Raw genomic sequence first — 228,889 nt, forward strand, 5'->3', positions numbered from 1 at the left:
GATAAGCGCGAGGAGCATCCCAATCCCGACCATCGCATCGAACAGATAGTGGACAAAGAGCGGCGGTTGGTCTTCTTTCGCAAACTCGTTCAATCCCGTCACTTCATAGTTCGGGACACCACCTGCTAAAATCGAGAGCGCGTACGGAATCTTGACGGCCCCACGTACTTCATAACCACCTTGTCCGTCATCTTCAAGCCAGCCACCTAAAATGAGCTCGGCTTCGGACGAGGTTTCAAAGTGCCATTCTGCAGCCGCCAACTTGTCCGGCTGATACTTCGCCAAATATTTACCTGAAAAGTCACCGACGAGCGCTGTCGCGATGGCAAAAATCAACGCGACCGTCATCGTCAAACGAAGCCCACGCTTGTGGTAAGCGATCGTCGCTTGATCGAGCTTGTTACGATGGCTACGGAGAAGTTGCACCGCAGCGATTGCCGCTAAGATGAACGCTGACGTCAAAATGGCCGACGTGAGCACGTGCGACATCTTCGTCGGCATAGCTGGACTGAACATCGCCTCAAGCGGACTCACGTTCGCGAGTCGTCCGTCGACGATATCAAATCCGACCGGTTGGTTCATGAAACTGTTCACCGTCGTAATGAAGAAACCAGAGAACAATGCCCCGACGGCGACCGGAATCCCGACGAGCATGTGATGCCATGGATTTTTAAATCGGTCCCATGTATACAAATAAATCCCGAGGAAAATGGCTTCGAAGAAGAACGCGAACGTCTCCATGAAGAGCGGGAGCGCAATCGTCTGACCGGCGACACGCATCAAGTTCGGCCAGAGCAGGGATAATTGCAGCCCGATGGCCGTCCCTGTGACAACACCGACCGCAACGGTCACAACATATCCACGTGACCATCGACGGGCCATGAGTGTGTATTTTGGATCTTTCTTTCGAATCCCTAAAAATTCTGCCAATAAAATTAAAAGTGGAACCCCGACGCCGAGTGTGGCAAAAATCACGTGGAAGCCCAGCGTGAGTGCCGTTAACGCCCGACTCATCAGGACAGGATCTTGAAACATCTATTGATACCCTCCTATCTCTCTCTATCGCTTCAAACCGTTGCCTGAAACGCCAAATCAATGATGATTTCCATTGGATAACCTTATCATAAAGATTTTATATGGCGCTGTAATGTCTCAATGCTCAAGTTCGCAAAATGTTCACATTTGAGCAATCTTAACAGAATCGTCGCTTTACAATCATAAGCAATTCCCGAATTCCACACATTGAAAGCACGTTTTCACACATTTCGAACAAAAAAAACGAACCAATTCGATGTAGCGAATTGATTCGTCTATAGATTTTAGAACAAGGGTTGTCCCTCGTCGTTACATAATAGTAACCGTCCGGAAGAAGTGATCGAACAAGTCAACGGCGACATCGATGGCGCGTTCATCCGGATTGAGTGTCGCTTGATGCAACCCTGACCCCATGTCGTTGACGCCGAGCCATACCATGAATCCTGGAACTTGCTTGAGCATATACCCAAAATCTTCCCCCGTCATGGCTGGGACACACGTCTTATAGGAATAGCCGATCTCCTCGACCGCTTCTTCGAATTGGAACAAGTAGCGCTCATCGTTGACGACCTCGTGATAACGGTTGCCGAACTCAAGATCGATCTGAACGTTGTACGTCATCTCGACGCCGGCGATGATTTGACGGATTCGTCGTTCGAGGACGACCATCTCTTTATCCGACAGTGCCCGAATCGTCCCATCGAGTTTCGCCGTGTCGGCAATGATGTTCTCTTTCGTACCGGCTACAACTTTGCCGATACTGACGACGGCACTGCCCATCGGATCGATGTTTCGTGAGACGACCGTCTGCAACTGCATGATGAGGGCCGCCTGAACAATCACTGCATCAATACCAGCATGCGGGAACGCTCCGTGGCCGCCTTTCCCATGAATCGTCAAATGAAGCTCACGCGCGCTCGCAAATAAGACACCTGGACGCGACGCGACCATCCCGACCGGATATTCCGGTGCCACGTGAAGTCCAAACATCGCGTCGGGCCGGAAATGATAAAACATCTCAGACATCGCCATCGGCTCCGCTCCGCCCGGTCCTTCTTCAGCCGGTTGGAAGAAGATGACGAGATGATGGTCGAGCGGTTCCTCAACCGCCCGTCTAATGAGTCCTAGGGCGATTGCCATGTGAACGTCATGCCCACACGCGTGCATCATGCCTTCATGAATCGACGCGAACTCAAGACCTGTCTCTTCCGTAATCGGTAAACCGTCCATATCCGCTCGATAGCCGATCGTCTTTTCACCTACGAGACCGTCGATCCGAACGAACAACCCGGTGCGCCAATGTGAGATGTGCACCCGCGGAGATTCGAGCGAGCGAATCAACTGCTCGAGCGTCGCTTGCGTCTTGAACTCCTCATACCCACGTTCTGGAATCAAATGTAACTGCCTTCTTGCTTCAATCGCCCAACTCATTCCACACTCTCCTTCGTTACTTCTTCAACGACTTCCCAAAACGCCCGCACTTGCGCCAATTCGAGCATCGACTCGGTCGACAGCATCCACGTGTCCCGCACGAGCGGCGTCCCGTTTGACGACGTGAGCGGGATTTTATGGATCGACTCGACATCCCGAATCGTCGACTCAGGAAGGATGGCAAAGCCAATCCCGTGGAGCGCCATCTGTTTACACGTCTCGATCTGGTCGACGACGAGCGTCGTCATCGGTGGACTCGAGAAGCGCTCTTGCCACCATTCTAAAATCTCTTGATAATACGTCGAGTCGCTCTTGAACTGGATAAACGAACGCTCATTGTTCTTTAACTGTTTCAAATCCGTCATCTTCAAATCAACAAGATGGAGCGAATCAGAGAATAAGCGCATCTTTTCGCCACGCCAATCCGGATTACCTCGGATGATTCCGATATGGAAATTCTCTTCTAACATGTAGCGCATCATCTCACTCGACCAACCGGTCACCAATTTGACGCGAACGGACGGATACCGTTCAACGAAACGTTTTAAGACGCGTGGTAACCAATATTGGCCCATGATCGAGGCGACGGCAATCTTTAACGTACCATACACCTCTCCTGGCTTTGCCGTCAACTCTCCTCGAAGTTCTTGCTCTTCACTGTACATCTTCTTGGCAAAGTCGATAATCTTCTCGCCATCCGGGGTGAGGGCGAGACCACGTGTCGAACGAACAAAGATTTTTTTGCCCCACTGATGCTCAATCGTGACGAGCCGTTGACTAAGCGCCGGCTGGGACACGAAAAGTCGCTCCGCGGCTTTACGCATATTCAATTCCTCCGCGAGGACGATTAACACTTCCACTTCTGAAACTTGCATAACGTCACCTATTTCTCTATCGTTTCGAAACCTGTATACTGGATACGGTATTGCTTCACTGTATCATATCATGTTTAATCACTTTTTTGAGTCGTCAGGAGGAACAATGATGCAACGTCACCATTTTGCCTTTATCGTCGCCACGGTCGCGACGCTCGGTAGCCTTTATTTTTCAGAAATCATGCTTTACTTGCCATGCAAATTATGTTGGTTCCAACGCATATTTATGTATCCGCTCGCGATTTATTATCTCACGGTCATGTTCACGAACCGTTCCGTCAATCGCTTGTTCGTCGGCCTCATGGCGGGGACTGGATGGGCCATCGCCCTCTATCACGTCATCCTTGAGCGTATCCCGAACGGAGATGCGTTTTGTAGCAACGACTGTTTGATCCGCTGGGTCAACTATTTCGGATTCGTCACGATTCCACTGATGAGCCTCATCGCCTTCACATTCATCTTGCTCATTCAGTTCGTCCCATCTCGCAAACGGTAAAAGGAGAATCGGTCCCATGGACTGACTCTCCTTTTGTTTATTGCCACCACTCGTCGTAAAGTGAGGCCGGCATATGGTGTTTATGAAGCGAACGTTTGTAAATCGTCTCGATACGCGACTGAACGGTCGGATCGACTTCTTTTCCTTCGAGGTAATCGTCAAGCTGGTCGTATGTCATGCCAAGAGCCACTTCATCAGGGAGACCCGGCTTGTCGTCTTCAAGGTCGGCCGTCGGCACTTTATAGATCAAACTTTCGTCTGCGCCTAATTCATGCAGCAACGCCTTCCCTTGACGCTTGTTCAATCCGGTGAGCGGCGTCAAATCACAAGCGCCATCCCCATGTTTCGTGTAAAAGCCTGTCACATACTCGGCCGCATGGTCGGTCCCAACGACAAGCGCCCCATACGTTGCCGCGATATCGTATTGAACTTTCATCCGCTCGCGCGCTTTCGTGTTCCCTTTATGGAAGTCACCGAGTTCAAATCCGGTCGCCTGTTTGAACGCATCCGTCGAAGCGTCGACAGCCGGTTTAATATTGACCGTGAACACGGTATCCGGACGAATGAAATCAATTGCTCGTTGCGCATCATCTTCATCATGTTGTTCGCCGTACGGGAGTCGGACGGCATAGAACGTGTACGCGCCACCGTCTTCTTCTCGCAACTCTTCCATTGCAAGTTGGCAAAGTTTTCCGGCAAGCGACGAATCTTGCCCGCCTGAAATACCGAGTACGAGTCCTTTCGCCCCAGCTCGCTTCACGTAAGCTTTCAAAAAGTCGATTCGGCGGCGCACTTCATGTGCCGGGTCGATGTTCGGTAACACGTGTGTCACTTCGATAATCTGTTGTTGCATCACTGAATTCCTCCCTCATCATCGGTTCTTGTGTCCCATTGTCTGACAATCATACGTTGTCGTCAACTTCTTTCATTCCCTTAACAAAAAGACGGAAACCTCGGTTCCCGTCTCGTGAATCGTTATTGGATGCGGAACGCCGTCACGTCTCCGCCAATCGGAAGCAATTCAAGGAAGAGCGATTGTCCTTCGGTCGGCTCTTCGTCTAAAAGTGCGCCAAAGACGAAATCTCCGGTCGAGGCTTGCGCCGCCCCTTCCGCGTACACCATGTGACCGTCTGAAACGCTCCACTCGAACTCTTCGACATCCGTAAACCCAGACACCTCGATTAACGTGCCGTTACGTTTGATCGTCACGTCGCGGAAATCGCCATCCGTTTGCGGACCTTCCGTCGGCTCAGTGCTTGGTTGTTCCGCCGTCTCATCGGTCGTTTCTTCACTCGGTGCCTCAGCAGGCTCCTCAGCGGCCTCAACCGTGAACGTCGCTTGATCGGTCACCGCCATTTCCGGTGCACCTTCCACTTGGCCGAGCCCAACGAAATCAGCTGTATAGTCCCCTGCCGCTAAATCGAGCGGGAACGTCTCGTCAAATACTTTCGTTTCACCCGGTTCCCACGTTTCTTCGACGATAGATTCGGTGAACATGTATTCGCTACCGTAATCGAACACCGTCGTCTCTCCGTTCATAACTGTCAACTGGAAACGCTGCGACGAGTTGAACGTCACCTTCACCGGCTCGTCGTTCGGATTTGTCATCGACACGCTGACAGCCAACTGTTTTGCATCCGCATCATACTCAGCACTTGTTTCGAGCGTCAACAAGGCGGGTGGTGTCGACGTATTCCCGTCCACATCACTCGCGTTCTCTTCTTCTTTCCCACACGCTACCACGACGATGAGCAATGCCGCGACCGCGACGAGCAACCAAGTTTTCTTCACGTATCCCACTCTCCTCTGAAAAATAAAAAAACGTCTATAGCACTAGTGTATACGTTCGTGCCGACGTTTGTAATCTATTTCCTAATATTATTTACCTTTTTTATGAAACTTGGAGTGTTTTGGCGTATTGTTGTAAACCAGTCATGAACAACGAGTCCGCGACGTCGATGTCTGAACGAACCTGTGCAGAGATCGAGAACGTCTCACTATGGATTGACTCAAAGATGACGGTGATGATGCCATCGACCACTTCCTTATAGGCTACGAGTTCGGGTGTTTCTGCAAAAAGCATCATGAGTATGGCTCCTTTTTCGATATGAGATATACTTAGTTTAGCAACGTTTTCAAAAAAATAACGTCTTATCGTTCGACAGGTCGAATGACCTAGTCGCAGACGTGTCGAATTCATGGAATGAATTGCTAGCTGTTTGCATATCGAGACTTCTTTCCTATATAAAAAGAGAGGGAGAACGCAATTCGTCCCCCTCTCTTTGCCTATTATTGTAAAAAACGACGAAACTCCGTTGTCGAATAAATTATTTCGTTCGATTCGAAATCTGTTGCCATACCGTTCCAAGGGCCGTCTCACCGCTCGTGATGCGTTCTTTCGCGAGCCGCGCTTGAAGTGAGACTTCAAACTCGGCATCGTCTTCAGCAATCTTTAATGCTGGGACGGCTTGTTCATCGCCACAGTCAAACAAGAAGCGGGCCGCCCGCCAACGAACGAGCTTACTTTTGTCTTTTAACGCTTCAATCATTGAAGGTTGGGATTGCGGGAGCGCCCAGTCCGACACGGTGTCCCCTGCTGTACGGCGTACGATCGGCGAAGAGTCGACGAGTGCTTGTTCGATATACGTCACGTACTCTTCCCGGTTTGTCTCGAACATCCCGATCATGACGACGGCTTGCCGTCGGATAGCCATCACCTTATCCTCTAACGCCCGTCGGAAATAGACCATATTTTCCGGTACGATTTCGAGTTCATCGAGAAACGCCAACCGCTCTTTCCAACTGTCAGATTGCAATTGATTCGCATTCGCCTCGTAGTCGGCCTCACGCCCGAACGCACGGGCGACGATTCGCGTGACACGATCTTCCGGATATGCCGCTTCGAGCTCCTCTAAGACGACTTCCGCCACATCATTTAAATCGCCATAACGCGGTGCCTGCTCGACCCAGCGCCGATCTTGGATGACGTTTTTCACTTGTGCTTGCACATCGATCGCGGCGTCAACAAACCGTTTCGATAAGCCGACTCGCTTCTCCTCATCCCCTTTGACGAGCTTGATTTGCATCGGCACATCTAAAATGAACTGAATCGAGACATGGACCGGCTCATAGTCTGCCGTCATCTGAGCGGCGGACACTTCCGGCACGTCTTCACCGAACGCACGCCGAATCTCGTTCATGACGTCGTGCCAGTCATGTTTCGGATGACGCTCGACTGCCAAAAAGTCTGAGACGGCATAGACGGACTTCACGCCGCGCAGGGCGACGATGTCTGAAATGACATCGGGGACGTCCGTGCTCGCCTTGTCATACGTGACGCCTCTTCCTGTAAAAGCCGGCTCGATGATAATCTTCAAGTTGTTCGGGCTCGGCGTCGGTTCGATTGCTACTAGTTTCATTGTCATCACCTCATCTTCAATCGTGACGAAAACGACAAAAAAACGCAAGCGAGTCGCTTGCGTCCGTGAACGTTAAAATAGGGCGATGAACTGTTGAAGCGAATACGTCTCGCCTTCGGCAGTGAACGTATTGTCTTCGGCGATCGGCTCGAGGAAAAACGTCTTCCCTCCGTCGACTTTCACATAACCAAAGATGTGACCCGTCTGATAGAACAGTTCCACAATCGTCACTCGCCCGAACGTCATCCCGTCATTGATGACTGCCCGGTCCTCTAACTCGCCGCCGTTGTACAGTTCAATATACGTATCCATTTTGTTGTCGCTCCCTTTGTGTTTGTTTTCACAATTCCTTTTTATCAAACAACTTCAGGGAGTTCAAGTTAAGATTTTGCGTGACGCTTCCAAAAATCAATCCAATTGTGATACTCGGATAATACTTTTTGAATTTGAGCAATCGATTTTTCATCATGTAACCCATCTGCATCAATCTTTTCTTTACAATGCGTGATAAAAATTTCATTTCCCGGTAAAACGTTTGCCTTATTTGTGGCAAATACTTGACGAAGATGAATTTGGCATCGGGCTGTCCCGAGGATGCCAGGCGACGCCCCGGCGATCATGACCGGTTTACCGCCGAGCGGAGAACCTGGTTCAAGCGACAACCAGTCGATCGCATTCTTCAGCACACCTGGGATACTATGATTATACTCAGGTGTGACGACGAGAAAGCCGTCCGCTTCCCGTACCGCTCGCTTGAACGCCGCGACGGCTTCTGGTTCGTCCGGGTCAATCAAGTCGTCGTTATATAACGGTAATTCGATTGAATGGATGGTGATGTCGAATCGATCGCGCGCGAGCTCGATAATCGAGTGTAAAAGTGCCGTATTATACGACGCTTTTCGTAGGCTGCCCGACACCGCGACAAGTTTAAACGGTTCCATGGAACTCCTCCTTAAGCCATATGTTGATCAATCGTGCCTCTTCTTCCGGTGCTTCCATCATCCCCATATGACTGACGGGAAGCTTTCGTCGTGTATGATGCTCGGCACCGAGGAAAGCCCGCGTCTCATTCATGTTCGGGTCTTTCTCTCCATATAAGAAAAGTCCCGGTAACCCGGTATGGCGCACCGTATCGGTCTCATCGACCCGGTCTCGAATCGCACGTTGCGCCGAGACGATCCCTTCTTTCGACATCGTGTAGCCGATTTGTTTCGCCCGTTCGACGAGAGATGCTTTTGAATCTTGAGCAAACACGCCCGGAATCATCGTGTCGATGAACGGGTGCACCCCTTCTTCGATGACCCGTTCAATCGCTTGATTGCGTTTTTCTTTTGCCTCGGCCGTGTCAGAGGCAGCGGTCGAATGAATCAAGCCGAACCCTGATAACTCATCCGGGTAGCGGCGCACCAAATTGGTCGTGATATACCCGCCAAATGAGTGGCCGAGCACAAGCGGTCGTTTGATGTCACGCAATCGAATTTGTTCAATCACCCAATCCGCGAACGCGTCCATCGTCTCAGGTCCGGCCTCTTGTCCATTATGGCCCGGTAACGTCAACGCATAAGTCTCTGCCTCGATCAGCGGCTCGAGCGCATCGAAGTAATCAGGCGAACCACATAGGCCATGCAACAATACAACAGTCATCCTCGTTCCTCCCTCATCATCCATTCGTCTCGTAACAGTCGGTACATCGTCAAATCCATGAAGCGTCCGTGACTATACGCATAGTCTTGGAGTAATCCTTCCTCAGTAAAACCAAGCTTTTGGACCAATCGATTCGACCCTTCGTTCTCCGGTGCGACGAGTGCGGAGATCCGATGGAACTTAAACTCGTTGAACCCGTGCGTGATGACGGCCGTGGCCGCCTCGTGCGCGACGCCTTGACGCCAATAGTGCTTCGCGACTTCAAATCCAATCTCAGCCCGGAAATATTGCGGTGTCCAATTATGGAAACCGATTGTTCCAATAAGTTCGTCAGTCATGCGGTCACAAATGGCCCACCGTATGGCTTTCCCTTGTTGAAATTGGTCTTTGAAATAGGCGATGACGTTCTTTGCCTCATAGACCGCAAGGAGCGGATCAGATCCGTAATACCGCATGACGTCATCCGTCGACAAGATGGTGTAGAGCGCCCGGGCGTCACGTGGCTCAAGCTCTCTCAACGTGAAGCGATTCGTAGCGAGCTCCGGAAAACTTTTCTTTAACCCCCACATACTGAACCCGCCTTTCTGTATCCTTTTCTCAATTATAGCTTGTTTTCCTTCAAAATCGTCAGTTCAACCCTCTCGAACATGGCGTACGTGAAATGGATTTGCTAAAATTAAAGAAAGCGACTTCGAACTGAGGGGATAAACATGTCAAAACAGTTGTTTTACATTAAACAAGACCGAGAATTACAACGTTTTACGTTACATGGGGTCACATTGAGCGATGTCACCGAGGCGCTCTCGCTCGCCCGCCCAATGATTATCTGCCGGACGGACGTCAAAGGCATGCGCCAATCAACGCGTACGCACTTCCGTTACATCGAGGCGCACGAACTCGCGACGTTCTCAACGAAATACTTGAACAATCAAACGACGTTTACCGCCATCGACTTTCCGGACTATCACGTCCTTGAATCGTTGTCGGATCACGAAATTGCCGAAATTCTGTTTTTAAGTCATATGGAACGCGGATTGAAAGGTCCGTTTCTCCATTCGATTCAAAATGAAATCGCCTTCTTCAATGAAGCAAACGATCGACACAGTAGCCTATACATAAGAGATTGGGCCTCGATCAATCGTTTCTTACAAAGCGTGTTGCAGAGCAAGCTCGACCGTGACATTCGAAACATCAGTTTTGTCCCGATTCCGCTCCCTGTTATCGAAGAGTTACTGACGTTAGCCCCACAAGGGTTGATTATCGACTTCGACCATACGAAACGGAGCTTGTTTAATCGCTACATTACCATCTCGTTTTACGTGGCAGGTCGTTACGAGGACATGTCGGTGTTAGAGGAAGACTTCGATGCGAAAAAAGAATCGATCGCGTTGAAAGGCCAATTGACGTATCGACGCCGCACGTGGGAAATCGAGCGGTTTTAAGGTCATTCATGTACTAAAGCGAAAAGAACCTGACTCCATTTGGTTCTTTTTTGTTATGTTGCGCATTTATTTTTCTTAATAAAGCGCTCTAGGACAGGCTCAAAATACTATTTTTAAATTTCGATAACAAATTGTCTAAATTTTTCGTTAAATTGACTCTTTTCTTTTTGGGATAGGGCGTTATACTAGGAATAACCTTCTCGAGGAATCGAAGGCAATATAGAGAAAGCGAGGTGAAATCTATTCATCACGCAGATGGATAGATGCACGATATGGAACAACTGAAAGTACAGGGAATTTCTTCGTTCACCAAGTTTGCGACGAATGGAAAAATGCTGAAATTAAAAGATGCCATTGCCGGCGAGCAACGGATTTCGCTTCAGGAAGCGACCGACATTCAAGTCTCGATGCTCGACGAGGACCATTCGCGCTTCACTATATTTGGTCAGTCAAACCCGCTCGTGGAACTGACCCTTCCTCATCATTCGTGTGACGTGCTTCACGCTTGGCTGTTACACAAACTAAAACGACAAAAAATCAAATTGGCCTCGAACGCCTAACGAAAAGCCGTCCCACTTGAAAGGGACGGCTTTTCTCATACGAATTAGGTGAAGAGCGAGACGAACCAGCTGATTAGGATCCCGACGAGCGCGAAGTCGGAGTCGCCGAACGTCGTACTTTCGAACCCGAGATTTCCGAGGAGCGGCAACAAAAGTGCTGGCAAAAAGGAAATCAATAACCCGTTTGCAAATGCGCCGAGCAAAGCACCACGTCTTCCACCGGTCGCGTTCCCGAACACGCCGGCTGTTGCCCCAGTGAAGAAGTGTGGCACAAGACCCGGGACGATGACCGCTAGCCCGAATAGAGGCAAGAAGAACATCGCAATCAATCCGGCCGTAAAACTCGCCAAGAAACCGATGATGACGGCGTTAGGTGCGAACGGGAAGACCGTCGGACAGTCAAGCGCCGGTTTGGCGTTTGGCACCATCTTGTCGGCAATCCCTTTGAACGCAGGCACGATTTCCGCGATCAACATGCGGACACCTGCGAGTACGATATAAACACCCGCCGCAAACGTAATCGCTTGGATTACCGAGAAGACGATGTAGTTCGATCCGTCCGAAAGTTCACTTTCAATGAATGTCGGACCAGCGAACAAGGCAACGACGATGAATAAGAGTGTCATCGTCAATGAGACAGCGACCGAAGTATCACGAAGAAAGCCGAGCTGTTTTGGGACTTTAATCTGTTCCGTTGAATGTTCTTTGTTCCCAGCGTACTTCCCGATTGTCCCAGAAACGAAATACCCGAGCGACCCGAAGTGTCCGACCGCGAAGTCGTCCGACCCCGTGATTTGACGGACGAATGGTTGTAGAAGTGCTGGGAAGAGCACCATACATAAACCAAGCAATACTGAACCGACTGCAACGAGCATGACACCTTCAAGTCCTGAAACCGAGAGAATTGCAGCAAGCAAACTCGCCATGAAGAGCGTGTGATGACCCGTTAAGAAAATATACTTGAACGGAGTGAAACGAGCCAAGATGATGTTCATAATCATCCCGAAAACCATGATCATCGCCGTCTCGACACCAAACGCGTCTTGCGCGACAGCGACGATGGCCTCGTTGTTCGGGATAACCCCGCGAATGCTGAATGCTTCATCGAACATCCGGCCAAAGATGTCAAGCGCGGCGATGATGACACCGGCACCGGCACCAATGATGACGAATCCCATGATTGTCTTCAACGTTCCTGAAACGACGGAAGCGACATCTTTCTTTTGAAGCATGAGACCGATTAGCGCAAACAGCCCGACTAAAATCGCTGGTGTTCCCAATATATCTCGCATTATCAAATCAAGCATACGTTGTTCCCCCTTACCGTCCCGAAATGATTACTTACAGCTTATCGCTCAAGTGGGCTTTGATTTGTTCGATATCCATCACGTTCTCGAGCGCGACGATTGTCCGTGTCCCGTCATCTAACGTCGTAATGATGTCTTTTGCGCCGAGATAAATGTCAGCTGGCTCTGTGCGCGCCGTCGCGATGTCCGTATGTGAGACCTCTGCCTCTTTCCCCATCTGTTCAAGCGCTTTCTTAACGTTCAATTCCATGATGAAACTTGACCCTAATCCGTTTCCACATACTACTAAAATCTTTTTCATGATTTATTCCTCCTCAGAATAGGTTGTAACGACTCGTAAAATGTCTTCAATTGTTTTAGAAGCCAACACGTGATTCAAATCCGCTTCGTTCCCGAGTAGCTCAGTCAGCTGAGCTAACGCCTTCAAATGCGTCGTTTGGTCGATTGCCGCGAGGACGAAGAACAGCCGCACAGGCTTGTCGGTCGGAAAAACGACCGGTTCTGTGAGTTTCAAGACGCTCATCCCGAGCGAGCGGACCCCATCCTCGGGGCGAGCGTGTGGAATGGCCACGTCCGGCATCAACACGACATATGGGCCATGCTGTTCCACGTTGGCAATCATCGTCTCAATATAACGCGTCTCAATCGAGGCGTTCTCTTCAAGTGGCCGGGCCGCAAGGCGAATCGCCTCTTTCCAATCACTCACACGTTCCATCAACTGTACATTGTCTTGCGTAATCAATTCATTTAACACTGGTTGTTCCCCCTCTGATCTCATCGGGTTTTGATTCGGATTAAGCAACGCACGCAGCTCTCGTCTCAATTGCCGTTCATTTGTAACCGTCGCGTACTTCTCGATGACGTGCATCACCTCATCGAGTTGAAGCGGAACTTCTGGTACGCTGTGCAAAAAGCGCTTCCCGATTTCTCGCTTTAATGCGACTTGCTCGAGGCGTGTCGGCAACGTCGGGACGAGCATAACGTGTGCAATTCGTTGCACGTCCCGTGGGAGTGGCACCGTCGTGAAGACAAGATCGACAAGTGGTGCGAACCGCTCCACGTCGCGCTGTGAAATCGGCGGCAAGAAGACGAACTCCGGAAACTGGTTTTTCAGAATATGATCGAGCATATGCGAGACGCTCACCCCACTTGGACAGACAACGATGGCCTTCATCTTTTCATCTAAGTGCTGACCTTGACGATGGAGGTGTGCCGCGAAATGAAGTGTATAGTACATTACTTCGTGTTTTGGAATCACCTTGTCGATTCGCTTTCGAAAGGGCTCGAGCGACTTGTCAACGAGTACGTTCAAGACTTGATGTTCTTTCATCACATAGCGCTCGAGTTCCCGAGGCGCCTCGAGCCCAGTGTATACACGCTGGAGCGTTGCCTTTGAATGAAGGACGAGCTTCTCACATAACGCCTCGCGTTCGATGATGAACGTACAACTCAACGTCTCGAATCGTTCGATGACTTCCATCATGACGAGTGACAGATTTTGCTGGACGTTCGCATCCATCTCTTCTTCCATTTTTGGCCCGCTCTTGACGAGCATGTCGAGCGTGACCCATAGATGAGAAAGTTGATTAAAATGTTCTCGTAGTGATTCATCCGTGTTCTCGAACAGAATCACATCTTCCTCATCGTGCGCTTCCGTACGGGCAAGTCGGCTGCCTAGCAACAAAAAGTAAGTCAGCTTCTCGCGATGACTTTCGACGAAACGGAATTGATGCAGCCGTTCATACGACTCAATCTGTTCGATTAGACGGTCGTGCTCGGTTTGCCAAGTGTCGATAATCGCACTGATCAATCGCTCTTTCGTCGACAGTTCGACCAAACGTTCGACTGCTCGATACAAGTAAAGGGCGATCGTCTGCGGATGTCCGTTGACATGATAACCGGTGCGGCGGGTGTAGGCAAAGTCGAGACCGAACTGAGCGGCATTCGCCTTGACGGCGTTCAAACTCTCTTGCACCGTGAACTTTGAAACATCGAGTAGTTGTTGATAATGGACGCTCGACAAAAACTCGTCTGTCGTCAACGTGTAAAAGATGATTAACAACTCGCGCTCATCTTCAGAAAAGAGTAGCTCGGCCCGTTCAACCCCCTCGTAAATGCGCGGATCGTTGAGAAGTCGAATCGATGTCCCTTCCATCTCTAACTGAGGCAAGTTGCAATCGCTCAGCCACTGCTGAATACGTTCCAATTCATATTCAATTGTTCGTTTTGAGTACGGCAACATCAAAGTGAGTAATTGTAACGTCACATTGTTTTCATGCATGAGAACTTGGATAATCCGTTTGCTTTTTTCATTTAATAACATAGTAGAGGCCTCCTACACGTTTAGTATACGAGAGAAATTACTTCTTTATGTAAGCGTTTACGACATAGTTTTCGGGCCGACGAGCCAAAAATTCTGTCTGACCGCTATGGACAGAAAAAAGCGAGGGCTCTCCCCTCGCTCCCATCATCATTCTGTCGTTTGTGCTTGTTCGTTTCGTCGATAAATCGTCACGCCGCCATGTTTCGCTTCCCCAACGACTTGGAACAACCATCCTTTTTCCACTAATAAAGAACGGACTGTTAAAAAGTCGTCTTTCGGGACCGTCACCTCCTCGACGTCACCGTCAAGCAGACGTTGAATGTGCGCTTCCCACTCATTCATCTCATCCTCCCCTTTCCATCTGTTTATTGGCCCAGGTAAATAAGCGCTGCCCGGTCATGACGGCGTCCCCGGGGACATACACGTCGTCCGGCACTCGAGAGACGTCGGCCAAGTCGAAGCCGCTCGCCAAGACGATGTCTTCGTCGAGCATCTCTTCTATGTACTGAAGCGCAAACGAAAGAACGTCTTCGTCCGTCGTCTTCCCGCTCATCGCGAGTGCCTCTTCATAAACCGTGTCTTTCTGATTCGCCTTCAATACCACACGCCCCCCTTGAAGTAAGGCATAAGGCGGCAATGCGTCGACATGGAATACCTCATACGCCTTATACGCAGCCTCGTCGCATGACAGTAGCGGAATGAACGCTTTGGCCGCTGTCCATTTCTTCAACTGGAACAACGTCCGCATCGGTGTGAACGAACGTGCCCCGGACTGATCTTTCTCCACTAAAATCGTTGGCACGGCTGCCTGATCGGCTGTCAGTTGGTCCATGAACAACCACTGCTCGACTTCGGTCACCAGTATCATGTTTCTTTCCTCCTTATCCACCACTCGGAGATAACGATGACGACAAGTGCGACGAGCCATCCTCCGAGGACATCACTAAAGTAGTGCACATTTAAAATGACTCGACTGAACGAGACGATGACAACAAATAACATCATCAAGGAGACAAGGATGAGCGAACGTTGTGAGCGATACAAACTAAACGCGATTAAGCCGTATAGGGCAAGCGACCCCGAGGCGTGCCCACTCGGAAAACTATAGGTCGTCGCGTCTAGGGCGGCGTCAATGAGCGGTCGCTCAATCCCATAGACAAGCTTTAAAAGTTGCGTCAACACGAGCGTACCGATGACGACAATCGGTAATCGGAACGCTTCGGCACGCTGCCCACGCCACAACCAGAACAACATCCCAACGAACGAGAGGCCGATTAACACGCGCACGCTCCCGAGCTCTGTGATATAGGCGAACGTCGACCCGGCGAGCGGGGCCACGAGCTCGTAGACGAACGAATCCATCGGTGCGGCGGCCCCTAAAACGACAATCACCGAGACGAGGGCATAGGCCAACGTCCCGGCGATGAGGAGCAATCTTGCTTGACGATCCATCAATACAATCCTTTTCGTTCGCGCATTTCTTCTTCACCAAAATCGGTCATGTCACGCAAACGGTGCGCAAGGCGACCTGAAGCGTTCGCGGCGATAGCACCGACGAGGTCGTCCATGAACGTGTGGACTTGCCCGTCATCCATCTTCGTATCCAATTGCTTGATGATCCCGATCTTCGCTTTATCTAAGTAACCGAACGTCGTGACGGCAATCGAACCGTACGTGTTCACAGCCCCGATGGCAATCGTCTCGTCGACTCCGAACAACCCTTCGTCCGATGCGACGATGGACAAAAGTGGTTCCGACAATTGACCGCGCTCGGCCAAGATGTCGAGTTCAGACCCGACGAGGATGGCGTGCTGCAGTTCACGTTTCTCGAGCACGGCCTCGACCGAATCCATGCAATCCTTTAACGTTAAGTGCGGCGAATAAGGCGCCTGCATTTGATAGACGATTTCCCCGATCGATTCGATCGATACGCCTCGTTCAATTAAACGGGCCCGTGCGGCCTCGCGGACATCTCGTGAGTGCGGTACATTTTTCATAATTAGGCGGGCGCTCGTCCCGCTCCACATCCTTTCCTCTCGAGGACATCATGTATCCTCATCGTACTTCCATTCCATTATACTGAAAAATCGAAAAAAAGACTAAGCCCGCTTTGACTTCCCTCCGTAAATCGTTCATCATAAATGAGAAGACCACTATTAAAGGGGGAACTGGAATGAAGATTGGGGTAGTCTTATTTCCATCAAAACAAGTACAAGACTTCGCCAACTCGTATCGAAAGCGTTACGATACGAAATACGCGTTAATCTCGCCACATGTGACGATTAAAGAGCGTACCGAAGTGGCCGAGTCCGACTTGCCAAAAGTGCTCGAATACTTGCAACAAATCGCCGACGAAACGAAACCGATTCAATTGAAAATTGACGGGGTCCGCTCGTTCGCACCGACGAATAACGTCCTTTACTTAAAAGTGTTACCGACGCGCGAACTGTCGACGTTGCAACAAAAATTACATGAGGGCATCTTCAGTCAGCCTCCAAAATATGAATTCCTTCCGCACATCACGATCGGTCAAGACTTAGCCGATGCCGAATTGTTCGACGTGCTCGAACGCATGCGGATGGAACAAGTGCATTTTGAAGAGACGATCACACGGATGGCCGTCATGTATGAGCTTGAAAACGAAACGTGGAACGTCTATGAGACGTTCCGGTTCCGCGGTTAATATTAGACGCTCCGGTCAATCAGACGACCGGGGCTTTTTTGTTGTTCGGCTTCTAACCATTCTTCTTGCCGCGGCCGAATCCGTTGGACCCGCTTGATGCGAGTCACCGGTTCGATGTTTGCCCGTTCAGTTGGTTGGACTTGGCGATTACCATATTGGACGACTGTGAAATCAATCTGATAAGGACCCATGACTTCCCCTCCCTCACAAGTCCTTACCCGAAACCGTTTCACAATAATACAAAAAAGGACGCATAATCGCGCCCTTTCCCAAACTTATAAAATATGGTAGCCGCTGTCGACGTGAATGACTTCTCCTGTGACGCCACTTCCCATGCTAGACAAGAGGAACAACGCAGTCGATGCTACTTCTTCTGCCGAGACGTTACGACGAAGTGGTGCTTTTTGCTCGAGTTCAGACAAGATGCTGTTAAAGTCGCCTACGCCTTTTGCCGAGAGTGTACGAATCGGACCAGCTGAAATCGCATTGACGCGAACACCTTGTGGACCGTATTCGTTCGCCAAGTATGTGACGCTCGAGTCGAGGGCTGCTTTTGCGACACCCATCAAGTTGTAGTTCGGTACGACGCGTTCGCCACCGAGGTACGTGAGCGTGATGACCGATGCGTCTGCTGCGAAATAAGGTTTCGCTGCTTTGACGACCGCCGTCAAGCTGTAGGCCGAAATGTCGAGCGCTTGCGCGAACTGACCACGCGTCATTTCAGAAAATTCGCCACGAAGTGCCTCTTTGTCGGCGAAAGCGATCGAGTGTGCGATTCCTTGAATCTCGCCCGCTTGTTCGTGGATCGTTCGGAACGTCGTGTCAATCGCTTCATCATTCGTCACATCACACTCAAGAAGAAGCGCGTCTCCTTTAAGTTCTGATGCGAGCGACTCGAGTCCTGACTTGAACCGTTCCGCCGCATATGTGAGCACGAGCTTCGCTCCAGCTTCGTCTAGCGTTTTGGCAATCGCCCAGGCGATTGAACGTTTGTTGGCGATCCCCATGACGACGTAGGTCTTGTTCGTTAACGTTGGATAGATTGACATTGTAAACTCCCCTTTTTAGTACCTGGTGATAATATCTGTTATTAGATTACAGAACGGTGTCTGTTTTGTCAACCGACTCAGAACGTATTGCGCTTTTTTTTAGTTAATGTAAGATAAAATACGTATAGAAAGGGTGACAGGACTCCTTATGAACCGTATTCAATCTTATTTAAAAAGTTTAGACACGACGCTGTTGACCATCGTCTTCTTATTGATGGTGATTAGCCTCGGAGCCATCTACACGGCTCAACCGATGTTGCCAACACGACTTCAACATATCAACTTTGCGTTAGAGCAAGGTATTCGCTACGTGATCGGATTTGTCGCCATGTTCGCCATCATGACCATTGAATATGAACAACTTCGCAAAATCCACTGGTATCTCTATTCCTTTGGTCTCTTACTTCTTGCCGGACTCATTCCGTTACGTGACACGACGCTCGTTCCAAACATCAACGGCGCATACGGTTGGTATAACGTTCCCGGATTTAGTTTTCAGCCGGCTGAGTTTATGAAGCTGTTTCTTCTCATCTCGATGGCGACACTCGTTTATGACCACAACAAACGCTATGGTTCGTCACAACAAGACACGTGGTTGCTCATAAAGCTCGTTCTCGTTGCCTTACCGCCACTTGGACTTATCGTGACGCAACCAGACTTAGGGACGGGTCTTGTTTTGATTACGATGCTCGGTGCGATCATCATCGTCTCCGGAATCGGTTGGAAATGGCTACTCGGCCTATTTAGTGCAGCGGCCGCAACCATCGGTGGTTTTATGTATCTATTCTTCTTCCATTTCGAAGTGTTGCAAAAAATCTTCCCTGGACACGCGCTCAACCGTTTCCAGGCATGGATTTATCCGTACGAGTATTCGGACGATTTGGCGTTCCAGCTCATCAAATCTCTTCAAGCGATCGGTTCTGGACAAATGTTTGGCGCCGGATACGGTCAAGGACTCGTGTTCTTGCCGGAATCACAGACCGACTTTATCTTCGCCGTCATCGCTGAGCATTACGGTTTTATCGGGGCCGCTATCGTGATTATCGTCTTCTTCTTGTTCTTGTATCGCATGATCCATATCGCCCTTGAGGCGAGTAGCCCATTTGGCAGTTACATCGTCACCGCCGTCATCGCCATGTTCACCTTCCAAATCTTCCAAAACATCGGAATGACAATCGGGGTGTTACCGATCACCGGACTCACGTTGCCGTTCATTAGTTACGGTGGAACCGGAATCATCATGAACATGGTCGCAATCGGTCTTGTCATGAACGTTGCTTCGAAATCCAAAACGTATATGTTTGATGATGATTGACAAACAGCCCCGGACGCTCGATGCGCCGGGGCTGTTTTTACGTAAGGAACTGGTGGAAGTCCTCCGGTATCGGAGCCGTAATCGAGAGCTGTTCGTCCGTCAGCGGATGACGGAACGTGGCATCGAGACTGTGCAGCGCGTGCCGTGGGAGTCGCGTGTCGCCCCCATACATCGTGTCCCCGATGAGTGGGTGACCGAGATGACGCAAGTGGACACGGATTTGATGCGTGCGTCCCGTCTCGAGCTGAATCGTCAAGGCGGACACATCCCCATACGAGGCGGCCTGCCGGACGTGCGTCACCGCCCGCTGTCCGTCTGGTGTGATGATTCGTTCCATAATGGAATGTTCCGCCCTTCCGATTGGCGCGTCAATCGTCTGCGGTTCCACATGGCCTTCGACGAGCGCCATATAAGTCCGAGTCAGTCCCCCTTGTTTCTGCAACTCGCTAAAACGATGGTGGACGTAAGCATACTTCGCAAACAAGACGACCCCACTCGTGTCCCGGTCTAGCCGATTGATGACGTGAATCGCCGAATCGAGCTGAATCGCCTGATAATAACCGAGGACGGCGTTCGCGAGCGTATCGGTCGGATGAAGCCGTGATGGAATCGTCGCAATTCCAGCCGGCTTATCGACGGCGAGCACCCACTCATCCTCATACAAGACGGTCAGCGGACGGTTTGAGCGAACCATCGTCTCGGCCGGGAGCTCGGCTGGGAAATGAATCGTCACTTCGTCGCCGACCGAAACGTCGTGGCGGACGGTTTTGGGCTCGCCGTTCACGAGGATGCGTCCCGCTTGCTTCACGTGTGCCAGCATCTTCCGTGAGATGCCGCAGTCTGTCATTAAAAAATCGCGAAGCAGGGTGTTGTGCCCCACGACGCGACGTAACGTCAATCCATACATCGGTTACTTCCCTTCCTCGATAAACGATTCACGCACCCGTCTCCAAAATGGGAACGGACGAAAACGTGCGAACGTCACTTTTTCTTTTGCGACCGCACAGCGGAGTGAGCGGACGTTTGACCATGACCCCGCCTCTTGATGGTCAAATGCAAGCTCGAATTCCGTTTTCGTATGCGGTTCGATTTTTACTTGATGATGTTTTGGCAATAAGAGCGGCGATCCGATCGTCCGATAGACGAGGTTGTTAATCGACGCCATCTCAGCCACTTGAATCGCTTCAATCGACGGATGGACAATCGCCCCCCCGAGCGCCTTATTGTAGGCCGTCGACCCGGACGGGGTCGAGATACAGAGTCCATCCCCGCGGAACGTCTCAAAGTAATCGTCGCGAATCGACAAGTCACAGACGAGCGTACGCTTGTAGTTTTTAATGGTACATTCGTTCATGGCCAAATGTCGCTCTGTCGTACCGTCCTCATAATCGATGAGCACCTCGACGAGTGGATACGATACCGGCTCGAACGCCTCACTCGTGATCATATCCGTCAATTCGTCAAGCTCGTCCGGTTGCCAGTCCGCATAAAATCCGAGGTGCCCCGTATGAATCCCGACTAGCAATACGTCGTTGAGTCGGTCGCTATATTCATGAAACGCTTGAAGCATCGTCCCGTCGCCCCCGACCGATACGACGATGCGCGGCGCGATGGACTCGGTATGGTCAGCTTTCGTCAACTTGTCCGTCAACTCCCGTGCGATCTCTGCGGACCGCGCATCTCCCCTTGACACAATCGCAAACTGCATTCTCCCTGCCCCCTAGTCTTGGTCCGTCTGGACGTTCAATTCTTTGTCGCGGAACACTTGCTGCGCGTCTTGAATCTCGACGCGGAGCTGACTCATCTCGGCATCGAGCAAGAAGGCCGCCTCGGCCGCCCGGCGCAAACGTTCTTGGACTTCTTTTGGCATGTCGCCATCGTATTTATAGTTGAGCGAGTGCTCAATCGTCGCCCAGAAGTTCATGGCGAGCGTTCGCACTTGCACTTCGACGAGTGTCGGAAATTCACCGTGAATCGTCTGCACCGGGTACTCGATGATGATATGGTAAGAGCGGTAGCCGGAGTCTTTTTGATGGGTGATGTAGTTTCGTTCCTCGACGATTTTAAAATCGGTCCGATGATGGAGCAGTTCGAGGACATGGACGATGTCATCGACGAACTGACACATGATTCGAAGCCCTGCGATATCCTGCATCTCTGTCGCCAAGTTTTCATAGGCGATCTGCTTTCGCTTCGCCTTCTCGAGAATGCTTCCCATCGGCTTGACCCGTCCCGTCACGAACTCAATCGGAGAATGGTCATTTTGTGAATTGTACTGCTTCCGAATCGCTTTGAATTTCACTTTCAATTCTTCGACTGCGATTTGGTAAGGCACTAAAAATTGATCCCAATCCATCGGTTGCATAGGCTGTCACCACTTTCGTTCATTTCGGAAATTCGTGCTTTTTTCCGTATGTATCCGATAGTATGGTATCATAAACCAACAATTGTTCATAGAATGGAGCGACAACTTATGACCCAAGAAGTGGAAATTGAATTTAAATCGATGTTGACGAAAGACGAATACGAAACGCTTCTCAGCGAATACCAACTCGCCGATCACATCAAGTGGCAAGCGAACGATTACTTCGACACGGCATCGTTCGAGCTCAAAAAACATGGTGCCGCGTTACGCATTCGTGAAACGAAAAAAGGACAAGTGTTGACGTTGAAACAACCTCATGAGGTCGGCTTGCTTGAAACGCATGCAGTCATTACTGAAGAGGAAGCCGAGAACTTGTTCAAATATGGGATCGTCCGTGATGAGCAAATGCTTGCCGCTCTCGCCTCTTTCAACTTGACCGGGCCACTCGAACACCTCGGTCGTCTCGAGACGCGTCGGGCTGAAAAAATGACGCCAGACGGCCTTCTCGTTCTGGATGAAAGTCATTATTTGGAGAAACAGGATTATGAAATCGAATTTGAAGTGACTGACGAAATCGCCGGTCGCCGTGCCTTCGAACAACTGTTAGCTGGACACGACATCCCACTTCGTCCCGCTAAAAATAAAATCGTCCGATTCATGGAAGAAAAAATGAGCCGGAGTGAAGGTTGAGCAGATACGTTGCCAACCTTTTTTTTTCGTTGCTACAATGAGCATACGAACTAAATGATTTTTGTTTACGAGAGGAGGCGACACAATGGAACTAGAACAATGTAATGAGTCATCCTGTTCACTGGAAGAAACTCCTATTCAAGTCACATATAAACCATTAGAGTTATTCTATTTTGTGGACATATCGGACCCAGACGGTCTTCACGTGATGACCCTCATTAAAAAGCTCGAGCTCGAATACGGTCATGTAATCCGTTTTCGAATGGTCTCGACTGTTCCGAGTTGTGTTGGCGGATGTCAAGAAGAGGTTCGCCTTCTCACGATGATTAAGGCTATGGAATTGCAAGGGAAGCGTCATGCAATGCGGTTTTTACGTCATCTGCATATCAACGACATCTTTTTGAATAACGAAACGCACGAGACAGAACTTTGGGAAATCGCGCGGTCGTTCAGCTGTTATGGACTCGACCTCGACGAATTGGCGGCTGATATTCAGTCCAACCAACTGCTCAGCGCTCTCGCCGTCGATCATCAAATTTTGAAAGATTGGGAGATCGAGTCATTACCAGCCTTGACGTTCGTTACACGCGACGAGGCGCTCAAAATTGAAGGCGTCTATCCGTATGATGTCTATCAAGCGGTCATGGCCGAGTTACTCGGCTACGTGCCGAATCGAGAGACGGATTGGACGATCGAGAAAGTGCTCAGCCATTATGATGCGTCAACCATCACCGAGCTCGCGTTCATTCTCGAACTAGACAAGCCGATCATCGAACGAGAACTGAAAAAACTTTCGCTCCAGCAACGTTGCCGTCCCGTACCAGGATGCAGTGGCGAAGCATGGGCGACAAAAAAATAAGGATAAGAAAAAGCCCACGGCCGGGGAGCCGTGGGCTTTTGACGTCTCAAGCGGGGACAAGAGACGCCGGGCTCGACCCCCGGGGAAGGGATCGAGATGGGAGAAAGTTTACGGTCAATAAAGGGGTTTGTGATTGATTTCACACTTATAATATACCGAGCCCTCCGACCGTTGACAAGTCGTTTGTGCATACCGTCACATAATGTTCACGCGTCGTGACGATTATGCGAACAGGAGCGACTCCATCTCATCGAGGACGGCTTCGAATTGATCAAGTGCAGCGAGAACCGGCGCTTTCGTCGTCATGTCGACGCCTGCCGCTTTCAACACTTCAATCGGATAATCACTCGATCCCGCTTTTAAGAAGCGGTCGATATAACGACGGACTGCCGGCTCCCCTTCTTCCATGATTTGTTGCGACAACGCGGCCGACGCCGAGATCCCTGTCGCATACTGATAGACGTAATAGTTGTAATAGAAGTGTGGGATACGGGCCCATTCGTAAGCAATCTCTTCATCGATGACGATGTCTTCTCCGAAGTAACGCTTGTTCAACTCCAAGTATGTTTCATTCAAATATTCAGGCGTGAGCGAGATACCGTCTTGGGCCGCCCGGTGAATCATATGTTCGAACTCGGCGAACATCGTCTGCCGGAACAAAGTCCCGCGGAACGTCTCGAGCTGGTTGTTAAGAAGGTAGAGCCGCTCTGCCCGATCCGTCCGTGTTTTCAACAAATGATCGTTCAAGAGTGCCTCGTTCGTCGTCGATGCCACTTCCGCGACGAAAATCGAATAATCGCCGTACGGATAGGGTTGAGAAGTGCGTGTATAGTGGCTGTGGACCGAATGGCCGAACTCATGGGCGAGTGTGAACAAGTTGTTGACGTTGTCTTGCCAGTTCATCAAGATGAACGGTTGCGTATCGTATGCGCCCGACGAATAGGCACCGCTACGTTTCCCGCGCGTCTCACGCACGTCGACCCAACGCGAATCAAGCCCATCTTTCACGATTTGAACGTATTCGTCGCCTAGTGGCGCGAGCCCATCGACCATCACTTGCTTCGCTTCTTCGTATGAGATGTTCATCTCGACATCTTGGACGAGCGGTGTATACAAGTCATACATATGCAGCTCATCGACGCCGAGCGCACGTTTCCGGAGTGCCACGTAGCGATGGAGCAAATCGAGCCGTTCGTTCACGGCTTCGACGAGACCATCATACACCGTCTCAGGGATTGCGTTGTGATGAAGGGCTGCCTGACGGGCACTTTCAAACTTACGTACCGTCGCATAGAAGTTATCTTTTTTCACGCTCCCTGAGAGCGTTGAGGCGAACGTGTTCAAATATTGTTTGTACGTCCCGTACATCGTTTTGAACGCCGTCTCCCGGACGTCTCGGTTGCTCGACTCGAGGAACGTGATATAGCGGCCGTGCGTGAGTTCAACCTCTTCCCCTTTTTCGTTCTTCACTTTCGGGAACTTGAGATCGGCGTTGTTTAACATCCCGAACGTCGAACTCGATTGACCGAGCACGTCCCCAGCTTGGGCGAGAAGCGCTTCTTCCGCCTCTGTCAATACGTGCGGCCGCTCTTTTGATAATTCGTCGAAAGCGTGACGATAAACCGTGAGCCCCTCATGTTGCGTCATGAACGATTCGATTCGGCTCTCCTCGATTGCGAGAAGCTCAGGTGTCATGAAAGCAAGTTGCGCCGACACTTGGGAGGCGAGTGACCCTGCGCGATCATTCAACGCTTGGTAATGACTGTTCGCCGTGTCTTCGTCGTAGCGCATGTGAGCGTATGTATATAGTTTATGAAGTTGGCGCGACAGTTCGTCACGTAAGCTAAGCGCAGCGAATAACGTATCCGCATCCTCTCCAAGCTTGCCTCTGTATGCCATCAAGTTCGGCACGTTTCCTTTAAGCGCCTCGAAATCAGCTTCCCATGCTTGATCATCGGCATAGATGGATTCGAGACTCCATGTTTCCTCAATCGGAACTTGTTGTCGTGTAAGTACGTCTGACATATGTCCACTTCCTTTTCTCAGTTTATATACGATTTCGCCATGAATCGCTGAAACCCTTGAAACATTCGACGATCATACCGAAGGGACACCTCAAGCGTCTTCGGGACCGACCAGAGCTGCGCTTCAATTGGAACGTCAAAGACGTTCAAGAGTTGTTTCCATTGTACTTCAAAAGCTTGGACAAAGTCGCTCGTCGCGGTCACTCCGAACTGGCGACACGTCTTCACGACACTCCACGCGATTGAATCCGCTGGATGCATGCGGCGATTTAAATACAACACGACTTGGAAGTCGAACGGATGAATGTGCAATCCCCAAAGCACTGGCATTGGCAAATAACACATCGTCGGCAACAGTGACGGCAACACCCCGAGCGGATATAAGCGATTCAATACGAGACGCCGGTAGTCTTTCGTCGGGTAAGGCGGAGTCATACGGCGACGACGCACGAGTTGACACCATGCATGGGCGTCGAAGCGATAAAACGCCTCGAACGGCGAGACCGTCAAGTCGTCCACTTTCACCCATCGGCCTTGCCCGTACCGGAGCGAAATTGGAAAGCCGACAAAACGATACAGTGAACCGTTCATAGGAATGAATAAGGCGTGACACCTCGCCAACTCGGCACGCATCCACGGAGTGAACCGTGGTCTAGGATCTGGACGCATCCCACTCGGTAACCAGACGACCGTGAGACCTAACGCTTCATAATGGGCGGTCCGTTCGTGATACGTCTCCACATCGAGCGGCGAGGCTTGAATCTCGATGACATGTACCGACTCCCCATTTGACGCGATCAGGTCCGCCCTTCGTCCATCGAACATGACTTCTTGATCGACGTGAAACCCGCGTGTTTGAAGCCATTGCCTGACATCCCATTTATCCCGTTGATGCCCCGTCGACTCACCGCGTCCACACGCATGGCGATGCGCGAAGTGGAGTCTGCGTTTCATCCCTTCCTTCAAAAGGACCAGCTCATGACAAGCCGGGCATGAAAAAGGGGCAAACGCCTCGAGTTGCACCCGGTTTAGAGAACGGGTATCGACAACGTCCCCTGTCCGACCGATTGCAAATCGCATAACGTTTCCCCCTCATAATAGTGGTGAGAACATTCGAGCTAACGACTCGACTAACTTGATGAGAAATGGACGTTTCGAGAACTCGGTCAAGTCCAACTCATGTGAGCCTTCAAAGTCTTTGTATAGATCTTGCTTCAGCTGATGCACGGAGTTTGTATTGTAAAGAAGTGCGTTCACTTCGAAATTTAAGTGAAAACTGCGGAAGTCCATATTTGCCGTCCCAATCGTCGCAAGTCCGTCATCGACGACAATCACTTTCGAATGCATGAACCCATCTTCATACAAATAGATTTTTACGCCCGCACTAAGGAGCTCTTCAAAATAAGAGCGGCTCGCATAAAAGACGATTTTATGGTCAGGATAACTCGGCAAAACGATGCGGACATCGATTCCAGAGAGCGACGCCGTCTTCAGCGCACTCATGATGTCTTCGTCCGGAATGAGATATGGCGACGAGATATAGACTGATTTCTTCGCCGCGTTGATTAAGGCAAAATAAATCGACTTCATCGTCTCGTACGGTTCATCTGGTCCGCTCGCCACAATTTGAACGCCGCCGCTTGCGCTACGGACCGTCTCGAGCGGTTCAAGATAAAACGGCGTGAATAGCCGTTCCCCCGTCATGTAGTACCAGTCCTGGAGAAAGATGAGCTGAAGTTCCGAGACCCCTTCTCCTCTGACATAAAGGTGCGTATCTCGCCAAAAGCCGAACTTCATATGTTCACCTAAATATTCATCTCCGACATTCAAGCCACCGGTGAACGCTTCTGTGCCATCGATGACGACAATTTTACGATGATTTCGGTAGTTTGTCTTGCTCGAGACGAGGGGCAAAACGACCGGGAAGAACGCTTGAACGTGCACGCCTGCCTGTCGCATTTCTTCAAAGAAGGTCCCGCTCGTATGAATCGAGCCGACCGCATCGTACAAGAACCGTACTTCAACACCGGCCCGCGCCTTATCCATTAAAATGCGTTGAATTTCCCGAGAAATGCGATCTTCCCGGAAAATGTAATACTCTAAATGGATATGCCGCGTCGCACCACGCAGTGCCGGCAACAATTTTGAAAACTTCTCTTGTCCGTTCGTTAAGATTTGCGTGTACGTATTAGACGAGACCGGTAATTGGTTGAGCGATGACGTCAAATGCATGAGCTTTTCATAGTCGTCATGCGTAAACATGAGCGACGGAGAGAGCGTCATGGCCTTTTGGCGGTACGCGAGGTACGTCTCTTCATCGAGCATCGCCTTCTCTTTAAACATGCGTTTGCGGCGATAGTTCTGACCGAACACAAAATATGCGAACAAACCGACGACCGGAAAACCAATCATCACGATTGCCCAAATGAGCGTCCGTTGTGGATTTCGGTTCTCGAGCAAAATGACGAGCAAGATGCTGAACGTCGTCAAGAAGACGAGGATTGAGAAAAGGCCGATCACTTGTGAGCTCCAGTAATACGATAATACCGCAATGAGTCCTGCGAGCAAAATAAGGGATAAAAGTACTTGTATGCGTCGCAACATATTATAACCTGACCCCGTTTCTGTCATGTATTATCATTAATTATACAACGTAACGCCAGTATTTAGAGGGGAGCGAATCAATTATGGGTACATTTCTCATTACAGGGGCAACGAGCGGTATCGGGCGGGCTGTCGCGCTACGGTTAGCAGAAGAAGGGCATGACGTGTATGGCGTCGGGCGAGACGAGGAGCGCGGTGCGGAGATTGAATCCGTTTCAGCGCGCATCACGTTTTTGAAGTGTGACCTTTCGAAAGACGACGAGCTCGAGGCGATGATGGATTCCCTAAAAGCGAGAGACGTCTCGTTAGACGGGCTATTTAATAATGCTGCCACGTTCGGACGGCCCGGTACACCGGAGCGCCTGCCCTCGTCAGCGTTCGACGAGGTGTTCGAGCTAAACGTCGTCGCAACGAATCGTTTGATTCAACGGGCTGTCCCTTTGCTAACGAACGGGGCAAGCGTCGTCAATAACGCCGCAATCGTTGGACACGTCAAGTTCCCACCGATGCTGGGTCCCTACGCCGCATCGAAGGCGGCATTGATTGCCTTGACGAAAACGTTCGCCCACCGCATGAAAGGAAAAGTCCGTTTCAACGCCGTTTGCTTCGGACCTGTCGATACACCGCTCAGCCACAAGCTATACGGGGGTGAGGCGAAGTTTCACGATGCAATGACCCATCATTTCCGAGGGAATGCTGCCAAACCCGAGGAAGTCGCCCCGGTCATTACGTTCTTCCTATCGGACTTGTCAAGTTACGTGAACGGGCAAGCGATCACGATTGACGGCGGCTATAGCTTATCGTAAAAAAAGCGACCGAGATGGGTCGCTTTTATATTGGCTTTATTTTTTTCGCCTGCAACAATTTATTTTCTAAATAAGCTCGTTCCCGTTCATGCAAATCGTCCCATGCGATGACGTCCTCGAAATAGCGAAGGATGTTCTCATAAGCTTCAAACGATGAAGGGTGTGCCTCAAGCCGTGCGATCCGAATCGCCTCTAACACCGCTCCGATGACGAAAATATCGTGACTTGCATACGTTTTGATTGGAGCGAACGCCTCAAATAACGTCACCTCCAGGCTTTTCCGTTTGACGTGCCAATCCGATGTTCCGTTTGAAAACACGAAGTCCCCTTCCGGGATTTGACTAAGTTCACGTAAAATGTCCCCGATATAGTGGATGGCATGGATAGCGGTATTCGGATCGTTGATTCCCGGGGAAATCCCTTTTAATGCGATTTCACTTAACTTCTCAATCGCAAAGGCCGGATCTTGAATCGACGATCGTACTTCCCCGATTTGAAACAGTTCGACCTCCTCGTCCACCTTCTCACTCCAATAGCCGAGCAGGTCTCCTTTCGCGACAAAGTCCCCGACGGATACGACCGACTCGAAATGACAAGATGTCGCCTCTTGCTTCTCATGCGCGAACAGTTGAACATACCCGGTACGCACAGCATGAACCGCATGACCTTCAAACGGGTGAACCGGGCGTTTTGGTACGATGTTGACTTCACTGTCTTCAAGCGCGTCTTGTTGCCCCTTAATAACGGAGAGTGCTTCACGATGCAATGCCGATAAGAGACGTTCTGCTTGGATGGAGACACTAATCGTTTGAATGAACTTGACGAACGCCCAAATCGAGCCGATGACAAGAAGGACGCTAACGCCTGAGGCGAGCACCGCATCGTCATCAGCTGTGCGAATCAAAAATAAGTTCGAGATCCCGTATACGGTCGTCATGATGAACAAGCCGAGCGTGTGTTTCGCTGCAGCGTTCGTCAAGAAGTTATTCACCGTCCGTGGTGAGAATTGTGAAGAATACGTCGTAAGGACGACGAGAATCGTTGAAAAACTGAACGTCATCATCGTCATCAAGCTCGTGAACGACGAAGATAGGACCGTCGCCGCCGAATCTTTCTCTAAGTACAGGACTTCCGGTAAAATTTCACGGAAGAAGCCACCGAAGTATTGCGTTAAAAGCGTCAACAAGACACCGCCAAAGCCATATAAGAATGGAATAAACCAAGCGCTGTCTGCTAACGCCAATTGAATTCGTTTGACCATCTCGTCACCTCTTCATATGTATATTAAAAAATCACCTGTCCGTATGAACAGGCGATTTTAAATTAAAAATAGTGACGAATTTTACCAAAGACGTCGCCATCAAGGATGAGTTTGCCATACTCTTCTAGCATCGCGAGCGTTTGCGTGCTAAACGACAAATACTCAGCAAGTAAGCTCAAGGCGTTCTCTTCTTCTTCCGGCTCCATCTCATCCGGGAAGTCAATCCACAAATAGTAACGGTTGTCGTAATGGAATAGTTTTAACGGAAGGTTATGAAGCGTGTCGCCCGCTCGCTTACTGAGGGCAATTATCGATTCAAAATCATCCGTTTCCATCGCAAGTGGAGCCCACGTCTCCGTCTCTGCGTCAAGCTCGTCGAGTTCACTCAATTGATCAAGGACGGATTGTTGATCTCGGGCATCGTCGATAGCTGAGCGAAGGAGCGAACCGAGTTCCGAATCGTCTTCGGAATCAATTACATTCTTCGCAATCGTAACGGTCACCTCGAGACCTTTTTCAAACGCTTGTACTTGTATCCATAGGGGACCATCAAACGAGATATCTTCTCGTTCATGTGCCTCGTCCATCATTTGCCAGAATAACTGTTCACCGCGTTCACGATTGTACCAAATTTCATCCCGGGCGAAACCGCGTTTCTCGATGTCAACATAGGTAATGAAAAATTTGACGGTATTCTCATTGATGCGCTCAATTTTCACGGTTGTCCACTCCCTTCTCACCTCACTCCTAATTCGAACCTCAAGGAGGAGAGGGGAAAATGTCTTGTAATAATAGTACCCTTTTTTTAAGGTGTCAATCTTATGATGATGGGGTTGTTATCTTTATTTTATAGGAAAAACGGGATAATAAAAAGCACACTGCTTAGACAGCATGCTTCCTCACTCGTTGACGAGACGTTGGGCCTCTTGAAGTTGGAATGTCCGGACCTTGCGCGGCAAGAAGCGACGAATTTCATCTTCGTTATACCCGACTTGCAAACGTTTTTCGTCAATTAAAATCGGACGGCGCAAGAGGCCAGGATACTCTTGAATCAAATCATAAAGTTGCTGGAGTGACAACGCGTCGACCGATACGTCAATTTTAGAGAAAACTTTTGAACGAGTCGAAATGATTTCATCGGTCCCGTCTTCTGTCATACGTAAAATTTGTTTAATCTCGTTAAGTGAGAGCGGCTCTGAAAATATATTCCGTTCTGTGAAGGGAATATCGTGCTCTTCGAGCCAAGCTCGCGCTTTACGGCACGATGTGCAGCTCGGAGACGTATAAAGTGTGACCATGTTCGTTCCTCCCTGATCAAATGTTCGTTCATCTTTTTCAAGTGACTCTATCTGTATACCCAAAAATGCGTTCACTTAATTATAATAATTCTTATTTATTAAAACATCAATGATATTCTTTCTCATTGAGGTAAGAAAAGAGGACGCATCTATGAAAAAGATGCGACCTTGATCGACGTTCTAGGAAGCCGGAACCCGAGAAGCCGGTTGCGACACCGTTTCTTTACCAGGCTTCACTTGCAAGTCTTTCAACTTCTTTTTCAATACTTCTTTCAACAGCTTTTTCTTCTGTTGAATGACTTTATCACGCTCTTTCATGGCCTCTCACCCCCCATGGCGACAAGGAACAACCGACCATTACCGAATCTAAAAATCTTGAAATCGCACTAAATCTACATCTAAATTATAGCATATCTGTTTGAAGAATGATGCACATTCTCAAATTAATTTTACATTTCATCCGTTACAAGTTTGCTTTTCCTTTTCAATTCCCGTATAGTTAATAGAAATAACCTTTGAAATCACCAAGGAGGAGAGCGATGATGAGAATCACGTTAGAAACGATTATGCAGCACCCCGTCACCCAAAAATACTTGACGCGATCAGGCTTAAAACACGCCGTCGACGTCTGTGAGCGCGCTCTCGAATTGGCGACGAGACGAGGACTAGATACGGATCTGGCGACGAAAGCCGCCTTACTACATGATATCGGTCACTACGAATGGTATACAGAAGGCAAGTGGAATTACGACTTGTATCGTCAAAACGACATCCACGCCATTAAAGGAGCTGAACGGGCTCATAAACTCTTGATTCGACTCGGGGAAGACCCTGCCCGAGCCAAAGAGATTTCTGTCATGATTTTACTTCACACAGATTCGTATTTGCCGCCGAGCCGCATTCAACGGACCCCACTTCAACAACTCGTCCACGATGCCGATACGTTCGTCGAACAGCCTGGTGGATTGCATCACTATGAAACGATGGAAATCGAGGATGCCCTCAGCCGCGTCCGAGCCATCGATTCAGTCGTCGATCGGCTATCGAACTTACCACGTATCTCAAACGCCTGACACCCCGGAACGTTCTGGTGGTGTTTTTTGTTGCGCAAAAACACCCTGAATCAAACGATTCAGGGTGACGAGTTTACACGAGTTGTGCTTTATACGCTTCGTATTCTGCATCCGTTAATGAGACAAAATGGCCAGGCTCGACTTCGCGGAGCGGTGGGATGCTTGAATCCTCATCCGAACGTCCAACAGCACCGAGTGACTTCGACTCGTAGATGATGCGTTTACGCGTCCGCTCATGCTCTGGGTCCGGAAGTGGAATCGCAGAGAGGAGTGACTTCGTATACGCGTGAATCGGGTTTTCGTACAAGCGATCTGCAGGCGCGAGCTCGACGATATGTCCTTGATACATAACGCCGATGCGGTCTGAGATGTACTTGACCATCGATAAATCGTGGGCGATGAACAAGTATGTGAGATCACGATCACGCTGCAACTCTTTCATCAAGTTGACGACCTGTGCTTGAATCGACACGTCAAGGGCCGAGATTGGCTCATCGGCAATGATGAAGTCTGGTTCGACGGCAAGTGCACGGGCAATCCCGATCCGCTGACGTTGTCCACCCGAGAATTCGTGCGGGTAACGGCTCGCGTGTTCTTTCGTGAGACCGACCGTCTCAAGGAGATCGTAGACGCGGTTCATCCGGTCTTCTTTCGTCTTCGCGAGGCCGTGGATGTCAATTCCTTCGGCGATAATGTCAGCGACTGTCATCCGCGGGTTGAGCGAGGCGTAAGGATCTTGGAAGATCATCTGCATCGCTCGGTTGAATTTCAACTTTTCCGCCTTTGATTTTTTGTCGTGGACGTTCTCACCTTTGAAGATGACATCTCCGTCTGTCGCATCGTAAAGTCCGATAATCGTACGTCCAGTCGTCGACTTGCCACAACCAGACTCACCTACGAGACCGAGTACCTCACCTTTATAAATATCAAACGAGATGCCGTCGACCGCTTTGACGACGCGGCCTCGTCCGATTTTAAAGTGCTGTTTTAAGTCCCGTACTTCTAATAATTTTTCACGTTCCATTATTCAGCACCACCTTTCCCAATCGATTTCGCGAACGCGCTATCCGGACGATATTTGAGCGCGAGATCGATGATTGCCGGCGGCGGTGTGACTTGCGGCGCTTGCGGATGCAACAACCACGTTGCAGCGTAGTGCGTGTCGCTAATTTGGAACATCGGTGGCTCTTTCTCAAAATCAATCTTCATCGCATACGGGTTACGCGGCGCGAACGCATCGCCTTTCGGCGGGTTCAGTAAGTTTGGCGGTGTACCCGGGATAGCCGGGAGCGCCTGGTTCGGGTCATCCGTCGGACGTGGCATCGAACCGAGAAGTCCCCATGCATATGGGTGGCGTGGCTCATAGAAGATCTCATCGACCGTTCCTTTTTCCACGATTTTCCCCGCGTACATAACGGCAACACGGTCAGCCATGTTCGCGACGACACCGAGGTCGTGCGTGATGAAGATAATCGCTGTACCGGTCTTTTGTTGAATGTCTTTTAACAACTCCAAAATTTGTGCTTGAATCGTAACGTCAAGTGCAGTCGTCGGCTCATCGGCAATCAATACTTTCGGGTTACATGCGAGCGCAATCGCGATAACGATCCGCTGACGCATCCCACCAGACAGTTGGTGTGGGTATTGCTTCAGGCGAGCCTCAGGGTTCGGGATGCCGACGAGTGTGAGCAATTCGAGCGCACGCTTCTTCGCATCTTCTCCTCTAAGTCCTTGGTGTTGCTTCAATCCTTCGGCGATTTGTTTATAAATCGTCATCGTCGGGTTGAGCGACGTCATCGGATCTTGAAAAATCATCGCGATGTCGCGGCCACGAATTTTGAGCATTTCTTTTTCTGAAAGCTTAGCCAAGTCTTTCCCATCAAACAAGATTTCTCCGTTTGTAATCTCACCTGGCGGGTTCGGGATGAGACGCATAATCGCTTTAGATGTGACGGATTTACCAGAACCCGACTCTCCAACGATTGCGAGCGTCTCGCCTTTTTTCAAATCAAACGATACATTGCGAACGGCTTGAACCGTTCCAGCATACGTATGGAACGAGACCGCTAAGTCTCGGACAGATAAAATCGTTTCCATGCACGAGTCCCCCTCTTTCTAAATTATTTACGCATTTTCGGGTCGAACGCATCACGCAAGCCGTCGGCGAGCAAGTTGAAGCTGACCATGAGCAAGACGATAATCGTCGACGGGACGACGAGGAGGTACGGGAACGTACGCAACTCTTTGTATCCGTCGTTAATCAACGTACCGAGTGATGCTTGTGGTGGTTGAAGTCCGATCCCGATAAAGCTGAGGAACGCCTCGAAGAAGATGGCGGCAGGAATCGTGAACATGAGCGTGATGATAATCGCACCGAGCGTGTTCGGAATCAAGTGTTTGAAAATCAAACGGTTACTTGACGCCCCGAGTGTACGCGCAGCTAAAACAAACTCTTGGTTTTTCAGTTTTAAAATCTGACCGCGAACGAGTCGACTCATCCCAATCCATCCGGTAATCGTCATCGCCAAGATGATGGTGAACACCCCAGGGTCAAAGATCAAGATGAACAAGATAATCAAGATCAAGTTTGGTACACCTGTCAAAATCTCGACAATCCGTTGGAGGATGTTATCGACACGACCACCGAAGTAAGCCGAGACCCCACCATAAGCGACACCGATAATCGTATCGATGATGGCGGCAACAAGACCGATGAAGAGCGAGATACGCGTCCCTTCCCAAACACGTGACCATAGATCACGACCGAGATAGTCCGTTCCGAACCAGAAGTTCTCTTCGACGTTCTTTTGATCGTAGAAATCGATGTCACGGCCACCTAACGTCGCCATCCCGTCAAATCCTGCCCATTCAAGTCCTGTGACTTTTGGTGGAAGTTTTGCTTGTGCGATATTTTGCGAGTAGGCATCACGGCCCGACAACATCGGTCCGAATAAAGCGAGCAATACTAAAATCAAAATAATAGAAAGCGAGAGGATGGCGGCTTTGTTTTTCTTTAGGCGCATCCATGCATCTTGCCAGAAGTTTAAGCTTTTTCCTGCAATTCGTTCCGCGAGCTGTTCATTCATCTCAACCGGTTGGAACGTGTCTTGGTCAAACTGCTCGTAATTCTTTTTGTTTTCAATCATTAGTTATTCCCCCCAAGACGAATACGTGGGTCAACAACTCCGTAGAGCAAGTCGACAAGCAAAATAATCAAAATGAAGATCGCCGAGAAGAAGAGGGTCGTCCCCATGATGACCGAATAGTCATTCAACGTAATCGACGTAACAAACAACTCACCGAGCCCTGGAACTGAGAAGATCCGCTCAATGACAAACGTACCTGTTAATAACGCGGCCGTCATCGGTCCGAGGATGGTGATGGCTGGAATAATCGCGTTACGCACCATGTGCTTCCAAACGATTGCATTCCCAGTCAACCCTTTCGCTTTCGCTAACGTGACGTAGTCTTGTCCGGTGACTTCAAGCATCTCTGTACGGACAAAACGGGCAATCGAAGCCGTTACACCGAGCGACAACGAGATTGTTGGTAAAATCGTATGGGCTGGCGAGTCCCAGAAGGCGACAGGCAAAACACCCCATTTAACGCCCACATAGTACTGAAGGAGGGCTGCAAAGACGAACGATGGGACAGAAATCCCAATTACAGAAACGAACATCGCACCATAGTCCGCAATCGTGTTATGACGAATCGCTGCTAAAATACCGAGCAAGAGCCCACCGAGTGTCCCAAGAATCAACGCCTGGAGACCGAGTTGTGCCGATGGTCCGATTCGTTCCATGATCAAGTCCGTCACTGGCCGGTTGGCCGTACGGAACGACACACCCAGGTCACCTTGTACAAGGTTCCCCATGTACGTCGCATAACGAACTGGAAGCGGATCATTGAGGCCGTAGCGCTCGTTTAAGATTTGGATTTGCGTCTCCGTCAGCTTTTCCTGGTTTTGATACGGCGAACCTGGTAACAGGTCCATCAGGAAAAACGTGAACGTCGCAATCAAGAAGAACGTGATGAGGCCGTAAGTCAGCCGCTGCAAAAGATAACGTCCCATAAATAAAAACCCCCTGTTTTTCTAAATATATGTCTATGCTTGCACCAACAGCATCACTATGACATATTTCCCTATTCTTGAATTCACAAAATGAAAGGAATTTTCTGAAAGAATAGGCCAAACGTCATCTCAAGGCTCTTAGTACAGCGTATGAAAATCCAAAATATCAAACTTTGTGAAGTATTCTGAATTTTCACTGTTACTACATTATACTTTACCAACAAAACATTTGAATAGTATTTTCTTTTAATTCCAATTTTTTTTTAGAAAACGGGGGACATGCGTATGCATGCCCCCACGTTCTTTAGTTGATGTCGACATATTTGTACTGGTAATCCGCACCGAATAGTTGACGGTTGAAGTTTTCAACATTTGGACGAATCAAGTATGCGACGCCGGCTTGGTAAATCGGCATAATCGCTTGGTCTTGTTCAATCAAGAGTTGTTCTGCTTCTTTGAACTTGTCGTAACGCGCATCGATTGACGTTTCAGCTGACGCTTCGTCGATGAGACGATCGTAGTCGGCTGAGCTGTAGTTGATGTCGTTTTGACCGTTGTTCGACGTGAAGATGCCAAGGTTTGTGAGTGGGTCTTGGTAATCAGGACCCCAAAGGGCGAATGACATTTGGTAGTCTCCGTTCGCTTCACGCTCCAACTTATTGTTGAACGGTTGTTGCGCGATCGTGACCGTCACGCCTGGCAAGTTCGATTCGATTTGACCTTTCATGTACTCCGAGACTTGTTTTGATACTTCAGAGTCGAATGAAAGAAGTTCGATCGTCATGTCTTCGCCGCCAGTCGCTTCTTCCCAAAGCGTTGCCGCTTCGTCCGTGTTCGTTTCGAAATATTGGAGCCCTTCCGTGTAATCCGTACCGTCTTCATACTTGATGAAGTCTTTCGGGATGAACGACGTTGTGGCAACCGAACCGTTGTTCAAGAGCTGATCGATAATCCCAGTCGGATCGACGGCACGCGCGATCGCTTTACGTGCGTTCACATCAGCGAATACTTCGTCCTCGTGGTTGAACTTGAAGTAGCCGACTGCTGAACGGAGTCCCGTGTTAAAGTCTTCACTGTCTTGGAAAGCTGCGACTTGTTCTGATGTGAGACCAGCAAAGTCCACTTCCCCTGCTTCGTACAAGTTCACGACCGTTGATGTCTCTTTGACGACTCGTACGTCGACTTTGTCGAGTGCGACGTTTGCGTTATCCCAATACGTATCATTTTTCGTTAGGACATAGCCTTGTTCACGATTCCAATCCGTCCAAGTGAACGGTCCGTTGTAAAGAAGGTTGTCGACGTTTGTCGCGAAGTTTTCACCTTGTTCAGTCGCGAACGCTTCGTTGATTGGTGTGAACGTACCGAACGACGTGAGTGAAATGAACGATGGGTCTGGACGCTCAAGTGTGACTTCAAGCGTCTTCTCGTCGATTGCTTTCACACCAAGCTCTTCTTTTGGAAGGTCGCCCGTGTTGATTGCCTCTGCATTTTTAATCGTGTTCATAATGTAGGCGTACTGTGATCCTGTTTCCGGGCCGACAGCACGTTGCCACGCGTAGACGAAATCATTCGCCGTGACTGGCTCACCGTTTGACCACTCCGCATCACGGAGCGTAAACGTGTAAACGGTCTCGTCTTCATTCAATTCCGGTTCGCCTGCTGCCATCGCTGGTACGGCTTGTCCGTCTTTGTCTAAACGGTAAAGGCCCTCCATCGTGTTGGCGATCAAGTTGAACGCGACCGCGTCTGTCGCTAAAGCTGGGTCGGCCGTCGTAATGTCAGACGTATCTGTCAAGCGGAGCACTTTTTCTCCGTTCGAAGATGAACCGCCTTCAGAGTCTCCGCCAGTCGAGCAGGCAGCGAGTACTGAACCGAGTGCCAAGATGAGTGTCATCATGAGCAAAATCGATTTTTTCTTCATCGTAATTGTCCCCTTTCTGAATCTATGTAGCGTATCGTCGGATGCAACATCTTACTTTTTCTTTAATTTTCTGAATATTTTACAAAGTATCCGACGAAAGAACGTTAGGGCTATTGTAAAAAACTTTTAATCGAACTGTCAACTAATTGATGAACTATAAGTTGTTCTGCAATTTCGCTCTCGCCAGAACGTCGCTTGAACAGGTATTATAGAGCCATGGAGAGTGAAGCCTTGTTCGATGCTTCTCTTTGAAAGGAGTTTGACACATTGAAAAAGTTTAGAGCGATATTAATCGTTTTAGGGATTGTCACAATTGGCTATACGCTATGGTCATACGCTTCGTATTATCGACCTGAATCATTTTTGTTTCATGTCAGCGGTGGGTTATTCGTCGGGGGCATGATCGTCTTCGCCATCGGGATGTTTTCGGAGATGGGCGCATCCGGTTTATTCGATGGATTTATGTATGGGTTCAAGCGAAATCGCCGGGCCAAACTAAAAGAGATTGACCCGGACTACGAGGAAGACGAGGAAGTCACGCAGGAAGAACGGACCGAGCGGAAACAACATGCACGTCGCTGGATTTTCGTCGGTGTTATCACGGTCGTCCTGTCTTATATCCTCTCTTTCGTTTGACCTTCCCGTTTTTTCAGCCTTATGCTAAACTGGAATCAGCATCTAGGAAAACATCGTGAAGAAGATAAGTAGGTCGAATCCCCTTCCCCCAGAGAGTCTGCGTCGCTGCGAGCAGATGGTAGGTGTTCGAATGAATGGACTTCGGAATGGCTCGCCTGAAATTTAAAGTACGGCGAGACGGCTCACGCCCGTTAACGCGTTCAAGTGGCATGGATTCATGCAAATTTGGGTGGCACCGCGGTTATTCGTCCCGATTATTCGGGCGGGAGACCGCGGTTTTTTATATTCTTTGGAGGTGCAATTATGGCAAAAATTTTTTCTGGCATTAAACCGACCGGCGTCGTCACGCTCGGTAACTACTTAGGCGCGATGAAACAGTTCGTCGATCTTCAAGACGAACATGACGCATTTTATTGCGTCGTCGATCTTCATTCCATTACGGTGCCGCTCGACCGTCTTGAATTGATGGACAATACACGTAAACTCGCCGCCCTTTATCTCGCATGCGGACTCGACCCAGAGAAAGCGACAATTTTCGTTCAATCGGAAGTAAAAGCGCACGCTCAGCTCGGTTGGATGTTGACGTGTATTTCTGGAATGGGCGAACTCGGGCGGATGACGCAATACAAAGACAAATCGCAAGGTGGCGATAACGTCGGGACCGGCCTATTCATCTATCCGACGCTCATGGCAGCGGACATCCTGCTGTATGGCACCGAACTCGTCCCGGTTGGCGATGATCAAAAGCAACACGTCGAGCTGACACGTGACTTGGCCGAACGGTTCAATAAACGTTATTACGAGACGTTCACGATTCCGGAGCCGCTCATTCAAAAAGAAGGCGCCCGCATCATGAGCTTGACGAATCCCGTGAAGAAGATGTCGAAGTCTGACGCGAACACAAAAGGCTATATTTCGATGCTCGATGAACCGAACGTCATCCGTAAAAAAATCAAGAGTGCCGTGACCGACTCAAGTGGAGTCATCTCCTTTGACCGTGAGAACAAACCGGGCATCTCGAACTTGCTTGAAATTTATTCCCTCTCGACGAACACCCCGCTCGACGAACTCGTCGAGCGCTATAAAGACTCAAATTATGGAACGTTCAAACAAGATGTTGCTGAAGCCGTCGTCTCGTTACTCGAACCGATTCAAGCCCGCTATCATGAACTTGTCGATTCAGCCGAACTCGACGCGATCCTAGATGCTGGACGCGAGAAAGCCGAAGCCGTCGCGAACAAGAATCTCGCAAAAATCGAGAAAGCGATGGGACTTAGTCGCAAACGCGCCAAAGTGAATAAGTAATACAAACCGTCACCAACATCGTGGTGACGGTTTTTTATCGCATAAAAAAAGAGAGACAGGCGTCCCTGTCTCTCTTGCAATCGTTAGATTATTCTTTGCCTTCGATGTAAGCCCACTTGTACGAGTAGTCAGCGCCGAACGCGTGTTCAACGATGTCTTTGACGTATGGCTTCGTAAGACGAGCCGATCCACGTTGGTAAACTGGTGAGATTGCGCTCTCTTCAAGAACGATTTTCTCTGCTGCCGCGAGGTCAGCCCAACGCTGCTCAGAATCTGTGCTTGATTTCGCAGACTCGATGAGTGCATCGAATTCTTCATTCGACCACTTACCACGGTTGTATGGTCCGTCAGTGACGAAGAGATCAACGAATGTCATTGGATCCTGGTAGTCAGGTCCCCAACCAGCGAATGACATTTCGAAATCGCCAGCACTTTCAAGCTCAAGTTTGTTGTTGAACGGTTGTTGCTTGATTGTGACAGAGATTCCTTCGAGGTTCTTCTCAAGCTCACCTTTGATGAACTCACCGATTTGCTTCGCAGTCTCTGAGTCATAGTTCAAGAACTCAAGTTCAACTGTGTCAGTACCAAGTTCCTCAAGTCCAGCTTCCCAAAGTTGTTGGGCTTCTTCCACGTTGTAGCCACCGATGTCTCCATTGATGTCACGGAAGTCGTTGCCGTCAGGACCTGTTACGAAATCTTTCGGTACGAGGTAGTTCGCAGGAATCGATCCGTTCGCAAGGAGCGTCTCAGAGATCGCTTCTTTATCGTATGCGCGGTCAATCGCGTTACGGATGTTTTGGTTGTCAAGCGCTTCAACTGCAGAGTTGAATTGGAGATAGAAGAGTGTCGGTTCGACGACTGTTGAGAAGTCTTCGTTCTCTTGGAACTGGGCAACGAGCTCAGAAGTCAAGCCAGTGCGGTCAACGTCACCGTTCTCGTACAAGTTAACGCCCGTTTGGACTTCTTTTACGACACGAACGTTGATTTCGTCGAGTTTGACTGTTTCTGAATCCCAATAGTCTTCGTTCTTGACCATTTTCCAGCCTTGCTCACGCTCCCAGCTTTCAAGCTTGAACGGACCGTTGTAGAGTGTCGTTTCTGCAGACGTACCCATGTTCTCGCCTTGCTCTTGGTCGAACGACTCAAGTTTAGGCATAAATACGCCGAAGCTTGTGAGGCCGAGGAAGTAGTCAGCTGGAGCTGTCAATTTAACTTCGAGTGTTTGCTCATCGACAGCTGTGACACCGACAGCGTCACGCTCGCCTTCACCTGTGTTATACGCTTCAGCGCCTTCGATGATTGACATTACGTAAGCATATTGTGACCCGTTATCTGGGTTAAGTACTTCTTTCCAAGCGTATTCGAAGTCGTTTGCCGTTACAGGTTCGCCGTTTGACCACGTCGCGCCTTCACGGAGTTTGAACGTGTACGTCAAACCGTCTTCCGACACTTCATGAGACTCGGCCATACCAGGTGTTGGCTCGTCATTCTCATCCATGCGGTAAAGACCTTCTTGCACGTTGTTCAATACGTTGAACGATACTGCATCCGTAGCAAGTGTCGGGTTAAGTGAAGGAATGTCCGATCCGTCGAGCAAGTTGAGGACTTGCGCTTCATCCGGCGTACCTTCTGAACCAGATCCGTTACCTTCGTTGTTAGGTGTTTCTTCCCCACCCGAGCAAGCTGCTAGGAACGCACTCGAGATGAGCGTTACCGACGTTGCTAAAGCAAAACCTTTTTTCTTATTCATTGCGATGACCCCCTGATTTTATCGGTTTAACAGAATGAACGATGGTAGAAAATTCAGTCATTTTAATGCTTTACAAAATTTGCTACCAAAATCCCGTTGAAGCAATAATACAATATTCTGATAATTTTGCAAAGTGTTTATTTTGATTTTTCTAAAAAATTTTTACCATAGTCGAAAAGCCCACCAAGATTGGCGGGCTTTCGGCTCATTTTTTATAGATTTTCGAAAAATGCAGGACGTATGAAGGACCGATGACTGGAAATCCGATTTCCTCATATTGGTCATCGACGGCATACGTTCTTCCAGCTTGATAGATTGGGATAACGACCGCTTCTTCAAGTAGGTGCTGTTCGGCCTGGCGATACGTTTCATCCCGTGCTTGTTTTGACTCGGTCGCTTGCGCTACCGCCATCAATCGATCGAACGTTTCGTCCGCATAACCGCTCGAGTTTAAATAGTTGCTCGTCTCGAATTGGGTCAAATAAGCTTGGAGCGCTGGATAATCAGGTTGCCACCCGGAGAGCGACAACGCATAATTTCCTGCGACTTCTTTCCTAACTTTTTCCCCGAGTGGAAGCTCTGTGATTGTGACGGTTAATCCGTCGAGCTGTTCGAATTGCTGCTTAATCGTTTGGGCAATTTGTCTCGCCTCGTCGTCGACGAAACTGAGTAACTCGATGTCAAACGTTTCTTTCTCGAGTTTTTGCTTCACCGCCGAAAACGACTCGTTCGCGTCTCCAGTCGGAACATATCCCGATGGTTCAGAATCAAGGACGAGCAGACGCTCTGTCGTCTGTTCGGCTCGGGCAAGTTTCGGTGAAATCGCGTCCCGATCAAGCGACAGAGCCAGGCTTCGTCTAAATTCCACATCGTTGAACGGATATTGTTCGACGTTCGGCTTTAAATAGAAAACGCCGCTCCGCGGAACGTCGACGAGTTGGCCGTCTAACGAGTCAAGCTCCGACTCCGTCGTTCCGTACGGGACGAGGTGCATACCGCTCGACTCCACTCCGAGTGCGGGTTCCGTTTGGATGACGACGCGTTCAAGCGTGACATTCTCCGCCATATGATACTGCTCGTTTTTGACGAGCGTCACTTGTGCCGCATCGATCGATTCAATTTGGAAAGGACCATTGCCGTCTAAAGACGTCCATTCGTCAATCACTGTCTGGGGCAAAAAGGCTGGCATGGCGAGCATTTCCTCGAACCCTTCCATCGGCCGCTCGAGCGTCACTTCAAATGTCGAAGCATCGAGCGCCTTCACCCCGAGTGCCTCCGGTTCGGCCGTCCCGAGACTGACTTTTTTCCCGTTCACGACATCTTCTAAGAAGAAGCTGAACGGAGAGTTCGTGTCGTCATCGGCAAGCGTCCGAAAATGATTGACGAACGTCTCGGCCGTGATAGCTTCCCCGTTTAACGTCTGACTCGTTTTCAGTTTAAACGTATACACCGAACCGTCGTCTGAACGTGTCATCTCTTCCACGAGTCCCGGTTCGACTGTTCCATCTTTCCCGAAGCGATACAATCCTTCATATAAATGCGATAAAATCGTCTGCGAACTCGGGTCGATCGCGAGCAACACGTTCGGTTGCTCTGGAAGCGTCTCGCCATAAATCGTCACGATTTGTTCTTCAGGCGGTGCTAGTTCTCGTGCCGCGTCTTGCCGTCCGTTCCATACAATGAAAAAAAGGATAAGGACTGAAGCTAACAAGGCGGCACCGATGAAAAGTCGTTTCATCACGCATTCTCCTCTCTGTTAGTCCAACCCTTATACCCTAACCGTTTCTGTAACAATTTTCTAGTATTAGTCTGTCACTTTTGCGAACGCGAGCGTCGCGTTATGGCCCCCGAAGCCAAGTGAGTTGCTGAGTGCATACTGGATGTCAAGTTCCCGATTTCCTTCTCGAACGTAGTCGAGGTCACAATCTGGTGCTGGTGAGGCACAGTTGATTGTTGGGTGAATCTTGCCTTCGTGAATCGATAGCGCCGTGATGACGGCTTCGACACCGCCGGCCCCACCAAGCAAATGTCCAATCATCGATTTCGACGAGTTGACCGCGAGCTTGTCGGCGTGTTCCCCGAACACATTCCGAATCGCTTTCGTTTCGAGCATGTCGTTGAGTGGTGTGCTCGTGCCGTGGGCGTTGATGTATTGAACGTCTTCAGGGCGAATGCCCGCATCACGCAATGCCTCACTCATCGCTTTCGAACCGCCCTCGGCTTCCGGTGACGGAGCCGTGATATGGTAAGCGTCCGAGCTCATGCCGTAACCGACAACTTCCGCATAAATCTTCGCACCACGTGCTTTCGCGTGCTCATATTCCTCGAGAACGAGTACGCCAGCACCTTCACCCATGATGAAGCCATCACGGTTTTCATCGAACGGACGGCACGCCGTCTGTGGATCCGGATTCGTCGAGAGGGCTTTGTTCGCACAGAATCCTGCGAACGAGAGCGGTGTGATCGGCGCTTCGGCACCACCGGCAAACATCGCGAGGGCATCCCCACGCTGGATGACGCGGAACGCTTCTCCGATTGAGTTCGTTCCAGAGGCACATGCCGTGACCGAACAGTTGCTCGGTCCTTTTGCTCCGAGATAGATCGAGACTTGGCCGCTCGCCATATTTGGAATCATCATCGGGATGAAGAACGGGCTGATCCGACGTGGTCCGCGCTCGTGCAGGACGGCCGCTTGCTTGTCGATCGTCTCGACTCCACCGATCCCGCTTCCAATCCACGTTCCAACTTGGTTCGGAATCGACGCCACGTCGAGTCCGCTATCCTTATGGGCAGCGTCAGCGGCTAATAGCGAGTATTGAATGAACGAGTCCATTTTGCGAATCTCTTTTGGTTCCACCAAATGACTGATGTCACACGATTTGACTTCGGCCCCGACTTTCGCCGGATATTGGTCGATATCGATTTTTGTCAACGTGTCAACGGCGTTATCCCCATTTAATAACCGTTCCCACATCTCGTTAACGTCGTTGCCTAGCGGTGATACAACACCTAACCCTGTAATGACTACTCGTTTCATGTCCTAATCTCCTCCGTGATGTTTGCTTTATTCCAAGTTAAACAGCTCGCTCCCCAAGTGAGCCCGGCACCGAAGCCGGCGATGACGACCGTCTGACCGGCCGTGATTTTTCCGCTCTTCACCGCGTCGGCGAGTGCGAGTGGAATCGATGCGGCTGATGTGTTCGCATGGTCTTGAATCGTGACGACGACTTTCTCTTCGGCTAGTCCTAATCGTTCAATCGCCGCGTCGATGATGCGACGGTTGGCTTGGTGTGGGACAAGCACGTCTAAATCTTCAATCGTTTTACCTGCTTGTTCGAGCGCCTCGACGACAATGTCTGGCATCTTACGAACGGCGAACTTGAACACCTCACGTCCGTTCATGACAATCTTGCCTTCGTCGTTCTCATATAAGTACTTGCCGCCCGTTCCGTCGCTACCGAGCAAAATTGAATCCACTGAGGCGACTTCGTCTTCACCTAACACGACGGCCCCTGCCCCGTCTCCAAACAGCACAGCCGTTGAACGATCGTCCCAATCGATGAGGTTCCCCATCTTCTCGGCTCCGATGACGAGAGTCTTTTTAAAGCCTTTTGATGCCATCAAGCTCTTCGCCGTATCGAGTGCAAAGATGAATCCGCTACAAGCGGCGCTCACGTCGAATGCGACGGCGCCCTTAGCGCCAAGGTTTGCTTGGACGAGACAGGCGGTCGCCGGGAAGGACGGTGCAGTCGCGGTCGCGCAGACGATGGCGTCGATGTCTTCAATGGATACGCCCGCGCTCTTAAGCGCTCGTTCCGCTGCGTCGGTTGCCATGTCGGCGACCGTCAAGTCTGAATCCGCCAAATGTCTCGCTTCAATCCCAGTCCGGGTCCGAATCCATTCGTCGCTCGTATCCATTCGTTTCTCCAAATCGACGTTCGTGACACGGTTCGTCGGAAGGAACGAACCGATGCCGATGATTCCAATGTTCATAATGATGACCCCTATTCTTAGTATCTGGTACTAATATAAGGGAATAAAAAAGGGATGTCAACGCATCCCTCTCAATTATTCGCTTTGACCGAGTCGTTTCGTCACGGCCATGACCATTTTCGCAGAGTTAATCGAAGCCGTTTCTAAAAATTCATCAAACGACAAGTTCGCTTCCTCGTCAGCACTATCCGAGATCGAACGCGTGACGACGAACGGGACACCGAATTGATAACACGTCTGGGCGATCGGGGCAGCTTCCATCTCGACGGCGGCAACACCGTCAAAATGTCCGAGAATCTCAGCGACACGTTTCGAATCGTTGATGAACGAATCCCCTGTCACGATGAGTCCGGTATGTACGTTCACGTCCGGTAAGTTTTCAATGACTTCTTTACAGACGTCCATGAGTCGTGCATCCGCCGGATACGCTGCTGGCATGCCCGGGACTTGTCCGTACTCGTAACCAAACGCCGTCACGTCGACATCGTGATGACGCACTTCGGTTGAGACGACGACATCCCCGACTTTCATTCCCTTTTTAAATCCACCAGCTGAACCGGTGTTAATGACCACGTCCGGCTTAAACTTATCAATCAACAACGTCGTACCAATCGCGGCATTCACTTTCCCGATGCCTGACTTTAAGATGACGACCTCGACATTACCAAGGTACCCTTCATAAAAGTGGTAGTTCGCAATCTCTATATCCGTACGCTCTGTCAACTCGTTACGAAGCAAGTTCACTTCTTCTTCCATCGCACCAATAATTCCGATTTTCATACTGATTCCTCCTCAGAAAGAGAGCGACGTCCGGATGGATGTCGCTCGTTTGGATTACTTGATTTCTTTGATTTCGACGACCATGTCGCCACCTGGTGTTTGTACGTTCACGACGTCGCCGACCGTACGGCCAAGGAGCGCTTTCGCGATTGGTGATTCGTTCGAGATTTTCCCAGTGAACGGGTCTGCCTCGGCTCCACCGACGATTGTGTATGTCTCATCTTCGTTGTCTTCTTGGATGAAGAACGTTACCGTTTTCCCGATAGCAACCATCGAGTTGTCTGCCGCATCGTCTTGAATGATGACCGCGTTACGGAGCATCTCTTCAAGTTGCGCGATTCGACCTTCGACCATCGCTTGTTCTTCTTTTGCAGCGTCGTACTCAGCGTTCTCCGACAAATCGCCGAAGTCACGTGCGATTTTAATATTTTCAACGACTTCTTTACGGCGTACCGTCTTCAGTTCGTTCAATTCATTCTCGATTTTCGCTTTTCCGTCTAACGTCATGTAATGTTGTTTTTCAGCCATTTCTGTCACTCCTTCATTGTCTCCTAGTATATTACAGCTAGGCATAAATTGAAAACGATTTATTTATTAAGCGCGATTACGCTCGGTGAGTACCCAGCGAATCTTCGTCACGAGCAAATCGATGGCGACAAAGTTCTCGCCGCCTTCTGGGACGATGATATCCGCATAACGCTTCGTCGGCTCACAAAACTGTAGGTGCATCGGACGAACGACATTGGTGTACTGGGCGACGACCGAGTCAATCGAGCGGCCCCGCTCATTCAAGTCGCGTTGCATCCGGCGTAAGATACGGACATCGGCATCGGTATCGACGAACACTTTAATATCCATCAAATCACGAAGACGTTCATCCTCAAGCGCCAAGATCCCTTCGACGATCACGACGTCGACCGGTTCGATTAAAATTGTCTGATCCGACCGTGTGTGGGCCGCATAGTCATAAACCGGCTTCTCGATGGCCTGATGTTCTTGTAACTGTTGAATGTGTTCAATCAATAAATCGTTGTCGAAAGCGAACGGATGATCATAGTTCGTCTTATACCGCTCCTCCATCGTCATCTCCGATTGATCCTTATAGTACGCGTCTTGCTCGATCATGACGACCGATTGTCCTTTGAACGCATCCACGAGCGCGCGGGCAACGGTCGTTTTTCCTGATCCGGTCCCCCCGGCCACGCCGATAATGACGGGTTTATGTTGCATCAAAGTTGAATCCTCCTCATCGTAATTTACGACTGATTGCTAGGCCATCACCAAGGGGCAAAATTGCAGTATGATAATCGGTCCGTGCCATCAATTGCTCAGTAAATTCTTTCACAAGGCGGACGAGCCTGCGACGGCGCCGGTCAAGCACCGACACGTCTTCGAGCAGAACATCCCCTCGCAAAAATAAATTATCGCTGTAAATCGTACCACCAATCGGTACTAAAGCGCCATACCCATCGAAAAACTTTTGATACTGTCCTTTTGCCGCGTCGATGAACACGGCGTCGAACGAGCCTTCGACCGAACCAATCAACTCGACGGCATCTCCATGGATCACCGTGATTCGGTCTTTCACATTAGAACGCTCGATGAACGACAACGCCTCCTCATGGCGACGCGCGTTCCGTTCGATTGTGACGATTTCAGCCTCGGGCAACAATTCCGCCATCCGAATGGCAGAATAGCCGATGGCCGTCCCGACTTCAAGAATTCGGGCTGGTCGTTGCATCGCAAGGAGCGACAACAACACTTCAGACCCGGTCAAGTCCATGATCGGCACATGGTGGATGCGGGCGAATTCCTCCATCTCCGCTAAGAGCGGCGACCGAGGCGTGACCAACTGTTCCACATAGCCTTCATAGGATGCATGTTCCACTTTCTGACACCTCTACCTCTCTATTCATTCAAACGACCGGAAGCGAATGCTTCCGGTCGTTGCCATCAATTGTTGTTTGCTGCTTCAAACGCTTCCCATTCTGGACGGTATTGGTTGACGTTTTGTTGATGTTCCTCGTACGTCACTTCGAACAATACTTCGCCGTTCGGGAATCCTTCACGAGGCGGCCGTGCATAGAAGTAGAAGTTTTCCGTGTCGTTCGGATTCAGCGTCGCGGCGAACGCGTCACGGCTCACCGATGCGATTGGACCGATCGGGATGCCGGCGTATTTGTACGTGTTGTACAGCGAATCGTTTTGAAGGTCGTTAAACGATGTGAAGATTGACGTTTCGCCTGTCCCATACCAAACGGTCGGATCCGACTGAAGTCGCATCCCGTCCGCTAGACGGTTTTCAAACACACCGGCAATCTCTTGACGGTCCTCCGTCGAAACGGCTTCTTTCTCGACGACCGACGCGAGGGCGAGCGTCTCATGGAACGTCCGTCCCGCTGCTTCAAGCGCCGCTTTGTTCTCGTTATAGAGCTGTTCGGTCGGTTTCAACATCTCATCGATGATTTGCGTGAGCGTGACCCCTTTATTGAACTCATACGTCGCTGGGAACAAATAGCCTTCTAAAGGATGATAGATGCCGTCCGCTAATACTTCGTCAGTCAACATTTCGTGTTCCGCGACAAGTGATGCGATATACTCTTTATCGCTCAGCTGAGCTGAAATCTCTTCTTCCGGAATCTCGGCGACGCTCGCCAGCCGTTTGATGACTTGGTCGATTGTGAACCCTTCTGGAATGGTCAATTTGATATCTGGAACGACAATCACTTTGCCGGTCTTCAGCGTTGCGATCATCTCGTCAAGCGACTGTGACGGGGATAACGTATACGTCCCCGCTTGGAACGATGATTCATTTTTAAACCGTGTGTAAAGACGGAAAATCGTGCTATTCCTCACAAGTCCGTTCTCTTCGAGTAGTTCGCCAATGTACCCTGAGCCTGCACCGAGTGGCACCTCGACTTCGACCATCTCAGTCGATGACGGGTCCACGGGCTCAAGTGACCGTTTTACGAATGCGTACGAGACAGCAGCACCGGTGGCGATGACAAGAAGAAAGACAGCAAGGATAATCACCGTGATGCGACGAACGATCCGGCTTCGTGCACGCTTCTCATCTGACATCGATGGATAGTTCATGCATATTCTCCCCTGTTCTTCTTTTATGAAGATGGGCGACGAGGGTTCCCCCTAGCCGCCCGTCCACGTATTAGTCTAAACCGACTTCGTCATTAACGATGTCGAATGCTTCCATCACTTCTTCGAAGTCATCATCGTCTTCGACGAGCTTCAAGATGAACTCACCATCTTCAAGTTCTTCGATTTCAAACGCGTATACTTCGATTGTATCTTCATCTTCTGTCTCCGGGTTACCGACCGGCTCGAGAACGACAAACGTCTTCTTCGAACGATCGCTCGTCATCCGGAAAATTTCTGCAAACAAATGCTCGTCTCCATTTTCATCTGGAATACGGTACATTTCTTCTTCACGACGGATTTCTGCCATGAGTAATTCCTCCTTATTTCCCTGAACGATCCAGGTAATTTTGTAAAATCATGACCGCTGCCATCTTATCGATGACCGCTTTTCTCTTTTTGCGGCTGACGTCTGCCGAAATGAGCATCCGTTCCGCTTGCATCGTCGTCAGGCGCTCATCGACGAGAATCGTCGGTAAGCCCGTCGCCTCGGTAAGGGCAGCGGCAAACGCCTCTGACGCCTCGCCTCGTGGCCCGATCGTCCCATTCATGTTCTTCGGGAGACCGACAACGACTTCTTTCACATCGTACTGCTCGATGATGGGCCGGAGCACCCGGACGGCTTCGTCAAAGTCCGGTTCAGTCCAATAGACCGTCTCCACACCTTGCGCCGTCCAGCCCATGAGGTCGCTCACGGCAACCCCAATCGTCTTCGATCCGACATCGAGCCCCATGACTCGCTTCATATTAATCCTCTCTAATCCTCTCTACGATCGTTCAAATACGATTTGACCAGCTCTTCGAGCAGTTCATCTCGTTCGATTTTGCGAATTAAGTTTCGCGCATCGTTATGACGTGGGATGTAGGCAGGGTCACCTGACAACAAATATCCGACGATTTGATTGATCGGTTGGTAGCCTTTTTCCTCGAGGGCTTTATACACGGTGATCAGTGTTTCCCGCGTGTTGGCTCGATTATCATCTTCTGGAAAATTGAATTGCATCGTGCGATCCATTTGGCTCACAAGAATCCACCTCTTTCCGTTTGCACTTCACATTCTATTATGCCAGTGATTCGACGTAATGTGAAGCAAACTTCAATGCTTCATCGAGTTTTGTCGCATCCCGGCCTCCGGCTTGTGCCATATCCGGGCGACCGCCGCCGCCGCCGCCGCAACGTGTCGCGACTTCTTTAATCAGTTTCCCTGCGTGGAAGCCACGTTCGTTCAAGTCTTTCGTCACACCGGCGACGAGGTTGACTTTATCCCCATTCGCTGAGCCGAGGATGATGACAGCTGAACCGAGTTTCCCTTTCAACTCATCGACCATGCCGCGGAGTGCGTCCATATCTTGCCCGTCGACGCGTTTGGCAATCAACTGGACCCCTTGGATCGTTTCAAGTGCATCTGTGAGTGACGCGGCTTCGATGTTCGCAAGTTTTGCTTTCAGCGACTCGTTCGCCCGTTCCACGTCTTTCAACTCGGCTTGGAGCGCCTGGACACGTGACGGCACTTCAAGCGGTTTTGTCTTAAGCAGTTTTGCTGCCGACTCGAGCGTCTCGATTTGCTGGTTCATCACTTCGTATGCACCCGCTCCTGTAACGGCCTCAATCCGTCGCGTACCAGCGCCGATGCCTGACTCCGACAAGATTTTGAACAGTCCGATTTCTGCCGTATTGCCGACATGACAGCCACCGCAAAGCTCTACTGAATCTCCGGCCGCAACGACGCGGACGACATCACCGTACTTCTCCCCGAAGAGCGCCATCGCGCCTTTCGCTTTCGCGTCAGCGATGTTCATCTCTTCGATGTCAACACCAATCGATGCCCAAATGCGTTCGTTCACTTGACGTTCAATCGTCTGAAGCTCTTCTGCCGTCACTTGACCGAAGTGCGAGAAGTCAAAGCGGAGTCGGTCCGCCGTCACGAGTGATCCGGCTTGATTGACGTGCTCACCGAGCGTATCTTTCAATGCACGATGCAACAAGTGTGTCGCTGTGTGGTTTTTAATAATCGCTTGGCGTGCGTCTTTGTCTACCGTTGCCGTCACCGCGACTTCCGCCTTAGCGATGCCTGATGTGACTGTGACCGTATGCAAGTTTTGACCGTTCGGTGCTTTTGAGACGTCTTTGACGTGAAGGACGAAGTCCGACCCGACAATTTGACCTTTATCCCCGATTTGACCGCCGCTCTCTGCGTAGAATGGCGTCTGGTCGAGAATGACTTGTGCTTCTTCTCCGGCCGCGACGACATCGACGAGTTCTCCGTCATGAATCAAGCTGACGATCTTCGCCTCTGTGCCGAGATTCGTGTACCCGATAAACGAAGAATCGAGCGTGATATCGGCGAGTACACCCGATTGGATTTGCATCGACTCGACATCGGCACGCGCCATACGGGCACGCTCACGCTGTGCGTTCATCGCCTGTTTAAAACCGTCCTCATCAACGGAGAGGTTATGGTCTTCCGCGTATTCAATCGTCAACTCGAGCGGGAAGCCGTACGTGTCGTAAAGACGGAACGCGTCTTCACCGCTAATGACGTTCGAACCTGCCGCTTTTTGCGCTTTCGCGACTTCATTCAAGATGGCAAGACCGTCATGAAGCGTCTCGTGGAACCGTTCTTCTTCGTTTTTGACGACTTTCTTGATGAAGTCTTTCTTCTCACGGACCTCAGGGTAGAAGTCGACCATGATGTCCCCAACGACGTCGACGAGCTCGTACATGAACGGACGCTCGATTCCGAGCATCTTCGCGTAACGAACGGCACGACGGAGGAGACGACGGAGCACGTAGCCACGGCCTTCGTTCGATGGAAGCGCACCATCCCCGATCGCGAACGACACAGTCCGGATATGGTCGGCTATGACTTTGAACGCCACATCTTTACTGCTGTCAGCACGATATGTCTCGCCGCTGATTTTCTCTGTCTCGCGAATAATCGGCATAAACAGGTCTGTGTCGAAGTTCGTCGGCACGTCTTGCATGACGCAAGCCATTCGCTCAAGACCCATCCCCGTATCAATGTTTTTCCGTGGGAGCTCGGTATAGTTGCCATGCCCGTCATGGTTAAACTGACTGAAGACGATGTTCCAAATTTCAAGGTAGCGCTCGTTCTCGCCGCCTGGGTAGAGTTCCGGGTCGGTCGGGTCGTCACCGAACGAAGGGCCGCGGTCGAAGAAGATCTCCGTGTTCGGGCCAGACGGGCCTTCCCCGATTTCCCAGAAGTTGTCTTCGAGCGGGATGATGCGGTCTGCCGGTACACCTAAGCTTAACCAAATTTGTTTAGACTCGGCATCGTCCGGGTGAATCGTCACAGACAGACGGTCCGGGTCGAGCCCGTACCACTCGTCGCTCGTGAGGAGCTCCCAACCCCATTTGATGGCGTCTTCACGGAAGTACTCCCCGACCGAGAAGTTTCCGAGCATCTCAAAGAACGTATGGTGACGTGCCGTCTTCCCGACGTTCTCGATGTCGTTCGTGCGAATCGACTTCTGTGCGTTGACGATACGCGGATTGGCTGGAATGACGCGACCATCGAAGTATTTTTTAAGCGTCGCGACGCCCGAGTTGATCCAAAGCAGCGTCGGATCCTCGACCGGTACGAGCGAAGCGCTCGGTTCGACCGAATGTCCTTTTGATTTGAAGAAATCTAAATACATTTGGCGAATCTGTGCGCCAGTTAATGGTTTGAGCGGTTTCATTAACAATTCCTCCTTATTCTGAACGAAACGAAAAAAAGCGATGTCCATCCCTATGGAAAGGGACGAAAGCATCGCTTCGTGGTACCACCCTCGTTCGCACGGCAAAGCCGTGCCTCGAACATCCGATAACGTGGATGAGGCGCCCAGGATGAGTGGGGACTCCAGACTAGCTTCGGTCGGCCGACCCCCATCTTCTCGCAGCCTAGGAAGATGTCTCTGATGAGGCGGTGACGACGTACTCGGTTCTTTCATCGTCTTTAATCGTTTCAGTTTTTCTATTCGTCATTATCACACGTGTTTAGGCGTTCGTCAAGACTTGCCGCCGAGCCGCTCGACAAGCTTTGTTCGACGCACCGGCTCTTCTTCCCGTGTCGCCGCCTCGAGTGCGCGAACGTCGCCGAACAAGAGCAAACTCTTCTTCGCGCGCGTGACGGCCGTGTAAATCAAGTTACGCGACGAACGGAACCCGCCGTTGAAGAACACGGGCATGAGGACGATCGGGAACTCGGATCCTTGCGATTTATGAATCGTGATGGCGTAGGCGTGGGTGAACTGGTCCCATTCGCTCCGATTGTACTCGACTTCGATTTGGTCGAAGCGGATGTAAATCTTATCGACCTTGTCGACGTTCTCTTTCGCATAAAAGATGTTTGTGATTTCCCCGATATCACCGTTATAAACGTTCTCCTCGGCGTTATTGACGAGCTGAAGCACTTTATCCCCGTTCCGATACGTCCGGTTCCCGTGCTTCACTTCCCTCGCCGCTGACTTCGGATTGAACACGTTTTGAAGCGCTTCGTTCAGTCCATCGATGCCGCAGACGCCACGATACGTCGGTGCGAGAATCTGGATATCAAACGGCGAATAGCCTTTTCGGAGTGCAGCCCCTGCCATCTGACAAATCGCTTGGAGCGCCGTCTCTTGGTTCGCCGTATAGAAGCGACGATCCGGGAGCGCCGCGAGCAAATCGTCTGGCATCTGTTTCGCATTAAGCGCATGCGCTAAGCGGAGGATGCTTGATTCGGACGCTTGGCGATGGACGACGTCGAGTCGGACGACCGGAATGCCGTCGGTCGACATCAAGTCAGCGAGCACTTGACCTGGTCCGACCGAAGGCAATTGATCTCGGTCTCCGACGAAGAGGATTTTCATCCCGTTCGGCACGGCACGGAGTAGGCTCCGGAACAAGAAAATATCAATCATCGACGCCTCGTCGACGATGAGCACTTTCCCGACGAGCGGGTTCGTGTCATCCACTTGGAACGAACTACCGTCAAATTTCAACAGCCGGTGAATCGTCGATGCCGGTAGCCCGGTCGACTCGCTGAGCCGTTTTGCGGCCCGACCGGTCGGGGCGGCAAGGACGAACGGGAACGGCTGGTTCGGTACCGGTTCAAGTTTCCAGTCGAAGACGTCGCTCAGCGCGTGAATAATCCCGCGCACGACCGTCGTCTTCCCCGTTCCCGGTCCGCCGGTGAGTACCATAAGCGGCGATTTCAACGCGAGCTCGATTGCCTCGCGCTGTTGTTTCGCGTACTCGATGGAGAACATCTCCTCGACGCGCCCAACGGCATCGAAAATTGTCGCCATATCGACGTCTTCCGTCGTCGAGGTCGACATAATGCGGGCAAGTTCTTCGGCCGCCTTTCGTTCAGCCCGATACACGCGCGGATGATAAACGACCCCATCCTCAACGATAATGCGTTCGTCTTGGGCGAGCGTCTCGAGCGCGGATACGAGGGCATCGCCCGGGTCGCCCCCGATGATGCGCGGCATCTCACGGTGGAGCTGTTCAGACGTGACGAACAAGTGCCCGTTCCCTTGCTCGAGCTCGAGCACGTATAATACGGCCGCGGCAATCCGCTCGGGATGGATGCCTTGAATGCCAAAATGTGCCGCGATGGCGTCAGCCGTCTTAAAGCCGATTCCTGAGACATCGTACATGAGCGCGTAAGGGTTCTTCTCGATTGTCTCCATCGCCCGTCCTTCATATTCTTTATGAATTTTTGAGGCGAGTCGCGGTGTCACGTCGAACGGTGCCAAAAACAACAACAACTGATCGACGCCATATAGAACGTTTAATCGTTCGGTGATGACACGGGCTTGTTTCTCTTTCAGTCCGTCGACGTTCGAGAGGACGCTCGGATGTTTGACGATTTGGTCGATGCAGTCGTCACCGAGCGTATCGGCAATCTTTTGCGCCGTCTTTTGCCCGATGCCCGGAAACGATCCGTTCGTCAAAAAGCGGACGGCCGCTCGTTTCGTCATCGGGACGACACGGCGAATCCAATCCGCCTTCATCTGTTTACCGAAACGGGGATGATCGACGAGACGGCCGTGGGCTTTATACGTCTCGCCTTTCTCAATCCCGACACCGACCCCGGCGATGACCATTTCGGTCTCGTCGGTCTCAAAGTTTTTTTCTTTTATACGTACAAGCGCGATCGTGTGCGCTTCTTCTTCCGATTGAAACAGGACGCGGATGACTTTTCCTGTCAACTCGTAAGGTGCTGCCATCATTTGAGCCACCCCCAGCTAGTTTTCCATCCCCCATTATAGCCCGATTCGGAAGAGGAGAACAAATCGCCTAATTAAACAAGTTTAGGATTTGTTCAAGCTGATTGAGATTGACCCGTTCGAGGAGACGAATCAATTGGTCGATGTCGACCCGATTCAACAGCCGCTCAAGCTGATCGATGTCGACCGTATTGAATAACCGTTCGAGTTGGGCCACATCGACTCGTTCGAGCAACCGTTCAAACCGTTCCAGCTCACCTGTATTGACGTAACCTTGTAAACGTTCGAGTAGTTCAGTCCGCTCGACCCGGAACAGCTTTTCAAGCGAAGGGCGTTGAATGAGCAGGACAAGCCCACTTGCTGCGATGTGAACTCCCCAGTTCAATAGAACGTGACCGAGCCGCAACGTTTGATCGATGAACGGGATGAGTGGAATAAACGAAATTTGCAATACGAGTAGCCCGAGTTGGAGATATGCGTTCGGGACAATCCACGCGATGATGGCGAGCGCGAGCGGGACCGTCCAGCCGATGCCGACGACACCGAGTGATTGTCGAAACGAACGATTCGTCGAGAGCACCCAATGCATAAGAAGTCCGATGACAAAAAACGTCGCAAACAAAATGAGAAGTGTCGCCGTCGCCCGTTCCGATTCGATGATGACGCGATAGAACACGTTATTCGTCCATTCTCCGGCCGCCAATCGGTTGTCAATCGCGGTGAACATGCGTCCAAGCATGAACCATTCGACGACAAAAAATAAGATAACGCTTAGTAGACTAATGATTCGCATGATGTCTCTCCTTCCTTTCGTTCTTTGTCCATTTCCCGAACGTGCAGGTGACTACGCACGTTTTTCCTTGAATCAAACAGGGAACTGTTCGAGTGAACCTACGAAGGAGGAATGACGCATGACAAAACGGATTCCAATTACCGGGCTATGTGAACTCGTATTAGAAGTGACAGATATGGCGGAGGCGGTCGACTTTTGGCACGGCAAGCTCGGTCTTCCGGTCGTCGAGCAGTGGGTCGGCGACGACGCGGAGCCGAGCGAGGCGCAAGAACACGCGGACGAGCCTTGGGCGACGTGGTTATACGTCGGCGGTAACACGCGTCTCGGGCTATGGTTAAAGCGCGACTTCACGGAAGAAGAAGACGCGAACCGACGACAAGACGTAACCGAATGGGAGACGTTGTATGACGAAGGAGGCGCTCACGTCCATTGCGCTTTTTATGTCCCGATGGATTCCTTTGAACAGGCGCTCGACGTATTAAACGATTCCGGTATTCCGACGAAGCTACGGACGTGGGACGAAGATGAGACCGTAAACGGGAAAGAACGTTCCGCCTACTTTAAAGATCCAAGTAAAAACGTCATCGAGCTGTATACGAAAAATATGGACGAGGCGTATGAGAAGTTCGGCGGGGAGCCGGTGAAAATCACGACGAAACAGCTATAAAATAAATAGAGGTCGAATGGAGCACATGATAAGATGAGAGAAAATGAAAAAGGTTGTGCTTCATGAAACATGTCGCTCTATCGCTTGTAATTGGCCTAGGTTTATGGACTTACTCACTTTATTTTGTAGTCTATTCATTTCCTCTACTCGATCGACCCGCTTCGTTCTTCTTTCTTACAATCATGTCTGTCATCGTTTCGCTACTTGTTTTGATTGATAGCGTGAGAAAAGCAAGTACAGGTACAACGATCAGGTGGAATGCGCTCGCCATCGTCGGGGCGGTACTCCTCTCCGCGATAAACGGTCTCGTTTTGTTCTTGGGAGGGTTGTTCGCATGACACTCATCCTACCTGAATGCATCACCGGATTCTCATACGGTGACTGCCCGGCTCCTGGATCCGAAGTAAGGTTATTTCAAACGATTTGTTTCGATTACGCTCGTCAGAAAGGTGGAACGTGTACCATCATTCTCGGAGACTCGATCACCCCGAACTATCACCAAGCGACGATCACTATCCGTGGACGCAGCATCTATGTGCTACTCAGTAGATCTTATCCCATCATCGGTATCTCAAAGTATGAACCGTTTTCGTACGAGTACATTGATGTACCCGAGTTGACTAACCTGTTTCCTACACCGTACCAAGTTCCGACAGCGGCGGAGTTGAACGAACGATTTGACGTGACGCTGCAGCCGTTTCTGAACGACGCAGAGCGTGGAGAGATTGACTATTGGGAGCCGGAGACGATTGGTAACGTCATCTTCCACTATTGGGACTAACAAAAAAGCCTTTGCGAAAAAATCGCAAAGGCTTTTTTAGCATTTAGTTCCCGAGCAACTCGTCCATTTTCGCTTTCGCGTCATACGCGAGCGCGTGGTCCGGTTGCAATTCGAGCACGCGTTCGAGCTCGGCGTACGTCTTGTCTTGTTCCCCGAGAAACGCATAAGCGATCGCCAAATTGTAACGTGCGTCTGTATGGCTTGCGTCGAGGTCGAGCGTATGCTCGAGCGCCTCGACGGCCATGTCGAGCTGTTCGTTCTGTGCGAGCGCGAGCCCGTACTGGAACGAAATCTCGACGTCTTCTGGCGACTGCGTTTGTGCTTCTTTCAGTCGTGGCAATGCACGAACAAAGTCGCCCATCGCCTTGTACGTCAAACCGAGCATGAAGTGCAAGTCCGCATCGTTCATCCCGGCAAGGAGTGCTTGGCGAAGTGACGCTTCGGCCAAATCGAGCTGTTCGAGCTCATAGGCGAGCGCGCCTTTCGCGTAGTGGGCCGCACCGAACGCGTGATCGAGTTCGAGCGCTTTGTCGTAAAAGACGACCGCCCGCTCGTGGTCCCCGATCGCCTGGAGAAGCGTCCCCATGTTGACGTAACCGGTCGGGTCCGACGGGTCGGTCTCAATCGCGGCGTTAAATTGCTTCGCCGCTTGTTCGAACTCACCTTGTTGCATCGCTTGAATCCCTAATTCATTTGCGTTCACAGTCATCACCTCATCCGATATAGTCGAGTCGTTTTCCGAATCGATACGCTTCGTCAATCGTTGCACCGCCGAGACACGTATCGCCGTCATAGAAGACGACAGCTTGTCCTGGCGTAATAGCACGTTGTGGCTCGTCGAACTTGACGAGCACTTCGCCGTTCTCGAGTTGAGCAACCGTCACAGGTACGTCTTGTTGACGATAACGGAACTTCGCCGTCGCCCGGAACTCAATTTCTGGCACGGCACCTGTCCACGAAAGTTTCGAGGCGAGGAGTGCGTCTGAATAAAGTGCGTCATGATGGAAGCCTTGGCCGACATACAGAATATTCTCTTCAACATTCTTGCCGACGACGAACCATGGGTCCCCGTCGCCACCGATGCCAAGACCGTGACGTTGACCGAGCGTATAGTACATCAGCCCGTCGTGGCGCCCTTTGACGACACCGTCGAGCGTCTGCATTTCGCCTGGTTGTGAAGGCAAGTACTCCGAGAGAAACTCTTTAAAGTTCCGTTCGCCGATGAAGCAGATGCCCGTCGAATCTTTCTTCTTCGCCGTTGCGAGCCCCGCCTCTTCGGCGATGACGCGCACGTCCTTCTTATCCATATGTCCGATTGGGAACATCGTCCGTGCAAGTTGGTCTTGCGACAATTGGTTCAAGAAGTAGGTCTGATCCTTGTTGTCGTCTTTTCCACGGAGAAGTCGGTGTTCCCCATCGATGAAGTCGACACGCGCATAATGTCCCGTCGCGACGAAATCGGCACCGAGACGGAGCGCGTGGTCAAGGAACGCCTTGAACTTGATTTCTTTGTTACACATGACGTCCGGGTTCGGTGTCCGACCCAACCGATACTCGGCCAAGAAATATTCAAACACCCGGTCCCAATACTCTTTCTCGAAATTGACCGCATAATACGGAATTCCAATTTGGTTCGCCACGGCGATGACATCTTCATAGTCTTCGGTCGCGGTACATACACCGTTCTCGTCCGTGTCGTCCCAGTTTTTCATAAAGATCCCGATGACGTTGTACCCTTGTTCTTTTAACAGATGGGCTGTCACCGATGAATCGACGCCGCCTGACATCCCGACGACGACCGTCGTCTCCTCAGGGGCTTTCGTTCGTAAATTCATTTCCTCACTCCGTTCGTGAATGTCGAGACGACCTCAGCAAGCCGTTCCGCGAGTTGCTCCACGTCGTACCTCGTATTGCCTTGTCCGAAACTGATCCGGACCGATTGTTTCGTCCGCTCCGACGCGCCGAACATGGCCGTCAAGACGTGCGAAGGTTCAATCGATCCGGCCGTGCAAGCACTGCCGCTCGAGATGGCGACACCGCGCATGTCCATCATGATCAGGAACGGTTCGAGGTCAATACCCGGAAGGTACAAGTTAACGATATGCGGCAGACGGTTCGACCCGTTCACCTCATACTCGACCTCAAGGGCGTCAAGGCGTTGAAGCAACGCCTCGGCCAATCCATGATACTGCTCAATTCGTTCAGAACGCTCGACCATGATGAGTTCTGCCGCTGTTTTAAACCCGACGGCACCCGGAACGTTTTCCGTGCCGGCTCGACGTTTCCGTTCTTGTTGGCCTCCAAAAGAACGCGTCGCTAATTTTACACCTGTTTTTATAAAAAGAAAACCGATACCTTTCGGCCCATTGATTTTGTGAGCCGAGGCCGACAATAAATCGATTCCGAGCGCTTTGACATCAATCGTTTCCGTCCCGAGTGCTTGGACAGCATCCGTGTGGAAGAGCGCTTGGTGATCAATCAGAACTTCACCGATGTCGGCAATCGGTTGGATCGTCCCGACCTCGTTGTTCCCATACATGATAGAGACGAGAATGGTGTCTTCCCGTAGCGCCGCGCGAACCGCCTCGACTGAGACCGCACCCGTCGAATCGACATCGAGATACGTCACTTCAAACCCTTCCCGTTCAAGCTGTTCCATGGCGTGGAGGACGGCGTGATGCTCGACTTTCGTCGTGATGAGGTGCTTTCCTTTATGCGCATTCGCCTCGGCCGCACCGAATAACGCATAGTTATCCGATTCGGTTCCGCCTGACGTGAACACGATTTCGTTCGGTGTCGCCCCGACAAATCGGGCGAGCGTGCGACGAGAGTCGTCGAGCGCGGCTCGAGCCGTCCGACCGATTCCGTGAATACTCGACGGGTTACCGTATTGTGCTAAAAAGTATGGCGTCATCGCCTCGAGCACTTCGGGACGCATCGGGGTCGTGGCGGCGTGGTCAAAATAGTTCATTGTTTTCACCTCGTCCTTAAATGTAAAACATGTAGCCGTTCGTGTCTTCTTCGGCCAAGTCGGCGAGCGTCGTCTCATCGAGGACGGTCTCGATCGCCACTTTGATTTTATCCCACAGTTTTCGTTTGACCGCATCATCTGCTTCTGAATCTTCAACGATGGTGAGCGGTCCTTCGAGCAGACGGATAATCTCGCCAGCCGTGATCTCTTTTGCCGGCTTGACGAGCTGATACCCACCGTAAGCGCCACGTACGCTCTTGACGAGCCCGCCGTTCCGGAGCGGTCCAATCAGTTGCTCCAAGTAATGCTCCGGCAAGTCATGACGCGCCGCGATTTTCTTTAAACTGAGCGGTTTATTGTCGGTCTCACGGGCTAAAGCGATCATAATCGTCAGCCCGTAGCGACCTTTTGTAGATATTTTCATCTTCATGTCTCCTTCTGTTATACTGTACGAACAAACGTTTGTCGAAAGGATTGTATGCGTATGAGTGATTTATTTCAGCAATCAAATAGTGGTCCACTCGCCAACCGAATGCGTCCCGAGACGTTAGACGAAGTGATCGGACAACGCCACATCATCGGCGAGGGAAAATTGTTGCGCCGTGCGATCGAGGCTGACCGACTCGGCACGATTATCCTCTATGGACCACCTGGTACGGGCAAGACGACGCTCGCCCGTGTCATCTCGAACTATACGAAAGCGACGTTCGTTCAATTGAACGCCGTCACGGCAAAACTCGATGAACTGAGAAGTGTCATCCGTGAAGCCGAATCGCGCTTTGACTTTGAGAATGAACGAACGATCCTCTTTCTTGACGAGATTCATCGATTCAACAAGTTGCAACAAGACGCCCTGCTCCCAGCACTTGAGGCCGGAAAGCTCGTCTTGATCGGAGCGACGACCGAAAACCCGAGTTTTGAAGTAAACGCGGCGTTACTTTCCCGCGCGACGGTATTTCGGCTCGAGCCGCCCGGACCAGACGAGCTACGCGTCGTCCTTGAACGTGCGCTCGTCGACAAGCGAGGATTTGGCAACTACACAGTCAAGATGGATGATGCGGCTGTTGACCATTATATCAAAATGGCAGACGGTGACTACCGTGTCCTTTTGAACGGCCTCGAGCTCGCCGTATTGACGACGCCTGAAGTCGACGGGGTCATTCACATCACGCTCGATGTTGCCGAAGAGTCGGTACAACAAAAAGCGATTAAATATGATAAGACCGGCGACCGTCACTATGATGTCATCTCGGCGTTCATCAAATCGATTCGCGGTTCCGACCCAGACGCCGCCCTTTATTGGCTCGCCGTTATGATTGAGGCCGGTGAGTCACCGCGCTTCATTTTACGTCGCCTCTACGTCCATGCGGCCGAAGACATCGGCATGAGCGACCCGAACGCGTTGTTGATTGTCGACGCAGCCGCCCGGGCGAGCGAGTATGTCGGCTTTCCGGAAGCACGAATCCCAATCGCCGAAGCCGTCCTGTATCTTGCGACGGCACCGAAGTCGAACGCGGTGATTACCGCAATCGACAAGGCGCTCCATCACGTTCGGACGATTGAGGGCGGCCCGGTTCCCGTTCACTTACGGGACGCGCACAGCCCCGGGGCCCGTGAGCTGGGGAATGGCGTCGGCTATAAATATCCGCATGACGAGAAGGATGGCTTTGTCCCACAAAATTACTGGCCAGAAAACTTGGCCCGGAAACGTCCGAAATATTATACGCCGACTTCCCGAGGTTTTGAACAACAAGTGCAAAAGCGGCTCGACTATTGGGAAAAACGACGCTGACTCATCTGAGCCGGCGTCGTTTTTTTATTTCTGGATGCGGTTGATCTCGACACCCGCTGTCTCGAGCATTTCATTGATAACATAACCTGCTGCGACGAGCCCGGCGACCGATGGAACGAATGCGTTCGAGCTCGGTGGCATCTTCGCCTTACGAATCGACGCGTCCTTCTTCCCGACTACTTCGTTCACGTCCTCGCGCGTGACAATCGGCGACTCGTCTGAAAAGACGACCGGCACGCCTTTATGAATTCGTTCTTTCCGCAGGCGCGTCCGAACCATCTTCGCGATCGGGTCGTACGTCGTATCTTTAATGTCCACGACCTTGATTCGCGTCGGGTCCATCTTGTTGGCCATGCCCATACTTGAGATGACCGGGATGCCGCGGCGCTTACATTCGACGATTAAGTGAATCTTATAGATGATCGTGTCGGATGCATCGATGACAAAATCGAGGTCTTGCGCGAAGAACTCTTCAAACGTCTCTTCTGTATAGAACATCTTGAGTTTGACGAGTTCAAGCTCGGGGTTGATGTCAAGGAGTCGTGTCCCCATTGCTTCGACTTTTGGTTGCCCGACAGTCGAGAGGAGCGCGTGGATTTGACGGTTCACGTTCGTGATGTCGATGTCGTCCTTGTCGACGAGCACGATGCGACCGACGCCGCTACGGGCGAGCGCTTCGGCTGCAAATGAGCCGACACCACCGACACCGAGGATGGCGACCGTCTTTCCTTTTAACGTATCCAACCCTTCTTGACCAATCGCTAATTCATTTCTTGAAAACTGGTGTAACATACTCTTCCTCCAAATTAATTCTATTTTCTCACACTATTTTACTCGGAATTACAAACAAAAAAAAGACGTCTAGCGACGTTTTAATAAAAAATCGATGGGGCCCGGAGTGCCGTGACGATGCCCTGCTTTTGAACCTGCTTAAGCAGGTGGGTGACCTAGCGTCCCCTTCACAAGTCCTCCTGCACGTGATGAGGCAGTTGATCTGGATGGCAGTTCGGTCTCCCGTATTCAAAGTGTTGGCTCAAAATAACGAAGGCGGCTCTCGTACACCTCAGGTATCCCATCTGTTGATTTAACTATAGCTTGTCTGTAAAAAGAAGTCAATCAGAAACCATGACTTCTCGTGACAGTTTCGTCATAACCATGTGCTACGAAACGCACCAGTCGGGTCATACGTGTCTTGTTGCCGAGTGATGTTGAAGCGGCGGTCGCGCGAGTCGTTACCGACGCCGGCCTGATACGCCCAGTTCCCATAATTACTCGCGACGTCATGGTCAATCAACTTCGACTCAAAATATGCTGCCCCGTAGCGCCAGTCTTGCCCGAGTTCTTTCGCAAAGTAGCTCGCGACGATTTGGCGGCCGCGGTTTGACATCCATCCGGTTGCGTTCAGCTCACGCATGAAACTATCGACGAATTCGACACCCGTCTCTCCTCGTTGCCAGCGGGTGATCACATCTTCCTCGACGCGCCAAGACGGTTCCTTCGAGCGGATGCCTTGGGCCCGGAACAATCGTTTCCCTTGTTCGAGGGCGACCCATTGAAAGAACTCACGCCAAAGCAACTCAAAATAAAGCCAATACGTCGACTCATTCGCCCCATGTGATGCTTCATGTTGCTCAAGCTCATGCAGGACACGACGTGGCGACAGCGACCCGTTCGCAAGGTAAGCGGATAGTTTCGACGAATCGTCGACGCCAAACCCGTTGCGCGTCTCTTTGTACGTCCGAACCGGTCCGTTCACATAATGGGCCAATCGTTTCCGCCCGGCTTGTTCCCCGCCTCGAAACGGGAACGCCGAACGTTCGTCGATTTCCATCGGCTTCACGTCGACTGGAAACGCGACGGATGATGTTGCATGTTGAAACGCGCGTTCAATCAAACGAGCCGGCTCAGATTCCATCTCGACTTTCTTTCGAAACTCGGTGAATAAAAAAGGCATCCGTTCAAAGGGAATTTCGTCCCGCGGATAAAGTGTGAATCCATCGAACGCTTGCCACTCGCCTTGCCAAGCCGTTGTCACTTCTCGTTCAATTTGACGTTCGTTGTAACCGATTGAGAATTGGAATAGTAGTCGATCGTTTGGATCAAAGACGTCTAGCGGATACCCGACATGGACGTAAAGCGGAATACTTAACACCTTCAAGGAACCGGACAAGTCATCGAGTGTCTCTTTTAAAAATTGAAGGCGGTGTCGTCCGAGTGGGACAACCCCATACGCGTTCTCCATCAACTCGTCCGGCCGGATAAAATAATGACCTTCAATCGGGTCGTCGTATCGGAGCGCCTCCTCGAGCGGTAAGTGATCATCGACACGAAGGTCGTTTCCATACCAAATGATTGTCTTCATCGTTACACCTCCACTTCCATTATGACGCCTTTGAACGAGGACGACACAAGCGAACCTGCAAAGGATATGTTTTCATTTCTACAACTCGTGGAATATATGTTTTAGAAGAGAAAGGGGTGCAACAACATGGCTAGAAGAGGGAAACTTGGAACGCTCATTAAAGTCGCGACGGCGGTCGCACCGTTCGTCTACGATTATTATAAAAAGAACAAAGCAAAAAAATCACCAACACCTAAAAAATAATGTGGAACGCTTCAGACCTTGTCTGAGGCGTTTTTTTCTCGTCCTTCCTCCATCTATGATATGATGATGGAACATTTTAGGGAATCGAGGCGACACACATGCAAGCGGTTTGGGTACAATCTTTACGCATCACGTTGAAGTGGATGCTGTTCATGGGCGGCTTGTTTCTTCTTGCCCTCGGATCGTCGATGATGATCACGGCCGAACTCGGGGTCTCGACATGGGACGTCCTCCATCTCGGCCTGGCCCGACACACTCCGATTTCGGTTGGGACGATCATTCTGCTCGTCGGTCTGTTGCTCGTATTCGTCAAGTACTTGCTTGACCGGGTCCGGCCGCAGTTCGGTACACTCGTCAACGCCATCTTCGTCGGGGTATTTATGAACCTCATCCTCGACCACCATTGGTTGCCTCGACTTGACGGCATCGCCTTGAACGTCGGGTGGCTCGTTCTCGGCATCTTCGTCATCGGGATGGGGGCCGGACTTTACGTCGCCATCGGGTACGGGGCTGGCCCGCGTGACGGCCTGACGCTTGCCTTAGCGGACCGCTTCCAAACATCGGTCCGTATGATGCGGACGTGGATGGAACTGTCGGCCTGTCTGATCGGTTGGGTGCTCGGGGGACCAGTCTTCTTCGGGACGGTGCTCTCGATTTTCTTAATCGGTCCATTCTTTCAGTTTTGGCTCGAACAGTTCCGCCGGCTCGTCTCCTTCATCGATCGGGCAAAAGTGGATCCGGCATAATAAAGAGAGGAAATCGGCTGTCGTCCGATTTCCTCTCTTTTGGTTCGAGAATCATTACGATCTTTGCAAACTTGCTTAAAAGCGTTATAACTGTTGGCGTCTCAAAAGTCCGGCGAAGACGCCACCTTGTTCACTCAGTTCGTCATGCGTCCCGTCCTCGACGATGCCGTCTGCCGTGACGACGAGGATGCGGTCCGCGTTCTTTACCGTCGCTAATCGGTGCGCGATGATGAGCGTCGTGCGATCAGCCGCGAGTTCATTGAGCGAGTCTTGAATAATCGCTTCTGTCTCGGTATCGAGCGCCGACGTCGCTTCATCTAGAATCAAAATCGGTGGATTTTTGAGGAACATCCGGGCGATGGCAATCCGTTGTTTCTGTCCGCCAGAAAGTTTTAAGCCTCGTTCGCCGATTTGTGTATCAAGCCCATACTGTAACTCGTCAACGAGCGAGTTCAAGTGTGCCTTTTCGACCGCATGCATGATTTCTTCGTCTGTCGCGTCGAGTTTCCCGTACGCGATATTCTCACGAAGTGTTCCGGCGAACAAGAATACGTCTTGTTGCACGATGCCGATTTGACGACGGAGGCTCTCTTTCGTCATGTCGCGAATATCCATGCCGTCAATCGTGATTGCACCACCCGTGACGTCATAAAAACGTGGGATGAGCGAACAAATCGTCGTCTTCCCGGCACCGCTCGTACCAACAAGGGCGACCGTCGTCCCAGCCTGAATGTCGAGGTCGATATTCGTCAACACTTGACGATAGTCCGAGTAGCCGAACGACACCTGTTGGAACGTGATATCGCCTTTTAGCGTCTTCACGTCGACCGCGTTCGGACGGTTTTCGATGTCTGGCGCCTCATCCAACAGTTGGGTGAAGCGTTTGAAACCGGCCATCCCCTTCGGATACATCTCGAGGAGCGCCGTAATCTTCTCAATCGGTTTGATGAGGAGATTCATGTAGAGAATGAAGCCGACGAGTTGGCCGTAAGACAGTTGGCCTTGATACGTCAAGTACGCCCCGTACACAAGAACGAGCAACGTCATGAGACGTGTCGTGATATAAATGCCCGCGAGCGACTTACTCATGACACGGTACGCCTCGATTTTCGAGCCGCGATAGAAGTTATTGTCTTTTTGGAACCGGTTAATTTCGAACGTCTCGTTCGTGAACGATTGGACAACACGTGCCCCTGACACGCTATCTTCGACCCGTGCGTTTACTTCTCCGATGTTCGTATACATCTTCTGCCACGCCTTGTTCATGTTCTTGTTGGCGTACGTGATCATCACAATCAAGAACGGGACTGCGACGACCGTCACAAGCGCGAGCTGCGGGTCAATCGAGAACATAATCCCGAACGCGCCGAGGAGCGTCATGATGGCGATGAAGAAGTCTTCCGGTCCATGGTGCGCTACTTCCCCGATATCGAACAAGTCGTTCGTCACGCGGCTCATCAAATGGCCGGTCTTGTGGTTATCGAAGAATCGGAACGACTGTTTATGGATATGGGTGAACAGCTCTTCCCGCATATCCGTTTCGATGTTGATACCGAGCTTATGTCCCCAATAGTTCACGACGTATTGCATCATCATGGCGAGTATGTAGAGGATGAGTAAGCCGATGCTAACGATGATAATCCAGTTCCATTCGCCTCCGGGCAGTAGATCGTCAATGAACCACTGGACGGCGAGCGGAAAGCCGAGTTCGAGCAAACCGACGAGGATGGCGAACGAAAAGTCTAGAATGAATAATTTCTTATGTGGACGGTAATAACTAAAAAAACGTGAAATCATGTCGTTTCCCCCTTCTAAACAAATAGTTTACGCCTTTTTGCAGGAAGTGGAAAATGTGAAGCACGTCTTTTTCAATCTTTTTTCGGTCGCGGTATAATACAAGTAAGGAGTGATTCAGATGAACGTACAGATTACTGATCGCGCGAAAGCGCGGATTAACGCCTTAAAAGGTGAACGTGACGGTCAGATGCACTTGTTTTATGAGACGGAAGGTTGCGGCTGCGGCAATAGTGGCATCTTCGAGATTCGCTACGTGACGGAGACGACACCGGAAGACGTCGAGATCGACTCGAACGTCGGTCCTATCCTGATTAAAAATTGGACAAAGATTTTCTTAGACGAAGACATGATCATCGACTATCGCGACGATAAACGGTCGCTCGTCTTGAAAAGCAACGGCCAAGTGTTCAACTCGAACTTGCTCGTGACCGACGGGACCGGTTGTCAGTTGAACGTCCCGAGCCGATGAAAGAGGCGTTACGACATCATCCGGCCCTCTGGCTGTGGTTTCTCCTCAGCTTCGGACTCGGCTTGTTCGGCATTTATCTCGCCTTCACAGATTCCGTCTATTCGATGACGGCCGTGATCGCATCGCTGTTCGCTTTTGGATTTGCGCTTCAGCGGACGGCGAAAAAGATGGAAACATAATTAAAAATGCGTCACTTCTAACCTTTTGACCAGAAGTGACGCATTTTTAATTGATATCAATCGTATTGAATGTGATCAAGCCACTATCTTTCAACACACCATAGGCTACACGTCCGTCGACGTAAATTGGTTTCGACGTCGTTCCGCCCGTATTCGGCAACGTCGCTACGCTTTCTTGGCTCAGGTCTGCAATCAACAACCGATTCATCCCTTCACGGAAAAGGATTCGATTGTCGTCTAGGAAACGAAACGCATCAAACGATATTTTTGTCTGTGATCCTCTATATTCAAACGTCTGGGAAGAGGATTTCGAGACAAACTTCGCTCGTCCTTCTTTGCCGAACGCGACATAATCGGTCCCCATCCCAAAATCAATCAAGGCGCCCATCTCTTCGTCAAACGAACCATCGGCCGAGACGAGCCTCGACGTTTTGTCCCCTTGATCGAAAAAGCTCTGATGGATCAGCGCACCATCCACACTACCACGGTAGTCGAATGGGTATTCTCCGTCTCGTTTCTCCCCTTCTTGTAACGTATACGTTCGTAGTGTTTCAACCGTTCCATTCGTCGGTGAGTACTGCACTAGATTTGACGTCGTCACCGTCTCGGTCGCCTTATGGTCAACCCACATGAAGCCGTTTTCTGTAAGGACCACATATGGTGGAGACGTCTGAAACGCACTGATCCCTTTAGACAGTTCAGTCGGTTTCGTTTCACCCAACTTCATCCGATAAATCTTCCAAGAGGATGCGTTGTCTTCGACCTTTTCATACTCACTCCACACTAACTCGTCATTTATACCGACAAGATTGCCAATCGTTTTGGACGTTTTGTAAATCGATTGGTTCGACGCTTGTTCCGTGTCATAGACGAACACTTCATGCGTCGCCTCACTCGTCAAATGCGTATAGATAATCCGCGTATCGACGAGATGCTCCGGTGCAATCATCGGGGCTTGATCGGCGAAAAATAGCGATAAATCGTATGTCGATACTTCTCCTAATGCCTCGATTTCCCCAGCGTGCGATAACCTCACTTCGCTATCACGCTTCGATTCGGATGGCGCCACTGTCTCATCGACGACTTTTTCATTTTTCGGTGTTGCTTTCGATTCTGCGAAGCAACCGGACAATGCAATCGATACGGCCATCGTGAGTCCGACCCATATCCTGTTTTTGTTTCGTTTCATAATTATCCCCTACCCTACATACAATTTATTCCATAAACATAACATCATTTCCCTTCTTTAGATATATGAAAAAAGACCCGCCAATGACGGGTCTTTGTGACTAACACTTATTTCTTCTCTTTCACTGCCGTACGAATTGACAACTCTTCGAGTTGTGCGTCCGCAACCGGGCTTGGTGCTTGTGTGAGCAAGTCGCTCGCCGAAGCCGTTTTCGGGAAGGCAATCGTATCACGAAGGTTCGAACGTCCCGCAAGAATCATGACGAGACGATCAAGACCGAGCGCAATCCCTGCGTGTGGCGGTGTGCCGTACTCGAACGCTTCGAGCAAGAAGCCAAACTGCTCGACTGCTTCTTCTTCCGTGAAACCGAGCAATTTGAACATCCGCTCTTGAATGTCACGCTCATAAATCCGTTGCGATCCACCGCCGAGCTCATATCCGTTCAAGACGAGGTCGTACGCGAGAGCGCGAACGCTCGCAGGGTCCGTCTCAAGCAAGTGGAGGTCCTCACGGTTTGGCATCGTGAACGGGTGGTGGTTGGCGTAGAAACGGCCGTCTTCTTCTTCGAACGTGACGAGTGGGAAGTCCGTCACCCAAAGGAAGTTGAACTTCGACTCGTCGATCAGACCGAGTTCATGTCCGAGCTTGACGCGAAGCGCGCCGAGGCTGTCCGCGACGACAGTCGGTTTAGCCGCCACGAAGAGGAGAAGGTCGCCCGCTTCCGCGTTCGTTGTTTCAATCAACTTCTGCGCGTACGTCTCATCGAAGAACTTAGCGATTGGTCCGTTCAAGCCTTCCGGTGTCACTTTGAGCCATGCGAGGCCTTTCGCACCGTAAACGGCCGTGAACTCTTGAAGCTTATCGATGTCCTTACGTGAGAACTTGTCGGCTTCCCCTTTAACGTTGATTGCTTTGACGTGGCCGTTTGACTCAAGTGCCATATCAAACACTTTGAAACCGGCTCCCGTGACCGCTTCCGCGACATCGATGAGTTCAAGTCCAAAGCGTGTATCCGGTTTGTCTGAACCAAAACGGCGCATCGCTTCCGCATAAGTCATCCGTTCAAACTTCGCTGGCGTGTCCGTTCGACCAAGCGTCGCTTCCATCACTTGTGCCATCATCGATTCCATCATCGCCATCAAGTCTTCGACGTCCATGAAACTCGTCTCGATGTCGACTTGTGTGAATTCCGGTTGACGGTCAGCCCGAAGGTCTTCGTCACGGAAGCAACGTGCGATTTGGAAGTACCGATCGAACCCGGCTACCATCAAGAGTTGTTTGAAGAGTTGTGGAGATTGTGGGAGCGCATAGAACTCACCGCCGTGGACACGACTCGGGACGAGATAGTCACGCGCGCCTTCCGGTGTCGACTTCGTCAAGATCGGTGTCTCGACTTCAAGGAACTCTTCTTCCGTCAAGAAGTTACGAATCGTGTTCGACGCTTTTGAACGGAGACGGAACGTCTCTTGGAGCGCCGGACGACGGAGATCAAGATAACGATACTTGAGGCGAAGGTCTTCCGATACGTTCTCAGCCTCGTCCCCGATTGGAATCGGTGTCATCTTCGCTGCGTTCAAGATGTTGATTTCTGAAGCGATGACTTCGATGTTCCCCGTCGGCATGTTCGGGTTTTTGTTCTCACGCTCAAGGACTGTTCCTTTAATGTCTAACACGTACTCGCTTCGAATCGACTCGGCGAGTTTATGGACCGCCTCGTTTTCTGGGCGGACGACGACTTGGACAATGCCTGTGCGGTCACGGAGGTCGATGAAGATGAGCCCTCCGAGGTCACGACGTTTTTGAACCCATCCTTTCAATTGTACGTCTTGGCCAATCAGTGACTCGGTCACGCGGCCGTTCATATGTGTGCGTCCAATCATTGTGCTGCTCCTTCCGATAGTTCACGAATTTTGTCTGCGACGGCCGAGAGCGGCACGTCGACTTGTTCCCCTGTCGCCATCACTTTGAGCGACGCCGAGCCGCGCTCGACTTCATCGTCACCGAGGATGACGGTAAATTTCGCCTGCAAGCGGTCGGCTTGCTTGAATTGGCCTTTGAACTTGCGGCCGAGGTAATCACGGTCCGCCTTGAATCCTTCAATCCGAAGGAGTTGCAACAGACGGGTCGCTGTCACTTCGACGTCTTTCCCGCCTTGGGCGACGACGAAGACGTCGAGTCCTGTCTCGAGTGTCGGGAGCACCCCTTCGTTCTCGAGGGCAAGGATGAGACGCTCAAGGCCGATTCCAAAGCCGATTCCCGGCATGTCCGGTCCACCGATATCTTGAACGAGGCCGTTATATCGCCCACCGCCACAAAGCGTCGTGATGGCGCCAAACCCTTCCGCTTCCGACATGATTTCGAACGCCGTGTGCGTATAGTAGTCAAGACCGCGAACAAGTGTTGGATCGACCTCATATGCGACGCCGAGTGCGTCGAGTTGCTCGAGTACCGTATCGAAGTACGCCTTCGACTCGGCATTCAAGAAGTCGAGGATAGATGGCGCTGTCTTCATAGACGGGTGATCGCGGTCAACTTTACAATCAAGCACGCGAAGCGGGTTCTGGTGAAGGCGTGTCTGACAGTCTTGGCATAGTTCATGGGCGACCGGCTCGAAGTGACGGATGAGTGCTTCGCGGTGCGCGTTCCGGCTTTCAGCGTCCCCGAGCGAGTTGACGACGACTTTGATTTTCTTTAAGCCAAACGATTTATAAATCGTATAGGCAAGGCTGATGACTTCAGCGTCGACGGCCGGGTCACTGCTACCGATTGCCTCGACTCCGTATTGGTGCAACTGACGGAAGCGGCCTTTTTGCGGACGCTCATAACGGAACATCGGTCCCATATAATACAGTTTCGTTGGCTGATCCGGGCTACCGAACAGCTTGTTCGTGACGAAAGCACGGACGACCGAGGCCGTTCCTTCGGGACGGAGCGTGTACTCGTCCTTGCCTTTTTTCACGAGCGTGAACATTTCTTTTTGAACGATATCCGTCGTCTCCCCGACGCTTCGAGTAAAGAGATTGGTCGTCTCGAAGATTGGGGTGCGAATTTCTTTATAGTTGTAACGGGCGCTGATGTCGCGTAATTTCTCTTCGACATATTGCCACGTCTCGACCGTGCCTGGGAGCAGGTCTTGTGTACCGCGTGGTGCTTTCATTAACATTTCCCTCCTTAGCATACAAAAAGGCCCTCGTCCGCAAAGGGACGAGAGCCTGTCTAGGTTTCCCGTGGTACCACCCTCGTTGCAGAGCCAATGCTTGAAACTCTGCCACTCGAAATCGGTTAACGCCCGATGAAACGGCTTCCCCTACTATCAGTTCAAGGAAGCACCTCCAAAGTGTCGTTCGGGTCATCATCCAGACGATGCTTTCAGCCGCGGCATCGATCTCTTTACTGGTGGGGTGACCGTACTCTTCTTTATCAAAGGTGTTAGGTTATATGCTTCATCATGCCGAATCACGCCTCGTTCTGTCAAGCGTTTTTTTCGAGCATAAGTGTGACCGGCCCGTCATTGACGAGCGCGACATCCATCATCGCGCCGAACGTGCCCGTCTCGACGACGAGCCCGTGTGTCCGCAGACGATCGTTAAACTTCTCATAGAGCGTTTCCGCGATATCTGGCTTCGCCGCTTGCGTGAAAGCAGGACGACGGCCTTTTAGCGTATCACCGTACAGCGTAAATTGGGACACCGACAACACTTTACCGGCGACGTCTTGAATTGATAAGTTCATCTTCTCATCCGCATCTTCGAAGACGCGGAGTCCGACGACTTTGTCGGCGAGCCAGTTCACTTCTGTTTCGGTATCCTCGTGGGTTACCCCGACGAGGAGAAGATAGCCGACATCAATCTTGCCGACGATTGTCTCGTCCACGGTGACCGATGCTTCTTTCACTCGTTGTAACAATACACGCACTGAAATCTTCCTCTCGTCACGTCATCATGACTCGGCTGACCGAGTACACGTCCGAAATCTGCTTGATTCGGTCGACGACTTTTTGCAAATGGTTCACATTCGGAATCGAGATCGTCATCGAGATACGGGCCTGTTTATTCGTGTCCCCGCGTCCGCTTACGGCTACGATATTCGTGTTCGTCGCCGAGACGGCTTGAAGCACGTCGTTCAAGAGGCCAGAACGGTCGTATCCCGTAATTTCGATATCGACGTTGTAGTTCTTCTCTTTCGCTTGTCCCGCTTCCCACTCGACGGTGAGAAGACGTTCCGGGTGTTGTTCGTTGACGATGTTCAAGCAGTCTTTCCGGTGAATCGAGACGCCGCGTCCACGCGTGATGTACCCGACAATCTCGTCGCCCGGCACCGGGTTACAGCACCGGCTCATTCGGATGAGCATGTTGTCGATCCCTTTGACGGTCACACCTGCCTCGGCCGTCTTCTTCTTCGGCGTCTGGCTCACTTTTAATTCATTGATCGCATCAGACAGTTCAAGTTTCGGCTCTTTCCGTTGTTTCTCCGTCAACTTGTGAGCGACTTGGGCCGCGGTAATACCGTGATAGCCGACAGCCGCATACATCTCTTCCTCGTTCCCGAAGTTGAACTTCTCGACGACGACGGCGAGCGCCTGGTCGTCGATGACTTCTTTCGGTTCGAACCCGAGTTTTTTAATCTCGACCTCGACGAGTTCCTTCCCTTTTTCGACGTTCTCTTCGCGCTGTTGGCGTTTGAACCATTGTCGAATTTTGTTCTTTGCTTGACTTGAGACAGCGAGTTTGAGCCAGTCTTTGCTCGGCCCGTAACTGTGTTTTGATGTGATGATCTCGATGATGTCACCCGTCTCAAGTTTATGGTCAAGCGGCACCATCCGTCCGTTCACTTTCGCCCCGGTCATCCGGTGACCGATCTCCGTGTGAATCCGATACGCGTAGTCGATTGGGACGGAGCCTTTCGGCAACTCAAAGACATCGCCTTTTGGAGTAAAGACGTAGAGCATGTCGCTAAAGAAGTCGACTTTGAGCGATTCCATGAACTCTTCGGCGTCCGTCGTATCTTTTTGTAGCTCGAGAATCTCGCGAAGATGGGCAATCTTTTCATCAAATCCGTTCGTCGCGACATTCTTTCCTTCTTTGTATGCCCAGTGCGCGGCAATCCCGAACTCGGCGATGAAGTGCATGTCTTTTGTCCGAATCTGCACTTCGAGCGGTTCACCTTTCGGTCCGATTACCGTCGTGTGAAGCGATTGATACATGTTTGGCTTCGGCATGGCGATGTAGTCTTTGAAGCGACCTGGCATCGGTTTGTATTGCGTATGGATGATCCCGAGGACAGCGTAGCAGTCGCGAATCGAATCGACGATAATCCGCACGGCCATCAAGTCGTAAATCTCGTTGAATTCTTTCTTATGCTTCACCATCTTGTTGTAGATGGAATAGATGTGTTTAGGCCGACCGTTCACGTCCGCCTCGATGCTCACTTCTTCGAGGACGGCGTTCACTTCCGTGATGACCGACGTGACGAGCGCTTCCCGCTCAGTCCGTTTCTGCTTCATCATCGAGACGATCTTGTAGTACTGCTGCGGGTTGATATATCGTAACGAAATATCTTCGAGCTCCCACTTGATCGTCGAGATCCCCATTCGGTGTGCGAGCGGGGCAAAGATTTCAAGCGTCTCTTCGGCTTTTTGGACTTGTTTCTCTTTCGGCATATGCTGAAGCGTCCGCATGTTGTGTAGCCGGTCGGCGAGCTTGATCAAAATGACGCGCACGTCTTCTGCCATCGCGATAATCATTTTACGATGGTTTTCGGCGAGCTCTTCTTTCTTCGACTTATACTTGATCTTCCCAAGCTTTGTGACACCGTCGACGAGCATCGCCACGTCCGCACCAAACTCATCCGCCAGCTCCTTAAGCGTCACGTCCGTGTCTTCAACGACATCGTGCAAAAGTGCCCCGATAATCGTCGTCGCGTCGAGTCCGATATCGACGAGAATCCCGGCCACTTGGACCGGGTGGAGGATGTAAGGTTCGCCGGAACGTCTGAACTGACCGGTATGATGCAGTTTTGCGTATTCGTAAGCGCGCTTCACTTCGGCAATGTCGTCTTCAACCATATACTCCCCGAGCGCGTCGAGAAGGTCCTCAATACTTACGATTTGTTTTTTGGTCATAACATTCGACACCCTTTTTTCTTTACCGCCCCAATCGTCTCGGATTCGACGCAGCATCATAGTAGTGAACGTACATGTACATTCTAATTTTACTTACTATTATCAAAAAAATCTGACGACCTGTCAAAGGTTGCGGGTTATTTTACCCGAAAACTATTCAAAAAAGGGAAGCCGTCGCTTCCCCTTCAATCATTCTTCGTAACGGATGAGCGAGAAGATATCGTAACCTTCGAGACGCTCACGTCCGCCGAGGCCGTCAAGCTCAATCAAGAACCCGATTCCTGCGACGACACCGCCGAGTTGTTCAATCATTTTAATCGTCGCTTCAATCGTGCCACCTGTCGCGAGCAAGTCATCCAAAATGACGACTTGTTGACCCGGTTTGATTGAATCTTTGTGCATCGTCAAGATGTCTGTGCCGTACTCGAGACCGTATGCGACGCGCACCGTCTCACGTGGTAACTTGCCTTCTTTACGAACCGGCACGAAGCCGATTTCGAGAGCGTATGCAGCTGGGCAACCGACGACGAAGCCGCGCGCTTCAGGACCGGCGATAAGTTCTGCGCCGCGCTCTTGTGCATAGGCGACGAGCTCGTCGACCGCTTTCTTGTACGCAACACCGTCTTGCATCAATGACGTGATGTCTTTAAAGCTGATCCCTTCTTTCGGGTAATCTGCTACTTCTTTAATATGTTGTTTGAAATCCATTTTATGAGTAAGCCTCCTGCATCTTGTTCGATCGCAACGTTTGTAACCGCTCTTTCAGTTCCGCCAACGACGCGTAGATGTAACGCTCCTCGAGTTGTTGTTTCCCGACTCGACGTTTATAGCATGGCGCTTCCGTTAAATCACGCTTTGGCGCTTCCGGATTTACTCCAGGCAGTCCGTCTTCCATTGTAACAAGAAATTCGAGTTCAGAGAATACTTGATGCATAAATTGAATCGTATTTTTTGACCATTTTCGCTCGATTGAGAGGCGAATCAAGTTTTCACGTAAGTTTTTCCGTTCGCACGTCGCCATGTGGACGTAATATGTTCGGAAATCCTCCCGTGTCGGTAACTTCTCAAATAGCGAGTCGCTTTGACCGAACGCACAGTAGATCCGTTCGACTCCTTCATGAAGCCGGTCGGCGAGTTCGGATTCGTCGTCCGGCAAGTCGAGAAGGACGACGAACCGGTTAAGCGGCTCGTCACGCTCGTGGAGCGGAAACGGCTTGGACGTCCCTTGGAAAGATAGGAACGACGTCGCATCTTTCGGCAACTCATCTAGTTCTTGGAGCGACTTTTTCTTACCGCGATAGTCGAATACTTGGAAGTCGTCGACGCGCATGTCTTGAATCATCAGTTGTGGCTTGCGCATCCCGTTCCATTCATTCACTTGAAGGCTGCCCATGAGCGAGACGTGGGCCATCTTCGAAATTTCCGAAACGACGTGGCCGAAGCCGAACCCGATGCCGTCGAGTTCACGCTTATCGCCGGCGAGTTGCACTTTCAAATGCGAATTGTCACGTCCGATTTGGCGGATATCACGGAGTTTCGCGTCCGCGACGACGACGCGGGGCGATGGGTTGCCCATCCCGAACGGGGCGAGTTTGTTGATTTCGGCGATCAAATCGAGCGTCACATCGTTCACGTCGAGTTTCAAGTCGACGTTGACTCGTGCGACGAACGTCTCGTCCGGAATCGATTCGGCCTGTTCGTTCAAGCGTTTCCGAAGCTCGGCGACGTTTTCAGACAAGAGCGTCATCCCGGCTGCGGCCGGATGTCCACCAAAGTGCGGGAGGATGTCTTCGTTTTTCGACAGCTCCTTGAACAAATCGAAGCCATCAATCGAACGGCCAGACCCCTTCGCTTTCCCTGTCTCCGGGTCGTGACAGAGCAAAATGACCGGACGGTAATACGCCTCAACGAGACGCGACGCGACGATTCCAACGACACCAGGGTTCCAACGTTCGCTCGCGACGACGAGGACGCGGTCGTTCGTCATCGAGGCCTCGACGAGCTCGGTCGCCTCTTTGGCAATCGTCTTGACGATGTCTTGCCGCTCTTTGTTCTGTTTATCGAGTTGCTTCGCGAGAACGAGCGCTTCCTCTTCTGTCTCGGCGAGGAGCATTTGAAGCGCAGGCATCGCCGAATCGAGACGTCCGGCCGCATTAATGCGTGGGCCGAAGGCGAAGCCGACCGATTCCTCATTGAGTGGAGCATCCGTCAACGCACACACTTCGCGTAGCGCGAGGATTCCAGGCCGCGTCGACTCGTCGAGCGCCTTCAATCCAAGCTTCGCTAAAAGACGGTTCTCACCGTCGAGCGGGACGAGGTCAGCGATTGTCCCGAGGACAGCCAAATCGAGCAACTCTTCCGGCATCCGGCCGAGCACTGCATGTGCGACTTTCAAGGCGACACCGGCACCGGCCAACTTATCGTATGGATAGGTGGCGTCGATGTGCGGATGGATGATGGCGAACGCGTCCGGAAGCGTCTCTTTTGGCTCGTGGTGGTCGGTAAGAATCAAGTCGACCCCGAGTTCCTTCAAGAGCGCCGCTTCTTCAATTCCTGAGATGCCGCAGTCGACCGTGATGATGAGCGTGAACCCTTCGTTCGCGGCCCAACTGAACGCCTCTTTGTTCGGCCCATATCCTTCGGTAAACCGGTTTGGGATATAACACTCGGCCATGACGCCAATTTCGGTCAAGGCGTGCCACATGACGGCCGAAGCGCTGACGCCATCGACATCATAGTCCCCGTAAATCAGCACCATTTCGCCGTCGTCCGCGGCCCGTTTGACGCGCTCGACGACTTTCGTCATCTGTTCAAATAAGTATGGATCGTGAAACGTGAGCTCGTCTTCGACGTGAAGAAACGTGCGCGCCGCCTCGACATGATCGTGCCCACGCTCGACGAGCAACGTCGCGAGTTGAGCGGATATATTTAATTCGGTTTGGATTCGTTCGACAGCGGTCGCATCCGTCTCCGGATACACCCACCTTTTTTTTGCATGATACATGTCCTTCACTCCAATCAACTGTTGATTATATCAGAAGGAACGATCGATGTGCCGTCTTGACATTTGAAAAGGTCCCCCGACTGAAGTCGGGAGACCGTTGGATTACGCCTCTGGTGCGGGCTCTGCTTTCTTTTTGTTGAGCGTCATTTTTTTCAATAAGAGCCAGAGGTATGAGGCGATGAAAATCGACGAGTACATACCCATGAACAGACCGACGAGAAGCGCGACCGAGAAGCCGCGAATCGATTCGGCGCCGAACACGTACAACGCGAACGCTGTCAGGATGACAGTGATGACCGTGTTGACCGAACGGACGATTGTCTCTTGAATCGATTGGTTGATGATGGAACGATACACGTCCATCGATTTGATTTTTCGTTCTTTCTCATACGCTTGAATGTTCTCACGGACACGGTCGAACGTGACAATCGTATCGTTGACCGAGTAACCGATAATCGTCAAAATCGCGGCGACAAAGTACAAGTTGACCTCGATGCCGAAGATGGAGAACGCGACAATCATAAAGAACGCATCATGTAGCATCGCAATCACCGTTGCGAGTGCGTACGAGAACTCGAATCGGAACGTGATATACAGAATGATCCCGAGCGACGCGAGCGCGACCGCATAGAGGGCATTTCGCGCGATGTCTCGGCCGACTTCGGCAGACACGGTACTAATGTTTGGGTCGCTGCCAAACGTCTCCGTGAAGACGTCTTTGACAGAAGCGACGTCTTGTTGTCCGAGCTGGCCGACGAACGTCACGTTTGCGAGCGTGCCGCCTTCCGCATATTGGACCGACGAAATTGTTTCGTCGACGCCTGCCTCGCGGAACGCTGCTTCGAGTTCTTCTTGTGACACTTGTGTCTCGGATTGAACTTCGACCCGTGTCCCAGACGCAAAGTCAATCCCGAGGTTGAGGCCGCGGAACAACAAGATACCGAGACCGATGATGACGATGGCGCACGAGACGAGGAACATCGTACGCATATGTTTCACATAGTTCCATTCAGTGAGCTTAAAGTTCACGGATTTCACTCTCCTTCACACCAAACCATCCTTTGCGTTTGTCGAACAGACGACTGGAAACGAGGAGGTGCATCAAATAACGTGAGATGAAGACGTTCGAGATGAACGTCATCGCGATTGAGATCATGAGCATAATCGCAAAGCCTTTGACCGAACTCGTCCCAAAGTAGAACAAGACCGCTGCCGAGATGAGCGTCGTCAAGTTGGCATCGATGATCGTGCTGAGCGAGCGGCGGTTACCGGCACGGAACGCCGACAAGACCGATTTTCCAGAACGGAGTTCATCTTTAATCCGTTCTGCCGTGATGATGTTCGCATCGACTGCCATCCCGACACCGAGGACGAGAGCCGCGATTCCTGGCAGAGTCAAGACGGCGTTGATTCCGTTAAAGAACAACATAATCAAGTTAATGTAGAGCACGAGCGTGATAATTGAGACGAGGCCCGGCAAACGATAGAAGAACAACATGAACAAGAAGACCGCGGCAATCCCGATTAATGATGCGAAGACCGTCTTGTCGAGCGCGTCTTGACCGAACTGGGCCGATACCGACGTCGAGTAAATCTCTTCAAGTTTGACCGGAAGCGCACCCGCGTTCAAAATGTCAGCAAGGCGTTGGCCGCTCTCGGCGTCAATGCCGCCACCTGAGATGATGGCTTTATCCGAAAGAATCGGAGATGTGACGGATGCGTCCGACACGATCTTCGAGTTCTCTTTTTGAATCTCTTCTTCGTACGTGTCGCCTTCTTCATAGTCCAACCAGATGACGAGACGGTTTTCCGGCGGTTGACGCTGCGCGATTTGCGACGTCACTTCACCGAACTTGTCGGCCGACTGGAGCGTCAACTCGACGACCGGCTGGCCTTGCTGGTTATAGCTGAGGGCGGCGCCGCGCGGCGCGAGATCTTTCCCGTCGAGAAGGACGTTGTCATCGATGTCACGGAACGTGAGTTGCGCTGTTGATGACAATACTTCTCGCGCATCGTTTTGGTTCGATACGCCCGCAAGCTGGACGCGGATTCGGTTACTGTCCTCGATGCGGATGTCTGGTTCCGATACCCCGAGAACGTTAACCCGGTTGTTGATGGCGCGAACGGTTGCATTCATCGCCGACTGGTCGATGACGTCCCCGTCTTCGAGCGGCTGTACTTCATACAGCACTTCGAATCCGCCTTTTAAGTCGAGACCGAGGTTCGTGTTCTTCACGACCCACGGCGTCGTAAAGACGGCAAGTAGGATCGTTGCAATCATGATGACCGCAAAGATCGCGATATTCCCTTTTTTGTACATACGACAATTTCCTTTCTACACCACAGGTTCTTTTGAAAATCTTCTCTCGTTAACATTACAAATATTCTAAACATTTATCAATCGTTTTCCTAAAATTGTAACACCAAAGCGACCATTTCCCATGTTTCAATTTGCGCAAGCGACTAAATGTTGCGCGAGGGCAAAACTTATTGTATGCTGAATTTATCGAAAACTAAAATTGATAATGTAAAGGAGTCCTTGAACATGGACAGTACGATTATTTACGCCTTTTTACTCACCTTATTCGCTGGACTCGCGACCGGCATCGGGAGTATGATCGCGTTCTTCGCCAAACGGACGAATACGGCCTTTTTATCCGTATCCCTCGGTTTCTCCGGCGGGGTCATGATTTACGTCTCGTTCGTCGAGATTTTCCCGAAAGCGCTCGAAGAACTGATTGGTGCCCACGGGGAACAAGCTGGTACGATTTATACAGTGCTCGCCTTCTTCGGCGGCATGCTCCTCATTGGGCTGATTGACAAGTTCATTCCGTCTCCAGAAAACCCACATGAGGTCAAGTTCGTCGAAACGATGCAACACGACCCGTCCACACAGGAATTGGCTACGACAGCAACGGCACAGGCGCCTTTAAACGAAGCGTCAAAAAAACGTCTCCATAAGATGGGACTGTTCATGGCGCTTGCGATCACAATCCACAACTTCCCGGAAGGGCTCGCGACGTTCGTCTCGGCATTGAATGATCCTGCCGTCGGTCTCGCGATTGCCATCGCAATCGCCCTTCACAATATTCCAGAAGGGATTGCGGTGTCGGTCCCAATCTATTATGCGACCGGTTCCCGGAAAAAAGCGCTCAAGTATTCCTTCTTGTCAGGGCTTGCCGAACCGGCTGGTGCGATCGTCGGCTTCCTTATCCTCATGCCGTTTTTGAGCGATACGGTATTCGGACTGTTGTTTGCCGCCGTCGGAGGCATCATGGTCTTCATCTCGCTCGACGAGTTGTTACCGGCCGCCCGAGAGTACGGTCGTGCCCATCATGCGGTCTATGGCATGGTCGCAGGGATGATGGTCATGGCGACGAGTCTCGTTTTATTAATGTGATATGTCTTTAAACTATTTATAAGGAGACGAAAGCTTGCTAATGTGCATGCTTTCGTCTCTTTCGTTGTTTTTGATGTGGCCTTCAAGACTTCTTTTCCAAATTTTAGTGTGATAAGGTAAGGGTGTTTAGGAGGGCATTCCATGAGGCAAACAACGAAAGAATGGATCTATATTTTATTACTTGCAACCGTGACTGGGCTGTACTTTTTCGTCGATTCAATGAACGATACGATAAAATCGATCATTACCATCATAGTATTTTTTATCGTCCTCATCCTTAAATGGTTTGTTCTATCAGTAAAGGATGAAAAAGCCCATGACCACTAAGACTACGTCATCATCAATCATGAGCTGGAGTGATTGGATTTTACTCCTCGTCGTCGCGATAATAGGAGCTGGAATGTACATGCTGTTGAATGAAGCGGTGAACAATACTGTTCTCGTTTTATCCATAGCTGTGACCGGCTTCATCATCGGCAAGCTATCTAACATATTTTTTCATACGCAACATCGAGACTAGACCTTTTATTAGAGTGAGTATGACGAAAAGTCATGGTTCAGCGCAACTGAACCATGACTTTTTTATAGATTGCGAATGTTTTCTTCATCTGACGTTTTAAACAGATGTACGAGGTCTTTTAATTCAACTGACATATGGCTCATCGTTTCGGCGATGCTGTTAATCTCTTGAATCGCTGCGAGTTGCTGCTCGACGTTCGCACCTGCTTCTTCAACGCTTTGTTGGGTCGACACGGCGTTCGTCGACATATCCTCGACGGAGACCGCGACTTCCGTCGTGTTCGCGCTCACTTCTTCGGTGGCAGCCGCAATCTCGCTCATTTGGCGAGACGTATCTTGGATGACGGAGACGATCTCTTTAAACGCTCCGGCAACTTCGCCCATCTGTGCGACCCCGTTCGAGACGTGATTACTCGTCACCTCAAACGCTGATTCGACTTGGAGTGTATCGCGCTGGATATCGCCGACGACAGCTTGAATCTGTTTAGCTGACTGTTTCGACTCCTCGGCAAGTTTCCGAACCTCGGCCGCGACGACGGCGAATCCTTTCCCATGTTCCCCGGCTCGAGCGGCTTCGATTGCGGCGTTCAACGCGAGCAAATTTGTCTGCTCGGTGATGGCCGTGATCGAACGCGTGATTTTCTCAATTTCGAGCGACTGGTTCGAGAGACGTTTCACCATCTGTTCGGTCAAGTCGTTCGCCCGTTGAATCTCTTGCATTCTCGCCTCAGCGAGTTGAATCGTCTCGAGCCCCCCGCTCGCCGCTTCGAGCGTATGGATGGTTTGCTCGTTAACGCCTTGGGAGGCCGCAGCGATTTGATTCAGACCGAGGACGGCTTGGTTGACGCCTGACGTCCCTTCCTCGGCTCGTTTCGCCGATACTTGCGCGGCGAGGTTCATCTCTTCAAACAAACCGGCGACGCCTTGCGTCGTCGTGGCGACGTGATCGGTGCTCGCGTATAGATTTTCCGAATAGGCGGTCACTTTCTCAGACGCTGCCCCGACTTGACGAATCAAGCCGACGAGATTTCGTTTCATATCATTGAACGCTGACACGAGGTCACCGAGTTCGTCGTTCGACTCGACCTCGATGTCCCCTCCTGTCAAATCACCTTCTGCGACGACACGCGCCTCTTTCACAAGACGATTGATCGGTCGAAGGAATAGCTTTTGTAAGGCGATGAGAGAAAAGACGCCAACTCCGACACCGATAACACTAATGATGATCATCCAAACAATCGATTGCCCAGCTCCGGCTTGCACCGCATCCGTCTCCCCTGCGAGAAGTTCAGTTTGGTGAGCGACAAGGTCGGTCACGGTCATCCGGACGCGATCGGTCGTCGGCGTCACGCTCGTATTGAGCACCGTCTTAAACCCAATTTCGTCTTGTTGTTGCCGCAGGTCGATTGCGCGAGCCATCTCGGTGTCGAGGTGTTGATTGAATTTTTCTAAGTCGGCAATCTTACCGAGTACTGTCTCGTCGGCCGTGGCCGCTTTCAACGAACTCATCAATTCGTCCCGCTTGGCTTGCGTCGCTTCCAAGCTGATGAGCGTCTTCGGGTTCGAGACGAGTAAATAGTAATTTAAATAACGTTCCGCATCCGTCACCGTGAGCGCCAAGTCTTCGGCCATCAACATCTGGTTGACCCCTTCATTTAAGACGCGGTCATAGTCAGACGTTGCCCGTTGCAACTGATACGAGCCCAAGCCTCCAACGAGGAGGAGCGCGACAATCGTCGGGATGAGGGCGATCGCCATCTTCCGACGCATCGAAGCCCGTCCTTTCTGCTTCTTCGGCCGCACGTGTCGTTTCCAGTTCGTCAACGGTTGAATCCATCGTTTCACGTCCATGTTCATTCTCCTTCGTTTCCAAATTCTTCTCAACTTGACATTAATGCAAACGTTTTCACGAATCAATTTGATTTTTGGAAATGAGGTCGATGATTCGACGTATTGACGAAGTTTGACAAAAATCAGTCACTTCAGGTATTGTTTTAATCGTAACAATTACTATTTAAGAGGTGCATTATGATTCCTTCTCATACAAGACTTTTAATCATCGGTGGCGGCATCCATGGAACGACCCTCGCTGTCGCTTATCTCGAGCAAGGCGGGCAACTCGAAGACTTGTTAATTGTGGACGCGAACGCGGAGTTGCTCGCCAACTGGAAACGACAGACGTCGACAATCGAAATGACCCATCTACGGTCAACGCGAGTCCATCACGTCTCCTCGAACCCACACGCCTTGAAGCAGTTCGCAAGCCGGCATGACTACGGGTCGCATCATTTTAAAGACCGGTTCGGGCGTCCTTCGCTCGCCATGTTCAACGACCACTGCGAGCAGACGATAAAAGAATTGAAGCTCGCTACACGCTTTATCGGAAACGAGGCCGTTCAATCGATCGAACGAAAAGATACGTTTGTCGTTCAGACAACGAATCGACGGATTACGGCGGAAACGGTCATCGTCTCGACCGGACAATCAAATACGATGCACATCCCAGATTGGGCAAACCTCTCGACGTGCCGCCATGTCTTCTCAACCCCCCATGTTGCTGAACAGGCGAACGTGACGGTCGTCGGCGGAGGCATCACGGCGCTCCACTATACGCTTGCCCGTATCAACAAAGGGCATCATGTCACGCTCGTCACGAAACGTCCGCTCGAAGTAAGCCAATTCGACGCCGACCGAAGTTTCATGGGGCCTAAAGGGCTCCGAGCCTTTCACCGCTTAGGGGACGATTGGCGCGAAAAACGAGCGTTTGTGAAACGAGAACGGAAACCAGGTTCGTCACCGAACGACCTCGTTTTAAAGGTCAAACGACTCATCTTGACAGGACAAGTCCGTCACCTCATTGGGGAGACGGTCCGTGACGGTGATGTACTTTACGTCGATGGGCAAATCGTGCCTTCTGAAGAGGTCGTCTGTTGTACGGGCATCCGTCCGCTCGAGCCGATCCATTCGTTTCTACGCCCACTCTTAGAACAACTGTCACTACCGCTCACCCCGTGCGGTACGCCAGTACTTGACGACACCCTTGCCTGGACAGACGGTCTTTATATGACCGGTCCATACGCCGACCTCGTGCTCGGCCCGTTTGCCCGCGCTATTTACGGCGGTCAAGAGGCAGCGCGACGAATCGTGCCCCGGCTATTCGAGGCAAAACAAAAAGTCTGACCGGATTCGGTCAGACTTTTTTGCTTACTCCGCGAACGAAGCGTTTGCTTTTTTGACGACTTCAGCGATTGCGCTCCGGTTGAAACGGAGAAGCGACTGGTCGCACTTCAAGACGACTTGCGTGTCTTCGATTTGATGGACGACACCGTGAAGGCCGCCGATTGTCACGACGTGATCCCCACGCTCAAGCGCGTTTTGCATCGTTTGAACTGCTTTCTGTCGTTTCGTCTGTGGACGGATCAACAAGAAGTAGAACACGACGAAAATAAGGATCATCGGTAATAGTGCTACGAGAGTTTCCATGCGTAAAATTCACCCTTTCCTTCAATATCAGGTTCATTATACCGTGAAACTGAAACGTTGTCACACAATGACTGTGGAAGAATTAGAAATTCTTGGCGTTCGGTTTATTGTAGCCGTATTCTTCGAAGAACTCTTCTTTGAAATCAAGGAGACGGTCTTCGCGAATCGCTTGGCGCACTTGTTCCATCAACTTCACGAGGAAGTGAAGGTTGTGCGTCGTGCAAAGGTGAAGCCCGAACATCTCGTCCGCACGAATCAAGTGATGAACGTATGCGCGCGAATAGTTCTTACACGTATGGCAATCACACTTCTCATCGATAGGACCGAAGTCGGTCTTATGTTTCGCATGTTTGATCGTCACGCGCCCTTTTGACGTCATGAGCGTCCCGTTTCGGGCGATACGTGTCGGCAAGACGCAGTCGAACATATCGATTCCACGAATCGAGCCTTCAATCAAAGCGTCCGGTGAGCCGACGCCCATCAAGTAACGTGGCTTGTTCTCCGGCATGAACGGCGTCGTGAACTCGAGCGCGCGATACATGACGTCTTTCGGTTCGCCGACCGACAACCCGCCGACCGCATAACCTGGGAAGTCGAGTGAGACGAGGTCAGCCGCACTTTGACGACGAAGGTCCTCGTATTCGCCACCTTGAATGATGCCGAATAGCGCCTGATCCTCAGGCCGTTCATGCGCCGCGAGGCAACGCTCCGCCCAACGGCTCGTCCGCTCGACCGACTTCTTCATATACTCATGAGTCGCCGGGAACGGCGGACACTCGTCGAACGCCATCATGATGTCCGAGCCGAGCGCATTCTGAATTTCCATCGCCTTCTCCGGTGACAGGAACAATTTATCCCCGTTTAAATGGTTGCGGAAATGGACACCTTCCTCTTGGATATTTCGAAGGTCGGCAAGTGAGAACACTTGGAAGCCACCCGAATCCGTCAAGATGGCGCCGTCCCAATTCATAAATTTATGAAGGCCACCCGCTTGTTTGACGACCTCATGTCCCGGACGAATCCAGAGGTGGTACGTGTTTGAGAGGATGATGTTCGCACCCATCGCTTTCACTTGTTCCGGGGCCATCGTCTTCACGCTCGCTTGCGTTCCGACCGGCATAAAGACAGGTGTCTCGAACGACCCGTGCGGCGTATGGACGATTCCGTGCCGCGCTCCTGTCTGCTTACATGTGTGAATGTGTTCGTATGTGACTGCGTGTTTGGTCATTTGATTTCTTCCTTCCTCGTAATGAGCATCGCATCTCCAAAACTGAAGAAGCGGTAACGTTCTTGTACCGCAGTGCGGTAGGCGTTCAAGATGATGTCGCGTGACGCGAACGCCGAGACGAGCATGACGAGCGTCGACTTCGGCAAATGGAAGTTCGTAATGAGTCCATCAATCGCCAATAAGTCTACCCCTGGGTAAATAAAGATGTCCGTCCAGCCCGATGACTCGACGAAGTCCCCATGGTCGCGCACGATCGTCTCGAGCGTCCGTGTCGATGTCGTCCCGACGGCGAAGACGCGGCCGCCGTTTGCCCGGACGTCGCGAAGTGCCTTAGCCGAGGCCTCTGACAACTCGAAATATTCGCTATGCATCGTATGCTCTTCAATCGAATCCGCCGTCACTGGACGAAACGTACCGAGCCCGACGTGGAGCGTGAGCGGAATGAGCTGGACGCCTTTCGCTTTTGCTGCATCGAGTAACTCTTCCGTAAAGTGGAGACCGGCCGTCGGTGCAGCCGCGCTTCCTCGTTCACGAGCATACACCGTCTGATAACGGTCTTGGTCATCGAGCTGCTCTCGGATGTATGGCGGTAGCGGCATCGTACCGAGCTCATCTAAAATTTCATAAAAGATGCCGTCATAATCAAATTTGAAGCGACGTCCACCTTCCGGCAGTTCCTCGACACATTCGGCACGGAGAAGTCCATTCCCGAACTCGACGATGGCGCCGACGCGTACTTTCTTTGCCGGCTTGACGAGCGCTTCCCAGACGTCATCTTCGGTCTGCTTCAAAAGAAGCAGCTCGACCTTTCCACCCGTCTCTTGCTTCGCCCCGAACAGTCGAGCCGGGAGCACGCGCGAATCGTTGACGACGAGGGCGTCTCCCGCCTGTAAGTACTCGAGCACGTCACGGAAATGACGATGTTCGATGGCGCCGGTTTCGCGGTCGAGGACGAGCAAGCGTGAGCTCGTCCGGTCGAGAAGCGGCACTTGGGCAATTAGTTCTTCTGGTAATTCAAAATCATAATCGTTCACGTTCAATTGGATGTCTTGCATATCGTTACTCCTCTTCATAACCAAAATGCGTCTTTGCGTACTGAGTGATCATTCGTCCACGCGGAGTGCGCTGAAGGAATCCTTGTTGCAACAAATACGGTTCATAGACGTCCTCAATCGTCTGGGCGTCTTCCCCAATCGTCGCAGCGAGCGTCTCGAGCCCGACCGGTCCGCCACCGAACCGTTCGACCATGGCCCGTAATAAGCGATGATCGACCTCATCAAGTCCGAGGGCGTCGACGTGCAAGCGGTCGAGCGCATCAGAGGCGAGCACCGGGTCAATTTCTTTCGTCCCTGCCACTTGGGCAAAATCGCGGACACGTCGAAGCAGACGATTGGCGATTCGCGGTGTTCCACGCGAACGTTTCGCGATGGCACCGCTCGCTTCCGGAGAAATCGATAGGCGGAACAGTTGGGCCGTCCGGCTGACAATGGCCGCGAGCTCATGCGTTTCGTAATACTCAAGTTTGAGTGTCACGCCGAACCGGTCGCGGAGCGGTGCCGAGAGCATGCCCGCCCGTGTCGTCGCGCCGACGAGTGTGAACGGTGGTAAATCGATGCGGACGCTCCGTGCCATCTCGCCTTGCCCATAGACGATGTCTAGACAGTAGTCTTCCATCGCCGGATAAAGAATCTCTTCAATCGTCCGACTCAACCGATGAATCTCGTCGATGAACAAGACGTCGCCCGGTTCGAGCGTCGACAAAATCGCGGCCAAGTCCCCCGGCCGTTCGATGGCAGGTCCGGCCGTCGTCTTGATGCCGACGCCCATTTCGTTGGCGATAATTTGGGCGAGCGTCGTCTTCCCGAGCCCTGGAGGACCGTAGAGGAGGACGTGGTCGAGCGTTTCACGGCGTAATTTTGCCGCTTGGATGAAGATGGATAAGTTCCCTTTCGCCTTCTCTTGTCCGATGTATTGCTCGAACTTTTGCGGGCGCAGGCTCCACTCTTCAGAATCTTCATATTGTTGATGGGATTGTGACAACAACCGATCGTCCATAGCTTCCTCCTTATTTCAATAACAACTGCAAGGCGCGCTTTATGTAAGCGTCTGTCGTCAAGATTTCTGTGCTCAGTTCCTTACGGACACGGGCAATCTCACGCTCCGAGTAACCGAGTGCGACGAGTGCTTCGCACGCCTCGTCGAGTTCGGATGCACCTTGGGCGAACAGTCCCGTCTGCGGCACGTAGTCTGGGGCGAGTTCCGAGAGCTTCCCTTTCAAATCGAGTGCCATCTGTTTGGCTGTCTTTTTACCGACGCCCGGGAATTTCGTCAAATACTTCTCATTCTCGGTCTCGATCGCATCGATGAGTGCATCGATGTCACCTGAAGCGACGATAGCGAGCGCTCCTTTCGGCCCGATGCCGTTGACACCGAGCAATTTATTGAACAGCTCGCGCTCCCGGCGTGACCGGAAACCATACAGCGTCTGTTGGTCTTCTCGCACGTAATGGTGCGTAAATACGATTACATGTTCGTCTTGTTCACGATAAAAAAACGGGTTAGGCACATGTACTTTGTAGCCGACGCCCGAAACATCCAACGTTATATATTCCGCACACACGTAGGCGACGGAGCCTTTTACGAATTCAATCACGGTCATATCTCCTCTTCATAGGAAAACTGCATTCATTGTACCATAACCGCCGCCACGAAAAAAGGACAGGCGATTGCCTGTCCTTAGTGCGCGAGCATCCGCTCGAGGGCGAGCGTCGCCCATTTCGTCGTCTCCGAATCAACCCGGATCACGTTCACCGGGTCCGCCTCGAGCGATTCGAGAGCCCAAAGAAGATGGGGCAGGTCGATGCGGTTCATCGTCAGACACGGGCACATGTACGGGTTAAGCGACACGATATCGAGCTCAGGATGCGTCGCGGCAAGTCGATTGACCAAGTTCATCTCGGTCCCGACGGCCCATTTCATACCCGGTGTGCTCGCTTCGATTTGGTCGATGATATAGGACGTCGACCCGGCCTCGTCCGCTGCCTCGACGACATCGAACGTACACTCGGGATGGACGATAATCCGTCGTTCCGGATCATGTTTCCGTAATGCTTCGATTTGGGCGACGTTGAATTTCTCATGGACCGAGCAGTGCCCTTTCCACAAGATGACACGGACGTCCTCGATGTCACCTGAATAGTCGAGCCGCTCCCGGAGCGGGTCCCAGACGGCCATCGCCTCGAGCGGCACCCCTAAATCGTACGCCGTGTTGCGACCGAGGTGCTGATCGGGGAGGAAGAGAATCCGTTCTCCGGCATCGAGCGCCCAGCGGACGATGTCATGCGCGTTTGACGACGTGACGGTCGCACCGCCATGTTTCCCGACGAACGCCTTGATGGCCGCCGTCGAGTTGACGTATGTAATCGGGATGATACTGTCTCCGAACGAATCGGTCAGTTCTTCCCACGCAATCTCCGTCTGGTCGATATCGGCCATATCGGCCATCGAGCAACCGGCACGCATGTCCGGCAAGACGACGAGCTGATTGTCGCGCGTTAACATGTCCGCCGTCTCGGCCATAAAGTGGACACCACAGAAGACGATGAACTCCGCCTCACTCATCTGTTCGGCGAGTCGAGCGAGCTGAAGTGAATCACCCGTCGCATCGGCGAACTGGACGACCTCGTCTTTTTGATAATGGTGGGCAGGTAAGAACAGGCGACGGCCGAGCCTCGCTTTTATCGATTCGATGCGTGCCTCCATTTCTTCAGTCGACAGGTTCGTATATTCGATTGGCATCGTGCCTAGTAGTTGCATGTTTGACTCCTCCTAATAAGTTTAAGCTACAATCGAGCGCCGTCACGGAATGGGTCAACTGTCCGACGGAGACGACGTCGACACCCGTATCACGATAGGCGGCAATCGTCTCGAGCGTGATCCCGCCTGACGCCTCGGTCTTGATTCCGTCCGGTACGAGGGCGGTCCACGCTTTCAACTCGTCCGGCGTTCGATTGTCGAGCATGATGACGTCGGGTCTGGCCGATATGGCCTCATGAAGGGCTTCCAGTGACTCGACTTCGACTTCAACAGCCGTCGTATGTCCGTTTTGGGCACGGGCCAGTTCGACGGCACGGGTGATACTTCCGAGCGCTGCGATATGGTTGTCTTTAATCATGACGGCATCGTCGAGACGGAGTCGATGGTTTTTTCCCCCGCCGGCCCGGACGGCGTGCTTTTCGAGCATCCGCAGTCCTGGTGTCGTCTTACGTGTATCGGCAACGGCAATCGTCGGGTCGGCAAGGGCCTCCACACAGCGTCGGGTCATCGTCGCAATCCCGCTCATATGTTGCACGAGGTTCAAAAGTACCCGCTCGGTCTCAAGAATCGTCCGAGTCTTTCCTCTCAACACGAATAAGACGTCGCCGTGCTTCACCTTCGTCCCGTCATCCAAACATGATTCGACGACGAGCCGTTGCATCGAGGAAAGCTCGAGTACGACGCTTTGACCACAAAAGATGCCATCCGCTTTCGCCGTCACGGCAGCCGTCGACATACTGCGCGAGTCGATGAGTGCACTCGAGGCGTCCCCGAATCCGATATCTTCACGCAAAAACTCCGTGAGCTGTTCGCGCAGTAACATCCTGTTCATCCAATCCCTCCAATTCTAAAAAAGCGAGCGCAAGCAGACGCGCCGCCTCGAGTTGTAATGTTTGTTCCGCCAATTGTCTTGTCACGTGTTTCGTTCGTGTCAATTGGTGGGTATTTTCTAAGAAACTTCTGATTTCGTCAATCGCTGGCGAAATCGTCAACCACTTTCCAATTTGTCGGCGAAACGACTGAAACACCTCATCCGTCACGTCATACGCTGTCCCGCCATCCGCATCGCTTATTCCATGCTTCAACTCGAGCGCTGAAGCGACCCGTTTTCCGAACACCCAACATTCAAGAAGTGAATTTGAAGCGAGTCGGTTCTTGCCATGTACACCCGTGTCGGCGACTTCTCCGACCGCGTACAACCCGTCTACCGACGTCCTTCCGTCTTCATCGACGGCGATCCCACCCATTTGAAAATGTAAACCGGGTCGGACCGGAATCAACGCCAAATCAATCTGTCGTGCCTGACACGTCGCAGTAAGTTTCGGGAACCGTTCCGTCATGCGAGCGACCTGAGACGTCTCGAGATAGACGTGACCCCGGTGCGCTGTCAAAACGGCCGCCACGTCATCCCGCGGGGCGAGACTACCGAGCGGATGGTGCGCCATCACGTGTCGGCCGGCTTCGTCAACAAGCGTCGCCCCGGCACCGCGCAGCGCCTCGGTCACGAGCTCGGGCGTCCCGCTCGCGAGTAGTGTTGGATGAAATTGCAGGTCCGTGATGTTTTTAAGCGCCGCCCCGACACGTTGAGCCAAGACGAGACCATCACCCGTCACCGTCCGACAGTTCGACGTCCAGTCGAGGAGACCGCCGATGCCACCTGTCGCAAGGACGACCGCCCCTGCTTCAATCTGGAGGCGCGCTTCTCGTGTGAAGCCGGTCGCCCCAACGACTCGGCCGTCGTGTTCAAGCAGTCGGTCAATCAACACGTGTTCCATGACGTGAACATGACCCGGCAGGCGATCCCGAAGCGTCGCCATTATGTGACGCCCCGTCTCGTCGCCACCGACATGGAAGATGCGAGACGTGCTGTGTGCCCCTTCCCTTCCGAGCGCATACTGTTCGTCCTCCCGGTCGAACACGACACCAAATTGCTCCATCTCTTGAATCGCCTCACGTCCTGCTTCAGCGAGAAGACGAACCCGCTCTAGCTGGGCAGTCCATTTCGACGCCGCGAGCGTGTCGCGGATATGGGTTTCACTCGTCGGTTCAAGATACGCACTCGCCATCCCGCCTTGCGCGAGGTCCGAGTTCGCTTCCGTCACACAGCCTTTTGTCACGAGTAAGACGCGGTATGTGTCAGGTACATGAAGTGCGACCGTTACGGCCGCGAGACCTGATCCAATAATGAGCACGTCGGTTCGTTCTAACTGTAAAGACATCTGTATATCACCTGTTTTTCATATGTAATGTTGACTTGTAAACTAGTTTCGCATAATTTTGTGAAGAAGACAACATGAGAAAAGAGGGACATCTGATGAACCGATACTTCGATTACGCCGCCACCCATCCGATGACGAAAGCCGCGCTCGATCATTACACGGCGATGGCGCGAGGCGTCTACGGCAATCCGTCCTCCCTCCATGCCGCCGGGTACATGGCGGAAGATTATTTGACCGAGGCAAGGCGACTCATCAAGCAAGCACTCGGACTCGACATGCTCCGCGGGAAGCTCCTTTTCACCGGGAGCGGCTCGGAGAGTAATTACATCGCGCTGACGAGCCTTCGAAAGCGCATGAAAGGAAAGGAAGTCATCACGTCGTGGCAAGAACACGATTCGGTGTCGCTCCTCCTCGATGAATGGGTTGCCGAGGGTGTCACCGTCCATCGGTTGAAATTGAAAGACGGTCGGTTCGATCACGAGACGTTTACAAATCTCCTTGAGCGGGACATCGGACTCGTGACGTTCCAGCACGTCAACTCGGACACGGGCTGGGTATTGCCGCTCCACCAAATCCTCTGTCAATTGAAATACAAGAAAGTGCTCCTTCACGTCGACGGTGTCCAGGCGCTTGGGAAGATCCCAGTGTCCGTCGACGGAATCGACGCCTATTCATTTAGCGCCCATAAAGTCGGGGGGCCAAAAGGTGTCGGCGGGCTTTACATGGAACGGTTACTCCCCCCGCCTTATTATCCGGGCCATCACCAATACGGGATTCGGCCCGGGACGATTGACGTGCCTGGCATCTGCGCCTTCGTTAAAGCATTCACGGAACGACATGAGACGCGGACACGTCATGAAAGAAATTACGTGACGTTTCGTGCTATCTTGAAAGAGAAGACATCGTCTTACGTGGAATGGCTCGAGTTCGAGCATCAAAGCCCGGCCATCTTTTCGTTCGTCTCGAATCGCCGGAACGGCCAATGGTGGATGACCGAACTCGACGCCCTCGGCTTCCAAGTCTCAGCCGGGTCTGCTTGCAGAGCCGGACAGAATGGACCGAATCGCATGCTCGAATCGCTTGGATATGAGACAAGCGCCTGTCACGGGCTCGTCCGCATTTCATTCGGGGAAGGTACGACCATAGAGGCAACGTCAGCGCTCGCTGACGCCATCGTCACTTTAGCAAGGAGAGTTGAATCGTATGAACAAACGCTTAGCCGGTGAAGAACGCCGGCGCACGCTGCTCGAACTGATTGAATCGAGCACGGAACCCATCACAGGGGCCGAGCTCGCCCGCCATGTCGCGGTCAGTCGTCAAGTCGTCGTGCAGGACTTATCACTTTTAAAAGCGAAAGGCCATCAAATCGTCGCAACCGCACGCGGTTACGTCTATCTTCCGGGGGAAGCGGCACCTTCCGCCTACACACGGAAAATCGTCTGTCGACATACACCTGAAGAAATGGAGACCGAGATGAACGCCATCGTCGATGAAGGGGTCACGATTCGTGACGTCATTATCGACCATCCCGTTTACGGCTCGATCACCGGACAACTCATGGTGAAGAGTCGCCGGGACGTCCGGGCATTTCTAGAACGGGTCGCCACCAATCAGGCCGCCCCGCTCTCTCATCTGACGGACGGACTCCACATTCACACGCTCGAAGCCGACAACAAAGAGGCAATCCACGCCGCCGTCCAAGAGCTCGACCGGCTCGGCATTCTCGTGTCGGCCATTGATTAAAAGATGTCACGTTTTTGTGACATCTTTTCTTTTGCTTTTTCGTCCCGTCCGTTATACTAATGGATGGGTATGATTTCCTATTAATTTATTGAGAAAGGAGTGACGCAGCATGTGGCACTTCCTCGAGCAACTGTTAGTCGGATGTGGTGTCTTCAGCATCCCGCTCGGCATCTTCATCCAACTGATTCCAAACGAGCTCGTGCTCGCTTACGGCGGTTATCTTGTTGGGTCCCTTGACGCGTCGTTCCTGCTCATCTTCTTGCTCGCCTGGGTCGCCTTTGTGACGAGTCAGGTCGGTTTATATTGGCTAGGTCGATATGGTGGACGACCGGTCGCATTAAAACTGTATCGCTCGTTCCGTATTAAACCGGAAAAACAACTGCTGGCCGAGGCGTGGTTCGAGAAATATGGGGCGTGGATCGTGTGCCTCAGTCTCATCTGGCGACAACTGTTCGCCATCAGTGCCGGCGTCATGCGCTTGTCGTTCCGAAAGTTCTTCGTCGTGACAACGCTTGTTTTCGCGGTCTGGTCGTTCGTCTTCGTCAAAGTCGGGATGATGCTCGGCAGCAATTGGCGTCAAATCGGCGCGTTCATGCATGGGTTCGGCCCTTACGTCCTACTCGCAATCGCGTTGTTCTTCGGCGTCCGTTACATCCTGTCACATCCGAGCATCCTAAAAAAGTCAGCTTGAGCAATCGCTCGAGCTGACTTTTTGAATAGAGGTAAATTGGTGCATCACGGCGAATAGGTCAACGTGAAGTCATAAAGCGAATAGACGGCTACCGTCAAAGGAGGAATTTCTATGTTCCATCGTCGAAAAACGTACACGATTCGCCCAGAACGTCTCGAAGAATTCACGTCATTTTTCCATACATACCTGTATCCGATTCAGGTATCGCACGGCGCACGGCTCGTCGGACGTTGGGTGACCGAAGACCAGACCGAGGTCATGGCACTTTGGGAATACAGCGACCGGGAGCACTACGAACAAGTCGAACGAGACTACCGCGCTAGCTCGCTCCGCCGGGAGGCGATGAAGAAGCGGGCCCGACTCGGGAAGGACCTTTACATCAAGTCGAGCGAGGAGTTCATGATGCCGACGGGACATTACACACCCCCGCGCACCATCGTCTCGGTGACCGCGTACGTCACGAACGACGCGGGCGAGGTGCTCCTCGTCCAAAATATGCACCGAAACGACACGTTCGAGATGCCGGGCGGTCAAGTCGAAGAGCACGAGTCGCTCGTCGACGCCGTCCATCGTGAGGTGAAAGAAGAGACCGGTGCCGATATTCAAGTCGAAGGCATCACCGGCATTTATCAGAACGTATCCTCGCGTGTCTTATGTGTCACGTTCCGTGCCCGCTATGTATCCGGCGAGCTCGCCCCGCAACCAGGTGAAACGCAGGAAGTCGGCTTCTACAAGATCGACGCGTCGAACATCTCGGATTACATTAAGCGTGAGCACTTCCAAATGCGCGTCCTCGATGCCATGGACCCGACGTATTTACCACACGCCATTTATAAAGTCCGTCCATACGAGTTGCTCGAACGGGTCGAGCGTCATCATACCGTATAACACAAAAAGGGACCTCAGCTTGAGGTCCCTTCGTTTATGCTTCTTCTGCCGGTTCAGATTGAGTCGTTTCAACCAATAGCTTGCGCACGCGGCGTTTTTCGACGTGGAGAACGGTGAACGTCATGTCCTCATACGTGACACGCGCCCCTTTCTCTGGGATGTCGCCGAGCATTTCGACGATCCATCCTCCCATCGTATTCGAGTCTATTTCCGGTTCTTTGATGCCCATCTCTTCGGCGAACTCATCGACGTCCATGTCGGCCATACACTCGTACACGCCTTCACGAAGGCGTCGCAAGTAGACGACCGATTCATCGTGCTCGTCCCAAATGTCTCCGACGAGTTCCTCGAGCATGTCCTCGAGCGTGATAAGGCCGGCCGTCCCCCCGAACTCGTCGAGCACAATCGCCATGTGCGACTGCTTTTGCTGTAAGATCGGGAGCAGCTCAATCAACTTCGTCTGCGGCGAGACGTACGTGAGCGGGCGGATGAGCGCCCGGACGTCCGTCACTTCCTCGCGTACCATCGAACGGAGGAAATCGCGCTCCGACAATACACCGATGACGTTATCGATTGAATCTTTATAGACCGGCAGACGCGAATGGCCGCCACTGAAAATGGTTTGTTTGATTTCTTCAAGCGAATCATCGATATCGACGGCGAGGATGTCGATGCGCGGCGTTAACACGTCATCGACCGTGATGTCATTGAACGCGAAGGCGCTGTGCACGAGCTCGGCCTCGGTCTCGCCGAGTACCCCTTCCTCTTCCCCCATATCGACGAGCACTTTCAGCTCTTCTTCCGTCACGGACGGCTCTTTGTCCTTCATCCCGATGACGCGAAGCGTCAAACGCTTCAGTCCCGTAAAGAGGATCGTGATTGGCTTCAACACTTTCACCAAGAAGACGAGAATCCCGCTGATGAGAAGCGAGTATTTCTCGGCGAATTCCTTAGCGAGCGATTTCGGGAGAATCTCACCGAAAATCAAGATGAGGACCGTCGTCGCGAACGTCGAGATGAGGAGACCCGTCCCGCCGCTGAAGATCGATGTCGCGATCGCCGTGGCGACCGTCGCCGACCCGATATTGACGATGTTGTTCCCGACGAGAATCGTCGAGAGCGTATCGTCAAAGCGGTCGATCAGATGGAGGACGCGCTTCGCGGCACTGTCCCCATCTTCCGCCATACGAATCATCCGGACGCGGTTCACGCTCGAGAGCGCGGTTTCCGCTGACGAGAAGAATGCTGACAACAGAATCAAGACTGCATAAAGAATTAAACTAGACGAGGGCACAGGGTCCACGTGTACTTCACACTCCGTTCCTAATTGAAAAGATTATTCGACGAACTCGAACTCGAAGTCGAGGATGGCCACGACGCTGCCGTCTTCGGCACCGAGTTTGCGGAGATCGTCGTCGATGCCCATCTGACGCATCTGACGGGCAAATCGTTTAATTGACTCATCATGGTCGAAGTTCGTCATCTTGAAGAGTTTCTCGATGCGTGGCCCCGTGATTACGAAGCGATCGTACTCATCGATGTTGATTTGATACCCTTTCTCTTCTTTCTCATAACGATAGACGACGCGCGGTGTCGCGGTCTTCTCTTCGAGCTCTTCGAGTGGGAACTCAGGTGTCGAGTCCACAAGGTTAGCTACTTCGATAAGCAGATTGCGAAGTCCTTCTTTCGCAAGCGCTGAAATCGGGAATACCTTGACGTCTTCGCCGACTTTTTGTTGGAACTCAGCGAGATGCTCTTCAGCATCCGGCATGTCCATCTTGTTGGCGACGACGATTTGCGGACGCTCGAGAAGACGTAAGTTGTACGACTCGAGCTCACGGTTGATCGTCGTGTAGTCTTCGAACGGGTCACGTCCTTCCATGCCGCTCATATCAATCATGTGGACGATCACTTTCGTCCGTTCGATATGGCGAAGGAACTGGTGACCGAGGCCGACGCCTTGGCTCGCCCCTTCAATGAGTCCTGGAAGATCGGCCATGACGAAGTCACGGTCATCTGCCGTCTTGACGACACCGAGGTTCGGTGTGATCGTCGTGAAGTGGTACGCGCCGATTTTCGGGCGTGCCGACGAGACGACCGACAAGAGTGTCGATTTCCCGACTGATGGGAAGCCGACAAGACCGACGTCCGCGAGGAGTTTCAACTCGAGGCGAAGTTCGCGCTCTTGTCCCGGCTCCCCGTTCTCCGCGATCTCTGGTGCTGGGTTGGCCGGTGTCGCAAAGCGACAGTTCCCGCGTCCACCCCGACCGCCTTTAGCAATTGTGGCCCGTTGGCCGTGCTCCGTCAAATCGGCGATGACCGTATCGGTCGCCGCGTCAAAGACGATTGTGCCAGGTGGGACTTTGACGACGAGCGGCTTCGCGCGACGTCCGTGCATCCCTTTTGACATCCCTTTTTCACCGTTTGAGGCGATGAATTTTTTCGAGAAACGGAAGTCAACGAGCGTACGCAAGCCTTCTTCTACTTCAAAAATGACGTCGCCACCGTGGCCACCGTCACCGCCGGCAGGGCCTCCGTCCGGGACATACTTCTCGCGGCGGAATGCGACCATCCCTTTCCCGCCGTCTCCAGCTTTTACAAAAATATTAACCTGATCGACAAACATTTAATTCCCCTCCTTTAAACGAAACGTAGAACATTCTACGGTCTGTTCGTACACTTCCTCTGGCGTGAACACGCCTTCCGGCACGTTGCCGAAGACGCGCACCGTCAGTCCGTCCGTGAACGTCACATGAATCGGTCCATCCGTTCCTGACAGAAGACGGACGAGCTTGTCCGCCACGCACGCGTCGTCTAACGACACGCGGTCGGTCGATACCGTATAGGTCAACCGCCCTTCCCAGTTCGCTTGAATGACGACGATACTCGTCGTCGGTATGTTCAACCGAACGAGCGCACTCTCTTCGTCGGCGTGCTGACGATATCGCTCGTACAGCTCCTCGAGTTTATCAGGTTCGAGCGCCGCATACAAAGAGATCATCTGAAGCCGATTCATCCATTCGTGACGGACGGTCGATACGAGTTTCAGTGCTGCCTGTGAGTCCATTTGATCCTCTCCTAGAAAAAAAGACTCTAACCAAATAAGTGGCTAGAGTCTTCTGCGTGGTTCTACTTACGCAACTGGGTAAACGCTCACTTGTTTCTTGTCGCGACCAAGACGCTCGAAGCGTACTACGCCGTCAACTTTAGCAAACAATGTGTCGTCGCCACCACGGCCGACGTTTTCACCTGGGTGAATCTTCGTACCGCGTTGACGGTAGAGGATTGATCCAGCTGAAACAGTCTGTCCGTCAGCGCGTTTAGCGCCGAGGCGTTTCGAAATCGAGTCACGACCGTTTTTAGTCGATCCTACTCCCTTTTTCGATGCGAAGAACTGAAGGTTCAATTGTAACATGAGGTCCACCTCCTATTGTTCAATTTGGATATAATCACCGTAACTTTGGGCGATTGTGCCAAGTTGCACGAGCATCCCTTCTAGTAACAGCTGGGTGCGAGTCATATCCTCCGGTGATAAATCAGGATACATCTCGACATAAAAGTAACCACCCTCTGTTTTGTCTGCCATTTCTAAGAGAAGCGACTGACCAGTCAGTACCTCGATTGCGTTGTACGCCCCAAAGATGATGGCGGAAACGCCGGCACAGACCAAATCAGAACCGGGTTCAGCAAAGTTGGCGTGACCTGTCACTTCGACGGAACGAATCAACTTCGTCTCGTCTCGTCTGACCGTTACTTGAATCATAAAAATTACGCTTCGATTTTCTCGATGCGAACTTTCGTGTAAGGTTGACGGTGACCTTGCTTACGACGGTAGTTTTTCTTAGCTTTCATTTTGAAGACAGTGATCTTCTTCGCGCGACCGTGTTTAACGACAGTTGCGACGACTTTAGCGCCCTCTACGAGTGGAGCTCCGACTTTAACATCGTCACCACCAACGAAAAGAACTTCACCGAATTCTACAGTACCCTCGACATCCGCATCGAGTTTTTCGATGTAGATCTCTTGACCTGCTTCAACTTTGATTTGCTTACCACCAGTTTTGATGATTGCGTACATATACGTGCACCTCCTTGTTTAACTCAGACTCGCCATCCAGGGCAGGGCAAAACCATTTCAACCCGTTCTGTGCGGTTGTAGCCATTTGGGTGCTTCCAAACGAACTAACGTTATAGATGATACCACTCTCGTTCAAACGTTGTCAACGACGTTGTACGAAATTTTGACATTCCTCGTCTGTCCCGAAAAAGGCGATGTCTCCTTCCCCGTCTATGAAGTACACGTGAAGTCCGAACGCGTCCCAGCTCCCATCCTGCCATTTGTCCGGAAGTGACAACACGACGGCTTCGTGCGCCGTCAAATCAATGAGGTCACGCTCAAGCTTCGAGAAGACGGCGAGCTTTGATGGACGTCCGTTCCGCACCATCCGGTCTTGCATCGAGCGGCCGGTCCGTTCGCGAGACAACTCGAATAGGCCCATCTTCGTGAAGCCGTACACTTCGACGCGACGCGGGTCGCGGACGCCGACTTCCTTCATCTTTTTCAGAAGCCTTGCTTGGCCGTCTTTTGAACCGCGCAAAAAGTCGACGACAATCATCCCGCCGATGTTCCGTAACCGGAGCTGTTCCATGATCGTATAGAGCGCGGCTTCATTGATCGTATCAGCCGCTCGCCCCTTGTCTTTGACGGCGACGTTCTTGCCGCTGTTGACGTCAATGACAGTCATCGTCTCGACTTGTTCGATTAAGATGTACGCCCCGCCCTCAAGCCAGACGACACGACTCGTCAATTTCTCAATCGCCTCGTCAAGCCGACGTGCCTCATTCATCCGGCCTCTCCCGACATGACGTTCGACTGGAATCTCAAGCAACTCAAGTCGACGCTTCGCCTCGGGGTCATTCGTCGTGACCGATTCGACCGTGTGTTTCCGCGCGAACTGCTCACAAAGCAACTCGTCTTGTCCGAAACGTGCGGCCGCCACATCACGTGCCCGCGCGCGCAACCGCTCGAGTTCTTCTCGTAACGCCTCAGGGTTCACCTGTCCCGACTCGGTCCGGAACAAGACGCCCTCCGCCTCACTCAGCTCGAAGACATTCGACAAACGGTCTTGTGTGACAAGGTCGAGCTTCCGACTATAAAGGGTACGTCGTCCATATGGGAAGTAGACGAGATAACGGCCGCCGAAGCGGATGTTTTCCGTCACTTTATGATGTTTCCCGTTGATGCCTTCTTTCGTCACTTGAACGAGCCGTTTCTCACCGACGACCGCAGCTTGACCAATCGTCGGGACGTTCGGGTACGACGCGAGTGCCTTCAACGTCTCCGCGATAGGAAGGAAGAACGTCGTCTCGCCGCTCGTCAAAAAGGCAGCACCGAGCGACGGATGAATCCGTTCGACCGCCGCCTCGACAATCGTGCCGACGGCGAGTTGGTCGAGGAATCGCTCTTCGACTTCAAGCAACCGTTCCCCGTCGACGAGCATCGCCCGCTCGATGGATGGGGTCCGTTCATAGATGAGTTTCATAGTTCGCTCTCCTTTCGACACAAAAAGGCAACTTTCGTTGCCTTTACGCTTTTTTCATTCCAAATTTCATCATGAGCCGTGTCCAGAAGCCGACCGGTTTTTTCTCAGTCTGAATCGACATGAGCGGGACCGATTCGCCGAGGATGCGCCGCGTGATGTTGCGGTACGCTTGTCCGGCGTTATTGTCCGGGTTCATCGTCACCGGTACCCCGCGGTTCGCTGCGGCGATGACTTCTTCGTCATCAACGACGACGCCGAGGAGGTCGATCGACAAAATACGCATGATGTCATCGATGTCGAGCATGTCGCCCGATTCGACGAGATGATTCTTGACGCGGTTGACGATCAGTTTCGGCGCGGCGACGTGCTCGGCTTGCTCGAGCATCCCGATGATGCGGTCCGCGTCTTGGACGGCCGCTTTCTCCGGTGTCGTCACGACGACCGCCTCGTCCGCTCCGGCGATGGCGTTCATGAAGCCTTGCTCGATACCGGCCGGGCAATCGATTAAGACGAAGTCATATTCTGTCTTCAACTGATCGATAATCTCTTTCACTTGTTCCGGTTGGACCGACGTCTTGTCTTTCGACTGGGCGGCCGGGAGCAAGTACATCTCTTCGAACCGCTTGTCACGGACGAGCGCTTGATGCAACTTACATTGTCCATTGATGACGTCGACGAGGTTATAAATGCTCCGGTTGTCGAGTCCAAGCACGATATCCAAGTTTCGAAGACCGATGTCCGTGTCGACGAGACAGACCGAGTGTCCAGACAATGCGAGACCCGTCCCGAGGTTCGCGGTCGTCGTCGTTTTCCCGACGCCACCTTTCCCCGACGTCACGACGATAGCCCGGCCTTTCTTCACTTCTTTCGCTGTATGTACAGGCTCTACTACTTGCTCCATCAAACTCACCCTCTCTGTAATTCCATTGCATATGCGTCTTTCAATCCCGTCATGACTTGGCGGAGACGCGTCATTTCAATGCCTTGATTTGTCTGATACGCGCAACCCATCTCAATCTCCGGGAGCGGTTCGTCGTCGTCTGACGCGAGGACATGCTCACCGATTGCCAAAAACTTCGGATGCAGGAGACTTGCCGTGATGACTGCGTCACTCCATCCTTCGACACCGGCCCGTACATTTCCTCGTATCGTCCCTAAACAATAGATGCTTCCGGTCGCCCGGACCTCGGATCCCGGGTTGACGTCCCCGATGATGAGCACCGAGCCGTCGAACGTGAGCACTTGTCCGCTACGAATCGTCCCGCTATGGTAATGGAACGTCTTCTTGCCGTATGTTGCTTTCGCCTCTTCGGTCAACATGACCTCGCTCGAAAGCTCCTCGATATAAAAAACGCCATGACGAGCAACGACTTCACGAATTTGACGTGACAGCTCCTCGTCCAAATAACGAGTTCCCGCGTGCAACTTGAGTGCAATCTTCCCAGAGGGCGGCTCCATTTCTTCTAACGTGGCCTCAAGCTCTAGGAGCACGTCATCGATGCCACTCCTTGGATTGAAATGGATGGCAATCCCGTTGCGATGTCCTTTAATCGTAATGTGTCGTTTACGCTCCATCATGGCTACCCTCTCTTCGCTACAGGTCGCGTCGCCACGTATCGCGTCATCGGGTAATACAGTACCGCGATGGCGATCGCATTGACGACGAGCGTCCCTGGAATCTGTTCAACTAAAAGTGTCTGCATGGTCATGGTCGTCGCACCGATTGCTGCCATCACACTGTAAATCGTGAAGGAGAAGACAAGAATCATGAATGTGAACGTGATGACGACCGAGAAGAAGTTCTCACCTATATATTTTAACACGAAGCTGACTAAGAGAGGAATGAGTGAAAAAGTAAATAAGTAAATTCCGAGCAAGTCGGTGTAGACGATGTCGTACAGTAATCCGAAGACGAGCCCGAAACCGAACGCCGACTCAAAGCGGCCATACAAACTGATATACATGAGTCCGATCAACGTCAAGGCGAGGAACGGGGTCATGTAGTGCCACGAAAAGATGGCAGCCCATGTCCCTTCAATAAGAAAGAGGAGGAACAGGGCGATGAACACTCTCATGTTACTCACCGGCTGCTCCTCCTTCCTCAGGTGCCGTCAAGAACGGTTCGACGAGCGTCCGATCGATGACGAACATTTGCGAAAACTCGTTGAAGTCCGCCTCTGGCTTGATGCGGGCCACTTGCGAGACGCCATATTCATCGGTCTCAATCGACTCGACCGTCCCGATGACGAGTCCGGCCGGATAACGTCCGCCTAGACCTGACGTCGAGACGATTTCGCCTTCTTTCAATTCGACGCTATTCGAAATCTTCGTGAAGAAGAGCTCGTTCGTCTCACTGTCGAAGCCGTCAATCGTCCCGTACGTCGCCTTTCCGTCCGCATCGTTGACGACAGCCGAGACGTTGTTCGTCCGGTTGTTGTCGCTGAGCAGTTGGACTTGCGACGTATACGCGCTCGTCTGGATGACGCGTCCGACCATACCGCCGGCTGCCGTGACGGCCATCCCTTTCTGGACGCCGCGCTCTTCTCCGACGTTAATCGTGACGTAACGTTGCCAGTCGTTCGGCGTCCGCCCAATCACTTCGGCCGGGATGAGGTCGAAGTCACGAAGCGACGTCTCGCTCGCGTCAATCATTTGACGGAGCTCCTCATTCTCCCGGCGAAGGTCATCGGCTTCGACCGACACCTCGGCGTACTTCGTCAAATGTTGTTTCAATTGACGATTCTCTTCATAGATGTCGCGGACGTCCGTAATCGAGGACACCGTGCTGTCCATCCAGCCGATCGGCACGGTGAACACCCGTTGGAACGTCCCGACCACATCACGCGTGACGTCTTGGTACCATGCAGATTCCGATCGTCCTCGAATCGAAACCCCTAAAATCACGACGAATAAAATGATACCGATTAGCGTGATGATGAGCTTTTTATTGCGTACGAATCGGCTCATCACTGATCACCTCTCATCGACGTGACGAGATGCCTGATTTTGAACGGAGGACGTCCATCATTTCAAGAGATTTTCCAGTCCCGACAGCGACACAGTCGAGTGGCTCATCCGCGACGAGCGTCGGAATGTGCGTCTCGTCCGAGATGACGTCATCCAAGTTTTTAAGGAGTGCGCCGCCGCCTGTGAGGACGATCCCCCGGTCCATGACGTCTGCTGCGAGTTCTGGTGGTGTCTGCTCGAGCGTCTGCTTGACGCCTGCAAGAATCGCTTCGACCGTATCCGAGAGTGCCTCGCATACTTCAGCCGCTGTCACTTCGATTTGTTTCGGAAGACCCGTCACGAGGTCGCGACCACGGATTTCCATCTTCTCGCCTTCGTTCGACGCATCGATTCGAGCTGAGCCGACTTCCATCTTGAGCGTCTCGGCCGTACGTTCCCCGATCATGAGGTTGTATTTGTTTTTGATGTAACGAATAATGGCGTCATCCATTTCGTCACCGCCGACACGAATCGATTGGCTCGTCACGATGCCGCCGAGTGAAATCACTGCGACTTCGGTCGTACCGCCACCGATATCGACGACCATCGAGCCCGTCGGTTCCCATACCGGGAGACCGGCACCGATTGCTGCCGCGAACGGCTCTTCAATCGTGTACGCTTCACGCGCGCCCGCTTGTTTGGCCGCGTCTTCAACGGCACGTTTTTCGACCGACGTAATACCGCTCGGTACGCAAATCATGACGTTCGTCTTCGATGAGAACAAGCCGCTCTTCGACTTCTGTGCTTGCTCCATGAAGTATTTGATCATCGTTGCAGTCGTTTCAAAGTCCGCGATGACCCCGTCTTTCATCGGACGACGTGCCGTCACGTTGCCCGGCGTACGTCCAATCATATCTTTCGCCTGGTTACCCACGGCCTCAATTCTGCCTGTATCGGTACGGAACGCCACAACAGACGGTTCACGAACGACGATGCCTTGACCTTTTACATAAACGAGCGTGTTAGCCGTCCCAAGGTCGATTCCGATTTCTCGGTTAAAACTACGAAACATACGTGTTGCCCCTCTCTTATTTACACTATTTTTTATTATAACGGAAAAATCATGTTTGAAAACGTTCATTCGATTACAGGTTATTTACAATCCCTGTAGTCGAGTCCAGTCTCACCGTCTATTAGTGTGCCTTCTTTTACTGAAAAACGCAAATCAAAAAAGCAAGCGCATGAAAGCGCCTGCTTCGATTTTGACTCATTTCTCAAACATTTTTTAGTGTGAGAAGCACCGCCGTTTGAAGCGTGTGACGATCCGTATCATGCAACTTGACAAGGAAGCTCTTTAAAAACGTTTTCACGTTATGCACAACTTGCCAATACTGCTCGGACTCGAGCTCTTGTTTGTAGACACTTAGTCTAGCGGGCAGGTTTTCTAGCAACACGATCAGTTCTTGCTCGTCCATCCCGCGGTCAAGTAGTCCGAAAATCGGGTTTAAGATCCGTTCATCTTCATCGTGCACATAGATGGTCGGAATCATTACCTTGCTCCATAACGCTTCAAGCACATCACTAAACTCTGTCTCGTCGAGTTCCGGATGTAAGACGAGCTCGTCGAACGTATCGGCCACGTGTGCAATCGAATGGGCCCAGCCTTTGCCGGTCACGTATCCCCTCGTATCGATTTCACATTCGAGATACGCCAACAGCTTCGCCTTTAATCGTTCAAGGTCCGTTTCCGACAAGAAACGCTGTTGCCGGTCTTGATACAAAATTAAGGCGAGCAACAGCGTCGAAAACGACCGGGTGAAGACGGTATCCGATGCCGTCTCCCCGATGCCGTGGAACAAGTGATACTTGAGCGTCGTCTGAAACAGGCTCGTCAATTGTTCGGTTGTCATTCGTTCGTCTTCGATGATGAACCGGTAAAACAGCGTATAGATCAATTGATCTCGAAGTTCGGCATCCGTTGAACCGATATGATAGAGCATCGACTCGATAACCCGCGTCTCATCTACTTGATGCAAGCGGATGGTTCCACTCTTGATATCCGTTAAAATCCGCTTCAAATCTTCTTGTTGATAAATCCTGTCTTCACTCATGTCGCATCACGATCCTTTTCATCCACCTTCTGAATACCGTTTTCGACACCGCGTGGACCGACTCCTCTACATACAAAAAGCAGACGTGAATTACGTCTGCTTCATACTTAGCCTACTTTACGTTCGCGACGAGAGTGACAAGAGTAGCATCGCCCCGTAACAGATGACCGAGACCACAAGCACCGGTTGAAAGAAGCGGGACGGTTTTTGACGCGTCGCGCCGGCCAAGAAGCCCGATACCGTCACAACAAATACATACACTCCGACGTACATGAAAAGAAGTTGTCCAATCATCTGCCATACTTGTGAATCGATCGTCGCGTTCCCCCATGCGAGAAACAGCCCCAAGTAGGCAATGAAAGCGACGATGCCAATTCCAATGGTGAGGAGCGGTGACAAGCGGTCGAACCATTCATTTTGTGGAAGCTGTTGGAATAGTGCGATGCTCACGAAGACGAACAGCATAAAGACGACGAACGTCAAGGCGAGCGGTTGGAGCGGGACAAAACTTGCTATAAGCGCCATCCCAATAATTAAGAGCCAAATGATTTTTTTCATGTGAACACCTCGTCTGCCAGTATAACAAACCTAGTTCACATTTGGAAATATTCTTCCAAAGATTAACCATTCATGTACCCCCGCTGTTTCATGCTGACGTAATGGTCTTCCCCGATGATGACGTGGTCGAGACAGGCGATGCCGATGATATTTCCCGCTTCAACCAACCGTTCCGACACCTCGATGTCTTCTCGGCTCGGCGTCGCATCCCCGCTCGGATGGTTATGGACGGCGATGAAACACGCCGCTGACAGTTTGAGCGCCTCGCGGAACACATCGCGTGGATGAACAATCGATGAGTTGAGCCCACCGACGAAGAGCGTCTTCCGGGCGATGAGCTGGTTTTTCGTATTCAAATATAAACAGACGAAATGCTCTTGATTGAGGAGCCGCAGCTCATCCCGTAGCAACTCGTATGCATCCTGCGGCGAACGGATCGTCGGCATTTCAGACTTCGGTTCTTCGACGTAACGGATGCCGATCGTGAACGCCGCGAGCAACTGCTCGGCCTTCTTCTTCGTCATCCCTTCGATTTTGCATAAGTCGTTCACGGACGCCTGCGATAACGCTCGGAGCGTCGGATAGACATCAGATAGGCGCCTGGCGGTGGCATACGGGTCCCCGCCCCGCCCTCCGATTTGAAGCAGACTGGCGATGGCGGTTTCAGCACTTCGGTCGAGCACCATGGTCATTCCTTCACCTACTTTCCCATCAATCACAGAAAGCGTGGCGTCACCCCATGCCCTTCAAGCGTACGGACGAGCGGCATGAGCGGCAGGCCGACGACGTTATAGTAGTCGCCCTCTAACCGCTCGACGAACAATCCGCCTGACCCTTGGATGCCGTAAGCACCGGCCTTGTCGTATGGCTCCGCGGAATCGAGATAGCCGTCGAGCCACGCCTCCGGAATATCGATGAACGTGACGCGCGTCGTCGTGACGAACAAGTCTTGGCGTTCGGGGCCGATGATACTCACCCCGGTCAAGACGTCATGCGTCGCACCAGAAAGACGACGGAGCATCTGGCTCGCCTCTTCCCGGTCAGCCGGCTTCTCTAGAATTTTGCCGTCTAAGACGACGACCGTGTCCGACCCGATGACGACCGCGTCACGGTTTGCGCGTGCGACGTCCATCGCTTTTTCTCGGGCGAGTCGAGCGACATAATCAGACGCCGCTTCAACGCCGTTGACACCTTCGACAACAGTCGACGGGATGACCTCATGGTGGATCCCTGCCTTCGTTAACAACTCGGTGCGCCGCGGCGACATCGAGGCGAGAATGACACGCTTCTGTGTTGCTTTCATTGTATCGACTCCTTCGTTTATAAGATAACGGGCTTTCTTCCCGTATCACATTCCACTGTTGATTGTAGGGAAACCGACAGCTGAATACAATCTCGGCCGACAGAAAAACGCCCCTCGATTTCGAAGGGCGTCTTGTCACGGCGTCGTGTAGTCATACACCGGGATGTCTTTCCGAGGGAACGTCTGCGTCGGCACGTACCGATCCTCAATCAATTGCGTCAAGTCCGGACGATAGAAGGCGTCGAGTTCGACCGTGAAGTCGAGCGGCGCAATCGTCTCGGTCGTGTTCGGTCCCGTCTCGGCCGGTCCAGTGAACTGAACGGTCCGTAAAATATGGATTCGGTTCATCGACTCAACAGACTCGAGGAAAAGGACGAGCGCCTCATACGTCTCGGCTTGAAGCGACACGGTCGCCCGTACCGACGAGGCGTTCACCGGCGTGATGTCGACCGGTGTGGCCGGTTCGGCCGTCGCACTCACGTCATCTGGTTCCGGCGTTTCAATCGTTTCCGGCACTTCGGACTCGGCGAGGATTCCGTCTGCGAAGGCGATGCTCGTCACGTTGACGCTCGCGAGCTGGCTCGCTTGCGACAACGTCTCCACGACCGTGTCTAATGCAGGCTCGGTCGGGACACGCGTCTGCAGACGCTGCGAGTCGGCGACATTGACGGCACGACCTTCTTGGCGCATCAGTTCGAGCTTCGTCTGTTCGAGTGATAGTTCGCGCTCGAGCACTTCGACCTCGCCTTGCTTTGTGAAATACGCATAACCAAAATACGCTGGAACGGCAATGGCGGCAAATAGGCAGAGAGTGAAGATTAAATAAACCGTTGAACGTTTCATTGGCTCACCACCTCCTCATCAGTCGTCCCTTCGGTATCCGTCTCTGGCACTTCGGCATCAACGAACGTGAACGTGAACTCACCGATATAGCGCGGTAGCGGCTCCTCGGTCAGACGCGTCGTGTCGTCCGTTTCCGTGTCTTCGGTGTCCGCTTTCGTCTCGGTCGTGACACCGAGCAGTTTGACCTCCTCAAAGCGCGGGTCCGTGAGCAGCGCCCGTTGGAAGGCGTTCAACTCCGGCAGCGTCTCAAACTGCGCCCGCACGCTCATGAGCGACCCGTCTGCGTAGTTATACGTCAACACGTAGCCGGTCGGCGGCAACTGTTCCGTCAACGCCCGGAGCGCAGGGACAGCCTGTTTCTCTTCGTTCGTGAGCGACGTCACCGTCTGGTCGAGCGAGAGTACTTGTTGTCCTTTCGAGTTCACTTGTTCCGTCTGGTAGATGCGGACGAGCTGGAGTTGTTCGTTCAGTTGGGCCTCTTGTCGTTCTAGCCCTTGCACCTCGTAATATAAGAAGCCGGCAAGCCCGCCCCCGATAAGGAGAGACGCGAGGCTCGCGATGATCGGCCAGCGGAGCGTCACGTCAGTTGAGTTGATAAAGTTCGCATCGCGGTCTCGGTCGAGCGTCGCCATCCCGAGGAGCGGCAACATCTGGTGCGACAGCGGAGTCGCATGTGAGAGCGGGAGCGGGTCGTCAATCCGTTTGACGGGTACCATCGCCTCAGCCTCGATCGTTTGGACGAGCGTATCAAGTTCAGGGATCGTCCCTGTCACAATCAACTCGTCAATCGAACGGCCGTCCGTCCGGAGCGAGTAACGATAGAAGTCGAGGAAACGGGCGAGCTCATTCAACCATTCGTCCGTATGCGTCAGGAACGCCTCATGCGATCCACTATATGTATACGTAACGTGCCCGTCTATTGTCTCGCTGCGGTACGGGATGTCCGTCTCAATCGACCGGATGAAGCGGACCTGTCCTTCCTCTAAGACGAGCAATTGGTGCGCGAACGGGGTCACGTGCCAAAGCAGTGTCGACTTGAGCGGGTCGAGCGTCTCTAGACGCGCTACTCCGTTCGCGACAGCGACCGGGCGAGGCACGATTTTCTTCAAGACGAAGCCGCGTTTTTTCATGTAAGCGCGAATCGTTTTCGTTAAATCGACCGAGACGGCGTGAAGCATGACCTCGGTTTTCGTCTGCGTCTCGCCGAGCACCTCATAATCGAAAGCGACATCGTCGAACGGCAAGATAATCGAACTGCCGATTTCCATGAACAGATAGCCGCGGATCTCGTCTTTCGGAATGGTCGATGGAATCTCGACTTTTCGGGACAGCACTTCCGTCTCCGCCATATCGACGGCACAGACCATGCCTTTTCGTACTTTTAACATGCGGCACAGCTCGTCAAAGGCAAGACCGAACGCGTTCTCGTCTTGAATCCGACCTTCCGCATACGCGCCTTTTGCCAACTGGACGGAAGCGCTCCGTTTGAAGATGCCTTGTTTGATGACGGCCCCGTGGATGCTGAGCGCATCAAACGAGAAGTACGCGACCGTCCCTTTCTCTATAGCCCGGCTCATGCTGGTTTCCCCCTACACTAAATCAAAATACCAATCAAAAAATGAATCGCTGAACCAAAACGTCAGCATCGTCCCGAGTGCAATCGACGGGACGAACGGAATCGGTTGCTTGCGTCCGATTCGCTTTAATGCGATTAACGTCAACCCGACAACGGCGCCAATCAAACTGGCAAGAAACAACGCGACGAGGACGTCACGTGGTCCGAGCACGAGTCCGATTACTGTAAACAGTTTGACATCGCCCGCCCCAAGTCCCCCTTTTGAGACGAAAAAAACGGTCGCTAAAATCGAAAAGCCGAGCAGTGCCCCGGCAATCGAGCTCCACCATACCGCTCCGGATACATAAGTGAGGACGAGCAGGACCGGCGCCGTATAAAGCAAGATGACGTTCGGCACGAGCATCGTCGACAAATCGGACATCGCCAAAGCGAGGAGCGTCGACAAGAAGATGAACGCGAGCAGTGTCGTGCCCGAGAAGCCATAGAGCGAGAAGCTATAGCCGTAGCCGATAGCCCCGAGCAATTCGAACAGCGGATACGTCGGCGCGATCCGACCGCCACAGCCGCGACATTTGCCACGGAGGAACAAATAGCCGAACACGGGAATGAGCTCCCCTGCCGACAAGACGTGGCCACAAGACGGACAGTGCGAGCGTGGCGTCACGATCGATTGCTTCTGTGGCACGCGGAGCCCGACGACGTTCGTGAACGAAGTGATGACCGCTCCGAGCACGATGCTGTAATTAAGTCCAATGAGGTCAACCAATCTGGTCACTCCTTTTGTAAGTATATGCCAAAAACAGAAAACCGGCTAGGCTGAGCGAGTGCCCAGCGCCAGCCGGAATTTTAAATTAAGTTTATTACTTGTTAGTTCTTTCTAGCTCTGTTTTATTTAGACTTGATTCAGGTGACGCTTTAAAGTTGTATTTTGCCTCTTCACTTGTCAATGTCACTGCATAAGAATATTTCCCATTAGCCTCAGTAATTGCTACTGAAGCTGCTGAATATGTTTCAGGGGCAGTTTTATTGAACGGATCTTTAAGACCAGAGATATAGTTAGCACCTTCACCTGTTGTAAAGTCTAACGTTGTTGCACCTGGGTTAGAAGCAGTATGCAACTTCGCCGCACTCACCATTTGCTTTGCATCGGCAACCATTGCATCCTTTTTCGAGTTCTCAATAATCCCACCAATCGCGACGACGGCGATGGCAGCGATAATACCTAAAATGACGACGACGACGAGTAACTCGACGAGTGTAAGGCCGCGCTCATCTTTCAATTGTTTCGCATCTTGCCAAATCATTTTCATTTTTTCTAACATGATTGATTCTCCCCTTTTGTGTGCTGTGCTGTGTTTTATGCTACATACATTACGTTAGTCCTAGAATGAATAGAACAATTTTACTATACATTCTAAAAATAGTATTGAATAGACGATAATCTTAAAATAAATCAATAATTCTACTGATTTTGGATATCACCATAAATTTGGAACATCGGAACGACGACGGCGATGACGATGACGCCGACAATGCTCGCGAGAACGACGATGAGTAACGGCTCGATGATCGATTTCAACCGGTCCGTCGTCGTCTCGACCTCGGTCTCATAAAACTCGGCGACTTCGTTTAACATCGAGTCCAAATCCCCGCTTTCCTCGCCGACCGCAATCATTTGTGTCATAAGTGGCGGGAAGTTGTTGTTGCGCATGAGCGGCTCGTGAAGGGGTATCCCTTGCGCCATGCTGTTCCTTGCTTCTCCGAGTCCTTTTCGGATGACGCGGTTCGAGACGATTCTTTCTGTGATCTCAATCGCTGACAAAATCGGGACGGCGGCTTGAAGTAAGACGGCGAGACTACGCGTCAATAACGCAATCTGCGACTTCAACACGATGGGACCAAAAATCGGTGTCCTCAACAACAGACCATCGATGATGAACCGTTCCTTGTCCCGTTTCAGCATCCATGTGAATACGAGGATGCCGAGTATCGCGATTCCGAAGATGAGCCACCAATAAGCAGCGACGAAGTCAGAGACCGCGACGACGAGCCGTGTGATGAGTGGGAGCTCCCCGCCGAGCTGAGCGAAGATGCTGGCGAACGTCGGGACGACACTCACCATCAGGAAGGCGACGACGCCGATTGCGACAATGGAAACGACGAGCGGATACGTGAGCGCCGAGATGACTTTTCGCTTCACGTCATACTGTTTTTGGAGTTGGAGTCCGATTTGGTCGAGCGCCTCCTCCAAGTTCCCGCTCGCCTCGCCCGCGAGCGCCATCGAACTGAAGAAGTTCGAGAATATCCGCGGATGTTTCTTAATCGCCTCCGAATAGGCGATCCCTTCCCGTAAATCGTCCTCGACTTGACTGAGCGTCTTCTTCAGTGCTTTCGATTCGGTCTGGACACGCAAGATCGACGTCGCCCGTACAATCGGCACACCGGCCCGGATGAGCGTCGCGAACTGGCGCACGTACATAATCAAATGTTCAATCTTCACCCGATCCGGAAGCAAATTGATTTCCGTATTTAAGCCCGTCGACTCGAGCTCAGACAGTTCCGTCACGAGAATCGACTCTTCCCGGAGCTTTTCTTTCGCTTCACGGAGCGAGACAGCCGTGATGCGGCCTTTTTTACGGCGCCCGTTTAAGAGCTTGCCTTCGTATTGGAATATCGCCATACGGTTACCTCATTTCTTCATTCGGCGTGGCGTTCGGATTGATGATGCCTTGCCGGACGAGTTGCTCGATGGACGCATCCATCGACTGCATCCCGCTCTGCCGATTCGTCTGGATGACGGTCGGGAGCTGGAACTCTTTTTCATTGCGAATCAAGTTTGCGACCGCTGCATTGCCGATTAAAATCTCCATCGCGGCGACGCGTCCTTTCGGGACATCGACACGTGGGAACAAACGTTGACTGATGACGCCGAGCAAGACGTTGGCGAGCTGTGTCCGAATCTGGTCTTGTTGCTCGGCCGGGAATGCGTCGATAATCCGGCTGACGGTCGACATCGCGCTCGATGTGTGAAGCGTCGCCATGACGAGGTGTCCCGTCTCGGCGGCCGTCATCGCCGTCGAAATCGTCTCGAGGTCTCGCATTTCCCCTAGTAAGATGACGTCTGGGTCTTGCCGGAGCGCGGCGCGAAGCCCGCTCACGAACTTCGTGACGTCCGAACCGATTTCACGTTGGTCGACGATGCTTTGATTATGCGAATGCAAATATTCAATCGGGTCTTCGAGTGTGATGATTCGTTTTCGTTGTGTCCGGTTAATCTCATGGATCATCGAGGCGAGCGTCGTCGATTTCCCCGAGCCGGTCGGACCGGTCACGAGAATAAGTCCGTGCGGCTTCTCAATCAGTCGTTTTAAGACGGCCGGTAAATCGAGCTCGTTCATTGTCGGGATTTCCCCGGAAATGGAGCGAAACGCGATGGCGACCGTCCCCCGCTGGTAATAAGCGTTGACGCGGAAGCGCGAGACGCGCGGCACGCCAAACGAGAAGTCGAGGTCACGCTCTAAATCGAGCCGAGCGCGCATATCATCGGTCATAATCTCACGCAAGTAACTCTCAATGTGGGCCGGTAACACTTTCTCCTCTCCCATTGTGACGAGACTCCCGTCGATGCGAAAGATCGGCGGTGAGCCCGCGGTCAGATGGATGTCTGAGGCGCGTTGTTCGACCGCCTTCGTCAAAATCATTTCTATCGATTGATGGATCATCTCATCACTCCGTTATGACTGTTCTTAAAATCTCTTCGGTCGTCGTCAATCCTGACGCGACTTTTTCTAATCCATCAGCGAGTAAGAACCTCGCCCCGTGCGCTTTTGCGTAATCGACCATCTCCGCCTCTGTCGCCTGGTTCATAATGAGACGGCGCAACCCTTCATCGATTGGCACGACTTCATGAATGGCCAGGCGCCCCCGATAACCGGTGAAGTTACAGGACGCACAACCGTTCCCACGGACGACATGATGGATCACGACCCCTTCGTTCTCAAACAATTCTTGTTCGCGCTTTGAGACGGGCTGCGCATGACCGCAGTCCCGACAGACGCGTCGGACAAGACGCTGGGCGACGAGGCCGGACGTCGACGCGGCGACGAGGAACGGTTCGACCCCCATGTCAACGAGTCGGGTGATGGAACTGATCGCCGAATTCGTATGAAGCGTCGACAGCACCAAGTGGCCCGTGAGCGAGGCGCGGATGGCGATCTCCGCCGTCTCCGTGTCCCGAATTTCCCCGACCATGACGATGTTCGGGTCTTGACGGAGAATCGAGCGTAGCCCGGAAGCGAACGTGAGCCCGACTTTCGCGTTAACTTGCACTTGGTTGATTCCGTCGAGCTGATACTCGACCGGGTCTTCGACCGTGATGATGTTTTTCGTTTCGTCGTTTAATTCTTTCAGCGACGCATAAAGTGTCGACGATTTCCCTGAACCGGTCGGCCCCGTAATCAAGATGATTCCGTTCGGTCGCTTGAGCATGTCGCGGTAGACGCGCTCGTTATGCTCGCCGAAGCCAAGTTTGGTCAAGTCGGTTAAGCCTTCCGATGAGTCGAGCACCCGGATGACGATCTTTTCGCCGTACATCGTCGGGAGCGTTGAGACGCGGAAGTCATAGGGCCGGTCACGGAGCGTGTATTTGATGCGTCCGTCTTGCGGCAATCGGCTCTCGGTAATATCCAAGTTACTCATGACTTTGATTCGAGTCAGCATGACGCTTTGAATTTTTTTCGGATAGACGGCCTCGGTACGAAGGTCACCGTCGACCCGGAAGCGGACGTGGAGTTGCTTCTCGTGCGGGTCGAAGTGAATATCTGAGGCGCGTTGGTCGATGGCGCTCAAGAACAACTGGTTGACGAGCCGGATGACCGGCGCGTCGTCACGAGACGACGTTTCTTGCCGTTCTACTTCTGGCGCTTCTTCTTTTAAAATTTCGATGAGCGAAGCGTCCATTTCGTAATAGCGGCTAATCGTCTTACGAATCTGTTCTCGCGTTGCAATACCGACCTCGATGTTCATTCCCGTCTGGAGCCGGACATCATCAATCGCAATCAAATCAAGGGGATCCGCCGTCGCGATGAACAGCGTGTTCCCCTGTAACTCAATCGGCATGATGTCGTGCTTTTGGGCGATCGCCTTTGGCACGAGCTTTGTCACGGTCATATTGATGTCTTGCGCGTATATCGTGATGATCGGCACGTTCAACTGCTCATGCAACACTTGAATGAGTTGTGTCTCCGTCAAATAGTTGAGCCGCATGAGCGTATCCCCGAGCTTCTCACCTCGTCGTTTTTGAGCGAGTGCCTCATCGAGCTGGGCCGTCGTGATAATCCCCGCTTCAATCAGCATCTCACCTAAACGTTTCTTCGTTCGTCTCACCTTACTTCACCATCCTCTGTGGTACCTCCTGTTGCGCGACGGCTCGTTGTTCGATAAAGACGCTTAACGCGGCACCACCCAATACGCATAAAACGAGGAGGAGCAACGCCCACCACGTCCGGTCGAGCCCTTCCATGTACATCGTGTACACGCCGACCGAAAGGATCGCGACAAGAAGTGAGATGACGAGTTTCGTCTCTCGCTTTCGCACGGTCGGAACTGACAAGGCGAATAACGTCAACGTGGCGAGCACCCAGAAGGCGAGTAAAATCAAGTATCCAATCATCCGACTGCCTCCTCGCTTGGTTCTGGAACGGTTTCAAATACCGGTGGTTCTTCAAATTCATACGATCCGTCATTCTCTACATCGTCATCGAACGGGTCATCTTCCAGTAGTTCGTCAGGAAAAGTTGGAATGACTGGTTCGACCGGTTCTGGAGGCGGAAGAGGTACCGAACTCTTCGTCACGATTTCTGGGATTGGTTCATAAAAGTCGAAGCCAAGCATCTCAAGTGTTTCCCCTGATTCGGTGATGCGGACACGATACAGCTTCCCGGATTCACCCGCTTGTCCCGATTGTGTCACGGAGGAGCTACCGGCTGGAAGTGACGGGCTGAAGCGAACGACATTTTGATACGGCACGCTCACGACTTCTTCGACGCGTGACTCGTACGCCGCCTCGAACGCTTTTCCGAGCAATTGCACGGTCATCGTGTTCCCTTCGTTCAAGACGATGATGGCGTATGCCGTCTGTTCTGTGTTTTGAACGGCAAAATTCGAACGGTCATCAACGAGTACGTCATAACCGAGTTCGACACCGCTCGGAAGTGTCTCGTGCGGAACACGTTCTAAAATGTTGAACGGTGTCGCCGCGAACAGTTGGTAGAGCGATGGACCGAGCGTTGTCATGGCATCGAAATCGTCCCCGAACGCCTTCAAGCTAAAGATGTCCCCCGCGTTCATTTCAAAGCCGTTCATTCGTTCAAGCACCGAACGCATCGCCGGAGTCGGACTGACCGTCATCGAAGCGACGACCTCGTTCTCTTCTGAGATCGTCTCAAGGACGACATTCGAGTCGAGCTGAGAAGCCGACGCCGTGATCGGTCCTGTCACCATCGTCATCGTCACCGGCTGGTTGTCAAGGTAAGGCGTGACTTGTTCTTCATCGAGGGCGACCGCTAGCGGGTAATCTCCCGGTTCCGTGATCGTCTCAAGCGTCCCGTCCACGTTAAACGTCACGACGTCTTTTCCGACCTCGAGCGTCGTCCCGTCGACGAGTGTCACGCTGAACGGGGCGTTTTGAAAGTCTTTGACGGCGTTGTTGAGCCGGATGCCCGCTTCTTGTTTGGTCATCCCCGACACATCGATGCCGGCGACGCGCGTATCTTTATATGTGGCACTCGTCTTCGCGGCGACGTCTAAATAATTAATAAGCCCGATCGCCGGAAGCGACACGAGCAAGACGAGACCTGCCAGGATGAGCACGTGCATCCCATATCGTTTCATATTCAAAATTCCCCCTAAGTTCTAAATCCATAAGACTTTCGATGGACTATCCGAAATCACTGTAACTTTAGTATAATATGTCTTGTACAGAAAATAACATTTAAATCAGTAAATTAGACTGTTTTTCCCTACAGTTTTACTATTTTTGAAAAGGAGGTCAACGTGTTGGGTCGTTCTGAACAAGGTTTTACGCTCGTCGAAGTACTCGTCTCGATTGTTATTCTCTCCATCGTCTCGTTTTCCTTGTTAAATATCTTTAGTCAAAGCTTGAAAACGACGAATGATAGTTTAAACCGTACGATTGCCAATCAGGTCGCTCAGAATACGTTACATACGTTAGACCGAAGAGCCTCGTCACGCGAAGAGGTAATCTCGCTTACGACCCTGACACCGGGTGGCCCTTGTCCGTTTTGTTCGGAGATTAACGGACAATCGTTCAATGTAGACGTGACGGAGATTGGCTCGATGCAATCCGGCCATACGATCGAGCTTGAAGTAACGGTGACGACAGACACGATGTCCTCTCCTGTCCGGTTGAAAGGAGTGATCTCGAATGCGACGTTACGTGAGCCGTTCCCTGAAACAGCTGTCCCAGAAAGCGAAAACATTCAGTAACGATTCAAAGGGGTTCACCTTGGTCGAATTGCTCGTGACCGTCGTTGTCGCCTCGATTTTGAGTGGCGTCATTATCACAGCTTTCATCTCAGGTACACTCGGGTTTCGTTTAACGAATGAAACGAGTGAACTCCGAAGCGAAGCGGACTACTTAGTCTCATCCATCCTCTCGGAAGTGAACCGAAATCAATTCGATGCGGTCACGCAAATCGACGGTACGTTTCAATTTCATCGTTTATCCGATCCAAAAATCTCTGAATCCGGCATGATTTATCGCGAGGCCGGCTATGAAGCAATTCCGCTCAACTTGTCAGACGCTTCGTACGAACCAAGTAATCCAAACGTCGTACTTGAAGCGATCTCGATTCAACTCGTCGACCCGATATATGATCCAAGGCGCCCGAGCTATATGACGAGCGGCTTAATCGAGATTGACATCGCCTTATCGTTAGCCGAGAATCCTGAGTCGGTCAAAACGTTTAAAAGTTCGATTCTATTTTAACGAAAGGAGGGTCCCCTCATGCGAAAACAAGAAGAGGGTTACGTCCTCGTTCTCGTCCTGGTGACGATGGCCGCACTCGCTGTTTTATCTCTCGCAGCGATGCAAGTCAACCTCGTCACGAACAAGTTGACCGTCATCCGGACAGAAGACACGCAATTGAACGAAGACGCGAGAAGCGCCCTTCAGTTAATTGCAGCCGATGTTCGAAATCGTTTCCCCCTTCACGACTCTAACGATGTTCCCGAACATATGACGTCCGAGACTGCTTTTAACGCGGCTGTCCACGAACTCCTCGCGACGGATGCGCCATTTGTAAAATTGACGAATTCGAGTGACAGCACAATCACGTATTCGATTCAATTGAAAGAAAACGAGGACACGAACCGGTTCGCGACGGCCCCGTTCACGAAGATTCTGCAAGTGGACGTCCATGCGAGTCGCCAAGTAAACCCGGAACAGCCTCGACTCGCCGTTCACTATACACAAGACCTCTATTTGACGGCGTTACCGTCTTTCCTTTATTACGTTCTCGGGTCCGATCAGCAGTTAGCCGTCAACGGCATGCCGACTGTGAAAGGGAACATCTATTCAGGTGGCCCGTTCACGTTGATGCGTCCAGCTAACTATCAACTGAACGGCGAGGCGAAACAGCTCCAAAACTTGTCCACGAGCCGCTTTTATTTAGATGGCCGAATTGACGTACCGGACCTTGCCTCCTGCAATGTGTGTCGTCAACCGAACTATTTCACAGCCGGCAACACCGTCGCAAACGAGTTCCCGGACGCCGGACCTGTCACGAGCCAATTCTCACCGTTCCAGTTCGACTATTCCATCATCGAGTTCGTGAACCGGCGTCTGTCTCAAAAATTGCCTTACACGAATACGGTCGAAACGACGCTATTCAGACAGTCGACACTCCCTCGTACGAACCTCGTGTTCGAGACAGAACGTGTCATCAGTGACGACGGCTCGACCATTATCGAGCGGCCGAGTCCGTATTTGGCAAAACGGCTCTACGACCGTTTGACCGATCCCACCATCGTGACGTTACCGCCCTCTTTGACGGGTAGCGCGATGGTGATCACGGAATCGATTGCGAAAAACGAGAATCCGCTCCTCTTTGACGGCGACCTCACGATTGATTCACTCAACCACATTTCGATTGATCGGCCGCTTATCGTAAACGGCGACTTGACGATTCAAGGAAACGTCTCATTTGAATCAACCGTCTACGTGCTCGGTGACAGCGTCATTGATCGTGCGAACATTCGACCCCTCGATGAATCGGGCCTCAACTCGCTCGTCCTTCTCTCAAAAGGGAAAATCTTGTTGAATCGGATTAACGAGTTTGAAACGGGCTCGACGTCACTGCAAGCCTTTTTATATAGTGACTCTTTAGAGAAGACGCAAGTGTATGCGGTCGGATCGGAACTTCAAATCAAAGGTGGACTGTATAGTCGCGGTCCGCTCGACGTGAACGTGTTCCGTGGCCGTTACCCAGAAGCAGAAGGGCTTTCGGCGACCCAGTACTTTGAGCGAAACATCCCCGAACAAGCGCCCGAGCATTCTCGACTCCAACTGACGTATAACGACGCGGTGTTCAACCAATTGAATACGTTACCTGTCACCAATCAGCTTCAATTCTTCGTCAGCCAACCGGTCCAACTTAAGTAAACGACAAAAGACTCGCACTCAACCAATTGAGTGCGAGTCTTTTTCAACGTTGCTTCATCCAGTTCAAGACGGCATCTGAACGGAACTCACGGGCCAACTGCTCGTGTGCCGACGTCCATAACGCCCCGTTCGCGATCAATCGTTCGATGAGCGCCACATGATTATGGCGAACCGCTTGATATAAAATCGATTCTTTCGCTTGCACCGGTATAGCTGCGCCTGCATCAAGTAAGGAGGTGACGGCGTTCATGTCGAGCGCCTCGGCTGCGAACACGAGTAGCCGATCATCGTGCACTTCTTCATGCACGACGTTCCATTTCGCGGCATCGGCGTTCTCGCCGTATACGCGTGCCATCAACGGCTCGCCGTTCACTTCTGCGAACGGGTCTGCCTCATGATTCAAGTAGGTCCGAATCACCTCGCTCGTCCCAAGCTGTAACGCTTCTAGGAACAGCTCGGGCGTCGGTTTGACTTTCTCGGACTGAATCGCGAGTTCGACCGCTTCCCATTCACCACGTTGTTGGAGCTGATGAACGTCTTCCGCGGTCAAATCGCGTTTCGAAGCAATGGCTTCTTGCAGTTCCTCCCCTTCAAGGGACGTGAGGTCGACTGTCGACGTGTTCCATACGTATAGACCGAGTAAGACAACGACCCCTAACGCAACGAGTATCCATTTTCGTTTCAATTGACTTCCAACCTTCCTGGATTAATAGCGATCATCTTTACTCTCGCCAGACGTCTCGATGACGCGGACGTAGAACGTGTCGGTGACCGGGACGAACGTTCGGCCACTCGGTAGCGTCGTATACACTTGGACTTTCGCGATGCCTGGCTTGACTGGAACGAGCTGTTTCCCAGATCCGTTCACTTTTACAAACGCCTCACCTGACAATACGTTCAATCGATAGTCACGCCATGTCGACGTGGTCGGCCAGAATTGGAGGGATGGGTTTCGCGGTGCGGTCCCTTCTCCGATATTGATCGTCACGTCTTGGGCCAACACTTGATTCGGATACTCATTCACTCGAATCACCGTCGGATTGGACACGACGTTCTTCAGTGCCGTTTCGACGAAGGCGGTCTGTAATGAAATCGCAGACACATTTCCATTCGTCCCATGTCCATGATTCGCGCGAAGCGTGTAGCCAGATGCCGTTCGCGTCACTGTCAACGCAGCAGGTACCGTCCCGATCAACGTCGTCTCTTTTCCGACTTCTGGGTTTGAGATAATTCGAATCTCGGCCGTATCGTTTACACGCTTCTCAGCGTCAAGACTGTCCCACACCCATAAGTCGAGCTGTTCCGGCGTCTGTGTCAACGACGGGGCTAAGACGTTCACCGTGAACGTCGTGGATGGCATGCGAACGTTCACGTTACTGAACACATCCCCCGCGTCGACCGTCGCGCGAATGACCGTGTTGCCCGGTTTGAGTCCGCTAATTTCGAGCGTCGCACCTTTTTGAACGAACGAGACGCTGTCACCTGATACGGTTTCGTAGCGCACGGTCTCATATTGTGCCGTAGTCGGCATGATGCTCGGGGTCACCGTCACGTTTTGGCCGACGTATAACGATTGCGTATTAATTTGAATTTGTTCGGGCGGGCTGATGACTTTGACAGTTGATTCAGCCGTGATCGCCTGACGTCCTTCTCCTGGGTCAATCGTTAAACGTAGTTTGGCTTGACCGGTCTTGATTCCTTTTATGACGGCGTTATTTCCTGAGCCGCTCAATTGAACGAATCCGTCGTTGCCCACGACCTCCCACTTCAACGTTCTCCAGGTCGGATTCGAGAACACGTTCCCTTTCGCATCCGTGATGACCGGGCTGACGACTTGTTCCGCTCCGATTTGTAGCGTCACGTCAGGAATCGTCGCTTTATAAGCGAACGGGGAGCCGATGTTGATGAAGAGATCAGGGAACGTCGAGGTGATGGTCGTCTCTTTGTCCCAGTCGTTATGTTTATCCAAAATATGATCTTGCTTCTTCGAATACTCGATGTCCGTCTTGAGGACGTTGTCGGCTTGTTTCAACTGAAGGATAGAGGCAGAAGGTTGAACGGCTCGAACGACGACGTCAAACGCGAGACGACGGTCCCCGCTTTCCTCTGGTATAAAGACATTGATCGAACCGTTCCGTAAATAATAGAGCTCTAACGGGAACGAGACATCGATTTTCTGCGTGTTCGTGACGGGCCACTCTTTCCCTGCCGCGTCGCGAATGGCCACGACTTCAAGTTCTTTCGGCAACTGTTCCGTGAATGTCGCCGTGTTGATACGGATGAACTTATCCCCTAACTGGTTCGGTAGGCGGTCGAACTGTTCAGGGTACTCGATTTGATACTTGATCGTACCTGTCTCATAAAGCGAGATGGTCGAAGGGTTAATCGAGCGCGTGACTTTAATAAGATCGTTGACCGACTCCGGTCGTTTGACGTTGATCGTCAACGTATCGGTCACTTTCGCATTCCGTTTGTCCGTCGTCTCAATCGAAACAGATAATGGTTTGCCTTCGATGACGTCAGCGGCCGGAATGACGAACTCTCTCACTTCGTAGTTACGTAAGTTTTCAAACGTCGCCGATTTGCCGTTGTACGTGAACGTCGAAGTAAGGGACTGGTCTTGGAAATCATAATCGCTCGGACGCCACATGACGCGGACATCCCGTCCGGCCGTCACTTCGAGAGTCTTCGTTTTGATGTCTTCTTTCGAATACGCGTTCACTTGATCGCTGATGGATTCGATGACGTTATAAGGCTTATGATTCGCCCCGATGAAGGCTCGATACATCGTATTAATAAAGATTTTTTTCTCGTCGGCCTGCGTGAAGCTATTCGTATGTCCGGCACCCGAGTAAGTGAAGTTGTTTTTCGTGTATGTGTAATAATGGTTGTTCGCGTCTCCATACACCCGGTTTCCACCTGTGGAATAGAGGTTATACCAAGGCGTCACTTCAGGGTCATTTAAATCGAGTGTGAAATATTGATTGTGGGTATTTGAAATACTTTTTGGCGCGTCATCCAACTTGAACGGATAGTTCGTGAAAATCCCATCTTGCACTTTGATGGCACGTGACGTCTGTTCCGGCGCACCGAACCCCATATTCGTATACGTACGTTGGCCCGAGACGTTCAAGGCAGGATCTTGGTGTACAAACTGTCGCTCCCATTCTGACGTTGGCGCATCCGCACTGTTCGTCCGGAAAATTGTGTCATGCGTCAACATGACCCCTTGTCCCGTCTCACTGAAACGCTTCACTTTTCTCGTCGCACTCTCACTCATGCTTCCCGACACGTTATACGAGTCTTGGAAGCCGAAGATCAACATATCGTAGTCGTTCGCCGCGAGCGCCGCGTCGTACACACCTTTCCCGAAACTGTCGGTGTTCCCGTTCGTCAGTTTGAACGAATAGTTGCCGGCCGGGTCGACAAGCATGTCCGACAAGTCCCGTGAGATTTGTCCGTTCGTGCTCGTCCCTGCCGTCAGTTGTAGAATATTCGCTTGTACTTGTTGGTCCAAGTAGACGAAACTTCCTTTTTTATAGTCGGCTCGTCCTGTAATCGTGTCTTTCACGACGAGCATCCAGTTCTTCGGGCCACTGAACGTCGGGCGAGATAACGTGAAGTCGATTGTGCCGGAGAGCTTGGCCGCTTGCTCGACGACTTTCTCTTGCGGGTGGAAGCGATCGTTATGGTCGAAATCGATGTAGAGTTCGACGATGGTTGAGGCGTTCGGTTGCGCCGCCATATTGTACGTAAAGTTGATCGGGGACCGAACGTCGTTTCGCACCGTGATCGTATTGTTCACAAGCGGTTGTTGGTTGTATGTGACGTTCGTCGTCTTCAAGCGTGGACGGATACTCGACACTTTATTGAGCTGTTGCACCATCTCTTGATCGACGTTTTTGTTCGTCTCTCTCGGGAAGACTTTGACATTCGAATAGGTCGCAAACGAAGCGAGCCGCTTCAACTGTGCGCCACCAGTTGCGGCATCTTCGTGTAGGTAAAGCGGTAAGCCGACGCGTACGATGGAATGGAACAGCTCATCAACTTTGAGGGCGGTCAAATCGTTGAATAGAAGGGTCGTATCGTGATTCGTGCTACGCCCAATTGTTCCCGTCTGATATTTTGTCGACAACGGGCTACTTCCGATCATGACAGCGTCATAGGCCCCGGTCATCGGGAAACGGGAGGCGTTGAACTCTTTAATCGTCATAAACTGTACGTTCAGTTTTGACGCATCTACATTTAACGAGCTTCGATATGAATCGATTGCCGCTTTATATTGATCGACGGTCAGAATTTTGGAGGAACTGTATGCATCTCGCAAAACAAGAATGTTCAATAAAGGCTGGTCCGTATTCGCGTGGCTCATTTGAGGCACGGTTGAGCCGAGCATGATGACAATGATAAGTACGTGCAGAAACTTACGCAACGTGAGTTCCTCCCCAAATTTGATGTTTACTCTTCATTATCACACCACTTTACCAGAACTTACATAGCTTTCTTTAATCATTGGTAAATGTTTCTTGGAAATACGTTCTGACTTCACTGATGAAGTAAAGCGATCCCGTCACGACGAGCGTTTTCGACTGCGGCTTTTGTACCCAATCCTTGAGCCACGACTTCCACTCGACATAGTCGGCCCCGTCCGCCAGTAAACTTTCTTTCGTCCGCGTCCGAGGAAAATCAAACGTCGTCTCGACAACGCGTCCGACTTCGTTTAACGAGTCCACCATGGCGAGACGGTCTTTATCGGCGAGAATAGCGGCAAGGATCGTCACATCATCCTCGAGCCGTACTTGCTCGACGAGCGCCTCGACCCCTTCCGCGTTATGGGCCCCGTCAAGGAGGATACGCGGCTCTTTTGACACGAGTTCGTATCGACCTGGATGTTGAGCAATGATGAGTCCCAATCGAATCGCCTCTTCTTCCCATCCGAGATGGCGCGCGACGGCGACGGCACATGCACCGTTATACGCTTGATGGCGCCCCGTCAATCCAAGCGTCACCGGAGGCAACCCGTCGTATGTCACGATCGTCTCTCGTCCGTCTTCAATTGATTGGACGAGCGGTGTGACGTCTCGGACCGGAGACGCGTACGCCTCCCCTTTGTCTTCTAACAATCCGATCAACCGCTCGTCCGTCAAACTATGGAACATCGGCACATCGCGCTTCATGATGCCAAACTTCTCAAGCGCGATCTCTTCGAGCGTGTCACCGAGAATGCCTTGATGGTCGTGCCCGATGGACGTGACGACCGTCGCGAGCGGCCGTTTCAACACGTTCGTCGAGTCGAGCCGACCCCCGAGACCGACTTCCCAAATGACGAGGTCAGGCTGTTGTTCATGAAAATAGAGCCACGCCATGACTGTAAGCAGTTCAAATTCCGTCAACGTCTCTGGTGACGCGCTCGCACAGGCTTGAACGCGATTCGCGATGTCGATGAGGTCCTCTTCCCGGATTGGTTCTCCGTTCAACATAATCCGCTCCTCGAACTGGATGATGTATGGTGAGATGAACGTCCCGACGTTCAGACCTTGTTTAATTGCCATCGACCGCAAGAAAGCGACGGTCGACCCTTTCCCGTTCGTCCCGGCAACGTGGACCGAGGGCAACTCCTCAATCCCGAGTCGTGAAAGCATCCACTCCATTCGTTCGAGCCCCGGCTTGATGCCAAAGCGAAGCTGTCCGTTCAACCATTTCAGTACGTCTTGTCTCGTCTTCATCTCAATTCACTCCTATATGTACACTTCTTTTTCATCTTACCAAAATTCGCAGACACCGAACGAATGAATCAGCTGTGCTATACTCGAGGCGAAGAAGGAGGGATTGCGATGACAACCAACTGGAACTTCGAGGCAACGTATCTCGAACTCCGTGACATGTTTTATCACCGTGGACCGGTCCACCCGGTTGAAGCACCTGAGCTCGTCTTGTTTAATGACGACCTCGCGAAATCGCTTGGCCTCAACGTCAAGGCGGTGAAGCAAGACGTCGCCCTATTAGCCGGAAACAGTCAGACCGACACGTCCTTTTCTGAGGCGTATGCGGGGCATCAGTTCGGTCACTTCACGATGCTCGGGGACGGCCGTGCGCTTATGCTCGGGGAACACGTCGCCCCGAACGGGAAACGATTTGATGTCCAATTGAAAGGTTCGGGTCCAACCGAGTATTCCCGGGGCGGCGACGGACGGGCCGCCCTCGGTCCGATGGTGCGCGAGTTCATCATCAGCGAGGCGATGCACGCACTCGGTATCCCGACGAATCGTGCCTTAAGCGTCGTCAAGACCGGTGAACCTGTCATGCGGCAACGGCCGGAGCACGGGGCCGTGTTGACACGTGTCGCCTCGAGCCATTTGCGGGTCGGCACGTTCCAATACGCGGCCGCGGCTGGTTCGATTGACGACGTCATCGCACTTGCAGATTTTGCGATCAAGCGTCACGACCCGGACCTTGTCGGACAACCCGACCGCTACGAACAGTTCCTCCGGCGCGTCATGACACGTCAGGCGAAACTGATTGCCGACTGGCAACTCGTCGGCTTCATCCACGGCGTCATGAACACGGACAACACGTTCATCAGCGGGGAAGGCCTCGACTATGGGCCGTGCGCCTTCATGGACACGTATCACCCGCACACCGTCTTCAGCTCCATCGATCGGGACGGCCGTTACGCCTACGCGAATCAGCCGTACATCGGGTCATGGAATTTGGCACGTCTTGCTGAGACGCTGTTACCGCTCCTCGCCGAGACGCAAGAAGGGGTGATTGATATCGCCAACAAGCTGTTGGACGGGTATACCAAGACGTATAAAGAAGCGTACTTCACGGGACTCGCGCATAAGGTCGGGCTATACGTCCGAAAAGACGGAGACGATGCGCTCACGGACGAGTTGCTTCACCTGATGGTCGAGACCGAGGCGGACTTCACGAACACGTTCCGTGCCTTGACGCTTGGTGATATCGATGCGCTCGCTTTCTCCAAACAAGACGACGGCAAGGCATGGCTCGCCGCTTGGCAAAAACGCCTCAGTGAGCAAGGTCTCCCGGAAGCAGATGTAACTCGGCTCATGCGCCAGTACAACCCGGCCGTCATCCCGCGCAATCATCATGTCGAGTCAGCGATTCAAGCAGCCGAACGAGGTGACTTTGAACCGACGCATGCACTGCTCGACGTTCTTAGAAACCCGTATGATTATGAAGCGGACTATAGCCGCTACGTCTCACCCGGACCTCCCCGAATGGTTCCGTATCAAACGTATTGTGGCACATAAACCATCCCGCTTGTGCGAGATGGTTTTTTTTAGGAACCTTCTATAATCCATCGACGTATAGATGAGTATCAATCATTCAGGAGGGTCCTTATGCGTCTGCTTGCGTCACTCATCTCACTTGGGTTTGCCTGCCTTATCTCGCTCGAATTGTGGCAAGGTCCCTTTCATAGCGGCTGGGTATGGTCCATGCCTGCGTTTTTCTTAATCGTTTCGTTTTTCCAGTTCATCAAACACGTGAACGAGCTTGAATGGGAGGAAACAAAATGAAGATGACTATCTTGCTCATGACCATCATCGTCGTGTCCACATCTTATCTCGTCTACAGTTTTTATTTGTCGTTTACGGGTCAGTCGATTCAGCCGCAAGTAACTGGTCTCGCAATCGGTGCCCTGCTCACGTCGTCTTATTTCGTGACAACCGGTCGCCTTCCGTTTTGGACAGAGCTAGAGGAAGAGGACGTATGAAAGTTCTTTATTCCATCTTGTTAGGATTCGGCAGCATCCTTTATGTCGTCTATGCTATTCATCTATTCCGCATTGGGCATCCTCAACCGTTACTCCTCCATGCTATGATTGTTATTGTTTTATTTGGCATCATCTACGTTGGACGCAAACGAAACCCCGAACATCGATGACGATGCTCGGGGTTTCTCGCTGCTCATTTAAATCCCAAAATGAACCAAGTCCTTGCCTTCACGTTCGACTTGAATGATGAGACGAGCTAAATCGCTCACCTCTTCTGAACGAGGAAACGCACGTGATTGCGTGACAATCTCATAAAACATCGACAACGATTCGTTTGGGATGAGCGTAATTCCGTAATAATCCAACCCGAGCTCAGTACGATGATACGAATGGAAATAGGTACGCATAATCGAACACGCCTCCATAAGCTCTTGGATAAAATCATCATCACCCTCAGTGTAGCCATTATATTCTGGATTACGTATAGGTGTTTTCAAATTTCGATCCCATAAATCAAATTCGTGCACTGGCAAACGAGAACCCGTCCTTTCACCTGATTTAATTTATTCTTTGATTGGAAAGTTCGACGACGACGCCTCTGGCAACGAGTCCGAGAGGTCGAGCAATGTCTCTTCCGATACGTCCCCTGCCACGACAATCAGTCTCCCTTGGTCGAAATAATACAAGCCGTTCCCTGCCGGTTGATTTAAGCGATACCGCTCATTCGAAACGTCTCGCCGTTCAATCAATTCTCCGTCGGCCACACTGGTCGCGTCGGTCATTAAAATCGTGATGATTTGTGTTTCATCATACATCCATCGTCCACATCTCCACCGGTCGCTCGAGCTGATTCATCTCGAAGTTGACGACAAAGAGCTCCGCTTCAGGCAAGTCCAACCCGTGATGGACTTTTTCGGTCGCCTCGGGAATCGTAAAGTTTTGAATCCCGTGTAACCCCCACTCCTCGCCCCGTGAATAGTTGAATACGCCGAACGAATCGTCGCGGTTTGGTAACTTGATGGCAATGAGTCCGAGATTATCGATGACCGTTTCATAGATCACACCGTCTTTCGAAGGTCGTTCAGACGTGCCATCCGTATATTGCAACGTATATTGGGCCGTGACCGCATCGACAAGTCGAACGGTCCCTTTCGGCACATCTTCAATCACGGAGCCGAACACGTCTTTCTCCTCCGATGTTGATTTGGTTTCTTCGTTGATTGTTACTTCGGATTCGGTTCGTTCAATCGGCGCAGTCGTTTCCACCAAACACCCGCTCAAACTGAACACAGCAAGGCTCGCGATGACCAATAATCGCTTCATATCTCATCCACCTTTATTGTATGTAACACCTAATTCTACCAAAAAAACCTTCTTCGGAGAACAAGTCTCCGAAGAAGGTGAATGTCTTACTTACGCAACTCTTCCAAACGGGCGCGGACCGCGTCACGCTTGTCGAGGTAGTCTTTCTCTTTCGCTTTCTCTTCGTCGATGACGTGAGCCGGGGCCTTGCCGGTGAAGCCTGGGTTACCGAGCTTCTTCTGAACGCGCTCGACTTCCTTCTCATACTTCGCCACTTCTTTTTCAAGACGGGCGATTTCTTCTTCGAAGTTGATGAGGTCAGCGAGCGGGATGAACAGTTCTGCGCCCGTCATGATGGCCGACATCGACTTGTCTGGAGCCGTCAAGCCACGCGCGATTTCAAGCTCGGTCGCGTTCGTAAACTTGCCGATTGTCGCCTCGTTCGTGCTCAAGTAGCCTTGTGTCGCCTCATCCGACGTCGAGATGAAGAGTTGAATCGGTTTCGACATCGGCGCGTTCACTTCCGAGCGGATGTTACGGACCGAACGGATGACGTTCATGACCGCCTCGAACGCAGGGACTGACTCCGCAAAGTGGAGGTCGTCACGGCGCGTCGGGTAGCTCGCACGGACGATCGAGTCGCCTTCATGCGGCAAGTGTTGCCAGATTTCCTCTGTGAGGAACGGCATGAACGGGTGCATGAGACGCATGATTGAGTCGAGCGTATGCGCGAGCACCGAGCGTGTCGTCGCTTTCGCCGCCTCGTCCTCACCGTAAAGTGTGAGTTTCGCCATCTCAATGTACCAGTTACAGAACTCTTCCCAGATGAAGTTGTAGAGGTAGCGACCGGCTTCGCCGAACTCGTACTTGTCGACGAGACGCGTCACTTGGTCGACCGTGTCGTTCAAGCGTGTGAGAATCCACTTGTCGGCAAGCGTCTTCTCGCCTGAGAGGTCGATGTCCTCGAACTTCATGCCGTCCATGTTCATGAGAGCGAAACGGCTCGCGTTCCAAATCTTGTTCGCGAAGTTCCAAGTCGACTCGATCTTCTCCCAATAGAAACGGAGGTCGTTACCTGGCGTTGACCCGGTGAGGAGGAACCAGCGGAGCGAGTCGGCACCGTATTGATCGATGACTTCCATCGGGTCGACACCGTTCCCGAGCGATTTCGACATCTTGCGGCCTTCCGAGTCGCGGATGAGACCGTGGATGAGCACGTCGTTGAACGGTTGCTTTCCTGTGAACTCGAGCGATTGGAAAATCATGCGCGATACCCAGAAGAAGATGATGTCATACCCGGTGACGAGCGCACTCGTCGGGAAGTAACGGTTAAAGTCTTTCGCGTCCGTGTCCGGCCAGCCCATCGTCGAGAACGGCCAAAGTGCTGACGAGAACCACGTGTCGAGCACGTCTTCGTCTTGCGTCCAGTTCTCGCTGTCCGCTGGTGCGTCTTTCCCTACATATACCTCGCCTGTCTCGTTATGGTACCAGGCCGGGATGCGATGGCCCCACCAGAGCTGACGGCTGATACACCAGTCGCGGATGTTCTCCATCCACCGGAGGTACGTGCCTTCGAACCGCTCCGGAACGAAGTTGACTTTCGTGTCGTCATGTCCTTGCGCTTCGAGCGCCGCTTTCGCGAGCGGCTCCATGTCGACGAACCATTGTTTCGAAAGATATGGCTCGATGACCGCGCCCGAACGTTCCGAGTGGCCGACCGAGTGCGTGTGCGGCTCAATCTTGACGAGTGTGCCGTCCGCTTCTAAGTCTTTTACAAGTTGCTTGCGGCATTCGAAACGGTCGAGCCCTTCGTACTTGCCTGCGTTCTCGTTCATCTTGCCGCCTTCGTCCATGACGAGGACGCGCGGGAGTTCGTGACGGTTCCCAATCTCGAAGTCGTTCGGGTCGTGTGCCGGTGTGATCTTCACGCAGCCTGTACCGAACTCCATGTCGACGTAGTCGTCCGCGACGATTGGAATCTCACGGTTCATGACCGGGAGCATGATCGTCTTACCGACGAGGTGCGCGTAACGCTCATCTTTCGGGTTGACGGCAACGGCCGTGTCGCCGAGCATCGTCTCCGGACGCGTCGTCGCAATCTCGATGTGGCCCGAACCGTCCGCGAGCGGATACTTCATGTGGTAGAACGCGCCTTCCACTTCTTGATAGATGACCTCGATATCCGAGACGGCAGTCTTTTGCGCCGGGTCCCAGTTGACGATATATTCGCCACGGTAAATCAAGCCTTTCTCGTACAAGCGGACGAATACTTCCTGGACCGCTTTCGAGAGCCCTTCGTCGAGCGTGAAACGCTCACGCGAGTAGTCGAGGCCGAGGCCAAGTTTTGACCACTGGGCACGGATCGTGTCCGCGTACTCGTCTTTCCACTCCCACGTCTTCTCGAGGAACTTCTCGCGTCCGAGGTCGTAACGCATGATACCGTCCTCACGGAGCTTTTGTTCGACTTTCGCTTGTGTCGCGATGCCGGCGTGGTCCATCCCTGGGAGCCAGAGGACGTCATAGCCTTGCATGCGCTTCAGGCGCGTCAATAAGTCTTGGAGCGTCGTGTCCCACGCGTGTCCGAGGTGAAGTTTTCCCGTCACGTTCGGTGGCGGGATGACGATCGTGTACGGCTGTTTCGAGTCGTCCTCGTCTGCTTTAAATACATCGTTCTCTAACCAGTAGTCGTACCATTTTGCTTCCGTCGCACTCGGGTCGTACTTCGTCGGCATGGTGATTTCGTTTGTCTCGTTGGCCATGTGTGATGCCCCCTCTATAAAATGTAAACACAAAAACGGCTTCTCTCGTCCTATACGCTAAGGACGAAAGAAGCCGAATCTTCCGCGGTACCACCTTAGTTCGCCAAACACGTTGGCGCCCTCAAAATCGAATAACGGTCGATGGACCGGACCTCTCTACTCGCGTTCAAAAGGTCAGCTCCGAGGCGACTTCCGCACCATCCTTCGCGGCCTTGCACCTAACGGCCGCGTCTCTGGGAAAGGATGTTTGTTGCGTACTATTCCTCATCATAGCTTTTGTTCGTATCTGTTAAACAATTGTAGCGACAGAAGCGGGTTCCGTCAAGATTAGAGTGAAAACTCTTCTTGTAGCTCTTTGAACGTCGCTTCGACCGCTGCGATCGTCTGCTCGATGTCCTCGTCCGTATGCACGGTCGAGAGGAACAAGCCTTCGAACTGTGACGGTGGCAAGAACACGCCGCGCGCCGCCATCTTCTGATAATACGAGCGGAACATCTCGAGGTTGGCCGATTTCGCCTTCTCGAAGTTCGTCACTTTCTCGTTCGTGAAGAAGAAACCGAACATCGACCCGGCACGGTTCGTGTCGTGCGGGATATTGTACTTCTCGCCCGCTTTCGTGAAGCCTTCGGCGAGACGATCGGCTTTGCGCTCGAACTCCGCGTAATGTTCCGGCTTCAATTGCGACAGCGTCGTGTAGCCGGCGATCATCGCGAGCGGATTCCCAGAGAGCGTCCCCGCTTGATAAATCGGTCCTTGTGGCGCGATTTGTTCCATGATCTCACGTTTTCCACCGTACGCACCGACCGGAAGGCCTCCGCCGATGACTTTCCCGAGACACGTTAAGTCCGGCGTCACGCCGAAGTAACCTTGGGCACAGTTGTAGCCGACACGGAAGCCGGTCATGACCTCGTCAAAGATGAGGAGCGCGCCGTTTTGTTCCGTAATCTCCCGAAGTCCTTCGAGGAAACCAGGCTGCGGTGGTACGAAGCCCATGTTGCCGGCAGCTGGCTCAACGATGACACCTGCGAGGTCGTCGCCGTACTTCTCAAACGCGACGCGGACCGCTTCTAAGTCGTTGTATGGGACTGTGAGCGTATGGCTTGCGAGTTCTTTCGGAACGCCTGGTGAGTCCGGGAGGCCGAGCGTCGCGACGCCTGACCCCGCCTTGATGAGAAGCGAGTCCCCGTGACCGTGGTAGCAACCTTCGAACTTCAAAATTTTCGTTTTGCCCGTGTACCCGCGGGCGAGGCGAAGCGCCGCCATCGTCGCTTCTGTACCTGAGTTGACCATACGGACCATCTCGATGGACGGGACACGGTCAATGACGAGTTCCGCCATCTTCGTCTCGAGCTCTGTCGGCGTCCCGAACGTCCAGCCTTTCTCGGCTTGCTCTTGAATCGCCTTCGTCACGACCGGGTCGCGGTGACCGAGGATGAGTGGTCCCCACGAGAGAACGTAGTCGATATACTCGTTGCCGTCGATGTCATAGACGCGTGACCCTTCACCGCGTTCAGCGAAGATTGGCGTCATGCCGACTGACTTATAGGCACGGACCGGGCTGTTCACCCCGCCCGGCATGAGGGGACGTGCTTGTTCAAATGCTGCTTCTGAGCGTGTTTGTTTGTAGGTCATGCGTAGTCTCCTTCCAAATAGCGACAGACGTCTTTTGCGAAATACGTGATGATTAAGTCCGCACCGGCCCGTTTGAAGCCGACCATCGTCTCCATGACGATGCGTTGTTCGTCGACCCAGTCGTTCATCGACGCTGCTTTGACCATCGCGTATTCCCCGCTCACGTTGTATGCCACAATCGGCATATCGAGTGAGTCACGCATATCACGGATGATGTCCATGAACGCGAGCGCCGGTTTGACGATCATGAAGTCCGCACCTTGCTCAACGTCCGATTGCGATTCCCGGAACGCCTCGCGACGGTTCGCCGGGTCCATTTGATAGCCTTTCCGGTCGCCTTCACCTGGTGCCGATTGCGCCGCGTCACGGAACGGTCCGTAATACGCCGATGCGTATTTGACACCGTAGCTCATGATTGGGATATGGCTGAACCCGTTTTGGTCAAGCCCTTCACGAATGGCAGCGACGAAGCCGTCCATCATCGAGCTCGGTGCGATGACGTCGGCGCCGGCCTGTGCTTGCGTAATGGCCGTCTGGACGTGGAGCGGGAGTGATGCGTCGTTATCGACGTCCCCGTTCTTTACGATGCCGCAATGGCCCGTTGACGTATATTCACATAAGCACGTGTCCGCAATGACGGTGAGCTGTGGCGCCCACGCCTTCACTTGACGGATCGCTTCTTGGACGATGCCGTGGTCATGATACGCCTCTGTACCTTCCGGGTCTTTATGCTCCGGGACACCGAACAAAATGACTGACTGAATACCGAGGTCGACGATCTCCTTAATCTCGTCCTCGAGACGGTCGAGCGAGAAGTTGAAGACGCCAGGCATCGAGCTGACCTCACGCTTAATATCTGTCCCTTCGATAATGAAGAGCGGGTAAATCAAATCTTCTTTCCGAACATGGTTTTCACGTACGAGTGCACGCATCGACTTCGATGAACGAAGGCGACGGTGACGGTCGAACTGGTTCATGAAAAATCCTCCCCTACACACTGTATTAATGCATCCATAGTATAACACTCAGGCACGCGGACCGGTAATGACGACACTTCCCGGACGGCGCGCTCGGTCACTTCGCCGATGGCGTACCACGTCCCATGGAAACGGTCGAGGTATGGCGTAATTGCCCGCACGGCGGACGGACTGAGCACGAGGAGCGCCTCGACGTGTGCGAGCGCTTCGGCTTCCGTCTTCGTCAATTCGCGACCGACCGTCTCATAGACGACCCAGTCGACGACGTGATCGAGTCGCTTCATATGGTCCGTGTTCGCCAAGTCGCCCCGGGCGAACAACACCGTCTCGTCTGGTTGGACGATGTGGGCTAACTTATGAAATAGCGCCTCTCCTGTAAACGTCTCAGGCATAAGCGAGACGGTGAAGCCTACTGCTTCGAGTGCTTGTTTCGTCTTCTCCCCGACGGCTGCGACCCGGATGTCACGCGGGACGTCCGATAATGCCGCGACGGCCGTCTGGCTCGTCACGACGAGCCAATCGAATCGTTCGAGCGGCATCGCGTGATCCGTCAATCTCGTTTCGATGAGCGGGACGTGATGAACGGAAAGACCGCTCGCTTCGAGCGTGGCTCGTTGCGAAGCGGTCAATCGTTTTGTCCCAGTGTACCAAACGTCACGCATCGACTGAGGCGAGAATCTCACGTCCGCCACGTCCGAGGAGTTCGTTTGCTACGTCTTGCCCAAGTGCGATTTCATCGGTCGCTGTCTTCGTCACGCGAAGCACTTCTTTCCCGTCGACCGAGGCGATCAGTCCCGTGAGCGTCACTTCGTCTCCGTCAACCGTTGCGTATCCGCCGACCGGCACGTGACAGCTCCCTTCGATCGCCTTCAAGAACGTGCGCTCGGCCGTTGCCGCTTTCGCTGTCACGTCGTCATGGAGAAGTTGTAAAATGTCGGTCACTTCCGCATCATCTTTTCGACTCTCGATGGCGAGTACGCCTTGACCGACGGCCGGGACCATCATGTCCGCATCGAGCGCTTCAAAGTCGACACGGTCCGTCCAACCCATGCGCTCAAGCCCAGCTTTAGCGAGCAAGATTGCGTTGAAAGATTCCGTCTCAAGTTTTTTCAGACGTGTGTCGATGTTGCCACGAATCCATTGAATCTCGAAGTCCGGACGCGCCGCGAGCATTTGCGCCCCACGACGGAGCGAGCTCGTCCCGATAATCGCACCTTCCGGGAGCGTCTCGAGCGTATAGCCGTTCTCGCAGATGAGGACGTCGCGCGCATCGACACGTTTCGGCATACAGCTGATATAAAGTTCTTCCGGTAATTCGGCCGGGACGTCTTTCATGCTGTGAACGGCGAAATCGATGTCGCCATCAAGCATCTGCTGTTGAATCTCTTTGACGAACAATCCTTTGCCGCCGACTTTCGATAACTGGACGTCGACGATTTGATCGCCTTTCGTCACGATTTCTTTAATCTCGAACTCGTTTGGTGCGCCAGCTTTCTTCAATTGTTCGATGACCCATTTCGTCTGAGTCATCGCAAGTTGGGAACGGCGTGAGCCGACAATGATTTTACGCATGATTGGTCTCCTTCATAGAAAAAGGCGACGAGATTCGTCGCCTGTTTGATTTTGTATTAGCGCATCAAGGCGCGGAGTGGTGCTTTCGCCGTGAGGGCTTCGGTCTCTTCGTTCACGTCATCTGACTCTTCTGGCAACTCGACATCGAGGCCGAACGTCTCGACGAACTGGCTAATCCGCGTATTTGCATCCGGTTGTGCCGCAGCGTCTTTAATATAGTCAATCGGTTCACGGAGCATCTGATTGATGATCGACTTCATATGTTTGCCGATGACTTTTTTATCGCGATCCGATAAGTGGTCGAGCTTACGCTCGAGGCTCTCCATCGTCTCTTCTTGAATCGTGAGTGCACGGCCGCGCAACTCGTTCATAATCGGGACGACGCCGAGCGTGACGAGCCACGCTTGAAACTCCTGAATGGCCGCATCGATCTTCACTTCAATCTTCTCGGCTTCGACGAGGCGGGCTGCCAAGTTTTTATTGACGATGCCGGTTAAGTCGTCGACATCGAACAAATGGACGCCAGGAAGCTCACGTACCGCTGGATCGATATCTCGCGGTACCGCAATGTCGATCAACAAGAGCGGACGCTCGCGGCGGAGCAGTTGGGCTGCGGCCACGTCATCATATTCGATGACGGCTTGTTTTGCGCCCGTCGAACTGATTAAAATATCCGCATCGAGCAGACCGCAGGCAATTTCTCGAATCGAGTGGGCCCGACCTTTGAACTTGTCGGCGACCGCTTTCGCCTTGCTTTCCGTCCGGTTGAAGACAGCGATTTGTTTTGCGCCGGCCTCGAACAAGTTGAGTGTTGTCAACTCGCCCGTCTCACCGGCACCAACGACGACGACTTGCTTGTCGTCAAGTGACGCATACATCTCTTGGGCGAGTGCGACCGCTGCCGAGCTGACCGATACCGACATTTCCCCAATTTGTGTCTCGGTATGCGCCCGTTTGGCGAGCGTGACAGCTTCTTTGAACAGTTTGTTGAACACGGTCCCGGTCGTTCCATTTTCTTGAGCACGGAAGAAGCTTGACTTCACTTGCCCTAAAATCTGTGTTTCCCCAATAATCATGGAATCGAGTCCTGACGTGACACGGAACAAATGACGAATCGCTTCTTCCCCTTCACGAATCGACAAATATGGCGTGAACTGCTCCATCTCAAGGTCAAACCAGTTCGCCAAAAAACGTTTTGTATAATAACGTCCCGTATGAAGCTGGTCAGTGACAACGTATAACTCGGTCCGGTTACACGTAGACAAAATAACCGACTCGAAAATGCTCTTCTCTTCGCGAAGCGCAATCATCGCGTCCACGATTTCTTGCTCCCCAAACGAGAACTGCTCCCGAATCGCGACAGGGGCTGTCTTGTTATTTAGTCCAACGACGACAATATGCATGTATCTCTTCCCCTCATCCAAAATCCAACGACGGTTGTCTTTTCTATTTCAATCTCTACCGTACATTATAACAGTTCTTATCTGGGAACTATAATCTTCTGTTTGATTTTCCTGAAATAAAATAAGAACTTTTTGTGACGAAAAAAAGTAGAAACGGACAAGGTAGCCATTTCTACTTGAAAACTCATTTCAACGTGGAAGGATCGGTAATAATCGTACTTTCCGCCTTCTCTTCTTTTTCTGCTTCAAGATAATGTTTATGCTCGCGCAACTTATAAATGCGGACGATGTTTTGAACGACGACTTTCGCCACCGCATACGTCGGCACGGCAATGAGCATCCCGATGATACCGGCAAGGTTCCCGGCGACGAGCAACACGATGATGATCGTGAGCGGGTGCACTTTGAGCGACTTCCCTTGGATGAGCGGTGAGATGACGTTCGATTCGATCTGTTGCACGACGATGATGACGATAATGACCCAGATAGCCATGATCGGCTCCTGAATGAAGGCGACGACGACGGCCGGCGCGGCACCGAGGAACGGACCGACATATGGAATGATATTTGTGACCATCATGAACAGCGCGAGTAGAATCGCGTAATCGACACCGACAATCCATAGTCCGATAAGGGACGTGATCCCGACGAAGAAGGCGACAAGGAGTTGCGCGTGCACGTAGTTTTTAACCGTGTTGTGCATGTCGTTCAAGATTTTGCGTGTCTCGGTCTCGTAGCTCTTTGGCAACCATTTGACGATCGAGTCTGGAAGACGTTTCCCGTCAAGGAGCATGTAGATCAGCATAAACGGAATGACGACGATCGTGATGACGGCCGATGTGATGAAGCCGACGAGACGCCCGACGGACGAGGCGACGTTTCCGAAGATGTCGCCGAGATACGACGTGATGTTGTTCGTGAACTCGGTGAACATGTCATCGTTCTCGTTGACGAAGCGTGACAAAAACTCGTTTTCCATGAGCGAGTCACGAACGGCGAAAATCTGTAGCTGTAACTCTTTCGCGATGCTCGGCAACGCATTCACAAGTGACGTCACTTGATCGACGAGAAGCGGTCCAACGACGCTGAAGACAATCGTGACAATCAACAGGAGTGACGTTAACGTAATCGCGACCGAAATGCCCCGTTTCCCAGAGCGCTTCTCTAAATAGTCGACGATGCCGACGAGAAAATAAAAGAAAAGTCCTGCGATAATAAGCGGCACCGTGACGAGCGCTAAAATCACTTTTACCGGTTGAAACACGAATGAGATTTGTGTTCCGACCCAGATGACTAAGAAAATCGTCAGCGTCCAAAATAATGCGCGGTACCATTTGTTCCCAAACATAATATGCATCTTTCCACCTCGTTCAATATTCTCTTGTCCTAACTAGATATGTAGACAATTATACGATAAATACCCGCTCCGGTAACCCCGAAAACAAAAAAGACGAGGGAATTGCCCTCGTCTGCGATGATTAGTCTTCGTCACGCGTCAGCAACTCGTATATTGCTTTCCACGCTTCGTCTTTTCCTTCGGCGGTTTCCGCTGAGAACGCGACGAACCGGTCCGACGGGTCGAACTGAAGTTTCCGTTTGACGGCCGCCTCGTGTTTTTGACGTTGGCTCTTCTTAATCTTATCGAGCTTCGTCGCGACGACGATGACCGGGATGTCATAATGCTTCAAGAAGTCATACATCGTCACATCGTCGCCCGTCGGCTCGTGACGGATATCGACTAAAAGGACGACACCACGGAGCGCTTGTTGCGACGTCAAATACTGCTCCATCATGACGCCCCACTTCTCGCGCTCGGTCTTCGACACTTTCGCGTAGCCGTAGCCCGGGACGTCGACGAACATGATCTCGTCATTGATGTTGAAGAAGTTCAGTGTCTGCGTCTTCCCTGGCTTCGAAGACGTGCGGGCGAGTGCCTTGCGCTGACAAATCTTGTTGATGAACGACGACTTCCCGACGTTCGAACGGCCAGCGAGCGCCACTTCTGGCAACTCATGGACCGGGTAGTGGTCCGGCGCGACGGCGCTCGTAATAAATTCTGCTTTAGTGATTTTCATTAGTTTCCTCCAAATGCTACGTCTAGTACTTGATCGAGCGTCGTCACAGGCACGAACGTCAGTTTTTCACGGACCGTGTCTTGAATGTCGTCGATGTCGCGCTCGTTATCGTTTGGAATCACGATCGTCGTGAGTCCGGCCCGATGTGCGGCGAGCGCCTTTTCTTTCAATCCGCCGATTGGCAACACGCGGCCGCGGAGCGTAATTTCCCCGGTCATGCCGATATCACGGCGCACCTTTTTGCCGGTGAGTGCCGAGATGAGGGCGGTCGCAATCGTGATCCCAGCCGATGGCCCGTCTTTCGGGACGGCGCCTTCCGGAACGTGGATATGCACGTCTTGACGCTCATAGAATGTCGGGTCGATATCGAACCGCTCCGCGTTGGCACGGACATAACTATACGCCGTCTGCGCCGACTCTTGCATGACGTCACCGAGTTTCCCGGTCAATTGGAGCTTACCTTTTCCTGGCGCGAGCGCCACTTCAATCGTGAGCGTGTCGCCCCCGAACGCCGTGTACGCAAGTCCTGTGACCGCTCCAATCGAGTCTTCCGTCTCCCCTTTGCCGTAGCGATATTTCGGTTTCCCGAGATAGTCGCCGAGACTCTTCAGCGAGACGGTGACACGTTTCTTCTCGCCGATGGCGATTTGTTTCGCCGCCTTCCGGCAGAGCGAACCGATGACGCGTTCTAAGTTCCGGACGCCGGCCTCGCGCGTATAGCGACGGACGACCTCGTAAAGCGCATCCTCTTTAATCGTCAGTTGGCTCTTTTTCAACCCATGCTCTTTGTATTGTTTCGGAATCAAGTGACGCTTCGCAATCTCGACTTTCTCGAGTTCGGTGTAGCCGCCGATTTGAATGAGTTCCATCCGGTCTAAAAGCGGCGCCGGGATTTGCGACACATCGTTCGCCGTTGCAATGAACAGCACGTTCGATAAGTCGAACGGCTCTTCAATGTAATGGTCAGAGAACGAGACGTTCTGTTCCGGGTCGAGCACTTCAAGCATCGCTGACGCCGGATCGCCCCGGAAGTCAGACGCCATCTTGTCGATCTCGTCGAGCAAGAATACCGGGTTTTTACTCTCGGCTTGCTTCAGACCACGGATGATTCGGCCCGGCATCGCTCCGATATACGTCCGGCGGTGACCACGAATCTCGGCCTCATCCCGGACGCCCCCGAGCGAGACGCGAACAAAATGCCGTTCGAGCGCCGAAGCGATCGAGCGGGCGAGCGACGTCTTCCCGACCCCAGGAGGTCCAGACAGACAGAGAATCGGTCCGCGGAGCGAGTTCGTCAATTGACGGACGGCCAAATACTCAAGGATACGGTCTTTCACCGACTCGAGCCCGTAATGGTCGTCATCAAGGACGTCGGCCGCATGTTTGACGTCGAGCTTATCTTCCGTCTCGATGCCCCACGGAAGCGAAGCGACCCAGTCGAGATAGTTACGGATGACGGCATATTCTGGCGACGTCGCCGGTACGACGTTTAATCGCTCGGCTTCCCGCATGACGTTCTTCCGCGTCGTCTCAGGCAAATCGAGTGCCTCGAGCTTCTCACGGAGACGGTTCGGCTCCGAGTCTTGTGACTGATCGCCGAGCTCTTGTTGAATCGTCTTCATCTGTTCGCGCAAATAGTACTCTTTTTGTGCCTGTTCAATCGTCTTCTTCGTCCGTTCGCGCAGCTGTTGCTCGAGCTCGATAATCTCGACTTCGTGCGTCATGATCTCAAGTAGCTCAAGCCCACGTTTCACGGCATCCGGTTCTTCAAGCATCGCTTGACGGAGGTCGACGTCGATGTCGAGTTTCGAGGCGATATAATCGGTGAGCGACTCGAGCCGTTCATACATCTCATAACGACGTCGCTCGTCCGGCGACAACCCTTTGATTGATCCGACGAGTTTGCCGAACTGTTCTTTTAACAAGCGGACAAGGGCCGTTCGTTCGACTTCTTCCCCTTCGACGAGTTCGAGCGGCTCGACGTCAGCGAACCAGCCTTCCTTCGTCTCGTCAATAGCATTGATTTTGACACGCTCTTTCCCGACAAGACGGACCCGTACCGTCTCGTTCGACAGCTCGCTCATCTTGGCGATATGGACGCGCGTCCCAATCGCATATAAATCTTCTTGCTCAGGTGATTCTTTGCCTGTCTCTTTTTGAGTCACGACAATCAAATCTGTCTCGTGTTCCTTTGCGGCAAGGAGTGCCCGTAAGGAGAGCGGACGACCGACATCGATCGTCACTCCGATCAGCGGATAGACCACGACTCCACGCAAAGGAAGGATTGGTAATTGTTCCATTACAACGCCTCCTGTGCAAAAAGGCCCAAAACTCGGATGTGCCGAGTGTTTGAGCCTTTTACGTTAAAAGTTATGCTGTCTCTTTGTTGTCGCCTGTCTGTTCGACAGTGCCATCACGAAGGACGTATTTCGGACCGGCAAGACCCGTAATCGTTTCATCCGTGATGATGACTTTCTCGATATCGTCGCGCGATGGGACAGTGAACATCACATCGAGCATCATTTCTTCGATAATCGAGCGGAGACCGCGTGCGCCAGTCTTACGTTTGATGGCAAGTTTGGCAATTTCAATCAACGCCTCATCCGTGAACGAGAGTTCTACGTCGTCAAGTTCGAGCATTTTCTCGTACTGACGAACGAGGGCGTTTTTCGGCTTCGTTAAAATCTCGACGAGCGCTTCTTCGTCAAGCGTCGTGAGTGTCGCCATGACCGGGAGACGACCAATGAATTCAGGAATCAACCCGAACTTCTGAAGATCTTCCGGAAGTGCCCGAGCGAGCAAGTCTTCTTGCGTCAACTCGCGGTTCTCTTGGTCGTTTCCGAAACCGATGACTTTTTTCCCGATGCGGCGTTTAACGACCGCTTCGATGCCGGCGAACGCGCCGCCGACGATGAACAAGATGTTCGTCGTATCGATTTGGATGAACTCTTGATGCGGATGCTTACGACCACCTTGCGGCGGGACGCTTGCGACCGTACCTTCCAAGATTTTAAGAAGTGCCTGCTGAACGCCTTCACCCGATACGTCACGTGTGATCGATGGGTTTTCCGACTTACGGGCGATCTTATCGATTTCATCGATGTAGATAATCCCTTTTTCAGCTTTCTCGACATCGTAGTCAGCCGATTGAATCAGCTTGAGCAAGATGTTCTCGACGTCTTCTCCGACGTAACCCGCTTCCGTCAAGCTCGTCGCGTCTGCGATTGCAAACGGGACGTTCAGGACACGTGCCATCGTCTGAGCGAGAAGCGTTTTCCCGCTACCCGTTGGTCCAATCATGACGATGTTCGACTTCGAGAGTTCGACATCATCTGAACGACCGCCGGCGTTGATGCGTTTATAGTGGTTATAGACAGCTACCGAAAGTGCACGTTTGGCACGGTCTTGTCCAATGACGTAATCGTCTAGGATGTTACGAATCTCTTGTGGTTTTGGAATGTCTTTGAATTCGACTTCTTCCTCCACACCGAGCTCTTCCTCAACGATTTCGTTGCAAAGTTCGATACATTCGTCACAAATGTATACGCCAGGACCGGCGACTAATTTACGGACTTGTTCTTGCGATTTTCCGCAAAACGAGCACTTGAGTTGCCCCTTTTCCTCGTTAAATTTGAACATTCGGTACACCCCTTCTGAGTGGAAATGGATGTAAGTGCGATAAATCGCCTATTTGTATTTCCAGGTGCAGTTGCACCGTGAAAAGACATTTACATCTCTGCGTTGCAATAATTGTAGCATGAACAAATCACTTCATCAAAGATTAACACATGCAAAGTGTCGTGACGAAAAAAAGGACGACTGCGCGGCAGCCGTCCTGTCAAACCGATTACTTCGCTTTCCCGTTTTCAACGAGGATGTCGATCGCTTTACGGAACTTGAGGTCACCTTTAAGTGTCTCGATTCCGCCTTGTGGCGCGAGCATCGTGCGGAGTTGGTCTGGTGCGATGTTGTAGAGTTTCGACATTTCTTCGAGCTCTTTTTCAGCATCTTCGTCAGACACTTCGATTGCTTCTTTTTCAGCGATGGCTTTCAAGACGAGACGAGCTTTGACGCGCTCTTCTGCTTGCTCTTTCATCTCTTCGCGCATTGCGTCTTCAGAAGTTCCTGTGAGTTCGAAGTACATGTTGAGGTCGATTCCTTGTGAAGATACACGTGTACCGAACTCTTGAACCATGCGGTCAACTTCTTGCTCAACGAGAACTGCAGGGACGTCGATTGTCGCGTTAGCTGTCGCTTGTTCAACGAGCTGGTCGCGCATCGTGCCGTCTGCTTCTTGCTTCTTGCCTGCTTCTAAACGCTCACGGATTTTCGCTTTGAGCTCGTCGAGTGAAGAAACTGACTCGTCGATGTCTTTTGCGAACTCGTCGTCGAGCTCAGGTACTTGTTTCGCTTTTACTTCGTGAAGCTTGACTTTGAATGTCGCTGGTTTACCCGCCAAGTTTTCAGCGTGGTACTCTTCAGGGAATGTTACTTCAACGTCTTTTTCTTCACCAGCAGTCAAGCCGACCATTTGCTCTTCGAATCCAGGGATGAATTGACCTGATCCGATTTCAAGCGTGTAGTTCTCAGCTGTGCCGCCTTCGAACTGCTCGCCGTCAGCGAAACCTGCGAAATCAAAGACAGCTGTATCGCCGTTTTCGATTGCGCCTTCTTTAACAGCAAGCTCAGCGCCTTGCTGTTGAAGCGCGTCAAGTTCTGCTGCAACTTCTTCGTCAGTGACTGTTGTTTCAACAGCTTCGTACTCGAGACCTTTGTACTCGCCAAGCTCAGCTTCAGGCTCAACAACGAACGTTACTTTGAACGTTACAGGCTTGCCTTTTTCGAGCGTACCGTCTACATCGATGTTTTCGAGTGCGATTGGTTCGAAACCAGCTTCTTCGACTGCAGATTGAACCGTGTCACGGTAGAGGATGTCGAGTGCGTCTTGGTAGAGCGCCTCTTCCCCATACATTTTGTTGAACATTGGGCGTGGCAATTTCCCTTTACGGAAGCCAGGCACGTTCAATGATTTGACGACGTCTTTGAATGCTGCGTCGACTGCTTTATCAAAAGCTTCTGCAGGTGCTTCGTACGTGAGTACGCCTTGGCTACCTGATGTTTTTTCCCATTTTGCTGTCATGCTAAGTCCCTCCAACAATTCGTTTATACGTACAAGAATGTACAACAATCCGTATTATAGCATAAATCCGACACGTGCACACAACGATTTAGTCGAGTAACGACCGTGTGAACGAGGCGTCCGCCTCAAGTATTTCCCCGGCAAGACCGTTCACATCACTCGCGTTCAACATCGCTCGTTTCGCTTCAAGGATGGCCGGTTCTAGCTCATCGGCAAGATGGGGCACGAACGGATAGTGGACGTAACAATAGTTCGTCGACAGTTGCGTCGCAATCTCGTCCCCATAAAACCGTTTTTGCAAATCGCTATACGTAAAGCCCCACTCGCGGGCGAACGTGCTCGCCTCGGTGCGGTCATACACGTACCGTTCCCCAAGGTCGGTCCATTCAATCGTCTCAAGTTCTGCAATCGCTTTCTCAAGCACCATCACTTTGATCACCTTCGGCCGGTCTTCAAGGAGATACGCCTTCAGCACATTATCGAGCACGTCATCGATATTGAAATGAACGTGTGCGAGCATCTCGATTTGTTCGGCCGTACTCCCTTGATGAAGTGTTCGCTTCAACTTCGCGATTGCCGCCGGGAACTCTGTCAGCTTCAACACTTGAAGCACTTGATACGCCTGTGTGTTCACGTGGTCCCCGTCTTGGACGCTCAAATACTTTTCAATCCAATGGGCCGCCTCGAACGGTTGGTCACGCATGATGTAGTATTGGGCGATTTGAAGCCCGCACGTCTCGGGTCGGTCCGACGCCTCCATCTGCGTCGCAACGAGTTCCTCGAGTCGCTCGAGCGTCTCCGGCTCATCCGGACGTTCCATTAGACATTGAAAGATTTCCATGAACAAGTAGACGTCACCGCTTAACTGTTCATACCATTCCCATAGAATCGGTTCGATGCGTTGCCGCTCCCCGGCCATGTCGGCTTCTTTCACCATCTTTTGCAGTCGTGTCCAGTTCCCCGGAAACGGATACTGCTGGTTTTGATCCATCTCCCCACACCCTTTCTTCCACTCTTCTCCATCTTCCTTAGGATCGAGTGGAATGTCAAATCATTCCCATGAAAAACGAAAAAAGAGACAGCCCCCGTGGAGGCTATCTCTATTTTAAATGGAAGTGTCCCAAGAGGGATTCGAACCCCCGACCGACGCCTTAGAAGGGCGTTGCTCTATCCAGCTGAGCTATTGGGACATTGACAAGAAAACTATAATAGAAAAATGGTTTGCTGTCAATTCCTTCTTTTCATTCCGTTAGAGCTTTCCGCTCACGTCAAGGTCGGATACAGCCGAGCCGTCCTCAGACCGATAGAACCGGACCGCGGCCTCTCCGTTCTCAAGGTCAAGGAGCGCATACGTCTTATCACTGCGACCACGCGGCATCCGAATGGAACCCGGGTTGATGTACAACACCCCGTCTTGAATCAACGCACCGGCGACATGAGAGTGACCGAACAAGACGACGTTCGCCCCGACCTCTTCGGCCCGGTAACGCAACCGGTTCAAGTCATACTTCACATCGTGATGATGACCATGTACGATGAGAATCGTCCCAGCCGGCGTCGTCTCGACGCGTTCGAGTGGGAGGTCACCACCGAAATCACAATTCCCACGCACGGTCCGATACGGGAGCAGATGCTCGTCAACAAGTGCGAGCTGCGAGTCTCCGCAATGAAACGCATCGTCAATCTCTTCTTCGTGCCGGTGGAAGATGTTCAATAGTTCTTCTGTCAATCCGTGGCTGTCACTGACTATGAGAAAACGCATACGGCTCACCCTTCCATGAATGAAATGATTTCTGCCTCCAACTTTCGTAACGCTTGACCGCGGTGACTAACCGCCGCTTTTTCGTCCCGCTCGAGTTCTGCCGCCGTCTTATGGAGCGACGGGACGATGAAGAGCGGATCGTAACCGAAACCGTTCTCGCCGTGTGGCGCATACCCAATCGTTCCTTCGAGCGTCCCACGTACCGTCAACGTCTCCCCAGACGGTTTTGCAAGACAGAGCGCACAGACGAATCGGGCTGAGCGATCGGTCGCCCCGTTCAACTTCTCCAACAACAAGGCGTTGTTCGCCTCGTCTGATTTTTCTGGCCCAGCGAAACGGGCCGAGTAAATGCCTGGCGCCCCGTCGAGCGCATCGACTTCAAGTCCTGAATCGTCCGCGAGGACCGCGTGTCCGAAGTAGTGGGCCGCTTCCGTCGCCTTCAGCTCGGCGTTCGCCTCAAACGTCGTGCCGGTCTCGTCCGTCTCTGGTGCGTCCGGATAGTCCAAAAGTGACTCGACTTCAAAACCGAGCGGCGTCAACATCGCCTCCAACTCTTTTACTTTTCCTGCGTTATGTGTCGCAATAATCAACTTCATGTCGTTTCCTCCATCTGTTCGCCGACGTACCACCATGAGGCGCCGAGGGCAGCTTCTGCCGTTTTAAACAGTTGCGCAATCCCGCCTTGGGCGAGAAGAAGCAACTCATTCATCTCTTGTAGCGTGAACGTCGCCTCTTCCCCGGTACCTTGCACTTCGACGAAACGGCCGCTCGCCGTCATGACGACGTTCATATCGACCTCAGCCGCCGCATCCTCTTCATAGTCCAAGTCGAGGACGAGCGAATCGGTCCGACCAACCGAGATGGCGGCGACGCCTTCTTTGATCGGCGTGTCTGTCAATTTGCCTTGGCGGATGAGCGCATCGACTGCGAGGACGAGCGCACAAAATCCGCCCGTGATCGACGCGGTCCGCGTCCCGCCATCCGCCTGAATGACGTCACAGTCAATCCAAATCGTCCGTTCTCCAAGCCGTTCCAAGTCGACGACAGAACGGAGGCTGCGGCCGATGAGTCGCTGAATTTCCATCGTCCGGCCAGACTGTTTGCCGCGCACGACTTCGCGGACGGTCCGGTCGCCGGTCGCCCGTGGAAGCATCGAGTACTCCGCATTGATCCAGCCCTGCTTCTTACCGCGTAAGAAGTTCGGGACCCGTTCCTCGACCGTCGCCGTACAGATGACTTTCGTATCCCCGATTGAAATGAGAACCGAGCCTTCAGCGTGTTTATTCACGTGCGGGACGATTTCCACGTCACGCAGTTCGTCATATTTACGTTCGTTACGCATTGAGGGACACCTCTACTTTCTCCGCCGTGACGGATAGACCGAGCCACTCGGTCGCGAGCCGATTGAACATGTCGACGTCCCCCGTCGCATAGAACTGATGCGTCGGGACCGTATCGAGGTCGTTCTCGAGTTCTTGGAAATCGAGGATGGCCGCCACTTCAAGCGCGGTCTCATCACCGGACGAGATGAGGTGTACGTCCGGTCCGACGACGTCCTGGATGACGGGTGCGAGGAGCGGATAGTGCGTGCAACCGAGAATGAGTGTGTCCATCTCCGACGGCTGGAGCGGGCGAAGCGTCTCTTCAACGATTGTCCGGACGCGTTCCCCATCAAGTTCGCCCGCTTCAACGAGCGGGACAAACGGCGGACAGGCGAGTGAATAGACGTCAACCTCGCCTGCCACGTGACGGAGGGCCGTCTCGTACGAGTTGCTTTCAATCGTCATCTTCGTGCCGATCACACCGATATGTTTATTTCGTGTGCCTTTGACGGCAGCCCGGGCTCCCGGATCGATGACCCCGATGACCGGGATATGGAGTCGTTTGCGCGCCTCCTTCAAGACGACAGCCGTCGCCGTGTTGCAGGCGATGACGATCATTTTCACATTCTTACTGAGTAAGAACTCAATCAGTTCCCATGTATAGGCTTCAATCTCGTCGTGCGGACGCGGGCCGTATGGGCACCGTTCCGTATCGCCGATGTAGATGATTTCTTCTTTCGGTAGTTGGCGCATCAATTCTTTGACTACGGTCAAGCCGCCAACACCTGAATCGAGTACTCCAATCGCTCGTTTCATATGATCACTTCCATTCCCATCTATCTTACCAAAAAAGCCGATTCTGAAAAAGAAACGGTCTCGTGACAAACAAAAAAGACGAGGTAGCCGATTGGCCGCCTCGTCCGTCGCTCAAATTACTGAGCAAGACCTTCGCTTGTGAGCATGTCAGAAAGCGTGTTAACCGCTTCTTCTGCATCGTCACCAGCTGCAGTGATTTTGATTGTCGAATCTTTCGCGATTCCGAGTGAAAGTACACCCATGATTGACTTGAGGTTTACCGTTTTACCGTTGTACTCAAGGTTGATATCTGATTGGAACTTAGAAGCTGTGTTAACCAACTGTGTAGCTGGACGAGCGTGAATTCCTGAATCTGCAACGACTGTGAACGTTTTTTCCATGACGTGATAGTCTCCCTTCAAATTTCAATTCTACAGGCGGACCTGCAAAATAATTGTTTGTGAACTCATTATCAAATGATAGCGGATTCGCAAAAATTCTGCAAGCGGTTTTTATATTCTGGAGTCCATTCGGTCGGACGACCGGATTTCGACAAGTGCACAAGGCTCGTACGCCCTGCGAACATGAGCTGCTCTCCATCATATGCCCCGTAATGAATATCACATGAAGTGTTTCCGACCGTCAAGACATTGGCATATACCTTGATTGATTGGCGCGGCATCACTTGGCGGACGTAGTCGCACTGGGCGTCCGCGACGACGACGAACCCATCTTTCAAAGAAAATTCAGTCGCTTCAAGTAGCTCAATGCGCGCATCTTCAAAATAGATGAACGGAATCGTGTTGTTCATGTGACCGTACGGGTCGCACTCCGAGAATCGGACTTTGACGTCTAGCGCGACCCCTGCTCTGACACGTGTTTCCCAATCGGCTTCGCGGAAGTATTTCGTCATCCGCTCTTACGCCTCGACTGCAGAGCCAGTACGGCCTTTGTCGCTACCGAAGAACGACTTGAACGAATGAAGCGTCGTTTGCCGGTTCATTGCGGCGATTGACGTCGTGAGCGGGATGCCTTTCGGACAAACCTCGACACAGTTTTGTGCGTTTCCGCACTGCATGATCCCGCCATCTTCCATGAGCGCCTCGAGACGTTCTTCCGCGTGGAAGGCGCCTGTCGGATGCGAGTTGAAGAGACGGACTTGTGAAATTGCAGCCGGGCCGATGAAGTTCGTCTTATCGTTGACGTTCGGACAAGCCTCGAGGCAGACACCGCACGTCATACATTTTGACAACTCATACGCCCATTGACGTTTGTTCTCCGGCATACGCGGTCCTGGACCGAGGTCGTACGTACCATCGATCGGGACCCACGCCTTCACTTTTTTCAACGCGTCAAACATGCGCTGACGGTCGACTTGAAGGTCACGGACGACCGGGAACGTCTTCATCGGTGACAAGCGGATCGGTTGCTCGAGCTTATCGACGAGTGCCGTACACGACTGGCGTGGCTTCCCGTTGATAATCATCGAACAAGCGCCACATACTTCCTCGAGACAGTTCATATCCCAGTTGATTGGCGTCGTCTTTTGGCCTTCCGCGTTCACCGGGTTTCGGCGAATCTCCATGAGCGCCGAGATAACGTTCATGTTCGGACGGTAAGGTACTGTGAATTCTTCCGTATATGTCGGTTGATCCGGTCCATCTTGGCGTTCGATGATGAAGCGGATGTCTTTTTGATCTGATTGCATTGGCGTCGTCATTTTGTCTTCGCCCCTTTCTTCGAGTAATCCCGTTTACGTGGCGGGATTAACGAAACGTCGATTTCTTCATACGAGATATCGACTTCCCCATTGTCGTAGCGTGCCATCGTCGTCTTCATGAACTGCTCGTCATTACGTTCCGGGAAGTCCGGTTTGTAATGGGCTCCACGGCTCTCGTCCCGCTTCAATGCGCCGAGCGTGATGACGCGCGCGAGGTCGAGCATGTGGTCGAGCTGTCGGATGAACGAGGCCCCTTGGTTACTCCAGCGTGCCGTATCGGTCGCAGAGATGTTATTGAAACGCGCGCGCAGTTCTTGAATCTTTTGATCCGTCGCAATCAGCTTGTCGTTATAACGAACGACCGTGACGTTGTCTGTCATAAGCTCACCGAGTTCACGGTGAATCTGATACGCGTTCTCCGTACCGTCCATCGCGAGGATGTTGTTGAAGCGTTCAATCTCTTCACGCTCGTTAAAGTTGAAGAGGGCTTCCGGTACGCTTTCAGTCGCTTGATCGAGACCGCGCATGTAATTAACTGCAGCCGGTCCGGCTTCCATCCCACCGTATACAGCCGAGAGCAGTGAGTTCGCGCCGAGGCGGTTCGCCCCGTGCATCGAGTAATCGCACTCACCCGCAGCAAACAGCCCAGGGATGTTCGTCATCTGATCGTAGTCGACCCATAGTCCGCCCATCGAATAGTGGACAGCCGGGAAAATCTTCATCGGCACTTTTCGTGGGTCGTCCCCGACGAACTTCTCATAAATCTCAAGGATTCCGCCGAGTTTAATATCAAGCTCTTTTGAGTCTTTGTGCGATAAGTCGAGATACACCATGTTCTCGCCGTTGACGCCGAGCTTTTGGTTGACACAGACGTCGAAGATTTCACGCGTCGCGATGTCACGCGGCACAAGGTTTCCGTAAGCCGGATATTTCTCTTCGAGGAAGTACCAAGGCTTCCCGTCTTTGTATGTCCAGACGCGTCCGCCTTCCCCGCGCGCCGACTCACTCATGAGACGAAGCTTATCGTCCCCCGGAATCGCCGTCGGGTGGATCTGAATGAACTCCCCGTTCGCGTAGACGGCACCTTGCCGATAGACCGCCCCAGCCGCTTGACCGGTGTTGATGACCGAGTTCGTCGATTTTCCGAAGATGACCCCTGGGCCACCAGTCGCAAGGATGACCGCGTCCGATGGGAACGCTTTAATCTCCATCGAACGAAGGTCCTGACAGACCGCTCCGCGACAGACACCTGCCTCATCGATGATGGCACGGAGAAACTCCCAGCCTTCATACTTCTCGACGAGTCCTTGCGCCTCGTAACGACGAACCTGCTCGTCGAGTGCATAGAGGAGCTGTTGGCCTGTCGTTGCGCCGGCATACGCCGTACGGTGGTGGAGCGTGCCGCCGAAGCGACGGAAGTCGAGAAGCCCTTCCGGCGTTCGGTTGAACATAACGCCCATCCGGTCGAACATGTGGATGATTTTCGGTGCCGCCTCTGCCATTTTTTGGACAGGCGGTTGGTTGGCGAGGAAGTCACCTCCGTAAACCGTATCATCAAAGTGTTGCCAAGGAGAATCCCCTTCCCCTTTCGTGTTGACGGCTCCGTTGATCCCGCCTTGTGCACAAACTGAATGTGAACGCTTGACCGGTACAAGCGAGAATAGTTTAACCGGAACACCCATCTCAGCCGACTTGATTGTCGCCATGAGTCCAGCTAGACCGCCACCGATGACGATCAAACTTTGATTTGCCATGTAAAATTCCCCCTATTACAAGATGCCGGCGAACGTCAAGATTGAGCGAAGACCGACAAAAGATAGTGCCACGAACACGGCACCTGACACGTAGCTCATGAAACGCTGTGAGCGTGGTGACTGTGTGATTCCCCACGTGATCGCAAACGACCAGAGTCCGTTCGCGAAGTGGAACGTAGCCGAGAGAATCCCGACTATGTAGAAAATGAGCATGAGCGGGTTGTCGACGATCCCTTGCATCATCTCCGCGTTGACCTCGACGCCGCGCATCTTCGCCAAGCGCGTTTCCCAAACGTGCCACGCGATGAAGATGACAAGGAAGACGCCTGTGAAGCGTTGCAAAATATACATCCAGTTGCGAGCGTATGAGTATCGGTTCGAGTTAATCGATCCAAGAAACGCGTAATAAACCCCGTACACGCCGTGGAAAATCATCGGTAAGGCGATGATCATCACTTCAAGGAAGTACAAGTACGGAAGCCCCTCCATGAATTCTGCAGCTCTGTTGTAAGACTCCTCCCCACCGACGATATAGTAGTTGACCGATAAGTGGACGATCAAAAACAAGCCGATTGGAATGACCCCAAGTAGCGAATGGACTTTACGATTAAAATAGTCACGATTCGAAGCCATTCTAGTTCCCCCTTTGTCCGAGCGCTTGGCTCGTTTTGTAAATAAAAGCGTTTTCAAATCTAAATATAGCTTTCTGACTCCTATTCTACTCTTGTGAAAATTGTATGACAAGACAACGGGACCGATTTATGGCACATTCTTTTCGAAAAATCTCGGTGACCAAATCCCAATTCGTCGTTATAATGGTATAGAGAGATTGGAGTGATGGAATAAGATGGAAACTATGAGCCAACCCACTTTCGCGATTGAATTGTTACGCGATTATGTGTTGACAGACTTGCTTGGCGAAGACTATGGCCAAGTCATCTATTGGGCAGGTAAACGAGTCGCCCGCAAGTTCCCGGCCATGCCGGATGAAGAGCTCGCCGCATTTTTCGAGGAAGCCGGATGGGGACAATTGACGCTTGTGAAAGAAAAAGGAAGTAAGTTCTCGTTCGAACTCGTCCCACCTCCTTCGACCCAGCAAAAAGCGTCCGGTTACTATCAGCTCGAAGCGGGCTTTTTAGCCGAACAAATCGCCGGGCGTCTCCAATGTGTCGCGGAAGGATTCGCCGAGCCGGCACGCCAAACTGTCCACATCACCGTCCAATTAGACCGAAAAGATTCGTACGAATGACGAAGAGCCGATGCGATTTTGCCGCATCGGCTCTTTCATTGGTTAATATGGGAAGAGACGCTGATGAACGTAAATATTGAACTCGATGAGTTCGGACCTTGAGAACACCATATCTTCACCTTCGTATGCTGCTGCCGCTTTTTGAACGACGTGTAAGAGGTCGGACCGAATCGATTGTCGCCTCGCCCAATCAAACGCGTCTCGCTTCGCAAGCAGACAACCATCTTTCCTGTATGCCATTACCCGCACGAGATTCAACACGCTGTAGACTGGTTGGTTCTCAAGCGAGCCTAGGCAACCCAACGCATCTTGTTCAATCGCGTCAAGGTAGTTCGCCTCTTCAAACCCGACCAACAACTCACGCATCGGATTCCCGAACAAGACGCATCCACGCTCCATGATGACTTTGAGGTGGGCGGCCACATCTGGATCCGTCATGTCTCTTTGCTCCTCAAGCAATTCTTCGATTGTTTCTTCCTCCAATCGAGTGCGCCACTGCTCACTATAATGAACCTCAAACGGACTCGGATGGACCCATTCTCGTAACGCGCGTTCCGTCAGGACGGTCAACTCGAGCGGATATGGTTGCGTCGATTTAGTCAGACACAGTCGCATCAAATCGAGCCGCTCCGCACCCGTTAAGTCTCGATTGCATACAAACAATAAATCGACGTCACTATGTCTCGGATGAAAGCCCCCCATCGTCACGGACCCGTGCACATACCCATGTTGTATCGCGTCGGTCACGTCCGCAAGCTCACACACGAATTGTTCGATAAACGACGATGTCTCTTCCGGAAAATCTGCGAACGCATCTCGGTTCATTCGTCGGTCTCCTCATGTACGTATTGAATCACGGTTTCCGCCAACTTCTCCGGCAAGCCTGCCTCTTTCAACTGTTCGAGTGACGCCAGACGAATCTGTTTCATCGACCCGAAATGCCGAATCAGTTGTTGGCGCCGTTTCGGCCCAACGCCTGGGATATCGTCGAGAATCGATTTCGTCATCTTCTTCGTCCGCAGACTGCGGTGGAACGTGATGGCGAAGCGGTGGACCTCGTCTTGCATCCGTTGCAACAGATAGAACGCGCTCGATCGCGAGTTCAGCTCGACGATGCCACCGCCTTCACCGAACAATAGCTGGCTCGTCCGGTGCCGATCATCCTTTTTGAGCGACCCGACCGGTAAATCGAGCCCGAACTCGTTTTGGAGCACATCCAAAGCGGCGTTCAATTGCCCGATGCCCCCGTCAATCAAGAGCAAGTCCGGCAAACGTTTCTCCTCAGTCAACAACCGGCGGAACCGACGACGCACGACTTCGCGCATCGTCTCGTAGTCATCTGGCCCTTGCACGGTACGAATCTTGTACTTCCGGTACTCTTTCTTAAGCGGTTTCCCGTCCTCGAAGACGACGAGCGCCGAGACGGCGTCGCTTCCTTGGATGTTGGCGTTGTCGATGATGTCGACGCGCGATAGGTGCGGGATGCCGATCGCCTCCCCGAGCTCGCGCATCGCGAGGAGTGTGCGTTCCTCGTCACGCGCGAGCAGTTCAAACTTCTCGTTCAAGGCGATTTCCGCGTTTTTCGTTGCCAAGGCGAGCAGTTGTCGTTTTGCCCCTCGTTTCGGTTGCATCACTTTCGTTCCAATCGCCTCGTTTAATAAATCGATGCGAACGATCTCCGGGACGAGCACTTCTTTTGGCACGACGTTCTGTTCGTAGAATTGAACGATGAAACTTTCAAGTTCCTCGGACGGTTCCCCGTGAAGTGGGAAGAGCGAGACGTCGCGCTCAATCATCTTACCGCCTCGCATATAGAACACTTGGACACACATCCAGCCACGGTCGAGCGTGTAACCGAACACGTCGCGTGCGGTCGGGTCGGCCGTGATCATGTTTTGTTTGTTCATAATCGATTCGACGGCCCGGATTTGGTCCCGGAGCTCGGCGGCCCGTTCGAACTGCATCTCTTCGGCCGCCTTACCCATATCGACCTCGAGCTTGGCGAGCGTCTCGGCCGTCTCCCCGTTCAAGAACCGACGGATCTCTTGGACGATCGCTTTTTGGTCGTCCGTATCAACGGCGAGCTCACACGGTCCGAGGCATTGCCCGATATGGTAATACAGGCAGAGCTTGCGTGGCATCGGCTGACACTTCCGTAACGGATACAGCTTGTCGAGGAGCCGCTTCGTCTCGTTCGCGGCGTAGGCGTTCGGATACGGTCCGAAGTAATACCCACCGTCCTTCTTCAGCTTCCGTGTCGTCAACAGACGCGGATACGGCTCGTTCGTGATTTTGATGTACGGATACGTCTTGTCGTCTTTCAACCGGATGTTGTATTTCGGGTCGTGCTTTTTGATAAGTGTCATCTCGAGGAGGAGCGCTTCGAGCTCGCTCGCCGTGACGATGTATTCAAAGTCACGAATCTCAGCCACGAGACGCATCGTCTTGATGTCGTGCGCCCCCGTGAAGTAAGAACGGACCCGGTTCTTCAAGTTCTTCGCTTTCCCGACATAGATGACCTCGCCGTACTCGTTCTTATGCAAGTAACAGCCAGGCTCGTCTGGGAGGAGCGCCAATTTATGTTTAATGTGGTCAGATTGACTCAAGTTCGGTCACCTCAGTTTAGCTTCCTCGAGGACGGGAAAAATATGGTGAAGTCTTCGAGGGAGGGAATATTATGAAACGTTATGACGTCATCATTCTTGGTAGCGGCTCGGCCGCGAGCCAAGCGGCAAACCTATTACGTGACGCCGGTAAACAGATTGCCATCGTCGAGAATTGGACGTTTGGCGGGACGTGCCCGCAACGTGGCTGTGACCCAAAAAAGATGCTCGCGGAAGGTTCAGAGCTCATGGCACGGGTCGACCAGATGAAAGCGCTCGGCGTCAACGGCGACATCACGCTCGATTGGGTGACGTTCAAGCGTCGCGTCGATGAATATCGTTTCGCGGTTCCGACGACGAAGACGCACAACTGGAAAGAGCATGGCATCGATTTGTTCGAAGGCGAGCCGCATTTCATCGACGAAGATTCGATCGTCATCGACGGACATGAAATCTCGGCCCATCACTTCATTATCGCAACCGGCCTCATCCCTCGCCCACTCGAAATTCCAGGTGGAGAACTAGCCCTGACGAGCAACGACATCTTCGACCTCGAAACGTTGCCACCACACCTCAGTATCGTCGGGGCTGGCTATATCGCCTTCGAGTTCGCCCATATCCTTCGCCGGTTCGGCTGTGAGGTCACGCTTCTCATCCGGTCGCAAGCCTTAAAAGCGTTCGACCGGAACGTCGTCAAGCGGCTCGTCGAGGAGACCGAGCGTATCGGGATTGATGTCCGAACCGGGGTCGAACCGGTCGAACTTAATGGAGACGTGTTGACGTTATCTGATGACTCTACCCTTCACGGACTCGTCCTTAACGCCTCGGGCCGCATCCCGAGCATCGAGCGGCTCAACCTCGAGGCGGCCGGCGTCAAAGCCGACCAATCCGGGATTTGGGTCAACGCATATTTACAGACGTCGAACCCGAACATCTATGCCGCAGGGGATGTCAGTGCGAGCGATAACCCGGCACTCACCCCGTTCGCCGGACAAGAAGGACGGATTGCCGCCCTCAACCTGATTCGTGGCAACACCCGCCCATTACCGGAGCGGCCGGCACCGACGGTCGTCTTCACGTCCCCACCGATCGCAAAAGTCGGCTTGACGATTGAAGAGGCGGAGGCGAATGGCATCGCCTTTGAATATAAGGACAATGACTTGTCTCACTTTTTGACGTATGAACGGATTCATGACGAGACCGCGTTCTCACGCGTGCTTCTCAGTCATGACGGTCACGTGCTTGGTGCCCACTTGATTGGGCAACATGCACCGGAACTGATCAACTTGTTCTCTCTCATTATACAGAACAACATCAGCCATCAACACGTGAAACACTTACAGTTCGCCTATCCGACATCGGCCTCCGATTTGAGTTACTTGATTTGAGACCATATAAAAAAGACTCGCCGCAGCGAGTCTTTTTGTTATTCCAATCCTTTGTCTTTGTCTTCTTTCAAGGCGTCTTGAAGCGAATCCTTCCAGAGCGGCACGCCTTTCGTGTGCGCCGCGCGAGCGATCAAATGACCACCAACTGGAGCCGTCAACAGGACGAAGAACAAGCCGAGCAAGAGACGCGCATCGAACACGCGCTCATCGACCCAGACGTGGAGCACGGCCGCGAAGAGGACGAACATGACCCCGAGCGTCGCCGACTTCGACGCCGCGTGTGTACGCGAGTAGATGTCAGGCAGACGGAGAAGGCCGATCGCCGCGACGACCGTGAAGAACACCCCGATGACCGTGAAGACGCCGGTCAAAATATCAAAGATCATTGTCGCGGTCATGATGGATGATTGCTCCTCTCTCTAGGTATTTCGAGAACGCCACCGTCCCGATGAAAGCGAGGATACTCAGCAAGAGGATAACCTCGAAGAACATCGTCGTGTCGAGCAGAATCGACAATAACGCGACGACCGAGATGAGCGCGATCCCAATCGAGTCGAGGGCAATGACGCGATCCGGCGTCGTCGGCCCTTTCACGACCCGATACAGCATGAACAACATCGCGATGACAAGGATAGCGAGTGAGATGTAGATTAAAATGTCTAACCAGTGCATCATTCCGTCGCCTCCTTAATGCTAGATTCAAAGTTTTCATAGATATCTCGTTTGAGCGCCTCTTTATCCGGCATGTGGAGCGCATGGATATAGAGAATCTTATTGTCTTGCGACACTTGGACGACGAGCGTCCCTGGCGTCAAGGAGATGAGCATCGACAACAGGCTGATTTTCCAGCCTGATTTGAGCGACGTTTCGTATCGGAAAATCCCCGGTTGAATCGCGAGCTTCGGACTGAGGACGAGACGTAATACTTCGAAGTTCGCCATGACGAGCTCCCGCGAAAAGATGAGGAGCAGCTTGAACAGCTTGATCACGCGTGTAAAGTAAAAGTTCGTACCCGACTCGCGGAAAAAGCGGCGCATCATGAAGATGACGAGTAACCCGATAATATATCCAATCAGGAACCCATACGTCGTGAACGATCCCGTGAGGAACATCCAGATGAACGCCAAGAAAAAGTTAATCAATATTTGATAGGCCATCTTGTAGTCACTCCTTTAACACGGCATCGATGTAGAGTTCTGGTTGGGTGAGCGGTTCGATTGCCTGGGTAATATACGGGTGCATCAACTCGGCACCGAATCCGTAAGCGACCGCCACGGCGAGCAACAAGCATACCGGGACGAGCAAGCGACCCGCATAAGGAACGAGCGGTCCGTCATACGTACCGCGCTCTTCTCCCCAAAATCCATTCAAGAAAATCTTGATGACCGAGAAGAGGACGAATAGGCTCGACACGAGTACGAGAATTGGTCCAAATAAGTCGCCTTCCCCGGCCCCACCTTGAATGATCAACAGCTTTCCAAAGAAGCCGCTGAGCGGTGGAATCCCGGCGAGTGAAAGCGCCGCGATAAAGAACGTCCAACCAAACAACGGGAAGCGGGTAATGAGTCCGCCCATCCCCCGGAGCTGTCCGGACCTCGTGATGCCAATCATCATTCCGACGAGCATGAACAAGACGGCTTTAATCATCATGTCGTGAATCAAATAGTAGAGCGCCCCTTCAAGCGACGTCTGCGTGTTGATAGCGATTCCGTACAAAATGACGCCGACGGCGATCATGATGTTATAGATAATGATGAGTTTAACATCGTTATAGGCAATTGCCCCAACCATCCCGGTCACGATCGTGAGCACAGCAAGGACGATGAGGAACGTCTGCAAGAACGTGCCGTTCACATCAAACAAAAGCGTATACGTCCGAAGAATCGAGTAGACCCCGACTTTTGTTAAAAGGGCCCCGAACAACGCGAGAATCGGTGTCGGTGCGACAACGTACGACCCCGGCAACCAATAATGGAGCGGGACGAGCGCGCCTTTCAAACCGAAGACGATGATAAACAGCACCCCGATGACCGAGATGACGTTCGGGTTGTCGACGAGCGGAATCTTTTGCGCGAGGTCGGCCAAACTGAGCGTGCCGACCGCGCCATATAGATAAGCGACCGCCATGACGAACAGCGCTGAAGCGATGACGTTAACGAGCAAGTATTTAATCGACTCGCGCAACTGGACGCCTCTCCCACCGAGCACGATTAAGACGTACGACGAAATCAAGAACACTTCAAAGAAGACGAACAAGTTGAATATATCGCCTGTCGTGAAAGCGCCGTTGACCCCGACGAGTAAAAATAGCATCGCCACGTATAAGTAGTTCTCCTCATACGCCGCCGAAAAGTAATGGACGGCGAACCAGACGATGAAGAACGTAAGGAGCGTCGACGTCGTGACGAGCAGCGCAGACAACATGTCCGAGACGAGCGTGATCGAGAATGGCGCCGGCCAGTTCCCGAGGTTAAGAGTCAAGATACCCTCATTCGAGACAGTATGCACCAAAAACAAAGACACGAGCAACGTGATAAAAATCGATCCAAGAGCCAGTCCGCGCTGCAGACGCACGTTCTTTGGCAGGAACATCATGATGATCGCCGCGAGCGCCGGGATGACAATCGGAAACACAGGTAAGTTAATCATTCGATTCCGTTCCTTTCATTTCCTCCATATTATCCGTGTTCAGCTCTTGATAAGCGCGGTACGCGAGCACCAAGAAGAACGCGGTCACCCCGAAACTGATGACGATCGCTGTCAAGACGAGCGCCTGTGGTAACGGGTCGGTATAGTCGGTCACACCGTCGACAAGGACAGGTGCGGCACCTGTTTTCAATCCTGACATCGTCAAGACGAGCAAGTGGGCGGCGTGACTGAACAGTGCCGTGCCGATGATGATGCGTAACAAACTCTTTGAGAGAATCATATAGACTGCACACATCGTCAAGGCACCGATGATGATGCTAATGAAGATTTCCATTATTCACTCTCTCCAATCGTTTGAATGATCGTCATCGTCACACCGATGACGACGAAGTAGACACCGAGGTCAAACGCAATCGCCGTATGAAGCGTCTCTTCGCCAAGGAGCGGCAAATAGAATTTGTCATAGGCGTGCGTAAAGAACGGCAAGTCGAAGAAGACAGAATGCATCGCCGTCAATACGGCGATGAGCGCCCCGAGCGCCGTCAACCGGCGATAGTCGAACGGGAGCACCGTCGCGAGCGTCTTCGAATCGAAGGCGAGTAACAACAGCACGAGTGCCGCTGCCGTCATCAATCCCCCGATGAATCCACCGCCTGGCGAGTAGTGACCCGAGAAGAACAAGTGAATCGAAAAGACGATGATGATGAAGAAGATGATCACCGCGGCCGTCTGTAAAATGACGTCATTGACGCGCTTATCACTTTTTGGCTTCATGTCCATGTTCATCTTCTCCTTTCGTACGTTGTGCTGTCGTTCTGAACTTGATCATCGTGTAAATTCCGAGACCAGCGACCGCAAGGACGATAATCTCGAACAAGGTATCGAAACCACGGAAGTCGACGAGGACGACGTTGACCATGTTCTTCCCGGCAGCCAATTCATAGACGTTTTCTTTATAGTATTCCGAGATTGAGCTGATCGATTTGTTCGACAACGTCATGAAGCTGAGCAACATGACCGTGACGCCGACCAGGACCGACACAATCGCATTTCCGACTTTGAAGCGCATGCGCACTTCTTTCTTGCTAATATCCGGCATGTGATAGAACACGAGCAGGAAGAGTGCGACCGACACCGTCTCGATGACGAGTTGTGTGAGCGCGAGGTCTGGTGCTTCGAAGAAGACGAAGAATAGTGCGACGCCATATCCGACGACACCGAGCAAAATGATGGCCGGTAGACGTGAACGCATGAATAGAATCGCGAACGCGCTCAAGATGACGACCGCACCGAGGACGTATTCGTACGGTGCGATTTCTGCCATCTCGCCGAACGAGAAGTTGAACAAATCGAACCACCACATCGAAATCAGGAGCATGCCTGACATGAAGACGAAGATGTAAATCAAATACGAGCGGATGAAGCCCGTCATGTAGTTGTCTTTAAAGCGATACGCCGCCTTGTTCGACCAGACGAGCGTGCCGTCATACATCCCATTCAGCGTTAAGCGATACGGGATACGGTTATAAATCCCCATCCATTTGTTGATCGTGAAGAACAAGAGCGTCCCGACTGCGACAATCCCAATCGTCATGAGCAACTCAGGCGTAATCCCATGCCAGAAGTACAGATCGACTTCGACCGCTTGGCCACCTTCGACGAGCGACGGGTAAATCGCCTCGACGGCAGGACGGATGAGCGTGTTCGATAACACGTTTGGGATGAAGCCGAGCACGACGACAAGCACAGCGAGAATCGCTGGTGGGATGAGCATCCCGATCGGCGCCTCGTGCGGTTGCTTCGGTAACTTCTCAAAATGTGGTTTCCCCATGAACGTCCGTGTAAAGATGAGTAAACTGTAGACGAACGTAAATACGCTCGCAATGAACGCGACGACCGGAATGACCAACCCGATCGTATCGAGCGCGAAGAAGTCGGCGGAGAACACTTTCGTCGTCGCTTTCAAGAACATCTCTTTACTAAGGAAGCCATTGAACGGCGGAAGTCCAGCCATCGACAAAGAACCGATGACAGCGATCGTAAACGTAATCGGCATGACGGTCATTAACCCACCGAGCTTTCGAATGTCACGCGTCCCCGTCTCATGGTCGACGATGCCGACCATCATGAAGAGCGACCCTTTGAACGTCGCGTGGTTAATCAAGTGGAAGATCGCGGCAATCGTTGCGACCATAAAAATATTGTCATCAACGCCGTCATAATGTAACGCCGAAGCGCCGAGGCCGAGGAGCGACATGATGAGGCCGAGCTGACTGACCGTCGAATAGGCGAGAATCCCTTTCAAATCGGTCTGTTTGACCGCATTGAAAGACCCCCAGAAGAGTGTGAACGTTCCGAACGAAACAATAATCCAAAGCCAAAGCGAAGACTCCTGGAACACCGGGCTCATCCGGGCGACCAAGTAAAGTCCCGCCTTTACCATCGTCGCCGAGTGGAGATACGCACTGACTGGAGTCGGTGCCTCCATCGCATCTGGTAACCAAATGTGGAACGGGAACTGCGCCGACTTCGTGAACGCCCCGAGTAAGATGAGAATCATCGCCGGGATGAAGAACGGACTATCGACAATGACCGCTTGGTTCGCGACCATCTCCCGAATGCTGAACGAGCCGACCATCGACTCAAGAAGGACGATTCCCCCAAGCATCGACAGACCCCCGAACACGGTGATGAGCATCGATTTTTGTGCGCCGTAGCGTGAACGCTCTTTCTCGTACCAATACCCGATCAAGAGGAACGACGAAATCGACGTCAACTCCCAGAACATGTACATGACGATCATGTTATCGGATAAGACGACCCCGAGCATCGCGCCCATGAAGAGGAGCAAGTACACATAAAAGTGACCGAGTGATTCTTTGTCTTTATTCAAGTAATAAATCGAATACAAGACAACGAGCGCACCAATCCCCGTGATGAGGAGCGCGAACAAGAGACCGAGGCCATCGACGTACGCCGTGAAGTTGATGCCGAGCGACGGCATCCAGCGCACTGTCTCCGTCACGACACCCCCGTCACTCGTGATGCCGATGTATCGGAAGAAGTACACAAAAAGAAGCGTAGGGACGATTAAAACGAACCAACCCGTATGTATGCGCTTCAGTGCCCGAAACAGAAACGGGACAAACGGTGCCGCAAGGAGCGGCAATAGAATAGCGAGATGTAACACCGACAAGAAAATTCCTCCTTCGAACAGAGTCGTACAAGTGATGGAGCGTGCCCATTTTAAAAGTAGGGTCATCTGACTACATCACGTCTCTACATGAGTATAGCGCAAATTTTCCGTTCTTAGCCATGATTAAAACTTCCCTGTTTCTTCACAAATTCAAACTATTCTCAAACTTTTAAATATGAAGGAACACGTCGGAAAATGTAAAAAAAATCTCATAGTTTCTTGCTCGGGCGACATATAAAAACAACCGACCGGAGACCCGATCGGCTGTTTTGGACATTATTGTGCTGTCGCGATAAACTCTTTTAATGCTTCTTTTGGTTGGAAGCCCATTGTTTTCGAAACTGGCTCGCCATCTTTGAACATCATGAGCGTCGGGATACTTTGGATTTGGAAAGCGCCCGCGACTTCTGGGTTCTCATCAACGTCGAGTTTGACGATTTGGACTTGGTCGCCCATCTCTTGATCAAGCTCCTCAAGAACCGGTGCGATCATGCGACACGGTCCACACCATGCTGCCCAAAAATCGACGAGGACGACGCCCTCTTTCACTTCTTGTTCAAATGTTTGAGTCGTTGCGTGTTTAATAGCCATTTGGTAATACCTCCCCAGTAAGATGTGAGAATCCACTTAGGAACTCTCATGCATTTCATGTTCAGAGTATACCACGCAGGGTAAGTTTCCCCAAACGTTCTGCATTTTAGCTACTGACGAGGTGTTTGCGGAACTCTTCTGTCAAGAGCGGGACCACATCGAACAAGTCACCGACGATGCCGTAGTCGGCAACGGTGAAGATGTTCGCTTCGGGGTCTTTATTGATGGCAACGATGACCTTGGCGTTACTCATGCCGGCCAAGTGCTGGATTGCCCCGGAAATACCGCACGCGATATACAAGTCCGGTGTGACGACCTTCCCGGTCTGGCCAATTTGAAGGGCGTAATCGCAATAGTCGGCGTCACATGCTCCACGTGAAGCACCGACTGCGCCACCGAGGAGTTCTGCAAGCTCTTCGAGCGGCTTGAAGCCGTCTTCGCTCTTCACGCCACGACCGCCTGCGACGATGACTTTCGCCTCGGCGAGATCGACTTTTCCGGTCGCTTTGCGGACGACTTCTTTGACGATCATCGAGAGGTCCTTCAGTTCAACGCTTGGCGTCTCGATTGAGGCGCTCGCCCCATTCGTGCGTGGTAAGGCGTTGATGTTATTTGGACGAATCGTGAAAAACATGACCGAGTCTTTGAACTTCACTTTTTCGAACGCTTTCCCCGAATAAATCGGACGGACGAACTCGGCGTCTTTTTCTGACCCTTCGATCGAGACGACGTCGCTGATGAGACCAGCATCTAAACGAGCCGCGAGTTTTGGTGCGATGTCTTTCCCGAGCGCCGTATGACCGAGAACGATGAGGTCTGGTGACTCTTGGTCGATGAGCTGACGGAGCACTTGCCCATAACCGTCCGGCGTGTAATGCTTGAGGCGTGCGTCTTCGACGACAAGGACACGCCCCGCTCCGTGTTCTGCAAGTTCGTTCGCGAGCGCTTTGACGTCTTCCCCGATGACGACAGCCGTCACATCATCCGTCAATTGTTTCGCCGCGGCGATTGCTTCAAATGATACGTTCCGTAACACGCCTTCACGTGCCTCTGCGAGTACTAAAGCTTTCATAGATGTGTCCCCCTTAAATGACTTTTGCTTCCGTACGAAGTAATTGGACGAGCTCGCTCACTTGTGACGCCGTATCCCCTTCAAGGATGCGCCCCGCTTTTTTCTCTTCCGGCAAGAACCGTTCGATTGTTTCAATTTTCGCTTCAATCTCATCTTCATCGAGGTCGATGTCGGAGAGGTCAAGTTCTTCGAGCGGTTTCTTCTTCGCCTTCATAATCCCAGGAAGGCTCGGATAGCGAGGTTCATTCAACCCCTGTTGCGCCGTCACGAGGAGCGGGAGTGACACTTCGATGACTTCCGTGTCTCCCTCGACGTCACGTGTGACCGTCGCCGTCGTACCCTCAATTTGAAGATCCGTAATCGTCGTCACATAGTTGATGTCGAGAAGTTCAGCGACACGTGGAGCGACTTGCCCACTTCCACCATCGATGGCGACGTTCCCGGCAAAGATGAGGTCCGGCGCTTGTTCTTTCAAATACGTCGCGAGCACTTTTGAAATCGTGACGTGGTCAATCTCCTCGACGTCGTCCTCGATCGAGATGCGGACCGCCTTGTCGGCGCCCATCGCGAGTGCCGTTCGAAGCTCTTTATCCGCGTCGTCCGGCCCGACCGTCACGACTGTGATTTCTCCCCCGAGATCGTCGCGCTTGCGAATTGCTTCTTCGACCGCATATTCGTCATATGGGTTAATAATGAACTCAGCACCATCTTCTTGAATTTCCCCGTTTTCAAGCTGAATCGCTTCCTCCGTATCGAATGTCCGTTTCAGCAATACAAAAATATTCATCGTAGTTCCCCCTTTAAGTTGTTCGCACCATCATTCATGAATCAGCATTCATTTTTTGGGCCAATGAGAGGGCTTACGGTTAAGCAAGCCCTTTTTTCAACATATGGTGTACTTTCGGAAGCGTCGACATCAAGTCGTACTTGAAGCCGCTCGCCATCCAACTCGTGACCACTTCATCGATCGTGCCAAAGATCATCTGGCGAGCAAGACGATAGTCAAGCTGTGGGTCGAACTCACCCGTCTCGATTCCGTGTGCAACGACCGCATCGATCAAGTTCAAATACGGTTTCAATACTTCACTAATCTTTTGGCGGAGTGCCAAATTTGACTGACGGAGCTCGATTTGCGTGACGACGGCGAGGTCGTAATCGGCCGACAGTTGCTTCAGATGTGACTCAATCAAGCGGTAAAGCTTGTCAGCGGCTGTCGCTTCCTGTTCGATTTGTTGCTTCGAATAGTCGATGAACAGCCCCATCTTCGTCTCGAACAACTCGATTAAAAGATGTTCTTTGTTTTTGAAGTACAAATAAATCGTCCCATCGGCGACACCGGCTTCTTTGGCGATGGCCGTCACTTTTGCACCGTGATACCCGTGATCCGCAATCACTTTCACAGCTGCATCGATAATGCGGTCACTCTTTGATCCATTCTTTGTCATAAACCCCAAGCTCCTTACCGCTACTGAAAAATGAATGATGGTTCATTCATTTATTATTCTATCATGTGTGAAGGCGGTGTCAACTGCTTTGTTTCACTTGTTTCGCCTTCTCTTCGTCGACGAGGACGCGTCGCAAAATCTTCCCGACGAACGTCTTCGGCAACTCTTCCCGGAACTCGTACAGTTTCGGGACTTTATACGCGGCGAGCTTCTCGCGGCAATGTTTGTCGAGCTCCTCTTCCGTCACATCGACGCCATCGCGCTTGACGATGAACGCCTTCACCGTTTCCCCGCGATACGGGTCCGGTACGCCGATACAGACCGCTTCTTTCACGGCCGGATGTTCATAGAGCACTTCTTCGATTTCACGCGGATAGACGTTAAAGCCACCGGCGATAATCATATCCTTCTTCCGGTCGACGATATAGAAGAATCCGTCCTCGCCCATGTAGCCGAGGTCCCCCGTCGCGAGCCATCCGTCTTTTAAGACGGCCGCCGTCTCTTCGGGCTTCTGCCAGTATCCTTTCATCACTTGCGGACCGTGCAGGAGCACTTCCCCGATTTCTCCGACGTCTGCCGGCGTCTCTCCGTCTGCCTTTACAATTTTAGCAGAAGTATCCGACAGCGGCACGCCAATCGAGCCGACAATCCGTTTATCCCATAAGAAGTTCGCATGCGTCACCGGTGACGTCTCGGAAAGGCCATACCCTTCGACAATCCGTCCGCCCGTGATCTGTTCGAACTGTTCTTGTACTTCGATCGGAAGCGGGGCCGACCCTGAGATACATGCCTCGATGGAAGACAAGTCGTACTTCGACAGTTTCGGGTCGTTCAGGATCCCGACATACATCGTCGGCGCGCCCGGGAAGAAATGCGGCTTTTTCTTGTTGATCGTCTTCAAGACGTCGGTCACGTCGAAACGCGGCACGAGGACGAGTTCATAGCCGTTCGCTACACCGAAGTTCAGACAGCACGTCATGCCATACACGTGGAAGAACGGGACGACGCTCAGGACACGCTTCTCATCGCCACGGTTATATTTATAGAAAAAGTTCGAGATTTGATCGACGTTCGCCGTCAAGTTGAAGTGGGTCAGCATGACGCCTTTTGGTAGCCCGGTCGTGCCGCCTGTGTATTGGAGGACAGCGACGTCTTCTTTCGGGTCGACCTCGATCGGTTTTACCGGACCGAAATTTTTAAAATCTTTGAATGCGACCGACCCCGTCGTGTCGATGACGATGTTGTTTTCACGTTTTACTTTAATCGGATAGAGCTTGTTTTTTGGGAAAGGGAGGTAATCGGCGATGCTCGTTGTAATAATCGTTTGGATATCCGTCTTCTCTTTGACACGAAGTGATTTCGGATAGAGGAGGTCAAGCGTAATGACAATCTTTGCACCCGAGTCGGTAATCAAGTTCTCGAGCTCATGCTCGGTGTAGAGCGGGTTCGTCTGGACGACCGTGCCTCCGGCGTACAAGACGGCGTAAAACGAGATCACGTATTGCGAACAGTTCGGAAGCATCAAGCTGACGCGGTCCCCTTTTTGTAACCCCTTTGATTGCAACATCGTGGCCAGGCGGTGGGCTGCGTCATCGATTTGGGCGTAGGTCAACTCTTTTCCAATGAACGAGACGGCCTTTCGATCCGGGAAATCTTTCGCAGCTCGGCTGAGCGCTTCATAGAGCGGCTTCACCTCATAGTCAATCATCTCGGGCATGTCGGCTGGGTAATCTTGTAACCAAGGTTTGTTCATCGCTTTTCCTCCTTAGAATGAATAGTGATTCAGTTACCTCCATTATAAGACTAAGAAAACGCTTTCATCTACCCTTTACCCGATAATTTTCAGAAAATATCGAAAAAACGTGATTGGATGATGAAATCCAATCACGTTAAATGCGTTTAAAATAATCTTCTGTCTGCGTTTCATTGCCAATCTTTTCATCGAGTCGATGCACCAAGTCTTTCTCCCATTTGATCGTTGAAAAGTCGATGTCGAGCCATGCTTCCATCTCTGGTCGTGAGAACGCGTACGTCCGATTTGGGAAGGCGAAGCGGACAATTTCGGCGTTTTTAACGAGCGTAAAGTACGTCGCGGCGTTCCGGATGGCGAGCCGCTCTTGCTCGAGACGTTCGAGCTCTGGATCGTCATAGCGCACCGTCAGACCGTATGGACGTTTCTTCGTCTGCAGTTCAATCGACTTGTAACAATCATGCATCGGCAAGTTTTGAGCAATCCCCACAACGGCGCTATTGTCGCCGACTTTGGCGCCTTTATACTGGAACGGATTCGTGCGATTTGTTGACGAATCCGCACAACCCGTCAAGACGAGTAGCAGGGCGAGCAATAGACTGAACCGTTTCATGGGAATGCCTCCTTAGGATTTGAGTTGCAAGTTGAAGCGATAAAGCAGGCGTCTCGCGAGTAAGTGTGCGAGGAAACCGCCAATGATGAAGCCGATCACGTAAAGTATGACACTACTTGGGTATGAGAAGGCCGAGAAAATGATCCCTCCAAGCATAGCGAAGCAAATGATCATCACGACATGGACAAGCCAGAGCCAGCCCGTAAACATGAAGAAACGGCCGTTGTTCTCTTGCGGGGCCCGGTTGAACATGAGAAGACCGAGCGCAAACGTCAACCCGATGAAAAGGAGCGAACTGAGTGGAGCGATTGTCGTGAAGTCACGCCACACAGAATTGTCGGTAAATAAGTTGTATGTGTCGACGTTCGCGATGTTCACAAGCGGTGACAAAATTCGCATCGGAAGGCTTTCCATTGCGGCCGAGTACCATTCGTACGAGACATATCCTGTAATCACTTGAATTGACCCGTTTACTAAAGTCAAAATTCCAATCGGGAACAAAAAGGCAACGATTGACCAGACAACTTGGGAGATCGCCTCGCCTCCGAACGAGCCCATCCAAAGTGACAATGTAAACACAGAGATGCCAATTAAGATGACTAAACCAATGACCGCAATCACTTTCAACGTCTCTCCCTCAATCAGGAACGCGTAGCGTGACAAATGAATCATGATGAGCATAGCTGCCCCACCGATGAGAGAAGAAAGGATGATGCCACTGACGCCGATCAACCATTTAGATATGTACAGCTGGTTGCGGCTGAATGGGAGCGACATCGAAAAATCGGACATTTGGCTGTTGCGCTCACTGCCAATCAAGACAGAGGCCATCAAGAATCCGAACACAACGTAGAGAAAGACGACCGTCTCAATCGGTAAGAGTGTTCCTAACTCCCCGATCGCATAACCGACGCCTGGAATTGTCGTGAAGAAATCTTCCGTCTCGAGTGAAGCGACGTCACGAGGAATCACCCCGTCATCATACTGGGAAGGATTCTGTTGAATATTTCGAATCTGTTCATCATAAAACTGCATCTCATTGAACACTGGAATCGTATAGGCGAGAATCCCGAGCCCGATGAGTAAGATCCATAAGAGCGATACTTGTTTCCAATCTTTCTTTAATAAAACTTTAGACAACATTCGCCTCACCTCCTAATTGGACACGGAACACGTCTTCTAGCGACATCGGAATCTCTTCGACGAGCATCGGCTTGTAGCTGTCGACAAACGCCTCAAGTTCATCCGAGCGCTCACGTGCCATGAATAGAACGACGCGGCCGGTCACGCTCAAAATTTCGATATCTTTTCGTTCAAGCAGTTCGACCGGCACCTCGTCTTGGAAAACGACTTGCCACTTCACGCTCAAGGCACGTGCCTCTTCAAGCGTCATGACGGCCTTGACTCGACCCTTCTCAATCATGACGACCCGGTCCGCGATTCGCTCGAGCTCGTGCAACTGATGGCTTGAGACGATGATTGAACAATCACGCTGCTCGATTTGCGTGATCATGAGCTTCAACACGTCACTTTTCGCGACGACGTCGAGTCCGTCTGTCGGCTCATCGAGTAAATAGTATTTTGCCTGTACGGCGAACGCGAGCGACAGTGTCACCATCGCCTTCTGACCTTTTGAGAGCTGACGAATTTTCTTATTTTCAATGTTGTAACGCGTGAGCGTTTCTCTAAACGTCGAGCGGTTGAACGACGGATAAATCGATTCGTATAAAGCTGCCGCTTCATTCACCGTATAGTGCTTCAGTGCATCGGCCGAGTCGGGCACGAAGATGACGTCCCGCTTCAATTCAGGTGCATGGAAAATACTCGATTTTCCATATAAGACGTCTCCAGTGTCCGGTCGGATAATCCCGACCATCGTCCGGAGGAGTGTCGTTTTGCCGGCCCCGTTCCGTCCGACGAGCGCGACAATTTCACCACGATGGACCGTAAAGTCGACCCCGTCGAGCACAGTCTGTCGATCAATTTTCTTCGTTAGTTGCTGGACTGTCAGCATGGCTCTCCCCTACTTTCTTATATTCCGTCTCGAACAACGTGACCGCCTCGTCAAACGAGACGTTCGCGTAGTGGCAATCGATGGCGAGTTTTTGAATGGCTACAACGACCGGTCCGCGCGAAGCGTCTTGATCGACCCAATCTTTTGACACGAACGTGCCACGACCGCGATGCATCTCGAGCAACCCGAGACGCTCGAGCTCCTGATACGCCTTACTGACTGTATTCGGATTGATGACGAGATCGGTCGCAAGTTCGCGTACCGACATGACCTTGTCCCCGGGCCGTAAAATACCCCGAATGACGAGCGCTTTCGTCTGATTTACGATTTGTTCATATAAAGGTTCCGAACTTTTCATATCCATATTGTAAAGCAATGGCTCACACCCTCTCCTTTTATCCTTTATAAGTGTATTATACGTACTAGTACACGTAAGTGCAATAGTTATTTGAGGGCATCTTTAGTTTACAGTGAATTGGAAATAATTTGTATACGCCTTTAGACCGAGACGCAGTCGGACTTTTCGGGTACATTGAAGGAGAGGTGAACGTAGATATGAAAAAAAGATTGTTAATTGGTGCAGCTGGCCTTGTTTTAGTCGGTTCGATGTATGGACGTGGTGAAGCGACGGAACGGTATGAGACGTATGTTTACGACACGTATGGAGAGAACGTCGAGGTGGACGTGTCACGTGATTGGAAGATGGCGAACTTTAAAGCGACGTTCGAACTCAAACGCCCTCCGCTCCAAGGCACGTATCACGCCCGGACGTACGGTGACGGGACAATCCATGACGACGTGATGTCGACCTACTGGGTACAAGAAGCAGAGTCGACGGTGCATGCCCGACTCGTCGACGCAAATGCCTTGACGGAAGCGGAGACAGTGCGCGCGACCGTGTTCGATGGTGCCGGACGTGGACAAATGATTGAAACGATGCCGGCGACATCGATTTTCGAACTGAATCCCGAGCGATATTTAGGTGTCGCGATCATGTTGTACGAGGCGTGGGACAATACGGACGAGCAAAAGCGACGCGTCCTCGATATCATCCGTCTGCTCGAGGACGATGTGAGGTCGATCCACTTTTCGTTCGACGCGACGCCGGATGAAGATGATGACTTCACGGAGCGCTATTTGAACGTGACGCAAAACGGACGCGATGGGGAGCCTTCGTTTGCCTCGCTTCAAACGATTGACGACTTGAATGATTACGACCGGCTATATGGATTCGACGAGGCAACGTTCATCACGGAATATCGGTTCGACGGAACAACGATTGATCGGGAAACGGCCGACTGAGCCGATTATATCGGGTCAGAGTCGCCTCACTTTACAAGGGGCGACTCGCCTGCTATCATTTGACAAGTCAACGATTGATTCGTCAAATGAGAAAGGTGGGACGCCATGGAATTACGTGATGTGAGCCGATTGCTCTATCAAATCAAACTCGCCGATCAGCGTGTCGCGACTGCATTCGAGACAGAGACGGGCTTTAGCCTGACCCGTTACGAGATGCTTATGGTCGTCGGCGAGAAAGGCGTCTGCTCACAAAGTGAGATTAAAGACGCAATGAAGATCGACAACGCCGCCGTGACGCGGCACCTGAAAATCCTTGAAGACAAAGGCTACGTCTTGCGGGAACGCAATACTGCGAACCATCGTGAAGTATTCGTTCGCTTGACCGATGACGCGGCGCACGCCTTACAGACGTGTGAGCGAAATCATGACACTTCAAGTCACGTGATGAGCGTGTTGTCGGATGACGAGATGGCACAGCTGTCCGTATTATTAAAAAAATTAAACCAAGTCTAATAGAGAGAAAGAGGAGATTCCCAATGGCAACTACATTCCAAAACGATACATTTGAAGACGTCGTACTCGGTCGTAAATCGATTCGTGTGTACGATGAGAACGTTAAAATCTCACAATTAGAAATGCTCGAGATGATTCAAGAAGCGACGACCGCCCCATCTTCGGTCAACATGCAACCATGGCGCTTCGTCGTCGTCGAAAGCCCAGAAGCAAAAGAGACGCTCAAACCGCTCATCCGCTTCAACGTCCGCCAAAACGATACGTCGGCTGCGATGGTGCTTATCTTCGGTGACATGGAATGTTACGAATATGGTGAACAGATTTACGACCAAGCCGTCGCAGAAGGAAAAATGCCACAAGACGTGCGCGACCAACAACTCGCCGCGATTCTTCCGTACTACAAAAACTTATCGAAACAAGAGATGAACGATATCGTCAAAATCGACTCGAGCCTTGCTGCGATGCAGTTCATGCTTGTCGCTCGTGCCCACGGTTACGATACGAACCCAATCGGCGGTTTTGAAAAAGACAAGCTCGCAGAAGCGTTCGGTTTAGACAAAGACCGTTACGTACCCGTCATGATTCTCTCGGTCGGTAAAGCTGCAGAAGAAGGCTACCAATCAGTCCGCCTTGACGCGGAGACAATCACAAACTTCAAATAATCGGAGGGTTTACGATGATTTTAGTCAATGCCATCTTTGACGTAAAAGAAATGGAGTTCGACAACTTCTTAACGGATATTAACAAATTAATCGACTCGTCAAAACAAGAAGCCGGTTGCTTAAGCTATGAGCTTTTCCAATCGACGACGTCCGAGAATCGGTTCGTCATGATTGAAAATTGGGCCGATCAAGCAGCGATCGAGCAACACAACCAGAACCCGGACCTCATCGCCTTTGCCCAAAACGTCGGTAACTACGTGACGGCGAAACCGGTGCTCCATGTGACGGAAGTCGCGACAGGAAACTGACATGTCTTGGCTCACGTTAAGTCTCGGTACACTCGTCGCGCTCGAATTCTTCTACATCCTCTATTTAGAGACGTTCGCCACCCGTTCCAAAACGACGGCACGCGTCTTTAACATGACGGAACAAGAGCTCGCGCGTGACTCGGTGACGGTACTGTTCAAAAACCAAGGCGTCTATAATGGCTTGATCGGTGTCGGCTTGTTGTACGGATTGTTCGTGAGCCAGTCGGTCGAAATCGTCACGATGATTCTCCTTTATATCGTGCTCGTCGCTTTGTACGGGAGTGTAACAAGCAACAAAAAAATCATTCTCACCCAAGGCGGATTGGCAATTTTGACGCTGTTGTCGATGTTGTGGTGAAATCAAAAAGTTCTCCCTCCAAGGAATTGGAAGGAGAACTTTTTTAATGGTGCGGTTCCGTTACGGCTTCAACCGGTGCAGCCCCTTCATACAAGGCCGCCCATTCGACTTCCGTCAATTCACCGACGATAAACTGCTTCGCCGGAAAAATCGTCGACCCGTCCGCCTGTGCGTGAACACGGGCGAGATACAGTCCGTCTTCTTTAAGCGACGTCGTCAATTCGTACGTCCGTTCCCCGACTTGAATCGCTTCTTGCATTCCATACGACAACGTCCCGTCCTTCTTTTGCAGTTCGAGATGGACGAAGTCCGGTGCGTCTTCATTGAGCGTAATCTCGAACGTGACCGGTTCCCCGGGCGTGATGTCGTCCGGAACCGTCACGGTTGCCTCGAGCGGGGTTTCTTGTTTATAGCGTGCAGTCGCTTCCGGATCGACCGAGCAACCTGCCAACGCTATCGTTACGATGAGACTTGTGAGGATTCTAGCCGTTTTCCATTTCATTCGTATCACCCCGCATTCAAATAGCGCTGTAATCTCGACGAGCGTCGGACGACGAGCCAATCGAGTAATGCGACGAAGAGAAGAGATAACCCGACAAGAGGGAAGACGATCCCGAAGCCGACAAGCAAGACGAGAAAGACGTTCCGCCGTGCGTTCGATGGCGCGGACGGTGCCCCGCTCTTCGCGTTCGGTTTCCGTGAATACCATAAGTACGCCCCGCTCACGACGACAAGCACGACACCGAGGCAGATTATCAAGCTCATCACCTGATTGAAGAGGCCGAACTGCGTCCCTTTATGAAGCGTGATCCCGAGCGCGACGGCCTTCCCGACGATGCCGTAATGGTCGTAGCGATAATCGGCGAGCACCGCGCCAGAATATTGGTCGAGGTGAATCGTCGCTTCGTCTTGAGCCCTGTCCGGATAAGCCGACAACGTGTAGACGCCGTCTGCCATGCTCGGAATGCTAATCGTGTAGCTCGGGTCCATCCCGACCGTGTCCGCGATGTGCTCGACTTGGTCGAGCGAAAGCGGAACGTAACCGGCGACGACGGAGTTCGGGACCGGGAGCGTCTCCGCTGCCCATGGGACGTCGGCGACATCCTCGGACTTCACGTTTGAAGTCGGTGCCTCCCCACCCCAAATCGACGGTGGATACCCGACACCAGCGTTCGTCGCGATGGATTGGAAGTTCGCGCCCCAAAAGCCGGACCAAGGGAGACCCGTTAAGACGAGGAACAAGAGGCCCGCCGTCACCCAAAATCCTGGGACGACATGCAGGTCACGCCGCAACATCCGTTTCCCTTTTCGGAGACGTGGATAAATCGTCCCCGATGCCTGTAAACCGTTACGTGGCCAAAATAGATAGAGTCCCGTCGCCATCAAGACGATCGTCCAACAGGCGACGAGCTCGACGATGCGGTCACCGAGCGTCCCCATCATTAGTTCGCCGTGGATGACCTCGACTTGGCTCATGAACCGGTCCGCGTTCAGTTGCGACCCGATCACTTCCCCGCTATACGGGTCGACAAATACTGTCGTCGCCCCTTCTTCCGTCATCACACGGAATTCGCTTGAACGGTCCGCCGTCTCACCCGGTCGATACCGTGTGATTGGAGTATCCGGATATTCGGCTTGGACCCGATTCAGTAGCTCCGTCGCGCTTAACCGTTCCCCGCTCGGCTCGACTTGATAGTAGTCGGCGTAGAGAATTTGCTCGATTTGTGGTTTGAATAAATAAACGGCTCCCGTTACTGCAAGCACCAATAAGAACGGTGCGATGATGAGTCCAGCGTACAGGTGCCAGCGCCAAACGGCACGGTACCAGTCACGCCCTGATGAAGATGATTTCACGAATGATTCCCCCGGTTATGTAATGTGTCCAATATGTGAACAACATAATTGTACGCACTCACACTTTTTGTGACCGCTTACTTTGTGGCTGTTATTTGTCAATATGAAGAAATAAATATGAAATTCGATTCATCAGAATCACACAACTGTATGTAAAAGGGTATATGAGGGGGGTTGTAAAATAGCGAAAGCGAGGTGATGTACATGAACTATACATGTCCATGGGGCGGCTACCAGACAATAACCGAAGAACCCCCTGGTACGTACGACATTTGTCGCATCTGCTATTGGGAAGACGACGGGGGCCAGTTTAGAGACCCGGACTACGAAGGCGGCGCCAACCGAGTGTAACTCCGACAAGCACAACAGAACTATATCCGTTACGGTGTCAGCGAACTTCTGTTTGCAGATTGCGTCCGGACTCCGAACGAGTTCGACGTCAAAGACCCAAAGTGGCAACGACTTCCTGAATCATAAGCATATAGAAACCGCCTCTTCACAGAGATAGAGGCGGTTTAAAGTCATTTTATAAAATAGGCGAGAATGAGATACGCGGCCATAGCCCAAACGAGAAGAATGAATACCCCAGCGAACCAGTTCGGACGTTTCACTTTCTGTTGCGTCGCTACACGCATGCGGCATTCTTCTAAAATGTCTGACGGGACGAGTCTCATGATGAACAAGATGCCGAGCGGAAGTAGAATCAAATCGTCCAAATAGCCGAGTACTGGAATGAAATCTGGAATAAGATCAATCGGACTGAATGCGTAGGCGACGAGTAGCATCGACAACAACGTGACGAGCGCCGGTGTCCGTGGATGTTTGTACACCTCAACTAACACAAATACATCTTCTTTTATCTTATAGGCCTTCGTCTTCACTGTCTGTATGAACCCGTGCACGGTCTTCTCCTCCATTCAGCCATATCGTATCACGTACAGTGCGTAATCGGTCATAACAAAAACCCTCTCGTCCAAACGGACAAGAGGGAGACAAGTTACCCGAGAATCGCGAACGATACACCGAGTACACCGATGAGTGCCATCGCGTAAACCGGTACGCGCGGCATCTCGCCGTTATTGTCGAGCGCCTTCCCAAACATGAAGAACACGAGCGGGTGGACGAGGAACGGCATCGAGAAGATGAGCGGGATGAGAAGCGAGGCTTCCGTCCCGAACATGCCGCCTTGAATCGCTGCGAAGAGACCGAAGTGCGAGATCGCAGACGACTGGGCCATCGCCGAGTAATCGAATGCGATCGTGCTGAAGCTGAGGAGCACGAGTCCACCGAAAACGGCCATAATCTGCCAGCCGAACGAGAACTGCATGAGCGCCTTCACTTCTTTCAAGTCTTCACCGTTCGCACCGCGCAAGTTTTTGAGCGCGAGGAACGTGAGCGTGAGACCGACCAAGACGATGATTACTGTCGGCCAAATCCAGAGCGCTCCGTTGTCGGCACTGATCGCCAAAATCGAGAAGACGAAGATGTGACCGAAAAACGGGATGTTGATCATGATTGGGGCACGTTTTGCTGCGACTTTCCCGAAGTCACCAGCTGTACATGCGCCTGTGAGACCACTGTGCGACAGCGATCCCGCCATACCTGGTGCGAGGTTACGGATGTGTCCGGTGCGGGCGAACCACATGAGGAGCGCAATCCCACCGAACATCCAGAACAACTGGCCGAAGAATCCATAGAAGAGGACCGAGTTCATGCCTTCGATGGCGAACGCGTCACTGATGCGTGACCCCCCGACCATGAAGTTTGCTGCCAAGACGACCGGAATCCCGGCGAAAAGGAGCGCGCGTACGGTCGGACCATACGTCCAGTTTTGGAAGATGGCACCGAGTGCTGACGAGACGATCATCGCGAAGAAGATCTGCGGGAGCGCGATGACAGGTTGGACGAGCATGGCAATCGCGTACGAGATGAACAAGATGGCGAGAAGAATCACCGTCTCGATCAACCCTTTACGCATGTACACTTGCTTGTCGTCGATTTGCGCCTTGTGATCGATTAAGAGGAACGACGCCGCTAGACCGATCAACGCGAGGATTGGGTAGTAGAGCATGATGCCTTCTGCCGTACCCGGTTGAATCATCATGCGGAAGAACCCTTCTAATCCGACGAGCAAGAAGAACGAACGGAGGATGAAGATGAACTGCGTCCGACCCGTTCCGAGGAACATTTCTTCTTTTGACGGCACGACGATGTCTTTCACGTCGAGCGCTTGCTTGCTTAAGATTTTACGAAGTTCTTGCCCACCGACGAAGAACGAGACGACGAGCGCGATGATCGTCGTACGTGACATAAAGTCGACGAGCGGGAACTCCGGAAGACCCGGTGTCGCGATGCCCATCTCGACCATGACGAAGCCGAGACCGAGACCGAAGATGACGATGACGAGGATTGGCGAGAACCGTGAGCCGGCTACGACCATCCGTGATAAAATGACCATTGGGATGACGAAGGCCATTAACAACCAAAACTGGTTGAGTAATTGAACTTGAGATAACTGCTGTACAATTTCCATGGATAAACCCCTTATACATTTTTTTCACACTGTCTCGAAGTGTAACGCATTGTCGATTTTGTGACAAGGGGGTGTGACGTATTGTAAATATTGAAAGCGGAACCAACTGAAATGGTCCCGCTTTCGGTTACTTTTTCAGTTGGCGCAGGCCCCAAATGCCCTTATTTCCTGTGGAATAAAACAAGTCTTCGTTGCCGCCGAAACTCGCGGAATCGCTCGAGTGGGCACGAATCTGTTTATTGACGTGCGCTTTCCAATCTTTATACCGATCGAGTTCGAGTTGATAGTATGACTTCTCGATGTAGTCATAGATTTCTTTCAATGATGCCTTCCCGCCGTGATGCTGGAGGGCGAATTGGATTTTGCGAAGTAGTGCGTGTTTCAAGTTAAAGACCCCTTTCCCAATCATTCTGAAGCTTTCCGACTAAAGTAATGATGCAGTCGCACTTCAACGATTTGACTGACCCATTCGTAAATCAAAGGATGAGCATATGCTTCAATAGGCTCGATATGTAACGACTCCTCTGACACGAAGAACGGTCCTTTCGCTATCTTATCAAATGGCATCCGTAACAGTAACTTTTCAATCCGTTTCTGCTCGAACGGGGATTGTAAGTCTTTCGTCTGTCCGTCAATCTGCTGCCGATACGGGAAGGCATTGATAAACTCATAGAATGGTCGAGCCGCCTCGCTCGCGGAAAGTGGTTGAAGCCATCTATCGACTCCACGACTTAAGATGATTGATAACACAATCATCTTATAGCTTTTCGTCATGTCGGTGTATTCAACTTCGAGCAACAACGATTTCGACTCTTCAAACAGATGACTCTCTTCATCATCTAGCTCACCCATCCGGTCGAGAAACCCGTAAAAGCCACCATCTTTCTTCCATTCAGAACGATAGGCATCGATTGAGTATTCGCCTCGTTGAATCAACTCTAGGTAACTTGGGCGTCTTCCGAGTTCTTCTTTTACCGTGTAGTAGTTCCGCTCCAACTGCTGCCGACGCGTCGAAGAACGGGTCACCATTCGCTTCAACAAATCGATGGCGTGCAAATCGAATTCAATAGTGCATCTACTTGGTAAATCTATTTTTGTAGGAAGAGCTTTTACAATCGGTTGTCGTTTTGTCGTCAGGAGTGCCAACTTCTTGTCGATATTCTTGTAGTTTCCAATCAAATCAATAATGGTGCAATGCGTCTTCCCGCTCAGTAAGCGGAGTCCACGACCGATCTGTTGCGTGAAGACCGTCAACGATTCGGTCGGACGACAGAATAGGAGTGTATCGATTTCCGGAATATCGACACCTTCGTTGAACAAGTTCACCGCGAAGATAATATCGAGGTGTCCTTGCTTCAATTGATGCATTACATCGGCACGATCATATTCGGTCTGGCTATGTAACGCGAGAGCCTGTACACCTTGCATCCGAAAATAGTCGGCCAAGTATTCAGCTTGTGTGACCGACGAACAGAAACCGAGCGCTCGTGTCTGGTGATGTATCTTCCACGCCTCATAGATTTTTTGAGCGACACTCTCTTTCAATTGCTCCGCCAACAGTTCGTCCTGATCATAGCGACGACCGTTAATCAATCGAATCTGCGAATAGTCGATCTCATCATAAATTCCAACGTAATGGAATGGCGTCAAATACGACTCTTCAATTGCTTCAGTAAAGTGCATCTGATATGCGACATTGTCGTCGCATAAAGCATAGACGTCTCCCCCATCCAACCGGTCCGGCGTCGCCGTCAATCCGAGCAAGAATTTTGGCTCAAAGTAGTCGAGGACACGTCGATAGGACGGTGCCGCCGAGTGATGGAATTCGTCGACAACAATCAAATCGAACTGACCTGATTCGAACTGTTCCATTCGGTGTTTCGAGGCCAACGTTTGAATCGATGCGAACAAGACGTCTGCCGATTCCTCGTTTCTCGAGTCACCACCAAGGAGTAGCCCTGTCTTCCATTCATTCGAGACCCTTTTGAAAGAGTTCTCTGCTTGAAGCAAAATCTCTTTTTGATGGGCGATGAAGAGTACTCGTTTGAACTGGCGGGCGAAGAAGGCGCTCAAGTACGTCTTCCCGAGTCCGGTAGCGAGCACGAGCATTGCCTTACGTCTACCTTCTTCCATCGTCTCCCGTAACGCCGTCAACGCAGCATCTTGCACGGTGTTCGGCGTGATTGTGTCGTCCTCGATATAAACAGGTGGCGCTTCTGCAATCAGCTCAGCTTCCTTCATCCGGTCTTGACGGGCATTGTACTCTTCACGATAAGGCTGTAACGAAACGGCATTCATGATTTGGGAATAATCACTGTAAAACAAATCATGAAACGCATCGACCGATTGCTCGAACACGTTCTCCGAGATACTTGCTGGAATCTCGACGTTCCATTCGACGCCTCGATTTAGTGCACTGCGCGACAAATTAGACGAGCCGACAAAGAATGTACCCCCATCTTCTGTGCGGAACAAGTAGGCTTTCGGATGGAATGACTGACCTTTTGAACGATAGAGTCGTAGCTCTACGCCTTGAATGTTCATTAACATTTCCAGCGCATCCGGGTTCGTCAAATAGAGATAATCTCCAATCAGAATCCGTACCTGGGCACCGCGTTTAACTGCGTCCTCAAGAGAAACGGCAATTTCTTGCACGCCCGATACTTGCGCAAACGCGACGACCATATAAATTTCAGTCGCCGCGTCAATTTGACGTTGTAATGGAACTCGTAAATGACTGGTGTGCAGACGTAACTCACTCATGATCAAGGACCTCTTCCAAGAAGAGACCTTTTTCAAAACCGCCCCGCTTCTCACGCTTCTCCTCACGGATACGATTTAATTCTTCAAAGCTTGCACCATGCATTTTCGCGAGCGTATAGACGAGTTCCAAAATGTCAGCAAGTTCTTCGAGCGATTCTTCATAGATGTTCGTCTCTTCGTACTCTTTGATTTCTTCATAGAGTTTCAAGCGGGCCTGTTCGAAATGCTCGGCTTGGTTAAGATGTTTGACGACAGGGATTTGCCCTGTTTCGTGAATGATTTCAGGAATACGGTCGCGGATTAATTTATTATACTTAGCCATTGAGTTTCCTCCTTGTATACTGTGATTTCAGATTTAATAATTATTAGAATGTTAAATTTAAACTTTCTTTTCTCATTCCACAATCTCAAACGCCTTCACATATGCCACATAATCGAGGAACAAAATTAGCTCCTCATCAAATTGCACAAATCCGTCCGACGCGTGTCGGAATGCTTGATAAATCCCTTCGAGCGCCGCATAGCGGCTCTCCGACTCGACCGTATACGTCAAAATCTCTTCATTGATCAAATGAAACTCAATCTCGTATGATTTCATCGGCTTTCCTCCTTCTACACCACTATTCAAGTCCCTCTAACAACCTTTTCCCTACTCTGCTCGATTATCCTTCACCCCAACAAATAATCCTCTAGCTTTCCCAAGGAAAACTTTTCCTTTATTCTGAATAAACAGTCAGAATATTTTGTGTTCTTACATATTTAATACTACTTATCACAACTACAGAAAGGATGATTTTTATGGCCTATGACTTTGAATGCAAACATCTGACGAAACGCTTTGATAACGGTGATATCGCGACGCTCGCGCTCGACGATGTGAACCTCCACTTCGCCCACGGCGACTTCATCTCGATTATCGGTCCATCCGGTTCAGGGAAATCGACCTTACTCAGTTTAATCGGCACACTCGATCGTCCGACCGATGGCACACTCTTATTTAACGGCGAACCGATCTCGACCTTGTCCGCAAAACAGCTCGCCGACTTCCGCTTCGACAACATCGGTTTCATCTTCCAACAGTTCCACTTGATTCCGACGTTGACGGCACTCGAGAACGTCATGGCACCGCTGTTCGGACGCAAAGTCGATTATGACGGAGAAGAACGGGCACTCGAACTGTTGAAAGAAGTCGGCTTGAGCGACAAGGCGAACTCACTGCCGTCGCAACTGTCCGGCGGTCAGCAACAACGGGTCGCCGTCGCCCGCGCCCTCATCCACCGTCCGAAGTGGCTACTCGCGGATGAGCCGACCGGGAACCTCGACACCCATACGGGTGATATCATCTTCGACTTGTTGACGCGTCTGAACCGGGACAACGGCTGCGGCGTCTTGTTCGTCACGCACGACCCGGAGCTCGCCGACCGGGCGAACCGAAAAATCGAGATGCGCGACGGGCAGGTCGTCGCCATGAGCGACGTCCATCATGCTTAAGTTCATCTGGAACTCATGGTGGCGGAATAAGGAACGGTTCATCCTGCTCATGGTCGGGATGCTCATCGTCAGTACCGGGCTCAGTTATCTTCTCGGCGTGACGCAGGCGAACAACGGGACGGTCGTCAACGAGCTCCAAAAACGTTGGGACTCGTCGTATCACATCGTCGTCCGGCCGGAAGGCAGCCGCAGCGTGACCGAGGATTTGAACCTGCTCGAACCGAACTATATGAGCGGGCTCGAAGGCGGGATCACGCGCGAACAATACGAGACGATTCAACAGATTGCCGACGTCGATGTCGCCGCACCGATCGCGATGATTGGGTCGACATATTCGAGCTCGTTCACGCAAACGCATACGTTTGATAAAGCTGGTCTTTATCGCCTCAAGATGAACACACTGATCGATACGGGCATTGAAAAAATCAATGATTTTCAAGATTTGAAAGCCTACTTCTGGGTCGGCTGGATGCCGAACGGTAATTCGACCCACATCGGAATCGGTCCGACCGCCCTGTATGAAGAGTTTCCCCTCTCTTACGGGAGCGATGTCATGTTGGCTGGAATTGACCCGGTCGCCGAAGCGAAACTCGTCGGGTTAGACGATGCCGTCCAAGCGACAGCATTCAGTCGTTACTTCAACGAAGAGGATGTCCCAGAGCCTTACGATGAAGACATCACGACCATTCCGATTTTGATGAGTTCAAAAGACTACGTCGACGCCTCGATCAACTACACCATCGAAGAAGTCGATGTCGATACGAGCGATCAAGAGGCGTTTATCAAAACGTATCTCAATCAAGGAAAAGATGAATACCTCGATAGCTTGAAAGGGACGGAAGTCGCCTCATACGACTTTACAGCGCAACAAATGCACGACAATATCACGAAACACATTTTAGAAGGGACACCACAGCCGCAAGACCCTCGTCTCACCGTGGAATATACGTGGATCGCTGAGAAGGCGTCACCGCTCGTCTATGAAGGCGTGACGAGCCCGTTCCCGAAACGGTGGCCGTACTCGTATCAAATCAAACCGTTCGTCGCTGAAGGCCAAGTAAGTTATGGCCAAGAAAGCATGTATCGCAAGTCAAATAAATACGCGGAAGACCTCAACGATGTGCCGAAAGTGAAATATGACTATATTGGCTTGTTCGATCCATCGAAACTGAAGCTCTCGAAAGATCCGTTGACGGAACTGCCGATGGAGACGTATTTCCCGGCCAGTGCCGAATGGGTCATGAACTCGAAAGACGAACCGGTCAACCCACCGACGACCGTCAAGCCAACGAACAACCCGTACAGCTTCTTGACGAAACCACCGTCGATGTTGACGACACTCGACGCAGCGTTCGCCATCGCCGGTGACAAAGCCATCTCGGCGATTCGCGTCAACGTGAAAGGCGTCGACGTCTTAAACGAAGAAAGTGAAGCGAAGCTCCAAGCGGTCGCTAAAGAGATTGAAGACAAGACCGGTCTCATCACGGACGTCACACTCGGCTCGTCTCCACAATATGCCGTCACCTATTTGCCAGGACTCAAAGGCGAGAGCGCCCTCGGATGGATTCAACAACCGTGGATTAAACTTGGATCGTCAATCACGATTTTCCAAGAAGCAAAACTCGGCTTCTCCGGCGTCGTCGCGAGCGTCATCCTCGTCGCGATGCTGTATGTGTTCAGCTCGAATATCATCATGCTGTACGCGCGAAAGAAAGAGTTTGCCATTCTGTTATCGCTCGGTTGGCGGCCGAACCAACTGTCGAAGCTCTTGTTCCTAGAGGCGACGATTCTCGGTTCGATGGTCGCACTCATCTCATGGATGATTCTTGGGACGTTCCTATGGACGGCAGCCGGCTCGACGTCGATTGCCCGCATCCTATTAATCGGTTTGGCCGGTCTGTTGATTTATTGGCTCGGGACACTCATCCCGATTCGACTCGTCCGACGCATCAAACCGTATGAGACGATGCAATCAGGGGAAGTGTCGAAAGGACGTCGCCTGCTCCGTTCCCGCTCGAGCGTCGGCATGAGCTTGAACCAGCTCGTGACGTATTGGCCGCGGACGACGTTATCCATTCTCGCCATCGCCTTACCGACGAGTCTGTTCGGTTTCTTCCTATTCGTCACATTCCGCCTCCAAGGGGTCTTGTATACGACATGGATTGGCGAGTTCGTCGCCCTTGAAGTCGGGACGATGCATTACGTCGCCATGGGGGTCGCCTTGCTTATCGCCATGCTGACGACGACCGAGATCATGTGGCAAAACGTCTCCGAACGAAAACCACAACTCGCCGTCTTAAAAGCGCTCGGTTGGCAGAACACGTCCATCCGTCGTCTCGTTTTGACGGAAGGTGCGTTGACTGGATTCTTCGCCGGACTACTCGGTGTCACAGTGACCATCATCATCGTCACCGTCATGTATCAACAGTTCCCGACGTCCGAATTGCCGTTTCTGTTCGCGACCCTCCTCATCCCAGTCGTGACCGGTGTCCTCGGGGCACTCCTCCCGGCGGAACGGGCCGTCCGCATCACACCGGCCGAAGCCATCGGCGGACACGTCGTCAACCAGAAGAAAGTCGAGAAACGGTTCCGTCTCGTCCTCGGGACGACCGCGACCGCGCTCGTCGTCGGGATCATCAGTTTGTTCGTCTTCACGTCACCTGAAGTGAGACCGGTGACGGAGGAAGCGACGACGACACCAGCTCCGACCGCACAGACGACCGGTGCGAAACAGGCCGATCTAAAAGAGGATAAACCGAAAGAAGCCAAAGCCACCACACCACAACAAGATGACCTTCAAAAAATCATGAACCTCGGTACGTTCCAAACGTATATCGGGGACCCGAACATGAAGAAACGTGAATTCCAAGTCGGCGAACCAACCTTCACCTCACCAGATGGGACCGAACCGGAAGATGGAAAACGATTTGTCAGCCTACCCATCTCTCTTTTTAATGAGGATGATCAATATGGTGGCACGATGGACTATCGACCGAACGGTTTCCGCATGTACACGCCAGACGGCACAGAGTACAGTCCGGTCGACATGGTCAACCATAACAAGAAAGCATTTCGCGGTGGATTCATTTACACACCAGGCGAGAAATCTGAAATCGATTTAGTCTTCCTCGTTCCAGAGAAAGAGAAAACGCTCGTTTTGTATGCTTCAAGCGGCGCCATGCCGAAAGTGTATACCGTTAAAATTGATGTGCCGTAAACAGAAAGGAGCGCCATCCCAGGCTGGGATGACGCTCCTTTGTATGCATTCACTTAATTCGGCTAATATCGAAACTCTGACACTTTTGCATTTACTCTTGAATAGAGCGACTCCATCGAGAATCGACTTGGACGGCTCGTGTCTCCACCGTATAAGGCCTCGATGGTTTGATTGATATACGCGTTTTCCGCTTCTAAATATTCGACAACGAGGTCTTTAAACTCATCGGCCGAGGAATTCTCATGCCGCAAGCCTTCCAGTTCGGCTACATACGTCTCGTTGTCTACTTGCACGCCCTGCAATTCTCTAACCGCTCCAGAAATTGCGACAACATCTGTCGGGATACTCGATAGCGTGAGCATCTTGATTTGATGATCGCGTGCTGTCGAAATGATTGAAGCGGCATCGAAATGAACGACCGGTCGATTGTCTATCGTTTCGACCGTGTCCGTTCCACCGCAAGCGGTCAACGTTAACATAGGTCCAATGAACAGACTAACGAGTAATAGATATTTTGTAATGATTCATCCTCCTTACCACTTTGTTAAATGACTCCCCTATAAAACGGTGTCAGTTACCAAATTTATAATTCCGTTTTCCTGAAGATTTCGCTCGGTAAAGAGCGTCGTCTGCTTGTTTCAAAAGCGTATCGAGTCTCGTCTGTTCGTCTCGCGTATAGGTGACGATGCCGATACTCGTCGAGACGTGATAGACCGTTTCCCATGCGCTCAACTCCTCGATGATTTGGTTCGCGAGGTGGCTCCATTCCACTTGCGTTGCGGATTGAGAAAAGTGTAGCACGAACTCATCGCCACCGAGGCGGACAGCAAATGCCTCTTCTTGTTGATTCACAATCCGTTGCAGTCGCGATGCCACTTCCTTCAAGACGAGGTCTCCCACATCATGACCGTATGTGTCGTTCACCTTTTTGAAGCCATCGAGGTCGAGGAAAAAGATTGCGCCACTTTGATTACACTGTCCATCGAAGTACTTCGTCAAATAACGTCGATTGTATAGTTCCGTCAACATGTCTCGCCACACGTAATGCTCGAGTTCCAAATAATACGAGAACAATTTGACGATCCGCTGGAGTAAGTTGATACTCTTACGGTCTAACAGGCTCGCTTCATCATTGACGGCACACAACGTCCCAAACTTTTCACCGTTCGTGAGGGAAATCGGAATCCCTAAATAGGATTGAATATTGACTCCATCGAGGAGCCCTTTCACTTCATCGATCGGACAATCTTGTTGTACGTCTTCATAAATCAATGGCTGATTCGTTTCAAAATCAATTCGTTTGCAGACCGAATTGTTTAAATCGACAACCATCCCTTCTTTTATAAGAATGCTGGATTTTTCATTTGAAAGTTTTAAAACGAATTGCTGGGTGTCGCTAAATGCAGACAGATAAAACAATTGTTCAGGTAATATTTCTTTTGCGAGATCGAGTACATCATTGGCTAACTCGTCAAAGCTTTCATACATCTTTAATTCTTCTACTTGTGTCATCATACAGCGCCTCCAGACAGTTCCGTTCTCTTTCTAACCATGTTTTTAATCCATTATCTTTTTTATTCATTTACTAATTTTAACATAGGAAACGATTCATATTCATATAGGAGGCAATATAGGACGTAAATCGTTCCCATCTTTTTAAATCATGTCGTCGTCCACGACCTCTACAACTACGCCTACATCTCCGACTTTCCCTAAATCTTCTACACTCGGATCTTCATATGCTAAAACGTGGAACTCTTGCTCAAATGTGCGGATTACGTAATGCCCTAGCGTCCCTCGCTCCGAGTTGATGCGTTCGGTCGCCATATGTTCTGCTGCGAATTGCGTGAAGCGAGAGGAATTCAACTTCACGACCGGATAAGCATTGTGAAGTCCCGCTTCATCTAACCCATGCTCTTCCAATGCCCCGAGAAAAACGGCGTACTGTTCGAAACGAATGCGAATCCGGTCACGTTCAGCATCCCATGTTAGTAGCCTCGTCGCGTCATCCGCCCCGAAACACGTCCATTCGAGCGGATAGTACATCTCGTCTTTCATCTGAAACGACTCGACGTCGAGCTGATAACCCTGGGTCGTCATCAAAAAATTCAAATCGATGCCCAAACTAGCTCCCCCTTTCAAAAAAAGCGACGTCCGCAGACGTCGCTTTCCCTCAATAAAAGATAAACCATAGCGCTGCGGCCACTAAAAACAGACCGGCGCCGATGAAAAGAATCTTCGCTAATCGTTCATATACCATGTCTTCACCTCACTAATGCCGCACCGACGATGAGCGAGACACCGATTGAGAGGAGGAACGCCAAAAGTCCGACGGCGATATTCCCTTTCCCGATCTCCTCGTTCACCTTCAACGACGGCGTCAAAAATTCAAACAACCAATACGTGACGAGGAGCAAAAAGAAGCCAAAGCCCCCGCCGACCAAAATGTCGATCAACCGATCATGATGACTCTCGACGACACGGAAGATGTTGGCAAGACCGACGACCTTCCCGCCTGTCGCGAGTGCAACGGCCACGTTCCCCTTTTGAATCTCGCGCCAATTGCTGTACGGTGTCGTCACTTCAAAAATCGCGAGCCCCACGACAATCATGAGCCCGGCGATTGTATACAGACCGAACGACTCGAGCATCACGTTAAACGATACGTTCCCCATTACCATACCCTCACTTCAACTCGACGACCGTGACCCCGAGTCCACCTTCGCCCATACCGCCCGGGCGTTGACTCTTCACGTGGCGATGCCCTTTCAAGAACTCTTGCGTCGCTTGTCGCATCGCGCCCGTACCGAGGCCGTGGATGATGCGGACGTTGTCATAGCCGGACACGAGCGCCTCGTCGATATATTTGTCTAGGCGTGAAAGTCCTTCTTCGACGCGGACCCCACGCAAGTCGAGCTCCGACTTCGTCGTGCTCTGGCGCTTCAGCGAGCTGCCTTTCGCTTTGAGCGGTTGCTCTTTTGACGGCCCAATTTTCTGAAGGTCGTCCGCTTTGACGTTCACTTTCATGATCCCGACCTGGACGTTGTACTCGTTGTCGTTGATCTGGTTCACGATATACCCTTTTTGATTGAACGTCGTCACTTTCACTTCTTCGCCTTTACTGAACGTACGTTTTTGTTGTGCTTTTTGTTTCACTTTTTGGATCTTTTTATCTTGGAGCGTCGGTTTCGCCGATTCGAGTTCTTTCTTCGCGGCGATAATCTCATGCTCTTTGACGATGCCTTGCTCACGCAGCTTCTTCAAGCGGTCGATCACTTCGTTCGCTTGACGCTTCGCCTGCTCGACCGCTTTGTCGGCTTTCGCCTCGGCCTCGCTAAACATCGTATCGCGTTCTTTCTCGAACTCCTTCATCTTCGCCTCGAACGCCGCCTGCTCTTCTGCAAGGTCGTGGCGCTTGACGAGCAACTCTTGTTCGAGCTGCTCGGCGCGTTGTTTCGCCGACTCGAGCTCGTTGATCATCGATTCGACTGACTCGGCGTCAGTGCCGACGTGACTCCGTGCCTTGTCGATGACATCCTCTGACAACCCGAGGCGACGGCTAATCTCGAACGCGTTCGAGCGTCCCGGCACACCGATCAACAGACGGTACGTCGGGCTGAGTGACTCGATATCAAACTCCATCGAGGCGTTCATGACGCCCTCCCGGTTATAGGCGTACGCCTTCAGTTCCGAGTAATGTGTCGTCGCAGCTACGCGAGCCCCGCGCCGCTTCACTTCGTCGAGGATGGCGATGGCGAGTGCGGCCCCTTCTTGTGGGTCGGTCCCGGCACCGAGCTCATCAAACAAGACGAGCGACATGAAGTCGATCTTGTCGAGCATACTGACGATATTCGTCATATGCGAGCTGAACGTCGAGAGACTCTGTTCGATTGACTGCTCGTCCCCGATATCGGCATAGATGGCGTCAAAGACAGATAGCTCCGTCCCGAACTCGGCCGGCACGTAAAGACCGGACTGTACCATGAGCTGAAGCAGACCGATTGTCTTGAGTGTGACCGTCTTCCCGCCGGTGTTTGGACCGGTGATGACGAGCGAGGTGAACGCTTCGCCGAGTTCGACTGTAATCGGCACGACCTCGTCGCGAGGGATGAACGGATGACGCGCTTGTTTCAGCTTAATTTCCCGGGCGTCGTTCAACTTCGGCTCGGTCGCCTTCAACTCATGGCCATACGCAACTTTCGCGAACACAAAGTCGAGCGTGGCGAGCACGTCAAGGTTCGTCACGACCGAATCCGAGACACCCCCGACGAGGTTCGACAGCTCGCTCAAGATACGGTCAATCTCGGCGCGCTCTTTCAAGCGCACTTCCTGAATCTCGTTGTTGATCGAGACAATCGCCTGCGGCTCAATGAAGAGCGTCTGACCAGAAGCCGATTGGTCGTGGACGATTCCGCCGAACGCTTGGCGGTACTCTTGTTTCACCGGGACGACGTAACGGTCGTTCCGAATCGTGACGATGGCGTCCGACAACATCTTGGCGTTATTGCGGAGGATGTTGTCGATGCGGGAACGGACACTACCTTCATAGCTACGAAGCTGGGTCCGGAGTCCGCGCAGTTGTGAGCTCGCCGAGTCTTGGACCGTTCCTTGATCATCGATGGCGTGGCGAATCGACTGCTCGACTTCGATCAGTTTCGTCAAGCGCTCCGCATACTCGTCGAGGCGCGGGATACGGAGGTCCTCATTGTCCTCGTGGAGCTTCTCGAAGAAGTTCTTCACTTGCCGGCCGCTGTACATGACGGCGGCGACGGCGAGCAGTTCGCTCGTCGAGAGCACCGAGCCGATGGCGGCCCGTTTCACTTCGGCACGGACGTCGGTCAGGCCACCGAGCGGAAGTCGGTCCCGGAGACGGACGACCTCGGTCGCCTCTTTCGTGACATTCAAATTGGCGAGCACCCGGTCGTAGGAATAATCGGGTTGCATCGAAAGCGCCCGGTCTTTCCCAAGTGAGCTCGCAGCGTGAGCGGCGAGTTGTTGTCGCAATTTTTCATATTCTAAAACGCGTAACGCGTGATCCATCTAGCATGTTCCTTTCTGTCGCTTCGCGTCGAAGAACGCCTTGGCATCCTTAAACGAGAGGCAGTTGATGATGTCGGACGGTTCGAGATAGGCTTTACGTGCATGTAAGACGCCGAGCGCCATATCTTCCATCATGTCCGGGTGGTGTGTGTCGGTGTTAATCATCAGCTTGACGCCGGCCGCCTTCGCTTTCTTGAGCGTTGAGGCCGTCAAGTCGAGTCGGTTCGGGTTGGCGTTCAATTCGAGCGCCGTGCCCGTCTCTTTCGCGAGGACGATCAAGCGCTCCTCGTCAATCGGATACCCGTCACGACGTCCGATGAGTCGACCCGTCGGATGGGCGATGACGTTGACGTACGGCGAACGACAGGCGTTCTCGAGCCGGGCCATAATCTCGTCGACCGATTGGTCCATCTTCGAGTGAATCGAGGCGACGACGTAGTCGAGCGTCGCCAAAAATTCTGGCTCGTAGTCGAGCGTACCGTCAGGACGGATATCCATCTCGACGCCGCGTAGGACGTACATCTCATGCTTCTTCGCGGCCTCGAGAATCTCTTCCCCTTGCGCCTCGAGCCGTTCCTCGGTCAACCCGTTGACGAACGTCATATACTTACCGTGGTCGGTGATGGCGATCCATTCATAGCCGCGGGCCTTCATCGCCGCGACGAGCTCGTCGACCGTGAGCTTCCCGTCCGACCAGACCGTATGCATGTGGGCGTCGGCTTTGATGTCGTCGAGGGTCACGAGTTTCGAGAGGTCATGCTCAAATTCAGGATGTCCTTCTCGTAACTCAGGCGGGATGAACGGCAGACCGTAGCGCTCGAACAGCTCCGCTTCCGTCTCCGGTTGCCAGAGGCCGTCTTTCGTCTCGACACCGTACTCGGAAATCGACTCGCCTTTTGCTTTGGCGAGCTGGCGCATGCGGACGTTATGGTCTTTTGAGCCGGTGAAGTGATGCAGCGTCGCGGCAAAGGCGCCCGGTTCGACCATGCGGAAGTCGACCGACACCATCTCCTCGCGTTCGAGGACGAGCGACACTTTCGTCTCGCCGGCCGCGATCACCTCGTTGATGAACGGGAGGGCGAGCAACTTGTCACGGAGGGCGACCGGTTCCTCGGTCGCGATGATGAAGTCTAAGTCTTTACACGTCTCTTCTGCCCGGCGGAAGCTGCCGCCGACCGAATGGCGAAGCACAAGTACTTCAGCTTCAAGCACGGTCTCGATTTCTTCGACGACCGGACGCATCATCGCATATGAAAGGCGCTCCGGGCGCGACTCGAGGTTCTTCGCTGCGGCGAGTAACTTCTCAACGCTCTTCGCACCGAAGCGCGGGAGCTCGGAAGCCGAACCGTCTTCTAAGACGCGGATGAGCGACTCCAAGTCGACGACCCCAATTTCGCGAAGTTGTGCGAGCTTCTTGCCCCCGAGCCCTTGAATTTTAAGCAGTTTCATCAGACCGAACGGAATCTCTGCTTGGAGCGACTCGAGCACCTCACTCCGGCCCGTATCCCGCCATTCTTCGAGGACGGCCGCCGTCCCTTTGCCAATCCCTGAGATCGTCGTCAAATCCTCGATGTCGTCGAGTTCAAGCTCTGAGTTTTCGAGCGCCGTCGCGGCTTTCCGGAAGGCGTTGATTTTGAACGGGTTCTCCCCCTTGATTTCCATATATTGCGCAATCTTTTCGAGTAGCATCATCGCTTCTACTTTATTCATGACTTTTCCCCCTTCTCTATACAGAAAAGGCCGAGACACAAGCACTTGCTTGCATTCCGGCCTGTCGTGTCACAGCATCTTGTTCGAGAACCATTCCGAAAGATACGGTGTATCTTGAATGATGAATGTCGCAAGCGACGAATTGTCGACGGCGTTTTGTACACCGGCCATCGGGACGAACGCGATCACCCAAAGGATGAAGAACGTGATGACGTACGACTCGAGGAATCCGAGTACGGCACCGATGATTCCTTTCAATTGACGTAAAATCGGCAAGTCCGTCAAGAAGTCGAGCATCGATAAGATGAGATGCAAGACGAGCTTCGTGATGACGAACAAGACGACGAACCAAAAGACGTTATAGAACGTCATCTCAATGCCTGAGAGCGAGTTCAAGTCGAGCACGCCACCCGGGAGCGTTCCGTCAAGTTGCGACGGATACGGAATCCAGAGCTTGAACGCTTCGGCTAAATCTCGGTAGTAGGCATTGGCAACAAAGAAACTGATGATGAGCGCGACCCAGTGGCCGAGCTGTAGAATCGCGCCGCGGCGAAAACCGTTGACGATTCCGATAAACAAGAAAAACAGTATAAGTAGAGTAACCATAAAGTGATTTATTCTCCCGTGTTTCGTTTAGATTTGACGTGATCGCTCGCGATTTGGATGGCGGCGAGAACGGCCGCCTGACGAGCGTCTAAATGAGGGGACTGTTCACGAATCTCACGGATTTTACTATCGACGAGAAAACCGACTTCCCTCACATGATCAGCTGGCTCCTCGCTCACGATCGTATAGTCTTGACCCGCGATGTGGATCGTTGTTCGTTGTACCTGCACGCGTCACCCCTCCTTTACGTCTATTCAAAATTAATCATAACATCGATTGTATATTAGGAAAAGAAGAAGCCTCCCCTTTTGTACGACAACAATTTATGTTACCCTATTCGAAAGTTGTTAAACGTCAATCTTCTCTCATTTATGAAAGATAGGGTGGCAACCTCACTGGAAATGTGCGAAAATAGCAACAATTCACACATTAAGAAAGGATGATTTTTTTGAAATTACGCATTGGTCTTCTTGGTCGCATCATCATCGCGATCGCATTTGGTATTTTAATCGGGAGCCTCGTGCCAGAAAGTCAGAGCTGGATTGTACGGACATTTGTCACGTTCAACACAATCTTCGGGCAGTTCTTAGGCTTCGCCATCCCACTCATCATTCTCGCCTTTATCATTCCGGGCATCGGGGAGCTCGGTAAAGGGGCAGGAAAACTCGTCGGCTTGACAGCCGTCATCGCGTACTTGTCGACAATCGTCGCCGGTACACTCGCTTACTTCGCGACAAGCAACCTGTTCCCACAGATTTTGTCACGGAACACAGGATCCGCTGAAAACCCAGAAGAAGCATTGCTTAGCGGCTTCTTGAACTTCGAGATTCCACCTGTATTTGGCGTCATGACTGCACTCGTTCTCGCTTTCGTCATCGGCATCGGGATTGCCGCAATCGAAAGCAAGCGCTCGCTCGACCTTGCCATGGATTTCCGCGATATCATTGAGCTCGTCATCAGCAAAGTTATCATTCCACTCTTACCGTTCCACATCGCCGGAATTTTCATGAACATGACGTATGCCGGACAAGTCGCTGAGATCCTCTCGGTGTTCTCGCTCGTCTTCGTCACAATCATTGTCCTTCATTTGACAATGCTTATGATTCAGTACTCGATCGCAGGGGGCCTCAACAAAGAGAACCCGCTCAAGTTGCTTAAGACGATGATGCCGGCTTACTTCACAGCCATCGGGACGCAATCATCGGCTGCAACGATTCCGGTCACGCTTCGCCAAGCGAAAGCAAACAACGTCGATGAAGGCGTTGCGAACTTCGTCGTTCCACTCTGTGCAACGATCCACTTGTCAGGGTCGACAATCACGCTCACATCGGTCGGTGTCGCCCTCATGTACTTGAACGGCATGCCAATGTCGTACGCAATCGTGCTTCCGTTCATCCTCGCCCTCGGCGTGACGATGATCGCAGCACCTGGTGTCCCTGGCGGAGCCGTCATGGCCTCACTCGGACTGTTCGGTTCGATTCTTGGCTTCGATGCGACGATGCAGAGCTTAGTCATCGCGCTCTACTTGGCGCAAGATAGCTTCGGGACTGCGACGAACGTCACAGGTGACGGTGCCATCGCAAAAATCGTCCATTACTTCAAACGTCATACGAAACTTCTTGACGATCCAAAAGCACGCGAAGAAATCGCATAACGTGCTCAACGGGCAAGCCTCACGGTTTGCCCGTTTTTCTTACATAAAAAGGAGGAAGCTATATGGAATTTACGATTTGGGACAATCCCGACGCGTTCGCGGAACGCGTCTTGCCGGAGTTGATGAAGCGAGAAGCCGAACACAGTCTGATGATTGGCATCCTTGAAAATATAAAGCGCGGGGTATACCCTACCTATCATCAAATGACGGTCGAGGACGACGGGCGTCTGCTCGCCATCATGCAAGTCACGCCGCCACATCCACTCAACTATGTCATCGTGGACACCTCTCGTGCGCAAGACGTCCATACGATCGCGGTTTCAGCATTACTAGACCGGGACATTCCGTTCACTGAAATCGTGTCGGAACGCGTACACGCCGAGGCGTTCGCTGCTCGTTGGCGTGAACAGACGGGTCAAGACGCCTCGCCTTTTATGGCACAAGGCCTGTATCGACTCGACCACGTGAACGACATCTTGATTGCAGAAGGCGTGATGCGTTATGCGACGACAGACGATCAAGCACTACTCGAGGACTGGTATCGGGGCTTCGAACAAGATTCGGGACTCGCCCCTTCTGAGACAGAGAAAGTCATTCGCACCGTCACCATGATGATCGAGAACGATGACGTCGTCCTCTGGGAAGTCAACAGTACGCCCGTCTCATGCGCCAAACGCTCACGTCCGACGGAGAACGGCATCACCGTCTCGTTCGTCTATACGGTGCCTGAGAAGCGCGGAAAGGGATATGCCCGTTCACTCGTCGCCGAGCTCAGCCGGGAGCTCTTGAAGACAAAACAGTTCTGTACGCTCTACACCGATTTGACCAATCCGACGTCGAATAAGATCTACCAAGAGGTCGGCTATGAACCAATCATGGAATCGGCTTGGATCCGGCTCGCTAGATGAATCGCTCCGCCTCCCCTATACTACTAGGTGGAGGCGATTTTTTATGAGTCATTGGTGGCAGCAAATCCCGAAACGGGTACGTCTCATCTTAGTAAGCGTGCTCGTCGGTTCGGTCGTTACGTATATGCTCATCGTCGGGGGCAGGAGCGTCCTTGACGACCCGAATTGGGACACACTTTGGCTGAGTGTCATCGGAGCCGCGCTCTTGACGTTCATCAGTTACCGGGCAACAAAAAAGTGATCGACGCGTTCGTCGATCACTTTTTGTATAGGATTTAGAAGAATGAGGCTGGGTTGACTGTGTTCCCCGCGCTCGAAGACGAGTACGAGTAACCGCCACGGTGAATCTCGAAGTGAAGGTGTGACCCTGTCGAGTTCCCTGTGCTGCCCATCGCTCCGATGTTTTGACCTTGTGTAACGCGTTGTCCGGCCGATACCGATACCGAGCTCAAGTGCGCGTATACTGTCGTCCACACTTGTCCGTTCAAGACGTGCGTGACGATGACGTGGTTTCCGTAAGCGCCACCCCATCCTGCAGTCGTGACCGTCCCTGTCTGTGCCGCGTGGATTGGCGTACCGACTGGTCCAGCGATATCAATTCCGTTGTGGAACGTATAGCCGTTCGCACCGCTTGCCGCGCCCCATCCTTGTGAAAGACGGCCGCTTGCAGGGCGTTGGAACATGCCGCCGCTCGCCGGTGCTGATGCTGCCGGTGTCGCTGCCGCCGCGCTCGATGACGATGACGCGTTTGATGCTTGTTGTTTCTTCGCTGCAGCCGCCGCTGCCGCTTCAGCTTCGGCTTTACGTTTCGCTTCTTCAGCTGCACGACGTTGTGCTTCGATTTCAGCCTTGATTGACGCTTCTTGTGCTTGGAGCGTTGACTCCATCTCTTTCAAGCTCATCAATTTCGACTCGAATTTGATTTTTTCTGCGTTCAACTTCTTGATTTTCGCTGCGCGCTCTTTCATTTTCTTATCGAGTGCCGCTTTGCGCTCTTCAAGTTGTTCTTTTTGTTTCACGAGCGTATCGCGCTCCGCTTTAAGATCCGCTTGCGCTGCCGCGAGCTTCTCTTTCGTCGCTTGATACTCTTCGAAGATTTGCTTGTCGTTCTCTTGGATCGTGCCGGCCGTGATCATGCGTGTGATCAAGTCGCCGAAGTCTTTCGAACCGAAGATGAACTCCGCCCAGTTAATCGACGTGCCGCCGTTCTTTTGCATCGTCGCCATCCGCTCTTTCATGAGCTCTTCTTGGGCTTTCATTTTTGCTTCGTACTTCTTAATTTGTGCTTCAAGCTCTTTAATCTTTTCTTGTGTCGCACGAATCTCAGCCTTCTTTTGCGCGACGTCGTTGATGACGTCTTGAAGCTCAGCGTCTAACTTGTTGATCTCTTGCTGCTCTTTGCTGATTGCTTGCTCACGCGATTGAATCGATGCGTTCGCTTTTGACTGTTCAGAACTATTTTGTTGTTGTTGCTGCTGGACTTTCTTTTGCTTGTCTGTGAGTGACGCCGCAAAACCAGGAGTCGTGCCGCTGATGAGAAGAGTCCCTAGAGTGACGGTTGCCGCAAGTTTCTTCAAGTTAACCAATGTGCTTCCCTCCGCTGAGTCGTGTGTATTTCTATCTATAATAGATTCGTTATTTTGTCGAATTTTGACGAGATTTCGTTCTCGCTCTGAGACTCATTATAGCAATCTAAACCTGAAATTATTTTACACTTATATTTCATTCGCGTTACATTGACCTGATTTAGGTTTTATCGCTTAAAAAACGTGGGTATATAGGCAGATTTGCTCATTTTTCTGTCACAAGTTCTCCGTATAAAAAAAGAAAAGCGCTTCTAGATGCGCTTTTCACATAACAACCTTATACATTTTTGTTTTACCTTGTCATCATGTAGCCTGATCGCGACTTACGCTTTCGCCGTTTCACTAAATAGAGGCCACCGAGGAGCACGACCCCACATAGCGCACCGAAGCTGTCTAAGACGACGTCTTGGATGAGCGGCGTCCGCTCCGGCGTCAAGCTCTGATGGAACTCGTCATATACGCCGACCGTGGTCGCAAGCGCCCAAGCGAACAAGAGCGTAAGCCCAGCATGAATACGAGTACGCGAGACGGCTTTGACGAAAAGCGCGCCGAGGACGAAGAAGACCGTGAAGTGCGCGGCTTTTCGAATCAAAAATTCAATCAAGCCGACCGTTCCTTTCGCCTCGAGTGAGACCGGGTCACCCGCGTAATCGAAATCCACGTTTCCGAGCATCGGCTCGGCCCATCCCCATTCGAACCGTTCGAGCGGTGAAACGATGCTCTGCTCCGAATAAGGTGTCGCGCTCGAGAAGAATAAGCCGACGAGAATGAGAGTGATCCAAATAAATTCATTTTTCAATATGTACATAACATCGATCCTTTCTGTCTGCGAGCTTCATTATACGAGTTTCCTCCCATTACATTGTAACAAGGGCATCATCGTTTCGTGACAATTTGATTGCGGACAACCGATTTAAAGTCGTACATGGGAAACGCGCTTGCTATACTAGAGGCAAAGGGGGAAACATGATGATCTATCAATACGAAGCGACAGACATGAGCGGTAAGCTCCAACCATTATCGAAATATGAGGGAGACGTACTCTTGATCGTCAACACGGCAAGCAAGTGCGGCTTCACGCCGCAACTCGACGGCCTCGAGACGTTGTACGCGCAATATAAAGACCAAGGACTCCAAGTGCTCGGTTTCCCGTGCAATCAGTTCGGCCATCAAGACCCAGGGACGAACGAAGAGATTAACGAGTTTTGTCAGTTGAACTATGGTGTGTCGTTCCCGATGTTCGCCAAAGTCGACGTCAACGGGAAAGACGCGCATCCACTCTTCCAATACTTAGCGAAGGAAGCACCGGGACTACTCGGCTCGAAGGCGATCAAATGGAACTTTACGAAGTTCCTCGTCGACCGCCAAGGAAACGTCATCGAACGGTTCTCCCCGCAGACGACGCCGGCCGAAATCGAATCCGCCATTAAAAAGTTAATTTAAGTGAAACTTGTCCCATCCTCCGTTCGTACGATACATAAAGGAGGATGGGATTCATGTTTCATACATATACACGGCAGCGGAACGTCGTGCGCACGACTGCGTTTCTTACTGTCTTGTTTCTCGGCCTCGAACTCACCTTTCAAGGGGCGGACCAGACGGTGGGCTATGCCGAGACGAATCCGAGCTGGTTGCCTGAGGCGTGGACGGCAAACCCGATGCTCACCTTGTATCTCGGTGTGCTATTGATTTTATTCATCGACCTTGTCGTGTCGAGTATCGTTTATCGAAAGCATAGTTCGCCTACCTACGTCCGTCGTTTCATCGCGTTGCAGTTCTTTGGCGCGCTCGTCGCCACGTCCGCCTACTTGACGGCCGTCTATGTTGAGCCACGTTGGCCGTTCACGTTTCTCGTCTCATTCGGGATTATGATGTCGTTCGGCTTGACGGACAAGTTTTTAAAACCGCTTCAACCAGAAAAACAGGAAGGTGTGCCGAATGAACGGTGACCTTCCTGTTTTTAGCGTGGCGTGATGAAATTAATTGTATAGAACGGGCTATTGTCGTCGTTATGCACAAGTCCGACCGACGCATGGGTGAACTCAGGCTTCAAGATATTCTCGCGGTGACCGAGCGAGTTCATGAGCCCCCAGTGGGCGTGAAAGACGCTCATCTGGCCCATCGCCAAGTTCTCTCCGGCGACCGAATATGTGAGCCCGTACTCGTTCATCCGCTCGAACGGGTCCCGTCCTTCTGGGTCCGTATGGCTGAAGAAATTGTTCTCCGCCATATTCTCGCTATGTGCCCGAACGACGGGAAGGAGCGGCTCAAAGTCGGCGAGCGCTGACAGGTTAAACTTTTGGCGGTCCCAATTCATGAGCAACCGCATGAGCGTCTCGTTCCCGACCGTACTTTCGGCTGAGATGTCGCCGTAATACCCGTCACTCGCCTCTTCGACGCGACGGTCGACGGAAAGCACGGCTTTCAGCTTGTCGTCGTCGTGTTGATCGAAGAAGAACGTGACGTAATTGCCGTTAATCGCATACACCGAAAACGACGGGTCGTCGGGAATCAAATAGCGGCGCATCCCTTTATCGTACGAACGGACGGCATCGAAACCGATTTGCTCGACGTCTTGCCGCGTCGTCTCATCCACAATCAGACCTTCATACGTGCTCCCCGTCTCGAATTGATAGAACCCTTTCTTCGCGCCGTCCGCATCGATCAATTCGAGCGTCCGATCGCCGTTTCGTTCGAGCAAGTACCAATCATTCCCGGCATATTGGCTAGCAAAGCGCGGGGCATCGGTGACTTCAGTTGTCTCCTCATCGGTCCCTTCCACTTCCTCCGCCACGTCCGATTTTACTTGAACACTCGTCGGCGCCGAAACGTTCGGCACTTCATATTTCCAAGCGGCATAGCCACCAATCGCCATCAAAATGATGATTAATTTGCGAATCATGTCGACTCCTTTCGCAAAACGCTTACCCTTGTTGCTCACCGAACGCCTTCAAACGCGCTTTGATGTCGATGAGCATCTCCATATAGGCGACATATGTCGCTTCATCTATTTTCAGCATACCACTCACTTGACGCGGAACGTCCTCCGCCTGCTCACGCAGTGCGCGACCTGAATCGGTGAGCGTCAGTACAATGCGGCGCTCGTCATCTTGTGCCCGTACTTTTTCAACATAGCCGATTTGCATCAAGCGTTTGACGAGTGGCGACAGCGTACCCGAGTCGAGCGTCAGCCGTTCTCCGACTTGTTTCAAATCGATTCCTTCCTCTTCCCACAAGACGAGCATAACCAGGTACTGGCTATAGGTCAGGTTTAACGGAGCCAAAATCGGGCGATATAAACGTGTCAGCTCTTTTGAGGCAGTATAGAGCTGAAAACAGATTTGATGTTCTAATGTTAGCGAACTTTTCATGGTTTGTCCTCCGGCTGTAGTCTTAGGACAAGCATATCACTTGCACATTCATTTGACTGCCTTATAATTAAGTTGTGCACAATATAATTGTTGAAAATGAAACGGAGGAAATGAATCATGAAACCAGTATTCACAGCTTCTGCAACAGCAATCGGTGGCCGCGAAGGACGCGTCACATCAACGGACGGTATCATCGACTTAAACGTCTCGATGCCTGGCTCAAAACATGCGGACGAAGCGACGAACCCTGAACAGTTGTTCGCAGCCGGCTATGCGGCTTGCTTCGGTAGCGCATTGAACCTCGTCATCAGTAAAGAGCGCGTCAAGACGGAAGGTTCAAGCGTCACGGGTCACGTCACGCTCAACCAGGATGACGAAGGCGGCTTCTTCATTTCCGTTGAACTCGAAGTCGAAATCAAAGGTGTCGACCAAGAGACAGCCGAGCGCCTCGTCGAAGCGGCACACCAAGTGTGTCCGTATTCGAAAGCGACACGCGGCAACGTCGACGTCAAATTGACAGCAAAAGCAGCATAATCACGCTCCCGCTCCTCATCGAGCGGGATTTTTTTGTAACGAAACGATGATCACTCGTTTTCTCAACATTCTTTGCTTCCTTACGACAGTCCGAGTAGAATGAAAGAACCGACGACACGAGGAGGGACGACATGTTCAAAGGAAGACGTAAATACATCACGTTCGGCGCCATCGTCACATTTTTATTTGTCGCCCTTTATAACGGACTCGTCGTCCGCACGTACAACGTGTCGACCGATAAACTTGAGGTGGGTCAATCCCTCCGCATCGTCCTTTTGTCCGACTTGCATGGCTACTCGTACGGAGAAAAACAAAGCGTTTTAATTGAGAAAGTGAAAGCGCAACAACCTGACCTCATCGCCTTGCCAGGTGACATGCTCGACCGGTACCGTTCACCGAACGCCGCCTTCGACTTAATCAAAGGGCTCGAAGGTGTTGCCCCGATGTACTTTGTGACCGGCAACCACGAGATTGATGACTCAGACGATTATGTCCGGCACGACGTGAAAGACGTGTTCCGCTCGCACGGGGTAATCGTCCTCGAGAACGAGGCCGAAGCACGGACAATCAACGGAATCGACCTCGTCATCGGCGGACTCGAAGACCCGCTCCGTACATATGCGGAAAACTGGCACGGGATATGGGAAGAGGACGCCCTCGTTGCGCTCGAGGATACGGAAACGGACGAGGCGTTCAGCATCTTGTTGTCGCACCGGGCCGAGCGGGTCGAGACATATGCCGCCCTTCCGTTCGACCTCGTCTTATCGGGTCACGCCCACGGCGGACAAGTGCGGATCCCTTACCTCATGAACGGGCTGTACGCGCCCGACCAAGGGTTTTTCCCGAAGTATGCCGGTGGGCTATATGAACACGAGACGTTCGATCACGTCATCGGGCGTGGATTCAACTACAGCGTCAGCGTACCGCGCATCTTCAATCCCCCGGAAATCGTTGTCATCGATGTGACCGGGACAGGGGCTCCACTGTGAGTCCCTTTTCCTATTTCCTCCATATTTCAGGTTCGAACGCGATCGAAGCGGGTACAGTACACGTGTTGTGACTTACCTGTTTTCGAAAAAAAGGAGGAATGAACGCATGCGCGCAGTAACGTATCAAGGGGCAAAGAACATCGAAGTGAAAGACGTGAAGGACCCAGAGATTGAGAGCCGGGAAGAGATTATCGTCAAAATCACCTCGACGGCGATTTGCGGCTCGGACTTGCATATTTACTTAGGCAACATGCCGACCCGCCACGGCTACGTCATCGGGCACGAACCGATGGGGATTGTCGAAGAAGTCGGACCGGACGTGACGAAAGTGAAAAAAGGCGACCGGGTTGTCTTGCCGTTCAACGTCTCGTGCGGCCACTGTTATTATTGTGAGCACGAGATGGAGAGCCAATGCGACAACTCGAACCATGCACCGCATACCGATGCGGGCGGTTACTTCGGCTTCACCGAACAGTTCGGGAATCATCCCGGTGGTCAGGCCGAGTATTTGAAAGTGCCGTACGGTAACTTCATGCCGCTCGTCATTCCAGAATCATGTGAGCTCGAGGATGAGGCGCTCCTCTTCCTATCAGACGTCATCCCGACTGCCTGGTGGAGCCTCGAGAGCGCCGGCATGAAAGCCGGCGACACCGTCGTCGTCCTCGGTTCCGGACCGGTCGGACTCATGACGCAAAAACTCGCCTGGGTCCGCGGAGCGAAACGCGTCATCGCCGTCGACCCCGAGCTTTATCGTTTAAACCGGGCGAAATTATCGAACAACGTCGAGACGGTGCTCATGAAAGACCCGATCGATACAGGTAAATACATTTACGAGATCACGAACGGCGGCGCCGACGTCGTCATCGACTGCGTCGGCTTCGATGGCAAAATGTCGCCAATCGAGAAAGTCGAACAGAAACTGATGGTCCAGGGCGGGACGCTCAGCGCCATCAAAGTCGCGAAAGAAGCGGTCCGGAAATTCGGGACAGTCCAACTGACGGGAATTTACGCAATGAACTATAATCAATTCCCGCTCGGCGACTTTTTCACACGGAACGTCAGCATCAAGACGGGTCAAGCGCCGGTCATCCACTATATGCCGGAGCTGTTCCAGATGATTGTCGACAACAAGTTCGACCCGACCGACATCATCACGCACCGGATGCCGCTCGACCAGGCGGCCGATGCGTATAAGATTTTCAACGATCATCTCGACGACTGCGTCAAAGTCGTCTTGAAGCCATAACGAAAGCGGTCCCCAATTTTACTGGGGACCGCTTTTTTTACCAGATGGTTCGTTCCTGACAGCAGGCGGGTGCCCGCTCGATTTGTACGGTTGAACGTTTGAACGTGCCGAATTGTTTTATCCGTTCCGTGACGTCCCGAAGGACCGCTTGATCGTTCGTCGTCTCGCCTATCAAGACGTGGCACGTCACCACGTATTCGTTCGATGTGATCGACCAAACATGCAAATCGTGCACTTCGTTTACTCCGGTAACGGCCAACAAATCACGCTGCATTGCCACGACATCGACTTCATGCGGCGCCCCTTCCATCAAGATGTGGACAGCATCCCGCGTAACCCGATAGCCGCTAATCAAGATGAGCACGGCGACAAACAGGCTCGCGATGGCATCAGCGAGCGTCCATCCGAACAACAAAATAAGAAGCGCGGCCGTGATGGCCCCGACCGAACCGAGTAAGTCTCCGAATACGTGTAACAGCGCACTCCGTACGTTCAAGTTGTCCTGCTCCCCGCGCATTAAAATCCATGCCGCGAGTATGTTCACAATCAACCCGACGACCGCAATAATCAGCATGCCCTCACTCATAATCTCCGGTGGTGCGAAAAGACGTTTATACGCCTCGATGATGATATAAATCGAGATGACGAGTAACGTCAACCCGTTCACGAACGCCGCTAAAATCTCGAAACGCCGATAGCCGAACGTTCGGTCCGGTGTCGCCTGCCTCGACCCGAAGCGGACAGCGAGAAAACTAAGTCCGAGTGCCGCGGCATCACTAAGCATATGCCCAGCGTCCGACAGCAAGGCGAGACTATTCGTCCACAGACCGCCGACGACCTCAACGATCATGAACGTCGCAATCAACAGAAACGCCCAAAATAGCGCCCGTTGGTTCGTCGTATGATGGTGATGATGGTCGTGTCCGTGATGATCATGCCCAGCCATAATACCCCTCCTCTTCTCTCATTATATTCCACGTCCCTCAAACAATCAAACGTTCATTTGAATGTAAAGCGAAAAAGAAAGCCGAAAAGTTTCCTTTTCAGCTGTCTCGCTTATTTCTGTTCAATCCGGACGCGCATGATGCCGCTATACGGGAACAGTTTCAACTGCATCGTCTCCCCTTCGTACCAACTTCCGGAAGCTTGGTCGCTCGACGCCGTCAACTCGGGCGATGCGACCGGTTGCTTGTCCCAATCGATCGCCTTCACTTTGCCGTCACGCATCATAAGGAAGAAGCCGTCGTAGAAGTGATATTCGTTCACTTGGTCACGCTGCACGGCTTTCGGGGCACCGAGCTCCGCTCGGACCGACTCACGGTCCTTCCCGAGGAGCTCGAGCGTGGACGTGGACGCGGAAGGCATGACGCTTTGCCACGCGGAAGTGATTTCCTCATCGGTCGCCGACGATGTCTCCGTCGTCACCCGTTCCTCGGTCACCCAGCCCGTCAACCGCTCGTTCAGTTGCAACTTGACGAACCCGCTCACCGTCTCGAGCCGCTCATAGCGGTCGCCGAGATCGGCCTCATAGACGACGGTTACCCGATCGTCCGCATACACTTTCGTATAAGGCGAGCCGATATAGACGACGTCTTTCGTCTCCTCGGCCACCGGCTCGTCTTCAGACTCTGAACCGACCATCTCGGTGGCGATGTCATCGGTTTCCGGCAACGCCGTTTTCGTATCTTTCGAATCCATCAGTGCCGCCAAGGCGATGACACCGACGAGCGAGGCGATCAATACGAGTGTCATCAGCGTGCGCATCAACCGTTTTCGTTTCCGGGACGCGGCCCGCGACGTCCGAACTTCTTCCTTCATCATGCTCTCCACTCCTACTCGTTTCGTTTCCTCTGTTTGGATTCGTCAAACGGTAAAAGGTTTCCTGCCTCGTCGACATATATTTGTTCGTCACGTTGAAGCGCCTCAATCGTGCGAAGCGTCGCCTCGACATCCGGCGCCTTACGCACATCTCGGTCCTTCACCGTCACCGGATCCCCGAGTTCGATGATCCGATCGGTCAATCGATGGAACGTCCGGTCATGCGAAATGAGGATGAGGCCGCCCGGATACAGCTCGAGTGCAGCCTTGATTTGTTCGCGTGTTGCCACGTCTAAATAGTTCGTCGGTTCATCCAGGGCGAGCAGGTGTGCATCCGAGAAATAAAGGATGAGGAAAGCGATGCGGCATTTCTCGCCCATGCTCGCGTCGCGCATCGGTTTATACACTTCATCACGTCGAAACAAGAAGTGGGCAAGCAGCGTCCGGACAGCTGTCTCGGACAAGTCGCTTTCTGCTAAGAGTGCCTCGAGAAGCGTCCCTTCCTGTGGGAGACGTTCGAGCGCCTGTGAGAAGTAGCCGATCTTCAGGCGCGGATGTCGCCTGACGACTCCTGATGTCGGCTCGAGATCTCCGAGGATGAGCTTCAACAGTGTCGTTTTCCCCGAGCCGTTCGGCCCGACAATCGAGATGCGATCGTTTCGCTCGATTGCGAACGAGACGTCCGTGAACAACGGTTCGTCATAGCCGAACGAGACCGCCTCACACGTCAGCCACGTCTTCGCTTCGAGCGGTTCGGCGTGGAATTGGACGTGCACGTGGGCCGTTTCTTTCGGTCGGTTCGGACGAGACGCCTCGAGCTGTTCGAGCTTTCGAACGCGTGCCTTCATCTTGACGGCCAAGTTTGCCGCGCCTTTTTGGGCACCGGGGTTGCGGACACTCGCCGTCGCTTTCGCTTTCAAGTGCCAGCCCTTATATTGGGCAATCATGTCGAGCAACTCCGACTTCCTTGCCACATAGCGGGCATGGGCTCGCTCGTCCCGTCGCGCTTCGTCGCGTTTTTGTGTCGTGTACGTCGTGTAATTTCCCGGGTAACGCGTGACGCGCCCCTCCTCAAGCTCGAGGATGACGTCGGCCACGTCCTCGATGAACTGTCGGTCGTGTGAGATGGTGAGTACTGTCCCTTGAAATTGGCGCACCCAGTCGGTCAACCATTCGATCGACGTGACGTCGAGATGGTTCGTCGGTTCATCGAGTAAGACGATGTCGACTTGTTGCAATGTCAGTCGTGCCAGTTGGGCTCGCGTCCGTTCACCACCGCTCAACTCGGACAATCGTCTCTCTTCATGAGTAAGGCCGAGTTGCTTGAGCGCGTGTTTCGCTTCCCCCTCGAGACGATATGCCCCAGTCTCTAACGCCTTATCATACGCTCGCATGACACGCTCCGCCTCACCTGACATGACGTCCTCATATAAAGAGAAACGCACATGGTCGCCGAGCATAACGTACGAGAGCAGCGTCTCGTCCGATTCTTCGAGCGTCTGTTCGACGACCCCAAGCGTTCCGTGCCGCTCAATTGAACCGGCTTCTGGCGTGAGCGCCCCGACAATCAAGTTAAATAACGTCGTCTTCCCCGACCCGTTCTGTCCGAACAAGACGGCGTGCTCCCCAGTCGCGACGTCAAAAGAAACATTTTGAAATAAAGGTTGCCGGTCGTAATCGAACCGGACTTGTTTGATGGATAACATATGTCTCACCTCGCAAATTGTTCTGATACGCGATGAAACAAAAAACACCATCCGCGACAAGCGGTGGTGTGAAGATCTCCGGTCAAGCGGAAAGAAGGGTTACCCCCGTCGCCTGAAATTGGACACACTTCACCCGTGACTGTTCGTGCGAACAGTGCTGACTTGTTTCATCAGTTGAGTGTGTGTGACTTTTTCATGGCACGGTGTACCTTCCTTTCCTAAGTTATGTCCACCGTACCAAATTGGAAGCGGATTCGCAACCTCCCCCACAATCTCCCATCGTTTCTACGGCTTTGGGCTGATGCAGGTTCGGCGTCTGAGCGGTATGATGAAGCCATCTTAGAATGAATGAGGAGACTGACATGAGACTACGAACCCTACTCGTCCCGAGCGCCGTCCTCGCGAGCGTCGGCACGTTCCTTTATACACGTTTGAAACGAAGATTGCCTCGACCGGCTTATAAAGTCCCATCGGTCAAGCCGGACCTCGCCTCATTTGATGAGACGACGGTCAGCGCCACGTGGGTTGGCCATTCGACCGTCCTCATCCATTGGTATGGTTTGAAGATTTTGACCGATCCGGTGTTCTCGAAGCGAATCGGCGTCCACCTCGGTCCCATCACGTTCGGGATGAAGCGGCATACCGCGCCCGCCCTCTCCATTGAAGAAGTCGGCCCTGTCGACGTGATTTTACTTAGTCACGCCCATATGGATCATTTCGACCATAAAAGTTTGAAGCGGCTCATCACGCCGGACACGGTCGTCATCTCGGCCCCGGGGACGAGCAAATTGCTCCGCAAGTATAAGAGTCTGCAGACGATCGAGATGCACCCGCACGACAAGTTGACGCTCGCAAGCGGGCTACACGTGCACGCCATTCCCGTCGCCCATTGGGGCAACCGCTTCCCGTGGGACAAACAAATGGGCTATAACGGCTACGTCTTAAAGTATAAAGGGGTGCGTATGCTGTTCGCAGGGGACACCGCGTACACGGAATCGTTCAATGGCCTCGCGAACAAGGAACCGATCGACCTCGCCTTCTTCCCGATTGGTGCCTATCAACCAGACTCGTTCCAAGAAGCACATTGCACGCCGGAACAAGCGTGGATGATGTTCAAACAGAGCGGGGCGAAACGCTTTTTCCCGATGCATTGGGATACGTTTGTCTTATCCTACGAGCCGGTCGAAGAACCCTACATCCGTCTCGTCGCCGCAGCGAAACTTGAGCGTGACCAAATCGTGATTAAAGCGCACGGCGAAAGCATTACCCTGTAGCTTTCACTTTCACTTTCGAGCGAATTTCGGTAACGTTAGACGTGATAGGGAGGGAATCAATATGGAATGGACAATGCTCAATAATGATGTCAATATGCCGATGCTCGGGCTCGGCGTATACAAAGTCGAAGACGGCTCCGTAACATCGGATACGGTGAAGGCGGCACTCGACGCCGGTTATCGTTTAATCGACACGGCCGCCATCTATCAGAACGAAGAAAGCGTCGGACGCGCGATTCGGGAATCGAACGTCCCGCGTGAAGACATTTTCGTGACGACAAAACTATGGAACGAGTTTCACGGCTTCGACGAGGCGCTCCAAGCGTTCGAGGACAGCCTCGACCGGCTCGGCCTCGAGTACGTGGACTTGTTCTTGATTCATTGGCCGATGCCGCGGTTCGGTAAATTCGTCGAGACGTATAAAGCGCTCGAGCAACTGTATGAGGAAGGCAAAGTTCGGGCCATCGGCGTCTCGAACTTCGAGGTCAGCCACCTCGAGCAAATCATCCAGTCGTGCTCGATCGTCCCGGCCGTGAACCAAGTTGAGATTCACCCCTACTTGTCCCAAAAAGAGTTGATTGCATTCTGTCAACGCTACGACATTCAAATTCAAGCGTGGAGCCCGCTCATGAAAGGCCGCGAAGCGCTCACCGACTCGGTCATCACGGACATCGCGGCGAAGCACGGCAAGTCCCCAGCCCAAGTCATCTTGCGCTGGCACTTACAAAACGGCGTCGCCGTCATCCCGAAATCGGTCACCCCGAGCCGGATTCAAGAGAACATCCAAGTGTTTGACTTCACGTTGACGAAAGAAGAGATGGGTGCGATCGACGGGCTGAACCGGAACGAACGGACCGGGTCCGACCCGAATGAGATGCATAAAATCCACTACTGAGGAGCGAGTAAACATGTTCAAAAAATTAGCCTCGGACTTGACCGGCTTCAGCGATATCGGTGAAGTCATCGACCCGAAAGACTTCGACAAAGCGGACTCGGACGATTATGTCCTCCACGAAGACAACGAGAAGATTTACTTTTTGATCAAATCGAAATCAGACGAGTACTGCTTCACGAACTTGGCGATGATTCACCTTGACGGGACGAGCGCGATGAGCTCAAAGCGGATCTTATACCGCTATCCATACGCTCACTTCCCGCTGAACAGTGTCATGTTCGAGACGGCGGGCACCGTCGATTTAGACGTCGAGATTAAATTCACGATTGGCGACAAACCATACTCCATCGACGTGAACAAAAAACAGATCGAGCACGTAAAAGACTTGTACAAGTCACTTCTCGCCATCGCCGAGACACAACGCGAAGGTCGGAAGATGATGGAGTTCGCCAACGCGTCGCTCACCCATTCGGTGTCGATCTTGAGCGGGCTCCGTCAAGGTGACATGCACGTCGCGTCGACGTTCAAAGAGTTGAATGAACAGAGCTTCGATTGGCTGCAAGGCCACTACCAGGAGTGGAACCGGAAAGACTTTGGTGACGTGTTCGAGAAATATATCAATAACTAATAGGCGGTGACGTATGGACTTCATGTGGCTGTTGATTCTATTCGGTTTGTTCATGCTCGGAATGGTGATTGTTTTCATTAGTAGCGTGCTGAACGCCATGTTCAGACAGCTTCATCCGCTCGTCCATGTCGTCATCGTCAGCTTACTCGTCTATTTGGGTTCAAGTTTGTTCATGGACCAAAACGTGTTTTGGCCGATGACACTCGTCGCCATCATCAGTTACACGGCGCCACTACTCGTCATAAAGCTTTACAACAAAGGCGTGCGCGTCGAGCGCAAGCGCCAAACGTAAAAACGTCCGCTAGACACCTGACCTCGGTGCTAGCGGACGTTTTCATTTGTCTTCGTCAATCAACTGCTCGGCGAGCCGCTGGTACAAGTGGCTCATGTGGACGGCCGATGCGATGGCGAGCGAACGCTGGATGTCACTGTCATTTGAGAGGACGTTCTCAATCATCGTCTCGGCTTGCATCTCAAACGCCTGCATGTTCTTTACTTTCTGAACTTGATACGCGTCATAGAAGTCCTCAAGCGAGAAACCTTCGTCCGATTCATTTAACGGACGGAGCGTCTGTTTGATGTCATTAATTGAAAGTAAGCCCTTCATCTCATAAATCAGGCTGAGGAGCATCAAGTGCTCATTCGTATACTTCTTATTTTTGACGGGATGAAACAACTTGCCTTTGGCATAGTTGTTGATCATCGTCTTCGTCAAAATCGTCTCGGTCTCATCACGCTTCATCTTCTCATAATGTTGCTCGAACAGCTGGATGACTTGGTCCATGTATAAGTCAATCGTCGGGAGCACCTGCTTCGGAAGCGTCCCTTCCGTTTGAATGATATCGGCCGGTTTCATCTACATCACCTCTCCTTCAGTATACGAATAAACCCGGTTTGTCGAAACAAAAACCTTGTTGTTTTCCTGTATTCAGCTTATCATGTAGTTATGGATACTACATGATGTGATAAGGAGTGTTTTATATGAATTCGATTTTTCGGGAACCGATTAACGCACTGACCCATTTGGCCGGGGCCGTGCTCGCATTTGTCGCGTTGATTGCGATGACGGTGAAAGCATCGATGCTTGGGGAGCCGCTCGCCATCATGGCGGCGATTTTATTCGGCATCAGTCTCGTCTTCCTCTACTTGTCTTCAGGCTTATACCACAGCATCATCGCCTCGCCGAATGTGATCGCCTTCTTCCGAAGAATCGATCATGCGATGATTTATGCGTTGATCGCCGGGACGTATGCCCCGCTCACGCTCCTTGCGCTCGAAGGCCCGACGCGTTGGGTGCTGTTCGGCACCGTCCACGCCCTCGCCTTGTTCGGAATCATCTTCAAACTCGTCTGGTTCCACGCGCCGCGTTTCCTCTCGACGGCACTTTATATTGGAATGGGCTGGCTATCGGTGTTCTTCATCGGCCCTCTCCATAGCGTCATCGGTAACGCCGGCATCTTCTGGCTCGTCCTCGGTGGCGTCATGTATACGATCGGGGGACTTATTTACGGCTTCAAACCGAAATTCGTCAACTGGCGCGGTTGGGGCTTCCACGAGGTATTCCACTTGTTCATCTTGTTCGGTAGCTTCGCCCACTTCGTCTGCGTGTTCTGGTATGTGTTTTAAGTCCTCCTCGTGAGGGCTTTTTTATTGAGCAGTTTCGTTTACTTCGATTTCAAGACATCTTACACTGACGGTAGGAGGGATGATGATGAAAATTGAAGTTTGGTCAGACTACGTCTGCCCGTTCTGTTATATTGGTAAGCGCCGTTTAGAAGAAGCACTTGAACAGTTCCCGCATGCGGACAATGTCGAGGTAGAGTTCAAGAGCTTCGAACTCGACCCGAACGCCCCGACGACGGATTCACGTTCGATTTATGAAGTGCTCGCCAAGAAGTACAACATGCCGCTCGAGCAGGCGAAGACGACGACGATGCAAGTTGCCGCGCAGGCGCGTACGGTCGGTCTCGACTATGATTTCGACAACATGGTTGTTACGGGCACGCTCGACTCGCACCGGTTGACACACTATGCGAAGACGGTCGGGAAAGAGAAAGAACTATCGGAAGCACTTCTTAAGGCGTACTTCGTCGAGGCGAAGCATATCGGCGACCACGACATCCTCGTTGAAATCGCGACGAGTGTCGGACTCGAGGCGGATGCCGTGAAAGACGTGCTCGCGTCAGACGTGTACACGGACGACGTCCGTGCCGAAGAGAAGCGCGCCAGCGATCTTGGCATCACTGGCGTCCCATTCTTCGTCTTCGACGGTAAATACGGTGTCTCGGGCGCTCAACCGACCGAGGCGTTCACACAAGTGCTTGAGAAGACGTGGGCCGAATCGGCACCGACGCTTCAAGTGATTTCGGGCGGTGCGACATGCACGGACGACAACTGTGATATTTAATTTGTAAGAAGCCGAATTCCCGGCTTCTTTTTTATAGCTTTCTGAATCGTTCTGAAGGATAATTATTATCAGCTAATAAGAATCGAGGACTTAACCATATGTGGAAAAATCGCAACGTCTGGATTATCTTGACCGGAGAATTCGTCGCCGGACTCGGGCTTTGGCTCGGTATCATCGGCAATTTGGAGTTCATGCAGGAGAAAGTTCCGTCTGACTTCGTCAAGGCGCTCATCCTCGCTGGCGGATTGCTCGCCGGTGTCGCCATCGGGCCGCTCGCGGGACGACTTACCGACCAAGGCTCAAAAAAGAAAATCATGCTCATCTCAAGCGTCGTCCGGGCGCTGAGCGTCCTGTTCATGTTCGTCGCCATCGAGACGGGCAGCGTCCTATGGATGGTCGTTTTCCTCGTCTTCCTACAAGGCTCGGCCGCGTTCTACTTCCCCGCGCTCCAGGCGGCCATCCCGCTCATCGTCAAAGAACGCGAGTTGCTCGCCTTGAACGGTATCCATATGAACGTGTCGACGTTGTCTCGTGTCATTGGGACGGCCATCGCCGGGATTTTGCTCACACTCATCTCGCTTCGGGACGTGTATGCACTCTCGCTCGTCGCCTATTTACTTCTAGCCGTGGCGACGTGGTTCTTGAAGATTGACGAGACGGCCGTCCCGTCCGCGAAGAAAGTCGACAAATCGACCGGCGGCTTTAAGGACGTCTTTCCGATCATCAAGTCGATTCCCGTCATCTTCATGACACTCGTCATGACGCTCATCCCACTCCTCTTTATCGGTGGGTTCAACTTGCTCGTCATCAACATCAGCGAGCTACAAGATTCGACGGCGATCAAAGGCTGGATTTACACGGCGGAAGGAATCGCCTTCATGGCTGGCGCTTTCCTCATCAAGCGAATCGGGGAGAAGTTCTCCGTCTTCTCGATTCTGTTCACGTTCTCGTTCTTGATCGGCGTCGCCCAGCTCATGCTCTATTTTGCCGACATCCCGGCCGTCTCCATTGCCGCCTTCGTCTTGTTCGGCTTCTCGGTCGGCTGTTTCTTCCCGACCGCGGTGACAATTTTCCAGACACGAATGCCGAAAGACTATCACGGCCGCTTCTTCTCATTCCGGAACATGCTCGACCGAATCGTCTTCCAAGTCGTCCTCCTCGTCACGGGCTTCTTCCTCGATTTGATCGGCTTACAACTCATGGTCGTCTTGTTCGGAATCAGCTCCATCCTAATGACGGGAGCGTTCCTCGTTTATACACGGAAACATGAACTGCATATCGAGAAAGAAGAGGCCGAACGCCTCTCTTCGTAAAAACAAGCGGTGACCGAATCGGTCATCGCTTGTTCGTGTCTTCGATTTCCCGCCACCACGTTTTCGTGTCGTTCCGTCCGTCGAGCGTGATGCGCTCACCGATCACCGGCGTCAAGACGTCGTCTTTCGGTAAGAGCGTGACCATCTGCTCGGCTGGGTCGAACCAATCATGGAACGATAAGGTGAACGCACCCCAGTGAATCGGGAGCACTTTATCGGCTCGCACGTCATGAAACGCCTGCGCCGTCTCATGCGGTTGCATGTGCACGTCCGGCCAGCGTTCATCGTATTGGCCACACTCGAGCGCCGCGAAGTCGAACGGGCCATATGCGTCACCAATCTCTTTAAAATGCGGACCGTAGCCACCGTCCCCGCTGAAGAAGAGGCGATCCGTCTCGCCGATGACGACCCATGACGCCCAAAGCGTCGCGTTGCGGTCGGTGAGCGAACGGCCGGAAAAGTGACGGGCCGGCGTGCAGACGAACGTCCATGACCCGAACGTATACGAATCGCCCCAGTCGCGTTCAACGATCCGTTTGGCCCCGATGCCCCATCGTTTTAAGTGACTGCCGACACCGAGCGGGACGATGAACGTCGCGACGCGGTCTTGAATCGCTTGAATCGATGCATAGTCCAAATGGTCGTAATGGTCGTGCGTAAGTAAGACGACATCGATGTCTGGCAAGTCGTCGAGTTCGAACGGTAAGTCTTCACTGAACCGTTCATTCTTCGCGAACGGGAGTGGTGACGGGCTGCGGCCGAACATCGGGTCGACGAGCATCGTCTTCCCGTCCATTTGAACGAGCAGCGCCGAATGGCCGAGCCAGTAGACGCGCGTGAAGCTCGAACCGAGTTTCTCTGAGAAATCGATTGGAACAATTGGAAGCGGTGCGCTCGGCTTGCGTCGTGAGTTCACATTCACATAATCACGCGACATCGAAATCATATCATCTGTCGAGAAACGCATCGGCGTATCGAGCAAATTACGGAACTTGCCGTTCACCAGATGCGGTGACTCGAGTGCCTTCGGTTTACGACCAAGCGGTTTATACTGTGTGAGCACGGTACCGGTCACGGCGGCCATGCCAATCAATGAAAACAATAGCGTCTTTTTCACGTTCATCCTCTTCCCCATATGATGATGTTTGTCTCATTATACGACGAAGTAGCGGAATGCGCATGATTCTTCATTCACGAAACGTGCCGAACCTCCGCTTATGCCATTTTTTGTTTAGATAGATTCTCTTCTCGCGCTTCAAGTCTGAACCAACCAGTCAATCGTTCGTCTTTAAAAAAGTCCCGATGCTTACGCATCAGGACTTCTGCAAAATCTTAATATCGTTCATGATGTCTTCATACGGCACGTCTTGGAAACCTGGATATGCTTTTACAATCTTCCCGTCCTGGTCGACGAGATAGAACCACGTCGCATGATCGACTTGCGTCCCTTCTTCCGGTTTCCGGACGAGCGCTTTGAAGTTCCCTTGCGCGAACGTCTCAATCTCTTCTTGCGAGTAGCCCGTCAAGAACTGCCAATCGGCGTTCGCTAAATCATAATCCGCCATGAACGCCTTGATTTTCTCTGGCGTGTCGACGGTCGGGTCGACGCTGAACGAGACGAATTGGACGTCCTCGACCCCCTCCTCGACGAGTGCGTCATTCAACTTCGACATGTTGAACGTCATCGGCGGACAGACCGTCTCACAGCTCGTAAACACGAAGTCGGCCATCCATACCTTGCCTTTCAAGTCATCGAGACTGACTTGCTCTCCCTCTTGGTTCATATATTCGAACGATTCGATGTCCCAGTTGAGCGGGTCTTCGATTTCGTTACTACAGGCGGCGAGCACGACGAACAGGCTCATAAATGCCACGATGATTCCTTTTTTCAATCTAGCCAACTCCTTAACGTTTTTTGACGAAAAGCAACAGCAACGTGATCATCGTGAACGCCGTCAACGCGAGAAACGGAATCGTCACGAAGCCGAACCAATTGATGTACTGCACGTTACACGGCACCCCTTGGACACACGGCTTAATCGCAGCAAAACCCGGTACTTTTTGGACCAGATAATGATAAAACGAGACCGTACCGCCGATGATCGCCAGTGGCAACACGTATTTCTTAACGGCGCGATCATCTGTGAAGACGGCAATGCCGAGCAGGAACGTCAGTGGATACATGAAGATGCGCTGAATCCAACAAAGTTCGCACGGGACGAACCCGCGAATTTCACTGAAATACAGGCTTCCGAGTGTCGCCATTAGCGAGACAAGCCAAGCGGCATAGAGTCCGTATCGATTAACGAACGATTTTGTCATAAGTCATTCTCAATCAATCGCTTGATTGCCTCATAGTCGAACGGATTCTCGAGCACGACCCCGTTAATCATAATCGTCGGCGTGAGGCGCACCTCATTCTCTTTGACGAGTCCGTCATCAAAGCTCACTTGTTCGAGGACCGTCGAATTTTCACTCAAATCCGTTTTAAGCCGCGCGACGTCGACGGACGTCGTCGCTTCGGCAATTTCAATCAAACGCTCGACCGTCACCCACGCCTCATCGTGATGCTGGCTCGCGGGTTGGGCGTCGTATACCGCCTTGTGGAAGTCCCAGAACGCGTCCGGGTCTTGGACGTATACGGATTCCGAAGCGAGTGCCGCCAAAATGGATTCTTGTCCGTGGAAGAGGACGTTTATGTAGCTGAAGCTCGCCTTGCCCGTGTCGATATAGTCCTCTTTTAATTTCGGATAGACCGTCTCCCCCCACTGTTTACACGACGGGCACTTATAGTCCCCGAACTCGACGACTGATACGGGTGCGTTCGTTTCCCCGATGGTCGGTTGTCCGGCTGTCTCCACGTGCTCCCCTCGTACGGCCGTCTCGGCTTGGTCGGCTGGTCGATTCAACAACACGACGACGATTGCAATTAAAGCAACGGCGACGAGTGTCAAGAGGACCAATACTTTATTTTGTTTCACTGTCTTCACCTCTATGTCTTTATATCGTCTCCATTATATCGAAAGCGCTATCCTAATCCACAAAAATCGACTCACACTTTTTTTTGAGATCACAAGAAAAGGATGCACCGCAATGGATGCACCCTGTTTACTCGCTGTGATTGACTTACGCTTCAAAAAGCAATTGCTCTGGATCTTCAATCATGTCTTTAATGTGTTTAAGGAACGTCACGGCCTCACGACCGTCGACGATGCGGTGGTCATACGAGAGCGCCACGTACATCATTGGGCGGTTCTCCATCGTGTCCGCATCGATTGCGATCGGACGGAGTTGAATCGAGTGCATCCCAAGGATCGCGACTTGCGGTCCGTTTAAAATCGGTGTCGACAAGAGCGAACCGAACACGCCGCCGTTCGTGATCGTGAACGTGCCACCCGTGAGGTCGCTAAGCCCGAGTTTGTTGTTGCGGGCCTTGTCGGCGAGGTGAAGGATGTCCTTCTCAATCTCACCAAAGTTTTTGCGGTCTGCTTCGCGCACGACCGGCACAACGAGTCCGTCTGGTGCCGACACGGCGATGCCGATATCGTAGTACTTCTTCAAGACGATCTCGTTGCCTTGAATCTCTGCGTTCAAGTAAGGCATCCGTTTAAGGGCCGCAACAGCCGCTTTCGTGAAGAATGACATAAAGCCGAGTTTGACGTCATTGTCTTTGACGAACTTCTCTTGACGACGTTTGCGGAGCGCCATAACGGCTGACATGTCGATTTCGTTGAACGTCGTGAGCATCGCAGCCGTCTGTTGCACTTCGACGAGGCGGTTCGCGATCGTCTGACGACGGCGCGTCATCTTGATGCGTTCTTCTTCCTTCCCGCTCGCTGCCGGTTGCGGTGTTGCAGCCGGTGCTTTCGGTGCCTCTTGTTTCGGTGCTGGTGCCGTGTTATGGCTCGTCACATCGTGGACGTTGATACGACCCATCGGATCGTTCGTTTGAATCGCCGCAAGGTCAATTCCTTTCTCACGGGCAAGCTTACGCGCTGCCGGTGTGGCGATTGGTCCTTTACCCGGGCTCGCGACGTGCTCTTCGCGACGCTCAACTTTTTTCGCTTCCTCGAGCGTTTCGACTTTCGGCTCAGCCGGAGCTGGTGCCGTTTCGGCCGGTGCTTCCGTCTTTGTCTTCGTCGCGACAGCCGTGCCGCCGCCTGATCCCGAACCGAGACGGGCGATGACTTGTCCGACTTGGACCGTGTCACCTTCGCCGGCGAGTTGCTCTTCTAGCACACCCGATTCATCGGCTGGTACCTCGATGTTGACTTTGTCTGTCTCGAGTTCGACGATGGCTTCCCCTTTTTCGACTTGGTCACCTGGCTGTTTGAGCCATGAAGCAACCGTTCCTTCCGTAATGGACTCTGCTAACTCCGGTACTTTGATTTCGATCACAATGAGTTCCCCCTTAACTTATTTACGATCTTTTTGGTATGTGCTCGTGCCGGCAGCAGCCGAGACGGCGTCACGCGAAATGGCTTCGCGGATGATGCGCGCTTGTTCTTGCTTATGGGCCGTTGGGTTCCCCTCGGCCGGGCTCGAACGACGGCGACGGCCGATATAGCGGACGTTCAACCGGTTCGTTGTGACCGCTTCGAGCCGTGGCTCGATATACGTCCAAGCGCCCATGTTCTTCGGCTCTTCTTGGACCCAAACGATCTCTTTCGCATTCGGGTAGCGACTGACGACTTCACGAATTTCACGGACCGGGAACGGATAAATCTCTTCGACCCGGATGATGTGAAGGAAGTCGAGCGACTCTTCCGACTTCATCGTCGCTTCTTGCAAATCGATCGCCATCTTCCCTGAACAGAAAACGAGTCGTTCAACTTTATCCGTTTGTTCACCCAAACCTGGCTGCTCGACGATCGGACGGAAAGTTCCGTCTGTCAATTCTTCGACCGATGAGGCTGCAAGCGGATGACGAAGCAGGCTCTTCGGTGTCATGATGATCATCGGACGGACTTGTTCCGTGCCAAGCATCAATGCTTGGCGACGTAAAATGTGGAAATACTGTGCGGCGGTCGAAAGGTTCGCGACCGTCCAGTTCTTCTCTCCGGCAAGCGTCAAGTAACGCTCCATCCGGGCACTCGAGTGCTCAGGACCTTGTCCTTCATATCCGTGCGGCAACAGCATGACGAGCCCTGACTTTTGTCCCCATTTGGCTCGTCCGGCCGAGATAAATTGGTCGAACATGACTTGCGCCGAGTTGGCGAAGTCGCCATATTGCGCTTCCCACAAGACGAGCGTGTCTTGAGCGAAGACGTTGTACCCGTATTCAAAACCGAGTACCGAGCCTTCCGAGAGCGGGCTGTTGAATACCGAGAATGAAGCGTTCGCTGTCGACAGATGATGGAGTGGCGAGAACTTCTTGCCCGTCTCCGCATCGTTCAACATAATGTTCCGCTGGGCGAACGTCCCGCGCTCTGAATCTTGACCGCTCAAGCGAACCGGTGTGCCATCCGAGATGATGGACGCATAGGCGAGCGTCTCGGCATGACCCCAGTCGACTTTCCCATTCTCCCCGAACGCCTCGCGGCGACGGTCGAGTACTTTTTGGAGTTTATGGAACACGCCAAATCCTTCCGGCCATTCGAGCAACTCCTCGTTGATTTGTTTCAAGACGTCTCGTTCCACGCCGGTCTCGACGGACGGGAACCCTTTAAAGACGGCTTCCGGCATGACGATGTCAGAATCCTCTTCCTCTGATGGGACGAGGTCACGGGCCGATTTGAGACGGTCTTCAATCGACTGTTCAATCGTCGCTTTGTCTTCTTTTGTCATCACACCTTCCGCGATGAGCGTATCGGCGTAAACGTGGCGAACCGATTGATGGCCTTTAATCGCTTTATAGAGGACCGGGTTCGTGTTCATCGGCTCGTCCATCTCGTTATGACCGTAGCGGCGGTACCCGACCAAGTCAACGAGGATATCTTTATGGAACTTGGCACGATATTCACTACATAGCTTCGCGACGGCCATACACGCTTCCGGATCGTCCGCATTCACGTGGAAGACTGGAATCTCATAACCTTTGGCGATATCGCTCGCATAGCGCGTCGAGCGTGAATCGCTCGGATCGGTCGTGAAGCCGATCGTGTTGTTGGCGATGACGTGGACCGTACCGGCCGTCCGATATCCGTTCAAGTTCGTCATGTTGAGCGTTTCGGCGACAATCCCTTGGCCTGGGAAAGCCGCGTCTCCGTGAATCAAAATCGAAGCCGCTTTATCATCTTGTTGAACGGCCATCCCTTTTTTCGAGCGGTCGTCTTGTGCGGCGCGTGTGTAGCCCTCGACGACTGAACCGACGAACTCCAAGTGGCTCGGGTTGTTCGCAAGGTTCAAACGGACTTCTTTCTTGTCTTCAAGCACTTTCCGGTCGAGCCCAAGGTGATACTTGACGTCGCCTGACCAACCGAAGTTGATGCCGATTGAGCCTTCCGACGGGATGAGCTCTTTGTTCGGCGCATGTTGGAATTCGGCGAAAATCATCTCGTACGGTTTCCCGAGCACATGGGCGAGCACGTTCAAGCGTCCCCGGTGCGCCATCCCGATATTGATATGTTCCGACCCGCTCGAGATGAGTCCCCCGACCATCGCATCAAGAAGCGGAATCATCGAGTCAAGTCCTTCAATGGAGAAGCGTTTTTGACCGACGTACGTCTTATGAAGGAACGATTCGAACAATTCGGTCTCCGCGAGTCGCTGGAACAATTCGATTTTTTCGTTTTTTGAAAGTTTCGCTTTGAGTGCGCCCTGTTCAATCCGACGACGAATCCAGCGCTTCTCTTCCATGTCGTCTAAGTGACGAAGTTCGATCGCGACCGTGTCCGTGTACACGTCAAGCAAGTGACGGACGAGTTCGAGCGCACTCGCGCCTTGCTTCGGTACATCTTCCGTCAATAGGTGCGCAGGGATTTGTTTTAAATCCGCTTCTTTCAGCCCATAGTGGTCAAACGCAAATAAGCCGTGTTCGCGCGGGTGGTCTTTGAGCGGGTAAATGTCAGCCGCTTTATGGCCGAGTGCCCGAATATCATTGACCAGCCGTGTCGCTGCCACGACTTTCTCCAAATCAAACGATGCGACCGGTGCGTCCGGTACCGCCGTTTCGGGTGCCCCATGCTCGTCGAAGTAGTGACGCGTCTCGGCATCGACCGATTCTGGGTCTTCCAAATATTGCTCGTATAATTCAACGATATAGCCTAAGTTTGGACCATAAAATGATTGTAACGCTTCGTGACCGTTCGACGACTCTCCCATTGAATAAATCCCCCTATCCGTTCCTAAACGCCCTTGTGTGTGAACGCTTTCATTTTAACATTAAGCGCGAAGCAGTTCATCCTTCTGATTCGCACTAGATAAAGAGCCAAATCTTGCCTCTTACTCTCCCCTCCATACTACACCTTTCCACCTCGAAAGACCCTTTCAAATTCACAATTCGTCCATACCAATTCAATAAGTTTTCCTTATCAACAAATTGTGAACCGATGCGTTTGTTTCATTTATTTCAAAAAAAGGTGAAACCTCGTTTCAGCTTATGCCGTAATATAGGTGTAAGCCAGTTGGTAAATACTCTCAATGAAAGTTAGGTGACATCATGTTAACCGTGCAAAACGTACACAAAAAGATGGGAAAGACGAACGTGTTGACGAACGTCAGCTTCGAAGTCGTGCCAGGGGAAATCTTCGGGTTCCTCGGTCCGAACGGGGCCGGTAAAACGACGACGATTCGCATCATTACCGGCCTCATGCCTGCGACCCACGGAACGGTGACAGTCGATGGGTTCGACGTCGCGACCGAGCGTCAACAAGCGCTGAGCCGGATTGGCGCCATCGTTGAAAACCCTGCCTTCTATCCGTATCTGACCGGACGAGAAAATTTGATTCATGCGATGAATCTGATTCCAGGCATAAAGAAAGTAGATTTGAACGCCCTTGGCGCGCTCGTCGGACTCGAAACGAAGCTCGATCTAAAAGTAAAACAATACTCGCTCGGCATGAAGCAACGACTCGGGATTGCCCGTGCCCTCCTCCATAATCCGAAGGTCCTCATCTTAGATGAGCCGACGAACGGACTCGATCCAGCTGGGATCGCCGATTTGCGTCAATACTTACGGCATCTCGCCGACCACCGCGGCATCGCCATTTTAATCTCGAGCCACCTTTTAAGCGAAATGGAAATGATTACAGACCGTTTCGCCATCATCGACCAAGGTCAAATCAAGTCGGTCCAAGGGGGCGACGGGGAACTGCAGACGGAAAGCGTCATTTTATGCAAAGTGGACCGGGCTCACATGAACGATGCGCTCGATGTCGCGGCACTCGCCTTCGACGACGTCAAAATCGTTCAACAGTCGGCAGAGACGTTCATCGTCCCGCGACCAGAGAGCGACATTCCGCATCTATTAAAACAGCTTGTCGACCGTGGCTTGTCCGTCTATCAAATCGGGATGAAGCACGAGACGCTCGAGGAACAATTCTTAAAAGTAACGAAAAAAGAAGGAGGCACGAACAATGCGTTCATTACTAGCCAATGAATTTATGAAGTGGCGGCGAACGATTAAGCCACTCATCGCCCTTGGTATGTACACGGCGATTATCCTATTGACGTATTTCTTCGTTCGGGCAGACGGGGACGCCGCAACCTTCGTCAACTTCGCCGCGATGGCCGCGATGACGTTCCTTGGCATCTTTACGATCGTCTTTACGGCCGAGATGATCGGGAATGAGCTAAAGTACGACACGTTGAAACATTTGTTGATGAGTCCGTATTCACGTGATCGGATTCTCCTATCAAAACTTTTGGCGGCTCTCCTCATCATGCTCGCCCAGTTCGTCTTCATCCTAGCCGTGACGTACGGTCTCGCCCTCACGCTCGATGGGAACTTGACGTTCGAACAGTTCCGCAACTTGTTGCTCAGCGTGTCGAGCGGCGTGTTCGTCATCTTCTTGACGCTCATGTTCTCGGTCGTCTTCAAATCGACTGGTGTCGTTATCGGCTTCACCGTGCTCGCGAACTTCCTGTCGACGATGATTGGCGGCCTTCTCATCACATGGAAACCAGCCATCGCCAAATGGATTGTCTTCTTGCATACGGACTTATCTGTCTATTACCAAAGTCCCGGCTTCATGGAGACGATGGACGTGACGATTTGGTTCTCTGCCCTTTACGTCTTGATTCACATCGTCGCCTTCTACATCATCACGGCGTTCATGTTCCGGAGTAAAACGTTCGCCGAATAACGGTTAAGCGGTCGGATGAAGTGGTACTTCCTACTAGAGAGTGATTTCTAAGGAGGAGGGACCTGTATGTCGAAAACCGCTTTACTCATCATTGATATGTTCAATGACTTTGACTTCGAGGGAGGCGACGATTTACTCCGGAACACGGAACCGATCGTCGAACCGATTTTACAGTTAAAACGTCACTTTAAAGACAATGACTTACCGGTCATCTACTGTAACGACAACTTCGGACAGTGGAAAGATAGTACGGAGGACATCGTCCGTCACGTCGAATCATCGAACGGTCGTGAGATTGCAAAGCGCATCGCGCCGAAAGATAAAGAATATTTCATCATCAAACCACGACATTCCGCCTTTTACGGGACGCAGCTCGATATTTTACTCCGTCAACTCGACGTCAAAAATTTGGTGATGACCGGGGTCGCATCGGATATTTGCATCTTGTTCTCAGCGAACGATGGCTACATGCGAGAGTATGAGCTCCACGTACCGCGCGATTGTGTCGCCGCCGAGACCGACAAGCGGAACGAGAGTGCATTGACCGTCATTCATGAGACGCTTGGCATTCCAATCGATGCAGCCGACGTATATATTAAACAGACGAATTCGTGACAAAAGCCTCTGATTGTTGGACACACAATCCCAACATTTCAGAGGCTTTTTTGGTTTATTTTCAGCTATGCTAACTATATGAAGAACTGAAGAAGGATGTGACAAGATGTATCTCACGATTGGATTATCGCTCCTCGTCTGCCTGATCGCTCTCGTCTTTACAATTATGGTCGGGCTCGGGAAAGACAAGTCAGCGTATAGTCAGAAAAAGAGTTGGTCGATGGTTTCCTGGATTTATATCATCTTATTGCCGCTCTCGTTTTTCGGGCTCGGTCTACTCTACTATTTCATCACCCGATGACCTATTCATCGGGCTTTTTGTTTTCGTCACTTTATCGCGACCGCAATCCCAAACGGATAATGCCGGCTCGGGCGTTTTGGTTCCACGAGGACACCTCGTTGATAGTAGTAGTCGATAGATGTGAACGGTTCGAACAGCGCCTCGAATTCTGTCTCCGTGAACTGATGGGCGTGAAACGGTTCATTTGTTGGCTGACCGACGCCTTGGCCGAACGGGGTCGACAAGACGAGCGTCCCGCCCGGTTTTAACAAGCCCCATACGTTTTCCATAAAACATTCAAAATCCGTGATGTGCTCGATCGTCTCAAAACTGACGATGCAGTCGAATTGGCCGAGCCGCTCCGGTAGCGTCCGGTCGAGCACGTCCCCGACGACATAGGTGACGTTCGGATGATGATACCGCCCTCTCGCGTAGGCAATCGAAGTCTCGGACACGTCGACCCCGACGACTTCCGTCACGGTCCCTTTCAACGTTTTCGCAATCAATTGGCCGCCGTAGCCGCTCCCGGTCGCGAAGTCGAGTACCCGTCCGTTCAAATATAATAATGAAAATTGATAGCGGGCAATGTGTTCGAGCAACATCCCGTTCATCGGATTCATCTGATCCGGGATGACCCGTTCTCCCGTATACTCCATTCGCTTCACTCTCTCCTGTTATGACTCCTGCCATCTTACCACGTTCGTTCCTGATTGAAGACAACAAAAAAAGAGAGAAGGGACTCTCTCTTTTTATCATTCATTCGGTTCTTTGAAACGAAGTAAATCGGAGTAGATAATCGAATCGTTCATCTCGAGCACGCGATTCGCCTCTTCTTCGAGTAGGTCACACGCTTCCGGGTCGGCTGCGAGTTCACCCGTCTCCGCTTCATAACACATCGACTGGGTAAAGACGTGATCGTTTGTAATCATCGTCCCGTCTCGGAAAATGGCGCGGTCATTTCGTTCCGGTGCGAACAAGTCGTTCCCGAAACCGATTTGGTCTGACGTATCAATCCCGAGCAGATGTTGAATCGTCGGGTTCATGTCGATCTGACTTCCGATTCCGTCATGGACGACCCCTTCTTCTTGTCCCGGTAAGTGAATCGCGAACGGCACTTGCTGTAACTTCGCGACGTCATAAGGGGTGATTTCATCTTTCCCAAGAAGGTCGGCCATCGCAGCGTTATGGTTCGTCGAGATCCCGTTATGATCGCCATAGACGATAAAGATCGTATCTTCCCACATCCCGTTCGCTTTCAACTCGTCGATGAACAAGCCGAGCGCATAGTCCTGATAGGCGAGTGCCTGCGGGAAGTTGTTGAGCGTCGTCGAGTTCGTTTCGAATTTCGGTACAAGCTCATGCTCTTCGCTTGGCATCGTGAACGGGAAATGGTTCGTGAGCGTGATGAACTTCGCGAAGTACGGCTCCGGAAGTTCCTCAAGCATCGGCACCGATTGTAAGAAGAACTCATCGTCGAGCAGTCCCCACTCCGTCATATCGGCCGGGTCGCCTAAGTCGTAATAGTCTTGATCGTAGAACGAGTCGACGCCGATGTTGGCATACATTTGGTCACGGTTCCAGAACGATTTGTTGTTCGCATGGAACACGGCCGAGTGATAGTCCGCCTGCTTGATCCGTTCCGTCAACGCATCGTACTCATTGTCTGCATTCGTGAAGTAGACGCCACCGCGCGGCAATCCGAAGAGCGAATTGTCGAGGGCGAACTCCGAGTCCGACGTCTTCCCTTGACCGGTCGTATGATAGAAGTTCGGCCAGAAGTGCGACTCTTCAATGAGTTTGTTCAAGTTTGGCGTGATGTACTCGCCGTTTGGTGCTTTCATGTGGTTCGTGAAGTTCTGGGCCGACTCGAACGAGACGGCAATCACATTCTTCCCTCGATACTTCCCGAACAGCTCCGGGTCCGGCGCGGCATAGTTTTGGCGGGTGTACTGTTCGACTTCCGCCAACTCCGAACCGTCCGCCATCGCTTTTTGCGCCGACGTCTTCGTTTGGAGCATCGCGTCATACACGTGGAAGTTAAACGTCCCGAGGTTTTTGACGAGAAGCTCACGGTCGAACGAACGTGTCAAGAGCTCGGGACGTTCCGTCTCAGCGAGTGCCAAGTTGAATCCGAACATGGCCGCGGCCGCCACGAACGTCGCGATGACGCGTTTCCGTGACGACTTCCCCGTCTCATTCAGCTTCCAAAGCAAGAACGGCAAGACGAGCAAGTCACCGACGATGAGCAAGTCTTTCCACTGGAGCAGTGACAGGAACGACGACGACAACGTCTCCATGTTCGACGATTGGAACAAGACCGGTACGGTCAAGAAATCCGTGAACTCCCGGTAATACGTCGTATCGGCGAACAAGATGAGCGACGAGACCGCGTAGAGGATGTAGAGGGCCCACTTGCGCTTGTTTCCGCTGAAGAAGAAGCTGAACGCGAACAAGAACAGCGTCGAGCTGAGCGGATTGATGAGCAAGATGAACGACTGCATCCCGTTATCAATCGGGATGTTGAAAAAGAATTGATACGCGATGGTCGACTTCGTCCACAACAATAACGTGAACAGCCAGAACAAACGATGTGTCCGGAACGAGTTCGCTGCCGCCTGACGGAACCGTTCCATTTTTCCTTTCGGTTGATTCAAAGGATTCATGACATGTAACACTCCTTACTTAACAATAAAATTTAAATCAAATCGTGCAAGCACGATGAACGGACATAATGTATGAATCGTATTTTAACGTTCTTGTGAACGTAAATCAACCGAAGGGACTGTGTGAAATCGTTGTACATTAACGACATATTTGTGAAAAATACGATCGACTAAAATTAATCGTTTAGCGTCTTCATCCGATGAGATCGAGCCAAATCTTAACCGTGCTCGCTAATATAAGGAGCCCTAAGATGAGTTGAAGCGACTTCGTTTTCATGTTCTTTCCGACGTTCGCTCCAATCGGCGCAGCCATTAAACTGGCGACGATCATGATGATAGCCGGTTCCCACACGATTTGATCCGTAATGATTTTTCCAGTCGTCGACCCGATCGACGAGATGAACGTAATCGCTAGCGAGCTCGCAATCGCCATCTTCGTTGGGATGCGCAAGACGACGAGCATAATCGGCATCAATATGAAGGCACCGGCGGCCCCGACGATGCCTGAAGCGATTCCGACGATAAACGCCGACCCGGCCGCGATAACTTTGTTGAATGTCACTTCGTCGAGTGGTAAATCTTCGACATTCTTCTTCGGCATGAACATCATCACGGTCGCGATTGTCGCGAGTACGGCATAGACGACGTTAATCAGGTTTTCTGATAAGAGCGTCGAACCATATCCGCCGATAAAGCTCCCAATCAGGACAGATACACCCATGAAGAGAATCAATTGTCTATTTAAATAGCCGCCCTTTCGATACGCATAAATGCCTCCGATCGTAGCGAAGAATACGTGTATTGCGCTAATTCCAGACACTTCATGCGCA

The 228,889-nt window shown here is 52.0% G+C and carries 234 protein-coding genes, 1 tRNA gene, 1 other RNA gene, 2 pseudogenes and 4 other annotated features (2 of these 242 cut by a window edge); of the genes and pseudogenes, 59 read left to right on the plus strand and 179 right to left on the minus strand.

Translation table 11 applies throughout. The features are described from left to right. From KNP92_RS08865 to KNP92_RS08875, 3 genes are all read right to left on the minus strand, one after another. Positions 1–1,035 carry the 5' portion of a cytochrome ubiquinol oxidase subunit I gene (locus KNP92_RS08865; protein ID WP_214839556.1) on the minus strand. It extends 354 nt beyond the left edge of the window, so only the first 1,035 of its 1,389 coding nucleotides appear in the window; the start codon lies at positions 1,033–1,035; its stop codon lies off the left edge, out of view. A 309-nt stretch (positions 1,036–1,344) separates the two neighbouring features. Next, positions 1,345–2,466 carry an N-acetyldiaminopimelate deacetylase gene (locus KNP92_RS08870; protein WP_214839558.1) on the minus strand — a complete coding sequence of 374 codons (1,122 nt, stop codon included), beginning with the start codon at positions 2,464–2,466 and terminating at the stop codon, positions 1,345–1,347. Further along, positions 2,463–3,341, minus strand: a complete 879-nt coding sequence (locus KNP92_RS08875) for a transcriptional regulator CcpC (RefSeq protein WP_214839560.1) — start codon at positions 3,339–3,341, stop codon at positions 2,463–2,465. The genes KNP92_RS08870 and KNP92_RS08875 overlap by 4 nt, the downstream gene beginning before the upstream one ends. Positions 3,342–3,450: 109 nt before the next feature. Between KNP92_RS08875 and KNP92_RS08880 the strand changes: the two genes are divergently transcribed. Further along, a complete protein-coding gene (locus tag KNP92_RS08880; protein ID WP_214839562.1) occupies positions 3,451–3,837 on the plus strand; it encodes a disulfide bond formation protein B in 387 nt (128 codons plus the stop codon). A gap of 37 nt (positions 3,838–3,874) precedes the next feature. Here the strand turns inward: KNP92_RS08880 and nadE are convergent, their stop codons facing one another. From nadE to KNP92_RS08920, 8 genes are all read right to left on the minus strand, one after another. Next, entirely contained in the window at positions 3,875–4,690 is an 816-nt protein-coding gene (gene nadE / locus KNP92_RS08885) for an ammonia-dependent NAD(+) synthetase (RefSeq protein ID WP_214839570.1), read from the minus strand. A gap of 122 nt (positions 4,691–4,812) precedes the next feature. Beyond that, positions 4,813–5,628: a BsuPI-related putative proteinase inhibitor gene (locus tag KNP92_RS08890; protein ID WP_214839572.1), complete on the minus strand. Its 816-nt coding sequence runs from the start codon at positions 5,626–5,628 to the stop codon at positions 4,813–4,815. Positions 5,629–5,728: 100 nt separating this feature from the next. Then, a complete protein-coding gene (locus KNP92_RS08895; RefSeq protein WP_214839574.1) occupies positions 5,729–5,923 on the minus strand; it encodes a hypothetical protein in 195 nt (64 codons plus the stop codon). 241 nt (positions 5,924–6,164) lie between these two features. Further along, entirely contained in the window at positions 6,165–7,256 is a 1,092-nt protein-coding gene (locus tag KNP92_RS08900) for a virulence factor (protein WP_214839576.1), read from the minus strand. 72 nt (positions 7,257–7,328) lie between these two features. Further along, the gene (locus KNP92_RS08905) at positions 7,329–7,568 is read right to left on the minus strand and encodes a hypothetical protein (protein WP_214840342.1); all 240 of its coding nucleotides are present in this window, start codon (positions 7,566–7,568) and stop codon (positions 7,329–7,331) included. 68 nt (positions 7,569–7,636) lie between these two features. Continuing rightward, positions 7,637–8,197 carry an NADPH-dependent FMN reductase gene (locus KNP92_RS08910; protein WP_214839578.1) on the minus strand — a complete coding sequence of 187 codons (561 nt, stop codon included), beginning with the start codon at positions 8,195–8,197 and terminating at the stop codon, positions 7,637–7,639. Further along, a complete protein-coding gene (locus tag KNP92_RS08915; RefSeq protein ID WP_214839580.1) occupies positions 8,184–8,900 on the minus strand; it encodes an alpha/beta fold hydrolase in 717 nt (238 codons plus the stop codon). The genes KNP92_RS08910 and KNP92_RS08915 overlap by 14 nt, the downstream gene beginning before the upstream one ends. Then, positions 8,897–9,469 (minus strand): GNAT family N-acetyltransferase, encoded by a 573-nt coding sequence (locus tag KNP92_RS08920; RefSeq protein ID WP_214839582.1) that lies wholly within the window; start codon positions 9,467–9,469, stop codon positions 8,897–8,899. The genes KNP92_RS08915 and KNP92_RS08920 overlap by 4 nt, the downstream gene beginning before the upstream one ends. A 141-nt stretch (positions 9,470–9,610) precedes the next feature. On the opposite strand from KNP92_RS08920, the gene KNP92_RS08925 reads away from it, so the two are divergent. Beyond that, on the plus strand, positions 9,611–10,342 hold the full coding sequence (locus KNP92_RS08925) for a hypothetical protein (protein WP_214839584.1): 732 nt from the start codon (positions 9,611–9,613) through the stop codon (positions 10,340–10,342). Positions 10,343–10,614: 272 nt separating this feature from the next. Beyond that, positions 10,615–10,902 (plus strand): FHA domain-containing protein, encoded by a 288-nt coding sequence (locus tag KNP92_RS08930; protein ID WP_214839586.1) that lies wholly within the window; start codon positions 10,615–10,617, stop codon positions 10,900–10,902. 44 nt (positions 10,903–10,946) lie between these two features. Here KNP92_RS08930 and KNP92_RS08935 read toward each other — a convergent pair whose 3' ends face one another. The 7 genes from KNP92_RS08935 to KNP92_RS08965 all read right to left on the minus strand — a co-directional run bounded on the left by KNP92_RS08935 (position 10,947) and on the right by KNP92_RS08965 (position 16,529). After that, positions 10,947–12,209, minus strand: a complete 1,263-nt coding sequence (locus tag KNP92_RS08935) for a PTS ascorbate transporter subunit IIC (protein WP_214839588.1) — start codon at positions 12,207–12,209, stop codon at positions 10,947–10,949. Between the two features lie 34 nt (positions 12,210–12,243). Then, positions 12,244–12,510: a PTS sugar transporter subunit IIB gene (locus KNP92_RS08940; RefSeq protein WP_034809562.1), complete on the minus strand. Its 267-nt coding sequence runs from the start codon at positions 12,508–12,510 to the stop codon at positions 12,244–12,246. 3 nt (positions 12,511–12,513) lie between these two features. Further along, a complete protein-coding gene (locus KNP92_RS08945) occupies positions 12,514–14,532 on the minus strand; it encodes a BglG family transcription antiterminator (protein ID WP_214839590.1) in 2,019 nt (672 codons plus the stop codon). A 147-nt stretch (positions 14,533–14,679) separates the two neighbouring features. Beyond that, entirely contained in the window at positions 14,680–14,874 is a 195-nt protein-coding gene (locus KNP92_RS08950) for a hypothetical protein (protein WP_214839592.1), read from the minus strand. A gap of 1 nt (position 14,875) precedes the next feature. Further along, a complete protein-coding gene (locus tag KNP92_RS08955; RefSeq protein WP_214839594.1) occupies positions 14,876–15,400 on the minus strand; it encodes a hypothetical protein in 525 nt (174 codons plus the stop codon). Beyond that, positions 15,397–15,984 carry a phosphatase PAP2 family protein gene (locus KNP92_RS08960; protein ID WP_214839596.1) on the minus strand — a complete coding sequence of 196 codons (588 nt, stop codon included), beginning with the start codon at positions 15,982–15,984 and terminating at the stop codon, positions 15,397–15,399. Before KNP92_RS08960 ends, KNP92_RS08955 begins: the two co-directional genes overlap by 4 nt. Further along, positions 15,984–16,529, minus strand: coding sequence for a phosphatidylglycerophosphatase A family protein (locus KNP92_RS08965; RefSeq protein WP_214839598.1), 546 nt, complete (start codon positions 16,527–16,529; stop codon positions 15,984–15,986). Before KNP92_RS08965 ends, KNP92_RS08960 begins: the two co-directional genes overlap by 1 nt. Positions 16,530–16,705: 176 nt before the next feature. Here KNP92_RS08965 and KNP92_RS08970 point away from each other — a divergent pair, with 176 nt between their 5' ends. Further along, positions 16,706–17,215, plus strand: coding sequence for a YjcG family protein (locus KNP92_RS08970; RefSeq protein WP_214839600.1), 510 nt, complete (start codon positions 16,706–16,708; stop codon positions 17,213–17,215). A 2-nt stretch (positions 17,216–17,217) separates the two neighbouring features. Here the strand turns inward: KNP92_RS08970 and KNP92_RS08975 are convergent, their stop codons facing one another. Further along, on the minus strand, positions 17,218–17,406 hold the full coding sequence (locus tag KNP92_RS08975) for a hypothetical protein (protein WP_214839602.1): 189 nt from the start codon (positions 17,404–17,406) through the stop codon (positions 17,218–17,220). An 84-nt stretch (positions 17,407–17,490) separates the two neighbouring features. Next, the gene (gene fabI / locus KNP92_RS08980; RefSeq protein WP_214839604.1) at positions 17,491–18,264 is read right to left on the minus strand and encodes an enoyl-ACP reductase FabI; all 774 of its coding nucleotides are present in this window, start codon (positions 18,262–18,264) and stop codon (positions 17,491–17,493) included. 148 nt (positions 18,265–18,412) lie between these two features. Here fabI and KNP92_RS08985 point away from each other — a divergent pair, with 148 nt between their 5' ends. After that, a complete protein-coding gene (locus KNP92_RS08985) occupies positions 18,413–19,579 on the plus strand; it encodes an FtsW/RodA/SpoVE family cell cycle protein (protein WP_214839606.1) in 1,167 nt (388 codons plus the stop codon). Positions 19,580–19,616: 37 nt separating this feature from the next. On the opposite strand, the gene KNP92_RS08990 is transcribed toward KNP92_RS08985, so the two are convergent. The 3 genes from KNP92_RS08990 to yjbM are packed head-to-tail and all read right to left on the minus strand — an operon-like array spanning position 19,617 to position 21,944. After that, complete coding sequence (locus KNP92_RS08990; protein WP_214839608.1) at positions 19,617–20,486, minus strand: RluA family pseudouridine synthase; 870 nt, start codon at positions 20,484–20,486, stop codon at positions 19,617–19,619. Positions 20,487–20,489: 3 nt separating this feature from the next. Then, positions 20,490–21,287, minus strand: a complete 798-nt coding sequence (locus KNP92_RS08995) for an NAD kinase (protein WP_214839610.1) — start codon at positions 21,285–21,287, stop codon at positions 20,490–20,492. A gap of 12 nt (positions 21,288–21,299) precedes the next feature. Continuing rightward, positions 21,300–21,944, minus strand: coding sequence for a GTP diphosphokinase (gene yjbM / locus KNP92_RS09000; RefSeq protein ID WP_214839612.1), 645 nt, complete (start codon positions 21,942–21,944; stop codon positions 21,300–21,302). Between the two features lie 93 nt (positions 21,945–22,037). Here yjbM and KNP92_RS09005 point away from each other — a divergent pair, with 93 nt between their 5' ends. Continuing rightward, a complete protein-coding gene (locus tag KNP92_RS09005; protein WP_251136438.1) occupies positions 22,038–22,634 on the plus strand; it encodes a CYTH domain-containing protein in 597 nt (198 codons plus the stop codon). 334 nt (positions 22,635–22,968) lie between these two features. Further along, entirely contained in the window at positions 22,969–23,493 is a 525-nt protein-coding gene (locus KNP92_RS15790) for a DsbA family protein (protein WP_285801075.1), read from the plus strand. Between the two features lie 222 nt (positions 23,494–23,715). Here the strand turns inward: KNP92_RS15790 and pepF are convergent, their stop codons facing one another. From pepF to cls, 3 genes are read right to left on the minus strand one after another with little or no spacing between them, the layout of a single operon-like run. After that, the gene (gene pepF / locus KNP92_RS09015) at positions 23,716–25,518 is read right to left on the minus strand and encodes an oligoendopeptidase F (protein WP_214839616.1); all 1,803 of its coding nucleotides are present in this window, start codon (positions 25,516–25,518) and stop codon (positions 23,716–23,718) included. A 17-nt stretch (positions 25,519–25,535) separates the two neighbouring features. Next, on the minus strand, positions 25,536–26,597 hold the full coding sequence (locus KNP92_RS09020; RefSeq protein WP_214839618.1) for a competence protein CoiA: 1,062 nt from the start codon (positions 26,595–26,597) through the stop codon (positions 25,536–25,538). A 12-nt stretch (positions 26,598–26,609) separates the two neighbouring features. Continuing rightward, positions 26,610–28,121: a cardiolipin synthase gene (cls, locus tag KNP92_RS09025; RefSeq protein ID WP_214839620.1), complete on the minus strand. Its 1,512-nt coding sequence runs from the start codon at positions 28,119–28,121 to the stop codon at positions 26,610–26,612. Positions 28,122–28,204: 83 nt separating this feature from the next. On the opposite strand from cls, the gene KNP92_RS09030 reads away from it, so the two are divergent. Next, on the plus strand, positions 28,205–28,927 hold the full coding sequence (locus tag KNP92_RS09030; RefSeq protein ID WP_214839622.1) for an SDR family NAD(P)-dependent oxidoreductase: 723 nt from the start codon (positions 28,205–28,207) through the stop codon (positions 28,925–28,927). A 25-nt stretch (positions 28,928–28,952) separates the two neighbouring features. Here KNP92_RS09030 and KNP92_RS09035 read toward each other — a convergent pair whose 3' ends face one another. The 4 genes from KNP92_RS09035 to KNP92_RS09050 all read right to left on the minus strand — a co-directional run bounded on the left by KNP92_RS09035 (position 28,953) and on the right by KNP92_RS09050 (position 31,804). Next, positions 28,953–30,188 carry a DUF2254 domain-containing protein gene (locus KNP92_RS09035; RefSeq protein ID WP_214839629.1) on the minus strand — a complete coding sequence of 412 codons (1,236 nt, stop codon included), beginning with the start codon at positions 30,186–30,188 and terminating at the stop codon, positions 28,953–28,955. Positions 30,189–30,250: 62 nt separating this feature from the next. Beyond that, on the minus strand, positions 30,251–30,907 hold the full coding sequence (gene mecA / locus KNP92_RS09040; RefSeq protein ID WP_214839631.1) for an adaptor protein MecA: 657 nt from the start codon (positions 30,905–30,907) through the stop codon (positions 30,251–30,253). A gap of 180 nt (positions 30,908–31,087) precedes the next feature. Continuing rightward, positions 31,088–31,486, minus strand: a complete 399-nt coding sequence (gene spxA / locus KNP92_RS09045) for a transcriptional regulator SpxA (RefSeq protein ID WP_015881217.1) — start codon at positions 31,484–31,486, stop codon at positions 31,088–31,090. A 180-nt stretch (positions 31,487–31,666) separates the two neighbouring features. Beyond that, complete coding sequence (locus KNP92_RS09050) at positions 31,667–31,804, minus strand: hypothetical protein (protein WP_214839633.1); 138 nt, start codon at positions 31,802–31,804, stop codon at positions 31,667–31,669. A 221-nt stretch (positions 31,805–32,025) separates the two neighbouring features. Here KNP92_RS09050 and KNP92_RS09055 point away from each other — a divergent pair, with 221 nt between their 5' ends. After that, positions 32,026–32,559, plus strand: a complete 534-nt coding sequence (locus KNP92_RS09055; protein WP_214839636.1) for an HD domain-containing protein — start codon at positions 32,026–32,028, stop codon at positions 32,557–32,559. Between the two features lie 73 nt (positions 32,560–32,632). On the opposite strand, the gene KNP92_RS09060 is transcribed toward KNP92_RS09055, so the two are convergent. From KNP92_RS09060 to KNP92_RS09080, 5 genes are all read right to left on the minus strand, one after another. Next, positions 32,633–33,583: an ABC transporter ATP-binding protein gene (locus KNP92_RS09060; RefSeq protein WP_034809604.1), complete on the minus strand. Its 951-nt coding sequence runs from the start codon at positions 33,581–33,583 to the stop codon at positions 32,633–32,635. Beyond that, entirely contained in the window at positions 33,583–34,656 is a 1,074-nt protein-coding gene (locus KNP92_RS09065; RefSeq protein ID WP_214839638.1) for an ABC transporter ATP-binding protein, read from the minus strand. Before KNP92_RS09065 ends, KNP92_RS09060 begins: the two co-directional genes overlap by 1 nt. 23 nt (positions 34,657–34,679) lie before the next feature. Beyond that, a complete protein-coding gene (opp3C, locus tag KNP92_RS09070) occupies positions 34,680–35,705 on the minus strand; it encodes an oligopeptide ABC transporter permease (RefSeq protein WP_285801061.1) in 1,026 nt (341 codons plus the stop codon). Then, positions 35,705–36,631, minus strand: coding sequence for an oligopeptide ABC transporter permease (opp3b, locus tag KNP92_RS09075; protein ID WP_214839640.1), 927 nt, complete (start codon positions 36,629–36,631; stop codon positions 35,705–35,707). The genes opp3C and opp3b overlap by 1 nt, the downstream gene beginning before the upstream one ends. 304 nt (positions 36,632–36,935) lie before the next feature. Beyond that, on the minus strand, positions 36,936–38,552 hold the full coding sequence (locus KNP92_RS09080) for a peptide ABC transporter substrate-binding protein (protein ID WP_214839642.1): 1,617 nt from the start codon (positions 38,550–38,552) through the stop codon (positions 36,936–36,938). A gap of 267 nt (positions 38,553–38,819) precedes the next feature. On the opposite strand from KNP92_RS09080, the gene KNP92_RS09085 reads away from it, so the two are divergent. Then, positions 38,820–39,188, plus strand: coding sequence for a DUF3899 domain-containing protein (locus KNP92_RS09085; protein ID WP_214839644.1), 369 nt, complete (start codon positions 38,820–38,822; stop codon positions 39,186–39,188). Positions 39,189–39,234: 46 nt separating this feature from the next. Further along, positions 39,235–39,444: a binding site (T-box leader), on the plus strand. A 47-nt stretch (positions 39,445–39,491) separates the two neighbouring features. Beyond that, complete coding sequence (trpS, locus tag KNP92_RS09090) at positions 39,492–40,493, plus strand: tryptophan--tRNA ligase (protein ID WP_214839646.1); 1,002 nt, start codon at positions 39,492–39,494, stop codon at positions 40,491–40,493. Positions 40,494–40,581: 88 nt separating this feature from the next. Here trpS and KNP92_RS09095 read toward each other — a convergent pair whose 3' ends face one another. From KNP92_RS09095 to KNP92_RS09165, 15 genes are all read right to left on the minus strand, one after another. Further along, positions 40,582–42,243 carry a peptide ABC transporter substrate-binding protein gene (locus tag KNP92_RS09095; RefSeq protein WP_214839648.1) on the minus strand — a complete coding sequence of 554 codons (1,662 nt, stop codon included), beginning with the start codon at positions 42,241–42,243 and terminating at the stop codon, positions 40,582–40,584. A 205-nt stretch (positions 42,244–42,448) separates the two neighbouring features. Continuing rightward, complete coding sequence (locus KNP92_RS09100) at positions 42,449–43,981, minus strand: peptide ABC transporter substrate-binding protein (protein WP_214839650.1); 1,533 nt, start codon at positions 43,979–43,981, stop codon at positions 42,449–42,451. A 66-nt stretch (positions 43,982–44,047) separates the two neighbouring features. Beyond that, complete coding sequence (fabF, locus tag KNP92_RS09105) at positions 44,048–45,280, minus strand: beta-ketoacyl-ACP synthase II (RefSeq protein ID WP_034817992.1); 1,233 nt, start codon at positions 45,278–45,280, stop codon at positions 44,048–44,050. Then, positions 45,277–46,236, minus strand: a complete 960-nt coding sequence (locus tag KNP92_RS09110) for a beta-ketoacyl-ACP synthase III (protein ID WP_214839652.1) — start codon at positions 46,234–46,236, stop codon at positions 45,277–45,279. The genes fabF and KNP92_RS09110 overlap by 4 nt, the downstream gene beginning before the upstream one ends. 75 nt (positions 46,237–46,311) lie before the next feature. After that, entirely contained in the window at positions 46,312–47,016 is a 705-nt protein-coding gene (gene mtnN / locus KNP92_RS09115) for a 5'-methylthioadenosine/S-adenosylhomocysteine nucleosidase (protein WP_214839655.1), read from the minus strand. A 54-nt stretch (positions 47,017–47,070) separates the two neighbouring features. Next, a complete protein-coding gene (greA, locus tag KNP92_RS09120) occupies positions 47,071–47,544 on the minus strand; it encodes a transcription elongation factor GreA (protein WP_034817989.1) in 474 nt (157 codons plus the stop codon). Positions 47,545–47,610: 66 nt separating this feature from the next. Continuing rightward, the gene (udk, locus tag KNP92_RS09125; RefSeq protein ID WP_214839657.1) at positions 47,611–48,246 is read right to left on the minus strand and encodes a uridine kinase; all 636 of its coding nucleotides are present in this window, start codon (positions 48,244–48,246) and stop codon (positions 47,611–47,613) included. Positions 48,247–48,262: 16 nt separating this feature from the next. Next, positions 48,263–48,904 carry an O-methyltransferase gene (locus tag KNP92_RS09130; RefSeq protein WP_214839659.1) on the minus strand — a complete coding sequence of 214 codons (642 nt, stop codon included), beginning with the start codon at positions 48,902–48,904 and terminating at the stop codon, positions 48,263–48,265. A 65-nt stretch (positions 48,905–48,969) separates the two neighbouring features. Continuing rightward, entirely contained in the window at positions 48,970–50,112 is a 1,143-nt protein-coding gene (gene mltG, locus KNP92_RS09135) for an endolytic transglycosylase MltG (RefSeq protein ID WP_214839661.1), read from the minus strand. Between the two features lie 70 nt (positions 50,113–50,182). Next, the gene (locus tag KNP92_RS09140; protein ID WP_024369916.1) at positions 50,183–50,479 is read right to left on the minus strand and encodes a DUF1292 domain-containing protein; all 297 of its coding nucleotides are present in this window, start codon (positions 50,477–50,479) and stop codon (positions 50,183–50,185) included. Between the two features lie 13 nt (positions 50,480–50,492). After that, the gene (gene ruvX / locus KNP92_RS09145; protein WP_034817985.1) at positions 50,493–50,915 is read right to left on the minus strand and encodes a Holliday junction resolvase RuvX; all 423 of its coding nucleotides are present in this window, start codon (positions 50,913–50,915) and stop codon (positions 50,493–50,495) included. Between the two features lie 11 nt (positions 50,916–50,926). After that, positions 50,927–51,193 carry an IreB family regulatory phosphoprotein gene (locus KNP92_RS09150; RefSeq protein ID WP_024369914.1) on the minus strand — a complete coding sequence of 89 codons (267 nt, stop codon included), beginning with the start codon at positions 51,191–51,193 and terminating at the stop codon, positions 50,927–50,929. Positions 51,194–51,230: 37 nt separating this feature from the next. Beyond that, complete coding sequence (gene alaS, locus KNP92_RS09155; protein ID WP_034817984.1) at positions 51,231–53,870, minus strand: alanine--tRNA ligase; 2,640 nt, start codon at positions 53,868–53,870, stop codon at positions 51,231–51,233. A gap of 309 nt (positions 53,871–54,179) precedes the next feature. Continuing rightward, entirely contained in the window at positions 54,180–56,387 is a 2,208-nt protein-coding gene (gene recD2 / locus KNP92_RS09160; protein WP_251136441.1) for an SF1B family DNA helicase RecD2, read from the minus strand. Positions 56,388–56,457: 70 nt separating this feature from the next. Further along, the gene (locus KNP92_RS09165; protein WP_214839665.1) at positions 56,458–57,180 is read right to left on the minus strand and encodes a hypothetical protein; all 723 of its coding nucleotides are present in this window, start codon (positions 57,178–57,180) and stop codon (positions 56,458–56,460) included. 118 nt (positions 57,181–57,298) lie between these two features. Here KNP92_RS09165 and KNP92_RS09170 point away from each other — a divergent pair, with 118 nt between their 5' ends. Together KNP92_RS09170 and KNP92_RS09175 are read left to right on the plus strand one after the other, a co-directional pair. Continuing rightward, positions 57,299–57,847, plus strand: a complete 549-nt coding sequence (locus tag KNP92_RS09170; protein ID WP_214839667.1) for a VOC family protein — start codon at positions 57,299–57,301, stop codon at positions 57,845–57,847. A 334-nt stretch (positions 57,848–58,181) separates the two neighbouring features. Continuing rightward, positions 58,182–58,628 (plus strand): hypothetical protein, encoded by a 447-nt coding sequence (locus tag KNP92_RS09175; RefSeq protein WP_214839669.1) that lies wholly within the window; start codon positions 58,182–58,184, stop codon positions 58,626–58,628. Positions 58,629–58,671: 43 nt separating this feature from the next. Here the strand turns inward: KNP92_RS09175 and KNP92_RS09180 are convergent, their stop codons facing one another. From KNP92_RS09180 to cymR, 4 genes are read right to left on the minus strand one after another with little or no spacing between them, the layout of a single operon-like run. Beyond that, positions 58,672–59,337, minus strand: a complete 666-nt coding sequence (locus KNP92_RS09180; protein WP_214839671.1) for a tetratricopeptide repeat protein — start codon at positions 59,335–59,337, stop codon at positions 58,672–58,674. A 4-nt stretch (positions 59,338–59,341) separates the two neighbouring features. Then, the gene (gene mnmA / locus KNP92_RS09185) at positions 59,342–60,463 is read right to left on the minus strand and encodes a tRNA 2-thiouridine(34) synthase MnmA (protein WP_214839673.1); all 1,122 of its coding nucleotides are present in this window, start codon (positions 60,461–60,463) and stop codon (positions 59,342–59,344) included. Beyond that, positions 60,460–61,599: a cysteine desulfurase family protein gene (locus KNP92_RS09190; RefSeq protein ID WP_214839676.1), complete on the minus strand. Its 1,140-nt coding sequence runs from the start codon at positions 61,597–61,599 to the stop codon at positions 60,460–60,462. The genes mnmA and KNP92_RS09190 overlap by 4 nt, the downstream gene beginning before the upstream one ends. Before the next feature lie 16 nt (positions 61,600–61,615). After that, positions 61,616–62,023, minus strand: coding sequence for a cysteine metabolism transcriptional regulator CymR (cymR, locus tag KNP92_RS09195; RefSeq protein ID WP_214839683.1), 408 nt, complete (start codon positions 62,021–62,023; stop codon positions 61,616–61,618). Between the two features lie 60 nt (positions 62,024–62,083). On the opposite strand from cymR, the gene KNP92_RS09200 reads away from it, so the two are divergent. After that, positions 62,084–63,391, plus strand: a complete 1,308-nt coding sequence (locus KNP92_RS09200) for a replication-associated recombination protein A (RefSeq protein ID WP_214839684.1) — start codon at positions 62,084–62,086, stop codon at positions 63,389–63,391. 24 nt (positions 63,392–63,415) lie between these two features. Here KNP92_RS09200 and KNP92_RS09205 read toward each other — a convergent pair whose 3' ends face one another. From KNP92_RS09205 to KNP92_RS09215, 3 genes are all read right to left on the minus strand, one after another. After that, a complete protein-coding gene (locus KNP92_RS09205; protein WP_214839685.1) occupies positions 63,416–64,183 on the minus strand; it encodes a tRNA threonylcarbamoyladenosine dehydratase in 768 nt (255 codons plus the stop codon). Between the two features lie 94 nt (positions 64,184–64,277). After that, positions 64,278–64,464, minus strand: a non-coding RNA gene (gene ssrS, locus KNP92_RS09210) — 6S RNA. Positions 64,465–64,538: 74 nt separating this feature from the next. Beyond that, on the minus strand, positions 64,539–65,753 hold the full coding sequence (locus KNP92_RS09215; protein ID WP_214839686.1) for a DASH family cryptochrome: 1,215 nt from the start codon (positions 65,751–65,753) through the stop codon (positions 64,539–64,541). A gap of 341 nt (positions 65,754–66,094) precedes the next feature. Between KNP92_RS09215 and KNP92_RS09220 the strand changes: the two genes are divergently transcribed. Beyond that, a complete protein-coding gene (locus KNP92_RS09220) occupies positions 66,095–66,742 on the plus strand; it encodes a YczE/YyaS/YitT family protein (RefSeq protein WP_214839687.1) in 648 nt (215 codons plus the stop codon). An 84-nt stretch (positions 66,743–66,826) separates the two neighbouring features. Here the strand turns inward: KNP92_RS09220 and KNP92_RS09225 are convergent, their stop codons facing one another. Next, a complete protein-coding gene (locus KNP92_RS09225; RefSeq protein WP_214839689.1) occupies positions 66,827–68,539 on the minus strand; it encodes an ABC transporter ATP-binding protein in 1,713 nt (570 codons plus the stop codon). Positions 68,540–68,657: 118 nt separating this feature from the next. Between KNP92_RS09225 and KNP92_RS09230 the strand changes: the two genes are divergently transcribed. Together KNP92_RS09230 and KNP92_RS09235 are read left to right on the plus strand one after the other, a co-directional pair. After that, positions 68,658–69,008, plus strand: coding sequence for an iron-sulfur cluster biosynthesis family protein (locus tag KNP92_RS09230; protein WP_214839690.1), 351 nt, complete (start codon positions 68,658–68,660; stop codon positions 69,006–69,008). Next, a complete protein-coding gene (locus KNP92_RS09235) occupies positions 69,005–69,187 on the plus strand; it encodes a hypothetical protein (RefSeq protein ID WP_211779737.1) in 183 nt (60 codons plus the stop codon). The genes KNP92_RS09230 and KNP92_RS09235 overlap by 4 nt, the downstream gene beginning before the upstream one ends. 46 nt (positions 69,188–69,233) lie before the next feature. Here the strand turns inward: KNP92_RS09235 and KNP92_RS09240 are convergent, their stop codons facing one another. The 8 genes and pseudogenes from KNP92_RS09240 to secD form a co-directional block, all read right to left on the minus strand. Beyond that, entirely contained in the window at positions 69,234–70,376 is a 1,143-nt protein-coding gene (locus KNP92_RS09240) for a hypothetical protein (RefSeq protein WP_214839692.1), read from the minus strand. 107 nt (positions 70,377–70,483) lie between these two features. Beyond that, positions 70,484–72,256 (minus strand): aspartate--tRNA ligase, encoded by a 1,773-nt coding sequence (gene aspS, locus KNP92_RS09245; RefSeq protein WP_214839694.1) that lies wholly within the window; start codon positions 72,254–72,256, stop codon positions 70,484–70,486. Continuing rightward, entirely contained in the window at positions 72,253–73,533 is a 1,281-nt protein-coding gene (gene hisS / locus KNP92_RS09250; protein ID WP_285801062.1) for a histidine--tRNA ligase, read from the minus strand. Before hisS ends, aspS begins: the two co-directional genes overlap by 4 nt. A 40-nt stretch (positions 73,534–73,573) precedes the next feature. Then, positions 73,574–73,809: a binding site (T-box leader), on the minus strand. Between the two features lie 38 nt (positions 73,810–73,847). Further along, positions 73,848–74,291: a D-aminoacyl-tRNA deacylase gene (gene dtd / locus KNP92_RS09255; protein WP_214839698.1), complete on the minus strand. Its 444-nt coding sequence runs from the start codon at positions 74,289–74,291 to the stop codon at positions 73,848–73,850. A gap of 16 nt (positions 74,292–74,307) precedes the next feature. Next, positions 74,308–76,497, minus strand: a complete 2,190-nt coding sequence (locus KNP92_RS09260; RefSeq protein WP_214839701.1) for a RelA/SpoT family protein — start codon at positions 76,495–76,497, stop codon at positions 74,308–74,310. 189 nt (positions 76,498–76,686) lie between these two features. After that, on the minus strand, positions 76,687–77,205 hold the full coding sequence (locus KNP92_RS09265) for an adenine phosphoribosyltransferase (protein ID WP_214839703.1): 519 nt from the start codon (positions 77,203–77,205) through the stop codon (positions 76,687–76,689). 1 nt (position 77,206) lies between these two features. Beyond that, positions 77,207–79,501, minus strand: coding sequence for a single-stranded-DNA-specific exonuclease RecJ (gene recJ, locus KNP92_RS09270; protein WP_214839705.1), 2,295 nt, complete (start codon positions 79,499–79,501; stop codon positions 77,207–77,209). Positions 79,502–79,603: 102 nt separating this feature from the next. Next, positions 79,604–81,821, minus strand: a pseudogene (gene secD / locus KNP92_RS15945) (protein translocase subunit SecD). 225 nt (positions 81,822–82,046) lie between these two features. On the opposite strand from secD, the gene zupT reads away from it, so the two are divergent. Together zupT and KNP92_RS09290 are read left to right on the plus strand one after the other, a co-directional pair. Continuing rightward, positions 82,047–82,901: a zinc transporter ZupT gene (gene zupT, locus KNP92_RS09285; RefSeq protein WP_214839709.1), complete on the plus strand. Its 855-nt coding sequence runs from the start codon at positions 82,047–82,049 to the stop codon at positions 82,899–82,901. A gap of 346 nt (positions 82,902–83,247) precedes the next feature. Further along, positions 83,248–83,421 carry a hypothetical protein gene (locus KNP92_RS09290; protein ID WP_214839710.1) on the plus strand — a complete coding sequence of 58 codons (174 nt, stop codon included), beginning with the start codon at positions 83,248–83,250 and terminating at the stop codon, positions 83,419–83,421. A 62-nt stretch (positions 83,422–83,483) separates the two neighbouring features. Here the strand turns inward: KNP92_RS09290 and KNP92_RS09295 are convergent, their stop codons facing one another. Further along, positions 83,484–85,271, minus strand: coding sequence for a methyl-accepting chemotaxis protein (locus KNP92_RS09295; RefSeq protein ID WP_214839711.1), 1,788 nt, complete (start codon positions 85,269–85,271; stop codon positions 83,484–83,486). A 177-nt stretch (positions 85,272–85,448) separates the two neighbouring features. Between KNP92_RS09295 and KNP92_RS09300 the strand changes: the two genes are divergently transcribed. Further along, complete coding sequence (locus KNP92_RS09300; RefSeq protein ID WP_214839712.1) at positions 85,449–86,600, plus strand: FAD-dependent oxidoreductase; 1,152 nt, start codon at positions 85,449–85,451, stop codon at positions 86,598–86,600. A gap of 24 nt (positions 86,601–86,624) precedes the next feature. On the opposite strand, the gene yajC is transcribed toward KNP92_RS09300, so the two are convergent. From yajC to KNP92_RS09340, 8 genes are all read right to left on the minus strand, one after another. After that, on the minus strand, positions 86,625–86,903 hold the full coding sequence (gene yajC, locus KNP92_RS09305; RefSeq protein WP_214839713.1) for a preprotein translocase subunit YajC: 279 nt from the start codon (positions 86,901–86,903) through the stop codon (positions 86,625–86,627). Between the two features lie 82 nt (positions 86,904–86,985). After that, on the minus strand, positions 86,986–88,131 hold the full coding sequence (tgt, locus tag KNP92_RS09310; protein WP_214839714.1) for a tRNA guanosine(34) transglycosylase Tgt: 1,146 nt from the start codon (positions 88,129–88,131) through the stop codon (positions 86,986–86,988). Continuing rightward, positions 88,128–89,171, minus strand: coding sequence for a tRNA preQ1(34) S-adenosylmethionine ribosyltransferase-isomerase QueA (gene queA, locus KNP92_RS09315; RefSeq protein WP_214840301.1), 1,044 nt, complete (start codon positions 89,169–89,171; stop codon positions 88,128–88,130). Before queA ends, tgt begins: the two co-directional genes overlap by 4 nt. Before the next feature lie 19 nt (positions 89,172–89,190). Beyond that, positions 89,191–90,186 carry a Holliday junction branch migration DNA helicase RuvB gene (gene ruvB, locus KNP92_RS09320; RefSeq protein ID WP_214839716.1) on the minus strand — a complete coding sequence of 332 codons (996 nt, stop codon included), beginning with the start codon at positions 90,184–90,186 and terminating at the stop codon, positions 89,191–89,193. Positions 90,187–90,196: 10 nt separating this feature from the next. Continuing rightward, positions 90,197–90,784, minus strand: coding sequence for a Holliday junction branch migration protein RuvA (gene ruvA, locus KNP92_RS09325; RefSeq protein WP_214839718.1), 588 nt, complete (start codon positions 90,782–90,784; stop codon positions 90,197–90,199). Between the two features lie 83 nt (positions 90,785–90,867). Next, positions 90,868–91,947, minus strand: coding sequence for a quinolinate synthase NadA (gene nadA / locus KNP92_RS09330; protein ID WP_214839720.1), 1,080 nt, complete (start codon positions 91,945–91,947; stop codon positions 90,868–90,870). Continuing rightward, on the minus strand, positions 91,898–92,779 hold the full coding sequence (nadC, locus tag KNP92_RS09335; RefSeq protein WP_214839722.1) for a carboxylating nicotinate-nucleotide diphosphorylase: 882 nt from the start codon (positions 92,777–92,779) through the stop codon (positions 91,898–91,900). Before nadC ends, nadA begins: the two co-directional genes overlap by 50 nt. Further along, positions 92,733–94,166: an L-aspartate oxidase gene (locus tag KNP92_RS09340; RefSeq protein ID WP_214839724.1), complete on the minus strand. Its 1,434-nt coding sequence runs from the start codon at positions 94,164–94,166 to the stop codon at positions 92,733–92,735. Before KNP92_RS09340 ends, nadC begins: the two co-directional genes overlap by 47 nt. Before the next feature lie 95 nt (positions 94,167–94,261). Between KNP92_RS09340 and KNP92_RS09345 the strand changes: the two genes are divergently transcribed. The 4 genes from KNP92_RS09345 to KNP92_RS09360 all read left to right on the plus strand — a co-directional run bounded on the left by KNP92_RS09345 (position 94,262) and on the right by KNP92_RS09360 (position 97,488). Next, positions 94,262–95,392 (plus strand): cysteine desulfurase family protein, encoded by a 1,131-nt coding sequence (locus KNP92_RS09345; protein ID WP_214839725.1) that lies wholly within the window; start codon positions 94,262–94,264, stop codon positions 95,390–95,392. Further along, entirely contained in the window at positions 95,370–95,909 is a 540-nt protein-coding gene (locus tag KNP92_RS09350; RefSeq protein ID WP_214839726.1) for a transcription repressor NadR, read from the plus strand. Before KNP92_RS09345 ends, KNP92_RS09350 begins: the two co-directional genes overlap by 23 nt. A gap of 109 nt (positions 95,910–96,018) precedes the next feature. After that, the gene (locus KNP92_RS09355) at positions 96,019–96,600 is read left to right on the plus strand and encodes a DedA family protein (RefSeq protein WP_214839727.1); all 582 of its coding nucleotides are present in this window, start codon (positions 96,019–96,021) and stop codon (positions 96,598–96,600) included. Between the two features lie 111 nt (positions 96,601–96,711). Next, positions 96,712–97,488: an NUDIX domain-containing protein gene (locus KNP92_RS09360; RefSeq protein ID WP_214839728.1), complete on the plus strand. Its 777-nt coding sequence runs from the start codon at positions 96,712–96,714 to the stop codon at positions 97,486–97,488. A 34-nt stretch (positions 97,489–97,522) separates the two neighbouring features. On the opposite strand, the gene KNP92_RS09365 is transcribed toward KNP92_RS09360, so the two are convergent. The 25 genes from KNP92_RS09365 to KNP92_RS09485 form a co-directional block, all read right to left on the minus strand. Then, positions 97,523–98,791 carry a hemolysin family protein gene (locus KNP92_RS09365; RefSeq protein WP_214839729.1) on the minus strand — a complete coding sequence of 423 codons (1,269 nt, stop codon included), beginning with the start codon at positions 98,789–98,791 and terminating at the stop codon, positions 97,523–97,525. A gap of 33 nt (positions 98,792–98,824) precedes the next feature. Continuing rightward, positions 98,825–100,114: a GTPase ObgE gene (gene obgE, locus KNP92_RS09370; RefSeq protein WP_214839730.1), complete on the minus strand. Its 1,290-nt coding sequence runs from the start codon at positions 100,112–100,114 to the stop codon at positions 98,825–98,827. After that, on the minus strand, positions 100,115–100,555 hold the full coding sequence (locus KNP92_RS09375) for a Spo0B domain-containing protein (RefSeq protein WP_214839732.1): 441 nt from the start codon (positions 100,553–100,555) through the stop codon (positions 100,115–100,117). 66 nt (positions 100,556–100,621) lie between these two features. Beyond that, positions 100,622–100,903, minus strand: a complete 282-nt coding sequence (gene rpmA, locus KNP92_RS09380) for a 50S ribosomal protein L27 (protein ID WP_016508537.1) — start codon at positions 100,901–100,903, stop codon at positions 100,622–100,624. A 12-nt stretch (positions 100,904–100,915) separates the two neighbouring features. Beyond that, positions 100,916–101,251 carry a ribosomal-processing cysteine protease Prp gene (locus tag KNP92_RS09385; RefSeq protein ID WP_214839734.1) on the minus strand — a complete coding sequence of 112 codons (336 nt, stop codon included), beginning with the start codon at positions 101,249–101,251 and terminating at the stop codon, positions 100,916–100,918. 5 nt (positions 101,252–101,256) lie between these two features. Beyond that, positions 101,257–101,565 carry a 50S ribosomal protein L21 gene (gene rplU / locus KNP92_RS09390; protein ID WP_016508528.1) on the minus strand — a complete coding sequence of 103 codons (309 nt, stop codon included), beginning with the start codon at positions 101,563–101,565 and terminating at the stop codon, positions 101,257–101,259. A 15-nt stretch (positions 101,566–101,580) separates the two neighbouring features. Further along, positions 101,581–101,652: a sequence feature (ribosomal protein L21 leader region), on the minus strand. A gap of 55 nt (positions 101,653–101,707) precedes the next feature. Then, on the minus strand, positions 101,708–103,030 hold the full coding sequence (locus tag KNP92_RS09395; RefSeq protein WP_214839737.1) for a ribonuclease E/G: 1,323 nt from the start codon (positions 103,028–103,030) through the stop codon (positions 101,708–101,710). A 43-nt stretch (positions 103,031–103,073) separates the two neighbouring features. Beyond that, positions 103,074–103,931: a septum site-determining protein MinD gene (gene minD, locus KNP92_RS09400; RefSeq protein ID WP_214839738.1), complete on the minus strand. Its 858-nt coding sequence runs from the start codon at positions 103,929–103,931 to the stop codon at positions 103,074–103,076. 5 nt (positions 103,932–103,936) lie between these two features. Further along, the gene (locus tag KNP92_RS09405) at positions 103,937–104,605 is read right to left on the minus strand and encodes a septum site-determining protein MinC (RefSeq protein WP_251136443.1); all 669 of its coding nucleotides are present in this window, start codon (positions 104,603–104,605) and stop codon (positions 103,937–103,939) included. A gap of 5 nt (positions 104,606–104,610) precedes the next feature. Next, on the minus strand, positions 104,611–105,105 hold the full coding sequence (gene mreD, locus KNP92_RS09410) for a rod shape-determining protein MreD (RefSeq protein WP_214840303.1): 495 nt from the start codon (positions 105,103–105,105) through the stop codon (positions 104,611–104,613). 1 nt (position 105,106) lies between these two features. Next, positions 105,107–105,997 carry a rod shape-determining protein MreC gene (gene mreC / locus KNP92_RS09415; RefSeq protein WP_214839740.1) on the minus strand — a complete coding sequence of 297 codons (891 nt, stop codon included), beginning with the start codon at positions 105,995–105,997 and terminating at the stop codon, positions 105,107–105,109. Between the two features lie 13 nt (positions 105,998–106,010). Continuing rightward, entirely contained in the window at positions 106,011–107,048 is a 1,038-nt protein-coding gene (locus KNP92_RS09420) for a rod shape-determining protein (protein ID WP_214839741.1), read from the minus strand. A 202-nt stretch (positions 107,049–107,250) separates the two neighbouring features. Next, positions 107,251–108,087, minus strand: a complete 837-nt coding sequence (locus KNP92_RS09425) for a DUF2785 domain-containing protein (RefSeq protein ID WP_214839743.1) — start codon at positions 108,085–108,087, stop codon at positions 107,251–107,253. 117 nt (positions 108,088–108,204) lie between these two features. Then, positions 108,205–108,645 carry a hypothetical protein gene (locus KNP92_RS09430; protein ID WP_214839745.1) on the minus strand — a complete coding sequence of 147 codons (441 nt, stop codon included), beginning with the start codon at positions 108,643–108,645 and terminating at the stop codon, positions 108,205–108,207. Positions 108,646–108,707: 62 nt separating this feature from the next. After that, entirely contained in the window at positions 108,708–109,337 is a 630-nt protein-coding gene (radC, locus tag KNP92_RS09435; RefSeq protein ID WP_214839747.1) for a RadC family protein, read from the minus strand. A gap of 23 nt (positions 109,338–109,360) precedes the next feature. Then, positions 109,361–109,948 carry a Maf family protein gene (locus KNP92_RS09440; protein WP_214839749.1) on the minus strand — a complete coding sequence of 196 codons (588 nt, stop codon included), beginning with the start codon at positions 109,946–109,948 and terminating at the stop codon, positions 109,361–109,363. 135 nt (positions 109,949–110,083) lie between these two features. Next, positions 110,084–110,791, minus strand: a complete 708-nt coding sequence (locus tag KNP92_RS09445) for a hypothetical protein (RefSeq protein ID WP_214839752.1) — start codon at positions 110,789–110,791, stop codon at positions 110,084–110,086. Continuing rightward, the gene (gene pilM / locus KNP92_RS09450; protein ID WP_214839754.1) at positions 110,788–112,368 is read right to left on the minus strand and encodes a pilus assembly protein PilM; all 1,581 of its coding nucleotides are present in this window, start codon (positions 112,366–112,368) and stop codon (positions 110,788–110,790) included. Before pilM ends, KNP92_RS09445 begins: the two co-directional genes overlap by 4 nt. Positions 112,369–112,380: 12 nt before the next feature. Continuing rightward, positions 112,381–113,133, minus strand: coding sequence for a prepilin peptidase (locus tag KNP92_RS09455; RefSeq protein ID WP_214839756.1), 753 nt, complete (start codon positions 113,131–113,133; stop codon positions 112,381–112,383). 94 nt (positions 113,134–113,227) lie between these two features. Continuing rightward, entirely contained in the window at positions 113,228–113,689 is a 462-nt protein-coding gene (locus tag KNP92_RS09460; RefSeq protein ID WP_214839758.1) for a prepilin-type N-terminal cleavage/methylation domain-containing protein, read from the minus strand. Positions 113,690–113,829: 140 nt separating this feature from the next. Continuing rightward, positions 113,830–115,047, minus strand: a complete 1,218-nt coding sequence (locus tag KNP92_RS09465; RefSeq protein WP_214839760.1) for a type II secretion system F family protein — start codon at positions 115,045–115,047, stop codon at positions 113,830–113,832. 4 nt (positions 115,048–115,051) lie between these two features. Then, positions 115,052–116,089, minus strand: coding sequence for a type IV pilus twitching motility protein PilT (locus KNP92_RS09470; RefSeq protein WP_214839762.1), 1,038 nt, complete (start codon positions 116,087–116,089; stop codon positions 115,052–115,054). Between the two features lie 4 nt (positions 116,090–116,093). Then, on the minus strand, positions 116,094–117,752 hold the full coding sequence (locus tag KNP92_RS09475) for a GspE/PulE family protein (protein WP_214839764.1): 1,659 nt from the start codon (positions 117,750–117,752) through the stop codon (positions 116,094–116,096). A gap of 1 nt (position 117,753) precedes the next feature. Then, the gene (locus KNP92_RS09480) at positions 117,754–118,038 is read right to left on the minus strand and encodes a hypothetical protein (protein ID WP_214839766.1); all 285 of its coding nucleotides are present in this window, start codon (positions 118,036–118,038) and stop codon (positions 117,754–117,756) included. After that, the gene (locus KNP92_RS09485) at positions 118,035–119,258 is read right to left on the minus strand and encodes a G5 domain-containing protein (RefSeq protein ID WP_214839768.1); all 1,224 of its coding nucleotides are present in this window, start codon (positions 119,256–119,258) and stop codon (positions 118,035–118,037) included. The genes KNP92_RS09480 and KNP92_RS09485 overlap by 4 nt, the downstream gene beginning before the upstream one ends. 165 nt (positions 119,259–119,423) lie before the next feature. On the opposite strand from KNP92_RS09485, the gene KNP92_RS09490 reads away from it, so the two are divergent. From KNP92_RS09490 to KNP92_RS09500, 3 genes are read left to right on the plus strand one after another with little or no spacing between them, the layout of a single operon-like run. After that, complete coding sequence (locus KNP92_RS09490; protein WP_214839771.1) at positions 119,424–119,873, plus strand: type IV pilus modification PilV family protein; 450 nt, start codon at positions 119,424–119,426, stop codon at positions 119,871–119,873. Beyond that, positions 119,812–120,375 carry a prepilin-type N-terminal cleavage/methylation domain-containing protein gene (locus tag KNP92_RS09495; protein ID WP_214839773.1) on the plus strand — a complete coding sequence of 188 codons (564 nt, stop codon included), beginning with the start codon at positions 119,812–119,814 and terminating at the stop codon, positions 120,373–120,375. Before KNP92_RS09490 ends, KNP92_RS09495 begins: the two co-directional genes overlap by 62 nt. A gap of 18 nt (positions 120,376–120,393) precedes the next feature. Beyond that, positions 120,394–122,049: a hypothetical protein gene (locus KNP92_RS09500; RefSeq protein WP_214839774.1), complete on the plus strand. Its 1,656-nt coding sequence runs from the start codon at positions 120,394–120,396 to the stop codon at positions 122,047–122,049. Positions 122,050–122,092: 43 nt separating this feature from the next. On the opposite strand, the gene KNP92_RS09505 is transcribed toward KNP92_RS09500, so the two are convergent. The 3 genes from KNP92_RS09505 to KNP92_RS09515 form a co-directional block, all read right to left on the minus strand. Further along, entirely contained in the window at positions 122,093–122,734 is a 642-nt protein-coding gene (locus KNP92_RS09505) for an ankyrin repeat domain-containing protein (protein ID WP_214839776.1), read from the minus strand. A 21-nt stretch (positions 122,735–122,755) separates the two neighbouring features. After that, complete coding sequence (locus KNP92_RS09510) at positions 122,756–126,481, minus strand: DUF5057 domain-containing protein (RefSeq protein WP_251136444.1); 3,726 nt, start codon at positions 126,479–126,481, stop codon at positions 122,756–122,758. A gap of 73 nt (positions 126,482–126,554) precedes the next feature. Next, positions 126,555–127,775, minus strand: a complete 1,221-nt coding sequence (locus KNP92_RS09515; RefSeq protein ID WP_214839778.1) for a bifunctional folylpolyglutamate synthase/dihydrofolate synthase — start codon at positions 127,773–127,775, stop codon at positions 126,555–126,557. 108 nt (positions 127,776–127,883) lie between these two features. Between KNP92_RS09515 and KNP92_RS09520 the strand changes: the two genes are divergently transcribed. The 3 genes from KNP92_RS09520 to KNP92_RS09530 all read left to right on the plus strand — a co-directional run bounded on the left by KNP92_RS09520 (position 127,884) and on the right by KNP92_RS09530 (position 129,787). Further along, positions 127,884–129,323, plus strand: coding sequence for a protein adenylyltransferase SelO (locus KNP92_RS09520; RefSeq protein ID WP_214839780.1), 1,440 nt, complete (start codon positions 127,884–127,886; stop codon positions 129,321–129,323). A 90-nt stretch (positions 129,324–129,413) separates the two neighbouring features. Continuing rightward, positions 129,414–129,590: a hypothetical protein gene (locus KNP92_RS09525; RefSeq protein ID WP_214839781.1), complete on the plus strand. Its 177-nt coding sequence runs from the start codon at positions 129,414–129,416 to the stop codon at positions 129,588–129,590. Next, a complete protein-coding gene (locus KNP92_RS09530; protein WP_214839782.1) occupies positions 129,587–129,787 on the plus strand; it encodes a hypothetical protein in 201 nt (66 codons plus the stop codon). The genes KNP92_RS09525 and KNP92_RS09530 overlap by 4 nt, the downstream gene beginning before the upstream one ends. Positions 129,788–129,984: 197 nt before the next feature. Here KNP92_RS09530 and KNP92_RS09535 read toward each other — a convergent pair whose 3' ends face one another. From KNP92_RS09535 to KNP92_RS09655, 25 genes are all read right to left on the minus strand, one after another. Then, positions 129,985–130,194: a hypothetical protein gene (locus KNP92_RS09535; RefSeq protein ID WP_214839783.1), complete on the minus strand. Its 210-nt coding sequence runs from the start codon at positions 130,192–130,194 to the stop codon at positions 129,985–129,987. A gap of 156 nt (positions 130,195–130,350) precedes the next feature. Next, the gene (locus KNP92_RS09540; protein ID WP_214839784.1) at positions 130,351–130,602 is read right to left on the minus strand and encodes a hypothetical protein; all 252 of its coding nucleotides are present in this window, start codon (positions 130,600–130,602) and stop codon (positions 130,351–130,353) included. Then, positions 130,595–131,110, minus strand: coding sequence for a hypothetical protein (locus tag KNP92_RS09545; RefSeq protein ID WP_214839785.1), 516 nt, complete (start codon positions 131,108–131,110; stop codon positions 130,595–130,597). Before KNP92_RS09545 ends, KNP92_RS09540 begins: the two co-directional genes overlap by 8 nt. Before the next feature lie 86 nt (positions 131,111–131,196). Beyond that, entirely contained in the window at positions 131,197–133,848 is a 2,652-nt protein-coding gene (locus tag KNP92_RS09550) for a valine--tRNA ligase (RefSeq protein ID WP_214839791.1), read from the minus strand. Positions 133,849–133,904: 56 nt separating this feature from the next. Further along, positions 133,905–134,128, minus strand: a binding site (T-box leader). Positions 134,129–134,175: 47 nt separating this feature from the next. After that, a complete protein-coding gene (hemL, locus tag KNP92_RS09555) occupies positions 134,176–135,480 on the minus strand; it encodes a glutamate-1-semialdehyde 2,1-aminomutase (RefSeq protein ID WP_214839793.1) in 1,305 nt (434 codons plus the stop codon). Beyond that, positions 135,477–136,457: a porphobilinogen synthase gene (gene hemB / locus KNP92_RS09560; protein ID WP_214839796.1), complete on the minus strand. Its 981-nt coding sequence runs from the start codon at positions 136,455–136,457 to the stop codon at positions 135,477–135,479. Before hemB ends, hemL begins: the two co-directional genes overlap by 4 nt. After that, the gene (locus KNP92_RS09565; RefSeq protein WP_214839798.1) at positions 136,454–137,119 is read right to left on the minus strand and encodes a uroporphyrinogen-III synthase; all 666 of its coding nucleotides are present in this window, start codon (positions 137,117–137,119) and stop codon (positions 136,454–136,456) included. The genes hemB and KNP92_RS09565 overlap by 4 nt, the downstream gene beginning before the upstream one ends. After that, positions 137,112–138,029 (minus strand): hydroxymethylbilane synthase, encoded by a 918-nt coding sequence (hemC, locus tag KNP92_RS09570; RefSeq protein ID WP_214839800.1) that lies wholly within the window; start codon positions 138,027–138,029, stop codon positions 137,112–137,114. Before hemC ends, KNP92_RS09565 begins: the two co-directional genes overlap by 8 nt. A gap of 56 nt (positions 138,030–138,085) precedes the next feature. Next, the gene (gene hemA / locus KNP92_RS09575; protein WP_214839802.1) at positions 138,086–139,432 is read right to left on the minus strand and encodes a glutamyl-tRNA reductase; all 1,347 of its coding nucleotides are present in this window, start codon (positions 139,430–139,432) and stop codon (positions 138,086–138,088) included. Between the two features lie 184 nt (positions 139,433–139,616). Continuing rightward, entirely contained in the window at positions 139,617–140,789 is a 1,173-nt protein-coding gene (locus KNP92_RS09580) for an AI-2E family transporter (protein WP_251136445.1), read from the minus strand. Positions 140,790–140,910: 121 nt separating this feature from the next. Further along, the gene (gene yihA / locus KNP92_RS09585) at positions 140,911–141,507 is read right to left on the minus strand and encodes a ribosome biogenesis GTP-binding protein YihA/YsxC (protein WP_214839804.1); all 597 of its coding nucleotides are present in this window, start codon (positions 141,505–141,507) and stop codon (positions 140,911–140,913) included. Further along, positions 141,507–143,807: an endopeptidase La gene (gene lon / locus KNP92_RS09590; RefSeq protein WP_214839805.1), complete on the minus strand. Its 2,301-nt coding sequence runs from the start codon at positions 143,805–143,807 to the stop codon at positions 141,507–141,509. Before lon ends, yihA begins: the two co-directional genes overlap by 1 nt. A gap of 70 nt (positions 143,808–143,877) precedes the next feature. Next, on the minus strand, positions 143,878–145,146 hold the full coding sequence (clpX, locus tag KNP92_RS09595) for an ATP-dependent protease ATP-binding subunit ClpX (protein WP_214762227.1): 1,269 nt from the start codon (positions 145,144–145,146) through the stop codon (positions 143,878–143,880). Between the two features lie 208 nt (positions 145,147–145,354). After that, positions 145,355–146,647 (minus strand): trigger factor, encoded by a 1,293-nt coding sequence (tig, locus tag KNP92_RS09600; protein ID WP_214839806.1) that lies wholly within the window; start codon positions 146,645–146,647, stop codon positions 145,355–145,357. Between the two features lie 88 nt (positions 146,648–146,735). Continuing rightward, on the minus strand, positions 146,736–147,638 hold the full coding sequence (locus tag KNP92_RS09605; RefSeq protein ID WP_214839807.1) for a hypothetical protein: 903 nt from the start codon (positions 147,636–147,638) through the stop codon (positions 146,736–146,738). A 125-nt stretch (positions 147,639–147,763) separates the two neighbouring features. Beyond that, positions 147,764–147,837 (minus strand) — tRNA-Arg (locus KNP92_RS09610). Positions 147,838–147,896: 59 nt separating this feature from the next. After that, positions 147,897–148,409, minus strand: a complete 513-nt coding sequence (locus KNP92_RS09615) for a metallophosphoesterase family protein (protein WP_214839808.1) — start codon at positions 148,407–148,409, stop codon at positions 147,897–147,899. 5 nt (positions 148,410–148,414) lie between these two features. Beyond that, the gene (locus KNP92_RS09620) at positions 148,415–149,005 is read right to left on the minus strand and encodes an XTP/dITP diphosphatase (protein ID WP_214839809.1); all 591 of its coding nucleotides are present in this window, start codon (positions 149,003–149,005) and stop codon (positions 148,415–148,417) included. After that, positions 149,002–149,751 (minus strand): ribonuclease PH, encoded by a 750-nt coding sequence (gene rph, locus KNP92_RS09625; RefSeq protein WP_214839810.1) that lies wholly within the window; start codon positions 149,749–149,751, stop codon positions 149,002–149,004. Before rph ends, KNP92_RS09620 begins: the two co-directional genes overlap by 4 nt. Next, positions 149,744–150,547 (minus strand): glutamate racemase, encoded by an 804-nt coding sequence (gene racE, locus KNP92_RS09630; protein ID WP_214839812.1) that lies wholly within the window; start codon positions 150,545–150,547, stop codon positions 149,744–149,746. The genes rph and racE overlap by 8 nt, the downstream gene beginning before the upstream one ends. Before the next feature lie 116 nt (positions 150,548–150,663). Beyond that, on the minus strand, positions 150,664–150,927 hold the full coding sequence (locus KNP92_RS09635) for a phosphocarrier protein HPr (protein ID WP_021066838.1): 264 nt from the start codon (positions 150,925–150,927) through the stop codon (positions 150,664–150,666). 71 nt (positions 150,928–150,998) lie between these two features. After that, positions 150,999–151,439: an acyl-CoA thioesterase gene (locus KNP92_RS09640; protein WP_214839815.1), complete on the minus strand. Its 441-nt coding sequence runs from the start codon at positions 151,437–151,439 to the stop codon at positions 150,999–151,001. Positions 151,440–151,445: 6 nt separating this feature from the next. Next, positions 151,446–152,234 carry a succinate dehydrogenase iron-sulfur subunit gene (gene sdhB / locus KNP92_RS09645; RefSeq protein ID WP_200871127.1) on the minus strand — a complete coding sequence of 263 codons (789 nt, stop codon included), beginning with the start codon at positions 152,232–152,234 and terminating at the stop codon, positions 151,446–151,448. Positions 152,235–152,242: 8 nt separating this feature from the next. Further along, entirely contained in the window at positions 152,243–154,000 is a 1,758-nt protein-coding gene (sdhA, locus tag KNP92_RS09650) for a succinate dehydrogenase flavoprotein subunit (protein ID WP_034809777.1), read from the minus strand. Between the two features lie 15 nt (positions 154,001–154,015). Beyond that, a complete protein-coding gene (locus tag KNP92_RS09655) occupies positions 154,016–154,633 on the minus strand; it encodes a succinate dehydrogenase cytochrome b558 subunit (protein WP_214839817.1) in 618 nt (205 codons plus the stop codon). A 223-nt stretch (positions 154,634–154,856) separates the two neighbouring features. On the opposite strand from KNP92_RS09655, the gene KNP92_RS09660 reads away from it, so the two are divergent. Then, entirely contained in the window at positions 154,857–155,249 is a 393-nt protein-coding gene (locus KNP92_RS09660; RefSeq protein WP_251136446.1) for a YslB family protein, read from the plus strand. A 42-nt stretch (positions 155,250–155,291) separates the two neighbouring features. Here KNP92_RS09660 and KNP92_RS09665 read toward each other — a convergent pair whose 3' ends face one another. Continuing rightward, positions 155,292–156,074, minus strand: coding sequence for an aminoglycoside adenylyltransferase domain-containing protein (locus tag KNP92_RS09665; RefSeq protein WP_214839821.1), 783 nt, complete (start codon positions 156,072–156,074; stop codon positions 155,292–155,294). After that, positions 156,071–157,855: an excinuclease ABC subunit UvrC gene (gene uvrC / locus KNP92_RS09670; protein ID WP_214839822.1), complete on the minus strand. Its 1,785-nt coding sequence runs from the start codon at positions 157,853–157,855 to the stop codon at positions 156,071–156,073. Before uvrC ends, KNP92_RS09665 begins: the two co-directional genes overlap by 4 nt. A 71-nt stretch (positions 157,856–157,926) precedes the next feature. Between uvrC and KNP92_RS09675 the strand changes: the two genes are divergently transcribed. Next, on the plus strand, positions 157,927–159,240 hold the full coding sequence (locus tag KNP92_RS09675; protein ID WP_214839823.1) for a dihydrolipoyl dehydrogenase family protein: 1,314 nt from the start codon (positions 157,927–157,929) through the stop codon (positions 159,238–159,240). A gap of 38 nt (positions 159,241–159,278) precedes the next feature. Here the strand turns inward: KNP92_RS09675 and mnhG are convergent, their stop codons facing one another. The 16 genes from mnhG to KNP92_RS09755 all read right to left on the minus strand — a co-directional run bounded on the left by mnhG (position 159,279) and on the right by KNP92_RS09755 (position 172,934). After that, positions 159,279–159,638, minus strand: coding sequence for a monovalent cation/H(+) antiporter subunit G (mnhG, locus tag KNP92_RS09680; RefSeq protein WP_034809783.1), 360 nt, complete (start codon positions 159,636–159,638; stop codon positions 159,279–159,281). Next, positions 159,616–159,915: a Na(+)/H(+) antiporter subunit F1 gene (locus KNP92_RS09685; protein WP_081825915.1), complete on the minus strand. Its 300-nt coding sequence runs from the start codon at positions 159,913–159,915 to the stop codon at positions 159,616–159,618. Before KNP92_RS09685 ends, mnhG begins: the two co-directional genes overlap by 23 nt. Further along, a complete protein-coding gene (locus KNP92_RS09690; protein ID WP_214839824.1) occupies positions 159,912–160,397 on the minus strand; it encodes a Na+/H+ antiporter subunit E in 486 nt (161 codons plus the stop codon). Before KNP92_RS09690 ends, KNP92_RS09685 begins: the two co-directional genes overlap by 4 nt. Positions 160,398–160,404: 7 nt before the next feature. Next, a complete protein-coding gene (locus tag KNP92_RS09695) occupies positions 160,405–161,889 on the minus strand; it encodes a Na+/H+ antiporter subunit D (RefSeq protein WP_214839825.1) in 1,485 nt (494 codons plus the stop codon). Next, positions 161,882–162,223 (minus strand): Na(+)/H(+) antiporter subunit C, encoded by a 342-nt coding sequence (locus tag KNP92_RS09700; RefSeq protein WP_214839826.1) that lies wholly within the window; start codon positions 162,221–162,223, stop codon positions 161,882–161,884. Before KNP92_RS09700 ends, KNP92_RS09695 begins: the two co-directional genes overlap by 8 nt. After that, positions 162,223–162,663: a Na(+)/H(+) antiporter subunit B gene (locus tag KNP92_RS09705; RefSeq protein ID WP_034816510.1), complete on the minus strand. Its 441-nt coding sequence runs from the start codon at positions 162,661–162,663 to the stop codon at positions 162,223–162,225. The genes KNP92_RS09700 and KNP92_RS09705 overlap by 1 nt, the downstream gene beginning before the upstream one ends. After that, on the minus strand, positions 162,647–165,085 hold the full coding sequence (locus KNP92_RS09710) for a Na+/H+ antiporter subunit A (protein ID WP_214839828.1): 2,439 nt from the start codon (positions 165,083–165,085) through the stop codon (positions 162,647–162,649). The genes KNP92_RS09705 and KNP92_RS09710 overlap by 17 nt, the downstream gene beginning before the upstream one ends. 276 nt (positions 165,086–165,361) lie before the next feature. Beyond that, positions 165,362–165,676, minus strand: a complete 315-nt coding sequence (trxA, locus tag KNP92_RS09715) for a thioredoxin (RefSeq protein ID WP_214839830.1) — start codon at positions 165,674–165,676, stop codon at positions 165,362–165,364. Positions 165,677–165,782: 106 nt separating this feature from the next. After that, positions 165,783–166,748 (minus strand): electron transfer flavoprotein subunit alpha/FixB family protein, encoded by a 966-nt coding sequence (locus KNP92_RS09720; protein ID WP_214839832.1) that lies wholly within the window; start codon positions 166,746–166,748, stop codon positions 165,783–165,785. Between the two features lie 13 nt (positions 166,749–166,761). Next, on the minus strand, positions 166,762–167,535 hold the full coding sequence (locus KNP92_RS09725) for an electron transfer flavoprotein subunit beta/FixA family protein (protein WP_214839834.1): 774 nt from the start codon (positions 167,533–167,535) through the stop codon (positions 166,762–166,764). 79 nt (positions 167,536–167,614) lie between these two features. Beyond that, complete coding sequence (locus tag KNP92_RS09730) at positions 167,615–168,193, minus strand: fatty acid metabolism transcriptional regulator FadR (RefSeq protein ID WP_214839836.1); 579 nt, start codon at positions 168,191–168,193, stop codon at positions 167,615–167,617. A 79-nt stretch (positions 168,194–168,272) separates the two neighbouring features. Next, the gene (locus KNP92_RS09735; protein ID WP_214839838.1) at positions 168,273–169,946 is read right to left on the minus strand and encodes an AMP-binding protein; all 1,674 of its coding nucleotides are present in this window, start codon (positions 169,944–169,946) and stop codon (positions 168,273–168,275) included. Between the two features lie 136 nt (positions 169,947–170,082). Further along, positions 170,083–170,556 carry a DUF4825 domain-containing protein gene (locus KNP92_RS09740; RefSeq protein ID WP_214839839.1) on the minus strand — a complete coding sequence of 158 codons (474 nt, stop codon included), beginning with the start codon at positions 170,554–170,556 and terminating at the stop codon, positions 170,083–170,085. A gap of 12 nt (positions 170,557–170,568) precedes the next feature. Then, positions 170,569–171,699: an ABC transporter permease subunit gene (locus KNP92_RS09745; RefSeq protein WP_214839841.1), complete on the minus strand. Its 1,131-nt coding sequence runs from the start codon at positions 171,697–171,699 to the stop codon at positions 170,569–170,571. Next, positions 171,689–172,570, minus strand: coding sequence for an ABC transporter ATP-binding protein (locus KNP92_RS09750; RefSeq protein ID WP_214839843.1), 882 nt, complete (start codon positions 172,568–172,570; stop codon positions 171,689–171,691). The genes KNP92_RS09745 and KNP92_RS09750 overlap by 11 nt, the downstream gene beginning before the upstream one ends. Further along, positions 172,536–172,934, minus strand: coding sequence for a GntR family transcriptional regulator (locus KNP92_RS09755; RefSeq protein WP_251136447.1), 399 nt, complete (start codon positions 172,932–172,934; stop codon positions 172,536–172,538). The genes KNP92_RS09750 and KNP92_RS09755 overlap by 35 nt, the downstream gene beginning before the upstream one ends. A 191-nt stretch (positions 172,935–173,125) precedes the next feature. On the opposite strand from KNP92_RS09755, the gene KNP92_RS09760 reads away from it, so the two are divergent. The 5 genes from KNP92_RS09760 to KNP92_RS09780 all read left to right on the plus strand — a co-directional run bounded on the left by KNP92_RS09760 (position 173,126) and on the right by KNP92_RS09780 (position 175,713). Then, positions 173,126–173,872 (plus strand): hypothetical protein, encoded by a 747-nt coding sequence (locus tag KNP92_RS09760; RefSeq protein WP_214839845.1) that lies wholly within the window; start codon positions 173,126–173,128, stop codon positions 173,870–173,872. Between the two features lie 105 nt (positions 173,873–173,977). Continuing rightward, positions 173,978–174,385 (plus strand): MarR family winged helix-turn-helix transcriptional regulator, encoded by a 408-nt coding sequence (locus KNP92_RS09765; RefSeq protein WP_214839846.1) that lies wholly within the window; start codon positions 173,978–173,980, stop codon positions 174,383–174,385. Positions 174,386–174,408: 23 nt separating this feature from the next. Beyond that, entirely contained in the window at positions 174,409–175,047 is a 639-nt protein-coding gene (locus tag KNP92_RS09770) for a nitroreductase family protein (protein ID WP_214839847.1), read from the plus strand. Between the two features lie 14 nt (positions 175,048–175,061). Beyond that, positions 175,062–175,355: a putative quinol monooxygenase gene (locus tag KNP92_RS09775; protein WP_214839848.1), complete on the plus strand. Its 294-nt coding sequence runs from the start codon at positions 175,062–175,064 to the stop codon at positions 175,353–175,355. Between the two features lies 1 nt (position 175,356). Continuing rightward, entirely contained in the window at positions 175,357–175,713 is a 357-nt protein-coding gene (locus KNP92_RS09780; protein ID WP_214839850.1) for a DUF1304 domain-containing protein, read from the plus strand. A 43-nt stretch (positions 175,714–175,756) separates the two neighbouring features. Here the strand turns inward: KNP92_RS09780 and KNP92_RS09785 are convergent, their stop codons facing one another. Then, positions 175,757–176,215 (minus strand): hypothetical protein, encoded by a 459-nt coding sequence (locus tag KNP92_RS09785; RefSeq protein WP_214839852.1) that lies wholly within the window; start codon positions 176,213–176,215, stop codon positions 175,757–175,759. 5 nt (positions 176,216–176,220) lie between these two features. Then, positions 176,221–177,567 (minus strand): PepSY-associated TM helix domain-containing protein, encoded by a 1,347-nt coding sequence (locus KNP92_RS09790; protein ID WP_214839854.1) that lies wholly within the window; start codon positions 177,565–177,567, stop codon positions 176,221–176,223. 204 nt (positions 177,568–177,771) lie between these two features. Between KNP92_RS09790 and KNP92_RS15950 the strand changes: the two are divergent. After that, positions 177,772–178,044 (plus strand): annotated as a pseudogene (locus tag KNP92_RS15950) (CPCC family cysteine-rich protein). Between the two features lie 44 nt (positions 178,045–178,088). On the opposite strand, the gene KNP92_RS09800 reads toward KNP92_RS15950, so the two are convergent. From KNP92_RS09800 to KNP92_RS09825, 6 genes are all read right to left on the minus strand, one after another. Next, a complete protein-coding gene (locus KNP92_RS09800) occupies positions 178,089–178,469 on the minus strand; it encodes a YkvA family protein (RefSeq protein ID WP_260564063.1) in 381 nt (126 codons plus the stop codon). A 95-nt stretch (positions 178,470–178,564) separates the two neighbouring features. After that, the gene (locus KNP92_RS09805) at positions 178,565–180,100 is read right to left on the minus strand and encodes a hypothetical protein (RefSeq protein WP_214839860.1); all 1,536 of its coding nucleotides are present in this window, start codon (positions 180,098–180,100) and stop codon (positions 178,565–178,567) included. A 127-nt stretch (positions 180,101–180,227) separates the two neighbouring features. Beyond that, a complete protein-coding gene (locus KNP92_RS09810; RefSeq protein ID WP_214839862.1) occupies positions 180,228–180,485 on the minus strand; it encodes a hypothetical protein in 258 nt (85 codons plus the stop codon). A 20-nt stretch (positions 180,486–180,505) separates the two neighbouring features. Further along, positions 180,506–182,863 carry a DEAD/DEAH box helicase family protein gene (locus tag KNP92_RS09815; protein WP_214839863.1) on the minus strand — a complete coding sequence of 786 codons (2,358 nt, stop codon included), beginning with the start codon at positions 182,861–182,863 and terminating at the stop codon, positions 180,506–180,508. Then, positions 182,856–183,185 (minus strand): nucleoside triphosphate pyrophosphohydrolase, encoded by a 330-nt coding sequence (locus KNP92_RS09820; RefSeq protein WP_214839865.1) that lies wholly within the window; start codon positions 183,183–183,185, stop codon positions 182,856–182,858. The genes KNP92_RS09815 and KNP92_RS09820 overlap by 8 nt, the downstream gene beginning before the upstream one ends. 72 nt (positions 183,186–183,257) lie before the next feature. After that, positions 183,258–183,461, minus strand: a complete 204-nt coding sequence (locus KNP92_RS09825) for a hypothetical protein (RefSeq protein WP_214839867.1) — start codon at positions 183,459–183,461, stop codon at positions 183,258–183,260. 200 nt (positions 183,462–183,661) lie between these two features. Between KNP92_RS09825 and KNP92_RS09830 the strand changes: the two genes are divergently transcribed. Continuing rightward, a complete protein-coding gene (locus KNP92_RS09830) occupies positions 183,662–184,354 on the plus strand; it encodes an ABC transporter ATP-binding protein (RefSeq protein WP_214830906.1) in 693 nt (230 codons plus the stop codon). Further along, entirely contained in the window at positions 184,347–187,571 is a 3,225-nt protein-coding gene (locus tag KNP92_RS09835) for an FtsX-like permease family protein (protein ID WP_214839869.1), read from the plus strand. Before KNP92_RS09830 ends, KNP92_RS09835 begins: the two co-directional genes overlap by 8 nt. 62 nt (positions 187,572–187,633) lie before the next feature. On the opposite strand, the gene KNP92_RS09840 is transcribed toward KNP92_RS09835, so the two are convergent. The 8 genes from KNP92_RS09840 to zapA form a co-directional block, all read right to left on the minus strand. Continuing rightward, on the minus strand, positions 187,634–188,050 hold the full coding sequence (locus tag KNP92_RS09840; RefSeq protein WP_214839871.1) for a hypothetical protein: 417 nt from the start codon (positions 188,048–188,050) through the stop codon (positions 187,634–187,636). Between the two features lie 91 nt (positions 188,051–188,141). Continuing rightward, the gene (locus tag KNP92_RS09845; protein ID WP_214839872.1) at positions 188,142–189,086 is read right to left on the minus strand and encodes a sensor domain-containing diguanylate cyclase; all 945 of its coding nucleotides are present in this window, start codon (positions 189,084–189,086) and stop codon (positions 188,142–188,144) included. Positions 189,087–189,227: 141 nt separating this feature from the next. Then, positions 189,228–189,674, minus strand: coding sequence for a hypothetical protein (locus tag KNP92_RS09850; protein ID WP_214839873.1), 447 nt, complete (start codon positions 189,672–189,674; stop codon positions 189,228–189,230). Between the two features lie 161 nt (positions 189,675–189,835). Further along, positions 189,836–190,246: a DUF350 domain-containing protein gene (locus KNP92_RS09855; protein ID WP_251136448.1), complete on the minus strand. Its 411-nt coding sequence runs from the start codon at positions 190,244–190,246 to the stop codon at positions 189,836–189,838. 10 nt (positions 190,247–190,256) lie between these two features. Then, positions 190,257–192,611 carry an endonuclease MutS2 gene (locus tag KNP92_RS09860; RefSeq protein WP_214839875.1) on the minus strand — a complete coding sequence of 785 codons (2,355 nt, stop codon included), beginning with the start codon at positions 192,609–192,611 and terminating at the stop codon, positions 190,257–190,259. Next, positions 192,612–194,321 carry a DNA polymerase/3'-5' exonuclease PolX gene (gene polX / locus KNP92_RS09865; RefSeq protein WP_214839876.1) on the minus strand — a complete coding sequence of 570 codons (1,710 nt, stop codon included), beginning with the start codon at positions 194,319–194,321 and terminating at the stop codon, positions 192,612–192,614. It abuts the gene before it with no gap. Between the two features lie 69 nt (positions 194,322–194,390). Continuing rightward, on the minus strand, positions 194,391–194,927 hold the full coding sequence (locus tag KNP92_RS09870) for a CvpA family protein (protein ID WP_034809848.1): 537 nt from the start codon (positions 194,925–194,927) through the stop codon (positions 194,391–194,393). A gap of 8 nt (positions 194,928–194,935) precedes the next feature. After that, complete coding sequence (zapA, locus tag KNP92_RS15795) at positions 194,936–195,157, minus strand: cell division protein ZapA (RefSeq protein ID WP_024369779.1); 222 nt, start codon at positions 195,155–195,157, stop codon at positions 194,936–194,938. A gap of 209 nt (positions 195,158–195,366) precedes the next feature. Here zapA and KNP92_RS09880 point away from each other — a divergent pair, with 209 nt between their 5' ends. The 3 genes from KNP92_RS09880 (at position 195,367) to KNP92_RS09890 (ending at position 197,730) form a co-directional block, all read left to right on the plus strand. After that, positions 195,367–196,581, plus strand: coding sequence for a dicarboxylate/amino acid:cation symporter (locus tag KNP92_RS09880; protein WP_214839877.1), 1,215 nt, complete (start codon positions 195,367–195,369; stop codon positions 196,579–196,581). Positions 196,582–196,643: 62 nt separating this feature from the next. Beyond that, positions 196,644–197,489, plus strand: a complete 846-nt coding sequence (locus KNP92_RS09885) for a GNAT family N-acetyltransferase (RefSeq protein ID WP_214839878.1) — start codon at positions 196,644–196,646, stop codon at positions 197,487–197,489. Between the two features lie 43 nt (positions 197,490–197,532). Further along, positions 197,533–197,730 (plus strand): hypothetical protein, encoded by a 198-nt coding sequence (locus KNP92_RS09890; RefSeq protein WP_214839879.1) that lies wholly within the window; start codon positions 197,533–197,535, stop codon positions 197,728–197,730. A 34-nt stretch (positions 197,731–197,764) separates the two neighbouring features. Here the strand turns inward: KNP92_RS09890 and KNP92_RS09895 are convergent, their stop codons facing one another. Together KNP92_RS09895 and KNP92_RS09900 are read right to left on the minus strand one after the other, a co-directional pair. Beyond that, entirely contained in the window at positions 197,765–199,075 is a 1,311-nt protein-coding gene (locus tag KNP92_RS09895) for a murein hydrolase activator EnvC family protein (protein WP_214839880.1), read from the minus strand. Positions 199,076–199,367: 292 nt separating this feature from the next. Further along, positions 199,368–199,883 carry a VanZ family protein gene (locus tag KNP92_RS09900; protein ID WP_214839881.1) on the minus strand — a complete coding sequence of 172 codons (516 nt, stop codon included), beginning with the start codon at positions 199,881–199,883 and terminating at the stop codon, positions 199,368–199,370. A gap of 158 nt (positions 199,884–200,041) precedes the next feature. On the opposite strand from KNP92_RS09900, the gene KNP92_RS09905 reads away from it, so the two are divergent. Both KNP92_RS09905 and KNP92_RS09910 read left to right on the plus strand, forming a co-directional pair. Beyond that, positions 200,042–200,518: a glutathione peroxidase gene (locus KNP92_RS09905; protein ID WP_034816514.1), complete on the plus strand. Its 477-nt coding sequence runs from the start codon at positions 200,042–200,044 to the stop codon at positions 200,516–200,518. A gap of 53 nt (positions 200,519–200,571) precedes the next feature. Beyond that, entirely contained in the window at positions 200,572–201,024 is a 453-nt protein-coding gene (locus tag KNP92_RS09910) for a hypothetical protein (protein ID WP_214839883.1), read from the plus strand. Between the two features lie 11 nt (positions 201,025–201,035). Here KNP92_RS09910 and KNP92_RS09915 read toward each other — a convergent pair whose 3' ends face one another. Next, positions 201,036–201,977, minus strand: a complete 942-nt coding sequence (locus KNP92_RS09915) for a CAP domain-containing protein (RefSeq protein ID WP_214839885.1) — start codon at positions 201,975–201,977, stop codon at positions 201,036–201,038. A gap of 22 nt (positions 201,978–201,999) precedes the next feature. Further along, positions 202,000–202,446 carry a MarR family winged helix-turn-helix transcriptional regulator gene (locus KNP92_RS09920; protein WP_034816446.1) on the minus strand — a complete coding sequence of 149 codons (447 nt, stop codon included), beginning with the start codon at positions 202,444–202,446 and terminating at the stop codon, positions 202,000–202,002. Between the two features lie 117 nt (positions 202,447–202,563). Here KNP92_RS09920 and KNP92_RS09925 point away from each other — a divergent pair, with 117 nt between their 5' ends. The 3 genes from KNP92_RS09925 (at position 202,564) to KNP92_RS09935 (ending at position 205,215) form a co-directional block, all read left to right on the plus strand. After that, on the plus strand, positions 202,564–202,980 hold the full coding sequence (locus KNP92_RS09925; RefSeq protein WP_214839887.1) for an organic hydroperoxide resistance protein: 417 nt from the start codon (positions 202,564–202,566) through the stop codon (positions 202,978–202,980). Positions 202,981–203,111: 131 nt separating this feature from the next. After that, positions 203,112–203,969: a metallophosphoesterase gene (locus tag KNP92_RS09930; RefSeq protein WP_214839890.1), complete on the plus strand. Its 858-nt coding sequence runs from the start codon at positions 203,112–203,114 to the stop codon at positions 203,967–203,969. 106 nt (positions 203,970–204,075) lie between these two features. Then, on the plus strand, positions 204,076–205,215 hold the full coding sequence (locus KNP92_RS09935) for an alcohol dehydrogenase catalytic domain-containing protein (protein ID WP_211779818.1): 1,140 nt from the start codon (positions 204,076–204,078) through the stop codon (positions 205,213–205,215). A gap of 37 nt (positions 205,216–205,252) precedes the next feature. On the opposite strand, the gene KNP92_RS09940 is transcribed toward KNP92_RS09935, so the two are convergent. From KNP92_RS09940 to abc-f, 3 genes are all read right to left on the minus strand, one after another. Next, the gene (locus KNP92_RS09940; protein ID WP_214839892.1) at positions 205,253–206,161 is read right to left on the minus strand and encodes a cation diffusion facilitator family transporter; all 909 of its coding nucleotides are present in this window, start codon (positions 206,159–206,161) and stop codon (positions 205,253–205,255) included. Between the two features lie 110 nt (positions 206,162–206,271). Then, positions 206,272–207,036: a hypothetical protein gene (locus tag KNP92_RS09945; RefSeq protein WP_251136449.1), complete on the minus strand. Its 765-nt coding sequence runs from the start codon at positions 207,034–207,036 to the stop codon at positions 206,272–206,274. An 11-nt stretch (positions 207,037–207,047) separates the two neighbouring features. Beyond that, entirely contained in the window at positions 207,048–208,739 is a 1,692-nt protein-coding gene (gene abc-f, locus KNP92_RS09950; RefSeq protein ID WP_214839894.1) for a ribosomal protection-like ABC-F family protein, read from the minus strand. A 362-nt stretch (positions 208,740–209,101) separates the two neighbouring features. Between abc-f and KNP92_RS09955 the strand changes: the two genes are divergently transcribed. The 4 genes from KNP92_RS09955 to KNP92_RS09970 all read left to right on the plus strand — a co-directional run bounded on the left by KNP92_RS09955 (position 209,102) and on the right by KNP92_RS09970 (position 211,828). After that, the gene (locus KNP92_RS09955; protein ID WP_214839896.1) at positions 209,102–210,013 is read left to right on the plus strand and encodes an MBL fold metallo-hydrolase; all 912 of its coding nucleotides are present in this window, start codon (positions 209,102–209,104) and stop codon (positions 210,011–210,013) included. Positions 210,014–210,074: 61 nt separating this feature from the next. Further along, positions 210,075–210,908, plus strand: coding sequence for an aldo/keto reductase (locus tag KNP92_RS09960; RefSeq protein WP_214839897.1), 834 nt, complete (start codon positions 210,075–210,077; stop codon positions 210,906–210,908). A 13-nt stretch (positions 210,909–210,921) separates the two neighbouring features. Then, positions 210,922–211,536, plus strand: coding sequence for a PH domain-containing protein (locus KNP92_RS09965; RefSeq protein ID WP_214839898.1), 615 nt, complete (start codon positions 210,922–210,924; stop codon positions 211,534–211,536). Positions 211,537–211,549: 13 nt separating this feature from the next. Beyond that, positions 211,550–211,828 carry a hypothetical protein gene (locus KNP92_RS09970; RefSeq protein WP_214839899.1) on the plus strand — a complete coding sequence of 93 codons (279 nt, stop codon included), beginning with the start codon at positions 211,550–211,552 and terminating at the stop codon, positions 211,826–211,828. Between the two features lie 42 nt (positions 211,829–211,870). Here KNP92_RS09970 and KNP92_RS09975 read toward each other — a convergent pair whose 3' ends face one another. Beyond that, a complete protein-coding gene (locus tag KNP92_RS09975; RefSeq protein ID WP_214839901.1) occupies positions 211,871–212,392 on the minus strand; it encodes a DUF1836 domain-containing protein in 522 nt (173 codons plus the stop codon). Between the two features lie 125 nt (positions 212,393–212,517). On the opposite strand from KNP92_RS09975, the gene trhA reads away from it, so the two are divergent. The 3 genes from trhA to KNP92_RS09990 all read left to right on the plus strand — a co-directional run bounded on the left by trhA (position 212,518) and on the right by KNP92_RS09990 (position 215,256). Continuing rightward, positions 212,518–213,162, plus strand: a complete 645-nt coding sequence (trhA, locus tag KNP92_RS09980; protein WP_214839903.1) for a PAQR family membrane homeostasis protein TrhA — start codon at positions 212,518–212,520, stop codon at positions 213,160–213,162. An 85-nt stretch (positions 213,163–213,247) separates the two neighbouring features. Next, positions 213,248–213,943 carry a DsbA family oxidoreductase gene (locus KNP92_RS09985; RefSeq protein WP_214839905.1) on the plus strand — a complete coding sequence of 232 codons (696 nt, stop codon included), beginning with the start codon at positions 213,248–213,250 and terminating at the stop codon, positions 213,941–213,943. 98 nt (positions 213,944–214,041) lie between these two features. Beyond that, positions 214,042–215,256, plus strand: coding sequence for an MFS transporter (locus tag KNP92_RS09990; protein WP_214839907.1), 1,215 nt, complete (start codon positions 214,042–214,044; stop codon positions 215,254–215,256). Positions 215,257–215,278: 22 nt separating this feature from the next. Here the strand turns inward: KNP92_RS09990 and KNP92_RS09995 are convergent, their stop codons facing one another. From KNP92_RS09995 to KNP92_RS10020, 6 genes are all read right to left on the minus strand, one after another. Beyond that, entirely contained in the window at positions 215,279–216,373 is a 1,095-nt protein-coding gene (locus tag KNP92_RS09995) for an MBL fold metallo-hydrolase (RefSeq protein WP_260564115.1), read from the minus strand. A 196-nt stretch (positions 216,374–216,569) separates the two neighbouring features. After that, a complete protein-coding gene (locus KNP92_RS10000) occupies positions 216,570–217,121 on the minus strand; it encodes an SCO family protein (RefSeq protein ID WP_214840311.1) in 552 nt (183 codons plus the stop codon). A 40-nt stretch (positions 217,122–217,161) separates the two neighbouring features. Next, the gene (locus KNP92_RS10005) at positions 217,162–217,578 is read right to left on the minus strand and encodes a disulfide oxidoreductase (protein WP_214839911.1); all 417 of its coding nucleotides are present in this window, start codon (positions 217,576–217,578) and stop codon (positions 217,162–217,164) included. Then, positions 217,575–218,237 carry a DsbA family protein gene (locus KNP92_RS10010; protein ID WP_214839913.1) on the minus strand — a complete coding sequence of 221 codons (663 nt, stop codon included), beginning with the start codon at positions 218,235–218,237 and terminating at the stop codon, positions 217,575–217,577. The genes KNP92_RS10005 and KNP92_RS10010 overlap by 4 nt, the downstream gene beginning before the upstream one ends. Before the next feature lie 145 nt (positions 218,238–218,382). Next, complete coding sequence (odhB, locus tag KNP92_RS10015; protein ID WP_214839915.1) at positions 218,383–219,654, minus strand: 2-oxoglutarate dehydrogenase complex dihydrolipoyllysine-residue succinyltransferase; 1,272 nt, start codon at positions 219,652–219,654, stop codon at positions 218,383–218,385. Between the two features lie 18 nt (positions 219,655–219,672). Beyond that, positions 219,673–222,519: a 2-oxoglutarate dehydrogenase E1 component gene (locus KNP92_RS10020; RefSeq protein ID WP_214839917.1), complete on the minus strand. Its 2,847-nt coding sequence runs from the start codon at positions 222,517–222,519 to the stop codon at positions 219,673–219,675. 337 nt (positions 222,520–222,856) lie between these two features. Between KNP92_RS10020 and KNP92_RS10025 the strand changes: the two genes are divergently transcribed. The 4 genes from KNP92_RS10025 to KNP92_RS10040 all read left to right on the plus strand — a co-directional run bounded on the left by KNP92_RS10025 (position 222,857) and on the right by KNP92_RS10040 (position 225,417). Continuing rightward, complete coding sequence (locus KNP92_RS10025; protein ID WP_214839919.1) at positions 222,857–223,795, plus strand: ABC transporter ATP-binding protein; 939 nt, start codon at positions 222,857–222,859, stop codon at positions 223,793–223,795. Further along, the gene (locus tag KNP92_RS10030) at positions 223,773–224,501 is read left to right on the plus strand and encodes an ABC transporter permease (protein ID WP_214839925.1); all 729 of its coding nucleotides are present in this window, start codon (positions 223,773–223,775) and stop codon (positions 224,499–224,501) included. Before KNP92_RS10025 ends, KNP92_RS10030 begins: the two co-directional genes overlap by 23 nt. Before the next feature lie 66 nt (positions 224,502–224,567). Continuing rightward, positions 224,568–225,116, plus strand: coding sequence for a cysteine hydrolase family protein (locus KNP92_RS10035; protein ID WP_214839927.1), 549 nt, complete (start codon positions 224,568–224,570; stop codon positions 225,114–225,116). Between the two features lie 106 nt (positions 225,117–225,222). Next, complete coding sequence (locus tag KNP92_RS10040) at positions 225,223–225,417, plus strand: hypothetical protein (protein ID WP_214839929.1); 195 nt, start codon at positions 225,223–225,225, stop codon at positions 225,415–225,417. Between the two features lie 26 nt (positions 225,418–225,443). On the opposite strand, the gene KNP92_RS10045 is transcribed toward KNP92_RS10040, so the two are convergent. From KNP92_RS10045 to KNP92_RS10055, 3 genes are all read right to left on the minus strand, one after another. Further along, the gene (locus tag KNP92_RS10045; protein ID WP_214839931.1) at positions 225,444–226,052 is read right to left on the minus strand and encodes a class I SAM-dependent methyltransferase; all 609 of its coding nucleotides are present in this window, start codon (positions 226,050–226,052) and stop codon (positions 225,444–225,446) included. A 96-nt stretch (positions 226,053–226,148) separates the two neighbouring features. Next, positions 226,149–228,059 carry an LTA synthase family protein gene (locus KNP92_RS10050; RefSeq protein ID WP_214839933.1) on the minus strand — a complete coding sequence of 637 codons (1,911 nt, stop codon included), beginning with the start codon at positions 228,057–228,059 and terminating at the stop codon, positions 226,149–226,151. Between the two features lie 193 nt (positions 228,060–228,252). After that, positions 228,253–228,889, minus strand: the 3' portion of a protein-coding gene (locus KNP92_RS10055; RefSeq protein ID WP_214839935.1) for a sulfite exporter TauE/SafE family protein. 143 nt of this gene lie beyond the right edge of the window; the window shows 637 of its 780 coding nt (coding positions 144–780); its start codon lies off the right edge, out of view — the gene reads right to left on this strand; its stop codon occupies positions 228,253–228,255.

Source organism: Exiguobacterium sp. s122 (assembly GCF_018618475.1).
Classification (GTDB): domain Bacteria; phylum Bacillota; class Bacilli; order Exiguobacteriales; family Exiguobacteriaceae; genus Exiguobacterium; species Exiguobacterium himgiriensis.

What these genes read in the sequence shown, in the direction of transcription:
- KNP92_RS09260 (WP_214839701.1), bottom strand. Translation starts at nt 76,497, where the DNA reads ATGACCAAAAAACAAATCGTAAGTATTGAGGACCTTCTCGACGCGCTC.
- KNP92_RS09520 (WP_214839780.1), top strand. Translation starts at nt 127,884, where the DNA reads ATGACAACCAACTGGAACTTCGAGGCAACGTATCTCGAACTCCGTGAC.
- udk (WP_214839657.1), bottom strand. Translation starts at nt 48,246, where the DNA reads ATGCAACATAAACCCGTCATTATCGGCGTGGCCGGGGGGACCGGATCA.
- KNP92_RS10040 (WP_214839929.1), top strand. Translation starts at nt 225,223, where the DNA reads ATGTATCTCACGATTGGATTATCGCTCCTCGTCTGCCTGATCGCTCTC.
- KNP92_RS09225 (WP_214839689.1), bottom strand. Translation starts at nt 68,539, where the DNA reads ATGATTTCACGTTTTTTTAGTTATTACCGTCCACATAAGAAATTATTC.
- KNP92_RS09910 (WP_214839883.1), top strand. Translation starts at nt 200,572, where the DNA reads ATGTTTCATACATATACACGGCAGCGGAACGTCGTGCGCACGACTGCG.
- KNP92_RS08955 (WP_214839594.1), bottom strand. Translation starts at nt 15,400, where the DNA reads ATGATACTGGTGACCGAAGTCGAGCAGTGGTTGTTCATGGACCAACTG.
- KNP92_RS08895 (WP_214839574.1), bottom strand. Translation starts at nt 5,923, where the DNA reads ATGATGCTTTTTGCAGAAACACCCGAACTCGTAGCCTATAAGGAAGTG.
- KNP92_RS10045 (WP_214839931.1), bottom strand. Translation starts at nt 226,052, where the DNA reads ATGGAGTATACGGGAGAACGGGTCATCCCGGATCAGATGAATCCGATG.
- KNP92_RS10025 (WP_214839919.1), top strand. Translation starts at nt 222,857, where the DNA reads ATGTTAACCGTGCAAAACGTACACAAAAAGATGGGAAAGACGAACGTG.
- KNP92_RS09205 (WP_214839685.1), bottom strand. Translation starts at nt 64,183, where the DNA reads ATGTTACACCAGTTTTCAAGAAATGAATTAGCGATTGGTCAAGAAGGG.
- KNP92_RS09530 (WP_214839782.1), top strand. Translation starts at nt 129,587, where the DNA reads ATGAAGATGACTATCTTGCTCATGACCATCATCGTCGTGTCCACATCT.
- opp3b (WP_214839640.1), bottom strand. Translation starts at nt 36,631, where the DNA reads ATGGGACGTTATCTTTTGCAGCGGCTGACTTACGGCCTCATCACGTTC.
- obgE (WP_214839730.1), bottom strand. Translation starts at nt 100,114, where the DNA reads ATGTTTGTCGATCAGGTTAATATTTTTGTAAAAGCTGGAGACGGCGGG.
- mreD (WP_214840303.1), bottom strand. Translation starts at nt 105,105, where the DNA reads ATGAGAGTGTTCATCGCCCTGTTCCTCCTCTTTCTTATTGAAGGGACA.
- KNP92_RS09580 (WP_251136445.1), bottom strand. Translation starts at nt 140,789, where the DNA reads ATGCATATTATGTTTGGGAACAAATGGTACCGCGCATTATTTTGGACG.
- KNP92_RS09540 (WP_214839784.1), bottom strand. Translation starts at nt 130,602, where the DNA reads ATGTATGATGAAACACAAATCATCACGATTTTAATGACCGACGCGACC.
- KNP92_RS09765 (WP_214839846.1), top strand. Translation starts at nt 173,978, where the DNA reads ATGGAATTACGTGATGTGAGCCGATTGCTCTATCAAATCAAACTCGCC.
- KNP92_RS09855 (WP_251136448.1), bottom strand. Translation starts at nt 190,246, where the DNA reads ATGGGGAACGTATCGTTTAACGTGATGCTCGAGTCGTTCGGTCTGTAT.
- KNP92_RS09825 (WP_214839867.1), bottom strand. Translation starts at nt 183,461, where the DNA reads ATGAAATCATACGAGATTGAGTTTCATTTGATCAATGAAGAGATTTTG.
- KNP92_RS09165 (WP_214839665.1), bottom strand. Translation starts at nt 57,180, where the DNA reads ATGCGAATCATTAGTCTACTAAGCGTTATCTTATTTTTTGTCGTCGAA.
- mnhG (WP_034809783.1), bottom strand. Translation starts at nt 159,638, where the DNA reads ATGACCGCGACAATGATCTTTGATATTTTGACCGGCGTCTTCACGGTC.
- KNP92_RS09905 (WP_034816514.1), top strand. Translation starts at nt 200,042, where the DNA reads ATGATGATCTATCAATACGAAGCGACAGACATGAGCGGTAAGCTCCAA.
- yihA (WP_214839804.1), bottom strand. Translation starts at nt 141,507, where the DNA reads ATGAAAATCACTAAAGCAGAATTTATTACGAGCGCCGTCGCGCCGGAC.
- abc-f (WP_214839894.1), bottom strand. Translation starts at nt 208,739, where the DNA reads ATGTTATCCATCAAACAAGTCCGGTTCGATTACGACCGGCAACCTTTA.
- rplU (WP_016508528.1), bottom strand. Translation starts at nt 101,565, where the DNA reads ATGTACGCAATCATCAAAACTGGTGGTAAGCAAATCAAAGTTGAAGCA.
- KNP92_RS10000 (WP_214840311.1), bottom strand. Translation starts at nt 217,121, where the DNA reads ATGAGCCTGTTCGTCGTGCTCGCCGCCTGTAGTAACGAAATCGAAGAC.
- KNP92_RS09870 (WP_034809848.1), bottom strand. Translation starts at nt 194,927, where the DNA reads ATGGTTACTCTACTTATACTGTTTTTCTTGTTTATCGGAATCGTCAAC.
- KNP92_RS08880 (WP_214839562.1), top strand. Translation starts at nt 3,451, where the DNA reads ATGCAACGTCACCATTTTGCCTTTATCGTCGCCACGGTCGCGACGCTC.
- KNP92_RS09215 (WP_214839686.1), bottom strand. Translation starts at nt 65,753, where the DNA reads ATGAAGACAATCATTTGGTATGGAAACGACCTTCGTGTCGATGATCAC.
- KNP92_RS09615 (WP_214839808.1), bottom strand. Translation starts at nt 148,409, where the DNA reads ATGCGTTTTCTCATAGTCAGTGACAGCCACGGATTGACAGAAGAACTA.
- KNP92_RS10020 (WP_214839917.1), bottom strand. Translation starts at nt 222,519, where the DNA reads ATGGGAGAGTCGTCGAACGGTCACGAAGCGTTACAATCATTTTATGGT.
- KNP92_RS10030 (WP_214839925.1), top strand. Translation starts at nt 223,773, where the DNA reads ATGCGTTCATTACTAGCCAATGAATTTATGAAGTGGCGGCGAACGATT.
- KNP92_RS09935 (WP_211779818.1), top strand. Translation starts at nt 204,076, where the DNA reads ATGCGCGCAGTAACGTATCAAGGGGCAAAGAACATCGAAGTGAAAGAC.
- hemL (WP_214839793.1), bottom strand. Translation starts at nt 135,480, where the DNA reads ATGACCTACAAACAAACACGCTCAGAAGCAGCATTTGAACAAGCACGT.
- minD (WP_214839738.1), bottom strand. Translation starts at nt 103,931, where the DNA reads ATGGAGCAAGTAGTAGAGCCTGTACATACAGCGAAAGAAGTGAAGAAA.
- pepF (WP_214839616.1), bottom strand. Translation starts at nt 25,518, where the DNA reads ATGTCAGACGTACTTACACGACAACAAGTTCCGATTGAGGAAACATGG.
- KNP92_RS09065 (WP_214839638.1), bottom strand. Translation starts at nt 34,656, where the DNA reads ATGGAAACGATTTTATCTGTCCGAGACTTAGCGGTCTCGTTCCATACG.
- KNP92_RS08905 (WP_214840342.1), bottom strand. Translation starts at nt 7,568, where the DNA reads ATGGATACGTATATTGAACTGTACAACGGCGGCGAGTTAGAGGACCGG.
- KNP92_RS09860 (WP_214839875.1), bottom strand. Translation starts at nt 192,611, where the DNA reads ATGGATCACGCGTTACGCGTTTTAGAATATGAAAAATTGCGACAACAA.
- KNP92_RS09495 (WP_214839773.1), top strand. Translation starts at nt 119,812, where the DNA reads ATGCGACGTTACGTGAGCCGTTCCCTGAAACAGCTGTCCCAGAAAGCG.
- racE (WP_214839812.1), bottom strand. Translation starts at nt 150,547, where the DNA reads ATGAAACGAGCGATTGGAGTACTCGATTCAGGTGTTGGCGGCTTGACC.
- KNP92_RS09355 (WP_214839727.1), top strand. Translation starts at nt 96,019, where the DNA reads ATGTGGCACTTCCTCGAGCAACTGTTAGTCGGATGTGGTGTCTTCAGC.
- radC (WP_214839747.1), bottom strand. Translation starts at nt 109,337, where the DNA reads ATGACCATGGTGCTCGACCGAAGTGCTGAAACCGCCATCGCCAGTCTG.
- polX (WP_214839876.1), bottom strand. Translation starts at nt 194,321, where the DNA reads ATGAATAAAGTAGAAGCGATGATGCTACTCGAAAAGATTGCGCAATAT.
- sdhA (WP_034809777.1), bottom strand. Translation starts at nt 154,000, where the DNA reads ATGGCAAATCAAAGTTTGATCGTCATCGGTGGCGGTCTAGCTGGACTC.
- KNP92_RS09470 (WP_214839762.1), bottom strand. Translation starts at nt 116,089, where the DNA reads ATGATCCATCAATCGATAGAAATGATTTTGACGAAGGCGGTCGAACAA.
- KNP92_RS09700 (WP_214839826.1), bottom strand. Translation starts at nt 162,223, where the DNA reads ATGGAAATCTTCATTAGCATCATCATCGGTGCCTTGACGATGTGTGCA.
- fabI (WP_214839604.1), bottom strand. Translation starts at nt 18,264, where the DNA reads ATGTCAATCTATCCAACGTTAACGAACAAGACCTACGTCGTCATGGGG.
- KNP92_RS09200 (WP_214839684.1), top strand. Translation starts at nt 62,084, where the DNA reads ATGAGTGATTTATTTCAGCAATCAAATAGTGGTCCACTCGCCAACCGA.
- KNP92_RS09095 (WP_214839648.1), bottom strand. Translation starts at nt 42,243, where the DNA reads ATGAATAAGAAAAAAGGTTTTGCTTTAGCAACGTCGGTAACGCTCATC.
- KNP92_RS09240 (WP_214839692.1), bottom strand. Translation starts at nt 70,376, where the DNA reads ATGAAACGAAACAAAAACAGGATATGGGTCGGACTCACGATGGCCGTA.
- KNP92_RS09990 (WP_214839907.1), top strand. Translation starts at nt 214,042, where the DNA reads ATGTGGAAAAATCGCAACGTCTGGATTATCTTGACCGGAGAATTCGTC.
- KNP92_RS09020 (WP_214839618.1), bottom strand. Translation starts at nt 26,597, where the DNA reads ATGCGATTTGCAATCGGTCGGACAGGGGACGTTGTCGATACCCGTTCT.
- KNP92_RS09675 (WP_214839823.1), top strand. Translation starts at nt 157,927, where the DNA reads ATGAAACGTTATGACGTCATCATTCTTGGTAGCGGCTCGGCCGCGAGC.
- mnmA (WP_214839673.1), bottom strand. Translation starts at nt 60,463, where the DNA reads ATGAATTTACGAACGAAAGCCCCTGAGGAGACGACGGTCGTCGTCGGG.
- KNP92_RS09295 (WP_214839711.1), bottom strand. Translation starts at nt 85,271, where the DNA reads ATGGACGTGAAACGATGGATTCAACCGTTGACGAACTGGAAACGACAC.
- trhA (WP_214839903.1), top strand. Translation starts at nt 212,518, where the DNA reads ATGAATTCGATTTTTCGGGAACCGATTAACGCACTGACCCATTTGGCC.
- nadC (WP_214839722.1), bottom strand. Translation starts at nt 92,779, where the DNA reads ATGAACAGGATGTTACTGCGCGAACAGCTCACGGAGTTTTTGCGTGAA.
- KNP92_RS09970 (WP_214839899.1), top strand. Translation starts at nt 211,550, where the DNA reads ATGGACTTCATGTGGCTGTTGATTCTATTCGGTTTGTTCATGCTCGGA.
- KNP92_RS09740 (WP_214839839.1), bottom strand. Translation starts at nt 170,556, where the DNA reads ATGAAACGGTTCAGTCTATTGCTCGCCCTGCTACTCGTCTTGACGGGT.
- KNP92_RS08875 (WP_214839560.1), bottom strand. Translation starts at nt 3,341, where the DNA reads ATGCAAGTTTCAGAAGTGGAAGTGTTAATCGTCCTCGCGGAGGAATTG.
- cls (WP_214839620.1), bottom strand. Translation starts at nt 28,121, where the DNA reads ATGTTGCGACGCATACAAGTACTTTTATCCCTTATTTTGCTCGCAGGA.
- KNP92_RS09985 (WP_214839905.1), top strand. Translation starts at nt 213,248, where the DNA reads ATGAAAATTGAAGTTTGGTCAGACTACGTCTGCCCGTTCTGTTATATT.
- KNP92_RS08950 (WP_214839592.1), bottom strand. Translation starts at nt 14,874, where the DNA reads ATGAATGAGTGGGAAGCGCACATTCAACGTCTGCTTGACGGTGACGTC.
- tgt (WP_214839714.1), bottom strand. Translation starts at nt 88,131, where the DNA reads ATGACCAAACACGCAGTCACATACGAACACATTCACACATGTAAGCAG.
- KNP92_RS09660 (WP_251136446.1), top strand. Translation starts at nt 154,857, where the DNA reads ATGAGCCAACCCACTTTCGCGATTGAATTGTTACGCGATTATGTGTTG.
- KNP92_RS08970 (WP_214839600.1), top strand. Translation starts at nt 16,706, where the DNA reads ATGAAGATTGGGGTAGTCTTATTTCCATCAAAACAAGTACAAGACTTC.
- KNP92_RS09920 (WP_034816446.1), bottom strand. Translation starts at nt 202,446, where the DNA reads ATGAAAAGTTCGCTAACATTAGAACATCAAATCTGTTTTCAGCTCTAT.
- KNP92_RS09060 (WP_034809604.1), bottom strand. Translation starts at nt 33,583, where the DNA reads ATGGAACGTGAAAAATTATTAGAAGTACGGGACTTAAAACAGCACTTT.
- greA (WP_034817989.1), bottom strand. Translation starts at nt 47,544, where the DNA reads ATGGCTGAAAAACAACATTACATGACGTTAGACGGAAAAGCGAAAATC.
- KNP92_RS09110 (WP_214839652.1), bottom strand. Translation starts at nt 46,236, where the DNA reads ATGAACATTGGAATCATCGGCATCGGTTCGTTCCTTCCGACGAACCGT.
- KNP92_RS09220 (WP_214839687.1), top strand. Translation starts at nt 66,095, where the DNA reads ATGCAAGCGGTTTGGGTACAATCTTTACGCATCACGTTGAAGTGGATG.
- KNP92_RS09235 (WP_211779737.1), top strand. Translation starts at nt 69,005, where the DNA reads ATGAAAGAGGCGTTACGACATCATCCGGCCCTCTGGCTGTGGTTTCTC.
- KNP92_RS08965 (WP_214839598.1), bottom strand. Translation starts at nt 16,529, where the DNA reads ATGAAAAATGTACCGCACTCACGAGATGTCCGCGAGGCCGCACGGGCC.
- hisS (WP_285801062.1), bottom strand. Translation starts at nt 73,533, where the DNA reads ATGAAAGCACCACGCGGTACACAAGACCTGCTCCCAGGCACGGTCGAG.
- sdhB (WP_200871127.1), bottom strand. Translation starts at nt 152,234, where the DNA reads ATGCAATCAGATCAAAAAGACATCCGCTTCATCATCGAACGCCAAGAT.
- KNP92_RS09830 (WP_214830906.1), top strand. Translation starts at nt 183,662, where the DNA reads ATGGCCTATGACTTTGAATGCAAACATCTGACGAAACGCTTTGATAAC.
- KNP92_RS09960 (WP_214839897.1), top strand. Translation starts at nt 210,075, where the DNA reads ATGGAATGGACAATGCTCAATAATGATGTCAATATGCCGATGCTCGGG.
- KNP92_RS10050 (WP_214839933.1), bottom strand. Translation starts at nt 228,059, where the DNA reads ATGAATCCTTTGAATCAACCGAAAGGAAAAATGGAACGGTTCCGTCAG.
- KNP92_RS08925 (WP_214839584.1), top strand. Translation starts at nt 9,611, where the DNA reads ATGTCAAAACAGTTGTTTTACATTAAACAAGACCGAGAATTACAACGT.
- KNP92_RS09940 (WP_214839892.1), bottom strand. Translation starts at nt 206,161, where the DNA reads ATGGCTGGGCATGATCATCACGGACACGACCATCATCACCATCATACG.
- KNP92_RS09175 (WP_214839669.1), top strand. Translation starts at nt 58,182, where the DNA reads ATGACACTCATCCTACCTGAATGCATCACCGGATTCTCATACGGTGAC.
- KNP92_RS08915 (WP_214839580.1), bottom strand. Translation starts at nt 8,900, where the DNA reads ATGACTGTTGTATTGTTGCATGGCCTATGTGGTTCGCCTGATTACTTC.
- mtnN (WP_214839655.1), bottom strand. Translation starts at nt 47,016, where the DNA reads ATGAAAATCGGAATTATTGGTGCGATGGAAGAAGAAGTGAACTTGCTT.
- KNP92_RS08945 (WP_214839590.1), bottom strand. Translation starts at nt 14,532, where the DNA reads ATGTTATTAAATGAAAAAAGCAAACGGATTATCCAAGTTCTCATGCAT.
- KNP92_RS10035 (WP_214839927.1), top strand. Translation starts at nt 224,568, where the DNA reads ATGTCGAAAACCGCTTTACTCATCATTGATATGTTCAATGACTTTGAC.
- aspS (WP_214839694.1), bottom strand. Translation starts at nt 72,256, where the DNA reads ATGATTGGACGCACACATATGAACGGCCGCGTGACCGAGTCACTGATT.
- KNP92_RS10005 (WP_214839911.1), bottom strand. Translation starts at nt 217,578, where the DNA reads ATGACAAAATCGTTCGTTAATCGATACGGACTCTATGCCGCTTGGCTT.
- KNP92_RS09350 (WP_214839726.1), top strand. Translation starts at nt 95,370, where the DNA reads ATGAACAAACGCTTAGCCGGTGAAGAACGCCGGCGCACGCTGCTCGAA.
- KNP92_RS09430 (WP_214839745.1), bottom strand. Translation starts at nt 108,645, where the DNA reads ATGAAAAAAATCATTTGGCTCTTAATTATTGGGATGGCGCTTATAGCA.
- nadA (WP_214839720.1), bottom strand. Translation starts at nt 91,947, where the DNA reads ATGCAACTACTAGGCACGATGCCAATCGAATATACGAACCTGTCGACT.
- KNP92_RS09750 (WP_214839843.1), bottom strand. Translation starts at nt 172,570, where the DNA reads ATGCTGACAGTCCAGCAACTAACGAAGAAAATTGATCGACAGACTGTG.
- KNP92_RS09760 (WP_214839845.1), top strand. Translation starts at nt 173,126, where the DNA reads ATGAAAAAAAGATTGTTAATTGGTGCAGCTGGCCTTGTTTTAGTCGGT.
- KNP92_RS09835 (WP_214839869.1), top strand. Translation starts at nt 184,347, where the DNA reads ATGCTTAAGTTCATCTGGAACTCATGGTGGCGGAATAAGGAACGGTTC.
- KNP92_RS09340 (WP_214839724.1), bottom strand. Translation starts at nt 94,166, where the DNA reads ATGTCTTTACAGTTAGAACGAACCGACGTGCTCATTATTGGATCAGGT.
- KNP92_RS09925 (WP_214839887.1), top strand. Translation starts at nt 202,564, where the DNA reads ATGAAACCAGTATTCACAGCTTCTGCAACAGCAATCGGTGGCCGCGAA.
- KNP92_RS08900 (WP_214839576.1), bottom strand. Translation starts at nt 7,256, where the DNA reads ATGAAACTAGTAGCAATCGAACCGACGCCGAGCCCGAACAACTTGAAG.
- KNP92_RS09900 (WP_214839881.1), bottom strand. Translation starts at nt 199,883, where the DNA reads ATGTACATATTGAAAAATGAATTTATTTGGATCACTCTCATTCTCGTC.
- KNP92_RS09640 (WP_214839815.1), bottom strand. Translation starts at nt 151,439, where the DNA reads ATGACGAAATACTTCCGCGAAGCCGATTGGGAAACACGTGTCAGAGCA.
- KNP92_RS08930 (WP_214839586.1), top strand. Translation starts at nt 10,615, where the DNA reads ATGGAACAACTGAAAGTACAGGGAATTTCTTCGTTCACCAAGTTTGCG.
- KNP92_RS09190 (WP_214839676.1), bottom strand. Translation starts at nt 61,599, where the DNA reads ATGAACTATTTTGACCACGCCGCCACGACCCCGATGCGTCCCGAAGTG.
- KNP92_RS09785 (WP_214839852.1), bottom strand. Translation starts at nt 176,215, where the DNA reads ATGAAATGGAAAACGGCTAGAATCCTCACAAGTCTCATCGTAACGATA.
- lon (WP_214839805.1), bottom strand. Translation starts at nt 143,807, where the DNA reads ATGGAACAATTACCAATCCTTCCTTTGCGTGGAGTCGTGGTCTATCCG.
- KNP92_RS09655 (WP_214839817.1), bottom strand. Translation starts at nt 154,633, where the DNA reads ATGGCTTCGAATCGTGACTATTTTAATCGTAAAGTCCATTCGCTACTT.
- yajC (WP_214839713.1), bottom strand. Translation starts at nt 86,903, where the DNA reads ATGGAAACTCTCGTAGCACTATTACCGATGATCCTTATTTTCGTCGTG.
- KNP92_RS09635 (WP_021066838.1), bottom strand. Translation starts at nt 150,927, where the DNA reads ATGGAAAAAACGTTCACAGTCGTTGCAGATTCAGGAATTCACGCTCGT.
- KNP92_RS09395 (WP_214839737.1), bottom strand. Translation starts at nt 103,030, where the DNA reads ATGAAACTCATCTATGAACGGACCCCATCCATCGAGCGGGCGATGCTC.
- KNP92_RS09705 (WP_034816510.1), bottom strand. Translation starts at nt 162,663, where the DNA reads ATGAAGCCAAAAAGTGATAAGCGCGTCAATGACGTCATTTTACAGACG.
- KNP92_RS09965 (WP_214839898.1), top strand. Translation starts at nt 210,922, where the DNA reads ATGTTCAAAAAATTAGCCTCGGACTTGACCGGCTTCAGCGATATCGGT.
- KNP92_RS08870 (WP_214839558.1), bottom strand. Translation starts at nt 2,466, where the DNA reads ATGAGTTGGGCGATTGAAGCAAGAAGGCAGTTACATTTGATTCCAGAA.
- KNP92_RS09180 (WP_214839671.1), bottom strand. Translation starts at nt 59,337, where the DNA reads ATGACTGTGAACGCAAATGAATTAGGGATTCAAGCGATGCAACAAGGT.
- KNP92_RS08975 (WP_214839602.1), bottom strand. Translation starts at nt 17,406, where the DNA reads ATGGGTCCTTATCAGATTGATTTCACAGTCGTCCAATATGGTAATCGC.
- trpS (WP_214839646.1), top strand. Translation starts at nt 39,492, where the DNA reads ATGGCAAAAATTTTTTCTGGCATTAAACCGACCGGCGTCGTCACGCTC.
- KNP92_RS09545 (WP_214839785.1), bottom strand. Translation starts at nt 131,110, where the DNA reads ATGAAGCGATTATTGGTCATCGCGAGCCTTGCTGTGTTCAGTTTGAGC.
- KNP92_RS09975 (WP_214839901.1), bottom strand. Translation starts at nt 212,392, where the DNA reads ATGAAACCGGCCGATATCATTCAAACGGAAGGGACGCTTCCGAAGCAG.
- KNP92_RS09080 (WP_214839642.1), bottom strand. Translation starts at nt 38,552, where the DNA reads ATGAAGAAAAAATCGATTTTGCTCATGATGACACTCATCTTGGCACTC.
- KNP92_RS09665 (WP_214839821.1), bottom strand. Translation starts at nt 156,074, where the DNA reads ATGAACCGAGATGCGTTCGCAGATTTTCCGGAAGAGACATCGTCGTTT.
- spxA (WP_015881217.1), bottom strand. Translation starts at nt 31,486, where the DNA reads ATGGTCACACTTTATACGTCTCCGAGCTGCACATCGTGCCGTAAAGCG.
- hemB (WP_214839796.1), bottom strand. Translation starts at nt 136,457, where the DNA reads ATGAACCAGTTCGACCGTCACCGTCGCCTTCGTTCATCGAAGTCGATG.
- KNP92_RS09440 (WP_214839749.1), bottom strand. Translation starts at nt 109,948, where the DNA reads ATGAAAGCAACACAGAAGCGTGTCATTCTCGCCTCGATGTCGCCGCGG.
- KNP92_RS09550 (WP_214839791.1), bottom strand. Translation starts at nt 133,848, where the DNA reads ATGGCCAACGAGACAAACGAAATCACCATGCCGACGAAGTACGACCCG.
- rpmA (WP_016508537.1), bottom strand. Translation starts at nt 100,903, where the DNA reads ATGTTACAATTGAACCTTCAGTTCTTCGCATCGAAAAAGGGAGTAGGA.
- KNP92_RS09735 (WP_214839838.1), bottom strand. Translation starts at nt 169,946, where the DNA reads ATGAACAAACCTTGGTTACAAGATTACCCAGCCGACATGCCCGAGATG.
- KNP92_RS09345 (WP_214839725.1), top strand. Translation starts at nt 94,262, where the DNA reads ATGAACCGATACTTCGATTACGCCGCCACCCATCCGATGACGAAAGCC.
- KNP92_RS08990 (WP_214839608.1), bottom strand. Translation starts at nt 20,486, where the DNA reads ATGTATGGATTGACGTTACGTCGCGTCGTGGGGCACAACACCCTGCTT.
- opp3C (WP_285801061.1), bottom strand. Translation starts at nt 35,705, where the DNA reads ATGATTGAAAACAAAAAGAATTACGAGCAGTTTGACCAAGACACGTTC.
- KNP92_RS09805 (WP_214839860.1), bottom strand. Translation starts at nt 180,100, where the DNA reads ATGGAAATTGTACAGCAGTTATCTCAAGTTCAATTACTCAACCAGTTT.
- KNP92_RS09780 (WP_214839850.1), top strand. Translation starts at nt 175,357, where the DNA reads ATGTCTTGGCTCACGTTAAGTCTCGGTACACTCGTCGCGCTCGAATTC.
- KNP92_RS09955 (WP_214839896.1), top strand. Translation starts at nt 209,102, where the DNA reads ATGAGACTACGAACCCTACTCGTCCCGAGCGCCGTCCTCGCGAGCGTC.
- ruvB (WP_214839716.1), bottom strand. Translation starts at nt 90,186, where the DNA reads ATGGACGATCGGTTGTTGTCACAATCCCATCAACAATATGAAGATTCT.
- KNP92_RS09690 (WP_214839824.1), bottom strand. Translation starts at nt 160,397, where the DNA reads ATGGCCTATCAAATATTGATTAACTTTTTCTTGGCGTTCATCTGGATG.
- KNP92_RS09730 (WP_214839836.1), bottom strand. Translation starts at nt 168,193, where the DNA reads ATGACAAAGAATGGATCAAAGAGTGACCGCATTATCGATGCAGCTGTG.
- KNP92_RS09620 (WP_214839809.1), bottom strand. Translation starts at nt 149,005, where the DNA reads ATGAAGTTGATTATTGCGACACATAACGCAGGAAAAGTAAAAGAGTTG.
- cymR (WP_214839683.1), bottom strand. Translation starts at nt 62,023, where the DNA reads ATGAAAATATCTACAAAAGGTCGCTACGGGCTGACGATTATGATCGCT.
- KNP92_RS09840 (WP_214839871.1), bottom strand. Translation starts at nt 188,050, where the DNA reads ATGTTAACGTTGACCGCTTGCGGTGGAACGGACACGGTCGAAACGATA.
- KNP92_RS09230 (WP_214839690.1), top strand. Translation starts at nt 68,658, where the DNA reads ATGAACGTACAGATTACTGATCGCGCGAAAGCGCGGATTAACGCCTTA.
- KNP92_RS08995 (WP_214839610.1), bottom strand. Translation starts at nt 21,287, where the DNA reads ATGCAGTTTGCGATTGTGTCAAGGGGAGATGCGCGGTCCGCAGAGATC.
- KNP92_RS09425 (WP_214839743.1), bottom strand. Translation starts at nt 108,087, where the DNA reads ATGAGTGAAGACAGGATTTATCAACAAGAAGATTTGAAGCGGATTTTA.
- KNP92_RS08935 (WP_214839588.1), bottom strand. Translation starts at nt 12,209, where the DNA reads ATGCTTGATTTGATAATGCGAGATATATTGGGAACACCAGCGATTTTA.
- trxA (WP_214839830.1), bottom strand. Translation starts at nt 165,676, where the DNA reads ATGGCTATTAAACACGCAACGACTCAAACATTTGAACAAGAAGTGAAA.
- KNP92_RS08920 (WP_214839582.1), bottom strand. Translation starts at nt 9,469, where the DNA reads ATGTGGGGGTTAAAGAAAAGTTTTCCGGAGCTCGCTACGAATCGCTTC.
- KNP92_RS09720 (WP_214839832.1), bottom strand. Translation starts at nt 166,748, where the DNA reads ATGAAAGCTTTAGTACTCGCAGAGGCACGTGAAGGCGTGTTACGGAAC.
- KNP92_RS09930 (WP_214839890.1), top strand. Translation starts at nt 203,112, where the DNA reads ATGTTCAAAGGAAGACGTAAATACATCACGTTCGGCGCCATCGTCACA.
- KNP92_RS09375 (WP_214839732.1), bottom strand. Translation starts at nt 100,555, where the DNA reads ATGGACTCACAGGCAGCACTGAAACTCGTATCGACCGTCCGTCACGAA.
- KNP92_RS09290 (WP_214839710.1), top strand. Translation starts at nt 83,248, where the DNA reads ATGAGCTGGAGTGATTGGATTTTACTCCTCGTCGTCGCGATAATAGGA.
- pilM (WP_214839754.1), bottom strand. Translation starts at nt 112,368, where the DNA reads ATGAGCCGGGCTATAGAGAAAGGGACGGTCGCGTACTTCTCGTTTGAT.
- KNP92_RS09005 (WP_251136438.1), top strand. Translation starts at nt 22,038, where the DNA reads ATGGAGCGACAACTTATGACCCAAGAAGTGGAAATTGAATTTAAATCG.
- fabF (WP_034817992.1), bottom strand. Translation starts at nt 45,280, where the DNA reads ATGAAACGAGTAGTCATTACAGGGTTAGGTGTTGTATCACCGCTAGGC.
- KNP92_RS09770 (WP_214839847.1), top strand. Translation starts at nt 174,409, where the DNA reads ATGGCAACTACATTCCAAAACGATACATTTGAAGACGTCGTACTCGGT.
- KNP92_RS09385 (WP_214839734.1), bottom strand. Translation starts at nt 101,251, where the DNA reads ATGATTCAAGTAACGGTCAGACGAGACGAGACGAAGTTGATTCGTTCC.
- KNP92_RS09915 (WP_214839885.1), bottom strand. Translation starts at nt 201,977, where the DNA reads ATGATTCGCAAATTAATCATCATTTTGATGGCGATTGGTGGCTATGCC.
- KNP92_RS09685 (WP_081825915.1), bottom strand. Translation starts at nt 159,915, where the DNA reads ATGATGCACTGGTTAGACATTTTAATCTACATCTCACTCGCTATCCTT.
- zupT (WP_214839709.1), top strand. Translation starts at nt 82,047, where the DNA reads ATGGACAGTACGATTATTTACGCCTTTTTACTCACCTTATTCGCTGGA.
- KNP92_RS09100 (WP_214839650.1), bottom strand. Translation starts at nt 43,981, where the DNA reads ATGAAACGACTTTTCATCGGTGCCGCCTTGTTAGCTTCAGTCCTTATC.
- recJ (WP_214839705.1), bottom strand. Translation starts at nt 79,501, where the DNA reads ATGTATCATGCAAAAAAAAGGTGGGTGTATCCGGAGACGGATGCGACC.
- KNP92_RS09265 (WP_214839703.1), bottom strand. Translation starts at nt 77,205, where the DNA reads ATGGATTTCAAACAACATATTAAAGAAGTAGCAGATTACCCGAAAGAA.
- KNP92_RS09485 (WP_214839768.1), bottom strand. Translation starts at nt 119,258, where the DNA reads ATGAAACGATATGGGATGCACGTGCTCATCCTGGCAGGTCTCGTCTTG.
- KNP92_RS09030 (WP_214839622.1), top strand. Translation starts at nt 28,205, where the DNA reads ATGGGTACATTTCTCATTACAGGGGCAACGAGCGGTATCGGGCGGGCT.
- KNP92_RS09480 (WP_214839766.1), bottom strand. Translation starts at nt 118,038, where the DNA reads ATGATTGGATACTTGATTTTACTCGCCTTCTGGGTGCTCGCCACGTTG.
- yjbM (WP_214839612.1), bottom strand. Translation starts at nt 21,944, where the DNA reads ATGCAACCGATGGATTGGGATCAATTTTTAGTGCCTTACCAAATCGCA.
- KNP92_RS09500 (WP_214839774.1), top strand. Translation starts at nt 120,394, where the DNA reads ATGCGAAAACAAGAAGAGGGTTACGTCCTCGTTCTCGTCCTGGTGACG.
- KNP92_RS09420 (WP_214839741.1), bottom strand. Translation starts at nt 107,048, where the DNA reads ATGTTTCGTAGTTTTAACCGAGAAATCGGAATCGACCTTGGGACGGCT.
- nadE (WP_214839570.1), bottom strand. Translation starts at nt 4,690, where the DNA reads ATGCAACAACAGATTATCGAAGTGACACACGTGTTACCGAACATCGAC.
- KNP92_RS09880 (WP_214839877.1), top strand. Translation starts at nt 195,367, where the DNA reads ATGATTTTTTTGAAATTACGCATTGGTCTTCTTGGTCGCATCATCATC.
- KNP92_RS09035 (WP_214839629.1), bottom strand. Translation starts at nt 30,188, where the DNA reads ATGGTCAAACGAATTCAATTGGCGTTAGCAGACAGCGCTTGGTTTATT.
- KNP92_RS09525 (WP_214839781.1), top strand. Translation starts at nt 129,414, where the DNA reads ATGCGTCTGCTTGCGTCACTCATCTCACTTGGGTTTGCCTGCCTTATC.
- KNP92_RS09845 (WP_214839872.1), bottom strand. Translation starts at nt 189,086, where the DNA reads ATGATGACACAAGTAGAAGAATTAAAGATGTATGAAAGCTTTGACGAG.
- KNP92_RS09695 (WP_214839825.1), bottom strand. Translation starts at nt 161,889, where the DNA reads ATGATTAACTTACCTGTGTTTCCGATTGTCATCCCGGCGCTCGCGGCG.
- KNP92_RS09745 (WP_214839841.1), bottom strand. Translation starts at nt 171,699, where the DNA reads ATGTTGTCTAAAGTTTTATTAAAGAAAGATTGGAAACAAGTATCGCTC.
- KNP92_RS09945 (WP_251136449.1), bottom strand. Translation starts at nt 207,036, where the DNA reads ATGATGAAGGAAGAAGTTCGGACGTCGCGGGCCGCGTCCCGGAAACGA.
- KNP92_RS09050 (WP_214839633.1), bottom strand. Translation starts at nt 31,804, where the DNA reads ATGAAAGAGCGTGATAAAGTCATTCAACAGAAGAAAAAGCTGTTGAAA.
- KNP92_RS09465 (WP_214839760.1), bottom strand. Translation starts at nt 115,047, where the DNA reads ATGGCGATATTCCAATACGAAGGCAAGCTCTTAAACGGGCGCCGTAAA.
- KNP92_RS09565 (WP_214839798.1), bottom strand. Translation starts at nt 137,119, where the DNA reads ATGCGTGACGTTTGGTACACTGGGACAAAACGATTGACCGCTTCGCAA.
- KNP92_RS09890 (WP_214839879.1), top strand. Translation starts at nt 197,533, where the DNA reads ATGAGTCATTGGTGGCAGCAAATCCCGAAACGGGTACGTCTCATCTTA.
- KNP92_RS09140 (WP_024369916.1), bottom strand. Translation starts at nt 50,479, where the DNA reads ATGGCAGAAATCCGTCGTGAAGAAGAAATGTACCGTATTCCAGATGAA.
- mreC (WP_214839740.1), bottom strand. Translation starts at nt 105,997, where the DNA reads ATGAGCCGATTCGTACGCAATAAAAAGCTCATCATCACGCTAATCGGT.
- tig (WP_214839806.1), bottom strand. Translation starts at nt 146,647, where the DNA reads ATGACAGCAAAATGGGAAAAAACATCAGGTAGCCAAGGCGTACTCACG.
- hemC (WP_214839800.1), bottom strand. Translation starts at nt 138,029, where the DNA reads ATGCGTAAAATCATTGTCGGCTCACGCCGTTCCCAACTTGCGATGACT.
- KNP92_RS09815 (WP_214839863.1), bottom strand. Translation starts at nt 182,863, where the DNA reads ATGAGTGAGTTACGTCTGCACACCAGTCATTTACGAGTTCCATTACAA.
- KNP92_RS09445 (WP_214839752.1), bottom strand. Translation starts at nt 110,791, where the DNA reads ATGAAACGTTCAACGGTTTATTTAATCTTCACTCTCTGCCTATTTGCC.
- recD2 (WP_251136441.1), bottom strand. Translation starts at nt 56,387, where the DNA reads ATGGCAGCACCTTACGAGTTGACAGGAAAAGTCATCCGCGTCCTGTTT.
- KNP92_RS09170 (WP_214839667.1), top strand. Translation starts at nt 57,299, where the DNA reads ATGACAAAACGGATTCCAATTACCGGGCTATGTGAACTCGTATTAGAA.
- clpX (WP_214762227.1), bottom strand. Translation starts at nt 145,146, where the DNA reads ATGTTCAAATTTAACGAGGAAAAGGGGCAACTCAAGTGCTCGTTTTGC.
- KNP92_RS09360 (WP_214839728.1), top strand. Translation starts at nt 96,712, where the DNA reads ATGTTCCATCGTCGAAAAACGTACACGATTCGCCCAGAACGTCTCGAA.
- hemA (WP_214839802.1), bottom strand. Translation starts at nt 139,432, where the DNA reads ATGCATATTGTCGTCGTTGGACTAAATAACAAGACAGCCCCTGTCGCG.
- KNP92_RS08910 (WP_214839578.1), bottom strand. Translation starts at nt 8,197, where the DNA reads ATGGAACCGTTTAAACTTGTCGCGGTGTCGGGCAGCCTACGAAAAGCG.
- KNP92_RS08960 (WP_214839596.1), bottom strand. Translation starts at nt 15,984, where the DNA reads ATGGATCGTCAAGCAAGATTGCTCCTCATCGCCGGGACGTTGGCCTAT.
- KNP92_RS09460 (WP_214839758.1), bottom strand. Translation starts at nt 113,689, where the DNA reads ATGTTAGAAAAAATGAAAATGATTTGGCAAGATGCGAAACAATTGAAA.
- rph (WP_214839810.1), bottom strand. Translation starts at nt 149,751, where the DNA reads ATGCGTAACGAACGTAAATATGACGAACTGCGTGACGTGGAAATCGTC.
- KNP92_RS09885 (WP_214839878.1), top strand. Translation starts at nt 196,644, where the DNA reads ATGGAATTTACGATTTGGGACAATCCCGACGCGTTCGCGGAACGCGTC.
- mltG (WP_214839661.1), bottom strand. Translation starts at nt 50,112, where the DNA reads ATGAACTATCCATCGATGTCAGATGAGAAGCGTGCACGAAGCCGGATC.
- alaS (WP_034817984.1), bottom strand. Translation starts at nt 53,870, where the DNA reads ATGAAACCGCTCAAACCATTAACTGGCGCACAGATTCGCCAAATGTAT.
- KNP92_RS08940 (WP_034809562.1), bottom strand. Translation starts at nt 12,510, where the DNA reads ATGAAAAAGATTTTAGTAGTATGTGGAAACGGATTAGGGTCAAGTTTC.
- KNP92_RS08985 (WP_214839606.1), top strand. Translation starts at nt 18,413, where the DNA reads ATGAACCGTATTCAATCTTATTTAAAAAGTTTAGACACGACGCTGTTG.
- KNP92_RS09820 (WP_214839865.1), bottom strand. Translation starts at nt 183,185, where the DNA reads ATGGCTAAGTATAATAAATTAATCCGCGACCGTATTCCTGAAATCATT.
- KNP92_RS09300 (WP_214839712.1), top strand. Translation starts at nt 85,449, where the DNA reads ATGATTCCTTCTCATACAAGACTTTTAATCATCGGTGGCGGCATCCAT.
- KNP92_RS09725 (WP_214839834.1), bottom strand. Translation starts at nt 167,535, where the DNA reads ATGAATATTTTTGTATTGCTGAAACGGACATTCGATACGGAGGAAGCG.
- KNP92_RS09405 (WP_251136443.1), bottom strand. Translation starts at nt 104,605, where the DNA reads ATGGAGCGTAAACGACACATTACGATTAAAGGACATCGCAACGGGATT.
- KNP92_RS15790 (WP_285801075.1), top strand. Translation starts at nt 22,969, where the DNA reads ATGGAATTGCAAGGGAAGCGTCATGCAATGCGGTTTTTACGTCATCTG.
- KNP92_RS09605 (WP_214839807.1), bottom strand. Translation starts at nt 147,638, where the DNA reads ATGGATCAAAACCAGCAGTATCCGTTTCCGGGGAACTGGACACGACTG.
- KNP92_RS09515 (WP_214839778.1), bottom strand. Translation starts at nt 127,775, where the DNA reads ATGAAGACGAGACAAGACGTACTGAAATGGTTGAACGGACAGCTTCGC.
- KNP92_RS09055 (WP_214839636.1), top strand. Translation starts at nt 32,026, where the DNA reads ATGATGAGAATCACGTTAGAAACGATTATGCAGCACCCCGTCACCCAA.
- KNP92_RS09535 (WP_214839783.1), bottom strand. Translation starts at nt 130,194, where the DNA reads ATGCGTACCTATTTCCATTCGTATCATCGTACTGAGCTCGGGTTGGAT.
- ruvX (WP_034817985.1), bottom strand. Translation starts at nt 50,915, where the DNA reads ATGAAGCGAGTCATGGGGCTCGATGTCGGATCGAAGACGATTGGGGTT.
- KNP92_RS09755 (WP_251136447.1), bottom strand. Translation starts at nt 172,934, where the DNA reads ATGGATATGAAAAGTTCGGAACCTTTATATGAACAAATCGTAAATCAG.
- KNP92_RS09775 (WP_214839848.1), top strand. Translation starts at nt 175,062, where the DNA reads ATGATTTTAGTCAATGCCATCTTTGACGTAAAAGAAATGGAGTTCGAC.